Annotated in this window: 231 protein-coding genes and 1 pseudogene (2 of these 232 cut by a window edge); 126 read left to right on the top strand and 106 right to left on the bottom strand. The window is 64.6% G+C overall.

Features of this window, described 5'->3' with window-relative positions:
• Positions 1–52 carry the 5' end (the start) of an EAL domain-containing protein gene (locus tag H6935_05825; protein ID MCP5277869.1) on the bottom strand. Its footprint begins 2,789 nt before the window's first position, so the window shows 52 of its 2,841 coding nt (coding positions 1–52); it begins with the start codon at positions 50–52; its stop codon lies off the left edge, out of view.
• A gap of 85 nt (positions 53–137) precedes the next feature.
• Between H6935_05825 and moaE the strand changes: the two genes are divergently transcribed.
• The 3 genes from moaE to H6935_05810 all read left to right on the top strand — a co-directional run bounded on the left by moaE (position 138) and on the right by H6935_05810 (position 4,141).
• A complete protein-coding gene (moaE, locus tag H6935_05820) occupies positions 138–599 on the top strand; it encodes a molybdopterin synthase catalytic subunit MoaE (protein MCP5277868.1) in 462 nt (153 codons plus the stop codon).
• A 69-nt stretch (positions 600–668) separates the two neighbouring features.
• Entirely contained in the window at positions 669–1,517 is an 849-nt protein-coding gene (locus tag H6935_05815; protein MCP5277867.1) for a PhnD/SsuA/transferrin family substrate-binding protein, read from the top strand.
• Between the two features lie 32 nt (positions 1,518–1,549).
• Positions 1,550–4,141 carry a response regulator gene (locus H6935_05810; protein ID MCP5277866.1) on the top strand — a complete coding sequence of 864 codons (2,592 nt, stop codon included), beginning with the start codon at positions 1,550–1,552 and terminating at the stop codon, positions 4,139–4,141.
• 30 nt (positions 4,142–4,171) lie between these two features.
• On the opposite strand, the gene polA is transcribed toward H6935_05810, so the two are convergent.
• The gene (gene polA, locus H6935_05805; GenBank protein MCP5277865.1) at positions 4,172–6,910 is read right to left on the bottom strand and encodes a DNA polymerase I; all 2,739 of its coding nucleotides are present in this window, start codon (positions 6,908–6,910) and stop codon (positions 4,172–4,174) included.
• Positions 6,911–6,999: 89 nt separating this feature from the next.
• Between polA and H6935_05800 the strand changes: the two genes are divergently transcribed.
• The 5 genes from H6935_05800 to H6935_05780 all read left to right on the top strand — a co-directional run bounded on the left by H6935_05800 (position 7,000) and on the right by H6935_05780 (position 10,352).
• A complete protein-coding gene (locus H6935_05800) occupies positions 7,000–7,728 on the top strand; it encodes a TIGR00730 family Rossman fold protein (GenBank protein MCP5277864.1) in 729 nt (242 codons plus the stop codon).
• A 149-nt stretch (positions 7,729–7,877) separates the two neighbouring features.
• A complete protein-coding gene (locus H6935_05795; GenBank protein MCP5277863.1) occupies positions 7,878–8,207 on the top strand; it encodes a DUF2782 domain-containing protein in 330 nt (109 codons plus the stop codon).
• A gap of 134 nt (positions 8,208–8,341) precedes the next feature.
• A complete protein-coding gene (locus tag H6935_05790; GenBank protein ID MCP5277862.1) occupies positions 8,342–9,082 on the top strand; it encodes a hypothetical protein in 741 nt (246 codons plus the stop codon).
• On the top strand, positions 9,079–9,576 hold the full coding sequence (locus tag H6935_05785) for a hypothetical protein (GenBank protein ID MCP5277861.1): 498 nt from the start codon (positions 9,079–9,081) through the stop codon (positions 9,574–9,576). Before H6935_05790 ends, H6935_05785 begins: the two co-directional genes overlap by 4 nt.
• A 98-nt stretch (positions 9,577–9,674) precedes the next feature.
• A complete protein-coding gene (locus H6935_05780; GenBank protein MCP5277860.1) occupies positions 9,675–10,352 on the top strand; it encodes a sulfite exporter TauE/SafE family protein in 678 nt (225 codons plus the stop codon).
• Positions 10,353–10,419: 67 nt separating this feature from the next.
• Here the strand turns inward: H6935_05780 and H6935_05775 are convergent, their stop codons facing one another.
• Complete coding sequence (locus tag H6935_05775) at positions 10,420–10,749, bottom strand: hypothetical protein (protein MCP5277859.1); 330 nt, start codon at positions 10,747–10,749, stop codon at positions 10,420–10,422.
• Position 10,750: 1 nt separating this feature from the next.
• Complete coding sequence (locus tag H6935_05770; GenBank protein ID MCP5277858.1) at positions 10,751–11,029, bottom strand: BrnT family toxin; 279 nt, start codon at positions 11,027–11,029, stop codon at positions 10,751–10,753.
• Positions 11,030–11,248: 219 nt separating this feature from the next.
• Between H6935_05770 and H6935_05765 the strand changes: the two genes are divergently transcribed.
• Positions 11,249–12,337 carry an IS110 family transposase gene (locus H6935_05765; protein MCP5277857.1) on the top strand — a complete coding sequence of 363 codons (1,089 nt, stop codon included), beginning with the start codon at positions 11,249–11,251 and terminating at the stop codon, positions 12,335–12,337.
• Between the two features lie 279 nt (positions 12,338–12,616).
• Here the strand turns inward: H6935_05765 and H6935_05760 are convergent, their stop codons facing one another.
• From H6935_05760 to H6935_05750, 3 genes are all read right to left on the bottom strand, one after another.
• Positions 12,617–13,576, bottom strand: coding sequence for a DUF4365 domain-containing protein (locus H6935_05760; protein ID MCP5277856.1), 960 nt, complete (start codon positions 13,574–13,576; stop codon positions 12,617–12,619).
• A gap of 86 nt (positions 13,577–13,662) precedes the next feature.
• A complete protein-coding gene (locus tag H6935_05755) occupies positions 13,663–14,019 on the bottom strand; it encodes a hypothetical protein (GenBank protein MCP5277855.1) in 357 nt (118 codons plus the stop codon).
• A gap of 30 nt (positions 14,020–14,049) precedes the next feature.
• The gene (locus H6935_05750) at positions 14,050–14,289 is read right to left on the bottom strand and encodes a DUF1413 domain-containing protein (protein ID MCP5277854.1); all 240 of its coding nucleotides are present in this window, start codon (positions 14,287–14,289) and stop codon (positions 14,050–14,052) included.
• A 163-nt stretch (positions 14,290–14,452) separates the two neighbouring features.
• On the opposite strand from H6935_05750, the gene H6935_05745 reads away from it, so the two are divergent.
• On the top strand, positions 14,453–15,862 hold the full coding sequence (locus H6935_05745) for an integron integrase (GenBank protein ID MCP5277853.1): 1,410 nt from the start codon (positions 14,453–14,455) through the stop codon (positions 15,860–15,862).
• A 388-nt stretch (positions 15,863–16,250) separates the two neighbouring features.
• Here the strand turns inward: H6935_05745 and H6935_05740 are convergent, their stop codons facing one another.
• Positions 16,251–16,706 carry a DUF4426 domain-containing protein gene (locus tag H6935_05740; GenBank protein MCP5277852.1) on the bottom strand — a complete coding sequence of 152 codons (456 nt, stop codon included), beginning with the start codon at positions 16,704–16,706 and terminating at the stop codon, positions 16,251–16,253.
• A gap of 241 nt (positions 16,707–16,947) precedes the next feature.
• On the opposite strand from H6935_05740, the gene hslU reads away from it, so the two are divergent.
• From hslU to H6935_05720, 4 genes are all read left to right on the top strand, one after another.
• Positions 16,948–18,288 carry an ATP-dependent protease ATPase subunit HslU gene (hslU, locus tag H6935_05735; GenBank protein MCP5277851.1) on the top strand — a complete coding sequence of 447 codons (1,341 nt, stop codon included), beginning with the start codon at positions 16,948–16,950 and terminating at the stop codon, positions 18,286–18,288.
• A gap of 128 nt (positions 18,289–18,416) precedes the next feature.
• On the top strand, positions 18,417–20,477 hold the full coding sequence (locus H6935_05730; GenBank protein ID MCP5277850.1) for a TonB-dependent receptor: 2,061 nt from the start codon (positions 18,417–18,419) through the stop codon (positions 20,475–20,477).
• Between the two features lie 42 nt (positions 20,478–20,519).
• Entirely contained in the window at positions 20,520–21,059 is a 540-nt protein-coding gene (locus tag H6935_05725) for a YfiR family protein (GenBank protein ID MCP5277849.1), read from the top strand.
• Positions 21,052–22,992 carry a response regulator gene (locus tag H6935_05720; protein ID MCP5277848.1) on the top strand — a complete coding sequence of 647 codons (1,941 nt, stop codon included), beginning with the start codon at positions 21,052–21,054 and terminating at the stop codon, positions 22,990–22,992. Before H6935_05725 ends, H6935_05720 begins: the two co-directional genes overlap by 8 nt.
• Positions 22,993–23,001: 9 nt before the next feature.
• On the opposite strand, the gene H6935_05715 is transcribed toward H6935_05720, so the two are convergent.
• Positions 23,002–24,588 carry a GAF domain-containing protein gene (locus H6935_05715; GenBank protein MCP5277847.1) on the bottom strand — a complete coding sequence of 529 codons (1,587 nt, stop codon included), beginning with the start codon at positions 24,586–24,588 and terminating at the stop codon, positions 23,002–23,004.
• Between the two features lie 128 nt (positions 24,589–24,716).
• Between H6935_05715 and H6935_05710 the strand changes: the two genes are divergently transcribed.
• The 7 genes from H6935_05710 to H6935_05680 all read left to right on the top strand — a co-directional run bounded on the left by H6935_05710 (position 24,717) and on the right by H6935_05680 (position 32,869).
• Entirely contained in the window at positions 24,717–26,126 is a 1,410-nt protein-coding gene (locus H6935_05710) for a trypsin-like peptidase domain-containing protein (protein ID MCP5277846.1), read from the top strand.
• A gap of 144 nt (positions 26,127–26,270) precedes the next feature.
• Positions 26,271–28,112 (top strand): hypothetical protein, encoded by a 1,842-nt coding sequence (locus tag H6935_05705; GenBank protein ID MCP5277845.1) that lies wholly within the window; start codon positions 26,271–26,273, stop codon positions 28,110–28,112.
• Complete coding sequence (locus H6935_05700; GenBank protein ID MCP5277844.1) at positions 28,109–29,479, top strand: sigma-54-dependent Fis family transcriptional regulator; 1,371 nt, start codon at positions 28,109–28,111, stop codon at positions 29,477–29,479. Before H6935_05705 ends, H6935_05700 begins: the two co-directional genes overlap by 4 nt.
• Positions 29,480–29,560: 81 nt before the next feature.
• A complete protein-coding gene (locus H6935_05695) occupies positions 29,561–29,824 on the top strand; it encodes a nucleotidyltransferase domain-containing protein (protein ID MCP5277843.1) in 264 nt (87 codons plus the stop codon).
• A 23-nt stretch (positions 29,825–29,847) separates the two neighbouring features.
• Positions 29,848–30,276: a hypothetical protein gene (locus H6935_05690; protein MCP5277842.1), complete on the top strand. Its 429-nt coding sequence runs from the start codon at positions 29,848–29,850 to the stop codon at positions 30,274–30,276.
• Positions 30,277–30,434: 158 nt separating this feature from the next.
• Entirely contained in the window at positions 30,435–32,291 is a 1,857-nt protein-coding gene (locus tag H6935_05685; GenBank protein ID MCP5277841.1) for a hypothetical protein, read from the top strand.
• A gap of 56 nt (positions 32,292–32,347) precedes the next feature.
• Positions 32,348–32,869: an FKBP-type peptidyl-prolyl cis-trans isomerase gene (locus H6935_05680; GenBank protein MCP5277840.1), complete on the top strand. Its 522-nt coding sequence runs from the start codon at positions 32,348–32,350 to the stop codon at positions 32,867–32,869.
• 36 nt (positions 32,870–32,905) lie between these two features.
• Here H6935_05680 and H6935_05675 read toward each other — a convergent pair whose 3' ends face one another.
• The 7 genes from H6935_05675 to H6935_05645 form a co-directional block, all read right to left on the bottom strand.
• The gene (locus tag H6935_05675; protein MCP5277839.1) at positions 32,906–34,252 is read right to left on the bottom strand and encodes a DEAD/DEAH box helicase; all 1,347 of its coding nucleotides are present in this window, start codon (positions 34,250–34,252) and stop codon (positions 32,906–32,908) included.
• A gap of 131 nt (positions 34,253–34,383) precedes the next feature.
• Positions 34,384–34,911: a hypothetical protein gene (locus H6935_05670; GenBank protein ID MCP5277838.1), complete on the bottom strand. Its 528-nt coding sequence runs from the start codon at positions 34,909–34,911 to the stop codon at positions 34,384–34,386.
• A gap of 11 nt (positions 34,912–34,922) precedes the next feature.
• Positions 34,923–35,972 carry an OmpA family protein gene (locus H6935_05665; GenBank protein MCP5277837.1) on the bottom strand — a complete coding sequence of 350 codons (1,050 nt, stop codon included), beginning with the start codon at positions 35,970–35,972 and terminating at the stop codon, positions 34,923–34,925.
• A gap of 411 nt (positions 35,973–36,383) precedes the next feature.
• Entirely contained in the window at positions 36,384–36,626 is a 243-nt protein-coding gene (locus tag H6935_05660; GenBank protein MCP5277836.1) for a hypothetical protein, read from the bottom strand.
• A gap of 249 nt (positions 36,627–36,875) precedes the next feature.
• The gene (locus H6935_05655; protein MCP5277835.1) at positions 36,876–37,694 is read right to left on the bottom strand and encodes a mechanosensitive ion channel; all 819 of its coding nucleotides are present in this window, start codon (positions 37,692–37,694) and stop codon (positions 36,876–36,878) included.
• A gap of 163 nt (positions 37,695–37,857) precedes the next feature.
• Complete coding sequence (locus H6935_05650; protein ID MCP5277834.1) at positions 37,858–38,043, bottom strand: hypothetical protein; 186 nt, start codon at positions 38,041–38,043, stop codon at positions 37,858–37,860.
• A 16-nt stretch (positions 38,044–38,059) separates the two neighbouring features.
• Positions 38,060–38,353, bottom strand: coding sequence for an antibiotic biosynthesis monooxygenase (locus H6935_05645; GenBank protein MCP5277833.1), 294 nt, complete (start codon positions 38,351–38,353; stop codon positions 38,060–38,062).
• An 82-nt stretch (positions 38,354–38,435) separates the two neighbouring features.
• Here H6935_05645 and H6935_05640 point away from each other — a divergent pair, with 82 nt between their 5' ends.
• The 5 genes from H6935_05640 to H6935_05620 all read left to right on the top strand — a co-directional run bounded on the left by H6935_05640 (position 38,436) and on the right by H6935_05620 (position 42,992).
• Complete coding sequence (locus H6935_05640; protein ID MCP5277832.1) at positions 38,436–39,590, top strand: metallophosphoesterase; 1,155 nt, start codon at positions 38,436–38,438, stop codon at positions 39,588–39,590.
• 84 nt (positions 39,591–39,674) lie between these two features.
• Positions 39,675–40,112: a DsrE family protein gene (locus tag H6935_05635; GenBank protein ID MCP5277831.1), complete on the top strand. Its 438-nt coding sequence runs from the start codon at positions 39,675–39,677 to the stop codon at positions 40,110–40,112.
• An 81-nt stretch (positions 40,113–40,193) separates the two neighbouring features.
• The gene (locus H6935_05630; GenBank protein ID MCP5277830.1) at positions 40,194–40,577 is read left to right on the top strand and encodes a hypothetical protein; all 384 of its coding nucleotides are present in this window, start codon (positions 40,194–40,196) and stop codon (positions 40,575–40,577) included.
• A 17-nt stretch (positions 40,578–40,594) separates the two neighbouring features.
• Complete coding sequence (locus H6935_05625; protein MCP5277829.1) at positions 40,595–42,304, top strand: potassium channel protein; 1,710 nt, start codon at positions 40,595–40,597, stop codon at positions 42,302–42,304.
• 202 nt (positions 42,305–42,506) lie between these two features.
• Complete coding sequence (locus H6935_05620) at positions 42,507–42,992, top strand: thiosulfate oxidation carrier protein SoxY (protein ID MCP5277828.1); 486 nt, start codon at positions 42,507–42,509, stop codon at positions 42,990–42,992.
• A gap of 613 nt (positions 42,993–43,605) precedes the next feature.
• Here H6935_05620 and H6935_05615 read toward each other — a convergent pair.
• Positions 43,606–43,881 carry a hypothetical protein gene (locus H6935_05615; GenBank protein ID MCP5277827.1) on the bottom strand — a complete coding sequence of 92 codons (276 nt, stop codon included), beginning with the start codon at positions 43,879–43,881 and terminating at the stop codon, positions 43,606–43,608.
• A 395-nt stretch (positions 43,882–44,276) separates the two neighbouring features.
• Between H6935_05615 and H6935_05610 the strand changes: the two genes are divergently transcribed.
• Positions 44,277–44,846: a hypothetical protein gene (locus H6935_05610; GenBank protein ID MCP5277826.1), complete on the top strand. Its 570-nt coding sequence runs from the start codon at positions 44,277–44,279 to the stop codon at positions 44,844–44,846.
• 118 nt (positions 44,847–44,964) lie between these two features.
• Here the strand turns inward: H6935_05610 and gstA are convergent, their stop codons facing one another.
• Positions 44,965–45,573 carry a glutathione transferase GstA gene (gene gstA / locus H6935_05605; protein MCP5277825.1) on the bottom strand — a complete coding sequence of 203 codons (609 nt, stop codon included), beginning with the start codon at positions 45,571–45,573 and terminating at the stop codon, positions 44,965–44,967.
• A gap of 335 nt (positions 45,574–45,908) precedes the next feature.
• On the opposite strand from gstA, the gene H6935_05600 reads away from it, so the two are divergent.
• A complete protein-coding gene (locus tag H6935_05600; GenBank protein ID MCP5277824.1) occupies positions 45,909–46,523 on the top strand; it encodes a DUF1134 domain-containing protein in 615 nt (204 codons plus the stop codon).
• A gap of 103 nt (positions 46,524–46,626) precedes the next feature.
• Here the strand turns inward: H6935_05600 and H6935_05595 are convergent, their stop codons facing one another.
• The 5 genes from H6935_05595 to H6935_05575 all read right to left on the bottom strand — a co-directional run bounded on the left by H6935_05595 (position 46,627) and on the right by H6935_05575 (position 49,929).
• The gene (locus tag H6935_05595; protein ID MCP5277823.1) at positions 46,627–47,124 is read right to left on the bottom strand and encodes a TPM domain-containing protein; all 498 of its coding nucleotides are present in this window, start codon (positions 47,122–47,124) and stop codon (positions 46,627–46,629) included.
• Between the two features lie 14 nt (positions 47,125–47,138).
• Complete coding sequence (locus H6935_05590) at positions 47,139–48,074, bottom strand: TPM domain-containing protein (GenBank protein ID MCP5277822.1); 936 nt, start codon at positions 48,072–48,074, stop codon at positions 47,139–47,141.
• A 70-nt stretch (positions 48,075–48,144) separates the two neighbouring features.
• Positions 48,145–48,762 carry a LemA family protein gene (locus H6935_05585; GenBank protein ID MCP5277821.1) on the bottom strand — a complete coding sequence of 206 codons (618 nt, stop codon included), beginning with the start codon at positions 48,760–48,762 and terminating at the stop codon, positions 48,145–48,147.
• 82 nt (positions 48,763–48,844) lie between these two features.
• On the bottom strand, positions 48,845–49,426 hold the full coding sequence (locus tag H6935_05580) for an acyloxyacyl hydrolase (GenBank protein MCP5277820.1): 582 nt from the start codon (positions 49,424–49,426) through the stop codon (positions 48,845–48,847).
• A gap of 119 nt (positions 49,427–49,545) precedes the next feature.
• Positions 49,546–49,929, bottom strand: coding sequence for a YkgJ family cysteine cluster protein (locus H6935_05575; GenBank protein MCP5277819.1), 384 nt, complete (start codon positions 49,927–49,929; stop codon positions 49,546–49,548).
• 326 nt (positions 49,930–50,255) lie between these two features.
• On the opposite strand from H6935_05575, the gene H6935_05570 reads away from it, so the two are divergent.
• Positions 50,256–50,453 (top strand): hypothetical protein, encoded by a 198-nt coding sequence (locus tag H6935_05570; GenBank protein ID MCP5277818.1) that lies wholly within the window; start codon positions 50,256–50,258, stop codon positions 50,451–50,453.
• A 159-nt stretch (positions 50,454–50,612) separates the two neighbouring features.
• Here H6935_05570 and H6935_05565 read toward each other — a convergent pair whose 3' ends face one another.
• A complete protein-coding gene (locus H6935_05565) occupies positions 50,613–50,993 on the bottom strand; it encodes a DUF2784 domain-containing protein (GenBank protein ID MCP5277817.1) in 381 nt (126 codons plus the stop codon).
• 75 nt (positions 50,994–51,068) lie between these two features.
• On the opposite strand from H6935_05565, the gene H6935_05560 reads away from it, so the two are divergent.
• The 3 genes from H6935_05560 (at position 51,069) to H6935_05550 (ending at position 53,526) form a co-directional block, all read left to right on the top strand.
• The gene (locus H6935_05560; protein ID MCP5277816.1) at positions 51,069–51,695 is read left to right on the top strand and encodes a HEAT repeat domain-containing protein; all 627 of its coding nucleotides are present in this window, start codon (positions 51,069–51,071) and stop codon (positions 51,693–51,695) included.
• 132 nt (positions 51,696–51,827) lie between these two features.
• The gene (locus H6935_05555) at positions 51,828–52,109 is read left to right on the top strand and encodes an aldehyde dehydrogenase family protein (protein MCP5277815.1); all 282 of its coding nucleotides are present in this window, start codon (positions 51,828–51,830) and stop codon (positions 52,107–52,109) included.
• 61 nt (positions 52,110–52,170) lie between these two features.
• Positions 52,171–53,526 (top strand): M48 family metalloprotease, encoded by a 1,356-nt coding sequence (locus H6935_05550; GenBank protein ID MCP5277814.1) that lies wholly within the window; start codon positions 52,171–52,173, stop codon positions 53,524–53,526.
• Positions 53,527–53,564: 38 nt separating this feature from the next.
• Here H6935_05550 and H6935_05545 read toward each other — a convergent pair whose 3' ends face one another.
• A complete protein-coding gene (locus tag H6935_05545) occupies positions 53,565–53,909 on the bottom strand; it encodes a c-type cytochrome (protein ID MCP5277813.1) in 345 nt (114 codons plus the stop codon).
• Positions 53,910–54,012: 103 nt separating this feature from the next.
• On the opposite strand from H6935_05545, the gene H6935_05540 reads away from it, so the two are divergent.
• Complete coding sequence (locus H6935_05540; GenBank protein ID MCP5277812.1) at positions 54,013–54,669, top strand: NAD(P)H-dependent oxidoreductase; 657 nt, start codon at positions 54,013–54,015, stop codon at positions 54,667–54,669.
• 150 nt (positions 54,670–54,819) lie between these two features.
• On the opposite strand, the gene H6935_05535 is transcribed toward H6935_05540, so the two are convergent.
• From H6935_05535 to H6935_05515, 5 genes are all read right to left on the bottom strand, one after another.
• Positions 54,820–55,347 (bottom strand): DsrE family protein, encoded by a 528-nt coding sequence (locus H6935_05535; GenBank protein ID MCP5277811.1) that lies wholly within the window; start codon positions 55,345–55,347, stop codon positions 54,820–54,822.
• Positions 55,348–55,637: 290 nt separating this feature from the next.
• On the bottom strand, positions 55,638–56,663 hold the full coding sequence (locus H6935_05530; GenBank protein ID MCP5277810.1) for an IS110 family transposase: 1,026 nt from the start codon (positions 56,661–56,663) through the stop codon (positions 55,638–55,640).
• 340 nt (positions 56,664–57,003) lie between these two features.
• Positions 57,004–57,864: a neutral zinc metallopeptidase gene (locus H6935_05525; GenBank protein ID MCP5277809.1), complete on the bottom strand. Its 861-nt coding sequence runs from the start codon at positions 57,862–57,864 to the stop codon at positions 57,004–57,006.
• A 71-nt stretch (positions 57,865–57,935) separates the two neighbouring features.
• The gene (locus tag H6935_05520; GenBank protein ID MCP5277808.1) at positions 57,936–58,175 is read right to left on the bottom strand and encodes a hypothetical protein; all 240 of its coding nucleotides are present in this window, start codon (positions 58,173–58,175) and stop codon (positions 57,936–57,938) included.
• A gap of 154 nt (positions 58,176–58,329) precedes the next feature.
• Positions 58,330–58,563 (bottom strand): hypothetical protein, encoded by a 234-nt coding sequence (locus H6935_05515; GenBank protein MCP5277807.1) that lies wholly within the window; start codon positions 58,561–58,563, stop codon positions 58,330–58,332.
• 478 nt (positions 58,564–59,041) lie between these two features.
• On the opposite strand from H6935_05515, the gene H6935_05510 reads away from it, so the two are divergent.
• The 4 genes from H6935_05510 to H6935_05495 all read left to right on the top strand — a co-directional run bounded on the left by H6935_05510 (position 59,042) and on the right by H6935_05495 (position 62,009).
• Positions 59,042–59,722, top strand: coding sequence for a hypothetical protein (locus H6935_05510; protein ID MCP5277806.1), 681 nt, complete (start codon positions 59,042–59,044; stop codon positions 59,720–59,722).
• Positions 59,723–59,814: 92 nt separating this feature from the next.
• Positions 59,815–60,870 carry a hypothetical protein gene (locus tag H6935_05505; GenBank protein MCP5277805.1) on the top strand — a complete coding sequence of 352 codons (1,056 nt, stop codon included), beginning with the start codon at positions 59,815–59,817 and terminating at the stop codon, positions 60,868–60,870.
• Between the two features lie 102 nt (positions 60,871–60,972).
• On the top strand, positions 60,973–61,350 hold the full coding sequence (locus H6935_05500) for a hypothetical protein (protein ID MCP5277804.1): 378 nt from the start codon (positions 60,973–60,975) through the stop codon (positions 61,348–61,350).
• A 350-nt stretch (positions 61,351–61,700) separates the two neighbouring features.
• Complete coding sequence (locus tag H6935_05495; GenBank protein ID MCP5277803.1) at positions 61,701–62,009, top strand: hypothetical protein; 309 nt, start codon at positions 61,701–61,703, stop codon at positions 62,007–62,009.
• Positions 62,010–62,043: 34 nt separating this feature from the next.
• On the opposite strand, the gene H6935_05490 is transcribed toward H6935_05495, so the two are convergent.
• The 10 genes from H6935_05490 to H6935_05445 all read right to left on the bottom strand — a co-directional run bounded on the left by H6935_05490 (position 62,044) and on the right by H6935_05445 (position 71,441).
• Positions 62,044–62,826, bottom strand: coding sequence for a DUF4197 domain-containing protein (locus H6935_05490; GenBank protein MCP5277802.1), 783 nt, complete (start codon positions 62,824–62,826; stop codon positions 62,044–62,046).
• A gap of 27 nt (positions 62,827–62,853) precedes the next feature.
• Positions 62,854–63,285, bottom strand: coding sequence for a DUF937 domain-containing protein (locus tag H6935_05485; protein MCP5277801.1), 432 nt, complete (start codon positions 63,283–63,285; stop codon positions 62,854–62,856).
• Between the two features lie 184 nt (positions 63,286–63,469).
• Entirely contained in the window at positions 63,470–65,527 is a 2,058-nt protein-coding gene (locus tag H6935_05480) for a C1 family peptidase (protein MCP5277800.1), read from the bottom strand.
• 186 nt (positions 65,528–65,713) lie between these two features.
• The gene (locus H6935_05475) at positions 65,714–66,664 is read right to left on the bottom strand and encodes an AEC family transporter (protein ID MCP5277799.1); all 951 of its coding nucleotides are present in this window, start codon (positions 66,662–66,664) and stop codon (positions 65,714–65,716) included.
• 89 nt (positions 66,665–66,753) lie between these two features.
• Complete coding sequence (locus H6935_05470) at positions 66,754–67,224, bottom strand: peroxiredoxin (GenBank protein ID MCP5277798.1); 471 nt, start codon at positions 67,222–67,224, stop codon at positions 66,754–66,756.
• 176 nt (positions 67,225–67,400) lie between these two features.
• Positions 67,401–67,931, bottom strand: a complete 531-nt coding sequence (locus tag H6935_05465) for a Spy/CpxP family protein refolding chaperone (GenBank protein MCP5277797.1) — start codon at positions 67,929–67,931, stop codon at positions 67,401–67,403.
• Positions 67,932–68,168: 237 nt separating this feature from the next.
• Positions 68,169–68,921, bottom strand: coding sequence for a hypothetical protein (locus H6935_05460; protein ID MCP5277796.1), 753 nt, complete (start codon positions 68,919–68,921; stop codon positions 68,169–68,171).
• A 136-nt stretch (positions 68,922–69,057) separates the two neighbouring features.
• Positions 69,058–69,735, bottom strand: coding sequence for a M15 family metallopeptidase (locus tag H6935_05455; GenBank protein MCP5277795.1), 678 nt, complete (start codon positions 69,733–69,735; stop codon positions 69,058–69,060).
• Positions 69,736–69,768: 33 nt separating this feature from the next.
• On the bottom strand, positions 69,769–70,335 hold the full coding sequence (locus tag H6935_05450) for an NAD(P)H-dependent oxidoreductase (GenBank protein MCP5277794.1): 567 nt from the start codon (positions 70,333–70,335) through the stop codon (positions 69,769–69,771).
• 92 nt (positions 70,336–70,427) lie between these two features.
• On the bottom strand, positions 70,428–71,441 hold the full coding sequence (locus H6935_05445) for a c-type cytochrome (GenBank protein MCP5277793.1): 1,014 nt from the start codon (positions 71,439–71,441) through the stop codon (positions 70,428–70,430).
• 259 nt (positions 71,442–71,700) lie between these two features.
• On the opposite strand from H6935_05445, the gene H6935_05440 reads away from it, so the two are divergent.
• Positions 71,701–71,880: a CZB domain-containing protein gene (locus tag H6935_05440; GenBank protein ID MCP5277792.1), complete on the top strand. Its 180-nt coding sequence runs from the start codon at positions 71,701–71,703 to the stop codon at positions 71,878–71,880.
• Between the two features lie 237 nt (positions 71,881–72,117).
• Here the strand turns inward: H6935_05440 and H6935_05435 are convergent, their stop codons facing one another.
• The 12 genes and pseudogenes from H6935_05435 to H6935_05380 all read right to left on the bottom strand — a co-directional run bounded on the left by H6935_05435 (position 72,118) and on the right by H6935_05380 (position 82,074).
• A complete protein-coding gene (locus H6935_05435) occupies positions 72,118–73,287 on the bottom strand; it encodes a hypothetical protein (protein ID MCP5277791.1) in 1,170 nt (389 codons plus the stop codon).
• 177 nt (positions 73,288–73,464) lie between these two features.
• Complete coding sequence (locus H6935_05430) at positions 73,465–74,151, bottom strand: SOS response-associated peptidase (protein MCP5277790.1); 687 nt, start codon at positions 74,149–74,151, stop codon at positions 73,465–73,467.
• A gap of 161 nt (positions 74,152–74,312) precedes the next feature.
• A complete protein-coding gene (locus tag H6935_05425; GenBank protein ID MCP5277789.1) occupies positions 74,313–74,693 on the bottom strand; it encodes a hypothetical protein in 381 nt (126 codons plus the stop codon).
• Between the two features lie 124 nt (positions 74,694–74,817).
• Positions 74,818–75,186 (bottom strand): hypothetical protein, encoded by a 369-nt coding sequence (locus tag H6935_05420; GenBank protein ID MCP5277788.1) that lies wholly within the window; start codon positions 75,184–75,186, stop codon positions 74,818–74,820.
• Positions 75,183–75,461, bottom strand: coding sequence for a hypothetical protein (locus H6935_05415; GenBank protein MCP5277787.1), 279 nt, complete (start codon positions 75,459–75,461; stop codon positions 75,183–75,185). Before H6935_05415 ends, H6935_05420 begins: the two co-directional genes overlap by 4 nt.
• A gap of 269 nt (positions 75,462–75,730) precedes the next feature.
• Positions 75,731–75,928 (bottom strand): annotated as a pseudogene (locus tag H6935_05410) (histidinol dehydrogenase).
• Between the two features lie 107 nt (positions 75,929–76,035).
• Positions 76,036–76,320, bottom strand: coding sequence for a HigA family addiction module antidote protein (locus H6935_05405; protein MCP5277786.1), 285 nt, complete (start codon positions 76,318–76,320; stop codon positions 76,036–76,038).
• 9 nt (positions 76,321–76,329) lie between these two features.
• The gene (locus tag H6935_05400) at positions 76,330–76,608 is read right to left on the bottom strand and encodes a type II toxin-antitoxin system RelE/ParE family toxin (GenBank protein ID MCP5277785.1); all 279 of its coding nucleotides are present in this window, start codon (positions 76,606–76,608) and stop codon (positions 76,330–76,332) included.
• Between the two features lie 122 nt (positions 76,609–76,730).
• Positions 76,731–76,892, bottom strand: coding sequence for a hypothetical protein (locus H6935_05395; protein ID MCP5277784.1), 162 nt, complete (start codon positions 76,890–76,892; stop codon positions 76,731–76,733).
• A 95-nt stretch (positions 76,893–76,987) separates the two neighbouring features.
• Positions 76,988–78,217 carry a ribonucleotide-diphosphate reductase subunit beta gene (locus tag H6935_05390; GenBank protein MCP5277783.1) on the bottom strand — a complete coding sequence of 410 codons (1,230 nt, stop codon included), beginning with the start codon at positions 78,215–78,217 and terminating at the stop codon, positions 76,988–76,990.
• 31 nt (positions 78,218–78,248) lie between these two features.
• Positions 78,249–79,157, bottom strand: coding sequence for an HDOD domain-containing protein (locus H6935_05385; GenBank protein ID MCP5277782.1), 909 nt, complete (start codon positions 79,155–79,157; stop codon positions 78,249–78,251).
• A gap of 13 nt (positions 79,158–79,170) precedes the next feature.
• Complete coding sequence (locus H6935_05380; GenBank protein MCP5277781.1) at positions 79,171–82,074, bottom strand: ribonucleoside-diphosphate reductase subunit alpha; 2,904 nt, start codon at positions 82,072–82,074, stop codon at positions 79,171–79,173.
• Between the two features lie 1,079 nt (positions 82,075–83,153).
• Here H6935_05380 and H6935_05375 point away from each other — a divergent pair.
• A complete protein-coding gene (locus H6935_05375) occupies positions 83,154–83,339 on the top strand; it encodes a hypothetical protein (GenBank protein ID MCP5277780.1) in 186 nt (61 codons plus the stop codon).
• Positions 83,340–83,486: 147 nt separating this feature from the next.
• Here H6935_05375 and H6935_05370 read toward each other — a convergent pair whose 3' ends face one another.
• The 3 genes from H6935_05370 to H6935_05360 are packed head-to-tail and all read right to left on the bottom strand — an operon-like array spanning position 83,487 to position 87,330.
• The gene (locus tag H6935_05370; protein ID MCP5277779.1) at positions 83,487–84,593 is read right to left on the bottom strand and encodes an ABC transporter ATP-binding protein; all 1,107 of its coding nucleotides are present in this window, start codon (positions 84,591–84,593) and stop codon (positions 83,487–83,489) included.
• A gap of 30 nt (positions 84,594–84,623) precedes the next feature.
• Positions 84,624–86,267: an iron ABC transporter permease gene (locus H6935_05365; protein MCP5277778.1), complete on the bottom strand. Its 1,644-nt coding sequence runs from the start codon at positions 86,265–86,267 to the stop codon at positions 84,624–84,626.
• Between the two features lie 58 nt (positions 86,268–86,325).
• A complete protein-coding gene (locus tag H6935_05360; GenBank protein ID MCP5277777.1) occupies positions 86,326–87,330 on the bottom strand; it encodes a Fe(3+) ABC transporter substrate-binding protein in 1,005 nt (334 codons plus the stop codon).
• Between the two features lie 110 nt (positions 87,331–87,440).
• Here H6935_05360 and H6935_05355 point away from each other — a divergent pair, with 110 nt between their 5' ends.
• The 27 genes from H6935_05355 to bfr all read left to right on the top strand — a co-directional run bounded on the left by H6935_05355 (position 87,441) and on the right by bfr (position 109,470).
• On the top strand, positions 87,441–87,617 hold the full coding sequence (locus H6935_05355; protein ID MCP5277776.1) for a hemin uptake protein HemP: 177 nt from the start codon (positions 87,441–87,443) through the stop codon (positions 87,615–87,617).
• A 92-nt stretch (positions 87,618–87,709) separates the two neighbouring features.
• Entirely contained in the window at positions 87,710–89,092 is a 1,383-nt protein-coding gene (locus H6935_05350; GenBank protein MCP5277775.1) for a carbohydrate porin, read from the top strand.
• A gap of 40 nt (positions 89,093–89,132) precedes the next feature.
• Positions 89,133–89,336 carry a hypothetical protein gene (locus tag H6935_05345; protein ID MCP5277774.1) on the top strand — a complete coding sequence of 68 codons (204 nt, stop codon included), beginning with the start codon at positions 89,133–89,135 and terminating at the stop codon, positions 89,334–89,336.
• A complete protein-coding gene (locus H6935_05340) occupies positions 89,329–90,675 on the top strand; it encodes a DUF2325 domain-containing protein (GenBank protein MCP5277773.1) in 1,347 nt (448 codons plus the stop codon). Before H6935_05345 ends, H6935_05340 begins: the two co-directional genes overlap by 8 nt.
• Entirely contained in the window at positions 90,672–90,830 is a 159-nt protein-coding gene (locus tag H6935_05335; protein MCP5277772.1) for a hemin uptake protein HemP, read from the top strand. The genes H6935_05340 and H6935_05335 overlap by 4 nt, the downstream gene beginning before the upstream one ends.
• A 29-nt stretch (positions 90,831–90,859) precedes the next feature.
• A complete protein-coding gene (locus H6935_05330; GenBank protein MCP5277771.1) occupies positions 90,860–92,014 on the top strand; it encodes an iron-regulated protein in 1,155 nt (384 codons plus the stop codon).
• 157 nt (positions 92,015–92,171) lie between these two features.
• Complete coding sequence (locus H6935_05325; protein MCP5277770.1) at positions 92,172–93,572, top strand: thiol oxidoreductase; 1,401 nt, start codon at positions 92,172–92,174, stop codon at positions 93,570–93,572.
• Entirely contained in the window at positions 93,569–94,561 is a 993-nt protein-coding gene (locus tag H6935_05320; protein MCP5277769.1) for an imelysin family protein, read from the top strand. The genes H6935_05325 and H6935_05320 overlap by 4 nt, the downstream gene beginning before the upstream one ends.
• 2 nt (positions 94,562–94,563) lie before the next feature.
• Positions 94,564–95,766, top strand: a complete 1,203-nt coding sequence (locus H6935_05315) for a DUF1513 domain-containing protein (GenBank protein ID MCP5277768.1) — start codon at positions 94,564–94,566, stop codon at positions 95,764–95,766.
• Between the two features lie 174 nt (positions 95,767–95,940).
• Positions 95,941–96,507, top strand: a complete 567-nt coding sequence (ahpC, locus tag H6935_05310; protein ID MCP5277767.1) for a peroxiredoxin — start codon at positions 95,941–95,943, stop codon at positions 96,505–96,507.
• A 151-nt stretch (positions 96,508–96,658) separates the two neighbouring features.
• The gene (gene ahpF / locus H6935_05305; GenBank protein MCP5277766.1) at positions 96,659–98,224 is read left to right on the top strand and encodes an alkyl hydroperoxide reductase subunit F; all 1,566 of its coding nucleotides are present in this window, start codon (positions 96,659–96,661) and stop codon (positions 98,222–98,224) included.
• A gap of 382 nt (positions 98,225–98,606) precedes the next feature.
• Positions 98,607–98,966: a heavy-metal-associated domain-containing protein gene (locus tag H6935_05300; GenBank protein MCP5277765.1), complete on the top strand. Its 360-nt coding sequence runs from the start codon at positions 98,607–98,609 to the stop codon at positions 98,964–98,966.
• Positions 98,967–98,969: 3 nt separating this feature from the next.
• Complete coding sequence (locus H6935_05295; GenBank protein MCP5277764.1) at positions 98,970–99,515, top strand: YtxH domain-containing protein; 546 nt, start codon at positions 98,970–98,972, stop codon at positions 99,513–99,515.
• On the top strand, positions 99,508–99,876 hold the full coding sequence (gene mamC / locus H6935_05290) for a magnetosome protein MamC (GenBank protein ID MCP5277763.1): 369 nt from the start codon (positions 99,508–99,510) through the stop codon (positions 99,874–99,876). Before H6935_05295 ends, mamC begins: the two co-directional genes overlap by 8 nt.
• Positions 99,877–99,901: 25 nt before the next feature.
• Complete coding sequence (locus H6935_05285; GenBank protein MCP5277762.1) at positions 99,902–100,237, top strand: hypothetical protein; 336 nt, start codon at positions 99,902–99,904, stop codon at positions 100,235–100,237.
• Positions 100,238–100,249: 12 nt separating this feature from the next.
• Positions 100,250–100,648: a hypothetical protein gene (locus tag H6935_05280; GenBank protein MCP5277761.1), complete on the top strand. Its 399-nt coding sequence runs from the start codon at positions 100,250–100,252 to the stop codon at positions 100,646–100,648.
• Entirely contained in the window at positions 100,645–100,821 is a 177-nt protein-coding gene (locus tag H6935_05275; protein ID MCP5277760.1) for a hypothetical protein, read from the top strand. Before H6935_05280 ends, H6935_05275 begins: the two co-directional genes overlap by 4 nt.
• A 3-nt stretch (positions 100,822–100,824) precedes the next feature.
• Positions 100,825–102,990, top strand: coding sequence for a heavy metal translocating P-type ATPase (locus H6935_05270; GenBank protein ID MCP5277759.1), 2,166 nt, complete (start codon positions 100,825–100,827; stop codon positions 102,988–102,990).
• A 13-nt stretch (positions 102,991–103,003) separates the two neighbouring features.
• Positions 103,004–103,384 (top strand): heavy-metal-associated domain-containing protein, encoded by a 381-nt coding sequence (locus tag H6935_05265; GenBank protein ID MCP5277758.1) that lies wholly within the window; start codon positions 103,004–103,006, stop codon positions 103,382–103,384.
• A 7-nt stretch (positions 103,385–103,391) separates the two neighbouring features.
• Positions 103,392–103,634 (top strand): ferrous iron transport protein A, encoded by a 243-nt coding sequence (locus tag H6935_05260; protein MCP5277757.1) that lies wholly within the window; start codon positions 103,392–103,394, stop codon positions 103,632–103,634.
• Positions 103,635–103,767: 133 nt separating this feature from the next.
• Complete coding sequence (locus H6935_05255) at positions 103,768–104,007, top strand: ferrous iron transport protein A (protein MCP5277756.1); 240 nt, start codon at positions 103,768–103,770, stop codon at positions 104,005–104,007.
• 28 nt (positions 104,008–104,035) lie between these two features.
• On the top strand, positions 104,036–106,414 hold the full coding sequence (gene feoB, locus H6935_05250; protein ID MCP5277755.1) for a Fe(2+) transporter permease subunit FeoB: 2,379 nt from the start codon (positions 104,036–104,038) through the stop codon (positions 106,412–106,414).
• A gap of 12 nt (positions 106,415–106,426) precedes the next feature.
• Entirely contained in the window at positions 106,427–106,648 is a 222-nt protein-coding gene (locus H6935_05245) for a FeoC-like transcriptional regulator (protein MCP5277754.1), read from the top strand.
• A 111-nt stretch (positions 106,649–106,759) separates the two neighbouring features.
• On the top strand, positions 106,760–107,755 hold the full coding sequence (gene dmeF / locus H6935_05240; protein MCP5277753.1) for a CDF family Co(II)/Ni(II) efflux transporter DmeF: 996 nt from the start codon (positions 106,760–106,762) through the stop codon (positions 107,753–107,755).
• Position 107,756: 1 nt separating this feature from the next.
• Positions 107,757–108,308, top strand: a complete 552-nt coding sequence (locus H6935_05235) for a hypothetical protein (protein MCP5277752.1) — start codon at positions 107,757–107,759, stop codon at positions 108,306–108,308.
• 310 nt (positions 108,309–108,618) lie between these two features.
• The gene (locus H6935_05230) at positions 108,619–108,819 is read left to right on the top strand and encodes a (2Fe-2S)-binding protein (GenBank protein ID MCP5277751.1); all 201 of its coding nucleotides are present in this window, start codon (positions 108,619–108,621) and stop codon (positions 108,817–108,819) included.
• 171 nt (positions 108,820–108,990) lie between these two features.
• Positions 108,991–109,470, top strand: coding sequence for a bacterioferritin (gene bfr, locus H6935_05225; protein MCP5277750.1), 480 nt, complete (start codon positions 108,991–108,993; stop codon positions 109,468–109,470).
• 195 nt (positions 109,471–109,665) lie between these two features.
• Here bfr and H6935_05220 read toward each other — a convergent pair whose 3' ends face one another.
• A complete protein-coding gene (locus H6935_05220; GenBank protein MCP5277749.1) occupies positions 109,666–110,070 on the bottom strand; it encodes an FKBP-type peptidyl-prolyl cis-trans isomerase in 405 nt (134 codons plus the stop codon).
• 247 nt (positions 110,071–110,317) lie between these two features.
• On the opposite strand from H6935_05220, the gene H6935_05215 reads away from it, so the two are divergent.
• The 5 genes from H6935_05215 (at position 110,318) to H6935_05195 (ending at position 117,353) form a co-directional block, all read left to right on the top strand.
• On the top strand, positions 110,318–111,673 hold the full coding sequence (locus H6935_05215; protein MCP5277748.1) for a transglycosylase SLT domain-containing protein: 1,356 nt from the start codon (positions 110,318–110,320) through the stop codon (positions 111,671–111,673).
• 164 nt (positions 111,674–111,837) lie between these two features.
• A complete protein-coding gene (locus H6935_05210) occupies positions 111,838–112,842 on the top strand; it encodes a substrate-binding domain-containing protein (protein ID MCP5277747.1) in 1,005 nt (334 codons plus the stop codon).
• 3 nt (positions 112,843–112,845) lie between these two features.
• Positions 112,846–116,004 (top strand): PAS domain-containing protein, encoded by a 3,159-nt coding sequence (locus tag H6935_05205; GenBank protein ID MCP5277746.1) that lies wholly within the window; start codon positions 112,846–112,848, stop codon positions 116,002–116,004.
• Between the two features lie 15 nt (positions 116,005–116,019).
• Positions 116,020–116,379: a response regulator gene (locus H6935_05200; GenBank protein ID MCP5277745.1), complete on the top strand. Its 360-nt coding sequence runs from the start codon at positions 116,020–116,022 to the stop codon at positions 116,377–116,379.
• A gap of 20 nt (positions 116,380–116,399) precedes the next feature.
• Positions 116,400–117,353, top strand: a complete 954-nt coding sequence (locus tag H6935_05195) for a diguanylate cyclase (GenBank protein ID MCP5277744.1) — start codon at positions 116,400–116,402, stop codon at positions 117,351–117,353.
• Positions 117,354–117,466: 113 nt separating this feature from the next.
• Here the strand turns inward: H6935_05195 and H6935_05190 are convergent, their stop codons facing one another.
• The 6 genes from H6935_05190 to H6935_05165 form a co-directional block, all read right to left on the bottom strand.
• Complete coding sequence (locus H6935_05190) at positions 117,467–118,144, bottom strand: YceH family protein (protein MCP5277743.1); 678 nt, start codon at positions 118,142–118,144, stop codon at positions 117,467–117,469.
• A gap of 61 nt (positions 118,145–118,205) precedes the next feature.
• Positions 118,206–119,129 (bottom strand): DUF3616 domain-containing protein, encoded by a 924-nt coding sequence (locus H6935_05185; GenBank protein MCP5277742.1) that lies wholly within the window; start codon positions 119,127–119,129, stop codon positions 118,206–118,208.
• Between the two features lie 9 nt (positions 119,130–119,138).
• Positions 119,139–120,068: a ZIP family metal transporter gene (locus H6935_05180; GenBank protein MCP5277741.1), complete on the bottom strand. Its 930-nt coding sequence runs from the start codon at positions 120,066–120,068 to the stop codon at positions 119,139–119,141.
• 11 nt (positions 120,069–120,079) lie between these two features.
• Positions 120,080–120,280, bottom strand: coding sequence for a hypothetical protein (locus H6935_05175; GenBank protein MCP5277740.1), 201 nt, complete (start codon positions 120,278–120,280; stop codon positions 120,080–120,082).
• A 297-nt stretch (positions 120,281–120,577) separates the two neighbouring features.
• Positions 120,578–122,755: a catalase/peroxidase HPI gene (katG, locus tag H6935_05170; GenBank protein ID MCP5277739.1), complete on the bottom strand. Its 2,178-nt coding sequence runs from the start codon at positions 122,753–122,755 to the stop codon at positions 120,578–120,580.
• A 272-nt stretch (positions 122,756–123,027) separates the two neighbouring features.
• Positions 123,028–123,186, bottom strand: a complete 159-nt coding sequence (locus H6935_05165; protein MCP5277738.1) for a hypothetical protein — start codon at positions 123,184–123,186, stop codon at positions 123,028–123,030.
• A 435-nt stretch (positions 123,187–123,621) separates the two neighbouring features.
• Between H6935_05165 and H6935_05160 the strand changes: the two genes are divergently transcribed.
• Positions 123,622–124,560: a hydrogen peroxide-inducible genes activator gene (locus H6935_05160; protein ID MCP5277737.1), complete on the top strand. Its 939-nt coding sequence runs from the start codon at positions 123,622–123,624 to the stop codon at positions 124,558–124,560.
• A gap of 69 nt (positions 124,561–124,629) precedes the next feature.
• Here H6935_05160 and H6935_05155 read toward each other — a convergent pair whose 3' ends face one another.
• Positions 124,630–125,046 (bottom strand): DsrE family protein, encoded by a 417-nt coding sequence (locus H6935_05155; protein MCP5277736.1) that lies wholly within the window; start codon positions 125,044–125,046, stop codon positions 124,630–124,632.
• 236 nt (positions 125,047–125,282) lie between these two features.
• Here H6935_05155 and H6935_05150 point away from each other — a divergent pair, with 236 nt between their 5' ends.
• Entirely contained in the window at positions 125,283–125,792 is a 510-nt protein-coding gene (locus H6935_05150; GenBank protein MCP5277735.1) for a sigma-70 family RNA polymerase sigma factor, read from the top strand.
• A complete protein-coding gene (locus H6935_05145) occupies positions 125,789–126,571 on the top strand; it encodes a hypothetical protein (GenBank protein MCP5277734.1) in 783 nt (260 codons plus the stop codon). The genes H6935_05150 and H6935_05145 overlap by 4 nt, the downstream gene beginning before the upstream one ends.
• A 66-nt stretch (positions 126,572–126,637) precedes the next feature.
• Here H6935_05145 and H6935_05140 read toward each other — a convergent pair whose 3' ends face one another.
• From H6935_05140 to H6935_05130, 3 genes are all read right to left on the bottom strand, one after another.
• A complete protein-coding gene (locus tag H6935_05140) occupies positions 126,638–128,659 on the bottom strand; it encodes a CHASE domain-containing protein (GenBank protein MCP5277733.1) in 2,022 nt (673 codons plus the stop codon).
• Positions 128,660–128,928: 269 nt separating this feature from the next.
• Positions 128,929–131,025: a M1 family peptidase gene (locus H6935_05135; protein ID MCP5277732.1), complete on the bottom strand. Its 2,097-nt coding sequence runs from the start codon at positions 131,023–131,025 to the stop codon at positions 128,929–128,931.
• A 23-nt stretch (positions 131,026–131,048) separates the two neighbouring features.
• The gene (locus tag H6935_05130) at positions 131,049–132,080 is read right to left on the bottom strand and encodes a ChaN family lipoprotein (GenBank protein ID MCP5277731.1); all 1,032 of its coding nucleotides are present in this window, start codon (positions 132,078–132,080) and stop codon (positions 131,049–131,051) included.
• Positions 132,081–132,437: 357 nt separating this feature from the next.
• Here H6935_05130 and H6935_05125 point away from each other — a divergent pair, with 357 nt between their 5' ends.
• Positions 132,438–132,584: a hypothetical protein gene (locus H6935_05125; GenBank protein ID MCP5277730.1), complete on the top strand. Its 147-nt coding sequence runs from the start codon at positions 132,438–132,440 to the stop codon at positions 132,582–132,584.
• Positions 132,585–132,628: 44 nt separating this feature from the next.
• Here the strand turns inward: H6935_05125 and H6935_05120 are convergent, their stop codons facing one another.
• Positions 132,629–133,024, bottom strand: coding sequence for a hypothetical protein (locus H6935_05120; GenBank protein MCP5277729.1), 396 nt, complete (start codon positions 133,022–133,024; stop codon positions 132,629–132,631).
• 122 nt (positions 133,025–133,146) lie between these two features.
• Between H6935_05120 and H6935_05115 the strand changes: the two genes are divergently transcribed.
• The 9 genes from H6935_05115 (at position 133,147) to H6935_05075 (ending at position 141,219) form a co-directional block, all read left to right on the top strand.
• Entirely contained in the window at positions 133,147–134,061 is a 915-nt protein-coding gene (locus H6935_05115) for an aldo/keto reductase (protein ID MCP5277728.1), read from the top strand.
• An 80-nt stretch (positions 134,062–134,141) separates the two neighbouring features.
• Positions 134,142–134,996: a formyltetrahydrofolate deformylase gene (gene purU, locus H6935_05110; protein ID MCP5277727.1), complete on the top strand. Its 855-nt coding sequence runs from the start codon at positions 134,142–134,144 to the stop codon at positions 134,994–134,996.
• Positions 134,997–135,007: 11 nt separating this feature from the next.
• The gene (gene galE / locus H6935_05105) at positions 135,008–136,024 is read left to right on the top strand and encodes a UDP-glucose 4-epimerase GalE (protein ID MCP5277726.1); all 1,017 of its coding nucleotides are present in this window, start codon (positions 135,008–135,010) and stop codon (positions 136,022–136,024) included.
• A 12-nt stretch (positions 136,025–136,036) separates the two neighbouring features.
• Positions 136,037–137,095: a dTDP-glucose 4,6-dehydratase gene (rfbB, locus tag H6935_05100; protein ID MCP5277725.1), complete on the top strand. Its 1,059-nt coding sequence runs from the start codon at positions 136,037–136,039 to the stop codon at positions 137,093–137,095.
• A gap of 14 nt (positions 137,096–137,109) precedes the next feature.
• Positions 137,110–137,988: a glucose-1-phosphate thymidylyltransferase RfbA gene (gene rfbA, locus H6935_05095; GenBank protein ID MCP5277724.1), complete on the top strand. Its 879-nt coding sequence runs from the start codon at positions 137,110–137,112 to the stop codon at positions 137,986–137,988.
• 78 nt (positions 137,989–138,066) lie between these two features.
• Positions 138,067–138,633, top strand: coding sequence for a dTDP-4-dehydrorhamnose 3,5-epimerase (rfbC, locus tag H6935_05090; GenBank protein MCP5277723.1), 567 nt, complete (start codon positions 138,067–138,069; stop codon positions 138,631–138,633).
• On the top strand, positions 138,630–139,553 hold the full coding sequence (rfbD, locus tag H6935_05085) for a dTDP-4-dehydrorhamnose reductase (protein ID MCP5277722.1): 924 nt from the start codon (positions 138,630–138,632) through the stop codon (positions 139,551–139,553). Before rfbC ends, rfbD begins: the two co-directional genes overlap by 4 nt.
• A 30-nt stretch (positions 139,554–139,583) precedes the next feature.
• Entirely contained in the window at positions 139,584–140,999 is a 1,416-nt protein-coding gene (locus tag H6935_05080) for a mannose-1-phosphate guanylyltransferase/mannose-6-phosphate isomerase (protein ID MCP5277721.1), read from the top strand.
• A 1-nt stretch (position 141,000) separates the two neighbouring features.
• The gene (locus tag H6935_05075; protein ID MCP5277720.1) at positions 141,001–141,219 is read left to right on the top strand and encodes a hypothetical protein; all 219 of its coding nucleotides are present in this window, start codon (positions 141,001–141,003) and stop codon (positions 141,217–141,219) included.
• A gap of 4 nt (positions 141,220–141,223) precedes the next feature.
• Here the strand turns inward: H6935_05075 and H6935_05070 are convergent, their stop codons facing one another.
• Complete coding sequence (locus H6935_05070) at positions 141,224–142,081, bottom strand: carboxylating nicotinate-nucleotide diphosphorylase (GenBank protein ID MCP5277719.1); 858 nt, start codon at positions 142,079–142,081, stop codon at positions 141,224–141,226.
• A 195-nt stretch (positions 142,082–142,276) separates the two neighbouring features.
• Here H6935_05070 and clpB point away from each other — a divergent pair, with 195 nt between their 5' ends.
• Complete coding sequence (clpB, locus tag H6935_05065) at positions 142,277–144,871, top strand: ATP-dependent chaperone ClpB (protein ID MCP5277718.1); 2,595 nt, start codon at positions 142,277–142,279, stop codon at positions 144,869–144,871.
• 58 nt (positions 144,872–144,929) lie between these two features.
• Here clpB and H6935_05060 read toward each other — a convergent pair whose 3' ends face one another.
• The 7 genes from H6935_05060 to H6935_05030 all read right to left on the bottom strand — a co-directional run bounded on the left by H6935_05060 (position 144,930) and on the right by H6935_05030 (position 152,330).
• Positions 144,930–146,063 carry a hypothetical protein gene (locus H6935_05060; protein MCP5277717.1) on the bottom strand — a complete coding sequence of 378 codons (1,134 nt, stop codon included), beginning with the start codon at positions 146,061–146,063 and terminating at the stop codon, positions 144,930–144,932.
• Between the two features lie 115 nt (positions 146,064–146,178).
• The gene (locus H6935_05055; GenBank protein ID MCP5277716.1) at positions 146,179–147,153 is read right to left on the bottom strand and encodes a hypothetical protein; all 975 of its coding nucleotides are present in this window, start codon (positions 147,151–147,153) and stop codon (positions 146,179–146,181) included.
• A gap of 103 nt (positions 147,154–147,256) precedes the next feature.
• On the bottom strand, positions 147,257–148,537 hold the full coding sequence (locus H6935_05050; GenBank protein MCP5277715.1) for an FAD-dependent oxidoreductase: 1,281 nt from the start codon (positions 148,535–148,537) through the stop codon (positions 147,257–147,259).
• Positions 148,534–148,875 carry a c-type cytochrome gene (locus tag H6935_05045; GenBank protein MCP5277714.1) on the bottom strand — a complete coding sequence of 114 codons (342 nt, stop codon included), beginning with the start codon at positions 148,873–148,875 and terminating at the stop codon, positions 148,534–148,536. The genes H6935_05050 and H6935_05045 overlap by 4 nt, the downstream gene beginning before the upstream one ends.
• A 454-nt stretch (positions 148,876–149,329) precedes the next feature.
• Positions 149,330–149,890: an elongation factor P gene (gene efp, locus H6935_05040; GenBank protein MCP5277713.1), complete on the bottom strand. Its 561-nt coding sequence runs from the start codon at positions 149,888–149,890 to the stop codon at positions 149,330–149,332.
• Between the two features lie 39 nt (positions 149,891–149,929).
• Positions 149,930–151,072 (bottom strand): elongation factor P maturation arginine rhamnosyltransferase EarP, encoded by a 1,143-nt coding sequence (gene earP / locus H6935_05035; GenBank protein ID MCP5277712.1) that lies wholly within the window; start codon positions 151,070–151,072, stop codon positions 149,930–149,932.
• A 10-nt stretch (positions 151,073–151,082) separates the two neighbouring features.
• Positions 151,083–152,330 carry a nitronate monooxygenase gene (locus H6935_05030; GenBank protein MCP5277711.1) on the bottom strand — a complete coding sequence of 416 codons (1,248 nt, stop codon included), beginning with the start codon at positions 152,328–152,330 and terminating at the stop codon, positions 151,083–151,085.
• A gap of 147 nt (positions 152,331–152,477) precedes the next feature.
• On the opposite strand from H6935_05030, the gene radA reads away from it, so the two are divergent.
• The 5 genes from radA to H6935_05005 all read left to right on the top strand — a co-directional run bounded on the left by radA (position 152,478) and on the right by H6935_05005 (position 157,792).
• Positions 152,478–153,830 carry a DNA repair protein RadA gene (radA, locus tag H6935_05025; protein MCP5277710.1) on the top strand — a complete coding sequence of 451 codons (1,353 nt, stop codon included), beginning with the start codon at positions 152,478–152,480 and terminating at the stop codon, positions 153,828–153,830.
• 113 nt (positions 153,831–153,943) lie between these two features.
• Complete coding sequence (locus H6935_05020; GenBank protein MCP5277709.1) at positions 153,944–154,492, top strand: DUF302 domain-containing protein; 549 nt, start codon at positions 153,944–153,946, stop codon at positions 154,490–154,492.
• A gap of 35 nt (positions 154,493–154,527) precedes the next feature.
• Positions 154,528–156,168 carry a tetrathionate reductase family octaheme c-type cytochrome gene (locus H6935_05015; protein MCP5277708.1) on the top strand — a complete coding sequence of 547 codons (1,641 nt, stop codon included), beginning with the start codon at positions 154,528–154,530 and terminating at the stop codon, positions 156,166–156,168.
• 17 nt (positions 156,169–156,185) lie between these two features.
• Positions 156,186–156,785 (top strand): cytochrome b/b6 domain-containing protein, encoded by a 600-nt coding sequence (locus tag H6935_05010; protein ID MCP5277707.1) that lies wholly within the window; start codon positions 156,186–156,188, stop codon positions 156,783–156,785.
• Between the two features lie 11 nt (positions 156,786–156,796).
• On the top strand, positions 156,797–157,792 hold the full coding sequence (locus H6935_05005) for an alpha/beta fold hydrolase (protein MCP5277706.1): 996 nt from the start codon (positions 156,797–156,799) through the stop codon (positions 157,790–157,792).
• 87 nt (positions 157,793–157,879) lie between these two features.
• Here the strand turns inward: H6935_05005 and H6935_05000 are convergent, their stop codons facing one another.
• Both H6935_05000 and H6935_04995 read right to left on the bottom strand, forming a co-directional pair.
• Positions 157,880–158,731 carry a TlpA family protein disulfide reductase gene (locus H6935_05000; GenBank protein ID MCP5277705.1) on the bottom strand — a complete coding sequence of 284 codons (852 nt, stop codon included), beginning with the start codon at positions 158,729–158,731 and terminating at the stop codon, positions 157,880–157,882.
• Entirely contained in the window at positions 158,728–159,747 is a 1,020-nt protein-coding gene (locus H6935_04995) for a quinone-dependent dihydroorotate dehydrogenase (protein ID MCP5277704.1), read from the bottom strand. The genes H6935_05000 and H6935_04995 overlap by 4 nt, the downstream gene beginning before the upstream one ends.
• Before the next feature lie 238 nt (positions 159,748–159,985).
• Between H6935_04995 and H6935_04990 the strand changes: the two genes are divergently transcribed.
• Positions 159,986–161,227 (top strand): MFS transporter, encoded by a 1,242-nt coding sequence (locus tag H6935_04990; protein MCP5277703.1) that lies wholly within the window; start codon positions 159,986–159,988, stop codon positions 161,225–161,227.
• 14 nt (positions 161,228–161,241) lie between these two features.
• Here the strand turns inward: H6935_04990 and H6935_04985 are convergent, their stop codons facing one another.
• Together H6935_04985 and H6935_04980 are read right to left on the bottom strand one after the other, a co-directional pair.
• On the bottom strand, positions 161,242–162,132 hold the full coding sequence (locus H6935_04985; protein MCP5277702.1) for a diguanylate cyclase: 891 nt from the start codon (positions 162,130–162,132) through the stop codon (positions 161,242–161,244).
• 65 nt (positions 162,133–162,197) lie between these two features.
• Positions 162,198–163,298: a mechanosensitive ion channel family protein gene (locus tag H6935_04980; GenBank protein MCP5277701.1), complete on the bottom strand. Its 1,101-nt coding sequence runs from the start codon at positions 163,296–163,298 to the stop codon at positions 162,198–162,200.
• Positions 163,299–163,462: 164 nt separating this feature from the next.
• On the opposite strand from H6935_04980, the gene H6935_04975 reads away from it, so the two are divergent.
• The 14 genes from H6935_04975 to H6935_04910 all read left to right on the top strand — a co-directional run bounded on the left by H6935_04975 (position 163,463) and on the right by H6935_04910 (position 179,352).
• Positions 163,463–165,964 carry a YgiQ family radical SAM protein gene (locus tag H6935_04975; GenBank protein ID MCP5277700.1) on the top strand — a complete coding sequence of 834 codons (2,502 nt, stop codon included), beginning with the start codon at positions 163,463–163,465 and terminating at the stop codon, positions 165,962–165,964.
• Between the two features lie 123 nt (positions 165,965–166,087).
• Positions 166,088–166,813 (top strand): RluA family pseudouridine synthase, encoded by a 726-nt coding sequence (locus H6935_04970; GenBank protein ID MCP5277699.1) that lies wholly within the window; start codon positions 166,088–166,090, stop codon positions 166,811–166,813.
• A gap of 163 nt (positions 166,814–166,976) precedes the next feature.
• Positions 166,977–167,228 carry a hypothetical protein gene (locus tag H6935_04965; protein MCP5277698.1) on the top strand — a complete coding sequence of 84 codons (252 nt, stop codon included), beginning with the start codon at positions 166,977–166,979 and terminating at the stop codon, positions 167,226–167,228.
• A gap of 137 nt (positions 167,229–167,365) precedes the next feature.
• Positions 167,366–169,183, top strand: coding sequence for an NERD domain-containing protein (locus H6935_04960; GenBank protein MCP5277697.1), 1,818 nt, complete (start codon positions 167,366–167,368; stop codon positions 169,181–169,183).
• Between the two features lie 42 nt (positions 169,184–169,225).
• Positions 169,226–170,773, top strand: a complete 1,548-nt coding sequence (locus H6935_04955) for a site-specific DNA-methyltransferase (GenBank protein MCP5277696.1) — start codon at positions 169,226–169,228, stop codon at positions 170,771–170,773.
• Positions 170,774–170,792: 19 nt separating this feature from the next.
• Positions 170,793–173,708, top strand: coding sequence for a DEAD/DEAH box helicase family protein (locus tag H6935_04950; protein ID MCP5277695.1), 2,916 nt, complete (start codon positions 170,793–170,795; stop codon positions 173,706–173,708).
• On the top strand, positions 173,705–174,040 hold the full coding sequence (locus H6935_04945) for a hypothetical protein (protein MCP5277694.1): 336 nt from the start codon (positions 173,705–173,707) through the stop codon (positions 174,038–174,040). Before H6935_04950 ends, H6935_04945 begins: the two co-directional genes overlap by 4 nt.
• Before the next feature lie 166 nt (positions 174,041–174,206).
• Positions 174,207–175,649 carry an ATP-binding protein gene (locus H6935_04940; protein MCP5277693.1) on the top strand — a complete coding sequence of 481 codons (1,443 nt, stop codon included), beginning with the start codon at positions 174,207–174,209 and terminating at the stop codon, positions 175,647–175,649.
• A gap of 64 nt (positions 175,650–175,713) precedes the next feature.
• Positions 175,714–176,964, top strand: a complete 1,251-nt coding sequence (locus H6935_04935) for a nucleoside:proton symporter (protein MCP5277692.1) — start codon at positions 175,714–175,716, stop codon at positions 176,962–176,964.
• The gene (locus H6935_04930; protein MCP5277691.1) at positions 176,961–177,149 is read left to right on the top strand and encodes a hypothetical protein; all 189 of its coding nucleotides are present in this window, start codon (positions 176,961–176,963) and stop codon (positions 177,147–177,149) included. Before H6935_04935 ends, H6935_04930 begins: the two co-directional genes overlap by 4 nt.
• A 31-nt stretch (positions 177,150–177,180) precedes the next feature.
• Positions 177,181–177,822, top strand: coding sequence for a CPBP family intramembrane metalloprotease (locus tag H6935_04925; GenBank protein ID MCP5277690.1), 642 nt, complete (start codon positions 177,181–177,183; stop codon positions 177,820–177,822).
• Between the two features lie 29 nt (positions 177,823–177,851).
• Positions 177,852–178,352, top strand: a complete 501-nt coding sequence (locus tag H6935_04920) for a DUF1993 domain-containing protein (protein ID MCP5277689.1) — start codon at positions 177,852–177,854, stop codon at positions 178,350–178,352.
• Positions 178,353–178,379: 27 nt separating this feature from the next.
• The gene (locus tag H6935_04915; protein ID MCP5277688.1) at positions 178,380–178,781 is read left to right on the top strand and encodes an ATP-binding protein; all 402 of its coding nucleotides are present in this window, start codon (positions 178,380–178,382) and stop codon (positions 178,779–178,781) included.
• A gap of 73 nt (positions 178,782–178,854) precedes the next feature.
• Positions 178,855–179,352, top strand: coding sequence for a hypothetical protein (locus H6935_04910; protein ID MCP5277687.1), 498 nt, complete (start codon positions 178,855–178,857; stop codon positions 179,350–179,352).
• Between the two features lie 21 nt (positions 179,353–179,373).
• Here the strand turns inward: H6935_04910 and msrA are convergent, their stop codons facing one another.
• Positions 179,374–180,600: a peptide-methionine (S)-S-oxide reductase MsrA gene (msrA, locus tag H6935_04905; GenBank protein MCP5277686.1), complete on the bottom strand. Its 1,227-nt coding sequence runs from the start codon at positions 180,598–180,600 to the stop codon at positions 179,374–179,376.
• Positions 180,601–180,959: 359 nt separating this feature from the next.
• Entirely contained in the window at positions 180,960–181,583 is a 624-nt protein-coding gene (locus H6935_04900) for a carbonic anhydrase (protein MCP5277685.1), read from the bottom strand.
• A gap of 195 nt (positions 181,584–181,778) precedes the next feature.
• On the opposite strand from H6935_04900, the gene H6935_04895 reads away from it, so the two are divergent.
• The 7 genes from H6935_04895 (at position 181,779) to H6935_04865 (ending at position 184,873) form a co-directional block, all read left to right on the top strand.
• A complete protein-coding gene (locus H6935_04895; GenBank protein ID MCP5277684.1) occupies positions 181,779–182,171 on the top strand; it encodes an HIT family protein in 393 nt (130 codons plus the stop codon).
• A gap of 10 nt (positions 182,172–182,181) precedes the next feature.
• The gene (locus tag H6935_04890) at positions 182,182–182,580 is read left to right on the top strand and encodes a hypothetical protein (protein MCP5277683.1); all 399 of its coding nucleotides are present in this window, start codon (positions 182,182–182,184) and stop codon (positions 182,578–182,580) included.
• 4 nt (positions 182,581–182,584) lie between these two features.
• Entirely contained in the window at positions 182,585–182,929 is a 345-nt protein-coding gene (locus H6935_04885) for a hypothetical protein (protein ID MCP5277682.1), read from the top strand.
• Positions 182,930–182,939: 10 nt separating this feature from the next.
• Positions 182,940–183,677 carry a pseudouridylate synthase gene (locus H6935_04880; protein MCP5277681.1) on the top strand — a complete coding sequence of 246 codons (738 nt, stop codon included), beginning with the start codon at positions 182,940–182,942 and terminating at the stop codon, positions 183,675–183,677.
• Positions 183,678–183,751: 74 nt separating this feature from the next.
• Positions 183,752–184,063: a DUF2288 domain-containing protein gene (locus H6935_04875; GenBank protein MCP5277680.1), complete on the top strand. Its 312-nt coding sequence runs from the start codon at positions 183,752–183,754 to the stop codon at positions 184,061–184,063.
• A gap of 41 nt (positions 184,064–184,104) precedes the next feature.
• Positions 184,105–184,668: a YaeQ family protein gene (locus H6935_04870; GenBank protein ID MCP5277679.1), complete on the top strand. Its 564-nt coding sequence runs from the start codon at positions 184,105–184,107 to the stop codon at positions 184,666–184,668.
• Positions 184,655–184,873 (top strand): RNA-binding S4 domain-containing protein, encoded by a 219-nt coding sequence (locus H6935_04865; GenBank protein ID MCP5277678.1) that lies wholly within the window; start codon positions 184,655–184,657, stop codon positions 184,871–184,873. Before H6935_04870 ends, H6935_04865 begins: the two co-directional genes overlap by 14 nt.
• A gap of 31 nt (positions 184,874–184,904) precedes the next feature.
• Here the strand turns inward: H6935_04865 and H6935_04860 are convergent, their stop codons facing one another.
• Complete coding sequence (locus H6935_04860; GenBank protein ID MCP5277677.1) at positions 184,905–185,222, bottom strand: hypothetical protein; 318 nt, start codon at positions 185,220–185,222, stop codon at positions 184,905–184,907.
• Between the two features lie 167 nt (positions 185,223–185,389).
• Between H6935_04860 and H6935_04855 the strand changes: the two genes are divergently transcribed.
• Both H6935_04855 and H6935_04850 read left to right on the top strand, forming a co-directional pair.
• The gene (locus tag H6935_04855; GenBank protein MCP5277676.1) at positions 185,390–187,045 is read left to right on the top strand and encodes an alpha-D-glucose phosphate-specific phosphoglucomutase; all 1,656 of its coding nucleotides are present in this window, start codon (positions 185,390–185,392) and stop codon (positions 187,043–187,045) included.
• A gap of 60 nt (positions 187,046–187,105) precedes the next feature.
• On the top strand, positions 187,106–187,633 hold the full coding sequence (locus H6935_04850; GenBank protein MCP5277675.1) for a hemerythrin domain-containing protein: 528 nt from the start codon (positions 187,106–187,108) through the stop codon (positions 187,631–187,633).
• Between the two features lie 275 nt (positions 187,634–187,908).
• Here the strand turns inward: H6935_04850 and H6935_04845 are convergent, their stop codons facing one another.
• Entirely contained in the window at positions 187,909–189,291 is a 1,383-nt protein-coding gene (locus H6935_04845) for a sigma 54-interacting transcriptional regulator (GenBank protein MCP5277674.1), read from the bottom strand.
• A 179-nt stretch (positions 189,292–189,470) separates the two neighbouring features.
• Here H6935_04845 and H6935_04840 point away from each other — a divergent pair, with 179 nt between their 5' ends.
• Positions 189,471–189,746 carry a hypothetical protein gene (locus tag H6935_04840; GenBank protein MCP5277673.1) on the top strand — a complete coding sequence of 92 codons (276 nt, stop codon included), beginning with the start codon at positions 189,471–189,473 and terminating at the stop codon, positions 189,744–189,746.
• Positions 189,747–189,790: 44 nt separating this feature from the next.
• Here H6935_04840 and H6935_04835 read toward each other — a convergent pair whose 3' ends face one another.
• The 3 genes from H6935_04835 to H6935_04825 all read right to left on the bottom strand — a co-directional run bounded on the left by H6935_04835 (position 189,791) and on the right by H6935_04825 (position 193,042).
• On the bottom strand, positions 189,791–191,404 hold the full coding sequence (locus H6935_04835) for a peptide chain release factor 3 (protein ID MCP5277672.1): 1,614 nt from the start codon (positions 191,402–191,404) through the stop codon (positions 189,791–189,793).
• A 226-nt stretch (positions 191,405–191,630) separates the two neighbouring features.
• Positions 191,631–192,575 carry an OmpA family protein gene (locus tag H6935_04830; GenBank protein MCP5277671.1) on the bottom strand — a complete coding sequence of 315 codons (945 nt, stop codon included), beginning with the start codon at positions 192,573–192,575 and terminating at the stop codon, positions 191,631–191,633.
• 149 nt (positions 192,576–192,724) lie between these two features.
• Positions 192,725–193,042 (bottom strand): hypothetical protein, encoded by a 318-nt coding sequence (locus H6935_04825; GenBank protein ID MCP5277670.1) that lies wholly within the window; start codon positions 193,040–193,042, stop codon positions 192,725–192,727.
• Positions 193,043–193,339: 297 nt separating this feature from the next.
• Between H6935_04825 and H6935_04820 the strand changes: the two genes are divergently transcribed.
• Positions 193,340–193,552, top strand: a complete 213-nt coding sequence (locus tag H6935_04820; GenBank protein ID MCP5277669.1) for a SlyX family protein — start codon at positions 193,340–193,342, stop codon at positions 193,550–193,552.
• A 92-nt stretch (positions 193,553–193,644) separates the two neighbouring features.
• Here H6935_04820 and H6935_04815 read toward each other — a convergent pair whose 3' ends face one another.
• From H6935_04815 to ettA, 10 genes are all read right to left on the bottom strand, one after another.
• Complete coding sequence (locus H6935_04815) at positions 193,645–194,301, bottom strand: hypothetical protein (protein MCP5277668.1); 657 nt, start codon at positions 194,299–194,301, stop codon at positions 193,645–193,647.
• A gap of 295 nt (positions 194,302–194,596) precedes the next feature.
• Positions 194,597–195,382, bottom strand: a complete 786-nt coding sequence (locus tag H6935_04810) for an NYN domain-containing protein (GenBank protein ID MCP5277667.1) — start codon at positions 195,380–195,382, stop codon at positions 194,597–194,599.
• Between the two features lie 41 nt (positions 195,383–195,423).
• Positions 195,424–195,687, bottom strand: a complete 264-nt coding sequence (locus H6935_04805; protein MCP5277666.1) for a BrnA antitoxin family protein — start codon at positions 195,685–195,687, stop codon at positions 195,424–195,426.
• Positions 195,671–195,970, bottom strand: a complete 300-nt coding sequence (locus H6935_04800; protein ID MCP5277665.1) for a BrnT family toxin — start codon at positions 195,968–195,970, stop codon at positions 195,671–195,673. The genes H6935_04805 and H6935_04800 overlap by 17 nt, the downstream gene beginning before the upstream one ends.
• A 59-nt stretch (positions 195,971–196,029) precedes the next feature.
• Positions 196,030–198,525, bottom strand: a complete 2,496-nt coding sequence (locus tag H6935_04795) for a glycogen/starch/alpha-glucan phosphorylase (GenBank protein MCP5277664.1) — start codon at positions 198,523–198,525, stop codon at positions 196,030–196,032.
• Positions 198,526–198,602: 77 nt separating this feature from the next.
• A complete protein-coding gene (locus H6935_04790) occupies positions 198,603–199,130 on the bottom strand; it encodes a GIY-YIG nuclease family protein (GenBank protein MCP5277663.1) in 528 nt (175 codons plus the stop codon).
• Complete coding sequence (locus tag H6935_04785) at positions 199,019–200,116, bottom strand: DUF2914 domain-containing protein (GenBank protein ID MCP5277662.1); 1,098 nt, start codon at positions 200,114–200,116, stop codon at positions 199,019–199,021. The genes H6935_04790 and H6935_04785 overlap by 112 nt, the downstream gene beginning before the upstream one ends.
• Positions 200,117–200,138: 22 nt before the next feature.
• Positions 200,139–200,657, bottom strand: a complete 519-nt coding sequence (locus H6935_04780; protein ID MCP5277661.1) for a hypothetical protein — start codon at positions 200,655–200,657, stop codon at positions 200,139–200,141.
• Positions 200,658–200,666: 9 nt separating this feature from the next.
• Complete coding sequence (locus H6935_04775; GenBank protein MCP5277660.1) at positions 200,667–201,710, bottom strand: ATP-binding protein; 1,044 nt, start codon at positions 201,708–201,710, stop codon at positions 200,667–200,669.
• Between the two features lie 78 nt (positions 201,711–201,788).
• Complete coding sequence (gene ettA, locus H6935_04770; GenBank protein MCP5277659.1) at positions 201,789–203,453, bottom strand: energy-dependent translational throttle protein EttA; 1,665 nt, start codon at positions 203,451–203,453, stop codon at positions 201,789–201,791.
• A 257-nt stretch (positions 203,454–203,710) separates the two neighbouring features.
• Between ettA and H6935_04765 the strand changes: the two genes are divergently transcribed.
• The 5 genes from H6935_04765 to H6935_04745 all read left to right on the top strand — a co-directional run bounded on the left by H6935_04765 (position 203,711) and on the right by H6935_04745 (position 212,233).
• Positions 203,711–205,882 (top strand): HAD-IIB family hydrolase, encoded by a 2,172-nt coding sequence (locus tag H6935_04765; protein MCP5277658.1) that lies wholly within the window; start codon positions 203,711–203,713, stop codon positions 205,880–205,882.
• 142 nt (positions 205,883–206,024) lie between these two features.
• Positions 206,025–206,873, top strand: a complete 849-nt coding sequence (locus H6935_04760) for an HAD-IIB family hydrolase (GenBank protein MCP5277657.1) — start codon at positions 206,025–206,027, stop codon at positions 206,871–206,873.
• Positions 206,874–206,876: 3 nt separating this feature from the next.
• The gene (locus H6935_04755; protein ID MCP5277656.1) at positions 206,877–207,764 is read left to right on the top strand and encodes a carbohydrate kinase; all 888 of its coding nucleotides are present in this window, start codon (positions 206,877–206,879) and stop codon (positions 207,762–207,764) included.
• Between the two features lie 89 nt (positions 207,765–207,853).
• Entirely contained in the window at positions 207,854–210,262 is a 2,409-nt protein-coding gene (locus H6935_04750; GenBank protein MCP5277655.1) for a sucrose synthase, read from the top strand.
• A gap of 6 nt (positions 210,263–210,268) precedes the next feature.
• Entirely contained in the window at positions 210,269–212,233 is a 1,965-nt protein-coding gene (locus H6935_04745; GenBank protein MCP5277654.1) for an alpha-amylase, read from the top strand.
• Between the two features lie 44 nt (positions 212,234–212,277).
• On the opposite strand, the gene H6935_04740 is transcribed toward H6935_04745, so the two are convergent.
• Positions 212,278–213,141 carry an HDOD domain-containing protein gene (locus H6935_04740; protein MCP5277653.1) on the bottom strand — a complete coding sequence of 288 codons (864 nt, stop codon included), beginning with the start codon at positions 213,139–213,141 and terminating at the stop codon, positions 212,278–212,280.
• A 145-nt stretch (positions 213,142–213,286) separates the two neighbouring features.
• On the opposite strand from H6935_04740, the gene H6935_04735 reads away from it, so the two are divergent.
• The 5 genes from H6935_04735 to H6935_04715 all read left to right on the top strand — a co-directional run bounded on the left by H6935_04735 (position 213,287) and on the right by H6935_04715 (position 219,225).
• On the top strand, positions 213,287–215,002 hold the full coding sequence (locus H6935_04735) for an adenylate/guanylate cyclase domain-containing protein (GenBank protein MCP5277652.1): 1,716 nt from the start codon (positions 213,287–213,289) through the stop codon (positions 215,000–215,002).
• Positions 215,003–215,138: 136 nt separating this feature from the next.
• A complete protein-coding gene (locus H6935_04730; protein MCP5277651.1) occupies positions 215,139–215,483 on the top strand; it encodes a hypothetical protein in 345 nt (114 codons plus the stop codon).
• A gap of 219 nt (positions 215,484–215,702) precedes the next feature.
• The gene (locus H6935_04725; protein MCP5277650.1) at positions 215,703–216,749 is read left to right on the top strand and encodes a YeeE/YedE family protein; all 1,047 of its coding nucleotides are present in this window, start codon (positions 215,703–215,705) and stop codon (positions 216,747–216,749) included.
• Positions 216,750–216,753: 4 nt separating this feature from the next.
• The gene (locus H6935_04720; GenBank protein MCP5277649.1) at positions 216,754–216,996 is read left to right on the top strand and encodes a sulfurtransferase TusA family protein; all 243 of its coding nucleotides are present in this window, start codon (positions 216,754–216,756) and stop codon (positions 216,994–216,996) included.
• Between the two features lie 9 nt (positions 216,997–217,005).
• Complete coding sequence (locus tag H6935_04715; protein ID MCP5277648.1) at positions 217,006–219,225, top strand: EAL domain-containing protein; 2,220 nt, start codon at positions 217,006–217,008, stop codon at positions 219,223–219,225.
• A gap of 189 nt (positions 219,226–219,414) precedes the next feature.
• Here H6935_04715 and H6935_04710 read toward each other — a convergent pair whose 3' ends face one another.
• The 9 genes from H6935_04710 to H6935_04670 form a co-directional block, all read right to left on the bottom strand.
• On the bottom strand, positions 219,415–219,822 hold the full coding sequence (locus H6935_04710; GenBank protein MCP5277647.1) for an AF1514 family protein: 408 nt from the start codon (positions 219,820–219,822) through the stop codon (positions 219,415–219,417).
• A 39-nt stretch (positions 219,823–219,861) separates the two neighbouring features.
• Entirely contained in the window at positions 219,862–221,196 is a 1,335-nt protein-coding gene (gene dsrA / locus H6935_04705) for a dissimilatory-type sulfite reductase subunit alpha (protein ID MCP5277646.1), read from the bottom strand.
• A gap of 129 nt (positions 221,197–221,325) precedes the next feature.
• The gene (locus tag H6935_04700) at positions 221,326–221,940 is read right to left on the bottom strand and encodes a rhomboid family intramembrane serine protease (protein MCP5277645.1); all 615 of its coding nucleotides are present in this window, start codon (positions 221,938–221,940) and stop codon (positions 221,326–221,328) included.
• A gap of 174 nt (positions 221,941–222,114) precedes the next feature.
• Positions 222,115–223,356, bottom strand: a complete 1,242-nt coding sequence (locus H6935_04695; GenBank protein MCP5277644.1) for a glutamate--cysteine ligase — start codon at positions 223,354–223,356, stop codon at positions 222,115–222,117.
• Entirely contained in the window at positions 223,353–223,541 is a 189-nt protein-coding gene (locus H6935_04690; protein MCP5277643.1) for a hypothetical protein, read from the bottom strand. Before H6935_04690 ends, H6935_04695 begins: the two co-directional genes overlap by 4 nt.
• Positions 223,525–224,139 (bottom strand): hypothetical protein, encoded by a 615-nt coding sequence (locus tag H6935_04685; GenBank protein ID MCP5277642.1) that lies wholly within the window; start codon positions 224,137–224,139, stop codon positions 223,525–223,527. The genes H6935_04690 and H6935_04685 overlap by 17 nt, the downstream gene beginning before the upstream one ends.
• A gap of 96 nt (positions 224,140–224,235) precedes the next feature.
• Complete coding sequence (locus tag H6935_04680; protein ID MCP5277641.1) at positions 224,236–224,532, bottom strand: hypothetical protein; 297 nt, start codon at positions 224,530–224,532, stop codon at positions 224,236–224,238.
• Positions 224,525–225,145: a phosphoribosyltransferase gene (locus H6935_04675; GenBank protein ID MCP5277640.1), complete on the bottom strand. Its 621-nt coding sequence runs from the start codon at positions 225,143–225,145 to the stop codon at positions 224,525–224,527. The genes H6935_04680 and H6935_04675 overlap by 8 nt, the downstream gene beginning before the upstream one ends.
• A 102-nt stretch (positions 225,146–225,247) precedes the next feature.
• On the bottom strand, positions 225,248–225,806 hold the final stretch of the coding sequence (locus tag H6935_04670; protein MCP5277639.1) for an HPP family protein. It continues 605 nt past the right edge of the window; the window shows 559 of its 1,164 coding nt (coding positions 606–1,164); its start codon lies off the right edge, out of view; its stop codon occupies positions 225,248–225,250.

The following is a 225,806-nucleotide window of genomic DNA, read 5'->3' as shown; positions in this document are numbered from 1 at the left end:
GGCTCGTGTCCGGTGGCGTGTCGACAAAGCTGAATGTGGAGGCGAGGCTCAACGGGGGCGGATTTTTTTAGGTTGTTTGAGTGAATCGTAGCAAGATTCACCCTGACATTTGAAAAGGCATCGTGGGGAAGCAAGGAGTGGAGAAGATACGCGTTCAGTCTGACCCGTTTGACCTGGCCGCCGAGATCGCGGCCCTGCATCAGGCCAACCCCAGGGTTGGGGCCGTGGCTGCCTTCCTGGGTCTGGTAAGGGATATCAACGAGGGCCAGGGCGTTTCCGCCATGACCCTGGAGCACTATCCGGGCATGACCGAGAAGGCCCTGGCGGACATCGTCGCCGAGGCCAAGGCTCGTTGGGAGGTGCTGGATTGCTGCGTGATCCATCGCGTCGGGCCCCTGTCCCCCACGGAGCCCATCGTGCTGGTGGCGGTGGCCTCGGGCCACCGGGGTGATGCCTTTGCCGCCTGCGAGTTCATCATGGACTACCTGAAGACCCGGGCTCCCTTCTGGAAAAAGGAAACCACGCCGGCAGGGGAGAAGTGGGTGGATGCCCGGGAATCGGACGACACCGCGGCTGCCCGCTGGCGGGCGTCATCCTGATCGGGAAAGCCATCCTCAAGAAGTGACTGCTTTGTCCGATAAAAGTAGGGTCTTCCCGGGGAGTTTCCCATGTTCTTCAAACCCGTCGCGTTATTGCTCGCGCTGGGCTGTGCCGCAACCGCCCAGGCCCGCACCCTGACCTTCGCGCCCCTGCCCATGGAGCAGCCGGAGATCGTGGTCAAGCAGGTTCGCCCCATGCTCTCCTACCTGGAAAAGCACATCACGGCGGATTTTCGCATCGAGTACAGCAGCGACTACGCCGACATCCTGAAAAAATTCCAGGCGGGCAAGGTCGATCTGGCCTACCTGGGACCCTTGCCCTATGCGGCCCTGCGGGAAAAGTATCCCCAGGCGGTCCCGGTGGTGCATTTCGTGGAAAAGTCCGGCAAGTCCAGCTACACCTGCGCCATCGTGGTGGCGGGAGTAAAGATCCCCTTGAGCGGTCTGAAGGGCAAGAAGATCGCCCTGACCCAACCCCTCTCCACCTGCGGCTACCTGTCCACCGACGGACTGCTGCGCCAGGCGGGCGTGACCCTGGAACAGAACCGTTACCGCTACCTGGACAAGCATGACGAAGTGGCCCTGGCGGTGGCCCGGGGTGAATTCGACGCGGGTGGCCTGAAAACCGCCATCGGCAGGAAATATGCACACATGGGCCTCAGCATCGTGGCGGAAACGCCTGCCCTGCCGGGCTTTGCCCTCATCGCCAACAGTCGCACCCTGGACGCGGCCACCATAGAGGCCTTGCGCAAGGCCCTCACCGCCCTGAAACCGCTGGATGACAAGGACGATGCCGCCCTGACCCAGAACTGGGGGGAGAACATCAAGCGGGGAGCTGTTCCGGCCAGTGATGCCGACTATGATGCGGTGCGCAAGCTGCGGGCCCGTGCCGATATCCCGGAAGAGGGCAATTTCTGACCAGTCACATCCGAAGCGGGACTGCCGTGCGCTTGAGCGGGTTTCAACTCAACTTCAGGTTCTTCGCCGTCATCCTGCTGGGCCTTGAAACCCTGGTGGGGGTGTTTCTTTACCGGGACTGGCGGGAAAAGGACGAGCAGTACCTGCGCCAACAGACCCTCGGCCTGGAAACGGCTTACCGTTCCAGCGTGCAGATGTTCGCGCTGGCCACAGACCTGTTGTTCCAGGAGATCATGCAGCGACCGGAGGTGGTCGACACCCTGAAGCAGGGTTTTTCCACCCAGGACGAGGAGGAACAGGCCGCGAACCGGGGCAAGCTGTATCGGCTGCTGTATCCCACCTATGCCCAGCTCAAGAAGAACAGCCTGCGCCAGTTTCATTTCCATCAAGCCAACGGCGCCAGTTTCCTGCGCTTTCACGAGCCGGCCAGATTTGGCGACGCCCTGTTCGACATCCGTCCTTCCGTGCGCATCGCCAATGTGGAAAAGCGTCCGGTCTCGGGCTTCGAGACTGGGCGGGTGCTTTCAGGATTCCGCTATGTCTATCCCATCCTGATAGACGGTGAGCACCTGGGCAGCATGGAGGCGAGCGTCAGTTTCCGCGCCATCCGGGATGCCATGGCCACCCTGGAGCATTCCCACGAATACGCGTTCATCCTGAGCCGCGGCGCCGTGGAGGGACGTCTCGCGCCGGAGCAGATCAGCCTGTACGCCAGTTCCGGCCTGCATGATGATTACCTGGTGGAAGATCCCAGGCTGCAATTGCCGGATTCGCCTCCCCCGCCGTCCGCACGCGTGCAGGCCCTCAACGCCTTGCTGAAGAAAATGCCTGAAGTGGCCGAGGGGATGCATGCGGGCAAGCCCCTCACCGTCAAGGTCAACCTGAGGGGCGAGACCATGGCCGCCGCCTTCCTGCCCGTCAAGGACGTGGAAGGCAGGCAGGTTGCCTATGTGGTGTCCTACAGTGCGGTGCCCCTTGCCAACCTGTTCCTGCGGGATTTCGTCGTTTCCTTCCTCGCATCCGCCCTGCTGTTGATGGCGGTGGGTGTGTTGTTCTGGCACGTGCTGCGTTCCCGCGCGGCTTTGGAAGCGGAGAAGCAGAGCCTGAAAGTGGTGACGGACACCGTGGCGGACGGCCTCTACGCCATGGACAAGCAGGGCCTGGTGACCCTGCTCAATCCTTCCGCCGAGAAGCTCCTGGGTTTCAAGGAATCCGACGTGCTGGGCAAGGTGGGCCATGACCTGTTCCATTCCCATGCGGTCAACGAGCACCTGCCCAAGCACCTGTGCCCCATCTACCGCCAGGTGAGCCGCGGCGAGATATTCAATGGCGAGGAGGTCTTTTCCCGCCAGGATGGCAGTCACCTGCCGGTGGAGATATCCAGCCAGCCCATGCTGGACCACGGCAAGGTCTCGGGTTCGGTCACCGTCTTCCGCGACATCACCGAGCGCAAGAAGATGGAATCGGCCCTTACCGAGGCCAAGGCCGCGGCGGAAAACGCCAATCGCATGAAGAGCGAGTTCCTGGCCAACATGAGCCACGAGATCCGCACTCCCATGAACGGCATCATCGGCCTGACCCGTCTGGTGCTTGACAGCGACCTGGAGGCGGAACAGCGGGAGCACCTGGAGATGGTGCGCACTTCCGCTGATACCTTGATGACCATCATCAACGACATCCTGGATTTCTCCAAGATCGAAGCCGGACGCCTGACCCTCGAGCGCACCGCCTTCCGGGTGCGGTCCACCCTGGAGGCTGCGTTGCAGCCCCTGTTCGTACAGGCCCGCCAGAAGGGGCTGGAGATGACCCTGGACGTGGGGCGTGACGTGCCGGAGGTCATCGTCGGCGACCCGGTAAGACTCAGCCAGGTCCTCATCAACCTCGTGGGCAACGCGGTCAAGTTCACCCAGCAGGGCTGCATATCCGTGGAAGTGAGCCAGGTCGGGACGCGGGACCACATGGCCAGGCTTGGCTTCGGTGTCACCGACACAGGCACGGGGATCCCCGCGAACAAGCAGGAGTCCATTTTCGAATCCTTCTCCCAGGCGGATGCCTCCATCACGCGCAAGTACGGCGGCACCGGACTGGGGCTGGCCATCGTGCGCCAACTTGTGCGCATGATGGGGGGAGAGGTCCGGGTGGACAGCCGTCCGGGGCAGGGCAGCCGCTTCCATTTCGACCTGGATTTCAAGGTGGACGGGCGGTCTCTACAGACAGAGGGGCAAGCGGATTCCGTCGGGTATGCCACAGCCATGCACATCCTCCTGGTGGAGGACAATGCCGTGAACCGCAAGCTGGCCACGGTCTTGCTGGCCAAGGCCGGCCACCGGGTAAGCGTGGCGGAGGACGGCGGCGAGGCCCTGGCCCTGCTAACCCAACCCCATGATTACGATGCGGTGCTGCTGGACGTGCAGATGCCGGTCATGGACGGCCTCCAGGTGGCCCGGGCCCTGCGCCAGCACGAGGCCCTCCACGGTGGCCACCTGCCGGTCATCGCCCTCACCGCCAATGCCATGGTGGGGGATCGGGAGCGCTTCATGGATGCAGGCATGGACGACTATGTGTCCAAGCCGATCAATGTGGGCGAACTGTTAGAGGCTCTGGAGCGGGTCCAGGCCAGCTGACGTCCCATTGGGCGGATACCCGCTCCGCGCTCAATGGGCAGACTCCCAATTCGGTCCAACGCCCAGTTCCGCCTTGAGGGGCACCTTCAGGTCCGCCACGCCGCACATCTTCTCCGGCAGGCCTGACCGGATGGTTTCCAGCTCGTTCTCCGGCACTTCCAGCACCAGTTCGTCGTGGACCTGCATGATGAGCTTCGACTTCAAGCCGGCTTTATCCAGCCAGCCCTGCACGGCGATCATGGCCAGCTTGATCAGGTCCGCCGCCGTGCCCTGCATGGGGGCGTTGATGGCGGCCCGCTCGGCGCCCTGGCGGCGGGGGCCGCCGCGCTGGATTTCCGGCAGATAGAGGCGGCGGCCGAACAGGGTTTCCACGTAGCCATCCGCGCGGGCCTGTTCCCGGGTGCGGTTCATGTAGTCCAGCACGCCGGGGTAGCGATTGAAGTAGCGGTCGATGTAGGCCTGGGCCACGTTGCGCTCCACGTTGAGCTGGGCGCTCAAACCGAAGGCGGACATGCCGTAGATGAGGCCGAAGTTCACCGCCTTGGCCATGCGCCGCATGTCCGATGTCACCTGCTCCGGGGGCACGCCCTGGACCTCGGCGGCGGTGGCGGCGTGGATGTCCCGGTCTTCCTGGAAGGCCTTGAGCAGGCTCTCGTCCCCAGACAGGTGCGCCATGATCCTGAGCTCGATCTGGGAGTAGTCGGCGGAGACGATGAAGTGGCCCGGCTCGGCGATGAAGGCCTCCCGGATCTTGCGGCCCTCCGGCGTGCGCACGGGGATGTTCTGCAGGTTGGGGTCGTTGGACGACAACCGCCCGGTCACCGCCACGGCCTGGGAGTAGGTGGTGTGCACCCGGCCCGTGGCGGGGTTCACCATGCCCGGCAGCTTGTCCGTGTAGGTGGATTTCAGCTTGGCCAGGGCCCGGTAGTCCAGGATCAGCCTGGGCAGGGGGTGGTCCAGGGCCAGTTCCTGCAACGCGTCCTCGTTGGTGGAGGGAGCGCCGCCCGGTGTCTTCTTGCTGGGCTTGAGGCCCATCTGGTTGAACAGAATCTCGCCCAGTTGCTTGGGGGAATTCAGGTTGAAGGGCTGGCCCGCCGCTTCATGGGCCTTCTTCTCCAACTCCAGCATCTCCCGGCCCAGGGTGTCGGAGTGGGCCCGCAGCAGGTCGCTATCCAGGCGCACGCCGGTGCGCTCCATGCGGCACAGGATGGGCAGCAGGGGCATCTCGATGTCGGCATAGACGTGGTTCAGCTTCGTCTCGGCGGCGATGCGTGGATGCAGGGCGTGATGCAGGCGCAGGGTGATGTCCGCGTCCTCGGCGGCGTAGGCCGTGGCCCGTTCCACGTCCACCTGGTCGAAGCCGATCTGATTGGCCCCCTTGCCGCACACCTCCTCGTACCTGATGGTGGACTCCCCCAGGTGCCGGGCCGCCAGGGTGTCCATGTCGTGGCGCTCGTGGGCTTCCAGCACGTAGCTTTGCAGCAGGGTGTCGTGGACCATGCCCTGCAGATTCACGCCGTGGTTCATGAAAACGTGCCAGTCGTACTTCAGGTTCTGGCCCACCTTGGCCTTGGCCGGGTCTTCCAGCAGGGGCTTGAGCCGGGCCAGCACGGCTTCCAGGTTCAGCTGGTCCGGGGCGCCGGCATAGTGGTGGGCCAGGGGCAGGTAGGCCGCCACGCCGGGCTCCAGGCTGAAGGACATGCCCACGATCCTGGCCTGCAAGGGGTCCAGGCTGGTGGTTTCCGTGTCCACGCAGACGAGATCGGCGGCGGCGAGTTTTGCAAGCCACCGGTCCAGTGCGGCCTCGTCCAGGAGGGATTCGTAATGGCGCTCGACGTCGGAAACCGGAACCTGGGGTGTGGGAGACAGTTCATCCACAGTTCTCCCGGACAAAGAGCCTGTGTCCGGGGTGCCATCGACTTCCCCCCTGGCTTCCCTTAGCCAGGTGCGGAAGTTGTAGCGGGAGAACAGCTCCACCAGCCTGGCCTTGTCCTCCTCGCCCCAGCGCAGGTCCTGGGGATGCACGTCCAGGGACACGTCGGTCTTCACGGTGATGAGCCTGCGCCCCATGGGCAGCCAGTCCAGGGCGGCGCGCAGGTTCTCGCCTGCCTTGCCCTTCACCTCGTCGGCCCGGGCCATTAGGCTCTCCAGATTGCCGAACTCTGCCAGCCACTTCACCGCCGTCTTGGGGCCTACCTTGTCCACGCCGGGCACATTGTCCACGGCGTCGCCGATGAGGGTCAGGTAGTCGATGATGCGATTCGGAGGCACGCCGAACTTGCCCTCCACGCCGGCCTCGTCCAGCACCTCGTTGGTCATGGTGTTCACCAGGCGCACGTGGGGCGTCACCAGCTGGGCCAGGTCCTTGTCGCCAGTGGACACCACGGCCTTCATGCCCGCCGCCTCCGCCTGGTGGGTGAGGGTGCCGATGACATCGTCCGCCTCCACCCCCTGGATCATGAGCAGGGGCCAGCCCAGGGCCCGGATGGCCTCGTGCAGGGGGGCGATCTGGGCGGCCAGGTCCTCGGGCATGGGCGGGCGCTGGGCCTTGTAGGCCGGATACCAGTCGTCCCGGAAGGTCTTGCCCTTGGCGTCGAACACGCAGGCGGCGTGGGCGGTGGGGTAGTCCTTGCGCAGGCGCTTCAGCATGTTGATGACGCCGTAGAGGGCGCCGGTGGGTGAACCGTCCGGGGCCCGCAGGTCGGGCATGGCGTGGAAGGCGCGGTAGAGATAGCTGGAGCCATCCACCAGCAGCAGGGTGTCGGTCATGCGGGGGGTGCCTGAATGGAATGCCTGGAAGTAGACGCATTTTAGTGGGCTACCACTACAATCCGGCCATAACCTCAGAGGGAAACCCCATGAGCAAACCCAAAATCCCCGATCTCCACGACCCCGGCGGCAGCCAGGAGGCCCTGCTGTCCGCCCGGGAATCCTGGCGCATGTTCGAGATCATGGCCGAGTTCGTGGAGGCCACCGAGCGCCTGGCCCCCATCCGCCCGGCGGTGAGCATCTTCGGCAGCGCCCGCATCCAGCCGGACTCCGCCTACTACATGCTCACCGAGACCATCGCCCGCAAGCTGTCGGACGCGGGTTTCGCCGTCATCTCCGGGGGCGGGCCGGGGGTCATGGAAGCGGCCAACAAGGGGGCCTATTTCGGCAAGTCCCCCAGCGTGGGCCTGAACATCCAGTTGCCCCATGAGCAGCGGGCCAACCCCTACCAGGACATCTCCCAGACCTTCCGTCACTTCTTCGCCCGCAAGGTGATGTTCGTGAAGTTCGCCAGCGCCTATGTGGTGATGCCCGGGGGCTTCGGTACCCTGGACGAGTTGATGGAGGCCCTGACCCTGATCCAGACAGGCAAGACCCGGCCCATTCCCATCATCCTGGTGAAGTCCAGCTTCTGGGGCGGCCTGGTGGACTGGTTCCGGGACCGGTTGGTGGGGGAGGGCATGATCAATCCGGAGGACATGGACCTGATCCAGGTGATCGACGAGCCCGCCCAGGTGGTGGAGGCCATCTTCCGCCACTACGAGAGCCGTGGCTTCCAGCCTTCTCCCGCTGAGCGGGAGATTCTGCTGAACCTGTAAGTCGGCTCCGGCTAAAATTGAATGGAGCGTTCGTGGGTCCGTTGTTCCCGCCCAGGCGGGAACCCGGGTAATGAAGGCTGTGGATCCCCGCCTGCGCGGGGATGACGAGACCCACGCTCCCATGCATCAATAACTGTTAAGAGTGCCTTATGCGTTTTCCCATCCATCTTCTCATCGCCAGCCTTGCCGCCAGCCCCGTCTGGGCGGAAGAAAAACCCAAGCTGGAACCCCTGCCCTACATCCCCCCGCCCCCGGGCATGGTGGACAGGGAACTGGAACCCCAGGTGACCATTACCCAGAAGGGCGAGGACAAGGTCGAGGAATTCCGTATCAAGGGACGGCTGTACATGATCAAGGTGACACCGCCCCACGGTAAGTCCTATTACCTCATCGACACCCGGGGTGATGGCCTGATGCGTCGCTACGACGACCTTTCGCCCAACTTCATGGTCCCCATGTGGGTGATCCATCAGTTCTGAATCAGGCGCAAGGCCGGCGCTTCGCGCCTGCAAGATGCAAGGAAAGCAAAACAGATGTTGTAAGGTTGGATGACACTTTCGCGCCCCGTGCCCTTGCCCTAGTCCCAAGTCCTTAGTCCCTTGCATCCATGTCATTGACTGTCGCTCGCCCTCCCGCCGCCCAAGGCCTGGCCTGGATAAAGCAGGGCTGGGAACTGTTCAAGCAGGCCCCTGTCCCCTGGTCCGGCATGACTGCCCTGGTCTTTCTGGTGCTCATGGGCGTGGGGGCCCTGCCTTATGTGGGGGGCTTTCTGGTTCATGCCCTGTCCCCCTTCATCGTGGCGGGTTACCTGGCCGCCAGCCGGGCAGGCAGCCAGGGGGAGCCCGTCACCTTCGTCTTCCTGGGTGCCGGCGTGCGCCAGGGGCGGGACAGCCTGCTGGTCATCGGCCTCGCCTACATGCTGGCCACCCTGCTGGTGTTCCGCGGCGTGGCCTTCTTCACCGGCGGCGACCTGAGCCTGCTCACAGCCCAGATCGAGGACCCCCACGCCCTCACGCCGGAAGAGGCGCGGGCCCTGCTGGATGGCATCCTGCCGGCCCTGGGCCTGGGGGCCCTGTTGATGACTCCATTGCTCATGGCTACCTGGTTTTCGCCGGGGCTGGCCCACTTCGAGGGCTTCAGGCCCGGCAAGGCCATGTGGTGGAGCCTGTGGGCCTGTGCCGTCAACTGGCGGCCCATCCTGGTCTATTCCACCATCCTGGGCATGGTGGGCATGGTGGCCCTGGTCATCCCCTTCGGCCTGGGCCTGCTGGTCTTCATCCCCTGGACCCTCACCTCAACCTATGCCGCCTATCGAGACATCTTCGCCCCGTCCGGCGACGATTCCGTACCATGAAGCACCTGTTCAAGATAATCGCCTTGACCCTGCTGTTCTCAGCGAACCCCGTCCACGCCTCCGAGCCCGTCAAATTCAGCGGTGCCCTGTACCAGAAGTTCCAGCATGATCGCTGCCTGAGTTGCCACCAGTTCAACAGCCGCAGGAGCAACGGCCGCGCCTACACCTCCCATCGCAACCGCTACCTGTGTGACAAGTGCCACACGGCCCGCATAACGGGGCTGACCGCCGGCGAGTGGATGGCCCCCCCGGGTAGCCGCATGGACTACACGGGCCACAACGCCCGGGACGCCTGCTTGCTCATCAAGGCCAATTCGGGGGCCGGCAACCGGGAGGCCAAGCTGCTGGAGCACCTCATCCATGACGTGCGCATTCACTGGGCCCTGGAAGGCGGCATGACCCCCATGGGCCAGTTCCCCACCGTGCCCGGGGGGTACAAGGCCTGGCTGAAGGACGTGCAGGCCTGGGCCCGGGACGGGATGCTGTGCGAGTAAACACTGCCAGCAGCCAGCAGCTGGCAGTCGGCAGCGAAACCCGCCGCAGTTCTATCCCAGGCTGCCAACTGAAATCTGACAACTGCTGACTATCAGCCATGCCCGAACTCTCCCTCCTGGCCGCCTTCCTTACCGGATTGCTGGGTGGCGCCCACTGCGTGGGCATGTGTGGCGGCATCGTCGCCGCCATCTCGTTTCAGCCACACTCATTCCAGGCCGTCCGGAAGCAGCCCTTCAGCTTCCACCTGGCCTACAGCGCAGGCCGCATCGCCAGCTACACGGCGGCGGGGGCCCTGGCGGGCCTGGTGGGCGCCGCCGCCTTCCTCTCAGATACCCTCCACCCACTGCAGACCGGTCTTTACGTGCTGGCCCAGGTGGTGCTCATTCTCCTGGGGCTTTATCTGGCGGGCCTGAACCAGGCAGTGCTGTGGCTGGAGCGGGCCGGCGGCGGCCTGTGGCGGCGGATGCAGCCCTTGTTGGGCCGGGTCATGCCCATCCGCCATCATGGACAGGCACTGGCAGCGGGCATGCTGTGGGGCTGGCTGCCCTGCGGCCTGGTCTACAGCGTGCTGGTGTCGGCCCTGGCCTCCGGCTCCCCGGGCCGGGGAGCCCTGTTCCTGCTGGTCTTCGGCCTGGGCACCCTGCCCAACCTGCTGCTCATGGGCTGGGCGGCGGAAAGCCTGCGGGACCTCACCCGCCAGCCCTGGCTGCGCCGGCTGGCGGGAGCCATCGTCGCGGGCCTGGGGGTGTGGGGGTTGCTGCAACTGCTGGGGTGAATGCCTTGGCCGGCGGAAGACGGTGCAACGGGGAGGTTGGTTGTTTTCCTACAGCGTCAACGTAGAGCTAACCGGCGCTGCGCGGCTTTGTGCGCAGCGTCCGTGTTGAGCGCCGGTTTGGGCTGGTCTGTGGTTCAACCAGACGCCCTGTGACATATTTGTGAAGGACACTGGCCATTAGTGTCTGATAAGGAATCGCTTCTTCTGCGGCCTTTGCTTGAATGTCATCCAGATCTCTGGAAGAGATGCGAATGTTGACCCGCTTGTCCTTAGCCAAAGATGCAGAAGCCATTGCCGCAAAACGTGCAATTTCACTTTTGGTTTTGGGAGCCGGCTGCCATTCGCCTCTTTCAAAAGAAGCCAGAATTTCTTCTTCAAGTTTGTCTTCATTGTCCATTTCAACGCACCTCATCAAGATACATGCGAGTGGCCTTCCGACTCGGGATGATCGTTTTTAGGAAGACCTCTTGCTTTGTCTCCACAAACGGCACCAGGTAGGCATAGCCACGAATGCGAACCACAAACATGCGTTGGTTCGGATATTGAGCCGTGTTCGGGTGGTCCAGTACAACAAGAAGGCCACCATTCGACATAGCCGATACGACCTCTTCAAAAGATACGCCGCGCTCAGCTTTGAGACGGATATTCTTCTCGGTACTCCAGTTCACGAGCTTCATCTGTTGGATACTACGCCTGTGTGCCTTACGGCATCAAGATGCCCAACGTCTGACGTGAGGGGCCGCCGGAGCGGCGAAGCCGCGGAGGGTACCTGCCGGCAGCGCCGGCAGGCGGTCCCTCTCGACTGATGGGATGGACTCCCCCCGCCTTATCGCGGTGTCTAAGCACCAATGATCTACCAAGGGTTGGGGATCAGGTTGAGACGAAAGGAGTCCACCATGAAAGCTAGTACAACCGTAGCCGTTGATCTGGCCAAATCCATTTTCCAACTCGCCGTCGCCGATGCGCAGTGGAAGGTTGTCGAATCCCACCGCCTCACCCGCGCCCAGTTTGAGCGCTGGTTCGACAACCGCGATATCGACACCGTGATCATGGAAGCCTGCGGTTCCGCCCACTACTGGGGCCGGCGCCTGGCCGGCCTGGGCATCCGGGTCCTGCTTTTGCCCGCCGCCTATGTCCGCGCCTACGTGAAGCGCAACAAGACTGACGCCGCCGATGCCCGCGCCCTGCTTGAAGCGGCTCGCGCGTCCGACATCGTGCCCGTGCGGATCAAGTCGGAAGAGCAGCAGGCCTTGCAAGGCCTGCACCGCATCCGTTCCCTCTGGATGAGCACGCGAACCGCCCGCATCAACGCCTTGCGCGGTTTCTGCCGGGAATTCGGCTTGGTCATTCCACAGGGGGCGCGCACCGGCGTCGAGGCAATCAGCCGGGCATTGGCCGATCCCGAGGTGCGTATCCCCGGGCTGATCCGGGGCGCCATGAACCGGCTCATCGAGGAAATACGCCTTTTGGAACAACGCATCGCCCAAATGGAACGGGAACTGACCGATGCCGCCCGTCACAGTCCGGCCTGTGCCCACCTGCTCACCGTGCCGGGTATTGGCCTGCTCACCGCCACGGCGATGGTCGCCGCCACCGGCGGCTCGGTGGCCCACTTCAAGGATGCCCGCCACTTCGCGTCCTGGTTCGGTCTCACGCCGAGGGAATTCTCGTCCGGCAACAGCCGGACCCTGGGGCGCATCTCGAAGAAGGGCGACCGTTACCTGAGGATGCTGTTGACCCACGGGGCGAGAGCCGTGCTGCGCGCGGCCTACGTGGCCCGACAGGCGAACCGGAGCCTGGATGGCCTGCGCACCTGGGCGCTTGAGGTGCAGGCACGGGCCAACCACAACAAGGCGGCCTGCGCCCTGGCCAACAAGCTGGCGCGCATCTGCTTTGCCGTGCTCCGGGATGCCGCGCCCTACGGCCAGCCGGTCAGCCGGCCGAACAAGAAGATCGAACGCACCGCGTTCGCCATCGCCCAATAGGTTCAGCAAGGAGAAAACAGTGTTTCCCACCCCGCGTTTGCCAAGAGACTGATCGCCCATCATGGCTAAAGAGGTCGCACCCACACGGATTGACGCCGATAACACTGCCGGCTCCCCAGCAGCCGCTTGTACCGATTGGCGCCCCGTGGGCAGATTCCATGTCGGCACGGGTCATTCAGAACCCACTCCAGATGCCGGATATACGACTGCATGCGTTTCCTCTCGGTCATTCTTATCGATCAACGCTCTTGCTTTTGGGGGGAGTCCATATATGAATTGTTAGGCATTTGCGAGCCTCCCTTCCAGAATCTCCGCCAGCGCAAGATTGGCTTCGAGCCGAAGATAGTACGGCGGCATTTTTTGCATCTCTACGGGATTCTCAGTAAGTGAGCGTGACGGGGCGCCTTGTCCCAAGTTACGCAGCAAGTCACGAACAGCTCGCCCTCTAGCAGTCAGGGGCATTAGCATAGTGGGAGACATCTGTCGCTCATCTCGGTCAATGAGGTAATCGCAATAGTCAATTACGACAAGAGATTGAGCGGTTATGAAATCAATGTAGTTATCAATGAAAAGACGCTCTTGATAGCCCATTCCTACCCCGAATAGGCTATTTGCTTTTGCCAGCTTTGCCTCCGCAATATCTATGCAAAACTCCAGGGAGAAAAACAATTTCCTTCCGATATCAGTCAATCCGTTGCTAAAGATATCAAAGAAGGAAAGATCAAAAGCGGCGTTTCTACTTTTTTGCTGGAGTAGAGCCTTAACTATATCGAGCTCTGCCATGGGTGGCATGCCAAATGCGCCGCAAGACTCGAACAATGCGTACCTGTTATCAATATTGAGTACTTGCTCTTCTGGTATAACGATAGTTCTAGTCTTACTTTGATCGGATCGAAGGTATCTCCTTACGTCAGCCCAATAACTATTGCCAGTAGTTGGATCATGTATGACTACTAGAACTGGGAGAGGGAATCGCTCCCAGTACGAGGCGTGTCGATCAGTTGGTGTAAAAGAGATTCCACCTGCAACCTTCTTTATGTAGGAGGCTCCGGATTTAACTTGGACCGCCACAACATGGCCGGTGCAGTTGCCATTGAGATCAACATACTCAATTTGACCATCTATTCCGACATCGGCGTTGGGGGTTTCACGCCAAATGCAGCGCATTTGGTTGACGACGCGTTCGACCGCCATCACCCCTTCGCGCTCAGTAAAATAGTTGTATATTACTTGGGTCACACAGAAACCTTTATATGCCTAACGCTATGGATCAGGGGCGCGTAGCGAAGCGGAGCGTCCCTTGGAGCCCATTGTTAGGCATTGGTTTATTTTGCTGATGCTTGCAACTCGTCCTTTTTCTTTTTTTCTTTGATTCCAAGGTAGGACATGACCGCCAGAACGATAGAAATGAATGACCAAAAATAAAGATCGCTGAATGTGCTGCCAGAAGCGCCAATAAACCCAAAAAACGATGCAATCAAGAAAATTATCATTGACGCTTTTGGGTATCCCATTACGAATGCGGAGCCCAATATAAACAAGAACGATACGAACACACCAATCGCGCCGCCACCGGAAAGGTCTTTGTTGTCGGCTATACCACCTCCAACCATAACGGTGCATGATTGCATTCCAACGAGCATAACCAAACACAGCCCAATTATTAAAACGGCAAGTCTCATTGCATTTTCCCCTATATCAGTTGGGCGCTGTTACAGTTTTTTATAAACATCGTATCGACCAGAGTTTTCAATTCTGACCCATGCGATTTCTGGATATGATCCACTTGATACTGCTGCCTTGAACAATCGACCAAATTCTTTTCGTTGACCTGGACTACCAATCTGCTCCCAATCTTTGCCAAAAATAGCCGCAAGACCAGCCTCCTGACCTTGCGCCATTGCTGCAATTTTCTCTCGCACGAGCAGCTCACGCTGTTCAAGTAAATTCATTTGCGAATCCTCCTTTCTCGTTGCCTAACAGTTGATTGAACAGAATCTTGCATATCGGTGCTATACGGATTCTTGATATCACCGACCGGGCCGGTGCCGTTCAGGCCGCTTCCGGCGTACCATCCCGAAAAAATTTCACCATTACCGTATCAGGGAGGTACGCATGAGTGAAGCATCGCGTGAGGCGCGGGAGCGCAGGTTTTGGGACAACTACCTGAAACTTCCTCATAAACAAGGTGTTAAGCCCCCCGCGGACCGTTGGCATGTGCTCCGCGCGGAGGGGTTCATCCGGGCTTTCGCGGGACAAAGGCTGGCTGATCTGTCCGCGGATGACGTGTCCGGCTACCTGCAAAGGGTGGGGCGGGAGGGGGGACTGGCGGATTGGCAGTTCCGGCAGGTGGTTGTTGCTATACGGATTCTGTTTAGCACCGTTAAACCAGAATGGCTGGATGCCTTCGACTGGGCCTATTGGCTGGGCTCGGCCACGGAGCTGGAGCCTGGGCACCCCACCATCGCCCGGCAGCCGGAGGTGTCCATGGCGCCCGAGGTGGTTGAGGCGTCCTTGCTGGACCGCATGGGGGAGGGCGGATGCGCGGAGGTGGTGCACCTGCATCGGGAGGACTTTGTGTTGTTATCCCGGGTCATCCGTACCCGGGGCATGTCCATCCGCACCGAAAAAACCTATCTGCATTGGCTGTGCCGCTTGGTGGCCTTTCATGGCAAGCGTTCGCCCAGGAGCCTGGGCGCCGCCGAGGTGGTGGGGTTTTTGCAGCACCTGGCGGTGGTGCGTAACGTGGCGGCCAGCACCCAGAACCAGGCGCTGAACGCTTTGGTGTTCTTTTATGACAAGGCCCTGGAGCAGCCCCTGGGGGACTTGGGCCCCATGGTGCGGGCCAAGCGGCCCAAGCGCTTGCCGGTGGTGCTTTCCACAACCGAGGTGCGGCGCTTGTTGGGGGTGATGCAGGGCGTGCATGGGCTGATTGCCGCGTTGTTGTATGGCACGGGCATGCGCCTGCTGGAGTGTCTGCGCCTGCGGGTGCAGGACGTGGAATTTGACCGCAACCTCATCGTGGTGCGCCGGGGCAAGGGGGACAAGGACCGGGTGGTGCCCTTGCCTTTGGCGCTTGTGCCGGGGTTGAAAGCGCATCTGGAGGGTGTGCGCCGGCTGCATGAAGCGGATCTGGCCGAGGGCCGGGGCGAGGTGGTGTTGCCGGATGCCCTGGCACGCAAGTATCCGGCGGCGGGGCGCGAGTGGGGGTGGCAGTTCGTGTTTCCCAGCGGCCGCTTGTCGGTGGACCCGCGTTCAGGCGTGTCGCGCCGCCATCATCTGCATGAGGACAGCGTGCAGAAGGCGATTCGCGCCGGGGTGCTGCGGGCGGGCATCGAGCGCAAGGCCAGCTGCCACAGCCTGCGCCACAGCTTTGCCACCCATTTGCTGGAGCGGGGGCATGACATCCGCACCGTGCAGGAGCTGTTGGGGCACGCGGACGTGTCCACCACCATGATCTACACCCATGTGCTCAACCGGGGCGGGGTGGGGGCGATGAGTCCCCTGGATGCCTTGGGGGCATGAGGGGCATGGGGCGCTTCCTTCTCGACATCTCTTCGGAACAAGGGTCAGTTGCCTACGGCCGGCCTTCCAGCCTGATGAGCGCTTCCCGCCACGCCGGGTTGGGGGCGTCGTGCCCCACCTTCAGGTAGCGCCCCACCTCGTTTTCGTACCAACCGGTGTCGGCTGGTTACCGTGAAACATAAGGCGGCAGGAGGCCCGCTCGCGGGCCGAATCCTTGTCCGTCCAAGACACCCTGTTCGCGCCGCGAGCGGCGCTCCTACCCGGTTTCAACAGCGGGGGTGGCCTCTTGGCCATGAACGGTCGGGTTCCGCCTTGTAACACCACCGGGCCCCGTCGGCGTCCTGGGCCAGCCAGGCCGCCCAGGGCGGCAGGGGTTCCATGGGCGGGTTCAAGGCGCGCCGAAGGCCCGGGTGAATTCCGCCTTCAGGGGCCTGCCGTGAAGGGTGTTGGCGTTTACCAGGAAGCGCAGGGTGTCCGGCGGCGTCACGTGGAACTCCCCCAGGTAGTACACCGTGTCGCCCTGCTGCACCTCACGCACCGGGATGGTGGAGACGATGTTGGCCTGGTTGATGGCGCCGGCGAAGACCTGGGCCTGGAGGGGCTTGGCCTTGCCCGGGCCCTGATGGCGCTGGATGGTGACCGTGAGCAGGCCCCGCCGGGGGTCCCGGGCCACGTTGTATTCCCGCGCCGCTTCAGGGGTCAGTTCGCTGGTGGGCAGGGCCAGGCAGCGCATTTCCAGGTCGCCGGAGCGGGTGATGCCCGGCTCGCCGGCCTGGGCGGATACGCCCGCGACCAGGGCCGCCAGGCAGAGGGCGCCGCACGGGAAAACCGTGGGATTGGCCATGGTCCGTCTCCTCCTTGCTTAACGTGGAACAACCCGGTAGGAGGCCCGCTTGCAGGCCGAATGGATTCTTGCCCTATCGTGGGTTCGCGCCGCGAGCGGCGCTCCTACCAGTGGGTTCATGACACGCGGGGGATGGCAATTCGCCATGCCCGCTGGTTTTGGTGCAACTATAGACCCTGACGGGTCCCGGAGTGGTGACGGCTTCGGGGATAATCCACCTTCGCTCCAGACAGTTTTCATCATGACCCAGATGACCCCCCAGGAAATCGTCCACGAACTGGACAAGCACATCGTCGGCCAGCAGGCGGCCAAGCGGGCCTGCGCCATCGCCCTGCGCAACCGCTGGCGCCGCATGCGCGTGGCGGACGGCCTGCGCCAGGAGATCACGCCCAAGAACATCCTCATGATCGGCCCCACGGGCGTGGGCAAGACCGAGATCGCCCGCCGCCTGGCGCGGCTCTCCGGGGCGCCTTTCATCAAGGTGGAGGCCACCAAGTTCACCGAGGTGGGCTACGTGGGCAAGGACGTGGACAGCATCATCCGCGACCTCATGGAGATCGCCGTGAAGCAGGAGCGGGAAGAGGCCACCCGCAAGGTGCGCCTGCGGGCCGAGGAGGCCGCCGAGGACCGCATCCTGGACGCCCTGCTGCCCGGCGCCCGGGAGTCCTGGGAACTGGACGCCAGGACCACGGCGGCGGAGAAGGAGGAATCCGCCACGCGGCAGAAATTCCGCAAGATGCTGCGGGAGGGCAGCCTCGACGACAAGGAGATCGAACTGGACGTGGCCGCCCCCGGCATGCAGGCGGAGATATTCGCCCCGCCGGGCATGGAGGAACTCACCAGCCAGCTCCAGGGCATGTTCAAGAACCTGGGCGGCGCCCGCACCCAGAAGCGCAAGCTGAAGATCGGCGAGGCCCAGAAGCTCATCGCCGACGAGGAGGCCGGCCGCCTGGTGAACGAGGAGGAGATCAAGCTGGCGGCCCTGAAGAACGTGGAACAGAACGGCATCGTCTTCCTCGACGAGATCGACAAGATCGCCGGCCGGGAGGGCCAGGGGCCGGACGTCTCCCGCCAGGGCGTGCAGCGGGACCTGTTGCCCCTGGTGGAGGGCGCCACCGTGTCCACCAAGTTCGGCATGGTGAAGACGGACCACATCCTGTTCATCGCCAGCGGCGCCTTCCATCTGTCCAAGCCCTCGGACCTGATCCCGGAGATGCAGGGCCGCTTCCCCATCCGCGTGGAACTCACCAGCCTGGGGGTGGCGGACTTCGAGCGTATCCTCACGTCCACCGACGCCTGCCTGACGCGCCAGTACCAGGCCCTCATGGACACGGAAGGCGTGAAGCTGGAATTCGCCGACGACGCCATCCACCGCCTGGCGGAGATCGCCTGGAGCGTGAACGAGCGCACCGAGAACATCGGCGCCCGCCGCCTGTACACCGTCATGGAGCGCCTGCTGGACGAGCTTTCCTTCGACGCCGACAAGCGCGATGGGGCGACGGTGCGCATCGACGCCGCCTATGTGGATGCGCGACTTAAGGATTTGGCGGCCAGCGAGGATTTGGCAAGATACGTGCTGTAATGGCCGTGGCCGTTGGCGGCCAAGGAACATTGGGAGTGCCGGCTGGGAAAAAGAGCCGGATGCCAAGGGGAGGGTCATGCCCCAAACACCGTGACCACCATGGATGGACCCTGACCGAAAGAGCACCCATGAAGCGATCCCCTGTGCTGCTGCCCCTGCTGGCATCGTTCCTGCCCGTATGTGTCCAGGCGGATGTCGGGACCGAGGTTGACCGTCTCCTGACCATGAGCATGGACGACGTGATGGCACTCAAGGTCAGGATCTCCACCAACACGGACCAGACCCTGTCCAAGGCTCCTTCCGTGGTCTCGGTGATCACCGCCGAGGACATGGCGGCCACGGGCGCCACCAACCTCACCGAGGTGCTGCAGAGCGTGCCGGGCATCTACGTGAGGCCCAACCTGTTCGGATTCCGGCCCCTGATCACCTTCCGGGGCGCCGCCAGCACCCATACGCTGCTGATGGTAAACGGCGTCCCCATGCGTGACCTGGTGTGGTCCTCCGGCATCTTCTGGAAAGGCCTGCCCACCCACATGATCGAGCGGGTGGAGATCATCCGCGGTCCGGGCTCCGCCCTGTTCGGTTCCGACGCATCCGCCGGCGTCATCAACGTCATCACCAGGACCGCCGGCAGGATCGAGCAGGACCAGGCCGGCCTGGGGGCCGGCAGCTTCGATTCCCAGGCGGGCTGGATGCAATACGGCGGCCAATGGAACGGCATGGAGATCGGCCTCACCGCCCAGTTGTCCCGTACCGATGGCCATGATCCCTGGATCGCCGCCGATGGGCAGACCGCCCTGGGCGGCTCCTACGCCCCGACCCATGCCCACTATGGCTGGAACGGCCAGGACCTGCGCTTCTCCGCTGCCAGCGGCAACTGGCGCCTGCTGGCCGACTACACCGGCCATTCCGACCTGCAGACGGCCATGACGGGGGCGGCCGTGGTGGACCCTGTCACGGCGGGCAATGACTACCGCTTCGACCTGGGCCTGCTCTACGCCAATGAGACCTTCGCGCCGGACTGGGGCATCGACGCCGAACTCCGCTATCGCCAACTGGGCTACGCCTCAGGCGACGGGTTCCAGGAGCGCCCGCCGGGCTTCACCTGCCTGGCGGCTGCAGGGGTGTGCACGAACCTGGGGCTGGGGGTCTACCCGGCCGGGCTGATCAACCGTCAACGCTCGGCAGAGCGGGGTGCCACCTTCGAGATCAGCGGCCTGTATACCGGCCTGAAGAAACACGCCATCCGCCTGGGGGGCGGCTACAACTGGGAGGATTTGTTCATGGTCGAGCACCACGTCAATTACGGCAGGGACGCCAGCGGGGCCATCCTGCCGGCGGGCGGGCCCCTGGTGGACATTTCTGACAGCGACTATGCCTTCGCCCCGGAACTGCACCGCCGCATCACCTATGTATATGCCCAGGACATCTGGACCATCGCCGACGGACTGGAACTCACGGCCGGCCTGCGCCTGGACCACTACTCGGATTTCGGCAATGCCCTGAACCCCCGCCTGGCCCTGGTCTGGCAGGCCACCGACAGGCTCACAGCCAAGCTGCTCTACGGCGAAGCCTTCCGGGCGCCGTCGATCCTGGAGTTGTTCAGCAAGACCTCCTCCGTCATGTCCAATCCCAACCTGGAGCCGGAGGAATCCAGCACCTGGGACCTGTCCTTCGCCTATGCCGCCACCCGGGATCTGGGCCTGGGGCTGGGCCTGTACAAGTTCGCCCAGACCAACCTCATCTCCAACGTGGCCGGCCAGTATCAGAACAGTGGCGACAGCAGCACCTACGGCGTGGAACTGGAGGCCCGATGGCAGGCCACGGATAACTGGCGGGTCAGCGCCAGCGTGGCCCACATGAACACGGCCCTGCCCACGGCCGTGAGCCTCACCGCTCCGGAGGACAAGGCCTACCTGCGTTCCGACTGGAGCTTCCTGCCCCGCTGGAACTGGAACGTGCAGGCCACCTGGATCGGCGAACGAACCCTGGCAGGCCGGGCGCCCCTGGATGCCTATGCCCTGGTGGACACCACCCTGCGTTATGCCCCCAGGAAACGCTGGCAGTGGGCCGCATCCATCCGCAACCTGTTCGACGTGGACGCCTACGACTACACCAGCAGCGCCGTCACCAACAACCTGCCCCTTCCCGGTCGCAGTCTCCACGCGGAGGTGGCTTACAGGTTCTAGGTGCTCCGGCTCTCCGCGCCAATCAACTACCGGTCTGGTCTGATGCTTCACGCCATCCAAGCCTTAGCCATCGCTGCCCTGGGATTCTGGGCGGCGCTGGCTGCCCACGGCCCCGTGGCCCTGGCCCAGGAGATGCCCCGGGAAGAGGCGGTGCGGGCGGTGATGGTCTTCAACTTCCTCAGGTTCACCGAGTTTCCGTCCGGGCGCCTGGGCGACGGACGGGAGATCCGGCTGTGCATCCATGCCCGGGGCCCGCGCCAGGCGGATGCCTTGTTCCAGCTGGACGGGCGGAGGATAAGCAAGCGCCGCCTGAACGTGCTGGATTATTCTGTCTCCCAGGGGGGATGCCACGTGCTTTACGTGGATTCCCGCCAGGGCTGGAATGCGGTGGCGGACAGCAGCCGGGTGGACAATGCCCTCACCATCAGCGCCTATCCCGGCTTCATCCTGGAGGGTGGCATGATCGAGATGGACGTGCGCAGGGAAGGGGCCCAGTTCGAGATCAACCTGGGCCAGGGCCGGCGCGCCGGTTTCCATTTCGCCCCCGAGCTGTTGCGCCTGGCGCGCCGAACCCATGAATAACCCCATGCTAAAGGACAGCTTTTTCAACCGGCGGTCGATCCGCTACCCCCTGGCACGGCTGATCATCGTGGCGGTCCTGCTGGGGCTGGGCCTGTCCCTGGTGAGCGATGCCTACGTCACCCTGGGCAACGTGCGCAAGGAGATCCGGCGCACCATGCTGACGGCCGCCAACGCCGTTGGCACCGCCGCGGGGGCCGCGGTGGTCTTCCAGGACGAAAGGGTGGCCGCCGCGGTGCTGCACATGTTCGAGGCCTACCCGGAGGTGACGGCCGCCGCCGTGTACACCAGCGACGGCGGCCGCCTCGCCACCTACGGCGACGCAAGCCAGTTGCCGCCCTACATGGCGTCCATGGCCACCAGCATCCCGGAGATCGCTCCGCTGGCCACCACCACCACCCTGAGGCAGCCCATCCTGGTGGACGAGACCCCTGTGGGCACCATCCACGTCCAGGCCCGGCTCCAGGCCTACTGGTCCGGATACCTGGCCGACATCGCCACCACCTTCGCGGTGGCCCTCATAGCCGGTACCCTGGCCCTGGTCCTTGCCATGCGCTTCCTGGAGCGCGTCATCCTGCCGGTGCGCCTCATGGCGGACGCGGCCAGGGACGCCCGCGTACGCAAGGATTTCGTGCCCCGGGCCATCCCGGCCGGGGATGACGAGATCGGCGACCTGGTGCGCAACTTCAACGCCCTGCTGGAAGAGGTGGAAACCAGCCGACGGGCCCTGCAGGGCCAGCATGACCAGCTGGAGCAGCTGGTGCGGACGCGCACCAACGAGCTGCTGGCCGCCAAGGACCTGGCGGATGCGGCCAGCGCCGCCAAGTCACGTTTCCTGGCCGCCGCCAGCCACGACCTGCGGCAACCCATCCACGCCATGCGCCTGTTCCTCGAAACCCTCATGGAGTCGCCCCTGGACGACGAGCAGCGGCGCATAGTCAATTACCTCTCCCTCTCCACGCGCAACCTGGCCGACATCCTCAATGCCCTGCTGGATTTCTCCCGCCTGGACAGCGGTACGGTCACGCCTGATGTGCTTCCTGTGCAGGCCTATGACCTGGCTGGCCGGCTCGAAGCCGAATTCGCCCCCCTGGCCCTCGCCAAGGGTTTGCGTTTCAAACTCTCCTTCCCCAACCGGGACCTGCTGTTGCTCACGGACGGTCGGTTGCTGGCGGGCCTGCTGCGCAACCTCATCGACAACGCCATCAAGTACACCCCCCAGGGAGGCATTCTGGTGGCGTTCCGCCGCCGCCAGGACCACGGGTTGATCCAGGTATGGGACACGGGCATCGGCATTGCGCCGGACCACCTGGGCGCCATCTTCGACGAGTATTTCCAGGTGGCAAATCCCCAGCGCGACAGGACCAAGGGCCTGGGCCTGGGCCTGGCAAATGCCAAGCGCATTGCCGGGATCCTGGGCGGCTCCATCATCTGCCGTTCACGTCTGGGCAAGGGGTCCGTCTTCGAGCTTCGCGTACCCCTGGTGGACGCATCTGCCCACCGCGTACCGGAGCCCTTGGACCGGCTTCCAGGCAGGGCGCTTGCGGATGCGGGCCTGGCGGGCTGTCGGGTACACGTCATCGAGGATGACGAGATGGCGGCCAAGGCGGCGGAAGTTTCGCTGGGCAGCCACGGCATGCGCATATCCACCTTTGCCAGCGCCGAGGAGGCCCTGGCGGACCCCGGGGTCGGTGATGCCGATTTCTATATCGTGGACTACCGGCTTCCGGGCATGAGCGGCGCGGAATTCCTGGACGCCCTGCAGCGGCGGATGGACCGGCCCGTCAAAGCGATCCTGCTCACGGGCGAAAACCGGCAATCGGTTGCCGAGGCGAGCCGCTCCATGCCCTGGAAACTGGTGTTCAAGCCCATGGATGCGGCTGCCCTGATGGCAGAGATCAAGGCCCAGGGCGTGCACGGCCCAGGCCCTGCCTGAACCTGGTGATCAAACGTCAATCTGCTCCGGCAGCAGGAACTCCCGCGCATAGGACAGGTGGATGCCCTGGCCCACGAAGACGGCGTAGATGTCCGGGTCGATGTGACCTTCCCGGGCCATGCGGTCCATGATGGCCAGGCATTCCGACAGGGGCTTGGCCTCCTTGTAGGGGCGGTCCGAGGCGGTGAGGGCCTCGAAGATGTCGGCGATGGCCATGATGCGGGCCTGTACCGACATCTGCGCGCCGTTGAGTCCCTTCGGGTAACCCTTGCCGTCCATGCGCTCGTGGTGGCCACCGGCATACTCGGGCACCCGGCGCAGGTGCCTGGGCCAGGGCAGGGCCTCCAGCATGTGGAGGGTGGAAACGATGTGGTAGTTGATGATCTCCCGTTCCGCGTCGGTGAGGGTGCCCCGGGTTATGCGCAGGCAGGCCTCCTCGTCGGGGCTGAGGAAAGGCTGCTCCACCCCTTTGCTGTCCGTCCAGCGGTAGCCGGCGATACGGCTGACCTTTTCCTGGTCTGATGCCTGCATGGCCTCGCCGCCCACGTTGCAGCGGTGCAGGAAGGACTGGTCCTGATCCAGTTCGGCCAGGCGCTCCCGGTACTCCGTGTCGATGGACTGCCAGTCCTCCGGGCTGTCCGTGAGTCGTTCCAGCCGCTGGATGGCGGCATCCCGGCGCAGTACCTCGAAGCGGGCGTCCAGCAGGTGGATGCGGTCGAAAAGGGTCTGCAGCTTGGTGGCCTTGTCCATGACGTGGACCGGCGTGGTGATCTTGCCGCAGTCGTGCATGAGGCCGGCGATGCGCAGCTCGTAGCGGTCCGGGTCGCTCATGCGGAATGCCGCCAGGGGGCCGGTTTCCGTACCGTGCACTGCCTCGGCGATCATCATGGTCAGTGCCGGCACCCGTTCGCAGTGCTTGCTGGTATAGGGGGATTTCTCGTCGATGGCGGTGTTGATGAGGCTCACCAGGGATTCGAACAGCTCCGCCAGCTGGTCCATGAGGCGGCGCTTGGTGTAGGCGATGGCCGCCTGGGAGGCCAGGGATTCCGCCAGGCTCTGCTCCTCCTTGGAGAAGGCGCGGATGGCGCCGGTTTCCGGGGCCAGGGCGTTGATGAGCTGAAGCACGCCGATGGTTTCCCGGTGGTGGTCGATCAAGGGCACGGTGAGGAAGGACTGGGAGACGTAGCCGGTGCGCCGGTTGAATTCCCGGGTGCCGGAAAAATCGAAACCCTCGGCGTGCTGGGCGTCGGCGATGTTCACCGTGACCTGGCGGGCGGCTGCGTAGGCCGCCACCATATGGTCGTTGGGCTTGCCTTCGGCATCCAGGATGGGGATGTCCGGCAGGTCGATCTCGCCCCCCTTGCTGCCCCCCAGTTCCATGTCCAGGGTGCGGTTGATGAGGATGCGGAACTCCAGGGTACGGTGGTCTTCGTCGCTGCCGTTGACCCGGTAGATGGTGCCGGCGTCGGCGTGGGTCAGGTCCATGGCGGAACGCAGGATGCGTTCCAGCAGGTGGTCGATGTTTTCTTCCCGGGACAGGGCCACGCCGATGGCGTTGAGCTGGTCCAGTTTGGCGAGCAGGGGTTGGGCGTCCATGGCCATGCACCGGTGGTGATATGTATTTCATGATAAGCAGGGGGCGGGTTCGGCGCCAAAATCCTGGATGAATCTTTCCCGGCCGAAGCAGTCGAACCGTCGCGCCAGACAATCATTGGAGAACACGGATGCTGAAGACGTTGGTTACCTGGGGCCTGGCCCTGTTCGCGGCCTGGTCCCTGGGGGCCCGTGGCGAGGAGGGGGCAGGTCCCGGCAAGGCGGCTAACCAGGAGCCCTCCGCGCCAGTGGTGTCCCAGGCCGTGCCTGTCCTGGCGTTGCCGGATTTCACTGCCCTGGTGCGCGGCCAGGGGCCGGCGGTGGTGAACGTGCGGGTGTTCCGCGCCAAGACCGGCCGTGCCTCGGAGGAGGGACGGCAGGATCGCCCACTCCCCACGCCACCCCGGGAAACCGGCCTGGGCTCCGGCTTCGTGGTCTCCCCCAACGGCGTCATCCTCACCAACGGCCACGTGGTGGCCGGGGCCGAGAAACTGGCGGTGCGTTTCGCCGACAAGCGGGAACTGCCGGCCCGCATCGTGGGCGTGGACCCGCTGACCGACGTTGCCGTGCTGAAGGTGGAGGCCCGGAACCTGCCCGTGGTGACCCTGGGGGATTCCTCCAAACTGGAGGTGGGCCAGTGGGTGCTGGCCATCGGCGCCCCCCTGGGCCTGGAGCGCACCGCCACCCAGGGCATCATCAGCGCCCTGGGCCGCACCTTGCCCAACGACAGCTACGTGCCCTTCATCCAGACCGACGTGCCCATCAACCAGGGCAACTCCGGCGGGCCCCTGTTCGACCTGGCGGGTCGGGTGGTGGGCATCAACGCCCAGATCATCAGCAGCAGCGGCGGCTACATGGGCCTCTCCTTCGCCATTCCCATCAACACTGCCGTGGCCGTGGCCAAGCAGATCGTGGAGAAAGGCAAGGCCACCCATGGCTGGCTGGGGGTCAGCGCCCAGGAACTGACCCTGGAGCTGGCCCAGGCCTATGGCCTGGAGGCCCCCCGGGGCGCCCTGGTGACGGAGGTGCGCCCCAGCGGACCGGCCCAGCAGGCCGGCCTGCAACCCGGCGACATCATCCTGGCCCTGGACGACTTCGCCGTGGTGGACAGCGCCGACCTGCCGCCCCTCATCGGTGCCAGCCGGCCCGGCAGCGAGCACATGCTGGTGGTCTTGCGGGATGGTCGCGTGTCTCCGGTGCGGGTCAAGGTGGGCGAACTGGGATCGGACAGCCAGCAGGTCAAGAACACGGTCCCGGTGGACCCCCTTGACGTGAAGGTCTCGGACCTGGATGCCGCCACCCTGGAGGTGCTGGGCCTCAAGGGCGGCGTGCTGGTGGAGGACATGGGGGCGGGTCCCGCCGCCGAGGCGGGTGTCCGCGCGGGGGACATCCTCCTGCGCCTGGGTGGCCAAGTGGTGGAAAACGCCGCCCAACTGCGGAAGTTGTCCGTTGCCCTGCCTCCGGGCGTCACCGTACCCCTGCTGGTGAAGCGCCAGGACAGCAACACCTTCGTGCCGCTGACCATTCCCAAGCCGGAGTAGGCCTTAAGCCAGACACAAAGCGCGTGTCCGTAGCAGACATGCCCTCTTTGTCGTGATGTGTGGTGCCAGTAGGGGTTAGGGACCAAATCACCCCAAAGTGTCGCGAATGGAGATAATTGGGCGCACCCTCACCAAGGATGAACGATGCTCCTGCCGGTTCAATTCCGAGGCACCTCCGCCAGGGTGTACCTGGCTTTCCTTTCGGCGGCGGTCATTCCGCTCGCCATCGCCGGCCTGGTGGGCATTCACTACTCCATCCAGACCCTGCGGCAGGAGTTGCTCGGACACTTGGCGCAGGAGGTGTCCAGCCGGGCCGAGACCGTGTCCCGCTTCATGGAGCAGTTGTCCAGCGAGGTGTTATACCTCAGCGCATCCACCACCCTCGATGCCTTGGTGGTAAACCCCTCTGAGCAGGCCAGAGCGCAATTGGAAAGCAACTTCGCGGTATTCGCCACCGCCTACCCCTACATCTACCAACTGCGCTACCTGAATGCGGCGGGGCGGGAAGTAGTGCGGGTGGATCGCCTGGAGGACGGTCTGGTCCTGGTTCCGCCCTCCGGCCTCCAGGAAAAGGCCGACCGTTACTATTTCCGTGAGGCCATGGCCCTGGCACCAGGGCAAATCTATGTTTCGCCCCTGGATCTCAACATCGAACACGGTCGGGTGGAAACCCCCGAACGCCCCGTGGTGCGCGTGGCGACGCCCGTGGCCGACGCCCAGGGCAGGATCAGGGGGTTGCTGATCATCAATCTGCACGCGGACTTGTTCCTGGGCCAGGTTCAGCAGCTGGCGGAGGCCCATGGCGGCACCGCCTATCTGTTCGACCGGGCAGGGTATTTCCTTGCCCGCACGGGCGATACGCCCACGCCTTCCGCCTTCGCCATGCAGGCTGTGGATAGGCTGGAGGGTGACTTCCCGCGGGCCGCTCTTGCCAGCCTCCTGGGCGGAGAGGGGGGCGTCTCCGTGGACGAAGAGCGTGTCGCGGCCTACGCCCCCGTGGCGATGCGTACGCCCTCCGGCCATCAGGGCACCTCGCCCCGGGCCTGGGCCCTGGCCCTGGCCTATCCCCAGCAGCGCTTCTTCGGGGCGGTGTTCAATCTTTACCTGCTCTATGGCGTGCTGACCGTGGCCCTGGCCGCCACCGCCCTGGCGGGCTGGCTGGTGTCCCGCCACCTGCTACAAAGGCTCGTGGACGAACGCCGGGAGCAGGATCGTCAGATGTTCCAGCGGGAGAAGATGAACACCCTGGGGGAGTTGGCCATGGGCCTGGCCCATGAAATTGGCAACCCCCTGGCGGGCATGAAGGCCGTGGTCCAGGTGTTGCGCCAGGACGAGCCGGCCTCTCCAGCCATGGGGAAATATCTGCCTCGCCTGGAGAACGAGATCGACCGCCTGTCCGGCTTCCTGCGCACCTTCCATGGCTTCTCGGCGCCCCAGGATTGCCACCCCATGCCTTGCCGCCTGGAGGACGTGCTGGATGACGTGTTGCTGTGGACCCGCAAGGAGGCCAAGGAGAAGGGCATCGCCATTCAACATCGCCAATGCGGGCGCAATATCCCGCCTCTGCTGGCGGACCCCAACCAGCTGAAGCAGTTGCTGCTCAACCTGGTGATCAACGCCATCCACGCCATCGACGGCCCGGGCGTGATCACCCTGTCCATGTGCAATGCCCCCCAGGGAGCGTCCCTGTCCAGGGATGGGCGGCGGCGGGTGCATTTTTGCGTGGAGGATGACGGGCCCGGTATCGGCGACGACATCCGGGCGCGCATGTTCGAGCCCTTCTTCACCACCCGGCCGGACGGCACCGGCCTGGGCCTGGCGGTGGTGAAGAAGATCGCCGAGCAGCATGGCGCGGAGATCCATGTGCATCCGCATCCACCCCACGGTACCCGCTTCGAGTTCGACTGGCCCGCGGCCCTGCCTGGAGCGGAGGGGGTGGAACCCGTACCCTGTGCCGGCCTTGATGATGGGAAGAAAACAGCATGAGCGAGCGCATCCTGGTGGTGGACGACGACGACACCCTGCGGCAGACCCTGGCCGAGGTGCTGGCGCGGCATTACGAGGTGGACCAGGCAGCCGATGCCGCCGCCGCCCTGGTCCTGGCCGGGGCCAACAGCTATGGCCTGGCACTGCTGGACCTGCGTCTGCCGGATGGCAACGGCCTGGACGTGCTGGGCCGTCTACACGAGATCGATGACAGGCTGCTGGTGGTGGTGATGACCGCCTATCCCGAGGTGCGCACTGCCGTGTCCGCCCTCAAGGCAGGTGCCTATGATTACCTGAACAAGCCCTTCGACCTGGACGATTTGCGCGGCCTGGTGGCCCGGGCTTTGGAGACCCAGCGCCTGCGTTCCGAGGTGGAGCGGTTGCGGGTCGTGGTGCCGCCGCCCGCGTCCCTGGAGGGCATGATCGGCCAGAGTCCCGCCTTCCTGGCCACGGCGGAGATGACCCGCCGCATCGCCGCCGCCCCCCGTACCCCGGTGCTGATCCGGGGCGAATCGGGCACCGGCAAGGAGCGCATCGCCCAGGCCATCCACAGCCTGTCCAGCAGGGCGGCGGGGCCCTGGGTGACGTTGAACTGTTCAGCCATCGCCGAGGGGCTGCTGGAATCAGAGATGTTCGGCCACGAGAAGGGCGCCTTCACCGACGCCGTGGCCAGCAAGCGGGGCCTGCTGGAACTGGCCGACGGCGGCACCCTGTTCCTGGACGAGATCGGTGACCTGTCCCCGGCCCTGCAGCCCAAGCTGCTGCGGGCCATCGAGACCCAGTCCTTCCGCCGGGTGGGGGGCGGGCGGGAGCTCAAGGTGGACGTGCGCTTCGTGGCCGCCACCAATCGGGACCTGAACGAGCTCATCCGCCAGGGCCGCTTCCGGGAGGATCTTTACTATCGCCTCAACGTGGCCGGCATCGACGTACCGCCCCTGCGGGAGCGGCGCGAGGACATCCTGCCCCTCGCCCGGCATTTCCTGGCCCAGGCCGCCACGGTCATGGGCCTCAAGGCGCTGGGCGTCACTCCTGCGGCGGAAGGGCGACTCGCGGCCTATGTCTGGCCCGGCAACGTGCGGGAGCTGCGCAACGTACTGGAGCGGGCCCTCATCCTCTCGGGTGGCGAGACCATCCGCCCCGAGCATCTGCCCAAGGAGCTGTGCACCGCATCGAACTGCCAGTCCCGGGATGGCGTCGTTCAGCCCTTCGCCATGGCGGAGATGGAAAAGCTGCACATCGCCCGGGTGCTGCGCCACTGCCACGGCAACAAAACCCATGCCGCCGCTCTGCTGGGCATTACCCGGCTGACCCTGCGCAACAAGATCAGGCTTTACGAACTGGGGGAGTTCCAGGACGAGGGGGAGTAGGGTAAGTGGGGGGAGGTGGCATCTCGCTTGCCCGAGTTCTATCATCCGCCCATCATGAGAATCAGCAGCGAGACCGCCGGGATCATTCGCGACACCGCCGCCGAAATCTTCGGCGCGCCGGTGCGGCTGTTCGGCTCGCGCCTCGATGACAGCGCCCGGGGCGGCGACATCGATCTTTATGTGGAAACCCAGTTGAGCCCCGAGGAAGCGGAGGCGCGCCGCCTGCGGATGCTGGCGCGCCTGGCGCGGCTGCTGGGCGATCGCAAGATCGATCTGGTGGTCAAGACGCCGGGGGGCGACTTGCCTATCCATGAAGTCGCCGGGCGTGAGGGGCGTGTGCTTTGAGCGGGCATGGAGAATCGTCCGGCGTGGCGGTATTGGCCGAGTGTGCACGCCACCTGCGCTATCTCCGTGACGCCCAGGGACGTATTTCCTGGCCTTTGACGGCGGAGGCGATGGCGACGCCGGCGGATGAGCTGGTGGCCGCGCTGGACCAGTTCGCGTTCCGCTTCTCCCGCCTTCAAGACACGCTGGGGCAAAAGGCGTTTCGCGCCATGCTGGTGGGCAGGCTGCGCGAACCCTATGAGGACCGGCCCATGCGGGATGTGCTTGACCGCCTGGAAGGCCTGGGCCTGTTGCCCTCCGCGGAACGTTGGGAGGAAATCCGCGCCACCCGGAACACGCTGGCCCATGATTATCCGGACACCCCCTCCCAGCGGGCTGCCCGGCTCAATCTGGCCCGTCCGATGGTGGATGAAATGGCGGCGATCCTGGCCACCCTGACGGCGCTGGACTGAGCGGTCATTCCTTAACCGCCCCGGTCTGTTTCTGATCGGCTGCGGGGCCCTCCCGGGGCGCATCGCCCCTGTCTAATCAACGGCCTGCCCGCATTCCGGCGGGTGGCACGGTTGCTGCTAATCACCCCTTGATGTCTGACGCCACAAGGGGAAACACCATGAAATTCCGTATCTGGAACCTGCTGCTGGCACTGCTGTGTCTGCCCTTCGCGGCCGCGGCCGCCTGGGACGACGACAAGGGCTGCCTCACCTGCCACGAGGGCATCGAACGCATCGCCGACACCCCCACCATGAAGGAGCTGTCCTGCACCTTCTGCCACCAGGGCAACGGCGCGGAGGCCAAGGATGCGAAGGTGGCCCACAAGGGCATGTACGCCAACCCCGCCGACTTCCGGGTGGCGGACAAGACCTGCGGTACCTGCCACGCCGACCATCTGGCCAACGGCAAGAAATCCCTGCACGCCACCATGGCCGGCATGATCTCCGGCACCCGCTACGGCTTCGGCGCCCAGGACCGCAAGTCCAAGTACGCCACCTATGCAGTGGAAGGCGGCCCCACCGACCGGCCCGGCGCGGTGGCAAGACTTTGGCAGATACCCAAGTACGATCCGAATCAGCCCGATGGCGCCACCAACTCCCCCGGTGACGATTACCTGCGCAACCAGTGCCTGCGTTGCCACCTGTGGAGCGGCGGTGCCCAGCAGCACGGCGACGTCCGCGCCAGTGGCTGCGCGGCCTGCCACGTGGTCTATTCCGATACTGGCAAGTACGAAGGCGGTGACAAGGCGGTGGACAAGAGCAAGGTCGGCCGGCCCAAGATGCACAAGATCACCACCAAGGTGCCCGAATACCAGTGCCTGCACTGCCACAACCGGGGCGGTCGCACCGGCGTGTCCTTCATCGGCACCATGGAAAGCGATGGCTACGGCTCGCCTTACAAGGACGATGGCAAGAAGCAGCAATCCTTGCACGGCAAGCAGTACAACCATCTGACCAAGGACGTGCACTACGAGCGGGGCATGAGTTGTGTGGATTGCCATACCAACCACGACCTGCACGGCGATGGCCGCATCTACGAGAAGAAGGAAAACGCCGTCGAAATCCGCTGCGAAACCTGCCACGGAAACACGAAGAAGGCGGCTACCTTCACCACCATCTGGGGCAACAAGCTGAACAACATCAGCATGAAGAACGGCAAGCCGGTGCTGACCGCCAAGCTCACCGGCAAGGAGCACCCGGTGCCGCAACTGAAGGGTGCCAAGTTGTCCGAGGAAGGCCACACCGCCATGGTCGCCATTCCGAAGCACATGGAGAAACTGGAGTGCTATGCCTGTCACGCCAAGTGGGCGCCCCAGTGCTATGGCTGCCACACCGACCATGACACGGGCAAGCCTTCCCGTGACTGGCTGGCGGACGGCAACAACGAGGATCCGTCCAAGAACGGCACCATGGGCGCGGTGGGCAAGTCCGCCTTCACCTGGAACGAATCCCGCTCCTACCTGCGTTGGGAAACCCCGGTGCTGGGCATCAACGCCAAGGGCAAGGTGTCACCGTTCATCCCCGGTTGCCAGGTGGTCTACACTCAGCGCGACAGCGAGAAGAAGACCAAGACGGTGAGCAACAAGGTCTTCACCACCGTGCACGGCACCAGCGGCTGGATGCAGAACCCGATCCAGCCCCATACCATCAGCAAGTCCGCCCGCACCTGCGCCGACTGCCACATGAGCCGCAAGGCCCTGGGCCTGGGTACCGGTACCTATGACGTGAAACGCAACTTCCCGGACGGCGGTGGGCCTGACTTCGAGCCCGAGCGCATCGTGGACGAGGAAGGCCGGCAGTTGCAGGGCACCACCCACGAAGGCGCGCGGCCCTTCAACAAGGCCGAGCAGCAGCGCATCAGCCGCATCGGTGCCTGCATCGCCTGCCACGGTTCGGGCAAGGTGGCGCTGAAGAACAAGGCCCCCACGGACGAGCTGCACACCAAGGCCATCCGCGCCTATCTGAAGAAGAAGTAATCTCGTCGTAAGCCAGGGGCGGGCCGTGGGCCCGCCCTTTTTATTGGAGATTCAACATGCGCAAATTGAATGCATCGCTCATTGCCCTGCTGCTGGCGGCCACGGCCCTGGTGGCCTGTGGCAAGTCCGACGGCCGGATGGCCAAGGGTGGAGACATCGTGACCATCCACTTCACCGGCAAGACCGCCGACGGCAAGGTGTTCGAGACCACGGAAAAGGACAAACCTCGCCAGGTGCACATCGGCGCCAATCTGATCCTGCCGGCCCTGGAACAGGCCCTGGTGGGCATGAAGGCGGGTGAGAAGAAGACCTTCACGGTGAAGGCCGAGCAGGCCTTCGGTCCCCGGATCGAGGACGAGACCATGATCCAGGTGAACTACAAGGCCAACCAACCCCATCCCATGGACTACAGCATTGGCCAGAAGATGGAAGCCAACATTGAATATCCCGACGGCACCAAGGCTATCCGGGAGGTGGCCATTGTCGCCGTGGACGAGCACACCTTCACCGTGGACGCCAACCACCCTCTGGCAGGCAAGGACCTGGCCTTCGAGGTCGAACTGGTGAAGATTCAGTAACCCGCCGCCGGAGTTTGCCGGCAGCGTGCTGGTCCGTTAACGGTGGCGACCGCCAGAGCGATGGGGTCCGCCGGGACGGTGGTCTGAAAGTTCTCCCCCGGGGCGGGCCTTGGGTTTGCCCGAGGCGCCGCCGGGCTTGCGTGCGCCACCTTCGCCACGGGGCTGGCCGCGGGATTGCCCGCCGCCCCGTTTCTGATGCTCATTGCTGCGCAACTGGATGGGCTGGGGCTTGGCATTGGGGTCCGGTTCGAAGCCGGGCACCACGTCGCTGGGGATTTCCCGCTTGATGAGGCGCTCGATGCCGCGCAGGAAGTCCCGCTCGTCCACGCACACCAGGGAGATGGCCTCGCCCTCGGCGCCGGCCCGGCCGGTGCGGCCGATGCGGTGCACGTAGTCCTCGGGCACGTTGGGCAGCTCGTAGTTCACCACGTGGGGCAACTCGCTGATGTCGATGCCCCGGGCGGCGATGTCGGTGGCCACCAGCACCTGCAGCTTGCCCGTCTTGAACTCGGCCAGGGCCCGGGTGCGGGCCGCCTGGCTCTTGTTGCCGTGAATGGCCATGGCGGTGATGCCGTCCTTGCCCAGTTGCTCCACCAGGCGGTTGGCGCCGTGCTTGGTGCGGGTGAACACCAGCACCTGGAACCATTGATGTTCCTTGATCAGGTGGGAGAGGAGTTCACGCTTGCGGTCCCGGTCCACGTGATAGACCTTCTGGGCGATCTTGTCGGCGGTGGCGTTGCGGCGGGCCACTTCGATGAGGGCCGGCTTGTTCAGCAGGCTGTCCGCCAGGGCCTTGATCTCGTCGGAGAAGGTGGCGGAGAACAGCAGGTTCTGGCGCTGCCTGGGCAGCAGGGCCAGCACTTTCTTGATGTCCTTGACGAAGCCCATGTCCAGCATGCGGTCCGCTTCGTCCAGCACCAGGATCTCGACGCCGGACAGGTCCAGGGTCTTCTGGCCCACGTGGTCCAGCAGGCGGCCTGGGGTGGCCACCAGGATGTCCACCCGACTCTTCAGGCGGGTGATCTGGGGATTGATGCTGACGCCGCCGAACATGACCATGGAGCTGAGCTTGGTGTGCTTGCCGTAGGTCCGCACGGACTCCTCCACCTGGGCGGCCAGTTCACGGGTGGGGGTGAGGATCAAGGCGCGGATGGGGGGGCGGCCGGAGGAGGGGCCCTTGACGGACTTGTCGCCCAGGCGATGCAGGATGGGCAGCACGAAGCCGGCGGTCTTGCCGGTGCCGGTCTGGGCGCCGGCCAGCAGGTCGCCCCCCGCCAGGATGGCGGGGATGGCCTGCTGCTGGATGGGGGTGGGGGTGGTATAGCCGTGCTCGGTGACGGCGCGGACGATTTCTTCGGCCAGGCCGAGATCGGAAAACTGCATGGAAACTCCAAAACCATCGGCCGCGCCTGTAGGTCAGGGCGCCAGTCTGAAGCGGATGGGGAATAGTAGAAACAGAAGCGGCGACCAGACTGAGGTCGCCGCAGGGGTGTGAATGTTAACAGAACCTGGGGTTAATCCCGGTGGTTCTTGTCCCAGCCATGGGCCTTGCCGGGGGGATGGTCCTTGTGGTCCTTATGCTTCTTGTGCTTCTTGTTCTTGCCGTCATAGCGGTCGTCATTCCCCACCCGCACCACCACCGGGGTTTCGGTCCTGGTCGTGGTGCCCGGACGCTTGTCCGCCTCGGTGGCTTCCTTGCCGATGGCCGCTCCTGCCGCGGCGCCCACGCCACTGCCGATGACGGCGCCCGTGGCGCCGCCCACCTTCTGGCCCACCGCGGCCCCGCCGGCCCCGCCGATGGCGCCTCCGACGATGGCGCCGGTCTTGCCGGAGCCTGAGGTGCTGACGGCCGCGCCGGTGGCACCACCCACCGCGCCACCGATGATGGCGCCGGTCTTGCCGCCCACGGACTGGCCGATGGCCGTGCCGGCTGCGGCGCCCACGCCCGTGACCACTGCAGTCTCGGCGGTGTCGCCTGCGTGGGCGTTCAAAGCGCCAAGGGCGAGGAAGATGAACAGCAACCTGGCTTGGTTGGCAGACATGGTGTTCTCCATTATTCGGGGCTGATCAGCACGCGGCGGTTGGGGGCCAGGCAGGCCTTGGTGGCTTCGGTGGGGCCGCCCTTGCATTGCTTTACGGGTTCCAGTTCGCCCATGGCGATGATGCGGATATCCCGGACGTCCTTGCCCTTGGCCACCAGGTAGTCCCGGGCGGCCGTGGCCCGGCGCAGGGACAGTTCCAGGTTGTAAGGCTCGGGGCCCAGGCGGTCGGCGTGGCCACTGATCACCACGGGCATGCCCACCGGCGCGGTTGCCAGCCAGCTATCCAGGGTTTCCTTGCCCAAGGGCGAGAGTTCGGCGCTGTCGAAGGCGAACAGGGCACGGGCCTCGGCCACCACCACGGGCAGCATGGGGGCTTCCGGCAATTCCATCGCGGCCGGTACGGTGGCCGTGGCTGCCGCCTGGGATACGGGCTTGGATACGGGCTGGGCTTGTGATGCCACGGACGGCGTCTGCTGGGGAAGAGGCAGGGCGACCACGACGGGCGCAGGGGATGCGGAGGGGGAGGGCTGGATGGCCGGTGAGGTGGCGCTTGCCTTGGGAGGGAGCAGGTCCGGGGCCGGCGATACCGCCGGCGTGGCGGCGGGAGTGGTCGTCGCGACGGCAGGCTGGACCGCCGGCGCCTGGGGCGGTGTGAAGGCGGAAGGGGGAGCGCTCGTCGGCGCGACCGGCGGCAACGCAAAGGGCGAAACGGGCTGGGCTGCCATGGGCGAGGGCAGGTAAGGCGTGGGATAAGGCATCGGCAGCCCCGGGAACGGGGTGGGCACGGCCATGGGGGCCGCCGGGGTGAATTGCAGCGACGGTGGTGCCAGGGGTACCGGCTTGAACTGGGTGGGCTGGGGGAACTGGCAGGCAGGGGCGGGGCCGGTCAGGGCCACGGGCTGGCAAAGACTCTGGCCATTGGGCAACAGGCTGCAGAACTGTTTCACCGCGTAGACGATGATCTGGGTGCAGGCGTCCTCCGCCTTGGCGGAAAGGGGCATCAGGCTCGTCATCAGGGCAGCCACGGGGGCAAGAAGCTTGAGGGTGTTGCGGGAAGTCATCAATTTCTCTCGGGGACGATCGGACCGGGTCCGTGGTGAGTGCTTTATGGCTTGGCCAGGCCGCTTGGTCAATAGGGGAAGCGGGGCATTTACGGCAACTGGTTCGGGGCGATCCATCGATAGGCCTGATTGACCGCTTCCGCCTTGCACATGTCCGTATACCGTTTGTTGCCTGTCTTCCCTCCAGTCTCATAGACGCCTGACAAGGTGTCTATGACACCGGGGGCGTACCAGACAGCCGACCGAAGGCGAGCGGGCCAGTTGAACAATGTAGTCAGGGAACCGAGGCCTGGAAACGGGTATCGGGCCCGATACCACAGGTACTCACATGAGCTTGTGAGGGTAAACCCGTGCAATCCGGGCAAGACGTTCTGGTGCTGGCCGGCCCGGGTAAGGCGTTACGCAGATTCGTCAGGCGTACTCTACGCGGGGGACAATCTCTAGCGTTTGCCGGGCATTTGCATCCTGGGACAAGCGTCGTTCCGCGAGACTGGCCTGCCTGACGAGTTCCAGGGAGAGCGCGCGGGCTTCTTTGAGAGAGAGGCCGAAAGACTGCCGCGATGAGCCATTGGAAATGCTCATTTCCAGGCATCCATGGCCTGGGGCCAGGTCAATATCGAAGCTGATTTCCGTGTTATGTGTCAGATCGGTCATGCCATCCCCACCGAGATCAATAAGATCAGATGCTGCTAGTTGTTCAGTCACTTGCTGTGCGCTTTTATTCAATGTTTACACGGTTGTGTGACAGTACATTTATCCGTCCGATATCGATATATGACGTTGGGAATAAGCAATCCCGGCTGTCACGGAATACCGAACCGTGCCTCGGCGTGGATGGCACCCCTTATCCCGCCGTACTTGGGAAAGGTTCGAGGCCCCTTTGAGGGAATATTGCTTTGTCCGTCAGGCCAACATGCGCACTTCCCGCTGGGGGAAGGGGATGACGATGCCCCGGCCGCGGAAGGCCTCCAGCACCGCAAGGTTGATCTCGCCCACGGCCTGGGCATAGTCGGCGGCCTTCACCCAGGGTTTCACCGCGAGGTTCACCGAGGAGTCCGCCAGGGCATGCACCTGGAGGAAGGGGGCCGGATCCTTGAGTACCAGGTGGTTGGCTGCCAGCACCTCGTTCAGGATGGCGATGGCCTGGTTCAGGTCCGTGTCGTAGGCCACGCCCACCACCACGTTCAACTGCCGTAGGGCACCATGGTTGTGCAGGATCTCGCCCACTATCTTGCGGTTGGGGATCACCACCCGGGACAGGTCCAGGTGGCTCAGGGTGGTATTGAAGAGGTTGATGGTTTCCACCTGGCCCTCCTCGCCGGCGATGGCGATGTATTCCCCCACCCGGAAAGGACGGGTGAAGATGATGGTCAGCCCCGCCGCCAGGTTGCTCATGACCCCCTGCATGGCCAGGGCGATGCCGGCCCCCGCCACGCCCAGTCCGGCGATGAGGGGCAGCAGTTCCACCCCCAGGTTCTGCAGGGCCACCACCAGGAACAGTCCCATGACCAGCAGGTAGGCAATGCGCACCAGCAACTGCACCACGGGGGGTTCCAGTTCCATCCTGCCGAGCATGCCTTCCACCATCCGGCCCGCCCAGCGGGCCACGAAGACCCCCGCGGCCATGATGACGATGGCCACCAGCAGCCTGGGGCCGAACTGCATGCCCAGTTCAATGGCAGTGGTCTGGACCTGCTCCAGGGCGGAAATGTGTTCGCCCATGATGTTCCCGGTGGTCTCGGTGATCGAAGCCATGTCCGTTCTCCTTCAGTTTTCGTAGGGCCGTTGCTGGCGCATGTCCTGCCGGGCGTCTTTACCCAGTTTGGCGATCGCCTTTTCTCGCAAGGGGGCTAAGGCGACAGGTGGAAAGTGAGCCGCGAGCCGGTCACGCAGGAGGCGGGGCGTGCTTGTCCAGGAAAAATGGGCAGGTGACCTGGTCCCCCTGGCGGACCAGTTCCTCGCTGAAGTCTGCGTAGGTGCGGTGCAGGCTGTGCTGGCCGACGTCGTCCTCGAAGCGCAGGCAGTCCTGGGCCAAGGGGCAGTTGGAGGTCATGCAGTAGGTGATGGTCATGGCGTCGGTGCTTCGGTTACTCGGGGAACAGGCAGTTGTAATGCGCGCCCCGGCGGGGTTCGGCCATCATGTCGGCCACGGTATCCCGCCATTTCAGGTAGTGGGCGGTGGCCTTGTGGGCATCGACGTCCTCGGCCCTGGTGAAGGCCTCGTAGATCATGAAGAGGGTGGGATCGTCAGGGTCCTGGAGCACGTCGAAGCGCAGATTGCCCGGCTCCTTCACGGAATGCTCGTGGTTTTCCCGGATGGCGGCGATGAAGGCCTCCACGGCCTCGGGCTTCACATGGACATGGACGCAGGTGACGTGCACGGGGAACTCCTCAACAATGGCGTTGCCCATTCTGGGCGGGCAAGTTCAATTTTACTCATTACTCCCTGAAGGGATTTGGGCCATGTTCCTGCTGGTGTTCATCCTGGTCTACGGCGGTCTCCAGGCCTATGTCATGCACAAGGCCGTGGTGGCTTTCGGGCTGACGGGCCGCAAGCGCCTGGCAGCCTGGGCCTGGGCGGGGTTCATGACCCTGGCGCCCATGCTGCTCTGGCCCCTGGAGCACTGTGACTGCCGTCTGCTGGTGGGTGCCCTGGCCGCCCTGGTCTATGGCTGGATGGGGGCCAGTTTCATGTTTTTCTGGCTGGCCCTGGCGGTGGATGCCTGGCGCCTGCCGGCCCGCGTATTCCACCTGCCTGTTCCTTCATCCAGGCATGCCTTCGTGTCCGTGGCCTCGGTGGTGGCGGCCTTGTCCGCCTATGGCATACATGAGGCCCTAAACCCCCGGGTTGATCGGCTGGAGATTGTCACCGACCAACTGCCCCCCGATACCGGGCCCATCCGCATCGCTCTGATTTCCGACGTGCACCTGGGGGTAAACATGGGGCCCCGCCGCCTGCCCACGGTGCTGGAGCCCCTCAAGGCCCTGGACCCGGACATTCTCATCTCCACCGGCGACATGGTGGACGGGGGTGCCGTTCATCTTGAGGGTTCTGCGGCGAGCTTCGCCGAAATATATCCCCGCTACGGCAAGTACGCGGTGATGGGCAACCACGAGCAATACCGGGGCCTGGGCATGTCCCTGGCCTTCCACGAGCAGGCGGGCTTCCGGATCCTGCGGGGCGAGGCTGTGGAGGTGCTGCCTGGCCTGGTGATCGCCGGCGTGGACGATCCGGGCCGGGGCGGGCCCGGCGTGGTTTCTGCTCGGGGCATGGACACCACCGACGACGGCGCCCTGCTGCCGGGGCTGTCCGACAACAAGTTCGTGATCTTCCTGAAGCATCAGCCCGTCCCGCCCAAGCTGGGGGCGGAGCGGGTGGACCTGCAACTGTCCGGCCACACCCACGCTGGCCAGATATTTCCCTTCTACTGGCTGACCCGGCTGCGCTATGACTTCGGTCCGGGCCTGCATGAATTGCCGGGAGGCGGCCGCCTGTACCTGAGCCGGGGCACCGGCACCTGGGGCCCGCCCATGCGGGTGCTTGCGCCGGCGGAGATCACCCTCATCGAATTGGTGCCCGGTCGGCGGAACCATGGAATGGCCGGCCCATCCCCGTAAGTACATTCGGCTCAGGCATGGGGCAGGGCCCTGGGTTAAGGTGGGGAACGACACCAATCGGAAACCCATGATCCAGGAGAAACCATGAACGCCGCCCTGAGCCCGTTTTTTGCCTTGCTGGGCCTGCTGCTAGCCCTGGGCACCCTGCCTGCAGCCGCCGCCGAACCTCCGGCCAACGCCCGCTACAAGGTGGTGTTCGCCGTCACCGAGAACGACCAGAAGATATGGAACGAAGTGTTCGGCAACTTCCGCAACATCCAGCGGGAACTGGGGCCCCAGAACGTGGCCATCGAAATGGTGGTATACGCCGACGGCATCGCCATGCTGCGGGACGATTCCCTGGTGTTCAACAAGGTGGAGGACGCCATTAACGAGGGCGTGCGCATCGTGGCCTGCATGAACACCATGAATGCCCAGAACATCACCAAGGACACCATGCTGCCCGATATCGGCTACGTGCAGGCGGGCATCGTGGAGCTCATCAAGCTCCAGGGCCAGGGCTGGGCCTACGTGCGGCCCTGAGCAATCCGGGCGGGGGCACGCCCGGGCCTATCCGGGCTAACATGGCTGGGTTCGCGTTATCAGCCAACCCAAGGAATTGCCATGAACCTGGAAAAAGTGGTCTTCGGCTTCTTCATCATCCTGGCCATGACCCTGAACTTCGGCTTCGTCTTTGGTGACGCGGCCGACCCCAACCATCACCACGTGTATGAGCTGTTCGCCGCCATCGTGGTGAACCTCATTGCCACGGTGCTCAAGTTCGGCGAACGCACCCAGATCGGCGCCATCCACCTGGCCGCCAGCTTCGTGGCGGACCTGCAGCTCATCGCCGCCGCCTGCGTGTGGGCCTACGCCAGCTACATCACCGGTGCCGGCCTGGATGCTTCCAACACCGCCGGTATTGTCTCGCTGGCCGCCGGGGCCCTGGCCGCCAACATCCTGTCGGTGATCCTGCTGGTGATCGAAACGGTGATGTTCCACAGGTAAACGGCCGGCGCGGAGCCATGGTCAACAGTGCCATCTTCCTGATCCTGCGGCGCATGCGGCAGCCGCTGATCATGCTGGTCAGCAGCTATGCCATCTCCATCCTGGGCATGACCCTGGTGCCCGGCGTGGACGCCCAGGGCAGGCCGGCGCCACCCATGGACTTCTTCCACGCCTTCTATTTCGTCAGCTACACCGCCACCACCATCGGTTTCGGCGAACTGCCCGGCGTCTTCAGCGAGGGCCAGCGGGCCTGGGCCACGGTCACCATCTATCTCACCGTCATAGTCTGGCTGTACAGCATCGGCAGCATCCTGGCCATGCTGCAGGACCCGGCCATTCGCCGCACCATCCGCGAGAGCCGCTTCGCCCGATCCGTGCGGCGCCTGCGCCAGCCCTTCTTCATCGTGTGCGGCTTCGGCGAGACCGGTGAACTGCTCATGCGGGCCCTGGATAGCCGCAACCAGCAGGCCGTGGTACTGGACATCGACCCCCGCCGCATCAGCGAACTGGAGCTGGGCCACTTCCACATGGACACCCCGGCCCTGGCCGCTGACGTGCGCCTGCCGGAATACCTCATCGATGCGGGCCTGCGCCGGCCCTGGTGCGCCGGCATCATCGCCCTCACCAACGACGACCAGGCCAACCTGAGCGTGGCGGTGGCCGCCAAGCTGCTGCGGCCAAGGTTACCAGTCTTCTGTCGGGCGGACACGCCGGACACCGCCAGGAACATGGCCTCCTTCGGCACCGACGAGACCGTCAACGCCTTCGAGGTCTTCGCCGAGCACCTGGCCATGGGCCTGAAGAACCCGGGCCATCACCTGCTCTACGAGTGGCTCACCGGCGTGCCGGGCGATCCCCTCACCGACCCGCTGCGCCCGCCTCGGGGCAAGTGGCTGGTGTGCGGCTACGGACGCTTCGGCAAGGCCGTGGTGCGCCACCTGGAAAAGGAAGGCCTGGATGTGGTGGTCATAGAGGCGGAGCCGGAAAAGACCCAGTGCGAGCATTGCATCCACGGCCGGGGCACGGAGGCCTCCACCCTCATCCACGCCGGCATCCGTGAGGCGGTGGGCATCGTCGCCGGCACGGACAACGACATCAACAACCTGTCCATCGTCATGACTGCCCGGGAACTCAATCCCGAGCTGTTCATGGTGGCGCGCCAGAACCGCCAGGCCAACACGCCCCTGTTTCAGCGCTTCGGCGCCCAGATGACCATGCAGCCCTCCCACATCGTCGCCCACGAGTTCCTGTCCCTGCTCACCACCCCCCTGCTGGCGCGTTTTCTCACCCTGGCCAAGCAGCAGAAGGAAGACTGGGCCAACGAACTCCTCTCCCGCATGGCCGCCGTCAGCGATGAAACCATGCCCGAGGTGTGGGACGTGGAACTGAGCCGGGAACAGGCCATCGCCCCCTGGCAGGAACTGAACGATGGCGGCCATATCCTGGTGCAGGACTTGATGCGGGACCCCTACGACCACGCCCGCCCCCTGGCCTGCGTGGCCCTGCTGATCCAGACATCCGCCGGCGAAGGCCTGCTGCCGGTGGACGACCTGCCCCTCACTCCCGGGGACCGCATCCTGTTCTGCGGCACCCGGGGCGCCAAACGCCAGCAAAGCCTGACCCTGCGCAACATCAACGTGCTCACCTACCTGCTGACCGGCAGGGATGCGCCCCAGGGCTGGGCCTGGAGCAAGCTGGGTGCCAGGAAGGCCCGGCCTGGGTCCTAGGGCCTGGACCGTTATCCCAGCAACCTGACCATGCAAGCCTCCTTGGCCCCCGCCAGGCCAGGGCATGGGATCCAGGCCCTTCGCACCGGTGAAGGCGTATCCGCCATGCCCTCCCGGTTATTTGATGCAGCGCAGACCACCGTGGCCATTCGCCCAGGATGACACTGGTACCCTGGCCCACCCCCATGTGCCGGAGAACCGGATGAACCCCGCCCGACGTTTGCTTTTGCGTGGAGCCCTGCCCGGCGCCACCCTCTCCATCGCCCTGGCGGCCGGCCTGTTGCGCCCGGCCACGGTCCTGGCCGGCCCGGCAAACCAGAGCATCCGCCCCCAGATGGGCCTCGCGGCCAACGAACTCCTTCAGGCCCTGCGCACAGCCCAGCCGGCCCAGTCCACGGAGATCAGGATCATCGCTCCGGACATCGCCGAGGACGGCGCCAGCGTCTTCCTGGAATGTTCCACCACCCTGCCCGAGGTGGATGGTTTCGTGATCTTCGCGGAGAGGAACCCGCAACCACTGGTGGCGTCCTTCTGGATCGCTCCCGATGTCCTGCCCGAACTGAAGACCCGCATCAAGCTGTCCAGGACCTCGAATGTCTGGGTGGTGGTGCGCAGCCGGGGCCAGTTCTACAAGGCCAGCAAAATGGTCAAGGTGACGGTGGGGGGGTGTGGGGTGGGGTTGAATTAAGCCTGAACCCGGAATCGGATGTCGGTAGCCCAAATCAAATCGACCTTGCCCCTTTGGTTTTCCGGACAGTCCCGGATAACGCCTTCGGTTCGGCCGCCATCCCAGGTCGGATACATGGGTGAGGACCGATCACAGGAGTTACCGAGGCCCATCTCGTGAACCATGTCACGGTTGATACGATAGGGCTGCTCGGCCATGGTTTTGGGGTCTATTCCAAAGTTCCAGGCTCTGCCGTGGGTACATGGGCACTGTGGCAGGCTTTCCAGGCCTTTTTCCAGATTTCGAAATTCGAATCCCAACAAGCGCGGTATTTCGCCTACCACTCCTGGTCCGGACGCTCGCCATATTCGGCTTCGAACGCACTGCGAAATAATTGAAGCTCACGCTGATCCACACCACATGGGACCTGGCCTCAATGGGCGTCGGCGCGGCCAGCTGCTGTTTTATGGAAGGCTTGCCCAGCAGTTGCTGCCGTTCTTCCAGTGCCTGTAGTTCCTGCTCCGAAAGAGCCGGTGGCTCCAATACATTGCCAGCACCCAGTGGGAATTTCTGGGGTTCCTTCAGGGAAACGTAGGTCACGGCCCCCTTCGCCGTGCGGGCGCTAAGTACGTTGTCACGATAAGCCCCGGGTTTGCACGGGATGTCCTGATAAACCACCTTTTCGCTCCTGCCGCATTTGTACACCACGTCCGCCCCGGCCTGGAGTGCCGTCCCCAGCAAGGAAGCAGACATGACGAGTCAAAACCAAAGGTGTTCTTTCCTTTATTGCCCATTTAGTATCCTTGTCGGGGTCTTGGTGGTGGCACTCATCCAGGTGGGGGTCTGTGGCCGGTTCCACCAGGAAGATGGCTACCACGATGCCTACTGCCAGCAGGATCAGATATTCCATGGCGAAGTACCTCCCCCGTATCCCGAGGCAGCGCGCCTCGGTATCCAGGCTACGGATAGTCCAACTGGCAGGTTGAGGTTCACCTCTGCCGGACGAGTTCATTCCCATAAAGTCGGCCACTCCCTCAAGTTCGGGTGACACTCCCACGAGCAGTTCAATCCTAACAGCCGCCCCATATCCCATTCCCCAGCTCGGCGCGACTGCGAGGATTGAGGCCGTTCCCGACCGTGGGGGCCAGGATGCAGACATTGATAGGCAATCCAGACAATGGGTTGTTTCATCGCCGTTGAGGCTGATGACCGCCATCTCCGGCGCCCCTGATACGCTTTCTCACTCGGGCGAATTCATTTTCGGACGGCTAGTCTGAGAGTGAGTAGACAACCCAGGAAAAAGCCATGTCCAGGTTGATTCGCTTTCCAGGACTTCTGGCCGTCGCTGCGCTCATGTCCGGCTGCGCCGCTCCCCGCTTCGAAACCATCCACCGGTACGAGCCTCCCCTGAGCGTGGAAGCCCAAGCCTGCCTCAAGAACTGCGAAGCCGCGCTGCATGTGTGCCGCGAGGAGTGCCAGGCCGCGTGGAAGGCGTGCGCGGATCGGGTGGAGCCGGAGGTGGAGGAACATCACACCAAGGCCCTTAAGGACTACGCGGCGGACCTGCGGCTTTATCGCCGCGACCTGGATCAGTACCAATGGGATCTGTGGCTGGGCTGGGGGCACGGATACAGTGGCGTCTGGTACTCCCCCTGGCCCTACCACGGCTGGCCCGGCTACTACCCTGGCTATTCTCCACCGCCGCCCGCGCCGGGCGATCCGCCCACCAGGGAGGCAGTCCGCGACAGCTTGCGCAAGAGCCGATGCCAGGACGATTGCAGTTGCCAGCCCAAGTATGACGCCTGCTTCACGGGGTGCGGCGGCAGGGTGGTGACGGAGACCCGTTGCATTGCGAATTGCCCGGCCGGGCAGTAACTGGTCGGCGGGAATGGCAGTAGCCCGGGGGAGTGGAACTAGGCTGGGTGGTGTGTGCTTCTGTCCCGGTCTAGCGTAGCTCCTCCTGGCTACCTGTGAGTGATCCGTAACTGCGGCCTTACTCGATCAGGCCTTCCGCCTTCATGGCGGCCTGCACCGCGGGCCGTGCGGCGATTCGCGCCATGTAGGTTGCCAGGTTGGGCCAGGCGCCCAGGTCGATGTCGAACAATTCGCACCAGCCCAGCACGGTGAACAGGTAGGCGTCGGCGATGCTGTAGTTCTCCCCCATCAGGTAGGGCTGTTCCCCCAGATGCCTGGACAGAAAGGCAGCACGGCGGCCGAAGAGGGCGATCTGGTTGTCCTTCCACTCCGGCGTCATGCGGGGGTTGAAGAGGGCGCCCACGGTCTTGTGGATTTCCGTGGCGATGAAGTTGAGCCATTCCAGCTCCCGGTAGCATTCCAGTCCACCGGCGGCGGGGGCCAGGTGGGCTTCGGGCTTCAGGTCGGCCAGGTACTGCAGGATGACGGCATCCTCGGTGAGGACCTGTCCGTCGTCCAGGCGCAGGGCTGGGACGTAGCCCTTGGGGTTGACCTGGCGGTAGTCCTCGCCGGAGGCCGTGGTCTTTTCGGCCAGGTCCACCTTGTCCAGTTCGAAATCGTGGCCCGCTTCCCGCAGCACGATATGGGCCGCCAGGGAACAGGCACCGGGATAGTAGTAGAGCTTCATGGTGTCTCCTCGATATTTGTCTTCCTGCGGGCCGCCGGATGTGCTCGACTGGGCATGGGGTTTGAATAGCAAATACGCGGCGCTTTGCCTAGATGCATTCACATCCCGGGGGATGTTTGCCAGCTTCTGTTGCGCCGGCGGGACTTCCCGCGTGGTTTTTCTTCTCCTCGCATGCCCGCCTCCAGGGCCTGCCCGGATTCCGGATGGCGCGGGGTTGGACCGCCGCCGTCCTGCAACCGGGTGGGGGGTTGGGGAGCTTTTATTCCTTGCGCCGGTCGACATGAACCAACACTCTTGCAGCACCATCTCCACCCGCCATCTCCAGGGAGCACCCCATGACCTTCATCTTCCCCGCCGTCCGGAGTCTCTTTGGCTCCAGTCCTCCCGCAGGCCTGCTACTGCTGGTCCTGCTGGCCTGCCTGGGGCTCGTCCAGGCTCCCGCCCAGGCGGCGGAGAAGGCAAATCCGGACACCTACGACCAGGGTGACATCCTGAAAGAGGCGAGGGAGTTTTTCGGCGAGGGTGCCGAAGGCCTGGGCAAGGCTGTGGAAAAGGCGTTCAAGGATCATGGCCGTCCCAACGGCTATATCAAGGGCGAGGAGGTTTCCGCCGCCATCACCGTGGGCCTGAGCTACGGCAAGGGTGATCTGACTCTGAAGAATGGCGATAAGGCCTATGTGTACTGGCAGGGGCCGTCCCTGGGCTTCGACCTGGGCGTGAACGCTTCCAAGGTGTTTGTCCTGGTCTACAACCTGCCCAGCAAGGACGCCATCTATCAGCGCTTTCCCGGCGTGGACGGCAGCCTGTATTACGTTGCCGGGGCGGGCATGAATTACCAGCAACGGGGCGACACGGTGTTGGCCCCCATCCGTCTAGGGGTTGGCTGGCGCGCGGGTGCCAGCGTGGGTTACATGCACTACACCCGGGACCGGCGCTACTTCCCGCTGTAACTGGGCTCAACGTAGCCTGGGGGAGCGCGGCGAGCCCGGGAAGGAAGAAATCGCCAGCCTAGCCCCGCGCTACGTTGAGCTTTTCAGGACTAGGGGTGGGGCATCAAAGCCTGACCGGGCGGTTGGAAAGCTCGTTCACGTCTTCCCGGGCGCGAGGATAGAGCCGCGCCAGATGCCGCCCCACGGTAGCGATGGCGTGCAGCATGCCGCTTTCGTAGGCGCCGTCACGGAAGTGGTTTTCCATCTCATTGCAAAGGTCTTCCCAGACCTTGGCGTCCACCTGCCGCGCGATTTCCCGGTCCACCAGGATCTCCACGTCCCTGTCGGCCAGCAGCAGGTAGATCAGCACGCCGTTGTTGGCTTCCGTGTCCCACACCCTCTGCTCGCAGAAAACCTCCAGGGCCCGCTGTCGGGCAGTGCGTCCACGCAGCAGGGGCATCAGGTCCAGGGATGTTTCCACGGCCACACGGATCTCGCCGTGATGGCGGGCCTCGGAATCGGCGATGGCCGACTCGATGCGGGCCAGGCTGGCGGCGGGAAAACGCCGGTGGGAGAGCCAGCCCGGATAGAGCAGGTGCTTGAAGATGCGCAGTATGTTCATGGCTTGCTTGCTCCTCACCACCGGCCCGAGGCGCCGCCGCCGCCGAAGCCGCCACCGCCCCCTGAGAAACCGCCACCGCCGCCGAAGCCACCGCTTCCACCTCCACCACCACCCCGGTAGATGCGGCCGCCGCTGCCCCCTCCCAAGGTGAACACGAAGATGATGGCGCCGATGATGAGGGCGGCCCACAGGTTGCCAATCACCCACCAGACACCCAGGAAGCCCACGCCCCCCAGCACGGTGGCCGCCATGAGCCGCCCCAGCAGGGCCCGCAGCATCCCGGCGGCGATGAACAGGCCGAGGGCGATGAACTGAAAACTGTCCCCTAGCCATGACGGGCCTTCCAGGGTTTCAGGAGCCGACGCTACCGGCAGGGGCTCGCCGGACACCAGTCGGATCAGGCTGTCCACTCCGGCCTCGATGCCGCCGGCGAAATCGCCCTCCTTGAAGCGGGGCACGATGGTCTCGTCGATGACACGATTGGCCACGGCATCGGGGATAACGCCTTCCAGGCCATAGCCCACCTCGATGCGCAACGCCCGGTCGTCCTTGGCCACGAGCAGGAGCAAGCCGTCGTCCAAGCCCTTTCTACCCAGTTTCCAGGCCTCCGCCACGCGCAGGCTGAACTGCTCGACGGTCTCGGGCTGGGTGGTGGGCACCACCAGCACGGCCAGTTGGCTGCCCTTTTCCCGTTCGAAGGTGGCCAGTCTGGATTCCAGGGCCTGGCGTTGGCCGGTGCTGAGGGTGGCGGTGAGGTCGGTGACCCGGGCGCTGAGGCTCGGCACGGGCACCTGGGCCTGGGCGAGGGCAACGGTCAGGAGGAGGGCCAGTAACAGCAGCCAGGCCCACTGTAGTCCCCGGGAGCGCAGCGATCTCGGAAAGGCAATGCCGATCCGCGACCCTGGACTCGCGCGGCTCCCCCTGGCCACGGGCGCTGTATCCGGGCACATGCCCCGGGCCCCCTCGGGAAATGCAGGTAGGGATGCCTCCAGCGTGTGAAGGTTCACCGAATGGCCGTTTTCAGTAGGCCGCCGGCGCCAGGGCGGGTGTCCCGAAGTCCACCTTGGGCGGCGTTGCCAGGGCCTTCTCGTTGTCCACCGTGAAATTGGCCTTGGTTTCCATGCCGAACATCATGGCGGTGAGGTTGCTGGGGAACTGGCGCACCGTGGTGTTGTATTTCCGCACGGCCTGGATGTAGCGGTTGCGGGCCACGGTGATGCGGTTCTCCGTGCCCTCCAACTGGGCCTGGAGGTCGCGGAAGGCGGCATCCGCCTTCAGGTTGGGGTAGTTCTCCGCCACCACCAGCAGGCGGGAGAGGGCGCCGGTGAGTTCCGATTGAGCGGCCTGGAATTTCTCCAGGGCTGTGGGATCGTTGACTGTTTCCGGTGTGACCTGGAGCTGGCCTACCGTGGCCCGGGCCTCGGTGACCCGCACCAGGATGTCCTGCTCGTGGGCGGCATAGCCCTTCACCGTGCTTACCAGGTTGGGCACCAGGTCCGCCCGGCGCTGGTACTGGTTCAGTACCTCTGACCAGCCGGCGTTGATGGCTTCGTCCTGGGCCTGGAGTGTGTTGTAGCCGCAGCCGGAAAGTGTCAGGGCGGCCCAGATGATGGCCAGGGAAGCAAGGATCTTGTGCATGTTTTCTCCGGGCTAAGCGTGGTGGAACGTAGTTCTGGATGGGGCGATGTCTTTCAGTTTCAAGGGCGTCGATGCGGGCTGTTCAGAACGGCCGTCGGTAGCGGAGGCCCAGGTGGTCGATGCCCTCGTTTTCGCCGGCGATGATGCCCCGGTGGGACATGTGGTCCCAGTAGAGGGAGACTGCGTTTTCAGTGGTCAAGTAGTAGCCCCATTCCATGCCCAGACGGGGCATGACGCGCACGCCGAAGCCGCAGTCGCTGTTTGCCTGGCAGCCCACCGGGTCTTTGTGCAGGGGGCCGTTGTGGACCACGCCGCCGATGAAGCCGTTGCCGAACCAGCGTCTTGAATCGTGCAGGGGAAATGTCAGTCCGGCATAGGCGATGCTGGTGTCACCGCTGAAATTGAAGCTGGCGCCCAGATGGGGGCGTGGTGTGCCCGCCATGTTGATGGGCGTGAACAGCACTTCCACGTTCAGGTCGATGCCGCTTTCGTGGTGGTCGCTGGCGAATCCCCGGTCATGGGCCATGAGGCCCAGCGCCAACAGGGTGGATGCTTCCCGGGCAGCGCCGGCCGCCAGGGGTGGGGTGGCCAACAGCAGGCAGGCGAGAGCCCACTGCCATGGACGCGCGGAGGGCGTGGAAGAATAAGTCTCGATGCTCGGCATGATCTGGCTGCTCCATGCATTGGGGGGACGGGCCGAAGTTGCCAAGGTGGCCGCGTCACCCCCAAGCTTATTCCAGCCTGCCCCGGGATGCTAACCAGGGCAGGGCGGATGCAGGGTCTTCAGGCGGTGAGGGGCCAGGGCGGAGCCGGCGACTGCTGCGGCCTGCCTGTGCCCGGGTCCAGGGGCGGCAGGTTGTGGGCCGCCCGGGCCCGGGAGCATTTGTCGGTGGGGTGGCCGTTCTCGCCCCAAGGTTCCAGATCTCGGCAGGCCGAGGAGCGTTTTTCGTAGATGCTGCAGCAGACCGCCTCACCCACCTTGCCTTCCAGGGCCACGCAGCGAACGGGAGCTTGCAGGGTTCCACGCATGGCGCCGAGATGGTGATTCAGGGGTTCGGTCAGTTCGTTCGGTACGCAGCCTCCCAGTAAGGGTTCCGCCTCGCTCCAGTAGAAAGACACTCGGTAATGGGCGCAATATGCGCCACACCGCAGACAGGGGTTGTCCACGGAAACCTCCGGCAGGATGGATGTCATTGAGGGTTTGTGTGGCCGGCCTGGCCGGCGCGACGCGGATTTTATGGGGCGATTCGGCTGAACGGAAGGAGGGCAATCCTTGCCGGTCAATCTGACCGGGAAGGACATCCTGGTGTCGAGATTCGTTACACAGGACGGGGTTGTCACTTGGGTCATGGCCCGTTTGTGCCGGTGCTTGGCCGAAAAACCATGTTGGTAAACCTATGCTTAATAACATTGATGAATATTCAACGGCTTAGTGGCATGGATGTTGCAAAAAGCCAAGCGTGAATACTGCAACGTCGCAATGGAGGCTGTTCATGTCCCAGCCATCTCAACTTCGACTGGAGAACTACCTGGTTGAAGAGGAATTCCACGAAGAGATCAGGTTCGCCCATCCCGAGGACGGGGTCAGCGCCGAGGACGAGGAAGTGCTCAGGGCATTCCTGCTGGATTTCGAGAAGCATCATGAGCCTGTGGAAATCGTGGGCCTGCTACCCGGGAATCCGGAGGAGTAGGGCCGAAAGGTCAATTCGTGCCAGGGGCGTTGTCGCTGCTGGCGATGGCCCCGCGTGGATGCGCCGGCTTACCTCGCCGACCTTGCTGGTCGATGGGGGCCAGCCCTGTCGTGCCCGATTGGCCACGGCCCGGAAACTGCGCTGTCCGGGCCAGGCGCGTTAATGGCGTGGCCTGTCCTGGCCACGTAACCTGCGTGCCAGCAGGAAATAGATCGTTCCGTTGAAAATCAGCACCGCCACGCCCAGCAACACCTGGACCTCCCTGCTCAAACCGGCCGGGTAGATGGCCGCAAGCAGGTGGTGGCCGATGAAATCCCCTGGGTAGCCTGATTCTCCCGCCAGCCGGAGGAAGTGGTTTTCCAGGGGGGTGAGGGGGCAGTACCAGCCCATCAGTTCCACGGCTGCGCCCCAGGCCACTGCCGGGACGTGCAGCCAGGCCAGCCGGGGATGGTTGGCCACGGCCAGGCCTCCCAGCGTCACGAAAAGGATGAAGGCCAGGTGGAGCAGCAGGACCAGGTCGGCCAGGAAGGAATAGGGCATGGGGGCGTAAACCGCGCTGGGGCATGGGGCCTCAAGACTGATAGCCTAAGGGTGTCCCCGTTATCCTGTCATCCCATGCCTGCCGATGCCCTGCTGTTCCTTTCCAGCCATTGTCCCCATTGTCCCGCCGTGCTGGCCGCATTGACGGACTTGCTGAAGCAAGGATCCATCGGCCGCCTGGAAGCGGTGAACCTGGAAGTGCAACCCGAGGCGGCCGCGACACTGGGCGTGCGGTCAGTCCCCTGGTTGCGCCTGGGGCCCTTCGTGCTCACCGGCGCCCGGACCCCCGGCGAACTGGCCGACTGGGCCCGGCGTGCGTCAGGTGAGGAGGGCATGGTCGACGCATTCCACTATCTGCTGAAGACCGGGGAGCTGCAACAGGTGCTGGACCTGGTGGCGGCCAGGCCCGGGCGCCTGGCCGCCCTGCTGCCCATCGTGGGCAATCCGGAGGCCAGCATGAACGTGCGCCTGGGTGCTGGGGCGGTGCTGGAGGAGTACGCGGGCTCACCGCCCCTCATGGCCATTGTCGCCGCCCTGGGCGCCCTCTCCCGGCATGCCGATGCGAGAGTGCGCGCAGATGCCTGCCACTACCTGGGGCTGGCACGGCACGAGGAGGCGCGCCCCTGGCTTGCGGCAAGGCTGGACGACGACGATCCCGATGTGCGCGAGATCGCGCTGGAAGCGCTGGAATCCCTGGAGTGATGCCATGCATGGACTGACCCGCACCGAACTGTTCCGCCAGCAGGCGTTCATCGACGGCGCAAGGGCCGACCTGCGCCGCCGCTGTCATGGACTCATGCTGGATAACGCCGAGGACCTGGCGCGGCTCAGACGCTGGAGCAGGGCAAGCCCCTGGCGGAGGCCCGGGGCGAGGTGGCCTACGCGGCGTATTTCTTCGTTTGCGACCCGGGCCGGGTGTGGCGGGTGTCCGAGGCCCTGGAATATGGCATGGTGGGAGTCAACGCCGGCGTGAACTCCACGGTAGTAGCCCCCTTCGGCGGCATCAAGCAGTCCGGCCTTGGCCGGGAGGGTGGTGCCGAGGGTATCGAGCCTACCTGGATAACAAGTGCGTCCGCATGGCGGCGAGCCTCCGTCGTCTGGCCTGCTGTGGGGTAGATCACCCAGAGGTAAATTAGAATCTGGCAAAGTACTGCTATTGAACTCTGGAGGTACCGCCATGACCCACCCCATTCCCCGTTCCCTGGAAGGCGCCCTGTCGCGCCGGGATTTCCTCTGGCTCGTGGGTGCCGCCGGTTCGGCGGTGGCCCTGCCCGCCCTGCTGGCGGGGTGCGCCGTGGATCCGGTCACCGGCGAGAAGACCCTGGTGGGTATGTCCGAGGAGCAGGAACGGAGCCTGGACAAGAGCCAGTCGCCCCAGCAGTTCTCCGCGGACCTGGGGTCCGTGCAGGACGGCCAGTTAAACCGGTACGTGGAGGACGTGGGCGGCAGTCTGTGGGGCAAGTCCCACCGGCCCAGGATGCCCTATTCCGCCCGGGTGCTGAACGCCAACTACGTCAACGCCTACACTTTCCCCGGCGGCAGCATGGGCGTCACCCGGGGCATCATGCTGGAGATGAAGAGCGAGGACGAACTGGCGGCCCTGATGGGCCACGAGATCGGCCATGTGAATGCCCGCCACGCCGCGGAACGGGCCGGCAAGGAGATGCTGGTCAACGTCGGTCTGTTGGCGGCCAACGTGGCGGCTGCCAGTTCCGAGGCGGGCCAGCAGTACCTGCCCATCCTGCAGCCGCTGAGCCAGGTGGGAGCGTCCGCCCTGCTGGCCAAGTACAGCCGTGACAACGAGCGGGAAGCGGACAGCCTGGGCATGGATTACATGGTGCAGGGCGGCTACAACCCCGAGGGCATGGTGGGCCTGATGGGCCTGTTGCGCAGCGAGGCCCGGCAGAAGCCCAGCCTGCTGGAGACCATGTTCGCCTCACATCCCATGAGTGAGGAGCGCTACCAGACGGCGCATCAGGTGGCGGTGCAGAAATATGCGGGACAGCGGGGCAGGCCCTTGAAGCGGGAGCGCTACATGGACCAAACCGCCGGCCTGCGCCGTATCCAGCCCACGGTGGAGGCCTGCCAGAAGGGCGAGGCCTTCATGGCCAACAAGAAGTTGCCCCAGGCAGAAGATCAGTTCGGCCTGGCCCTGCGCCACACCCGGGACGACTACGCCGCCAACGTGCTCATGGCCAAGGCCCTCATGGCCCAGAAGAAGGTCCGGGAAGCAGACGGCTACCTGGCCGCGGCCAAGTCGATCTATCCGGGCGAGGCCCAGGCCGTGCACCTGGCCGGCCTGAACAAGCTGGCCCTGCGCCAGCCGGATGCGGCCCTGGCGGAATTCCAGGCCTACGATCGGCTGCTGCCCGGCAATCCCTCCACGCTGTTCTTCATGGGGGCAGCCAGCGAGAACCTGGGCAACCGCCGGGACGCGGCCAACTACTACTACCGCTACCTGCAGACCGGCGCCCAGGGCGGCGAGGCCCAGTTCGCCGTCAGCAGGCTGCGCAACTGGAAGGTCATACGCTGAGTCGCGACAGGGCGAGGGCGTCTGCCGCGGCGGGAAAGCTAGGGATGCTCCGGCTGGCGGGAATAGAACGTGGCCAGGTTGGCCACGTCCTGGTCGCTGAGTTCGCCGGTCAGGAAGGCCTGGCGCATGGATTCGTGCATGGCGCCGGTGGCCTTCAGTTCCTTGATGCGGTTGGTGATGTAGTCCGGCTTCCTGCCGGCCAGGCGAGGCACCCGCTGGTCCAGGGGATTGCCGTCATAGCCGTGGCAATAGGCACATAAGAAGGACTTTCTCGCCCCGGCGTCGTAGTCTCCGTTCGCCCGGGCCGACGTGCTCCACAGGGCCAGCAGGGCCAGGAGAAATACCGTCAGCAATTCCTTCCAGATCAGTCGCTTGGTCAACATGAACACACCCTCCCTTGAAAAGCCTGGGTCAATACCACCCACTATCAGGATAGTCTTATATTCTTTTGTCTGAATTCAATCCTTGATTCGGAGCATAGATTCCATGATCGCCAAGCAAGACATTCTGGACGCCTTCAACTTCCGTCACGCCTGCAAGACCTTCAACCCCCAGCGCAGGATTCCCGACGCTGATTTCACCATGCTCCTGGAAACCGGCCGGCTGTCCCCCAGCTCCTTCGGTTTAGAACCCTGGCGTTTCCTGGTTATCCAGGACATTGCCCTGCGGGAGAAACTGCTCTCCGTCACCTGGGGCGCCAAGGGCCAGTTCCCCAGCGCCAGCCACGTCATCGCCATCCTGGTGCGCAAGGACGACATGCGCCCCGGCTCCCAATACACCCAGCATTTCATGCGGGAGATACAGAGGCTGCCGGAGGAGGGCGTGGCGCGAAAATCCGGGATGTACCGGCAGTTCCATGAAACGGACTTCCAGCTCCAGGAACCCCGTGCACTTTTCGACTGGGGCTGTCGCCAGGCCTACATCGCCCTGGGCAACATGATGACCGCCGCCGCCATGCTGGGCATTGACTCCTGCCCCATCGAGGGCTTCAACCAGGCTGGCGCGGACCGGGTGCTGGCGGAGGCCGGCGCGATGGATCCGGACCGGTTCGGTCTGGCGGTGATGGTGGCCTTTGGCTACCGCGTCAATCCCCAGCCTGCCAAGACCAGGCAGGCCCTGGAGCAGGTGGTGCAGTGGGTTTGATCGTCTGAAGGGCCTATCAGAAGGCTCTGTTCGCGTTATCAGTGGATTGGCGATAACCGCTTTTTTGCGTGGTTCTTCCCATTAAAACAGGGGGAAGAAAATCCCGCGGAGCGCTGGTGTTATATCCACATTTGACGCGAACAGAGCCTTTCAGAATCCGCCGATGTGGGCGTAGCCGTCGTTCTGCAGCTTGATGAGCCGGGTATAGCCGTCGTGGACGATGGCCACGTTCGGCAACACGTCCTGGATCTTCCAGCCCTTGCTCTTCATGGCGCTGTGGCAGATTTCCACGCTCACCCCCAGGTCGATGAGATCCTGGACGATCTTGGCGTTGGGGTTCACGGCGAAGGGGTCGTTGACGGCGACCTGGTAGGCCTCGTCCTTCAGCAGCATGCGCGCGGCGTCACCGTGGAGCACCAGGTGGGCGTCCACCTGGCCGGGTTTCACGCCCTGCTTGCGGAAAGCCTCGAACAGGCCCCGGGCGTAGTACAGGCCCTTGGAGATGCCCGCCGCCTGTTCGTCGCTGTGGATGTCGTAGACCACGCGATAGACCCCATTGGCGTCCACCATGACCATCTGGCGGGGGTCGGCTTGTGCAGGCGTGTCCGCCGCCTGGGCGAGTGAAACCAGCGTGGTCGACAAGACCAGGGTCAGCAGGGTGAAAACCGGTTTGCGCATGGGGATTTATATGGACGCCTCCCGTTTGCCAAGGACGATTGGGGTGTTCTGGGACAGATAGGCTGCAGTTTTATATCCGGCCTGTGGTGCAGGCTGGATTGCCTGCTGGCCCTGATGGAATCCGCTGACCCGCGCCTCATTTCCTTGAAGGACTCGAAGTCCTTGACCCCATACAGGCTTGGCGGGTCACGGTCTGACCTGTTTGCCATCACACTTTATCGACCTTGCGCAACCTTTACGGCGTGCCGTTCCTTTCTCTCAAAGTGGTTGAGATACGTTGTGAGCCAGCCCTACGTGGGCTGGCTCACAAACCCTTTCTGGTACGTCCGCTCGTGGGCCAGCAAGGCCCAGATCGTGCGCGCCATCTTGTTGGCCAGCGCCACCACCGCGACATTCAGCGGCCGGCGTCGGCGCAGTTCCGTGATCCACGGCTGCGGCTCCTTGGCGTGCGTGAGCACCGACCTTGCGCCGTGGATCAACAGCGTGCGTAGGTAAGTGTCACCCCGCTTGCTGATGCCCAGGAGTCGTATGCGCCCGCCCGTGCCGGTCTGCCTGGGCACCAGCCCCAGCCAGGCGGCGAATTCGCGCCCCGACTTGAAGGCCTGGGCATCGCCCATCGTGGCCACCGCCGCCGTGGCGGTCAGCAAGCCCACGCCGGGGATGTCGGCAATACGCTGGCAGGCTTTGTCTTCCCTGTGCCAGACCTTCAACCGCCGCTCGATCTCGCCGATCTCATCGTCGAGCTTGCCGATCCGCGCCCACTGCTCGCGCAGGGTGTCGATGACCATCGCCGGCAGACGATCGGACAGCCGTTGCAGGGCTTCGGCGATGCCTTTCTTCACACCCGCCTTGCCTTGGGGCATGACCTCGCCGTACTCGGTCAGGAGACCCCGCAGGCCGTTGATCTGGGCGGTGCGGAACTTGACCAGCTGCTGACGCATGCGGTGCAGGGCCAGGATGGCCTGCTGTTCCTCGGTCTTGACGGCAACCGCCTTGAGGCCCGGTTGCCGCACCGCCGTCCAGATGGCGCGGGCGTCATGCGCGTCGCTCTTGTTGCCGCCGACGAAGGGACGGACGGCCTTGGCCGGCATGAGCTTGACCTGGTGGCCCATGGCCACAAGTTGCCTGGCCCAGTGCTGCGCGCCACCGCAGGCTTCCATGCCGATCAGGCAGGGCGACCGGTTGGCAAAGTGCTCCAGGAACTTCTCGCGCTTGAGCTGCAAACTCACGATCTCTCCGGTCTCCATGTCGATCCAGTGCAACTGGAACACCCGCTTGGCGATGTCAACGCCGACCACAGTCTTGCTATCCTTCATTTCGGACCCTCCGGTTTGCCTGTGAAGATCTTCGTATCTTCCACCTTGGGCACTTCGATGCCGTTGGCCCGTGAGGGTCCACCCCTCACTCACCCCACCACCGCAGAGTTATCCACCGCGCCGGGCGCCGGCGGTCCCTCTATCACCAAAGGTGACCGGCGCGGTGGGTAACTCGTGTTCAGCGCTCACGGGGTGGGAGGCGTCCATACCATTTCCTTTCGTTCTTCGAGTTATCGGACAGCAGGTCCTGGGCGAATTTGGGAACGCACTGAATAAATCCGTTCGCCCTGAGTTTGTCGAAGGGCTCAGTCCTAACGGCAGTTAATATTTCAGCTCGTTCTTAGAGGTTGCGCGCCTGGAAAGAGTTGCACACCTGGGGATCGCCGCTTTCGATGCCCTTGCGGAACCAGCGCACCCGCTGGGCCGAGCTGCCGTGGGTGAAGCTGTCGGGCACCGCGTAGCCCTGGGCCTGTTTCTGCAGCCGGTCGTCGCCGATGGCGGTGGCGGCATTGATCGCCTCCTCCACGTCGCCGGATTCCAGGATCTGGCGGGCCGCCTGGGCATGGTGTGCCCATACGCCGGCAAAGCAATCCGCCTGCAGTTCCATGCGCACGGAAAGGGCATTGGCTTCCTTCTCGCTCACCCGTTGGCGCAGGACATGGATCTTCTCCGCCGTGCCCAGCAGGTTCTGCACGTGGTGGCCCACCTCATGGGCGATGACGTAGGCCTGGGCGAAGTCCCCCGGCGCCTTGAAGCGATGCTTCAGGTCTTCATTGAAGGCCAGGTCGATATAGACCTTGTGGTCCGCCGGGCAGTAGAACGGGCCCATGGCCGCCTGGCCCTGGCCACATGCGGTCTGGGTGCTGCCGGTGAACAGCACCAGCTTGGGGTCCTGGTACTGGCGTCCCGACTGGTCGAAGATCTTGCGCCAGGTGTCCTCGGTGTCCCCCAGCACATGGGCGACGAAGCGGGAGGCCTCGTCGTCGGCTGACGGCTGGGCCGGTGCGCTGGTTTGCTGCTCCATGGCCGGGCCCCCCACCATGTTCAGCACGATGCCCGGGTCCACCCCAAGCAACATGGCCACCAGGGCGATGGCGATGGTGCCCAGGCCGATGCCCTTGCCCCCCAGGCGCAGGCCACCATTCCCCCGACCACGCCGGTCCTCGACGTTCTCGCTGGCTCTGCTGCGTTCCCAACGCATGGCGCTGCTCCTTCCAATTTCCCGGAACGGGCCATCTTAGCGCCCGTCGTGGCAGGTCGGTGTGACACCTCTCACCCGATGATTTCAGTGGAGCGGCAGGACTGTGGCGCGCTCGGGCATTCATGACACCCCGTCTGGTCGACCTTGCGGCCAGCAAGGCGGGTGGCGATCTCCAGGGCCCGCGGCGTATCGGCGCCCATGGCCAGGGCGTGGACCATGCCGGCGTTGAACACGTCGCCGGCCCCCACGGTGTCCACCACCCTGGGGGGCATGAAGGCCGGACAGTGGTGGTGCTGCCCGTCCGCCTCCAAGGCCCAGGCACCCGCCTACCCCCAGGCGCAGATCATCAGCGCCCTGTTGCCGTGGCTGCGCAGGTACGACAGCAGCGCCGGGGCATCGTTGAAACCTCTGGCTTGGGCGTAGGCACGGCACGACAGCACCAGATTGGCCAGGTCCACCAACCCTTCAATGCCCGGACGAGACCTTCTCGACCTCCACCGAGATCCTGCCGGCAAAGGTGATCCCGGCCAGGTGTTCCATCATGGGGGCAACAGCCTCGATGTTGCGGCCCTCGAAGTGCACCCAGCCGCAGCGGCCCAAGGAAGGGCCACGGAGCTCCTCGAAGACCCGTTCCGCCAGTTCCCGGTGATGGGCGATGGTGCGGGAGCCGTTGGTTTCATGGACCAGGAACATGGACATGGGCGTGTCGCCCTAGCTGGTAGTCACCAGGTATCCGCTATCCACGCCGGCTTCTGCCAGCAGCCGGCGCTACTCCGGCCCATGCATGTCCGGCGCCATGGTGGCCAGCAGGGTGACGGGATGCCCCAGGGCGGCCTGCCGGTTCCATGGGCGTGGGGCGGGCTTGGCCGATGGGGCCGCCACTGCCGTTCCGGGTCGAGTCTTCGTGGAATGACCATGTAGAGATCGGCATGGGCTGGCGTACCAGTGGCCGCGTATTGGCAGGGTCGCCACGAATTCAATATGTGCTTGGCCAACAATCCGCCGCTCGACCCCGGCTTCACGGTCACCTCCTGGCCGCACATGTTCGAGGAATGTGACAGCAGGATGACGAGGGCCATCTATGGTGGGACTTGGGGCACAGGCAGGAGCGGCCATGGCACGAAGGGATGCGGAAGGGTCGGCAGAGCATCTTGGCCGTCAGGGATGGCGAACTTGGATGGCTTGTGTCGGCCTGCTTGGCTGTGTGCAGATACATGCCCAGGAGCCGATCCGTGCGGCCTGGTTTCCCGATGCCAGCAACGTCACACGCTTCACCTGGCGAACCGAGGGCTGCGAAGATTGCGTGGACCTTCATCCCCGGCCTGACTGGCAACGCATGGCCGACCTGGCGGGCATCGGGAAGGTCCGCTTCCAGGTTTCGAGCAAAGGGGGGTATGGACCGGCCTGGTCCTCTGCTCCGGATGTGGTGGTCCTCAGCCCCGAGGCCCTGGGGTTGCCCCGCTGCCAGCTGGCCTTCCTGGTGGGCCATGAACTGGTCCACATCGCTCAGCGCCACTTCGACGAGGATGCCCATGCGCTCTTGGTGCTGTCCGGCATGCCGCCAAACTGGACCAAAACGGGCCAGCGGGCCATGGAACTGCTGGAGGGGGATTTCCCCCTGGCACTGCGCATGTCACCCCTCTGGCATCAGCAGGAGATGGAGGCGGACTGGGTGGGGGCACTCTTGGCTGCCCAGGCCAGCGGCTGCAGCCTGGAGCAGGGGGCCTTGCCTTTCCTGGGCGCCGACAGCGGTTCCGGAGGGGGCGTGGTCTCGGCCCATGATCCAGGCCAGGAGCGGGTGAGGTTCCTGGGGGCCTTCGCGGAATCCGCTCGCAGGCTCATGGGTTCCAGGCACTAGGACCCCGGCGCGGCTTGCGCGGCCTGCGTGTCTGTCCTGATCTGGGCGGCTGCCTATAATGCCTCCCATGATCAACATGCGTGGGAGACAGCATGGTCGATAGCGACAAGAAACCCGAAGCGCCCAAGGAACATCCCGCGATGGGGCAGATCGTCGGCTACCTGAAGGACTACCCCTTCCTGCTCATCACCATCGCCGGCCTGCTCATCCTTTCCGGCATCCTCATCTTCGATCTGGAAAAGCTCAAGGAATTCAAGTGGCTCATCTACGCCGTGGTGCTGGTGCCCCTGGGCATCCAGTTCCTCATCGAGTTCAAGAAAATGCAGGGCGTCAGGCCAGCCACCGCCCCCATGCACCCTGAACAGCCCGTTCCCCTGGGGCCCCGGGACGTGGCGGGGCAATATTCACCGCCACCCGGCAAGAAGGCATGGGTCAGCATCGCCATCAGCATGGTGCTGTTTGGCGTGGTGGCCGCCCTGCCCGAAATGGAACTGCGGGACCGGGATTTCGCCCTGGGTTTTCTCGTGGCGACCCTGGTGGCCACGGGCTTCGGCATCGCCGCCATCATGGACGTCAATCACCAGCGAGCCGGCGGCAAGGCTACGGCTGTCACCGCCATCATCATCTCCGCCTTCATGGCCCTGGCCGCCCTGGGCTGGATGACCGAAGAACGTGGGGAGCATGTCCTGCCATCCCAGCCTCCCCTGGCGGGCGAAGTGCCCTTGCCGGTCCTGCCCGAAGCGGAAGCCGTGGTAGCGACACCCGGCCTGCCCGTGGAGCCCTCGCCGGTAACGCCTCCCGTCCAGTCGGGCATTGAAGGACGCTACCAACTCCTGGCCCACCAGGTGGATGGTGAACCGGCCGCAACGGGCGGCACCCTGGCCATCAACCGCCGGGCCCCCGATCGTTACCAGTGGCAGGCCCAACTACTGGTGCCCGGATTCGGCTCCATGCAGGCCCTCCATTACGGCGGCCAGTTCATTCAACGCGGCGGGCGCTGGTTCCTCCGCATCACGGGCAGCAATGACCCCGACTGGGCGGACATGGGCGAAGTGCCCATGGAGGTCGCCTTCGACGGCCGCAACGCCGCCTTTGCCTACGCCTATGACGGCGACCACATCCAGTCGGTCTGGCTCCGGGGCAATTGACCTGGATGTTCCCGGCGTGTGGGAGGTTGGGAAGGATTAACCGACCCATTTCCCGGGCGGGCTATAAAGAAAGCGTCCGATCCAACGCACATGGAGGGCGGGATGAGGCGCAAGGCGATGCTCATGGGCATGGCGGTCATCGCGGGAATGCCCGGCTGGGCCATGGCCAAGGGCAGTGCCAGACCTGCCGCGGAGGCTGCTTCATCAGGCAGCGGCGCCCAGGCCCGGGATGACCTCATCGAGATCGACAGGTTCGGTCCCCAGTCCGACCAGGCGGATGCCACGGCGGACAAGGCGGCCGAAGCCCTGGCCCGGATCAAATCCATGCTGCGGGGAGTGAATTACGGCGCGGTCAGAAAGCCGGGGGACGACGGATGGGCCATGGAATTGCTGGAACGCGGCGCCGTGGACCTGCGTGGCGGAGATGCCCGGCTGGAGGATGCCAAGCCGTTCGGCGTGGCCTTCAGGCGCAAGTTCTGACGGGGTTGGGGCGCTGAATAACCAGGGCGGCTGGGGTGAAATGCCTCGATTCATGGAGTGCTTCCCGATCAAGGTGGTGGCACCCTTGCCTGCAACCGTCAGGGGCTCGGTCGAGATCGTGTCGTTTCACGCTAACGTGGCTATCCGCCGGTCAAACGGCTGGCTACGCTCGATCCGGGCAGTGCGGGATAAAGCGAAGAATTAAAGCCTGGTAAGGGGACTTTTCACGGCGTTTTCCTGTCAATGATCCTGATCCGTGCGTTGCAACGGAGGGTGTGCTGGATATGGAGGTTTGCGCCCTGCCGCTTGCGACGAGAAGCGTTGGACATTGTTGGAGGAGACATGAAGTGATGAAGCCGATGCTGGCCATTTCCAAGCTGGAGCAACTGGCGTGGCTTGCGGCCACGGCGGAGGTGGATATCGACAAGGCGGCGCTGTATGGCGCCACCATCTCGTTGGTCTCGGAATTGAACGGTGCTGAAGACATGATTGCCCTGGGGATGGGCGAGCCCCTGGAACGGGCCCGCTGGAGCATCTGCTCGATGCTGGGCTACGAAGACCCCAACGAGCATGACAAGGACACCCACCTGGTATGGGCTCTTGGGCTGATCGCCATCATGAGGCGCAACCTCAACGGGCATGGGGCCCTGGATCGTTGAGCTGGCTTGAACGGCCTTTCCAGTTGGCCGTCGCTTACTTGCCCAGGGATCCGAATACTTTCTTGAGCAGGTCCGTGGTACGGGCCAGGGGGTCTTGGCGGATGCGTTTCTCCTCGGCGGCGATCATCTTGAACAGGCCATCCACGGCCTTGTTTTCCACGTAGCCGTCCAGGTCCGTGGCGCTCTGACCCAGGTACTGGGCGAAGGGGCCGGCCTTCTGCATGAGCTTCTTGTAGGAGGCTGTGACGCCTGCCTGGCTCGTGGCGTTCTCCACGATGGGGCGAAATCGTTCCTTGAGCTTTGCCTCGCTGGTCTTGCGGAAGTACTGGGTGGCGGCATCGTCAGGGCCCTTGAGGATGGACTTGGCGTCCGCCAGGCTCATCTGGGAGATGGCATCAGCGAACAATGCAGCCGCCTCCGGCACGGCCTTCTCCGCCGCGTGGTTCATGGTGGACACGAACTGGTCCGCGTACTTGTCCTGGCCCAGCTGGCGCATCAGCTTCTCCACCTTCTGCAACTCGTCCGGCATCGGGATCTTCACGTCCAGGTTGTTGAGGAAGCCGCCGTCCTTGCCCAGGTTGGCGATAGCGGACCGGGTCCCCTTGGACAAGGCCTCCTTCAGGCCCTTCACCATGTCTTCATCACTCAGAATCGCCGCCGCGGCGCCGATGCCCGAAGCGGCAGTACCGGAGGACTTGGACGGCTGGGCTTCCTCCCACTTCTTCTTGAGGTCCTCCAGCCAGCCCGCCTGGGTGGACGTGGAAAGCAGGCCGGCGAGGGCAAGGGTCAAAGCCTTGGCGGCTAGGGTGGTACGCATGGCTTGTCTCCATTAATCCCGGGATTTTCAACGGAACAGCTTGCCTGCAAGGGCAGGCAGGGCATTATCCAGCAGGGTATTGAGGTTGGCCTCATCCGGCAGCTTGCCGCCTGGGGTGAGCTGGTTCACGACCTCCGGCAGGTATTGGGCCAGCAGGCCGTTTATCGCATGGGCGTCCACGCCGAATTGCCCGGCCAGCGCCGCCAGTTGGCCGCCGCCAAGGGCCTGTCCGAGCTGGTCGCCGGTGACGGGGGCGTTGTCGCCGCTGCCAACCCAGGAAGCAGCCTGGGAGCCCAGGCCGCTCTTGGCCAGGGTGTCCACCAGGCCGCCGACTCCTCCATGTTGCTTGATCAGGCCAGTGACCAATTGCAGCATCGCATTGCTGCCACCGGCCGGGGTATCGCTGGCGCTTCCCAGGCTGCCGAGAACTCCGCCGAGGGCGTCGTCAAAAAGTCCCATGTTTTCTCTCCTTGCTTATGCTGCCGGGTCTGGAAAAAGTGGCTGGGCGCTTTCTCCTGGCGCCAGCCACTTCCCATGATGAGGCGAAATGCTGTTTCCCGCCTGCGACATGGATCACACGCAGGCCCCTCGAGGGTCGATCGGGGTGGCTGCCCAACGGTGCCGATGGCCCAACGCCCCCACTTCAGTAGGCCAGGTTCTCCACCCGGGCATCCAGCGGCGCACCGCCGCGCATGCGCTGGAGCATGGCGGCTACCGCCTCCACGTCGTTGTCGAAGGAGCCGTGGGCCAGTTTGATCTGGCCTCCGCCGGTGGATACGTACTCCCGGCTCTTGTCATGGAGCCGCAGGCCCATGCCCTTGGACAGTTTCGCCCATTTTTCCAGGGCCTCCCTGGAATACGGGTCGCCGGACCACTGGTCCTGGGGCCGGTCCTTGGCCGGCCAGGACCAGGCCATGCCCAGCAAGGGCGTCTTGTGGCGACCTTCCAGGGCGCGGCTCACCAGGTAAAGCAGGGACTTGCCATAGGGCCCCACGGTGTCGGCCCGTTCCCGCTCGTCGTCCATGAGGTCGGTGTGCATGGTGGCCTGGCTCAGCTTGCCGGCCTGGAGGGCGGAGCCGTAGTGCTCCACGGCGAAGCCCAGGGTGCAGGCTGGCGCGAACAGGGTCAGGGAGCTGGCCTTGATCTCCTGGTCCAGCAGGGACAGGAGATGACCCAGGACGATGGAGCCGGCGGAGTGTCCCGCCAGGTGGATCTCCAGGTTGGGCACGGCCTTCCTCAGGGCGGCCAGGTGGCCGGCCAGCAGGTGCAGGCCGGCCCCGGCCTGGGCAGCGGCCGCGGCGTTCTGCTTCATCTCCGACCACATGGGCTTCACCAGCAGGTTCTCGCAGGCCACCTCGATGGAGCGGTCCCGGGCCTCCCCCAGGGCCTCCTTGATCCTGTCCGCGATGCCCTCGTCCCGCATCTCCGGGCGGGAGCGGAACACTTCCCGCAGGGCGTCGTCCAGGATGCCGCCGATGCTCTCCATGGCGCCGGTTTTCCAGGTGACGAACAGGGGATAGATGCCGTTCTCGCGGAAGTAGGGCGCCATCATGCGGATGCGGGTGAGGGAATCCGCCTCGCTGTTGAGTCCTCCATGCACGTACAAGGCCAGTCGCCGGGGTCGGTTGGTCTTAAGCCCGGTTAACCAGGCCCTGGGCCCGGCGAAGCAGACCTGTTCCACAGCCTTGGCGGCGTTCTCGGCGGTAAGGATGCGGTTGATGGGCATGCCGTTGTTGCCCAGCACCAGGGTGTGCAGATAGGCCTCCCCTTCGCCCAGGGGACGCACCCTGGGGTTCTGGTAGGCGAAGTCCCTGCCCGGGTTCTTGCCGAACAGTCCCGCCTGCTGGGCGGCGGATTGCTGCAGGGGCCGGGAACTGAAGGTGGCCGGAGCGGCGGCCACCCGCATGGGCGCCCCCAGTACGGCCACCCAGGCGTCGGTACCGTTGGCGGCCCAGTCCTCGTAGGCCAGGATGGCGAAGCCGTGGTAGCCCCATTTGGGTCCCCAGGAGTTCTGCACGATGAAGCCGTCCTCCGTGTAGCCCACGATGGCGAAGGCGTGGCCCCCCACCTTCTTCTTGGTCTGGGGAATGACCACGGGCTGGGTTGTCGCATCCAGGAACCAGCCCTCATGCACGTTGGCCGAGCAGTAGATGGCGCCCACCTCCCGGATGGCGGACTGGAGGTCGCTGATGCTGTCCTTCTCTATGCGGTAGTAGGCACCCAGGGGACGGCTGGCGGCATCCCCGTCCCAACCCTTGGAGGGCTCCACGAAGACGATCTTCCCCTTGGCGTTGCGGTAGGGCCAGAGCTTGTCGGTGCACACGCCGTGGCGGTGCCAGCCCTTCATGGCGCCCCGGCAGCTGGAACCGTCGTAGTCCTCCCCCGGCCATTCGTCGTAGAAGCGGGCCATGTTGTAGAGCATGCGGGGACTCACCGTCTGCAGGCCCTTCATCTTGAAGCCGTTGTTGCGCCAGAGCAGGAAGTTGACCACCGCCGCCAGGCCAAAGCCGGTGCAGGCCCCTTCCTGGCCCTGGTCCAGGACCAGGGTCCGGGCGTAGGCGGGCAGGTACTTGCCGATGTCGATCTCGTCCGGGTAGCGGGGAGGCAGGGACTCCAGCTTGGGCTGGTAGACCCGGTCCCGCAGGTCGATGCGATCCGGACGGGCGTCGAAGGTGCGATTGTGGGACGTCTGGGTGGGCATGGTGAACCTCCTGTCGTTGTGGGCGCTATCCGGGCCGGTGTCCGGGGTGAACGAGTCGTTCGCCGGGCCGCCCAAAGAACGTCTCGTCCCCCACTAGGGGTGGCTCGGGCGATCTCTCCGGGCCTGGCACACGGCTAACCCTGTTTGTAGAGCAGGCGGCAGGGCCGCGCAACAGCGTGGCTGCCGTCACATCCACCCCTGGCCGCGCAGCAGCATGATCCCCAGGCTGGTGATGAGAATGGAGCCCAGGGTGGTGAGGACGATGATGTTGGCCGCCAGGCCGGCGTTGCCGCCCATGGCCCGGGCCATCACGTAGCTCGCCGCAGCCGTGGGGGAGGACGAGAGCAGGAACAGGATGCCCAGGTCCATGCCCCGGAAGCCCAGGAAGAAGCCGCCGCCGGTGAGCAGAGCCGGCACCAGAAGGAGCTTGCCGAGGGTGGCGTAGAGGGCGTTGCGCGGCTCCTGACGCAGATGCGCCAGGCTCAGGGAGGCGCCGGTGCACAGGAGCGCCAGGGGCAGGGTCATCTGGGCGAAGTATTCGCCCGTCTTCAGCAGCACGGCCGGCAGGCTCAGGTGGGTCCAGGCCACGGGCAGGGCCAGAAGTATGGAGATGATGAGGGGATTCCGGACGATGCTCCTTAGCGTGTCGCGCCAGGAACCGTGCCGGTCGAGGGAGCGGTTCAGGGTGATCACCGAGAGGATGTTCAGCAGGATGGTGACGAAACCCAGGTAGAGGGAAGCGGCGGCCAGCCCGGCTTCGCCATAGGCGTTCACGCAATAGGCCAGGCCGACGATGGCCATGTTGGAGCGGAAGGCCCCCTGCACCACCACACCCCGGTCCGTGCCGGGCCGCACCAGGTAGCGGGCCAGCACCTCGAGCAGCAGGTAAACCGCCAGGGTGCCTGCCAGGCCATAGCCGATCAGGGCGATGATTGCCGTCTGTCCGAGGTTGGTCTTGCTGATGCTGATGAACAGCAGGGAGGGGAGGGTGACGTTGAAGACCAGCCTGGTGCCGGCATCGACGAAGGCATCGGTGATCAGGCCCACCCGCGCCAGCGCGATCCCCAGCATCAGCACCACGAAGATGGGCCCCGTGACCGAGAAGGCAAAGGAAAGGATGTTCAGGAAGTCGGACAAGGCGGCCGTCCTGCTGCCACGGGACCTTGAGGGTCGCATGGCGAAAGTTGGAAGGCAACGGCACCGGGCCGGCCTTCAATGGGATGTCGCTAGGCGCCGAGGGACCGGGCTTTCACCAGCATGGCGTCGGCATGGCCCTCCGCCGTCACGCCATACATCACGTCCACCAGCTGGCCGTTCCTGTCGATGAGGAAGGTGGAACGCACGATGCCCATTTTCTTCTCGCCGTTCTTTTCCTTCTCCTGCCACACGCCATAGTCCTGGCAAAGGCTGCCGTCCTCATCCGCCAGCAGGTCCACGCGCAGGCCGTACTTGGTGATGAAGGCCCGGTGGCTGGCGCAGGAATCCCGGCTCACGCCGATGACCGCCGTGCCCAGGGCAGCGAATTCTTCCGCCAGGGCGGTGAACTGGTTGGCCTCGATGGTGCAGCCGGGGGTGTCGTCCTTGGGGTAGAAGTAGAGGATCACGTTCTGCTTGCCACGGAAATCGGCCAGGCTGACGGGATCGCCGAACTGGTTGGGGGCGGTGAACGCAGGGGCGGGGGTATTGGGTGTGAGCATGTATGACCTTTATGGGGCATTTGAATGCAAATGTGATCCGGATGATACCCGACAAGATAGCTACGGTATTTCGTCATGGGCCGGAGGTCGTCCCAGAAGAAAACCGTCGCCAGGCCAGTGACCGGCCCATCGGACGGCAAATGGCCCCGGGGCAGGGACCCCGGGGGCGAACTCCATCAGGACTGCTGGAACCGGGCACCGTGATGGCGGTGGCCGTTACGGAAGATCATGGCCTCGGCATCGAAGACCTTCTGCTGTTCGGGGCTCAGTTGGGTGTAGAACTGCTTCACCGCCTCGGCGCGCTGGACCATCTGGGCTCGGCGCTGGTCTGCCCGGGCCAGCATCATGTCCATGCGCTGGGGCGTGGGCATGTCCCGGATCGAATCCCGCATGGCCTGGCGTTCCTCGCGGCTGCCGGGGCCTTTGCCGGGCAGGCCGTTGGCGAAGGTCTGCCAGGCACCCTCCTGGTGGGGCTGCAATTGCAGTTTGTCCTTGAGGGTCGCCAGGCGCTGGCTGCGCATTTCCTGGAACCTGGCCTGCATTGCCCCCTTGTCCTGCAAGGCCTGGCGCTGGGCGCAGTTTTCCGCCGGTCCCTGGCCGCCAGGTCCGCCGGTCATGGCGAAGGTGGAGGCGGCCAGCACGGCGGAGCCGGCCAGTACGCCGGCGATGAGGGTGCGCTTGCTGAAGAGGTTTGAAAGCTTGTTCATGACGGACTCCTTGAAGGTTGAGGACCTGCCTTCCACCAAGGGAAGGCATGGCCCAATCCTGAAGGTCGCCTGTATCCGAGGGATTTCCGCGAACGGCCAAGTGGTTACAAATTGTGTCGGCGGGGAGTCGGGGAAGCGTTGGCGACTTGCAACCCATCCGGGCCTCGCCTGGGAGATGAAGGCAATGTTCACTCCCTGCCGTGGCGGGACAGATGGAGGTGTGACCAGCCTTGGCCGCTAACGGCAGCTCTTAGATGTGCGGCACAAGGTGTTGCCGTTGAAGCTCAGGCAACCCGGGTCTCCGATCTGGCGGTAGTTCAGTACGAAGGATGCGCCGTTCTCCAACTGTACGGAGATGCTGCCGCTCCGGGCCGTGCCCGTGAGTCGCCAGCGGCCACGCCGGCTGCTCTGGGAGGCGCTGCCCCAGGCCATGTCCTGGTTGCCGTACATGTCCGAGGATCTCCCCGAGTAGCTGGATTCCGAGTAGTCGAAATACACCCCCCCGGGGCACAGGCCGATCTTGCGTTCGGTGGAACCGGAATAGCCCCACCATATGCCGGCGATCTCCTTCGCCAGCCTGGCCTCGTCGCTACCGGGGCCCCCGGCGGCCTGGCCGCTCTCGACTGCATGGCCGCCCCCTCGGCGTTCGCACTGCATCGTCGAGCCATCGGGGAACCGGATCTGCAAACTTCCCTGCTGGAGGCGATAGGGATAGGGCACGATTTCGCCGTCTTCCTCCACGAGCAGCGCTTCAGGTGTCTTCCTGTAACTGAAAGGGTCGCCATCCAGCACGCCCTGGGATGGGGAATGGAACCGCAAGCTGGACCCGCCACTGCAGGTCCACTCTCCCAGCAGGCTGCCACCCGTGGGGGCAGCCCGGCAGGGTGATCCGGGCAACAGCCCAACGCACAGGCCAAGGAACAGGCGGACAAGGAAAACCCATGCAAGCCGCCCCCAGGTATGGGGGTGATTGGAGGCGATATGTGTCATGGTCTTCTCCCCGGCCTGCGCGTGGGGCAAGTGTCCCTCCGCTTGTTTTCAATGTAGCCGGGATGAATGGGAATGGAGAGTTCGTGTGGGGCCGCCTCGACGCTGGGCTCTCCACGGGCCCGATGCCGGGCCTGTCTTACTCCACGGGGAAGTTGTAGTAGCGGCCTGGCCAGGGTTCGCTTTCAAGGGTGAAGTGCCACCACTCCTCCTTGAGCGGACGGAAGCCGTGGCGCTCCATGACCTGGCGCAGCAGCAGGCGGTGGGCCCGCTCGGCCGCCGGGATGCCCGGATGGTCCGGCCAGGATTCGGGTCCGAAGAAATCGAAGGGCGTTCCCATGGGCAGCTCGCCCCCGTCGGCCAGGTTTACCAGGGTCAGGTCCACGGTGCTGCCACGGCTGTGGCCGGATTTTTCGGCGATGTAGCCGTCCCGGAACAGGTGCTCCTTGGCCACGCCCGGATAGTAAAGGTGCTTGGTGGCCTGGTTCGCCAAATCCGCCGCCCAGCGCACGAAGTGGTCCACGGCCATCTGGGGCCGGTAGCCGTCGAACACCTTGATGCCCAGGCCAAAGGGCGCCAGGTCCCGGGCCACCTTGTCCAGTGCCTCCGCCGCCGGCCGGCTCAGCACCACCCGGGCAGTCCGGTATCCGTCCACCGGCCGGCCCACGAAATTGTCCGCCGTGGCGTAGCGCACCTCCTCCCGGGCCAGGGGAACGGCCTCGGACAGATATACGAAGCCCTCGGGCAGGGCCAGGGCGTGACCGCTGAAAAGAAAGGCCAGGAACAGGATGGGGAGCAAACGGGCGGACAAATTCATGGCGGGGCGTGAATGGTTTGGCTAGGAGAATCGTCAACGGGTCAGTTTGCCCGCGATGGCCACCACCTCGGCCGCCAGTTCCGCCACGCGGCGGGCGGAACTCTCGTCGGTCAGGCGGCCTTCCGAATCGAAGGCCACATCCGCACGGGGCACGGCAACCACCCTGGGCAGCACCAGGGCGCCCAGGGTGGTAAGCACGCGCTGAACCGCATCCAACCCCTGCAGGCCACCCAGGCCCCCGGGGGAAGCGGCCATGAGACCCGTGACCTTGCCCGCAAAGGGATTCGCGCCCTTCACCCGGGGGGTGCGGGACACCCAGTCCAGGGTGTTCTTCAGCAGGGCCGGGATGGAATGGTTGTACTCCGGCGAGACCACGACGAGACCGGCGTGGGCGGCGATGACCTCCTGGAGCCGGAAGGCGTGCTCCGGCGGGCCGCTTTCAGCTTCCAGGTCGCCGTTGTAGAGGGGCATGGGGTAGTCGGCCAGTTCCAGCAGGGTGGCCTGTCCGCCGGCGGCATCCACGGCCTGGGCGGCGGCCCGCGCCAGCTTGCGGTTGACGGATTCACGCCGGGTGCTTCCGGCAAAGACGAGGATCTTCATGGGTTAGGACTCCAGGTTCATGCAAAGTCTGCTACCCGGATTATCCATGAGGGGAATCAGCCTGCCTGCAGTCAGGGTTACGCCGTTTCCCCCTACAGCCCAGGCAGGTCCGGCCGTTCCTGCCTGGGGAAGCGTCCGGTCAATCCATCCAGGAAGGCGGCAATGGCCTTCACCTCCCTGTCCTCCAGTTCCTTGTTGAGCTGGGTCCTGGCCATCACCCGCACCGCCTCCTCCAGGTTGGGCACCTTGCCGTTGTGCATGTAGGGCCCGGTCAGGGCGATATTGCGCAGGGTGGGAATGCGGAACATGCGAATGTCCTTGGGATTCCTGGTCACCTCGTACCGGCCCCGGTCCTGGGTCAGCTCGTACTTGGCGTCGTAGATGCTGCCCTTGAAAGTGGGGAATTTCTGCAGGTTCCAGGGATAGAACAGGAAGCCTTCCTTCACGATGTGGCCGGAATAGTTGGGGCCGGAATGGCAGCTCACGCAGCCCATGCGGTCGAACAGCTTCATGCCTTGCTGGGCCTGGGTGGAAAGGGCCTGCCTGTCTCCCTTCAGGAAGCGGTCCACCGGGCTGTCGGGGGTGAGCAGGGTGCGCTCGTAGGCGGCAATGGCGCGGGCGACATTGTCGATGCTGAGGGCGTCCTTGCCGCCGAAGACGGCATTGAACTGGCTGACGTAGCCGGGAATCTGCTTCAGGCGGCCGATGACGGCGGCATGGTTGGGCATGGCCATTTCCACCGGGTTGACCAGGGGGCCCTTGGCCTGCTCCTCCAGGCTGGCGGCGCGCCCGTCCCAGAACAGCACGCTCATGAAGGCGGTGTTCCACACGGTGGGGGCGGAACGGTTGCCCAGCTTGCCGGCCACGCCCACGGAGGTGGCCCGGTCGTCGTCGCCGCCGCCCTCCATCACGTTGTGGCAGGAGAAGCAGGAGACGGTGCCATCCAGGGAAAGGCGGGGGTCGAAGAACAGTTGTTTGCCCAGCGCCACCTTGGCAGCGCTCATGGGGTTGTGGGCGGGCACCGGGGGCTGGGCGGGCAGGGGCACAGGGGCGGACTGGGCGGCGGTTACGGCCAGGGCGAAGGCGACGGTAACGAAGATGCGCATGGCGGGATTTCCTGAGGGCTCCGGATATCGGCCTTATCTTGTATGGAGCCTGACAGGTTCTGCCTTGACTAATGTCGCCCTACCCAGCAGTGTAATCAGCCACCGCGGCAGCGACGGTGACCCGGTCGTCATTTGTGACCAGCCGCCAGCGGTGGCCGCGGGCAGGGGAGTCTGGTCGGATACGGCATCTCTGCCTGCCCTGGGGCGGCGACTATCTCGGATGTTACAAAAGTGACGGTCCCAGGGCGGCGTTCTTGACATGTGGAGTTGCCGGTTCGGGCACTGGTACTACGGCCACGGCAAGGACCGCTACCACCATCTTCCGGAGTTCTGCCAGATCGAGGACGTGCACAACGAAGTGCACGTGCTGGGCAGCCAGATCGTGCATCCGTCAGGAACGGTGACATGGAGGCTGCGCGCAAGCAATGCCCCGGCCTGATCCAATGCAAGGATCGCATCCTGGTCATGCTCACGGCCTCGCATCTGGCGGTGAAAAAAGCCGGCGCGACTGCGCCGACTCGCTTCCAGAGGCATTGAAGACAAGACCAGGCAATTCTTCCATTGCCTGGTTAGGACAGGCCCCCTTCCTTCAGGCTGGTCCCGGAAACCTGGATCCGGAACGCCCGTTGTCGCGGTCCGGGTGGCGGAAGGTATTGCGCCTTCCGCACCAGGTGGCCTATCGATAAAGATCGCCTATTGCTCGCGCATAGAGGCGGTTGCCGGTCAGCAGCAGGTGCCTGGAATAGTCCGCGTAGCTTGCCGGGTCTGCCTGCATGACCCCTTTCTGGTTGGTGCGCACCGGTCCGCCGGAAAGGCCCATGAGGGCCAGGCCGGCCACGAGGGCCCGGTTGCTGTCGGTTTCTCCCATGTTGAGCTGGCCGAACCGGCCGGCGAAAACCACGTTCTCCTTCAGGTTCGCCACCCCGCCCATGACCGCCGAGGAAATGGGGGCGGCACGTCCGCGCACATAGAGCAGGCTCAGGTTCTTGCTCAGGCTCATGCCTGCCTTGGCCTCCACGTCGGTCTCGTTCCGCACGCCGAACAGGCCCTTGTTGCGGCCGGCGGCGGTTTCCGCAAAGTCCACCACATACATGGGGTTGAGGACGAGGGCCTTGTTGTCGAAGGCGAAATCGCCGGCGCGCCGGCCATTGCCCCAGCCGAAGGCGCCCTGGTCGCCCAACTGTTCCGCCTGGTCGAACCAGAGCTTCATGCCGGTGGGGGACAGCACCAAATAGGTGCGGCCTCCGTGCTCCACGGTGTAAGGCCCGCCATCCTTGCCCTTGGCCGCCTCGATCTCCGCGAAGGAGGGATGGGCGGAGAAGTCGGCATAGGGGATGAGGTCCACGCCACTGGCCTTCAACTGGGCCAGGAAATCCTCGTAGGCCCTGTCCACTTCCGCCTGCATGCGCTGCAGGTCCATGCCTTCCAGGGTGAGTTCGACCTTGGAATTGACGCCTGACTTATGGGTGCCACCCACCATGTAGGACGCGCGGATGCTGTCTGACACCACGGCCTTGGTGGCAAAGGCCACGCGGAAGCCGCCCACCACTACCTCCTTCATGGCCGCCAGGTCCTTCTTCGGCCATGCGCGCTTGGCCAGGAAGGTATCCGCATCGAGGTTGACCACCTTGGGTGCCGGGTCAAGGGCTGTGGATATCGGGGCGGATTGGGACGGCGCAGCGTCGGATGCATTGTCTGTGCTGCTCGAATCCGCCCCGGGCTCCGCAGGTTTCTCTTCGGTTTTCTCCGCTCCGACCAGGCCCTTGACCGAACCCCAGAGGTCAAATGCCTGGGCAGGTGCGGCAAGCAAGGTCAGGCAGCAGATCAGCCATGCACGGTTTTTCATAATGGACATGCCTTCACGAACAAATTTGGAAAACTGCGGCAGTGCGCAGAAGCCAGGACTTGGGGCGGGTTGCCACCCTGCATTACTTGGAAACCGGAATATATCGCCAGTGCGGCCAACCAGAAATCAGGTATGCCCTGGTAAGTAACGTGTGGACAACGTGGTGGCGCGCTGGTTTCAGTGGCCTGTCTGCTGGTCCGGGCAAGACGGCAAGGGTTCGATCAAGCCCCCATCGTCTTCCGTCGTACGGCTTACCCGGCGGTCCACCTTCCAGGCCTGCATGGCCTCTGCAGGGGCGGGGGCCAGCAGGGATTCCACCTCGTCGGGCGGTGCCGCCAGCCAATCCTGCCAGTGCTCGGGGGGAATGATGGCCGGCATGCGGTCGTGCACAGGCGCCATGACTTCATTGGGGCCGGTGGTGATGACGGCGCAGGTGCGCAGGATCTCCCCGTCCGGCCTCCGCCAGGACTCCCACAGGCCGCCCATGGCCAGGGGCCTGCCGGACTTCAGGCTGAAATACCAGGGCTGCTTCACCCGCCCCTCGGTCTTCCATTCATAGAACCCGTCGGCGGGGATCAGGCAGCGCCGGCGGCGGAAGGCATCGCGGAAGGAGGGCTTCTCCTTCACCCCCTCGGCCCGGGCGTTGTTCAGCTTGGCCCCCACGGACGGGTCCCTGGACCAGTGGGGCACCAGGCCCCAGCGCAGCAGGTGCAGCACCCGCTTGCCCTCGGGGGACAGGCGAATCACCGGGATGTCGGTGCCCGGCGGGATGTTGTAGCGGGGGCCGAAGTCCGCCCATTCAGCCAGACCAAAGTGGGCGGCAACTTCCGCGGGCGGGGTGGAGAAGGCGTAGCGGCCGCACATGGGATGTCGGGTGAAAGGGTGATGGGTCAAGCGAGACTATAGAGCCTGGCAGCCTGCCTTGCTCACTACGGCCTGGAGGGCGGATGCGACGAAGGCGTTATCCGCCGGGTGCATCTTTTATGCGGCGCAATACCCTTCGGTGATTGCGCCCTACGCCGGGCTCATTCCACCCCCACCAACGCGGCCCGCATCTGGTCCTCGGCGATGGGGGTTTGCAGCACGGCATGGACGGGGAACAAATCCAGCAGCTTGCCGATGTGGGCCGCCTCGCCGGGCTGCATGACGATGATGACCTTCGCCTGGGGCGCCACGGCCTGGAGGGTGCGTAGGGTCACATCCAGATTGGAGACCGTGTTGCCCGCGTAGTCATTGCCCCAGGCATAGATGAATTCACCCACGAAGAAATCCGGCTTCTTCTGCTTCAGGGTGCGGTGCAGGTTGCGGGCGGAGTCGAAACGCTCTGCCACGATGCCCAGTTCCTGGTACAGGTCGGGGAAATGGGCGGCGAAAGGGGAGGCGACCAGGGCGTAGAGGGTTTTCATGGGACTGCGGTTTCATGATGGGATGTAGAAAAAAGTGGTCTGTCCCCTATTACTCTGTCCCCTATTACTCCTCCCTCCTGTCCCCTATTACTCCTGCCACGGATTAAGTAAAGTATTCTTCAAATCATGCAACCTGTTTGAGCAATGGCCAGCGGACATCGATCTCATCCCAAGGAACGTACACCCGGCCGGCATCATCCTTCTCGATTACCGTCCATTCCATCAGTGCGCTGACATCCTTGTACACGTTGCGGTAATGCCGGGACAATCGTTTTGCCAATGCATAAATCGAGAGCGGACCCGCCGCTTTCAGCGACTCGACCAATTCCCAGCGTTTCGGAGTGAACACCTCGCTGAATTGCGCCATGGTGCGAAACCCGATGCCGTGATACGGACTGACCCGCTGACCTTCCATGGCTGCTTGCAAAGCCTCTCCAAACTGGGCCAGGCTGACTTCGATTGGCTGTCCGACTTTCACTTCCAGCACGCTCATGATTCAAGCTCCTTCACATCCCGCAAGAAGTCGCGGATCAAGGTGGGCACATCCTTGAAATCGTAGGGCGTTTCCACTGTGCCCATGTGCTTGTGGTCGCCCTTACCCCTTTCGTTGTCGTAGCCGACCAGGCGTTTGCCATCAACCACATAGACCAGACGGTACTTGATGCGATGTCCCGACGGGGGTACGGGCGCCGGCACTTCCCAGATGACGCCTTCGATGACTCCCCGCCCGTAAGTCTCCTTGATCCGCCTGATCAGCGACGCCTTCATGGTGGCTATTCTCGTCCAAGCCATGGGGCCTATCAAGCCTCATATGCATTGCCCTTATCGACTTGACTCGACTCGACTCGCGTCCGTCCGCTCCTGACCCCGACCTGCTCGCTGCAGGCGGCATCTCCACGGGCAGCAACGAGGCCGCCCTTCGGCATTCAACATTCGCCCCCTTCAGCCTCCATGCCGCGTAGGCTGGAGTTTCTGCTCGAACATCCAGACACAAAAAACCCCGGCCTGGCCGGGGATTCATGGCGGGCCTACTTGGTTCAGTCGTTGAACCGGAACTCCGCAGATCGTCCGTGGGCCTGGAGGCCTTCGCCGTAGGCCAGGGCGGCGGCGATCTCGCCCAGGGTTTTGGCCCCCGTCTCGGATACCTGGATGAGGCTGGAGCGCTTCTGGAAGTCGTACACCCCCAGGGGCGAGGAGAAGCGGGCCGTGCGGGAGGTGGGCAGCGGGTAATTAGGGACCGGGTAATTAGCGCGGGTAATTAGCGCGGGTAATTAGCGCGGGTAATTAGCGCGGGTAATTAGCGCGGGTAATTAGCGCGGGTAATTAGGGACGGACCACGTTTTCACGCAGCCATCCTCTCCAAAGGCTTGATCGCTGGCCGCTTGGCCTGGCTCGCTTGCCACAGATCGTATTGGTTCTGCATCCCCAACCAGAGATCGGGCGAGGTTCCCAGCCACTGGGATAGCCTGAGGGCCATATCCGCACTGATGCCGCCCTTGCTGTTGAGGATTTTCGACAGCGTGACCCGGGAGACCTGCAAAGCCTCGGCGGCCTCCGTCACCGTCAATTCGCTCATCCATTCCCGCAGGACTTCGCCGGGGTGGGGTGGGTTGTGCATGCGGCTCATCTCTTGCCTCTAGTGGTAGTCCTGATAATCAACCAGTTCCCCGTCCTGGCCTTCAAAGCGGAAGGTCATGCGCCAGTTGCCGTTTACCGTTACCGACCAGTGGCCTGCCAAGTCGCCCGTCAATGCATGTAGCCGCCAGCCGCTGACGTTCATGTCCTGGGGGCCTCTGGCAGAGTCCAGCGAGGCCAGTTGCAGGCGGAGCTTATTGGCGTGGCTGGGTTGAATGCCTTTCTTGCTGCCGGTCAGGAAGAAGGTTTCCAGGCACTTCTGCCGGAATGTTTTGATCATACCCCACTGTCAACTGTAAATATATTGTTATCAGTCATGGGGCTGTTGTTTTTGAGTGCCCCTCCCGAAACTACGCACGGCAGAGCTCCTAATTCATGGGGCCGGCCGGTTTTGCAATACGCTCAGACCCGCCGTTCCTGACCGGCCATCCGCTGATACCGGATGGTGGTGACCACCGACTGATCCATGTCCTTGTAGTGCCGGGCTTCCTCTTTGTGGGCCTTGACCTTGGCGATGAAGGCGGTGAACCGGGCTTTGGCTTCGTTGGCTTGCAGGGTACGCATGGGGTGTCTCCTGTTGTTGGTGTTACCTTCGCATTTACCTCTGTATTTCCCTCTCCCTAACCCTCTCCCGCTTGCGGGAGAGGGGACTGGTCAGATCAATCCCAAGCGAGTGCGCCACCCGTTTGGTACTCGGTGACCCTCGTCTCGAAAAAGTTCTTTTCCTTCTTCAGGTCGATCATCTCGGCCATCCAGGGGAAGGGGTTGTTGGCGCCGGGGAAGAGTTCGTCCAGGCCAATTTGGGTGGCGCGGCGGTTGGCGATGAAGCGCAGGTATTCCTTGAACATGGGGGCGTTCAGGCCCAGCACGCCCCGGGGCATGGTGTCTTCGGCGTATTGGTATTCCAGCTCCACGGCCTTCATGAACATGGCCTTGAGCTCGGCCTTGAAGGCGGGGGTCCACAGGTGGGGCTCTTCCAGCTTGATCTGGTTGATCATGTCGATGCCGAAGTTGCAGTGCATGGACTCGTCCCGAAGGATGTACTGGTACTGCTCGGCGGCGCCGGTCATCTTGTTCTGGCGGCCCATGGCCAGGATCTGCACGAAGCCCACGTAGAAGAACAGGCCTTCCATGATGCAGGCGAAGGCGATGAGGGACTTGAGGAAGGTCTGGTCGTCCTCGGGGGTGCCGGTCTTGAAGTCCGGGTTGGAGAGCACGTCGATGAAGGGCAGCAGGAACTCGTCCTTGGCCTTGATGCTGCTCACCTCGTGGTAGGCGTTGAAGATTTCGCCTTCGTCCAGGCCCAGGCTTTCCACGATGTACTGGTAGGCGTGGGTGTGGATGGCTTCCTCGAAGGCCTGGCGCAGCAGGTACTGGCGGCATTCGGGGGCGGTGATCTGGCGGTAGGTGCCCAGGACGATGTTGTTGGCGGCCAGGCTGTCGGCGGTGACGAAGAAGCCCAGGTTGCGCTTGACGATGAGGCGCTCGTCCTCGGTGAGGCCGTTGGGGTCCTTCCAGGTGGCGATGTCCCGGTTCATGTTCACTTCCTGGGGCATCCAGTGGTTTGCGCAGGCGGCGATGTATTTTTCCCAGGCCCACTTGTACTTGAAGGGCACGAGCTGGTTCACGTCGGTGCTGGCGTTGATGATGCGCTTGTCTTCCACCCGCACGCGGCGGTTCTTCTGGGGGGCTTCACCTTCCTTGGGAATGGCAGCGGAAATCCCCCCTGCCCCCCTTTGGGAAAGGGGGGGGGCCTTGGGGGTGTCCCAGTTGGGTTGGGCCACGCCGCCGCCGGCAAAGCCCAGGCCCAGGTTGGCGGGCTGAAGCTGGGGCATGGGCGCGGGTGCGGGGGTGGCGGTGGGGGTGAAGTCGTCTTCGAAGCTGAGCATGGGGGTGGTCTCCTTCGTGTTGTGTGTCTGTTCAGAAAATGATGCTGGTGCCGGGATGGATGATCTCCAGGACCTCCAGGCCGGAGGCCAGGGTTTCCAGGCGGATTTCTTCAAGGGTTGCGCGGCTGAGGCCCAGCAGCTTCATGCTGTTGGCTGCTTGGGCGTCGGGGGTGAAGGGTTCGGGCTCCATGTCGGTCTTCAGGCAGGGGGCCAGCTGGGCGGCCTGGATGGCGGCCAGGTGGATGACGGCGACTTCCCGGACGAAATCGGGTGTGGCATCCGGGGCAAGCTGGTGGCGAACCGACTGGTGCAGCTTTTCAGGCAAGCCCCAGGATTCGAGCAGGGCCGCGCCCACTTCGGCGTGGCTGAAGCCGAACACCCGTCGTTCGCCTTCCACCAGGTCCAGTCCATCCGCCTGGGCCAGGCGCAGCACCTCGCGGTATTCCGCCGGCCGGCGCACGTAGAACACCAGGCGTCCGACGCCGTGCAGCAGGCCGGCGAGGAACAGGCTGTCCCCGTCCTTCATCCGCAGGTAGCTCGCAGCCAGCCGGGCGAAAACGGCACAGGTGGTGCTGTTGTCCCAGAAGGTGTCCATGTCCACGAACTCCGGAGGGATGTCGCGAAACACCTTTACTGCCGACGCCGCCAGCACCAGGTCCCGCAGGGCCCGGTGGCCAATGAGGGCGACGGCCCGGGTCAGGGTGTCCACCCGGCCACGCTGGCCGTACATGGCCGAATTGGCCAGGCGCAGCACGGTGGCCACCAGGTTGGCATCCAGCTGGACCACCTCCACCAGGTCCTGGGCGGTGGCGGTGGAGGTGTCCATCACCTTGCAGGCCCGGAATACCAGGTCGGGCAGGCTGAAGAGGCTGTGCACCTCCTGAGCCAGGGATGCGGGGGTGGTGGCCGGCTTGGCGGTGGGCGACTCGACCAGCGTCATGATGGCTGGTCCCTTACTGGCAGGCCTCGCATTCCTCGAAGCCGGGGTCGCCGGGGCGCAGGGTGCAGGCCTTGCCCACCACTTCCGGCTCGGGCAGGGCCTGCCTGGCCGCCGCGCTGCCGGTCATGTTGGTGGCAAAGCTGCCGCCGCCGCCGTTGGCGGATACGGCATTGAGCTCGCCGCCCTTGCCGGTGGATTTCTCCGCCGAGGTGGCGCCCAGGGCGCGCAGGTAGTAGGTGGTCTTCAGACCCCTCAGCCAGGCCAGCTTGTAGGTCTCGTCCAGCTTCTTGCCGCTGGCGCCGTGGAAGTAGAGGTTCAGGCTCTGGGCCTGGTCGATCCACTTCTGGCGGCGGGCGCCGGCCTCGATGAGCCACACGGGGTCGATCTCGAAGGCGGTGGCGTAGAGGCTGCGCAGCTCGGTGGGGACCCGGTCGATCCTGGCCAGGGAGCCGTCGAAGTACTTGATGTCGCCCAACATGACTTCGTCCCACAGGTTCATGGCCTTCAGGTCCCGCACCAGATACTGGTTGACCACGGTGAACTCGCCAGACAGGTTGGATTTGACGAACAGGTTCTGGTAAGTGGGCTCGATGGAGGCGGACACGCCGACGATGTTGGCGATGGTGGCCGTGGGGGCGATGGCCAGGCAGTTGGAGTTGCGCATGCCCACGCTCATGATGCGCGAGCGCAGGGCGGCCCAGTCCAGGCGCTCGGTGAGGTCCGCTTCCACGTAGCCGCCGCGCTCTTCGGCCAGCAGCTTGAGGGAGTCCTGGGGCAGGATGCCCTTGCTCCACAGGGAGCCGTTGAAGCTGGAGTAGCGACCCCGCTCCTCGGCCAGATCGGTGGAAGCCCAGTAGGCGTTGTAGGCCACGGCTTCCATGGCCCGGTCTGCGAACTCCACGGCGTTGGCACTGGCGTAGGGGATGCGCAGTTTGTGCAGGGCGTCCTGGAAGCCCATGATGCCCATGCCCACGGGGCGGTGCTTGAGGTTGGAGTTGCGGGCCTTGCCCACGTTGTAGAAGTTGATGTCGATGACGTTGTCCAGCATGCGCATGGCGGTGTGCACGGTGCGGGACAGCTTCTCCATGTCCAGGCCGCCATCCTTCAGATGGTTCACCAGGTTGACGGAGCCCAGGTTGCACACGGCGATCTCGTTGTCGTTGGTGTGCAGGGTGATCTCGGTGCAGAGGTTGCTGGAATGGACCACGCCCACGTGCTGGTTGGTGTAGCGCACGTTGCAGGCATCCTTGAAGGTGATCCAGGGGTGCCCGGTTTCGAACAGCATGGACAGCATCTTGCGCCACAGGCCCAGGGCGCTGGTCTTCTTGAACACCTTGATGTCGCCCCGGGCGGCTTTCTCTTCATAGGCCAGGTAGGCGGCCTCGAAGTCCTTGCCGAATTTATCGTGCAGGTCGGGGCAGTCGGAGGGGGAGAACAGGGTCCACTCGGCGTTGTCCGTTGCGGGGTTGGCCATAACCCGCTTCATGAACAGGTCCGGCACCCAGTTGGCGGTGTTCATGTCGTGGGTGCGGCGGCGGTCGTCGCCGGTGTTCTTGCGCAGCTCGAGGAACTCCTCGATGTCCATGTGCCAGGTTTCCAGGAAGGCGCACACGGCGCCCTTGCGCTTGCCGCCCTGGTTCACGGCCACGGCGGTGTCGTTGGCCACCTTCAGGAAGGGGACCACGCCCTGGGACTTGCCGTTGGTGCCCTTGATGTAGGCACCCAGGGAGCGGACGCGGGTCCAGTCGTTGCCGATGCCGCCGGCGTATTTCTGCAGCAGGGCGTTTTCCTTGATGCCCTGGTAGATGCCGTCCAGGTCGTCGGGGATGGTGGTGAGGTAGCAGGAGGACAACTGGCTGTGGCGGGTGCCCGAGTTGAACAGGGTGGGGGTGCTGCTCATGTAGTCGAAGCTGGACAGCACGTTGTAGAACTCGATGGCCCGCTCTTCCCGGTTGATCTCGTTCAGGGACAGGCCCATGGCCACGCGCATGAAGAAGGCCTGGGGCAGCTCGATGCGGCGCTCGGAGATGTGCAGGAAGTAGCGGTCGTACAGGGTCTGCAGGCCCAGGTACTGGAACTGGTTGTCGCGGCTGGCGTCCAGAACGGCGGCCAGGCGGGGCAGGTCGAACTGGAGCAGCTTCTCGTCCAGCAGCTCGGCTTCCACGCCTTCCTTGATGAACTGGGTGAAGTACTCGGCGTAGCGGGTGGTCATGTCCGCCTGGGTCACTTCCTCGCCCAGCACTTCCTTGCGGATGGAGTTGAGCAGCAGGCGGGCGGTGACGTAGGTGTAGTCCGGGTCCTTCTCGATGAGGGAGCGGGCGGAGAGGATGAGGGACTTGCGCACCTCTTCCATGGGCACCCCGTCGTAGATGTCCCGCACGGTGGCCTGGAGGATGGGCTGGGCGCTGGTCTCCGGCAGGCCCTCGCAGGCGGCGGTGATCAGGGCGGCCAGGGCTTCCAGGTCCAGGGGCTTGCGCACGCCGTCCTCGGTGCAGAACAGGGCGTTGTCCTGGGCCTGCTGCTGCTTCAGCTTGGAGCGCTCTTCGGCCCGGCGCTCCCGGTAAAGCACATAGGCCCGGGCAACTTCGTGTTCGCCGGAGCGCATGAGGGCCAGTTCCACCTGGTCCTGGACGTCCTCGATGTGGCAGGTGCCGCCGGCCGGCTTGCGGCGCAGCAGGCTGTCCACCACGTTGCGTGTCAGGGCCTCCACTGTCTCGCGGATGCGGGCGGAGCCTGCGGCCTGGCCGCCATGGACGGCGATGAAGGCCTTGGACAGGGCCACCGCGATCTTGTTGGGCTCGAAGTTGACCACCGCGCCGTTGCGGCGGATAAGCTTGTGGCCGGAGAGGTCGGGAGCGGCGTCAGCCTGGGGAGAAGTGCCCAGTCCGACCATGTTGGAATCGTTGATGTCAGGCATGGAAACAGCGGGGTTTGCGGGCTGAATCTCGGCGGGAATCTGCATCGGTGCGTCTCCTGGATAGTTGAATGCCGGAAAATCCCGGGCATCCGGTGGTTTATTAGCAAACGCTAAATGTAGTGTCTGCCACCCATGTTGTGCGCTAATTCTAGTGTCCGAGACTCAGCCGTCAACCGGTTTTTTTGTGCACAGTTTCCGCACAGGATGTCCACAGGGTTGTCGACAGAACGGGGTTGCTCCGTGCCCTTGATGAATGGGGCATCGTGTCCTGTCAGGCTGACTTATCCACAGGTTTTGAAGTGGGGGCCCCCGGTGGATAACGGGTTGGGTTTGTGGGTGGAAGGCCATTTGCTTCCCGGGCGAAGTGGCCCGGGGTGTGGATGGGGACCTTCCAGGAACAATGCCGCGTCCCATGTCATGCGGAGCGTCTCCGCTTGGGGGATGTCTCGTTCCATGGCTGCTCGACCGAGGGGAACGTGATCCATCATCCTCATCGATCCTGACCCTGCTTTCCCATGCCGTTGGCTGGAGGTGGATCGGCTGGCTGCGCTTCCTGGTTCCGGGGCAAGCATCCATGTCCCAGATAGCGCATGGTGTTAAGGCTGTTTCTCAGCAAAGCGCCTGAATCGATTCTTGCCACAGCGACTTCACGGGTTGTCCACCAGAACTGTGGATAAGTCTGTGCGCAGATCCGCTCGAAGCTGTCAAAAAAGCTTATTAATCGGGGGCTTAGCGCTTCAGCCCAAAAAATATGCACAGAATTTATTCAATTAAAACAATATGTTGCGACGAACGCTGCGGCGCGGATGACTGCTCCCATGTCGTGGGCGTGTCAAGCCCCCAAGTGTGAATAAGTAAATGCTGATTCAGGCCTGGGTTGACTCCTAGGAGAGGGCTTGATGGGTGACCACACCCCATGAATCGGGGAGGGCTGGAAGGGACTTCACCAAGCGTTGGCGCCCCTTGGCGCGATGAGTGTGGTTGTCGCACAACGGTCATCAAGCGATGGCACCAGATACCCTATGCTTTCAACGGCCGTTGTCCAGCTGGATGTCTTGCCACCTCACCCGGAGATCAGCATGACCAAACTGACCATGGACGAGATTTCGCAAGAGTGCGCTGCCTGCCTGTTCTTCAATACAGACATCGAGTTCACGGATGGCCGCTTGCGGCTGGCCCTGACCTGCGACCACCGGGAGAAGAGCTTCCCGAGCGCCAAGGGGTGCTCGGAGCTCCTTCTTCTCCATGGCAGTGACGAGGATTGAGGGCCGCCAAACCCGCAGGCCAGGGCACCGGGCGCGGCAAGCGTCCCATGGTTTGATCGACCCGATGCGAATGAATTGCAGGGGGGGCTCATTACCCTATCTTCCACCCATCAAATGGAAAGTAAGCACGTGACAGGGGGCAGGGCTTTACCGCTGGCCCGGATCGCTAGCCTGGGGCCTCGTCCTCTCCTCCGGGGACTTCCTGAAGGCCACCACGTGGTCCACGTCCAGGCGGATGCCTATTTTTTCGCCAATGGCGTGATCGTGGTGGGAGGGCACCTGGGTCAGTATCCGGGCGCCGCTGGGCAGGCGCAGGGTGTAGAGGAACTCCGCTCCCCGGAAGGCCCGGCGTTCCACCTCGGCCTGGAGGGGGCTGGCGTCATCATGGAGGATGTCGTCGGGGCGGATGAGCACTTCAACGTCGGCGCCGATGCCGAAGCCCAGGCAACTGGCGCCTTCGCATTCCGCCGCGTCCACGCCCTGGAGCAGGCCCAGTTCCACCTTGACCTGGTGGGCGCTCATGACGATGCCTGGAAGCAGCACGCCCTGGCCGATGAAGTCGGCCACGAAGCGGTTGCGCGGCCTGTGGTAAAGGTCGTAGGGCAAGCCCCATTGCTGGATCAAGCCTTCGTTCATGACCCCCACCTTGTCCGCCATGGCGAAGGCCTCGTGCTGGTCGTGGGTCACCAGCAGGGCGGTGATGCCCTCGTGCTTGAGGATGTCCCGCACCTCGATGGAGAGCTTTTCCCGCAGGTCCACGTCCAGGTTGGAGAAGGGCTCGTCCAGCAGCAGGAGACGGGGTTTGGGCGCCAGGGCCCGGGCCAGGGCAACCCGCTGCTGCTGGCCGCCAGAAAGCTGATGGGGGTACTGGCGGGCCTCCCGGGTCAGTCCCACCAGGCGCAGCATCTCTCCCACCCGCTGGTCCCGCTCTGCCCGGGGCAACCTGCCCAGGCCGAAGCCGATGTTGGCCTCCACCGTGAGGTGGGGAAACAGGGCGTAGTCCTGGAACACCAGGCCAAGTTGGCGTTGCTCCGGCGGCCTCGATTTGCCGGGCCCCGCCACTTCCTCGCCGCCCACCAGGATGCGGCCGGATTGCAGGGTCTCGAAGCCCGCCACCAGGCGCAGGGCCGTGGTCTTGCCGCAGCCGGAGGGCCCCAGCAGGCAGCCGATCTCGCCCGGCTTGAGGCGGAGGGCGATGTTCTTCAGGACCTGCTTCTTGCCGTAGGCCTGGGCGACGTTTTCAAGAATGAGCATGTTCGGATTCCGAATCAGTAACTACGTGGGTCAGTGGTTTGCATGTTCGGTATTCCTGATGAGGAACATGACGGGCAGCAGCCCCACCAGGGCGATGGCGGCGGCGGGCAGGGCGGCCCGCTCCCATTCCCCCTCTGAAGTCATCTCGAATACCCGCACCGCAAGGGTGTCCCAGCCGAAGGGCCGGGTCATGAGGGTGATGGGCAGTTCCTTCATGATGTCCACGAAGGTGAGGGCCGCGGCGGTGAGCACCGAAACCCGCAGCATGGGCAGGTGGATGCGCCACAGGCGTTTGGCACCCACCACCCCCAGGGACTGGGCAGCCTCGTCCACGGAGCGGGAGATGCGGCCCAGGCCCGATTCCACGGGGCCGAAGCTCACCGCCAGGAAGCGGGCGCAGTAGGCCAGCAGCACCACCGCCAGGGTGCCCCCCAGCACCTGGCCGTCCAGGCCGAAGGTGTCGATGAACTGGTTGTCCAGCCAGGCCACGGGGATGAAGATGCCCACGGCCAGCACCGCGCCGGGCAGGGCATAGCCCAGGGTGGAGAGACGGGCGGTGATGCGCATGGCACTGGTGGGGTGCAGCCGCTGGGCGTAGCCCAGGGTGAGGGCCAGGGCCCCCACCAGCAGGGCTCCCAGGCCGGCCAGCAGCAGGGAATGCCAGGCGAACTCCAGGTAGCGTTCATCCAGGTCCCGGGCCCAGATGCCGCTGGCCCAGTCCACGATCTGCCATACGGGCAGGGCAAAGGCCAGGCCGAACACCAGGGATGACCAGGCCGTGGCCAGGGCGGCGTGCCAGCCCTTCAGCCGGATGCGGCTGGGGGTGGCGGAGGCCCGGGTGGAGGCGGCGTAGCTCCTATTCGCCCGCAGCTGGTATTCCAGCAGGGCCACCACGAACACGAAGAAGATGAGGATGGAGGCAAGCTGGGAGGCGGCGGGCAGGGAGAAGAGGGAAAACCAGGCCTTGTAGATGGCGGTGGTGAAGGTGTTGTAGTTGAACACCGACACGGTGCCGAAATCCGCCAGGGTCTCCATGATGGCAAGGAGCAGCCCGGCCATGATACCTGGCCGGGCCATGGGCAGGGCCACCCGCCAGAAGGCCTGGAAGCGGGAAAGGCCCAGGGACTGGGCGGCCTCCATGAGGCGCCGGCCCTGGCCCTGGAAGGCGGCCCGGGCGGTGAGGTACACGTAGGGGTAGAGGGCCAGGGTCATGACCAGGATGACCCCGCCCCGTGAACGGATGGGAGGCGGCCTCATGATGCCGAACTCGTCCCGCAGCCAGGTGGCCAGGGGGCCGCTGAAGTCGAACAGTCCCAGCCAGACGAAGGCGGTGACGTAGGCGGGCAGGGCCATGGGCAGCAGCAGGGCCCAGCTGAAGAACCTGCGTCCGGGGTAGTGACAGGCGGCGGTGAGCCAGGCCAGGGAGACCCCCAGCAGGGTGACGCCCAGACCCACGCCCAGTACCAGCCAGAAGGTGTTCCCCAGCAGTTCCGGCAGCACGAATTGCCACAGGTGGTTCCAGATTTCCTGGTCCGGGTCCGCCAGGGCCGACAGCACCACCAGTACGGGTATGGCGGTGATGAGGGCAATGGGCAGCACCACCAGCCAGGGGCCGGTACGGAGGCCAGCAAGCGATGCGCCCGCTACTGGCGCGACAGGGATGCCTTCGGACATGGAAACTGTCGGCGGTGGTGTTTCCACCATCGCCGACCTTGTTGTGGACATGGCTATGTTACTTGTAGCCGGCCCGGTCCATGAGCATGACCGCCTTGGCCTGTAGCTTGCCGGCCTCGGCCACGTTGATGAGGTTGGGTTTGAAGCTGCCCCAGGCGGCCACCTTGGGGTCGGGCTTCACCTTGGCATTGGCGGGGTATTCCATGTTCACGTCGGCATACAGGTTCTGGGCCTTGTCGGAGGACAGCCATTCCAGCAGCCTGACGGCATCGGCGGGATGCTTGGCGTATTTGGTGACGCCGGCACCGGAGACGTTCACGTGCACGCCGGCATTGGCGGCCTTCAACTGCTGGTTGGGCCAGAAGATGGCCAGGGGCAGGGCGGGTTTCTTCTCCATGAGGCGCCCAAAGTAATAGGTGTTCACCACGGTCACGTCACACAGGCCGGCTGCCACGGCCTCCATGGCCTTGGTGTCGTCGGGGAAGGGGTCGGCGGCCAGGTTCTTCACCCACCCCTTGACCATGTTCTCGGATTTTTCCTCGCCGTATTCCCAGATCATCATGGCCACTAGGGACTGGTTGTAGACCTTCTTGGAAGTGCGCAGGCACAGACGTCCTTTCCACTGGGGCTTGGCCAGGTCCTCGTAGGAGGTCAGCTCGCCCGGCTTCACCCTGTTGGTGTTGTACACCAGGGTGCGGGCCCGCACGGACAGGCCGAACCATTCATTGTCCGGGTCCCGCAGGTGGGCGGGGATGTTGGCGCCCAGCACCTTGGAGTTCACCGGCCGCAGCAGGCCTTCCTCCGATGCCTGCCACAGGTTGCCGGCGTCCACGGTGAGGAACACGTCTGCGGGGGTGTTCCTGCCCTCGGCCTTCAGGCGGGCCATGAGAGGGCCTTCCTTGTCGGTGATGAACTTCACCTTCACCCCGGTTTCCCTGGTGTAGGCATCGAAGAGGGGCTTGATGAGCTGCTCGTTGCGGGCGGAATAGACCACCACCTCGGTGGCAGAGACGCCGGTGGCGGCGGCCAGCATGGCCAGGGCGGCCAACAGGAACTTGCGCATATCGAACTCCAGGGTTGTGTTGAAGAAGATGCGGTGACATTACACCAAAGATGAGAATAATTCGCAATAGCTATTGCATACGAGAATTGTTCTCATTATGATGGTTTCCCATGAACACGACCGAAGCCAGGAAGAGCCCAGACCAGACCGATGCGCCGCCACGAGCCCCCGCGGCCATCTGCGCCCTGGAACTGTTGGGTGAAGCCAGGTCTGTCGTGATCGAACACCGGGGCGAGCGTTACGAACTGCGTCTCACCCGGAACGGAAAGCTGATCCTGACCAAATAGGCCGGGACGAATCACCCCACAGCCAGCCAACGGGCTTTTCCGCCCCAGTAGCCAGCCAGCAATGACTGATGAGTTACTGATAGGAGAAGTCCATGTGTCGTACCCCCGCGTCTTGTCTGCGCGCCCTGCTCCTGGTCGCGGCGCTGGCCGCCATGCCGGCAATGGCCGAGCCGGTTTCCGCCGATATTGCCCAACTCCTGCAAGACATGCAGGAACGTCTGGGCAAGCTGGAGGCCCGCAACGCCGAACTGGAGCTTCGTCTGGTCGAAGCCGCGCCAGGCGCCAGTGAGGGGACCCTGAAGGCCCGGGTGGAGGACCTGGAGAACGAAGTTGTGGCCCTGAGCAAGAAACCGGATTCCCTGCATCGATTCGAAGGCCTTAGCGCCGGAGCCAGCCTCACCATGGTCGCCCAGCGGGCCAGGGGGGGCGGGGTGAGCGCGGAGGAGTTGAACGCCCGTGCCGATATCGAGGTGGAACTGCCCATGGGGTCCATCGGCGAAGCCGAGGGCCGTTTGTTCGCACACTTTCGCGCCGGCGATGGCGACGGCGTGGACGTACCTTTGGGAGCCCTGGCCCCTGCTCCTTTCGCGCCGGCCAACTCCATTGCCTTTGGCAACACTCCCCAGCCGGTGCTGATGCAGGCCTGGTACCAGCTGGATGTTCCCGTGGGTGGAACAAGCGGTGAATTGGGCCAGTTGGAGTTAACCATCGGCAAGATCGATCCCTTCGGCTTCTTCGACGGCAACAACATCGCCGATGACGAGTCCGAGCAGTTCCTCAACCTGGCCTTCATCCACAACCCCCTGCTGGACGCAGGCGGCGATGTCACGCCCGGCGACCACGGTGCCAGCCCCGGCTTTCGCGTCGGCTACGTTAGCGACATCAATGGTGGCAACAACGTCACGGCGGCCCTGGGGGTGTTCGCCGCCGGCGGCGATGGCGCTGGCCTGGGCGGTTCCAACTACACCGACAGCTTCAAGAACCCCCTGGTCATCGGCCAGGTGGAGTATGCGGGCAAGACCTTCGGCGGCATGGAAGGCGCCTACCGCCTGTATGGCTGGACCAATGGTCGCGCCTATGACGTGGCCCTGACCGGCACGACGCTGGAACGGCATACCGGCTGGGGCATCTCCCTGGATCAGCAGGTGGCGGAGCACGTCACCCTGTTCAGCCGGCTTGGCTTCTCCACCCAGGGCAATGTGCTGTTCGATCGCGCCTATACCCTGGGCGCCCAGTTCGACGGTGGACTTTGGGGACGGGAGAACGATCGCATCGGCGTGGCAGCCGGCTGGCTCGAGGCCAGCAACGTTTCCGGTCAGACCGGGGCGGAGAAACCCATCGAGCTGTATTACGCCCTGCAGGTCAACGACCAGATCCAGGTCTCGCCGAGCCTGCAGTGGATCCGGGAGCCCGGTGGCGCGACGGGCGCCAGCAACGTGACCGTCTGGGGTCTGCGCGCCAAGGCTTCCTACTGAAATTTTTCCCGTCCTTTCAACTTATACACCGGAGGTCATCATGGACAGCAACAACGCTCTCTTGGCCGGCGCCCTGGACCATCTCATGCGCCATGCCCTCACCGGCTGCGCAAAGGCTGCCCACCAGGCATCCCGTCTTCTGGACGTGCTCTCGGAGCGATCCGACGTGGATAGCGGCACCCGTGTGCTGTGCGGCCGGATGAGCGAGAAGCTGGAAGCCGGCCTGGGAGGCAGGCATGTGTGACCGTTGCGAAAACAGTGGTGTCCTGGCGGGGTTGATGGCCCGGGCCGGGGTGATTTCCCTGCCGGAAGTCTCCATGAAAGATGGCGGGGATGATGCACACCCCCTGGAAACTGATCCCGGCGGGAACAAGGGCGCGACCATGCAGCGGCGTCCAAGGCTCTGGGAACTGGAGGAAAAACACCATTGCCCCGTGATCGGCACCTGCCTGGCCCTGGAGGAACTGAAGAAGATCGCCCGCAGGGGGGGCTTCGCGGGCAAGGGCTTCGAACCCTATCGCCTGCACGTGGAGGCGGTGTCCATCTCCTGTTCCCGAAACGACACTTCCGAGGCCATGCACAAGTTGCTGGAGCGCAAGTTCAGCCTGGACGTGGCCCGCTTCAACCGCCTGCGTGGCGACGCCGATGTCCTTTCCCTGTGGAAGTTGCATCTGGAACGGGGCGAGGTGGCCGGCCCCATGTGGGCGGCGCTCACCCACAAGGCCGCCAGCAAGGAGACCCGCAACACGGTCTATTCCGACGTGCACATGCTGTCCCATCAGGTGGGGGCGGGCCAGGCGGCAGACCTGAGGCGCCTGGATAGCCTGCAAATGGAACATGCCGTGCTCCAGGCTGCCCATGCCGCATTGAAGGAATCCGAGGCGGAAGTTGCCTGTGTCAACCAGGGGCTGAACAGGGAATTGAGGGACTTGCGCGGCGAGTTGCAGGTGCGGAGCGAAGAGGCCCAGTCCTTGCGCCAGCGCCTGGATGTCCTCGAGTCCGGCGAGGCCATGGTGGCCATGGGACGTCGCCTGGTCCTGGCGGAGTCCCAGGCGGCCCGTGCCACGGAACTGGAGGTTCGGCTCAAGGTCCTGGAACAGAAGGTGGGCCAGTTGCGGGCGGAAAAGGTGCGGCTTGCCCGGGAACTGGAGGAAGCCACTGCCGAGCGGGACGCCCTGGAGCGGCTATGGGGGGGAGAGGACAAGTCCGAGGATGTGTCCTGCTCCGGCGCCTGCGAGCAGTGCGACCGGCGACTCCAGGGCCGCTGCGTGCTCTGCGTGGGCGGCCGCACCCCTCTGCTGCCCCAGTATCGCCTCCTGGCTGAGCGCCTGGGGATTCGCCTGATCCATCACGACGGCGGCAGGGAACAAGCCCTGGCCCGGCTGCCCGAGTTGCTCAACGCCTCCGACGCGGTGATCTGTCCCACGGACTGCGTGGGACACCTGGCCTATTACCAGTTGAAGAAGCATTGCAAGCAATCCGGAAAACCCTGCGTGCTGGCCAGGAGCTCCGGGGTGGCGGGTTTCGCCGCCGCCCTGGCCCGCCTGGCCGAGGGCCGTGCAGACATAAAGACTCAATCATGAACGCCCAGAAGAAATCCCCGGAAAAAGACAAGCCGACGCCGGTTTACCAGAGCCGCGACCTGTTCCAGGGCGGCAAGGTGGTGCTCATCGTCCACGAGGGGCGGGAGTACTGGCTGCGCATCACCAGCGCCGGCAAGTTGATCCTCACAGCCTGATATCCATTCATTTCCAACAAGGTATAACCATGCAGAAGCTCATCATCGCCCTTGCCGTTTCCGCCACGCTATCCCTCCAGCCTGCTGTCGCCGCCGAAATGAACGTGGCCCCCGTGCTGGACCACTACGCCAGCATGGTGCACGCCAACTACGAGGATGCCCTGAACAGCGCCCGGGCCCTGCAACAGGCCATTGACGCGTTCCTGTCCAACCCCTCCGCCGGGACCCAGCAGGCGGCCCGGCAGGCCTGGCGGTCGGCCCGGGAGTTCTATGGCCAGACCGAGGCCTTTCGTTTCTACGGCGGCCCCATCGACGACGAAAGTGGTCCGGAAGGCCGCATCAACGCCTGGCCCATGGACGAATCCTTCGTGGACGGCGTGGAGGGCAATCCCAATGCGGGCCTCATCAACGACCGGAGCTTCGCCATCACCAGGGAGTCCCTGTCCGGCCAGAACGAGCGGGGCGGCGAGGAAAACGTGGCCACCGGTTACCACGCCATCGAGTTCCTGCTGTGGGGCCAGGATTTGAACGACAACGGTCCCGGAAACCGCTCCTATACCGACTTCGTGGATGGCAAGGCCCCCAACGCCGACCGCCGCCGCCAATACCTGAAGGTGGTCACCGAGTTGCTTATCGACGATCTGACCACGCTCACCAAGGCCTGGCGTGCCGGCAGCAAGCTCAATTACCGCGCCCGCTTTGTGGAGGGGGGGCAGGAATCCCTGCGCAAGATGTTCGTGTCCCTGGGTTCCTTGTCCAGGGGTGAGCTGGCGGGAGAGCGCCTGGAAGTGGCCCTGAACAGCCAGGACCAGGAGGACGAGCATTCCTGCTTCTCCGACAACACCCATCGCGACGCCGTGCTCAACGCCACCGGCATCGAGAACGTCTGGCTGGGCCGCTACAAGCGCGCCGACGGCAGCGTTCTGCGGGGACCGTCATTGAAGGACCTGGTGGCGGCCAAGGACGCGGCGCTGGCGGAGAGGACCAGCAGGCAGATCGCCCAGTCCGTGGCCAGTGCCCGGGCCATCCAGGCCCCCTTCGACCGGGAGATCGTGGGCGGCAAGGATGCCCCCGGCCGCCTGCGGGTCCAGGCCACCGTCAACAGCCTGGTGCAGCAGAGCAAGGACCTGGTGGCCGCCGCCAACGCGGTGGGCATCACCAAACTCACCCTGGTGCAGCCCTGACCGTGAAATCCATCCCCCCTGGAGGGTGTAGGGCAGGGTGGGGGTGAGGTGTGAATCAAATTCAGGTGTGGCCCCACCCTCTCCCCCTGCCCCTCTCCCCCCGAGGGAGAGGGGTGACAACCCCCAGCCACATGCAAGCCAACCGGAAGCAAGCCTCATGAAAACCCGCATTCCCCCAGCCTTCGCCCTGCTGCTCGCCGCCAGCGGCCTTGCCGCCGCCCCCGTGGCCGACCCCGAGGGCGAGGAGGCCGGCGGCGACACCACCGTCTACGCCACCGGACGCAACGCCTTTTCCTTTCCCGCCGCCAACCTGACGGACGAGGAGCGCACCCGCTTCGTCATCGGCAACTCCTTCTTCAAGCGCAACTGGGTGGAAGCCCCGTCCTCCACCCGGGCCCGGGACGGACTGGGACCCCACTTCATCGCCCGCTCCTGCGGTGGCTGCCACGTGAACGACGGACGGGGCGAGCCACCCAAGCCGGGGGAGCAGCCCGTCTCCCTGCTGCTGCGCCTGTCCATTCCCGGGGTGGGTGTCCACGGCGGCATCGTCCCCGAACCCACCTACGGTGACCAGTTCAACAACGCCGCCGTGCAGCGGGTGAAGCCGGAGGGCAAGGTGGTCATCTCCCACGCCGAGGTGCGGGGCCGCTTCGCCGACGGCACGCCCTACACCCTGAAGCAACCCCGCTATGCCTTCACCGGCCTGGGCTACGGTCCCATGGCCAAGGGGGTCATGGTGAGCCCCCGGGTGGCCCCCCAGATCATCGGCGTGGGCTTGCTGGAGGCCATCGCCGAAGACGACATCCTGGCCAACGCCCGGGAGCAGACCGCCACTCAGGGACCCGTCAAGGGTATGCCCAACCGGGTGTGGGACGCCCCCGCAGGCCGGATGATGCTGGGCCGCTTCGGCTGGAAGGCCAACGTGGCCACCATCGCCCACCAGACCGCCGGCGCCTTCAACGGCGACATCGGTATCACTTCCAGTGTGTTTCCGGACGAGGCCTGCACCGTTGCCCAGCAGGACTGCCTGGCCGCACCCCGGGGCAGCCAGGGGAAAACGCCCGAGATAGATGACAAGACCCTGGGGGACGTGGTGTTCTATCAGGCCACCCTGGCCCCGGCCGCCCGGCGCAAGCCCAATGACCCTCAGGTGCGTCAGGGCCAGAACCTGTTCACCCAGGCCCAGTGCGGCACCTGTCACCGTCCAAGCTACGTGACCACGGCTTCCCCTACGCCCCAGTTCAGCAGCCCGGCCCTGAATGGCCAGCGCATCTGGCCCTACACGGACCTGCTGCTGCACGACATGGGCGAGAATCTGGCGGATGGCCGCCCCGACGGCCAGGCCACGGGCCGCCAATGGAAAACGCCTCCTTTGTGGGGCGTTGGCCTCATCAAGGACGTCAATGGCCATGCCCGGCTGCTCCATGACGGCCGGGCCGACGGCGTGCTGGAGGCTATCCTGTGGCATGGGGGCGAGGCGGAGGATAGCCGTGCGCGGGTGCTGCGGATGAGCAGGCCCGAGCGGGATGCCCTGGTGAAATTCGTGGAGTCCCTATGATGCTGCGTACTGCCCTGTATTTGTCGCTGGCCCTTTTCTCGACCGGAGCCCTTGCGGATGTCGCCGGCACACTCCAGGCCATGTACCGGGATGCCATGGTGCAGCGGGCCACGGCCCTGGCCACCAACGGCGATCAATTGGCGGCGTCCCTGGAGGCCTATTGCGCCGGGTCCGCCGGCGATGCGGGCCTGGCTGGACCCCGCTCCATCTGGCACAAGGCAGTGATCCGCTGGGAACGCCTTTCCGCCGTGGCCATCGGCCCCGTGCTGGAGCAGCGCGTGGCGCGGCGCATCGACTTCCACCCCACCCGTCCCCGCCTGATCCTAAAAGCCATCCAGTCCGCGCCCGCCAGCGCGCGGGACATGGAACTCATCGGCACCCCGGCCAAGGGCTTCCCTGCCCTGGAGTGGCTGCTGTGGACCCAGCCTGTCCAGCCCGCCACGCCGGCCTGTGCCTACGCCGTGCGGGTGGCGAAGGAGATAGGCGTGGAGGCCCACATGCTCGAGCAGGCATACAAACTGGCCGCCAGCCGCACCCTGAAGGACCAGGCAGCCCAGGTCGCCCTGGGCGAGCTGGTGAACCAGTGGGTGGGCGGACTGGAGCGCCTGCGCTGGACCCACATGGAAATGCCTGTGCGGGTGGCGGGCACGGCCGGCCCCGACGCGGTGCCGGTATACCCGCGCGGGGCCAGCGGCGTGGTCGCCACCACCTGGGCGGCCCAGTGGGACCTGCTGCATACCCTGGCCGTGGGTGGGGGCGCCGGCTCCCTGGCCGCGCTGCTGCGGGACCTAGGCCAGGGCCGGCTGGCCGAAAACCTGGCCGGGGCCGTGGCCAGGGCGGATGCCGGCATGGCTGGCCTGGATCCCGCCGACAAGACCCGCATCCTGGCCACGGCCAAGGACCTGGCTGCTCTCAAGGGGCTGGTGGAGAACGAGGTGGCTCCCGCCCTGGGGGTCAGCATCGGCTTTTCCGACTCCGACGGAGACTGAACATGGACCCCACGAAGCTGGCCATCGCCCAGTCCCCTTTGCAAAAGGAGGGCAAAGGGGATTCGAGTGGCCTCGCCAAACGGGATGAGACCGGCAATACCTCCCAACCCCACTCACCGGGAGAGAGGCGTTTCGACCGCCGCGCTTTCCTGGCCACCATGGCGGCCCTGGTGGGTGCCCCCGCCTGGGCCGCCGCCGCAAGCCGGGAATCCGGTGCTGCCGTCCGGCTGGCGGCCACCTGGCAGGCAGGAAATGGCTATCAGCTTGGTGTGTTGGAGTATGCGGAGGGCCTGGCCATCCGTTCCGTCCTGGACATTCCCACCCGGGCCCATGGCCTGCTGGCGGAACCCGCCGGCACCCTGCTGGCCGTGGCCCGCCGGCCGGGGGACTGGCTGCTGCGCTGGAACCGGGAGGGTCGGGCGCTGGCCTGGCGCTGGATCGAGCCGCGCCGCGCCTTTGCCGGCCACCTGCAGGCCAGTGGCGACGGCCGCACGGTCCTGACCACCGAGCTGGACCTGGACACCGGCATGGGCCTCATCGGCGTGCGAGATGCCGCCACCCTGGAGAAGCGCGACGAATGGCCCACCCACGGCATGGACCCCCACATGCTGGTCTGGGACGCCACCAGGCCCGGCAGCTTGATCGTGGCCAACGGCGGCGTGCCCACCCTGCCGGAAACGGGCAGGTTGAAGCGGGACCTGCACCGCATGGATTCCTTCATCGCCCGCATGGATGCCGCCACGGGGGAACTGCTGGGCCAATGGCGCCTGGATGACCCCCGGCTTTCGCTGCGGCATATGGCCTGGAACGGCCGCCGTGGGAAACCCCTGCTGGGCATTGCCCTCCAGGCGGAGCACGACGACGCGGTGGCTAAGTCCCAGGCCCCCGTCCTGGCCCTGTTCGACGGGCAGGTCCTGGGTGCCTTGGAGGCCCCCGTTCCTCTCGCTGGCTATGGGGGTTCCATCGCGCCTTTGGGCGATGGCTTCGCCGTGGGCTGCCCCCGCAGCCAGGGCGTGGCGGTGTTTGGGGCAAGCGGCTTCCGTACCCTGGTGAGCCTGGAAGAAGCCTGTCCCATTGTCAGCGCCCACGGCCAGCTCTGGGCCGGAGGCCGGGGCCGGCTGCTGTCCCTGGCCCCGGATGCGACACCTGCCGGTACCGGCGAGTTGAATGGCATCCGCCTGGACAACCACTGGATCGCCATTTGAGGCGCCCTGTTCCTTAAATAGGGGGCGGGATGGCTTGGCTTATTCATTCGATAGTCAATAGCTATCTACCGAATAGCATCATTCAATTAGATAAAACAATGTGACGTCGATAGGATTCATCCCATCGCATGCCTTCCAACCCCTTGCAACAACCAACTTCTTAGGAGAAACCTGATGCAATCCCTGATCAATACCCAAGTTCAACCCTTCACCGCCCAGGCCTTCCACAACGGCAAGTTCGTGGAAGTCACCGAGAAGAGCCTGCATGGCAAGTGGTCTGTCCTGATCTTCATGCCGGCCGCCTTTACCTTCAACTGCCCCACCGAAATCGAGGATGCCGCAGACAACTACGCCGAGTTCGAGAAGGCCGGCGCCGAGGTGTACATCGTCACCACCGATACCCACTTCTCCCACAAGGTGTGGCACGAGACCTCCCCCGCCGTGGGCAAGGCCCGCTTCCCCTTGGTGGGCGACCCCACCCACGCCCTGACCAATGCCTTCGGCGTGCATATCCCCGAGGAGGGCCTGGCCCTGCGCGGCACCTTCATCATCAACCCCGAGGGCATCATCAAGACCATGGAAGTGCATTCCAACGAGATCGCCCGTGATGTGTCGGAGACCCTGCGCAAGCTGAAGGCCGCCCAGTACACCGCCGCCCACCCGAACGAGGTCTGCCCGGCCAAGTGGAAGGAAGGCTCCGCCACCCTGGCCCCGTCCCTGGACCTGGTGGGCAAGATCTGACGCCCTGATCGTCGCTCCCGCGCAGGCGGGAGCCCAGGATAGGCCTGGATCCCCGCCTGCGCGGGGATGACGAACACCCCCCAGCGCGCAACACAAAGCCTTCATCACCAGGCGACGGCTTCGTATTGCCCACTGAATCAGGAGAAACACCATGCTGGACGCCAACATCAAGGCCCAACTCAAGGCCTATCTTGAAAAGCTCGTGGCCCCCATCGAACTGGTGGCTTCCCTGGACGACAGCCCCAAGTCCGCGGAGATGCGCGGCTTGCTGGAAGACGTGACCAGCCTGTCCGACAAGGTGTTCCTGCTGGAAAACGGCAACGACGCCCGCCGGCCTTCCTTCGCCATCGGCAAGGTGGGAGAGCCTGGCCGCATCCGCTTCGCCGGCCTGCCCATGGGCCATGAGTTCACGTCCCTGATCCTTGCCCTGCTGCAAGCCAGCGGCTATGCGCCCAAGATCGACGCCGCCACGACGGAGGCCATCCGTTCCCTGAAGGGCCCGTTGCGCTTCGAGACCTATATCTCCCTGTCCTGCCACAACTGCCCGGACGTGGTGCAGGCCCTCAACGCCATGGCGGCCCTGAACCCCAATATCCAGAACGTCATGATCGACGGCGCCCTGTTCCAGGACGAGGTGAACGCGCGCCAGATCATGGCCGTGCCCAGCGTCTACCTGAACGGCGAACTGTTCGACAACGGCCGCATGACCGTGGAGGAGATCGTCGCCCGCCTCGATACCGGCGCCGCCGAGCGGGATGCCGCCAGGCTGGCGGAGCAGGCCCCCTTCGACGTGCTGGTGGTGGGCGGCGGCCCGGCCGGCGCGGCGGCGGCGGTGTATGCGGCCCGCAAGGGCATCCGCACCGGGGTGGTGGCGGAACGCTTCGGCGGCCAGGTGATGGACACCCTGGCCATCGAGAACCTCATCTCCGTGCCCCACACCGACGGCCCCCATCTGGGCCGCGCCCTGGAGGAGCACGTGAAGGAATACGACGTGGACATCATGAACCTGCAAAAGGCCGAGGCATTGATACCCGGGGAGGCGGGCGGCTTCCATGAAATCCGCCTGGCCAACGGCGCGGTGCTCAAGGCCAAGGCCCTGATCCTGTCCACGGGTGCCCGCTGGCGCGAGCTGAACGTGCCCGGGGAGCAGGAATATCGCGGCAAGGGTGTGGCCTACTGTCCCCACTGCGACGGCCCCCTGTTCAAGGGCAAGCACGTGGCGGTGGTGGGCGGCGGCAATTCCGGCGTGGAAGCGGCCATCGACCTGGCGGGCATCGTCGGCCACGTTACTCTGCTGGAATTCGGCGACACCCTGCGGGCTGACGCGGTGCTCCAGGACAAGCTCCACAGCCTGCCCAATGCCACGGTGATCAAGAGCGCCCAGACCACGGAAGTGACGGGCGCCGACGGCAAGGTAAACGGTTTGACCTACACGGACCGCACCACCGGCCAGAGCCAGCACATCGCCCTGGAAGGGGTGTTCGTGCAGATCGGTCTGCTGCCCAATACGGACTGGCTGAAGGGCACCGTGAATCTCTCCCGCTTCGGCGAGATCGAGGTGGATGCGAAGGGCCAGACCAGCGTGCCTGGCGTGTTCGCCGCCGGCGACTGCACCACTGTGCCCTACAAGCAGATCATCATCGCCATGGGGGAGGGTGCCAAGGCCAGCCTGTCGGCCTTCGATCATCTGATCCGCAGTTCAGCTCCGGCCATGTAAGCCAACTTCGCCTGTTACTCAGCCCCTCCATGGCATGGAGGGGCTTTTTATTTGGGCCAGTCCATCTCCTCATGCCGCTGGAAGTGCGTAACTTTGTCGATCTGCAAATCCGCAATTGACAGATGCGTTCATGGTGTTGATAATTATTCTCAACAAGTCGCCCGGGCCTATCGGGTGACTTGCTGATTTCGCTGAAGGCCCGGTGCCTTGGCGAAACATGGAGCCAGCCAGCCACGCCCGCCGGGCGAGCCAGCAAGCCAGACGGATACCGTTGATTACTGGATTTGTTGATGTTGGCTGGCCATTCCTTCCCTTATCGCCTTTCTTCCCGGCACCGCCCTATCGACGCGGGCTGTCCGGGCCTTGTCCGAGGGGCCGGCCAATGACCGACGCCTTCGATCTGGATGTGGCCTCCCTGCTGGGCATGCGCCGCCACCTTTCCATCGTGCACCACCTGCCAGGCCGCATCCGGCTGCGTATAGGCCCGGCCCTCTGGGGTATCGCCAAGAAGGTGGAGGACAGCCTGTTCAGGCAAGCGCTCAACCACCTGGAAGGTATCAGCGACGTGCGCGTCAACATGGCCGTGGCCTCGGTGGTGATCGAGTACGACGCCAAACAAATCCATCCGGACAGCTGGGAAACCCTGGTGCGCGGCGATACCGAGGCGGCGGGAGACCTATTGAATCAGTGGCTGGCGCGCAATGGCCAGTTGTTGCGATACACCCTCGATGAAAAGGAGTAAGCGATGAGCGAACAAGGGATGTCCGGACACGGAAGCCAAGGCATGGGTGGCGCGGGCCAGGGTGAGATGGGCCAAGGCGGCATGGGCCAAGGCGGCATGGGCCAGAGCGGCATGGGCCAAGGTGGCATGGAACAACAGGGCATGCACCAGGCCCAGTTTCCGCCCCAGGGGGGCATGCCTTACTGGATGCCTTACGGCTACGCACCCCACCCCATGATGGGCTACCCACCCGGCATGGGCCAGATGGCGGGCCCCCAAGCAGGCCAGGGCCAGGGCATGGCCCAGGTGATGCAGGAGATTGCCAACGGCGGCAACGGCCTGTCCAGCCTGACCAAGATGCTGGATTTCGACGACAAAGACTTCTGGAAGGGCGCCCTGGTGGGCGCGGCGGCGGTATTGCTGCTGACCAACGAAAGTGTGCAGAAGGCCCTGTTTCGGGGTGCGGTGAAGGGCCGCGACGCGGTGGAAGAGGGCGTCGAGAAGGTCAAGGAAGGCGTGGACAAGGTGAAGCAGAAGGTGCACGAGGCAAAGGAGAAGGGCGATGAGTGACCACTACCTGGTACCCCATGTGTACACCGGCGCCTATCTGCCCGCCTCGGGTGAGGCCGAGTCTTGCACCTGCGAGACCTTGGTGAACATGGCCCTGGTGGGGGCGGTGGTGGGTGGTTCCGCCGCCGCCGCCCACAACGCGGCGCGCATGAAGCGGGACGAGATCAAGCTGGGCGAGGCCCTGGTTTCCACCGGCCGCACGGCCATCGCCAGCGCGGCGGCCACGGCCGTGGCGGGGGCGGCGGCCAACGCGGTGGCCAAGGAGGGCGTGCTGCGCCTGTCCCTCATGTTTGGCGTGGGCGCGGCCATGCTCTACGGCCTCAGCCGCTGGACGGAAGGCAAGGGAGGCGGCGATGTATGACTCCGGACATCAACATCATCACGGCGTGAGGAAGAACATCATGGAAGGCATCGGCGGTTTGATCATCGGCGCGGCGGCGGTGCTGCTGGCCGTCAGGTTCTTCAAGGGCAGGAAGGCGGAAGCCCAGGCCGGCGCCCCGGCCCTGACGGCGCCGGCCAAGGCCGAAGTGGCCAAGGCAACGTCCAAGCCGGCGGTGGCGAAGCGTGCCCCGGCCCGCCGGGCCCAGCCGGCCAAGGCGAAGGCCACCCCGGCGGCGGCCGTCAAGGCCGCGGCAAAGGCCAGGGCCGCCAAGCGTCCCAGCCGCGCCCGCGCGAAACCGGCCGCCAAGACCGCCACCCCCTCCGAAACCACCGAATCCTGATTGGAGCGAAAAATGGATCAACACAATATGCACGCCTATCCCCAGTATCCCCAGCAGGCCGCCATGCTGAACACCACCAACGCCATGCAGCAGGGCGCCGGCATGGGCCAGGGCGCCTATCACCAGGGCATGCAAGTCCAGGGTGGATATGCCCAGGGCATGGGCTATCCCATGTACGCGACCCACTACCCGCGGCAGAGCAGCAGCCTGCTGGGCTTCGCCAACGACCGCTTCCTCAAGGGCCTGCTCATCGGCGCCGCCGCTGCCTATCTGCTCACCAACGAGAATGTGCAGCGCACCGCCATCAAGGGCGCGGTGAAGGCCTGGAGCCTGCTGCAGGGCGGCGTGGAGGAAATGAAGGAGCGCTTCCATGACGCCGAGGCGGAGATCCGTGCGGAGTCCGCCGAGTGATCAGCCCGGGATCGCACCACCACCACGACGACGACCACGAGCAGCATGCGGCCAAGCCGGACCGCTGGCTGGTGGGGCTGTTGGCCGGGGCCGCGCTGATATATCTGGCGGGGAGGGTGCTGGGTCTGGGCAAGGCACACCGGCCTAACTCCCCCCGTAACCAGACTGACTGAATCATGAACGACACCGCCCGCACGCCCGTCGTCCTGCATGAAACCCCTTCGCGTCTGCGGGTGCGCCTGCCTGCCCTGGCTCAGCGGGGGTGCAAGCCGGCCTGGCTGGAGTCCTGGCTGGAATCCCAGCCGGGGGTGAAGGATGTGCGCATCAACCCCAAGGCGGCCTCCGTGGTGGTGGCCTTCGATCCCCAGCGCCTGGGCCGGGACGACGTGCTCGCGCGCCTGGCCACTTATCGCCCCGACCAGGCCCCTGCCACCGGGGCGGAGCCCAGCATCGCCGCCGAGGTGGCGCCCATGGTCACCAGCGCCGCCACCCTGGCGGCCGTGCCCTTCCTGCAACCCTCCCTGGCCCGGCTGCTGACCCTGGCCAACGTCTCCCCCATCCTGCTGGAAGGGGCCGGCACCCTGGCCACCCATGGCATCAAGATGGAAGTGCTGGACGCCCTGGCAGTGGGCCTGTCCACCCTCAAGGGCGAGGTCTACACCGCCAACATCACCGCCTTCCTGCTGGCCCTGGGGGAGTTCCTGGAGCACCAGACCCAGCGCAAGTCGGACAAGCTGCTGCGTAGGTTGCTGAATCCCGAGCCGGCCCCGGCCTGGGTGGAGAGGGACGGCGAACTGGTACAGGTGCCCGGCGATGAGGTGCAAGTAGGCGAGATCGTCGTGGTGGGCGTGGGCGAGACCGTGCCCGTGGACGGCCGCGTGGTGGAGGGCGTGGCCCTGATCAACCAGGCCGCGGTCACCGGCGAGGACGTGCCCGTGCGCCGGGAGCAGCGGCAGCGGGTGGTGGCCGGCAGCACGGTGGAGGAGGGCCGTATCCGCGTGGAGGCCCAGCGGGTGGGGTCCGAGACCACCACCGCCCGGGTGGCCACCTTCATCCAGTCCTCCCTGGCTAGCCGTTCAGACACCCAGCGCATGGCCGAGGAACTGGCGGACAAACGGGTGTGGTTCACCCTGGTCACCGGCGGCCTGGTCTACGCCCTGACCCGGGACCTGACCCGGCTGGAATCCGTGTTCCTGGTGGACTATTCCTGCGCCCTCAAGCTGGGCACGCCCATGGCCTTCAAGTCCGGCATGTACCGGGCCGCCACCCACGGCGTGCTCATGCGCGGCGGCGGCGCCATCGAGCATCTGGCCGAGGTGGATACGGTGGTGTTCGACAAGACCGGCACCCTGACCCATAGCGAGCTGGTGGTCACCGACGTGGTGGCCCTGGGCACTAAACATCTGTCGGAGGACGCCCTGCTGGCCCTGGTGGCCTCCGTGGAGGAACACGCCAGCCACCCCCTGGCCCAGGCCATCGTCGAGGCGGCCAAGGAGCGGGACCTGAAGCACATCACCCATGGCGAGGTGGACTATCTGGTGGCCCACGGCCTCTCCACCGATGTGGAGGGCAAGAAAGTCATCATCGGCAGCCGCCATTTCCTGGAGGAGCACCACGGTATCTCCTTCGCCAGGCACGAGACCGTCATCGACCGGCTCCAGGAGGAGGGCAAGACCCTGCTCTATGTGGGCGCATCCGCCCAAGGCCGGAAGAAAGGCGGACCGATTGGGGTTGTCGCATTGCGGGATACCCAGCGGGCCGACGCCGCCTACGCCCTCAAGCGGCTGCGTGCCCAGGGCATCACCCGTCTGGTGATGATCACCGGCGACAAGCGGGCCAAGGCTGAAGCCCTGGCAGCGGAGCTGGGCCTGGACGCGGTCCACGCCGAGGTGGCGCCGGAGGAGAAGGCGGAAATCATCAAAGCCCTCCAGGCCCAGGGCCGCAAGGTGGCCTTCGTGGGGGACGGCATCAACGATGGTCCGGCCCTGTCCGTGGCGGAGGTGGGCATCGCCATGCCCCGGGGCGCGGACATCGCCCGCGCCACCGCCGACATCGTGCTCATGGACGACCGCCTCACCGCCGTGGCCGATGCCCGGGAGATTGCCGCCAGCACCATGGCCCTCATCAAGAGCAATTTCAACGTGGCGGTGGGCGTGAACACCGCCGTACTGGCCGGCGCCGTCATGGGCTGGCTCTCCCCCGTCATGAGCGCCGTGCTGCACAACGGCACCACCATCGGTGTGTTGCTGCGGGCACTGGCGGGCGCGGGGCCCAAGACGGTGCCCGAACCACGGATTCCAACAGGGGAGGCCAAGCCCGCCCCATCCCAGCGTTTGAACTGAGAGGAGTGACACCATGACAGCCATCAAATACATCCATCACACCCCTGGCCGCCTGCGCATCAAGGGCCACCACTTCAAGTGCCATGGCGAACGAGCCCGCAAGGCGGTGGCCGCCCTCCAGGCCATGAAAGGCGTTGAGCTGGTGCAGCTCAACGGCCACGCCGGCAGCCTCACCGTGCATTACGACACGGACCTGCATACCCAGGCCGACCTGCTGTCCACTCTGGAAAAGGCGGGCTGCCTTCATGTCGCCGATGTCCACGCCGCCAGCGCGGCCCATGGAGCTTCCCGTTCCACGGTGGCCAAGGAAAGCGTGGCCGGTGTGTTCGGCAAGGCCCTGGTGGGGGTTCTGGCCCAGCGCACCGCCACCCGCCTCATCGGCGCCCTGATCTGAGACCGCCATGTCCGGCCCGTCCCACTTTCCCCTCAGCATGGCCGACGAGGGCGACCGCGTGCGCGTGGTGGCCCTGCGGGGCGGGGCGGGGCTGGACATGCGCATGACCGAAATGGGCCTCAACGTGGGCAGTGAACTCACCGTACGCCAGCGCCAGGGCGGCGGCGTGGTGGTGTCCCGGGGCGAGACCCGCTTCGCCCTGGGCGGCGGCATGGCCCACAAGATCATGGTGGAGAAAGCGGATACATGAATGCCTCGGGCGAACGATTTCCCGTAGCCCGGAGAAGCACAGCGAGTCCGGGGATGCACAGTCCGCTATCCCGGACTCGGCTTCGCCTCCTCCGGGCTACTCCTCAAGACCACTTTTTCCGTGGAGCAAGGACATGACCCTCAAGGACCTGCAAGTGGGTGACCGTGCCAAGGTGGCCGGTTTTCTGGAAGGCAGCGGCAGCGGCACCAATCCCTATCGCCGCAAGCTGCTGTCCATGGGCCTGACCCCCGGCGCCGAGCTTTCCGTGACCCGGGTGGCCCCCATGGGCGATCCCGTGGAGATCCGGGTGCGGGGCTTCGCCCTGTCCGTGCGCCGCGACGAGGCGGCATCTCTCTCAGTGGAGAAACTGTGATGAAAACGAAGTTTCGGCGGAGGCTAATATGAGCGAAGCGAATGTTAAGCCCGCGCAGCGGGCGGCCGGAGGCAAAACGGGTTTTACCATCGGCCTGGTGGGCAACCCCAACTGCGGCAAGACCACCCTGTTCAACGGCCTCACCGGCTCCAAGCAGCGGGTGGGCAACTGGCCCGGCGTGACGGTGGAGAAGAAGGTGGGCGAATACCGTTTGGTCCATGGCACAAACCAAATTCGTTTCGAGGTGGTGGACCTGCCCGGCACCTACTCCCTGGACGTGGTGGACCGGGAGGTGTCCCTGGACGAGAAGGTGGCCCGGGACTATGTGCACGCCAACGAGGCGGACCTCATCATCAACATCGTCGACGCCTCCAACCTGGAGCGCAACCTGTACCTCACCACCCAGTTGGCGGAGATGCGCGTGCCCCTGTTGGTGGTGCTGAACATGGTGGACGTGGCGGAAAGCAAGGGCATGACCGTGGACGCCGACGCGCTCAGCCGCCAGTTGGGCTGCCCCGTGGTGCCCGTGGTGGCCTCGGAAGGCAAGGGGATCGCCGAACTGAAGGAGGCCATCCGCGCGGCCGTGGCCAGCCAGCCCCGGGCTTCGGCCCTGGTGGAGTATGAGGCCGCCCTGGACCACGCCGTGGCGGGCCTGGCCTTGCGTCTGAATGAAGCCGCCCAGGCTACCGGCACATCTCAACGCTGGCTGGCGGTGCGCCTGCTGGAGGGGGACGACCTGGCGCGTAAGGCCGCCGGGCCGGAGCTGGCGGCGGAAGCCAAGCAGCGGGCCGAATCCCTGGGGGACGACCTGGATATATTGGTGGCGGATGCCCGCTACAGCCTGGCCAACCACATGTCGAAACAGGCCGTCACCGTGGCCGGCCTGGTGGGCCGGGACCTCACCGACCGCATCGACCGGGTGGTGCTGAACCGGGCACTGGGCATCCCCGTCTTCCTGCTCATGATGTACCTGATGTTCATGTTCACCATCAACATCGGCGGCGCCTTCATCGACTTCTTCGACCAGCTTGCCGGGGCCATATTCGTGGACGGCTTCGGCGCCCTACTGGGTGGCATGGGGGCCTCGGAGTGGGTCACCGTGGCCCTGGCCAACGGCATCGGCGGCGGCCTCCAGACCGTGGCCACCTTCATCCCGGTCATCGGCTTCCTCTACCTGTTCCTCTCCATCCTGGAGGACTCGGGCTACATGGCCCGGGCCGCCTTCGTCATGGACCGCTTCATGCGCTGGGTGGGCCTGCCGGGCAAGTCCTTCGTGCCGCTCATCGTGGGCTTCGGCTGCAACGTGCCGGCCATCATGGCCACCCGCACCCTGGAGCACCGCCGGGACCGGCTCATCACCATCGCCATGGCGCCCTTCATGTCCTGCGGCGCGCGGCTGCCGGTGTATGTGCTGTTCGCCGCCGCTTTCTTCCCCCAGGGGGCCCAGAACGTGGTGTTCGGCCTGTACCTCATCGGCATCGTGGTGGCCGTGCTCACCGGCCTGGTGCTGAAGAACACCGTGCTCAAGGGCGAGGCCACGCCCTTCATCATGGAGCTGCCCCCCTACCACCTGCCCACCGTGAAAGGCATCCTGATCCACACGTGGGACCGGCTGAAGAGCTTCATCTTCCGGGCCGGCCGGATCATCGTGCCCATGGTGCTGGTGCTCAACTTCCTCAATGCCGTGGGCACGGACGGCAGCTTCGGCAACGAGGACAGCGACCAGTCCATGCTGGCCGAGGTGGGCCGCGGCATCGCCCCGGCCTTCTCGCCCCTGGGGTTGAACGAGGACAACTGGCCCGCCGCCGTGGGCATCTTCACCGGCGTGCTGGCCAAGGAGGCAGTGGTGGGTACCCTGGACGCGGCCTACACGGCCCTGGCGGCCCAGGACGCGGGCAAGGAAGCCGCCGAGGAGCCGTTCAGCCTGGCCGACGCGGTGGGCGGCGCCTTCGCCACCATCCCCGCCAATCTGTCCGACGCCCTGGGCGCCTGGGCCGACCCCCTGGGCATCCAGGTGGGCGACGTCAGCGACCAGGCCGTCGTGGCCGAGGAGCAGGAGGTGTCCACCGGCACCTTCGGCGCCATGGCCGCCCGCTTCGACGGCGCCGCCGGGGCTTTCGCCTACCTGCTGTTCATCCTGCTCTACTTCCCCTGCACCGCCGCCATCGCCGCCGTGTACCAGGAATCCGGCCCGCGCTGGACCGTCTTCGTGGCCTGGTGGACCTCCGGCCTGGCCTATGGCCTTTCCACCCTGTATTACCAGGTGGCCACCTATGCCCAGCATCCGGCCACATCAGCAGGGTGGATCGCGGCCATGGCGGGCTGCTTCGTCGCGGCCTTCCTGACCCTGCGCTGGATGGGCCGGCGGGAGGCGGACGGGCCCATGCCCGCGCCCCAGAAGGCGTGAGGAGGGATCGATATGATTCTGTCCCAGGTCAACGACTATCTGCGCCAGCATCGGCGCGCCAGCGTGACGGACATGGCCCTGGGCCTGGACGCCGCGCCGGAGGCCCTGAAGGGCATGCTGGCCACCCTGGAACGCAAGGGGCGGGTGCGGCGCCTGCCTGCCGGCACATCCTGCTCCGGGTGTTGCAAATGCGATCCGAACGCGGTGGAGTTATACGAATGGACCGGCGATTGAAACATCCAGCCGTAGCCCGGAGGAGGCCCAAGGCCGAGCCCGGGGTGCTGCTCTCCCCTTTGTCCCCGGACTCGCCATGCTCCTCCGGGCTACATTCCCAGGAGGATTGACATGCATACCCACGACCTCAGCCCCTGGCAGCACAGCCACGATTTCGGCACCCAGGCGCAGCAAAGCGCGGAGCGGCGCACCCGCTGGGTGGTGGGCCTCACCTTCGCCGCCATGCTGGTGGAACTCGCGGCGGGTTGGCTCACCGGTTCCATGGCCCTGCTGGCGGACGGTTGGCACATGGCCAGCCACGTGGGCGCCCTGGGCATGGCCGCCTTCGCCTACCGCTTCGCCCGCCAGCATGCCGGGGATGCCCGCTTCACCTTCGGCACCGGCAAGGTCACGGCCCTGGCGGGCTACACCAGCGCCCTGTTCCTGGGGGCCGTGGCCCTGTGGATGATCGTGGAATCCGTGCAGCGCCTATACCAGCCCGTGGCCATCCACTACGCCGAGGCCATGGCCGTGGCGTTGCTGGGCCTGGCGGTCAACCTGGCCAGCGCCTGGCTGCTGGACCACGACCATCATGGTCACGATCATCCTCCTGGGCACGCCCATGATCATGACCACCACGATCACGACCACGACCTTGATCACCACCATGAGCACGTGGACCACAACCTGAAGGCGGCCTACCTGCACGTGCTGGCCGATGCCCTCACCTCGGTGCTGGCCATCGTGGCCCTGGCCGGCGGCATGGTCTTTGGCTGGGGTTTCCTGGATCCGGTCATGGGCATGGTGGGCGCGGCCGTGGTGGGCCGCTGGGCCTGGGGCCTGGCCCGGGACAGCGCCCGGGTGCTGCTGGATGCGGAAGACCATGGCCGCGTCGCGACGGAGATTAGGCGCATCATCGCCGCCCAGCCGGACCACGAAATCGCCGACCTGCACCTGTGGCGGGTGGGCCCCGCCAGCCGGGCCTGCATCCTCTCCCTGGTCACCCACTCGCCCCGCTCCGTGGATGAATACCGGGACCTCCTGGCCGAGGTGGAGGGCCTGGACCACCTCACCGTGGAGATCAACCACTGCCGGGATGCCGTCTGCCGGCCCGCCCCCACCGCCTGAGATGCAAGGTCCGCCCACCCTCCTGGTCATCGGCGTACATCGGGAGGAACTGGCCTTCGGCGAACAGGTGGCTGCGGGCCTGGATCCGGGGGAGACGGCAGTGTTGCGCATCGGCGAAGGCCTTTCCGGGCGGCGGCCGCGACCCGATGAACTCTTTCACTACGACACCCTGCACCGGGAGCTTTATCACCAGTTGCTCGCCCACGTGCGCAAGCGCGCTTACCGCCTGGTGATCGACCTGCATACGGGCATCGACCGGGACGGCCCCTGCGCCGATATCTATTGCAAGGATGCGGCCCTGAGCGGCTGCGTGGAAATGGCCTTGCGCTACGCAGACCCGGCATGGGGGCGAAGGAGCCGGGTCGTGCCTTTCGCGCCCACCTCGGGGCAAACCCCTTTCGCCACCTGCGTCATTCCCGAACAGGTTTGCAACAGCCCCCAATTCCTGTACGTGGGGCTGGAAATCTTCCTGCCGGAGCATCGGGCCGCCCAGGCGGAGGATTGGAACTATGCGCGGGGGTTGGTCAGGCTGCTGGCCGGCTGCGTGGGTTGACCCGAGCGGCACGCCGCCGGTTCGTCCAGTGCTTGTGGGAATCCAGACAAGCAGCCTTGTCATAGTCCGCCCAAACCTAACGCCGCCACCGGGCAGCCTCATGGCGCCCAATAACCATGCCTGCCGCTATTCCCCGGTCCTGCCAAGGGGCATGGCATGGGGACATCCCTTTTGCCCAAGCCATTCCAACTCGGGCATGGAATTTGCCACTTGGATATCGAAGCAACGGGGCAAAAAAATTGTTTCGTGTTGTTGACAATCATTCTCATCACTGTAGACTGGGTTCATCAAGCTGTTGGAGTGTCTAGTCATGTACGTCTGTGTTTGCCAGGCAGTGACTGAAAGTCAGGTGCGCGAGGCCGTGCAATGCGGCGTGCAGTCCATGCGTGGACTGCGGGAGCATCTGGGGGTGGCCTCGGAATGCGGCCGTTGCGCCAAGTGCGCCCACGGCATCCTGAAAGAGTGCCGGGACTGCCCCAACCAGGGTGAAGGCAACGCCTGCGCCGCCTAGCCCTGTTGCGGGCTTCTGGCTCCCATCCCCAACACCTATCTATAATCCAGTCAGCTGCCCCCGGGGCAGCCGGCGATCGCCCAATAGCCAAGCAGCACCAGCCAACGGCCAGCCGGAACGAGCAGGGCCCCTTTGGGCGCCCACACAAACATTTCTCCAGGAGCGCGTTCCATGAAAGGCGACAAGAAAGTCATCCAGTATCTGAACAAGGCTCTCACCGTCGAACTGACGGCCATCAACCAGTATTTCCTCCATGCCCGCATGTACAAGAACTGGGGTCTGCTGGCCCTGGGCAAACATGAGTACGAGGAATCCATCGAGGAGATGCACCACGCCGACAAGCTCATCGAGCGCATCCTCTTCCTGGAAGGCCTGCCCAACCTGCAGGACCTGGGCAAACTCATGATCGGCGAGAACGTGCCCGAATGCCTGGCCTGCGACCTCAAGCTGGAACACAACGGCCACGCCCTCTATACCGAGGCCATCCACTATTGCGAATCGGTGAAAGACTACGTCTCCAGGGAAATCCTGGAAGGAATCCAGAAGGACACCGAGGAGCACATCGACTACCTGGAAACCCAGATCGAGCTGGTGGAAAAGGTGGGCTTGCAGAACTATCTGCAAACCGCCATGGGCGGCATCGAGAGCTGAGGTCCCGCGCGCCGAAACGTACAACGGGGCCCTGGGCCCCGTTGTACTTTGTATGGGCGGCAAACCACTGATTGATCCGTCACCCCGGCGAACGCCGGGGTCCAGGGTTTTGATGGCTCTGGATTCCGGCTTTCGCCGGAATGACGCAAGCGCGGAGATTCAGCGCTTACCCAAGTGGCCGGGCCGCCACGCCATTCAGCGCTCGATGGCCAGCAGTTCCACATCGAAGGTCAGCACGGACTTGGGCGGAATCACCCCCGGCACGCCTCTGTCGCCATAAGCGGTGTCCGCCGGACAGGTCAGTCTGGCCTTGCCGCCCACCTTCATCTTCTGCACACCCTGGGTCCAGCAGGGGATGACGCCCCGTAGCGGAAAGCTGATGGGTTCGCGGCGCTTGTAGGAGCTGTCGAACTCGGTGCCGTTGGCCAGCGTGCCCCGGTAATGCACGCGCACCGTGCTGGCAGCGCTAGGGGACGCGCCCTGGCCTGGCTTGAGATGGGACACCACCACACCTGATTGCATGGTTTCGGAGTCGCCCGCAAAGGTGAAAGTACAGGTCAGGGCGGCCAAGGTTGCCGCGAGCAATTTCAGTGTGCGCATGAGTAGGTCTTGAAGAAAGGGGAGGGGAGAGTGTATCGAAGCGCGCAAGGCTTTCACGCCTTGCCAATAAAAGCTGAATCTTCGTCGATGCTGCCGTCGGCTGGCTTTACAGATGTGTCCTCCTCCATGGGTGGTCCTGTCATAACCAATTGATGCAAAAGGGATGTTTCTTCTGGCACGAACCCTGCTCGACCTGTTCAAATAACTGCCTGGAAAACAGGGCATTCACAAAAAGGGAATCAGGACATTGCCATTTATCCACAACACCGCAAGCAAGAACGAATTGCCCCTGTCCAGCTCTCGCCTCATCGCCCGCTTCCTGCTGGTAGCCTGCCTGGCCATGGGCGGTGCAGGGGGCGTGACAGCGGCGGATACAGCCGTCCCCAGACTGAAAGTCAGCCATGCGCTGTCGACCTCGGCCCTGGCTGGGCATGAAGCCCAGGCGGGACTTTGGCAACGCATCCGTGCCGGGTTTTCGCTCCCCGAGTCCGACCCCGTGCTCACCCGTCGGCATGAAGCCTGGTTCTCCGACCATTCCGCCTATCTCTCCCGGGGCGTGGAGCGCAGCCGTCCCTATCTCTACTACATCGCCGAGGAAGTGGAAAAGCGCGGCATGCCCATGGAGATCGCCCTGCTGCCCATGATCGAGTCCGCCTACAACCCCCAGGCCCTGTCACCCATGAAGGCCATGGGTCTCTGGCAGTTCATCCCCTCCACCGGCAGCCTCTACGGGCTCAAGCGGAATGCCTGGTTCGACGGCCGTCGCGACGTCGTCAGCGCCACCCGGGCCGCCCTCGATTACCTGCAGACGCTCCACGCCATGTTCGGCGACTGGGAACTGGCCCTGGCCGCTTACAACTGCGGCGAAGGCTGCGTGGCCCGGGCCCAGTCCCGCCGCCAAGGCAAGACCACGGACTACGCCAGTCTCAGGTTGCCCACGGAAACCCGCCATTACGTGCCGAAACTGGTGGCCCTGCGCAACATCGTCCTTGACCCCCGGCGCTTCGGCATCAGCCTGGAAATGGTGGCCAACGAACCTTATTTCATGCAGGTCGCCTTGCAGCACCCCATGGAAGCCCGGCAGGCCGCGCGCCTGGCAGACATGAAGCTGGATGACTTCCTCGCCCTCAATCCCGGCTTCCAGCGCCGCGTGATCCACACGGACAGCCACAACGTCCTGTTGCTGCCCACCGAACGGTTGGAGGTGTTCCAGTTCAACCTGCACCGCCAGGGGGTGGACGCCCACAGCCTGCAGGCCTACCAGGCCCGCCGGGGAGAAAGCGTGATAAAGATCGCCGAAAAGTTCGGGGTGACCCTGGCATGGTTGAAGGAACACAACCCTCTCAGGCTCCACAAGGGCAACGTTGCCCAGGCCCAGACCCTGCTGGTGCCCGCCAAAACCGGGGTTTCCTCCAAGCCTGAAACCAGAGTCCTGGCCCTAGCCAGGCGTCCGGCCATGCGGATCCATACCGTGCGCAAGGGCGACACCCTGGAGCGGGTCGCCAAACACTACAAGGTACAGGTAACCGAACTTCGCCGCTGGAACGAGTCCTCCGAGCCCCTCAGGCCCGGGGACACCCTGGAGGTTCCTATTTCCGGCTGAAGTGCGAAGTCGCCGGTGGGCGATGCCTGGAGCGTGGCGAGCTGATAACGGATAACCCGCATGGGGACGCTCCGCGGCCGATACAAATATACGGCTACCAAACAGCCAAATCCCGGTGATACGCTTTTCCTGTTGTAGAAAAGCCTCGAGACCCGGGGGAAAACATGTACTTCGTCACACGCTTGGTCCGGCTTCGAGCCGGGCTGCGTCGATGCCGCCTATTCGCCTATGTCTTTCTCGCGCTGATATTCGTCCCGACGGGTTTTTCCCATGGGGCGGAAAAGCAGATTGCCTATCTGGTTTCCGATTTGCGCATTCCCTTCTGGAACATCATGAAGCAGGGCATCGAGGCCCGTGCCAAGGGGCTGGGCTACCGGTTGGACGTGCATAGTGCCGAGAACGACGCCAAGCGGGAACTGGAGCTCGCAGTCCGGGCCATCAGTAACAAGGTGGATGGCATGATCCTGTCCCCCACGAACTCCTCCGCCGCGGTCACGATCCTGAAGCTGGCCCGGCAGGCGGACATACCGGTGGTCATCGCGGACATCGGCACGGATGTCGGGACCTACGTGAGCTATATCGCCTCCGACAACCAGGACGGGGCCTACCAGATTGGCAGAATCCTGGTGCAGGCCATGCAGGAACGGAAATGGTCCCAAGGCAGCGTTGGCATCATCGCGATTCCACAAAAGCGCGCCAACGGAAGAGACCGGACCGCGGGATTTCTGAAGGCCCTGGAAGATGCCGGCATCAGGGGCGCGAACATCCGACAGCAGGTGGATTTCACCTACCGGGAAACCTATGACTTCGCCAGGGAATTGCTCGTCGGTCACCCTGACATGCGCGCATTGTGGCTGCAGGGGTCAGACCGCTACCAGGCAGCCCTGGACGCCATCAGGCAAGCCGGAAGAGGGGGCCAGGTGCTGCTGATATGTTTTGACGCGGAGCCCGAGTTCATCGAACTGATCCAGAACGGCACCCTGGTGGGAGCCGGCATGCAGCAGCCTTACCTGATGGGCGAGGAATCGGTCAACGCGGTGCATGCCCATCTCGCCGGCAAGTCCGTTCCGAGGAGTATCCAGCTTCCCGTTCTGGCCGTATCACAAGGCAATATCCGCCAACTGCTGCCGACGATCCGCCGCAACGTGCTGGGTTTGGAAGGCCAATAGGCGATGGCGGCGATGACCGGGGGCGCCAGGCGCCGTTCCCTGCTTGTCCTGATCAGCGGCATCGTGGCCATCACGGTGGCAACGGTATTCGCAGTGCAGGCCCTGTCCAGTTACCGGGCCCAGCGTGAAACGATCCTGGCCCAGATGCAGCAGAGCTCGTCCAGCAGCCTGGCGACCTTGCAGAAGAACCTGGCCACGTACATCGAAGCCTACGCCGTCAACGACTATGAAAACCTGGTCAAGGCGGAAATTCTCCCCCGCCAGCACTTCGCCATCGTCGTGCGCGATTACAAGCTGGGCACGCTGCTGGGCAAGGAAGCCTACGTAAGCGGCAAGATCAGGGATGCCAAAGGTGTGGTCCGGGAGTTTGACCCCGAAGATCCTGCGCAAAACCAGTTGCTGAAGGACACTTTCCACCGGGACTCGGCACCCATACTGGCTGACTCAGGGGAGGAGATAGGCAGCGTCGCCATCTACAACACCGACGCAACGATCAACCAGGCCCTGAGGACCTCGCTGAAGGACAGCCTGAAGAGCTCCCTGGTACTGGGCCTGGTCCTCACAGGGCTGTTGATCTTCTTCGCGAGTCGTTTTCTGGTGCGGCCCCTGGCCCGGATCGGTTCTGCCATGAAGCAGCAGGACCAGGACGGCATTCCGGTCGGGCCGGTTCCCAGCTTCTACCTGGGCGAAATTGCCGCCCTATCTGACGCCATGAATGCCATGGTGTCCGTGATGAGGACCTCCCGCGATGACCTTCAGCAAAGCCGGGAACGGTTGCAGAACGTGATTGACGGAACCCTGGCGGGTACCTGGGAGTGGGACGTCCAGACGGGGCAGGTGGTATTCAACGAGCGCTGGGCCGAGATCATCGGCTACACACTGGAGGAGCTGGCGCCGGTGTCCATCGAAACCTGGCTGCGCCACGCCCACCCGGATGACCTCAAACTCTCGGGGGAATTGCTGGAAAAGCACTTCTCCGGCCAGGTGCCCTATTACGAGTGTGAAGCCCGCATGCGGCACAAGGCCGGCCACTGGGTATGGGTGCTTGACCGGGGCAGGGTCATCAGCCGGACAGCGGACGGCCAGCCAAAGCTCATGGCAGGGACCCATCAGGACATCAACGTCAGAAAGAAGGCAGAGGAAGCGCTGGGTCGCAGCGAGGAACGCCTGAAACTGGCCCTGGAGGGTGCCGATGACGGCCTTTGGGACTGGGATCTGAGGACGGACGTCGTCTATTACTCACCACGCTGGAAGGCCATGCTCGGCTATGCCGATGAGGAACTGGAAAACAACCTGGGGACCTGGTCGAACCTGGTTCATCCCGAGGACAGGCAGTCCACCCTGTCCCTGGTGAGGGACCTGATCGAGGGGCGTGCCGAGAAGTTCGAGGTGGAATTCCGGATGCTGCACAAGGACGGCCGGTGGGTCAACGTCCTGTCCCGGGCCACATTGCGCAAGGATGCTCAGGACCACCCTACCCGCCTGGTGGGCACCCACATGGATATCACCGAGCGCAAGCGCCTGGAAGGGCTTCTGGTCGAGGAGCGTAACAAGGCCGAGGTGGCCAATCGCTCCAAGTCGGATTTCCTGGCCAACATGAGCCATGAGATCCGGACGCCTCTCAATGCCATCATCGGTGTCACCTACCTGTTGAGCCATTCTTCCCTGGACAGGGCCCAGCGCCGGGACCTGCTCACCATCGAAGCTTCAAGCAAGACCCTGCTGGCCCTCATCAACGACATCCTGGACTTGTCCAAGATCGAAGCCGGCGAACTCACTCTGGAGGCTTATCCCTTCTCACTCCCGGAACTGCTGCATGACCTGCGCGCCATGTTTTCCGCCACCGCGGCGAGCAAGGGCGTTGCGCTAGATATGCCTGCCTTGCCAGATGCAATGCCGCCCGTGCTGATCGGCGATGGCAACCGCCTGCGGCAGATGCTGACCAACCTGCTCGGCAACGCCCTCAAGTTCACCGATGCGGGCAGCGTCACTCTCCGCATGGACCCCGTCGGACACCCATCGGCGGGGCAGCCTCTGCGCCTGCGGTTCACGGTTACGGATACCGGCATCGGCATTGCTCAAGAAGCACAGGCCAGGCTTTTCAAGCCGTTCATGCAGGCGGATGGGTCCACCACACGTCGCTACGGGGGCACCGGCCTGGGACTTTCCATCATCAGGCGACTGGCCAGTTTGATGGGGGGGGATGTGGGCTTTGAAACCCGGCCCGGCGAAGGCTCCGCATTCTGGCTGGAGTTGCCTTTCGAGCCTTCAGCCCAGGCGCCGGAATCGTTGCCCAGCACGGCGACGGGCAAGGAAAGCCCGTGGTTTCCAGGTCTGCAAGGCGTGCGCGTGCTGGTGGTGGACGACAGTCCTTTCAACCTGGACGTCATGCAGCGCATCCTGGCCAAGGAAGGGGCGATCCCGACTACTTGCGATTCCGGAGAGCAGGCGCTGGATGCCATCAGAAATGCCCGGGAGGGCTTTGATCTGGTGCTCATGGATCTGCAGATGCCGGGCATGGACGGATGCGAAGCCACCATGCGGATACGCGCTGATCTCAAGCTGCCCCGGCTTCCGGTCATTGCCCTGACGGCGGGGGCCACGACCACCGAGCAGCAGCGAGCCTTTGATGCGGGCATGGATGATTTCTTTATCAAGCCCGTGGACCCGGCCCGACTGGTGCAGGTGCTGCGCCAGCAGGTCGAACGGAGCCGTGGGCAGCCATTGCCACCGTCCCCATCCCCCGCCCAGGTCCTTGCCGGTCAGGAAGGCAATGCATCCATGGTGGCCCAGGAGGCATGGCCCGTGATCAGCGGAATCGACATGGGCGTGGCTTTGAGGATGCTTGGGGAGGACGTAAGCTTCTTCATGGATATTTTGGCCGACTTCCTGGCGGCCAATGGCGCTGTCGTGGAACAGGCCCGAGCCCTGCTGGATGCCGGCAAGCCGGAAATTGTGGCCAGGATGGTGCATAAGCTGCGCAGCCAGGCGGGTACCATCGGTGCAACGGGCCTGCGGGATGCCGCCAAGGCCCTGGATGAAGCGATAACCGCCAATTCCCCGGAAATCGAGGACAAGTTCGCCTCCTTTGCCAAGGCCCATGCCGAACTCTTTCGCGCAGCCGGGGCCTGGCGTGAGAATCAACAAGTCCGGAAGAATTGAAGTGTTGGATGAACGATGAAAACGGTACTCGTGGTGGATGACGACCCGATCTTCCGCATGGTGATGAAGCGCCATCTGCGGGAGATGGGCTTCGCGGTGGTGGAGAACGACTCCGGTGAAGGCGTCGTGGAGCAGGTCGCCCAGTTCAGGCCCCTGGCCTGCCTGATAGACATCTTCATGGACAAGAAAGAAGGTCTTTCGACCATACGGGACATCTACAGGCTCGCGGACAAGCCCAAGGTCATTGCGGTTTCCGCAGACCCCATGTACTTGGACATGAGCAGGGACCTGGGGGCCGACGCCTCTCTGCGCAAGCCTATTCCGTTTGATGTCCTGCAGAGCGTCCTCACCCAGCTTGAAGTTCGGCCAGGTTGACGGCCCCCTGCACAGGCCCCATGGACTCCCTCTCCAGACCTCAAGCCCGCATCCTGCTGGTGGACGACGATCCCCTGATATTGCGGGTGCTTCAAACCCACCTGAAGGCATTCGGCGAGATCACAACCGCCTCCTGCGGCGAGGAGGCCTTGCTGAAAATCGCCAAGGAAATGCCGGATCTGGTCATTCTGGATGTGGACATGCCCGGAATGGATGGCTACGCCACGTGCAGGGCGGTGAAAGGGAATCCGGAGACGACGGACCTGCCCGTGGTGTTCATCACCACGTTCGATGATGTGGAATCGGAGACCCGGGCCCTCAACATGGGGGGCGCAGACTTCATCCGCAAACCGGTCAACCCCGCCGTGCTGCAAGCCAGGGTCAAGACCCAATTGGCCTTGAGGCACAAGACGGAAGAGTTGCGCCGTCTCAACAATCTCGACGGCCTGACCCAGATCTCCAACCGTCGCGCATTCGATGAGGTACTGGTCCTGGAGTGGCGGCGGGCTCTGCGCAACCAGTCGCCGTTGTCCCTGTTGATGGTGGATATCGACCACTTCAAGCAGTTCAACGACACCTATGGCCACCTGATCGGCGATGACTGTCTGCGCCAGGTCGCCCAGGCACTGCACCATTGCCTCAAACGGGCAGGCGATTTCGTGGCCCGGTACGGGGGCGAGGAATTCGCTGCCATCCTGGCGAACACGGGGTCCGGCGATGCGCAGGACCTGGCCGAACAGCTTTGCCAGCAAGTGAGAAAACTGGCTATTCCCCACGGCTCATCGCCGACGGCATCGGTGGTTACCCTGAGCGTCGGGCTCGCAAGCTATTGCCCGAAGCAGTATGAGGGCATCTGTGCCAGCGCCCGGGAGCTGGCATACCCCGCGGAGCCCAGTATCTTGCTGAGGGGCGCCGACCAAGCCCTGTATCTCGCGAAGCAGCAGGGACGAAACCGGGTGGTGCATGGTGAATGAAAGCGGCGAAGTGGCTTGAGGGGGCCAGCTCGTCGAGTTGGATAGGGTATTTTCCGTTGCAGCCCGTTCCGGTTTGCAACCCGGCTTGAGCGGTCGTGATTCACCCCGGTCGGCTAGCGCCTGTAGCCCAGGTCCGCGCACAGCTTCGCCACCAGGGCCTTCAGCTCATCCACCTCGGCTTCCAGACGAGTCATGTTGGCCTTGAGGGCGGTGATTTCTCCCAGGGTCACATCGGCAGCCAGGTCAGCCTGAACATGGGTTGCGGGTGAACCTTCCTCCACGGCTGGTGTCCCGCCGAGCAGTTGGGCCCAGCGGTTCTCCCGGGCGCCGGGCTGGCGCGGGAGTTCCATGACAAGTGCGCCATCCGGGCGCTCGGCCAGTTCTTCCAGGAAACCTTCCACCGCCGAAATGTCCGCGAACCTGTGCAGCCGCTCGCAGTTGATGCGCAGCTCGCCCGCCGTCTGGGGACCGCGCAGCATGAGCAGGGTGAGCAGGGCCATGGCCTGGGAGGGCTGGCGCAGGACCTTCTCCAGGTTGTGGGCGTAGCGGGTCACGCGCCCGCCGCTGGATTCCATGATCAGGGTGGGCCCCTTGAGGCTGTCCAGGGCGGCCTGGACCTCGGCCTCGGTGACCTCCATGACGGGGTTGCGGCTGGTCTTCTGGTTGCAGCCGGCCACCAGGGCGTTCAGCGACAGGGGGTAGGTGTCGGGCACCGTGTGCTGCTTTTCGTAGAGCACGCCGAGGATGCGGGTTTCCAGCAGGGAGAGGATGGGCAGGTGGGGGGCGGTCATGGTGTGGCTTGTCCTGGGGGTGCGGCCATTATGCCCCCGGGACGGGTGGACATCTGCCCGCTCAGGGCTCCAGCACCAATTGCCCCGGTTCGAGCAGCAGGTAGCGGGCACATCGTCCTTCCGCCCTGCTGCCGTCGTCGCTCACCAGGACGATGTGGGGGCGGCCTTCCAGGAGGGCGGGGGTGATGCCTTCGGCGTGTTCGAAGCCGGCCAGGCCAGGCACGCGGATCCTACGCACCTGTGCATCGGCCTGGCCGTTCCAGAACCAGACCCGGAATTGCACCTGTTCCCTGGCCACGGGGCCGCTGATGACGAGGTAGCCGTCCAGGGCGGGCAGCCAGGACATGCCGCGGATGCCGTGGCCGCCCAGGTCCAGGGTGATCAGATCGGGGGAGACCCGGGGCGGTTCGCTCCCATCGAACATCGCGTCGGCGTTTTCGATGGCGGCGATGAGGGCCCGGCCTGCCAGCAGGGGACTGCGGAATCCCAGCAGCAGGCGCCGGGGGTCGGGTGTGATTTCCAGGGCCTCGATGTTGAGGCCGCCCTCGGCTTTCACGTCGAGGATTGCCGCCGCCGTGGCCAGCACCGGGTGGACAGCCGCCAGGGCGGGTTTCAGGCCCAGGGCCACGCATGGTTCCACGATTTGGTCGCCCTGGACCATGAAGCGGGCAAGCTTGTGGCGGGACTTCTTCTCGTCGCCGTCGCCATCCCGGGAATGGGAGGTGATGGCGTACAAGTGGCCGGAGGGGCCCCGGGCCAGGCCTTCCAGGTCGTCCAGCTTGCCGGTGCCAGCGCCGTCCGCCTGGGGTTCCGGGCTCAGGGGCATGCTGGTGACGCCGCCGTCCGGGTGGAGGGTGACCAGGCAGAAGGGGTGGTCCTTCTCATCCTCCACCACCAGGAAGCGCCCGTCCGCCAGTTGCTGGATGGCGGAAGGCTCGTAGACCCCCGTCAGGGGCAGGAATGTGGGCGGGTTCAGGTGGGGCATGCCGAATGATCAGCCCAGGGTGGTGTCCAGCACCATCATCACCGCGAAGCCGGCCATGAGTCCCAGGGTGGCCGGGGTCTGGTGGCCGTTGCGGTGGGTCTCCGGGATCACCTCGTGGGACACCACGAAGATCATGGCGCCGGCCGCCAACCCCAGGCCCATGGGGTAGGCCATGGCCAGGCCGCTGGAGAGGCCGATGCCCAGCAGGGCGCCCAGGGGTTCCATGAGGCCGGTGGCGCCGGCGATGAGCACTGCCCGCAGGGGGCCCAGGCCGATGGCCCGCAGGGACATGGCCACCGCCAGGCCTTCCGGGATGTCCTGCAAGGCGATGGCGGTGGTGAGGGGCAGGCCCACGCTCATGTCCCCCTGGGCGAAGCTGACGCCGATGGCCATGCCTTCCGGCAGGTTATGCAGGGCGATGGCCAGCACGAACAGCCACACCCGGTTGACCCGTTCGCAGCCGGCGCCGCAGGGGCCGCCGTGCTCGTGTTCGTGGGGCGTGAACTGGTCCAGGCCCAGCATCAGCATAACCCCCAGGGCCATGCCCGCCACCACCGTGGCGGCGCCCAGGCCGGCGCTGCCGGTGAGGGCCTCGCCGGCTTCCAGGCCGGGCAGGATGAGGGAGAAGGAGCTGGCGGCCAGCATCATGCCCGCCGCCAGGCCCAGCATGGTGTCCTCCACCCGTTGGCTGATGCCCTTCAGGGCGATGCCCGGCAGAGCCCCCAGGGCCGTGGCGGCAAAGCCCGCCAGTCCCCCCAGCATGCCCAGTCGCAGGGCGGCATCCGCCCGGCCGGAATAGACCTGCCAGCTGCTCACGCTGACCAGCCACGCCACGGCCAGGCCGGCAGCCAGCAGGCCCAGGGCCGTCCACGGATGCTGCTGGGCCTGCTGCACCCAGGCTTCGCGCTGGGTCAGGGGTGCGTGGGTGGCGATCTCCATGGTCGCTCCGGCTAGGGCTTGTGGGCTTCCATGGTATCTGCGCAGGCCATGCCGCCCAAGCCGCAACCCATGGCCGCAATGGCGGCATACAAGGCGGATGCCTCCTGCCGCATGGCTTCATGGGGGCGAGGGGGGGTCTCCTGGCGCTGGGCGAGTTCACGCGCGTTTTCCCGTTTCCAGGCCCTGATGGTGCTGTAGAGGCTCAAGGTCATGATGATTCACCTTTCAGATCGTCAATCTCCGCTGCCATGGGGCATCGCGGGCTTGGGTGTATTACAGGCCAAACCAGAAAATAGTTGAAATTGAATAATGCAAAAATATTGATAGCTATTGATGATCGAAACAAAGAGCCGGCCTGTTCTGGCGACCAGGGGCTGGCGGTCGACGACGCACTTCCCCGCGGGGGGACGAAGAGGTTCGGGCGCAACGGCCCCATATCTGCCGATCGCCCCGGACGGAGCGATCGGCAAGGCCAAGGCCAGTGTCCAGGCCAGAAATGACGTGCCGTATCAACCGGCAAGATCGAAGCGGTCCAGGTTCATCACCTTGGCCCAGGCCGCCACGAAGTCCTGAACGAACTTCTCCTTGTTGTCGTCCTGGGCATAGACCTCGGCGTAGGCCCGCAGGATGGAGTTGGAGCCGAACACCAGATCCACGCGCGTCGCCGTCCATTTGACCTGGCCTGTCCTGCGGTCGCGGACTTCATACAGGTTGTTGCCGGCCGGTTTCCACACGTTGGACATGTCGGTCAGGTTGACGAAGAAGTCGTTAGTCAAGGCGCCTTCCCGCGCGGTGAACACGCCATGCTTCGTGCCGCCATGGTTCGTGGCCAGCACCCGCATGCCGCCAACCAGTACCGTCATTTCAGGGGCGGTCAGGCCCAGGAGCTGGGTGCGGTCCAGCATCAATTCCTCGGCGCTGACGACGTAGTCCTTCTTCAGCCAGTTGCGGTAGCCGTCGGCCACCGGTTCCAGCACGGCGAAGGAGGCGGCGTCCGTCATGGCATCGGTGGCGTCGCCGCGGCCGGGGGCAAAGGGCACGGTGACATCGAAGCCCGCCGCCTTGACGGCCTGCTCGATGCCCACATTGCCCGCCAGGACGATGACGTCCGCCACGCTGGCCCCCGTCTGGGCGGCTATGCCCTCCAGTGCCGCCAGCACCTTGGCCAGGCGGGCGGGTTCGTTGCCTTCCCATGCCTTCTGGGGCGCCAGGCGGATGCGGGCGCCGTTGGCGCCACCGCGCTTGTCCGAGCCGCGGAAGGTGCGGGCGCTGTCCCAGGCCGTGGACACCATTTCACCGATGGAGAGGCCGCTGGCCGCTATCTTCGCCTTGACGGCATCTACGTCGTAGTCGGTGCGGCCGGCAGGCACCGGATCCTGCCAGATCAGGTCTTCCTTGGGCACGTCCGGGCCGATGTAGCGGGCCCTGGGCCCCATGTCCCGGTGGGTGAGCTTGAACCAGGCCCGGGCGAAGACTTCCGAGAAGTAGGCCGGGTCCTTGTGGAAGCGTTCCGCGATCCTGCGGTATTCGGGGTCGAATCTCATGGCCATGTCCGCATCGGTCATGATGGGCTTGCAGCGAATCGAGGGGTCCTCCACATCCACGGGCATGTCCTCTTCCCGGATGTTGACCGGCTCCCACTGCCAGGCGCCGGCCGGGGACTTCTGCAGCCACCAGTCGTAGCCCAGGAGCAGGTCGAAGTAACCGTTGTCCCATTGCGTCGGATGGGTGGTCCAGGCGCCTTCGATGCCGCTGGTGACGGTGTCGCGGCCGATGCCCCGGGTGGTGTGGTTCTGCCAGCCCAGGCCCTGCTCCTCGATGGGGGCGCCTTCAGGCGCCGGGCCCAGGTTGGCGGCGCTGCCGTTGCCGTGGGTCTTGCCCACGGTGTGGCCGCCCGCCGTCAGGGCCACGGTTTCCTCGTCGTTCATGGCCATGCGGGCGAAGGTCTCCCGCACCTGGGCGGCGGTCTTCAGCGGGTCGGGCTTGCCGTTCACGCCCTCGGGGTTCACGTAGATCAGGCCCATCTGCACCGCGGCCAGCGGATTTTCCATGGTCGAAGGGTCGTCGAGGTTTTCGTAGCGACTGTCGCTGGGTGCCAGCCATTCCTTCTCCGCCCCCCAGTAGGTGTCCTTCTCGGGGTGCCAGATATCCTCGCGGCCAAAGCCGAAGCCAAAGGTCTTCAGGCCCATGGACTCGTAGGCAATGGTGCCGGCCAGGGCGATGAGGTCCGCCCAGCTGAGCTTGTTGCCGTACTTCTTTTTGATGGGCCACAGCAGGCGGCGGGCCTTGTCCAGGTTGGCGTTGTCCGGCCAGGAGTTGATGGGCGCGAAGCGCTGATTGCCGGTGCCGGCGCCGCCACGGCCGTCGGCGATGCGGTAGGTGCCCGCCGCATGCCAGGACATGCGGATCATCAGGCCACCGTAGTGGCCCCAGTCGGCAGGCCACCAGTCCTGGCTGTCGGTCATCAGGGCCTTGAGATCCTTCTTGAGCGCCTCGAAGTCGAGTTTCATGACCTCTTCCCGATAGTTGAAATCCTTGCCCATCGGGTTGGTCTTCGTGTCGTGCTGGTGCAGGATGTCCAGATTCAGCGCCTTCGGCCACCATTCCATGTTCGATGTGGCGGTCGTGGTGGCGCCCCCGTGCATGACTGGGCATTTGCCAGCGGATTTGGTGTTGTTTCCATCCATGGTCATCTCCGATCAATGTCATTACAGCCATTGGTGGAGCGAGAACACCGTCCGTGATTCGCTCCTTCTGTGTGTAGCCGGGCCCTTGGCGAGGCTTGATGTCATTGAAGACTTCAGGGAGCGGAATGGCTAATTGATTCCTTCAAACAGCACGATAGCTAATTGCGATGGATGGCGATGCAGGGCAAGCCTGCTCTCTTACGTAGACTGCCCGAGTCCCAATTCGAGCTGCCACCAAAGGGAGACCTTCGCTGGCAGCCTTCCAGAGCCGGTCAGCCGTGGAGCTTGGGCTTGGGCTTGGGTGTGTCGTTGGAGGAAGGCGGCAGGATGGGAAGTTTGAACTTAAGGCGGTCGTCGCCCTTGACGGTGAACCCGTCCAGGCCTTCCGCCCTGCTCCTGGTTTCATGCCAGGCCACCTGTTCCATCTTCAAGGGACTGTTCGCCCATGGGCGGGTAACGGCGGGAATTTCAGAAATTGAGGACTGAAACGGAAAGACCAGGAACGAGACATGAAACTTCTTTCCGCTTAACCCTGGTTGGGGTCTTGGGTTTTGACGGGGATGGGGTCTGTGGCTAACACGCCTGATCCTGTTGAAGTGGCTGCCAGAGCGACAAGCGCTGAGACCAGGGTGTGCGATCTTCAGGGTGCCTGCTGTGAATGAAGATCACATGAGGTTGGATATTTTGCTTTTAAGAACAGGGCCACCAATTAGAATTAATATAAATAACTGAATATGACCTGGCTTTCGTTCAGGAATGTTTCCCAATCCATGGAATGTAATGGATAGACTGCTTCCGCCGTTCTTTTTCAAGCCTGGGAATCCCGCTTTCCTCGTTGCCGGCCATTCCATCCACCTCCGACTGACATGACCCTCACCGAACTTCGTTACGTGCTCGCCGTCGTCCGCCAGCGCCATTTCGGCCGTGCCGCGGAGGCTTGCCACGTGGCCCAGCCAACCCTGTCCGTCGCCATCAAGAAGCTGGAGGAGGAACTGGGGGTAATGCTGTTCGAGCGGGGCGGCGGTGGTGACGTGACGGTGACCCCGGCTGGGGAGCGGGTGGCGGAGCAGGCTTCCCGCATCTTCGAACTGGTGGACGGCATCAAGGATCTGGCCGCCGGGGCCCGGGACGACCTGGCGGGTCCGCTGCGCCTGGGGGCCATCTACACCATTGCCCCCTACCTGCTGCCCAGCCTTATCCCGGTGCTGCACGCCATGGCGCCGGAGATGCCCCTGCTGCTGGAGGAGAACTACACCCGGGTGCTGACGGAGAAGATGCGCAAGGGCGAACTGGACGCCATGATCATCGCCACGCCGGTGGAGGAGCCGGGCATCCTGTCCCTGCCCCTGTACGACGAGCCCTTTCTGGTGGCCCTGCCCGCCGAGCACCCCTGGCGCAAGAAGAAGCAGATCGGCAGCGACGAACTGGAACAGGAAAACCTGCTGCTGCTGGGCAGCGGTCACTGCTTCCGGGACCAGGTGCTGCAGGCCTGCCCCGCCCTGAACCGCTCCGCCAGTGGCCTGGCCAAGACCCTGGAAAGCAGTTCCCTGGAGACCATCCGCCAGATGGTGGCCAGCGGCGTGGGGGTGACGGTGCTGCCTTGCACCGCTGCCCGTTCCCACACAGCCAGCGACGACATGATCACCATGCGCCCCTTCAAGAGCACCGCTCCCAGCCGGCAGGTGGCCATCGCCTGGCGCAAGAGCTTTCCCCGGCCCCGGGCCATCGAGGCCATCCGCCAGGCCATCATGGCCTGCGAACTGACATGCGTGCAAAAACTCAAGCCTCGGCCAGGCGGGGCCTGACGCAGGCATAAAAAAACCGGCCAGAGGCCGGCAAGGGGCGGCATGGCGCCGCGCCCGGAGGATGGTGTGTCAGGGCTTGAGGTAAACGTAGCCCGACTTGGACTGCAGCTTGCCGATCTCGGCCACGCCGGAGGGCACCACCTGGGCTTCCATGATGACGGCGCTGTCGTCCAGTTTGCGGCCCTTGAGGGTGTTGCGGCAGACCTTGAATTCCACACCCTTTTCCCTGAGGCCGGCTACCTGGGGGGCATAGGCGCCCTTGGCGTCCTGGGCGTCGTTGAGCAGGAAATCGATGCCCTTGCCGTGGGTGACCACCACGATCTTGGCCTTGGGCGCGGCGTTGACGTGGTTCTCGACATTGCGCATGGCCACGCGGGCAACGCTGGCATCGTTGATGTGATAGACGACCTTTTCCTCGGCGTCGGCATTGCCGTCGTTGGCGAAGGCCGCCGGGGTGGTGAGTACGAAAGCCGCGGCGGCTAGCATCAGGGTGTTTTTCATGTGGCTCCTCCAGAAATAAAGAAAATGTCGTCGGTGGGCCCGTCCATATCGTGAGCACCGCTCTTAAGACGCGCCGGGATGTGGATTTATTCCATAAGTTTGTGTCGCGGCCGATGGAATAATCGGACCAGAAGCAACGTCTTACACAAAACCCCGGAGACATTTCCGTGCCGCGATTGTTGCCACTCCTGAACTTGACCCTCGGTCAAAGGCTGGAAGCCATGCGTCCCCGCCTTTACAGGCTGGCGTTCGCCTGGTGTCATGACGCCAGCCTGGCCGACGACCTCGCCCAGGAGACCTTGGCCAAGGCCCTGGGGCGAGGTGAGCAGTTGCGGGAATCCGCTTCCCTGGAGAGCTGGCTGTTCGCCATCCTGAACAACTGTTGGCGGGATCACCTGAGGCGCCGGAAGGAGTTCGTGGACGTGGAGGAACTGGACGAACTGATCCTGGCCCACGATGACGGACCAGAGCGCCGCTATGTCCGGCGCCAGGCCACCCTGCGAGTGCGGGATGCCATCGCCAGCCTGCCCCTGGCCCAGCGCCAGGTGATCACCCTGGTGGATGTCGAGGAGTGCAGTTATGCCCAGGTGGCCCAGGTGCTGGCCGTGCCGGTGGGCACGGTGATGAGCCGCCTGGCCCGGGCCCGCCAGGCCATCAGGCAGACGTTGTCCCGGGAGTTCGGGCAATTGGAGCCGGGCCAGGACCGGCCCATGTTGAGGAGGATCAAATGAGCGGTTCCACTTATCACACAGACGATCCGGTCTCGGACGAATACCTGCATGCCTACCTCGACGGCGAACTGGCCGCGGACGAGCGGGAGCGGGCCCTGCTGCGGCTGGAGCAGGATGGCGATTTCAAGCACCGGCTTTGCGAGGCTCGCGGCCTCAAGGAACGGGTAAAGGGGGCCTATGCCGACCCGCCGCCCGCTTCCGGGCGACGGGGTTTCCGCGCCTTCGCCGGATACTCTATCGCCTCGGCGGGGCGCCAGGCCCTGGCGGCGGGGATTCTGCTGGCTATGGGGGCGGGGATTCTGCTGGCTATGGGGGCGGGCGGCGGCTGGCTGGCCCATGATGGCGCTGCGAAGGCTCCTGCCTTCGACCGCCTGGCAGGTTTGCCCGATGGCTACCGGCCCGTGGCCCTGGCCGGTCAGGTGGACCCGGACAAGATCGTGCTGCATCTGGATACCAGTGATCCGGGCCGCCTGGCCGCCGTGCTCGATCTGGCGGAAAGACTCCTGGATCAGCGCGGAGAGCGGGGCCAGGTGAAGATCGTGGTCAACAGCCATGGCCTCAATCTGCTGCGCCAGGAGACCAGCCCCTTCGGGACCCGCATAGGCGGCATGGCTGCCCGGCACCCCAACCTGGAATTCATCGCCTGTGGACAAACCGTCGCCCGCCTGAGCCGGGAAGGGGTGGTGGTGGACCTGTTGCCCCAGGCCCGTGTGGCCAACTCCGCCATCGGCGAGATCCTGGAACGCATGCAGCAGGGCTGGGTGTATGTGAAGGTGTAGGCAGGGCGTCACCCCAGGCCCAGGGGAGGGGAGCCGTCCCACCAGGCCTGGAGGCCGTTTGCGACTTCAGGCCGATGCAGGCCCTGATGCGGCAGGACGGTACTGGACGCACTGGTTCCGCCCCTGCTGCTTGGCCTGATACATGGCCTTGTCGGCATGCTGGATCAAGGCCTCCGCATTGCCCTGGTCCAGGGGGTAAATGGTGTAGCCGATGCTGGCGGACATCAGCATTTCCCGGTCGGAAACCCGGTAGGGGATGGAGAGGCTCTCCCGCGCCCGTTCCATGGCGTTGACGTAGTCGCCGGCGCGGTCCTCCATGATCAGGAGGACGAATTCGTCGCCGCCCAGGCGGGCCACGGTGTCGCCGGCACGGATGCAGGCACGCAGTCGCTGGGCAACGCTGATCAGGGCTTGGTCTCCGGCCTCGTGGCCCAGTTGATCGTTGATGGGTTTGAATCCGTCCAGGTCCACATAGGCCACGACCAGGTGCTTGCCTGAACGGCTGGCCAGTGACATGGCCACCTGCAGCCGGTCCATCAGCAGGGTCCGGTTGGGCAGCCGCGTCAGGACATCGTGCTGGGCCATGAATTCCAGATGCATCTGGTAATCCTTCTGGGGCGTGATGTCCGAAAACAGACCCACGTAGTGGGTGGTCCTGCCCGCGGTGTCCTTCACCGACGAAATGTTCATGGCGGCGACGAACTCCGAGCCGCTCTTGCGCCGGTCCCAGACCTCGCCGCTCCAATGGCCTTTCGACAGCAGTTCCTCCCACATTTCCTCGAAGAAGACATGGTCGTGACGACCCGCGCTCAGCATGCTGGGATTTCGGCCCAGCACGTCCATCCGGGAGTAGCCGGTGATCTCCATGAACATCTGGTTGACCGCGATGATCCGGGCATCCGATCCCGTGACGAGAATGCCTTCCCGGGCGTTGTTGAACACGTTGGCCGCCAGGCGTTGCTCGTTCACCAGCGCGGCCATGGTCTGGACCAGACGGGTGGCCCGCTTGCGGCTCTGGGAAAGGGACCAGATGATGAGGAACAGGAGGACATCCACCCCCAGGCCGCCAATGCCGATGATGAGCGGTTGCGCGCTCTCCAGTTCCCGCTCGAGGATCCTGCTGCTATCGAACCGGACCGTCCATGTCCGGCCTGGCAACCCGATCTGCTCCACCCGGGTGTAAAGGGGAGGGGGCATGTCCCCGATATGGGGCACTGAGGTGGCATGCAGCATCGCATCCTCCCGGATTGCCTCGCCGTCATAGAGGCTGAAATCCAGGTGCGGCGTGTCTGCGCCCAGGATGCCACGCATCAGGTCCTTGATCCTGAAGGGGCTGTAGACATAGCCATAATGGGCTGCCCGGCGCTGGGCCTCCGTGGCAAGCGGCATGTCCTTGCGGTAGAGGGGGAGATACATGAGGAAACCGGCCTGCATGTCCTGGCCGGTCTCCTGCACCAGCACCACCTTTCCCGACATGGCGGGATTGCCGCTGTCCCGGGCCTTCACCATGGCGGCCTGGCGCGTGGGTTCGCTAAACATGTCATAGCCGAAGGCCCGCAGATTGCGGCCGGAGAAAGGCTCCAGGTAGACGATGCTGCTGTACTGAGGCCGCAGACCCTCGGGATGCACCGAGTAGTCGGGATAGCCTGACTGGCGCACGGCCTGCACATGGGACTCCAGCGCTTCGGGCGTGAGCATGAGGGCCAGGCCAATGCCCTGGATGCCCGGCCAGTACGTGTCGATGCGCAGGTTCTCAACGTAATCGTGCCAGTCCCTGCGGGATACCTCATCGCTGGCGATGAACAGGCCCTGGCCGCCACGGAGCACCTGCTCGTATTCCTGCATGCGCTTGACTACGGCCTGGCTCGCCTTCTGCACCTCGAAATTGAAGCGGTCCTGGGCCCGTTTGGATACGTACTCGCTGGAAAGCCACCAACTGAAGACGGTGATGCACAACGAGATGGCCAGCACAACCCAGGCGGTGGTCACATTGTGATAGCGATCGGCCAGGGTGCGCTTGCCGATGTTCACGGAGGTCAGGGCCGCGGCATCCGTGGCCCTGGATTCCAGAACGGTCTCAGGCACCATGTGGTTTAAGGACATTCCATGCCTTGGCTCATGAACCGGGGAAGAAGCATTACTGAAATAGCAGTAATTCCGGCAGTTTGATAGGAGTAGCCGGTCCGGCGGCTCCTGGCAGTTCACGTCCAGCGCCGTGCTGGCAGGCGCGGCTTCAGCGGTGCGGTGGAAGCCTCCGGGGCGGTGGACTGCCCCGTCAATGCCTGCCTGGAAACCCCCTTCCGGTCAGGTGGGCGGATGCCGCCGGGCTGGCGTCCCTGGCAGGGGACGCCGTGAACTTAGGGACTGCCGACGGCTTCGGCCGGGGCGCTGGAGGGTCCCAGCAGGAGGGGGGGCAGGACCCTGGTTCTTTCCGTGGCTGCCGGCCAGACGCCTTTGTCCACGGCCTTCGCGCCTTCGAACACCAGCCAGCTCTGGCGGCCGTAATGGGGCAGGGGACGCTGCAGGGCCTCCAGGGCCTGGGCATCCGCTGCCGCCACGACGGCGTAGACCCGGCCGCCGGGGTCCCGATCCGTCCAGACCCGGGCCGTGCCCTTGCCCGCCACGGGCGAAGGGGGCTGCAGTCCGAGCCGGGACAGAAGCGCGTCCAGAGGTCCATCCTGGCCGATGATGAGCACAGGCCCCTGCCCGGGCGGTGCGGTGCCCAGGGCCACGGGTCCCGGGCGGGCATCCAGCAGACGTCGCGCCAAGGCCTCCCCGGCCCTGGCCATGTCCCCTTCCGGGGTCGCCAGCACCAGGCCCGTGCTGGGCGCCACGAATATCTCCCGCAGGGTGGGGGGGAAGAGTTGGGGGTCCAGGCGGCGCCAGAGGCGGTAGTCCGGGTCAAGGTCCACGGCCTGGACCAGCTTTGGGGCGGGCAGGTGGATGCGCTTGCTGGCTTCCTTGATCTCCACCGGCCGAAGTTCCATCTGGTTTGGGTAGACCAGCAAGCGCAGGGGAACCCGCAGTTGATAGGGGGGGGAGGACTGCTCCAGGCCCACTTCAAGGACGCCCGGGTTCCAACGGGCCTGGGACATCGCCAGGCGGGGTGCGCCGGCCCGTTCCACCCACTGGTGGAAGAATCCGCGCAGGTCCCGTCCAGAGGCCTCGGCGAAGGCCTTTTCCAGGTCCTGCCAGCCCGCCCGCTGGAAGCGGTGGCGCTGCCAGAACAGGCGCAGGCCCCGGTGAAAGGTGTCAGCACCGATTTCGTCCCTGAGCATGAAGAACACCATGGCGGCCTTGTCGTAGCCGATGATGGAGGAGATGCCGTGGTGTCGGGCGGTGAAACCCGTGAGAGGCGATTCCTCTGCTTCCGGTACGGCCGCCAGGTTGCGCAGCCAGGCCAGGCGGGCATCCCGGGCCGCGTCTTGCGACTGGTCTTCCTTGTAGGCGTAGTCGGCCATGAAACTGGTGAGGCCTTCCGACCAGTTGCCCGTGGCCCAGTCCGGCATCACGCCACTGCCCCACCAGTTGTGCAGCACCTCGTGGCCCAGGGACGTGGCGCGTATGAAGGGCAGGCGCAGCACGTCCCGGCCCAGGTAGGTGAGGCTGGGCATGCCGAAGCCGGTTGGGATGGGGGCGGCCACCACGCTGAAGGCGTCGAAGGGATAGGGGCCGATGAGGCTGCTGTAGCGCTCGATGTAGCGGGCCGAGTCGTCCAGGTAGCCGGTCGCCAGGTCCGCCATGTCGCGGTAGAACCAGGTGCGTAACCGCAGGGGGGGCTGGCCCGGGCGGGGGACGAGGCGCTCGTTCACCTGGTAGGGGCCCGCCATCAGGTCGATGCCTTCCGCGGCCAGGGCAAACAGATACTCGGCACGATAGCCGCCGGTCACGCCAGGCGCCTTGCGCTTGCCCTTGGCGGCAGCCGGCGCGGTTTCGGCTTCCCGCACCAGGGTGCCTGGCACCAGGCCCTTCTGGCCGGGGGGCAGGGCCAGCCGCAGGCGGTAGCTGAAGGGCATCCCCGGGTCCGGATACCAGCCGCTTCCAGAGGGCAGGAAGCTGCCCCCTTCATCGGCCATGGGCGCCAGGTGGGCCAGTACCTGGCGATGGTCAAGAGCCGGCGGTGGGGCGAGGCTGCCCTGGTAGGCGAGGCGCAGGCGGTGGGGACCGGCATCCGCCATGGCCAGCCGGATCTCTCCCGCCGGGCCTTCGGGCAGTGGCCGGGTTCGGCCGTCCAGTTCCAGCCGGATTGCCTTCAGGCCGGGGGCCAGGCGGAACGCAAGCCCGGGGCCCTGGAAATCCAGGGTGGCATAGGCGGCCAGGGTGCGCCGGCCCGGATCCAGGTTCACGTCCAGTTCCAGGTGGGGCGTGAAGTCCGCTGCCCGGGCCGGTGCGGCCACCAGATGGCTCAGTCCCGGCAGGAGCAGCAGGAGAAGCAGGTTATGCAGGCAACGCATTGCCGGGGTGGCGGAAAGAGGCATCAGGGCTTGGCCGCCTCCGTTGCGGCGGGCAGGGGCGGGAACTTCACCACGATTTCCAGGTTTTCCGTGCCTCGCCGGACGAGCAGGGGCAGCCAGGTGCCCGGCGGCTGACGCTGCACGTGCCCGCGCACGTCCTCGATGACCGCCACCCGGGCACCGGCGGCCTGGAGGATCACATCCCCATCCTTCAGGCCGGTGGCGTGGGCCAGGCTGTCGGGCACCACCTTGTCGATGGTCACGCCCGCCGTCCCTTCCTTCATGGCGATGCCCAGCCGGGGCGGCGGGAAATGGTCGGGCTGGGGGGGGATGATGAACACGGCATCCGCCACGCCGGCGGGAATCCCGGTACAGGCCTGGTCGCTGGGCAGGGTGATGAGGTTCGCCGCGCCGTCCTGGCCCAGGTCCCGGAGCTGGTGTGGTACGCCATGGCCGTGGCGGATGTGGCCGGCCCCCAGGATGCCCACCACCCGGGTGCCCGGATGGGCCTGGCGGTAGCGGGCGATGGCCTCGGCCATGGCCCGGTCCCACAGGAGCTGGGCCTCCACGAAGCGGGAGAAATGGGTCTCTGCGTCCTGCTTGCCGTGCTTGGAGGCGGGATGCTGGTCGAAGATGTCCCGCAGGGACTGGCGATAGGCCGGCAGGGGCGCGGCGGGCTGGCCCACCCCTTCCCGCCGGGCGTCGGGCACGGCGGCCCAGCCGGCGCTGCTCACCTCTTTCACCAGTTCCCGGTCCACGTTGAGGGCCAGCATGGGCAGCTTGTGCTCCCTGGCGAAGCGGAAGATGGGCAGGTAGTGCCGGGCGTCGAAAGCCCATACCTTGTCCCACTCCGATTGCTTGAGGAATTCCGCTTCCCCGAGTTCCCCGGCCACCCAGCGGTCCAGCACGGGCTGCAGGCGGCGGGGGAACATCTCGAAGGCCAGGGCCATGTCCGGATGATGCCGGTGCAGGGCCTGGAGCATGTCCATTTGCCAGCGATGGTCGTCGGCCCGGTCATGGATTTCCCCCAGCAGGATCACGGGCTTGCCGGCCAGACCCTTGAGCACATCCGCCAGGGGCAACCCCGAGGCGTCGGCTGGCTTCTCTACAGGGGGAACCAGCCACTGCCCTGGCTGGCCACAGCCGGGGGGAGTGGCCAGGGCCGCCAGAGGCAGGCAGGCCATCAACAGGAAGGCGGGGAATGATCTGGCGGGCATGGCTCTGTTTCGTTGTGGGCGCATTGCATTGTGCCTTTGTGCCCCCTGGTCTGGAATGGTTCGGGGAATTCCGGTGGCGCAATGGGAATGTTAATTAACCCTGGCTATCGAAAGCATTTAGTAAATCAAATTTAACAATTCATGTTGGCCCCGTAGCATGGGCCCATCGCTTTCCGCTTGGACAAGGAGCACGACATGAACGCAATGCAAACGCCCGTCGAGATCGCCATGCAGCCCCGCCAGGGACATTCCATGGGCCAGGCTGTCCCCGGCCAGCAGGCGGCGGCGGAGGCACGCCGTCCCAGCCCGGACTGGGCCTGGCTCAAGCAGATGGCGGCCTGATCCTGGGCCTGGCCGTTTCAGCTTCCTGTGGCATGGGAGAGCTGTCAGCCGAGCAAACCCATGCCCAGGCCCGCCAGCACGGGCACCGCCAGCAGGGCGACGGCAATGGACAGCCAGCGCAGGCGTACCCGAAAGGCCTCCACGCGCTTGATGAGGGCAGCGTTCTGATCAGCCAGTTCCCGGATCAGTTCGGATGAGGTGAGCATCTGCTGGTGCAACTCCGCGGCGGTGATCCTGAGGCTGCGCAGTTCTCCCTGCATGATCTTCAATGCTTCGTCGGGTGGGGTATTGCTCCCATCCGTGGCAGGGATTTCCACCCTGGGCGGTTTGCCGGAGACGGTGTTCCACAGCTTCTTAGCGCCGTTTGCCACGGTGGGGGCGTTGGCGATGACATCCGTCCAGGGGACGGTCTTCAGCAGGGTCAACCAGGGGATGGCCATGAACGAGTCTCCAGATGCCAGTTATGCACAGGTTAGCAAACTGCCATTTAGCGGTCGCACCTCCGGCCGGTGGCGGGAAAACCGGCTACCCTGAAGGCATGAAATTGCCACGACCTCCTGCCATGGATAACCCTGCCAGACGTCATTTCCTGGTGACAGGGACCGCCCTGGTGGCCGCCGCCTGGGCAGGGCCGGGAATGGCCCTGGAGCCCTCGCCATTGACACGTCCCCTGCCGGGGGGAGGCCGTATCCCCGTCATCGGCCTGGGCTCCTGGATCACCCTGGACGTGGGGAACGATGCCCTGCGCCGGGCCCAGCGGCTGGCGGTGCTGCGGGCCTTCTTCGGGATGGGCGGCGGCATGATCGATTCCTCGCCCATGTACGGCAGCGCCGAGGAGGTCATCGGTTGGGGTCTGGGGCAGTTGGGTAGGCCCTCCGGCCTTTTCGCCGCCACCAAGGTCTGGACCGTGGGGAGGGGCGAGGGCCAGCGGCAGATGGAGGTCTCCCGCCGTCTCTGGGGCGTTGACCGCTTCGACCTGATCCACGTGCACAACCTGCTGGACTGGCAGACCCAGCTGGTGACCCTGAAGGCCATGAAGGGGGCAGGGCGGCTGCGCGGCATCGGCGTCACCACCTCCCATGGCCGGCGCCATGACGAACTCGAGCGGATCATGGCCCGGGAACCCCTGGATTTCGTGCAGTTCACCTACAACCTGGCGGACCGGGAGGCGGAGGCGCGCCTGCTGCCCCTGGCCGCCGAGCGGGGCCTGGCGGTGGTGGTCAACCGGCCTTTCCGGGGCGGCAGCCTGTTCAGCGCGGTGTGGAACAGGCCCCTGCCTGCCTGGGCGGCGGAGCTGGATTGCCGCAACTGGGCCCAGTTCTTCCTCAAGTTCGTCATCTCCCACCCCGCCGTGACCTGCGCCATCCCCGCCACGTCCCGGGCGGACCATCTGCTGGAGAACATGGGCGCAGGCCTGGGCCGGTTGCCGGACATGGCCGAGCGGCGGCGCATGGCATCCCATTTCGCCGCGCTCTGAGGGGCGAGCGCACCCGAGGGGGGAAGCAGCGGGGCGGTACACGCTATCATTGCGCGGTTTCCATCCAACCCGCCCGCATCATGCGAAATTCCGCTGTCCTGCTCATCGCCTGCCCCGACAAGAAGGGCCTGGTGGCCGCCATCGCCAATTTCCTGCTGCGGCACAACGCCAACATCCTGCACGCGGACCAGCACCAGGACAGCGAGGCGGGCCTGTTCCTCATGCGGGTGGAATGGGCCCTGGAAGGCTTCGAACTGGGCCTGCACAAGTTCGAGGAGTCCTTCGCCCCCATCGCCGCCGAGCATGGCATGAAATGGAACCTGTCCCTGTCCAGCGTGAAGCCCCGCCTGGCCATCTTCGTGTCCAAGTTCGACCATTGCCTGGCGGACCTGCTCTACCGCCACCACGCCGGCGAACTCTACTGCGACATCCCCCTGATCATCAGCAACCACCCGGACACCCACTGGCTGGCGGAGGCCTACAAGGTGCCGTTCCAGCACATTCAGGTGGGCAAGGACAACAAGCCCGAGGCGGAAGCCCAGCAACGGGCCCTGCTGGCGGCCCACCACGTGGATTTCATCGTCCTGGCCCGCTACATGCAGGTGCTCTCGCCGGACTTCATCGGCCATTTCCCCAACCGCATCATCAACATCCACCACTCCTTCCTGCCCGCCTTCCACGGCGCCAAGCCCTACCAGCGAGCCTTCGAGCGGGGGGTGAAGCTCATCGGCGCCACCAGTCATTACGTCACGGAAGTGCTGGATGATGGCCCCATCATCGAGCAGGACGTGACCCGCATCAGCCACCGGGACGACCTGGAAGACCTGGTGCAGAAGGGGGCGGACCTGGAGAAGGTGGTGCTGTCCCGGGCGGTGAAGTGGCATATCGACAACCGCATCCTGGTGTACGGCAACAAGACGGTCGTGTTTGATTAGAGGGAGCGCGCATGAAAACCATCCTGGTCACCGGCGGCGCCGGCTATATCGGGTCCCACGCCTGTCTGGAGTTCTTGCAGGCGGGCTACGACGTGGTGGTGCTGGACAACCTGTGCAACAGCAGCCCAGAGGCCTTGAAGCGGGTACAGAAATTCACGGGGCGTGAACTGGCCTTTATCGAAGGCGACATCCGCGACCGTTCTGCCCTGGATGCCCTGTTCCGCCGTCATGACATCGACGCGGTGATCCACTTCGCCGGTCTCAAGGCGGTGGGTGAGTCGGTGGAGAAACCTTTGCTCTACTACGACAACAACATCGCCGGCAGCGTCACCCTTCTCGAAGCCATGCAGGCGGCCGGGGTCAAGACCATCGTCTTCAGTTCCTCCGCCACGGTCTATGGCGATCCGGCCAGCGTGCCCATCCGGGAGGATTTCCCCGTGGGCGGCACCACCAACCCCTACGGCACCAGCAAGCTGTTCATCGAGAAGATCCTGCAGGACCTGGCCATCTCCGACCCCGCCTGGTCCATCGCCCTGCTGCGCTACTTCAACCCGGTGGGGGCCCACGAGAGCGGCCGGATCGGCGAAGACCCCCAGGGTATTCCCAACAACCTCATGCCCTACATCACCCAGGTGGCCGTGGGACGGCGGGAATACCTCAGCGTCTTCGGCGACGACTATCCCACCCAGGATGGCACCGGCGTGCGGGACTACATCCACGTGGTGGACCTGGCCAAGGGGCACGTGAAGGCGGTGGAAAAGCTGGCAGAGGGCCCCGGGGTGCGGATCTGGAACCTGGGCACCGGCCAGGGCTACAGCGTGCTGGACATGGTCCGGGCCATGGAGAAGGCCTCCGGCCGGCCGATTGCCCATCGCATCGCCCCCCGGCGGGCGGGGGATGTGGCCCAATGCTGGGCCGATCCGGCCAAGGCCCTTCAGGAACTGGGCTGGCGTGCCGAAAAAGGGCTGGATGCCATGTGTGCCGATGCCTGGCGCTGGCAATCCATGAATCCCAACGGATACAAATAAAGGGGAAGCAAGATGATTTTGGTTACCGGCGGCGCCGGCTTCATCGGCGCCAACTTCGTCCTGGACTGGCTGCGGCAATCCGCTGAACCCGTCATCAACCTGGACAAGCTTACCTACGCGGGCAATCCGGAGAACCTCTCCGCCCTGAAGGACGATGCCCGGCACATCTTCATCCACGGCGACATCGGCGACCGGGAACTGGTGGGCAAGCTGCTGGCCCTGCACAAGCCCCGGGCCATCATCAACTTCGCCGCCGAATCCCACGTGGACCGTTCCATCCACGGTCCCGAGGACTTCATCCAGACCAACGTGGTGGGCACCTTCCACCTGCTGGAAGAAGCCCGGGGCCATTGGAGCAGTCTGCCAGCGGATGAGAAGAACGCGTTCCGCTTCCTGCACGTCTCCACCGACGAGGTCTACGGTTCCCTGGGGCCTGACGACGCCCCCTTCACCGAGGAAACCCCCTTCGCTCCCAACAGCCCCTATTCCGCCAGCAAGGCCAGTTCCGACCACCTGGTGCGGGCCTACCACCACACCTACGGCCTGCCCACCCTCACCACCAACTGCTCCAACAACTACGGCCCCTACCAGTTCCCGGAGAAGCTCATCCCCCTCATGATCCTCAACGCCACCCGGGGCAAGAACCTGCCCATCTACGGCGACGGCATGAACGTGCGGGACTGGCTCTATGTCACCGACCATTGCGCCGCCATCCGGGAAGTCCTGGACAAGGGCCAGGTGGGGGAGACCTACAACGTGGGCGGCTGGAACGAGATGCCCAATCTGGACATCGTTCATACCGTCTGTGCCCTGCTGGATGAAATGCGTCCCAGCCCCGAGGGCCCCTACACCCGCCTGATCACCTACGTGAAGGACCGTCCCGGCCACGATCGCCGCTACGCCATCGACGCCACCAGGATCCACCGGGAGCTGGGCTGGAAACCGGCGGAGACCTTCGAGACCGGTATTCGCAAGACGGTGCGCTGGTACCTGGACAATATGCGGTGGGTGGAAAACGTGGCCAGCGGCGAGTACCGCAAGTGGCTTGATACCAACTACGCCGCACGGTGAAAGGAGAGAGCGCGATGCGAAAGGGAATCATCCTGGCCGGTGGCAGCGGCACCCGCCTGTATCCGGCCACCCTGGCGGTGTCCAAGCAGCTGCTGCCCATCTACGACAAGCCCATGATCTACCACCCCCTCACCACGCTGATGCTGGCGGGTATCCGGGACATCCTCATCATCTCCACCCCCCAGGACACGCCCCGTTTCGAGCAACTCCTGGGGGACGGCAGCCAGTGGGGCATCAATCTGCAATATGCCGTGCAGCCCAGCCCGGACGGCCTGGCCCAGGCCTTCGTCATCGGCGCGGATTTTGTCGGCGACCATCCCAGCGCGCTGGTGCTGGGGGACAACATCTTCTACGGACACGAGATGGCCCAGGACCTGCAAACGGCCAGTGCCCGGAACCAGGGTGCCACGGTGTTCGCCTATCGGGTCCATGACCCGGAGCGCTACGGCGTGGTGGAGTTCGACGCCCAGGGCCGGGCCGTCAGCCTGGAAGAGAAGCCCATGCAACCCAAGTCCCATTACGCGGTCACGGGCCTGTACTTCTACGACGCCCGCGTGGTGGACATCGCCCGCAACCTCAAGCCATCCCCCCGGGGCGAACTGGAGATCACCGACGTGAACCGGCAATACCTGGAGTGGGGCGAGCTCGATGTCTCCATCATGGGCCGGGGTCATGCCTGGCTGGATACGGGCACCCACGAATCACTGCTTGAAGCCGGGTTGTTCATCGAGACCATCGAGAAACGCCAGGGCCTGAAGATCGCCTGCCCGGAGGAGATCGCCTACCGCCAGGGTTATATCAGCGTGGAACAGGTCAGACGGCTCGCCGAGCCCCTGAAGAAGAATGGCTACGGCCAGTACCTGCTGGCCATGCTGGACGAGAAAGTGTTCTGATTTGGGAGTCGGAAATCGGGAGTGGGAAGTAGGAACACCCACTCCCCTCTCCCTACTACCCACTATCTACTACCAATCATGAAGATTATCGAGACCACCCTCCCAGGCGTGCTGCTTATCGAACCCAAGGTCTTCGGCGACGCACGGGGCTTCTTCCTGGAAAGCTGGAACAGGAAGACCTTCGCGGAGATAGGCAAGGACGTGGGCCTGGACGTGGATTTCGTGCAGGACAACCACTCCCGCTCCGCCAGGGGCGTCCTTCGGGGGCTGCACTACCAGCTCAACGGCCCCCAGGGAAAACTGGTGCGGGTGGTGAGCGGCGGGGTGTTCGACGTGGCCGTGGACCTGCGCCGCTCTTCGCCAAATTTCGGCAAGTGGGCTGGGTTTGAACTCAGCGCCGAGAACCACCGCATGCTGTGGATTCCCCCGGGCTTCGGCCATGGTTTCCTCGTTCTCTCAGACACCGCGGACTTTCTCTACAAGACCACGGCCTATTACGCGCCCCAGTGGGATCGGGGCGTGCGCTGGGACGACCCGGACATAGGTATCCAGTGGCCCCTGGAGGGCATGCCCCCGGGGTTGCCAACACTTTCGGCCAAGGACCAGGACCAGCCCCTGCTGAAGGACGCCGAGGTTTACCCATGAGCTCCCATTCCCCATTCCCCATCCCCCATCCCCGCATTCTCCTCACCGGCGCCCAGGGCCAGGTGGGCTGGGAGTTGTGCCGAACCCTGTCCAGCCTGGGGCAGGTCGTTGCCATGGACCAGAAGTCCATGGACCTGGCGGACCCGGATGCCATTCGCCGCGTGGTGGCGGAGGTGCGGCCCCGGGCCATCGTCAATCCCGCTGCCTACACCGCCGTGGACAAGGCGGAAAGCGAGCCGGAGCTGGCCCGCAGGGTGAATGCGGAGGCCCCCGGCATCCTGGCGGAGGAAGCCGCGAAATCCGGTGCCCTGCTGGTGCATTACTCCACGGACTACGTATTCGACGGCAGCGGCGAGAGGCCCTGGCAGGAAGGCGATGCGCCAGGCCCCATCAACGTCTATGGCGCCACCAAGCTGGCCGGCGAGCAGGCCATTGCCGCCAGCGGATGCCGCCATCTCATCTTCCGCACCTCCTGGGTCTATGGTGCCCGGGGCGCCAATTTCCTTCTCACCATGCGGCGCCTGATGCGGGAAAGGCCGGAGTTGAAGATCGTGGATGACCAGATCGGCGCCCCCACCTGGTGCCGCAGCCTGGCGGAGGCCACGGCCCAGGTGCTGGCCCAGTTGGCGTCCCCCCTGGGGGGCGCGGACAAGCCCGAACCCTGGGGCGTGTACAACATGACCAACGACGGCGAGACCGGCGGGTACACATCATGGCACGGCTTCGCCCAGGCCATACTGGACCTGGAAGGCCTGGAGACCCCGCCCCGCCTGGTTTCCATTCCCAGCTGCGACTACCCCATGCCCGCGCCCCGGCCTTTGAATTCCCGTCTGGACAACGGCAAGCTGGAGCGGGTGTTCGGCATTCGCCTGCCGGCTTGGCACCAGGCCCTCAAGCTTTGCCTGGACAAGGCCGATTAGCAGCTTATCTCAACCAAGAGAGAGACCTTCATGAGCCTCTACCCCGTCATCCTATCCGGCGGTTCCGGTACCCGCCTGTGGCCCATGTCCCGCGCGGCCCTGCCCAAGCAGCTCCTTCCCCTGGCCGGCGACAACACCATGGTGCAGGAAACCGTGCTGCGTCTGGCGGGGGTGCCGGACATGGGCGCGCCCCTGGTGGTGTGCAACAACGATCACCGCTTCCTCATCGCCGAGCAATTGCGGGAGATCGGCGTGAATGCCCTGGGCATCTTCCTGGAACCCGTGGGGCGCAACACCGCGCCCGCGGCCGCCGTCGCCGCCATGCACCTGATGAAGCGGGACCCGGACGCGGTCATGCTGCTGCTGCCCGCGGACCACCTCATCCGGGACGTGGCTTCTTTCCATGCAACCATCGCCGAGGGAATGAAGGCCGTGGATGCGGGCTATCTGGTCACCTTCGGCATCGTCCCCGATTCCCCGGAAACCGGTTACGGCTACATCCAGCAGGGCGAACCCTTGGGCACCTGTACAGCCAGGCGGGTGGCCCGCTTCGTGGAAAAACCTTCCCGCGACAAGGCAGAGGCATTCCTGGCCAGCGGCGACTATTACTGGAACAGCGGCATGTTCCTGTTCCGCTGTGCCCACTTCCTGGACGAGCTGGCCAGGCATCGTCCCGATGTTCTCGTTGCCTGCGAGTCGGCCCTGGAGGCCGGCGCCCATGACCTGGACTTCTGCCGCCTGGGCAAGGCCGAATTCGAAGGCTGCCCGTCGGACTCCATCGACTACGCCGTCATGGAACGCACCGACCGGGCCGCCGTGGTGCCCGCCGACATCGGCTGGAACGACATCGGCGCCTGGTCCGCCCTGTGGGACGTGGGGGGCAAAGACGCCGCCGGCAACGTGAGCCGGGGCGACGTCTACCTGGACGGCGTGAAGAACAGCCTGGTACGGGCCGAATCCCGCATGGTGGCTGCCATCGGCGTGGACGACCTGGTCATCGTCGAAACCCCGGATGCCGTGCTGGTGGCCCACCGGGACCGTTCCCAGGACGTGAAGAAGGTAGTGGAGCACCTGAAGGCCAACGGCCGCAGCGAGCACGAGTTCCACACCCGGGTCTACCGCCCCTGGGGCTGGTACGAGGGCATCGACGCCGGTGACCGCTTCCAGGTGAAGCGCATCATGGTCAAGCCCGGCGAGAAGCTCTCCCTGCAGATGCATCACCACCGGGCCGAGCACTGGATCGTGGTTTCGGGCACCGCCCGGGTCACCTGCGACGACAAGGTCATGGTCCTGTCGGAGAACCAGTCCACCTACATTCCCCTGGGTTCCACCCATCGTCTGGACAACCCGGGCAAGCTGCCCCTGCACCTCATCGAGGTCCAGTCCGGCAGCTATCTGGGGGAGGACGACATCGTCCGCTTCGAGGACATCTACAAGCGGGACTGAGATGGGTATTGGCAAACGCGGTTCAGGCCCGCCCCGCCGGCCCCGGAACCCGGTGGCCAAGAACGTGCGCACGCCGCTTTACAAGCCGAGGGTGGAACAGGACAAGCGTTGGCGGGAAAGGCTGAAGGACCTGGGGCAGGAGGAGAATCCGGAAGTGCCGGCTCAGGACGAAGACGGTCGTGGCGTGAACGGGGTGGACGGGAAGGACCGGGGCGGGTAGCCCGCTACAAAAACCGCATCGAGAGATCCACCGCCCTCACGTGCTTGGTGAGGCTGCCGATGGAGATGCGGTCCACGCCGGTTTCGGCGATCTCCCGCAGGTTTTCGAAGCCAATGCCGCCGGAGGCCTCCATCTGGGCCCGGCCGGCGGAGAGGGCCACGGCCTGGCGCATGCGCTCGGGCGTGAAGTTGTCCAGCAGGATCAGCTTCACCCCGGCTGAAAGGGCCTCTTCCAACTGGTCCAGGGTTTCCACCTCGATCTGTATCGACATGCCATCTCCGGCCAGCTTGTAAGCGGCCTCCAGGGCGGGGCGGATGCCGCCGGCGGAGGCGATGTGGTTTTCCTTGATGAGAATGCCGTCGTACAGGCCGATGCGCTGGTTCTCGCCGCCGCCGCACTTCACGGCATATTTCAGGGCCAGGCGCAGGCCCGGCAGGGTCTTGCGGGTGTCGTAGATCTTCGCCCGGGTGCCGGCGATGGCGTCCACGTGGCGGCGGGTTTCCGTGGCCACGCCGGACAGGGTCTGCAGGAAGTTGAGGGCGGGGCGCTCGGCGGTGAGCAGGGCCCTGGCCGGGCCTTCGATTTCGCACAGGGCCTGGCCGGCTTTGATCCGGTCGCCGTCGGCGGTCTGCCAGGTGATGCGGGTGCTGGCGTCCACCATGTGAAAGCAGGCCTCGAACCAGGCGGTGCCGCACAACACGGCGTCCTCCCGGGTGATGACCCGGGCCCGGGCCTGGGTGCCGGCAGGGATGAGCTGAGCGGTGAGGTCACCCGGGGTGCCAGGTCCTCCCACGTCCTCTTCCAGGGCGGCGCGGACGTTGGCTTGGATGACGGAGTCAGGAGGCGGGTTCATGCAGGGCATTGTAATTGCCCATGACGTTGGCGGTTGAGCCCGGATTGTCCATTGGGCATCCTCGCGGTCCCGGTAGCACCGCTTGCGGCGCGAAACGTGGGTTCGGCCCGCGAGCGGGCCTCCTACCGTCTATTGGACAACCTGGGTTGAAATTGCGCCCGATCTCCCCATTTGGGAGTCAATCATCCGAATTGGGAGCAAGCCATGCGTTTCGACAAACTGACCACGCCGTTCCAGAGCGCAATCCAGGACGCCCAGAGCCTGGCCCTGGGCAACGACAACCCCTACATCGAGCCGGTGCACATGCTGGCCGCCCTCATCAACCAGGAAGGCGGTTCCGCCCGGCCCATCCTGCAGAAGGCGGGGGTGCGCCTGCCGTCCCTGGTGGCCGCGTTGCAGGCCGCCATGAACCGCTTGCCCAAGGTGGAAGGCGCCGGAGGCGAGATCCAGCCCTCCAAGGAGCTTATCAACCTGTTTAACCTGACGGACAAGGAGGCCAGCAAGCGGGGCGACCAGTACATCGCCAGCGAGTTGTTCCTGCTGGCGGCAGTGGACGACAAGGGCGAGGCGGGCCGCCTGCTGAAGGAGAACGGCGGCAACCGCAAGGCCCTGGAGGCGGCCATCAGCGAGGTGCGCGGCGGCGAGGGCGTGGACACCCAGGAATCCGAAGGCCAGCGTCAGGCCCTGGCCAAGTACACCCTGGACCTCACCGACCGGGCCCGCCAGGGCAAGCTGGACCCGGTCATCGGCCGGGACGACGAGATCCGCCGGGCCATCCAGGTGCTGCAACGGCGCACCAAGAACAACCCGGTGCTCATCGGCGAACCCGGCGTGGGCAAGACCGCCATCGTCGAGGGTCTGGCCCAGCGCATCGTCAACGGCGAGGTGCCGGAGACCCTGAAGGGCAAGCGCGTGCTGGTGCTGGACATGGCGGGCCTGCTGGCGGGCGCCAAGTACCGGGGCGAGTTCGAGGAGCGCCTGAAGGCCGTGCTGAAGGAAGTCAGCCAGGACGAAGGCCGCATCATCCTGTTCATCGACGAGCTGCACACCATGGTGGGGGCGGGCAAGGCGGAAGGCGCCATCGACGCCGGCAACATGCTGAAGCCCGCCCTGGCCCGGGGCGAGTTGCACTGCATCGGCGCCACCACCCTGGACGAATACCGCAAGTACATCGAGAAGGACGCCGCCCTGGAGCGCCGCTTCCAGAAGGTGCTGGTGGACGAGCCCAGCGTGGAGGCCACCATCGCCATCCTGCGGGGCCTGCAGGAGAAGTACGAGCTGCACCACGGCGTGGACATCACCGACCCGGCCATCGTCGCCGCCGCCGAGCTGTCCCACCGCTACATCACCGACCGCTTCCTGCCGGACAAGGCCATCGACCTCATCGACGAGGCCGCCAGCCGCATCAAGATGGAGATCGATTCCAAGCCCGAGGTGATGGACAAGCTGGACCGGCGCCTCATCCAGCTCAAGATCGAGCGGGAGGCGGTGAAGCGGGAGAAGGACGAGGCCAGCCGCAAGCGCCTGTCCCTCATCGAGGACGAGATCCGCAAGCTGGAGAAGGAATACGCCGACCTGGAGGAAGTGTGGAAGGCGGAGAAGGCCACGGTCCAGGGCAGCGCCCACGTGAAGGAGGAGATCGACCACCTGCGCGCCCAGATGGCCGACCTGCAGCGCAAGGGCCAGTTCGACAAGGTGGCCGAGATCCAGTACGGCAAGCTGCCGGCTCTGGAAGCCCGCCTGAAGCAGGCCGAGGCGGGGGAGGGCAAGACCGAATTCAAGCTGTTGCGTACCCAGGTAGGCGCCGAGGAGATCGCCGAGGTGGTGAGCCGCGCCACGGGCATCCCCGTGTCCAAACTGGTCCAGGGCGAGCGGGACAAGCTGCTGGCCATGGAGGAGCGCATCCACCAGCGCGTGGTGGGCCAGGACGAGGCCGTGCGCCTGGTGTCCGACGCCATCCGCCGCTCCAGGGCCGGCCTGTCCGACCCCAACCGGCCCTACGGCAGCTTCCTCTTCCTGGGCCCCACCGGCGTGGGCAAGACCGAGCTATGCAAGGCCCTGGCCGAGTTCCTGTTCGACAGCCAGGACCACCTCATCCGCGTGGACATGAGCGAGTTCATGGAGAAGCACTCCGTGGCCCGCCTCATCGGCGCGCCTCCCGGCTACGTGGGCTACGAGGAGGGCGGCTACCTGACGGAAGCCGTGCGCCGCAAGCCCTACTCGGTGATCCTGCTGGACGAGGTGGAGAAAGCCCACCCGGACGTGTTCAACGTGCTGCTGCAAGTGCTGGACGACGGCCGCATGACCGACGGCCAGGGCCGCACCGTGGACTTCAAGAACACGGTCATCGTCATGACCAGCAACCTGGGCAGCCAGATGATCCAGGGCATGGCCGGGGACGACTACCAGGTCATCAAGCTGGCCGTGATGGGGGAGGTGAAGACCTACTTCCGCCCCGAGTTCATCAACCGCATCGACGAGGTGGTGGTGTTCCACAGCCTGAGCGAGGAACACATCGCCAACATCGCCCGCATCCAGCTCCACTATCTTGAGAAGCGGGTCGCCCAGATGGAGATGAAGCTGGAAGTGTCCGACGCCGCCCTGCTGGAACTGGCCAAGGAAGGCTTCGACCCGGTGTTCGGCGCCCGGCCCTTGAAGCGCGCCATCCAGCAGCGCATCGAGAACCCGCTGGCCAAGGAAATCCTTTCCGGCCGCTTCGCGCCCAAGGACATCATCCGCGTGGATGTGGAAGATGGGCGGATCGTCTTCGAGCAGGTGATCGAGGCGGAGTCCGTTTAAACCGCCGCAATAACAAAAACGCCCGCACTGCGCGGGCGTTTTTGATTGGCAGGGCAGATCAGTACTGCAGGGTGGCCTCGGTTTCCACCACCGGACGCTCGAACTGGTCGGCCCGCAGTTCCACCTTGAAGCGTACGTCAGCGGCCTTCTCGGCCCTGACGGTCACGCGCCAGCGGGCTTCCTGGCCAGGCTCCAGGCTTTCCAGGATGCGGGGGTTGAACAAGGTCTCCGCCCCCAGGATTTCCGTGGTGCCGCCGCCGGAAAGGTAACGTTGGCTGTTTTCCAGCGTGCCATTGAGCTGGATGCGGGTGAGGGGTTCGGTGCCCTGGTTGAGCACACGGATTTCGTAAGTCACTTCACCGCCCACCAGGACAGGGTCTTTCAGGTCGATGACCTCCAGCAGCACGGCGGGAATGCCGTGCACGTGGGTTTCGCACTTGCGCTCCAGGGGCGGCGTGAGTTCGCCTTCCAGGCTGGAAGTGAAGGTGTAGAGGCCCCGCTGACGGGGTGTGAAGGTGGCGCAGAGTTCCTGGGCTGCGCCGGGCGCCACGTTGGCCAGCACCCAGTTCACCCGTTCCATCTTGGGATTGGCGCCCTCCGAGGCAGTCATGAAGACCGTCTCCTGGGGGAAGGCCAGGCTCAGCACGGCGGCGGGCTCAAGGCCCGTGCCAGTGTTTGCTACCGTGTTGCAGACCTGGAAGGGACGGCCAAGCACGACCTCTTCCGGCGACTGGCATGCCACGCCCAGAGTGGGCAAGGGCTGCTCCTCCACCCAGAAGTTGCTGCATGGCTTGGGCACCACCACCCGGTAGCGGCGGCCCAGGGAATTGAAATGGAACTCGTAGGCCTGGATGGGTGCCTTGCCGGCCCAGAGCACATCGAAAAGCAGTACGGGCTTGCCTTTCTTGCGGGTGGACATGGCGGGCAGACGGGTGCCCACGGGAATCTCGATCACGGTGAGCGGGGCGTCCCTCACGGCCCTGCGGAAATCCTCCATGTCCCCCAGGAAGCCACTGGCCCGGGCGATGGTGGCGATGTCCGCCTGCAAGGCCTCCTGCAGGAAGACCCGGCGCAGGTCCGCCTCGATCTTCAAGGGTTCGGCGAAGCGGGTTTGGGGATGGCCCAGGTGGACGGCCCGGTGCTGCTGGGCCTGGGCCATGGGCAAGGCCAGGATCCAGAAAAACAACGACAAAAGAATGGATCGTCGAGCAAGCATGGTGGGCACCCCCCGTCATGTGGTAACCCATCATACCCACCCTCGCCAGGAGAGTGGGTTGATGCAGTTCACACCTTGGTGCGCGAGAAGCTCAAAGCTTGAAAACGTTTCCCTTGTGGAACTTCTTCATGGTGTTGGTGGCCATGCCGTCGTCCTTCACGCGCTGGTATTTGCCATTGTCCCGTTGAAAGATGACCGTGCACTTAGCCTTTTCAGTGGGAAACTGGGTGCAGAACTGGGCGCTCTCGGTGATCTTCCAGTTGCCCTTGCGTTTCATCTTGCCTCCCAGCAGCTGGATGAGTACGCCGTCAGCGGAGTTATAAGCCGTGTAGTTCTTGCCCAGCGCGTCAGCGAAACCGCTCACGGAATTGCCGGGTAAGAGGCTTTTGAGTTGCTCCGCTTTGAGTTGGGCTTCGGCGAAGGCGGTGGATGACATCATCACCGCCAGGTTCAGGGTAGGGCTGGTGTGGAGATTGAAGCTCTTGTGCAGGCCGTGGGAGATGCGCATGAAGGTGATGCCCAGCAGGGTGGTGATGGGGATCATCAGCCACAGGCTGGGGGCGGCCTCGGGACGGATGCCGTGGGTGAGCATGGAGGAGAAGCCGATCATCAGCATCACCAGCATGAGCAGGGCGACGTAGGTGCCGATGGCCAGGAAGGCCAGGATGGCGAAAGGAAACAGGTACTCGATGTATTCCCACAGGTCGGGGACCAGCAGGGAGCCGCCGACGAAGCAGGCGTTGACGGTCATGGCCATGGTCAGGGGGACTACCATCAGGCTGATTTCGCCGCTGGAACTGCGCAGCGTTGCATAGGACTCGGTCTGCTTGAAGAGGCCGAACTCCCGCGTGTTCCAGACCATCAGGGCGAAGTGGGTGGCCAGCAGCGCCAGGGTGATGGCCAGGCAGGCCGTGACCCAAAGGGACTTCAGGCTCGGCTCGCCGGTGACGATGGGCCACAGCAGGTCGAACGAGATGGTGCCTGTCTCGAGGGGCAGCAGGAAGTTGAGGTATAGAAAAAAGGAAATCGCCAGGCCACCCGAGCCCAGGGCGGCCGGGTGGTACATGGGGCTGTACTGCTCCTTCAGATTCTTGCGGATCCTTGTTGTCTCCTAGTAGTTGTAAAGCGAACAGCGAGGGGCCGGGGCCGGCCATCCCGGCCCCAGTGTTTCAGCCCAGGGTGTCGGCCCAGATGTTCTCGAACCAGGCCAGGTTGTACTGGAAATTCAGTTCATCGCTGTCCGCGTCCGCGCCGCCTCCGGGCTGGCGCACGTACACGTCCTGCTCTGGGTTGTAGCGCATGACCACGGCGATGGGCCCGGCGGTGTGGTCAGAGGTGGCGGAGTAACTGGTGCTGCCGATGACGGGCAGCGGGTCCGGTTGGCGACCGTTCAGCAATTCGATGATGGCCGCCGCGGTGATCTTGCCCTGGTTGTTGGAAACGTGGGCCGATTTGGGCATGTTGGACAGCACCGAGTCACCGATGACGTGGATGAGGGGCACCGACCTGGATTCGTAGGTGGCGAAGTCCACGGGGCACCAGCGCTTGGCGCTGTCCGTGCGCACGCCGGCGATCTCGCACAACTTGCCGGCCCGCTGCATGGGCACCACGTTGATGACGTCCGCCTTGACGGAATCCCAGTCGCTGCTCACCGTCATGGTGCTGGGGTCGATGTGATTGACCAGATTGTTGGGGCGGTGCTCGATCATGCCCGGGTAGAACTTCTTGAAGGCCTTCTTGAACATGGGCCCCTTGGAAACCACGTTCATGTGGCCGTCCAGCATGATGATCTTGGACTTGGGCTTATGCTGCTTGAAGTAGTGGGCCACCATGCAGGCACGCTCGTAGGGCCCGGAGACGCACCGGCCGGGGGGCGGCGGGCTGGCGATGAGGAATACGCCGCCATCGGGCATGGCTTCCAGCTGCTTCTTCAACAGCAGGGTTTCCTCGCCGGCCTTGAAGGCATGGGTCACTTTCTGGGCCTTGGCAGCCTCGGCATAGCCTTCCACCGTGCCGGTCATGAATTCCACGCCGGGGGCCAGCACCAGACGATCGTAGGCGTAGGTATCGCCGCGCTGGGTTTTCACGGTGCGCTTCTGCGCGTCCACGCCCACGACGCTGTCCTGCACCAGGCGCATGCCGTGCTGCTTCAGGCCGTCATAGGACTTGTTCAGGTCACCCATGTCCCGTAGCCCCCCCAGCACCCAGTTGGACATGGGGCAGGACACCATCATGGGACTGGGGTCGATGAGGGTGACATCGATGGAGGGATCCCACACGCGCAGGTACTTGGCGCAGGTGGCGCCACCATACCCAGCGCCTACCACGACGACTTTGGCGCGGGCCTGGCGGGGCTTGGCCAGGACGCTTCCGGACAGGAGCATGCCAGTCATGCCGGAGGCCATGCCGAGGCCGGCTACCTTGAGGAAATCACGACGATGCAGGCTCATTTCCGCTCTCCTTCGGTTTGCGCCAGGTTGACCTTCATCGTGGCGAACAGGGCTGCGATGGCCTCGTATTCGTCATCGGTGTAGCCCATGGCGTATTTCTTCATGACGGTGGCCTCGCGCTTGCCGTCACGGAACTCCTTCATGGCCGTGACGAGATAGGACTTGTCCTGGCCGGCCAGGGCGGGAATGGCGGCGTTGCTCACGCCATTGGGGCCGTGGCAGTTGAAGCAGGTGGATGCCAGCGTGCGGTGATGGGCATCGCAGACGCTCTTCGGGCTTTCCCACCCGGCGATCAGGCAGGTTTGCTCGGTGGCGTGGACGGGGAGAGTGCCGGCCATGAGGGCGGCAAAGGCAAGGGCGTGCTTAGAGAACATGGTGTCTCCTCCATGTGATGACGCGGATAAAAGGGCAACAAGGGACGCCGGCGAGTGCTTGCAAGGCGCTCGCTGAGGCAGGGAGGTCAGGCTGGGATCAACCGCTTAGATAAAAGCAGTGCAGGTGCTGGGACGTGACGAACGAAAAGACGATCCCCATGGGCGAGGACGCGTTGACAACTGCAGTATTTTTTTTGTTGCAGTTCATTTTGGTCTCCATCCATCCTTGGTTATTGTTATTCGGCGGCTCAAACCGAATTACACAGGATGTAGGCATCTTTATATCAGAACGTACTAAATTAGCTTATTCAAATATTCGATGCCCTATGGGGGGTGTTGCACCAGCAAAACTGCGCGAAAAGGCGAAAAAAAGCGCCCCGGAGGGCGCAATGTTTTTTTATGTGAAAATAAAAAAAACTTATTTAACCCGGTTCTTGTACTCGTTGGTGGCGGTGTCGATCTCGATCTTGTCGCCGATTTCAACGAAGGCGGGCACCTGGACTTCATGGCCGGTGGGCTTGATGCGGCAGGGCTTCATGACCTTGCCGGAAGTGTCGCCCTTCACGGCAGGCTCGGTGTATTCCACCTCGCGCACCACGGTGGTGGGCATGTTGATGGAGATGGCCTTGCCGTCGTAGAACACCACTTCCACGGGCATGGCGTCTTCCAGATAGGGCAGGGCGGCGGCCATGTTGTCGGCTTCCACCTCGTACTGGTTGTACTCCGTGTCCATGAACACGTACATGGGGTCGGCGAAATAGGAGTAGGTGCAATCCTTGCGCTCCAGCGTGACGGTGTCGAACTTCTCGTCGGCTTTGTACACCGTCTCGGAGGCGGCGCCGGTGAGCAGGTTCTTCATCTTCATCTTCACCACGGAGGCGTTGCGGCCGGATTTGGAGAATTCGGCTTTCTGGACCACCAGGGGGTCTTTGCCCACCATGATCACGTTGCCGGCGCGGAGTTCTTGAGCGGTCTTCATCGGGGATGTCCTGCAGGGGGTTCTGGGAAGCCCGGAATTCTAGCTTTTTTCTTTTACTTTTTCGCAAAAAATCATCAGCTTGGACGCAAGGTCCTGTTGCTCCATCAACCGGGCGCTCCAAAGCCAGGCGTGATCGTCCAGTTCCTCCTGGCTGGCAACATAGGCCGGCCAGAAGGTGCCCACCCCGGATTCCTCGTTCCAGGCGTGCCACAGGCGCCGGGTCGTCTCCGCCAGGTCCTCGGGCATGTCAGTGCAATAAAGGTCCAGGAAAGCGTCCAGCTTGGCGAAGTGGGTGCGGCCCTCCTGGGGGTAGGCCTGCCAAACCAGGGGGCGGGCCGAAAACTGGGCCCTCAGGAAGGAATCCTCCCCCCGGACGAAATTTAGATCGCAGGCCCACAGCAGGCGGTCGTAGCCATCCTGGTCCAGCATGGGCAACACATGGACGGTCAGGTTTCGGTAGGCGTGGACACCACCCGCCTGGAGCGTGGCCAGGCCCAGCCAGGCGGCGATGGGGACCAGGGCCTTGCCCTCGGGCACCATCAGGCGGGCGGGTTGACCGGACCGGGCCAGTGTCGCCAGCAGGGATGGAATGGCGGTGTTTTCATAGGCGAACAGGGAAATGCGCAATTCCCCGGGTTGGTGGGGCGGCAGACCCAGATCCCGCCAGAATGCCTCCTGGGTCCGGGAGTCGGATTGGAAAGCGTCGCGCGTTTCCGCCAGCCAGGATTCCCGGGGCAGTCCACCGGTCTTGGGGGTGTAGCCCGGCATATAGAAATGTTTTGTCAGGGGTAGCCGGGGATGGGGGGAGGGCAGGCCGTGGACGCCATCGGCCCAGGATTCCGCCGTCAGGTATTCCAGATTGAGCCACACCGGCTTGGGTGTCTTCCAGGCCATTTGGCTGATGAAGGCATCCGGCAGGTCGCAGGCCAGGGCTTCTATCACCACGTCACCGGGCTTGAGGTCAGGCAGGGGATCGGTCCAGCGACGAACCTCTACGCCGGCGAGTTGCTGGGTATCCAGGTTGGGATCGATCTCGGGGCGTATGCGCCGGAAGGCGGCCAGGTCATCCACCCAGAGGCGCACATGGGCCTGGTGTTCCGCTGCCAGCTGTCGCGCCAGGCGCCAGGTGACGCCGATGTCGCCAAAGTTGTCGACGACGGCGCAGAAGATGTCCCAAGTCATGGGACTGGGCTCATTCAGGCAGGGCGATCCTGCCATCCTTGCTGAACTGGTAGTCCTTGAACACGTGTTCGGCCGAGAGGAGCTGGTAGTCTCCTTCGGGGGTCTTCACCGTGGTGTCCTTGAGCTTGTAGGTGTAGTGGCCGCAGGTCCAGATGTCGAAGTCCCGCATGTGGGTGCACAGGCAGGTCTTGTCCATGACCTTGATCTTCTTCTCGCCCGGGTGGGCGGCCACTTCCCTGTTGTAGGCGTCGATGTAGGCGCACTTGCCGTTGGCGTCCAGCAGGTAGCCGAAGGACTCGCAGTTGGGGTGGGTGCCGGCGCCGATGCCCGGGCTGCCCTTGATCATGCGCATGGGGTAGCCCGTGGGGGAGATGCCGTTAACCTCGATGTCGTCCTCGTCTGCCTTGAAGTACTCCTGCTTCACCGGGTCGGGCAGGCCGCATTCCCTGGTGACCGTGAAGCGGGTGGCCAGCTGCACGGCGCCGGCGCCGCTCTGCAGGAATCCCGTGGCGTCGGAACCGGTGAAGATGCCACCGGCGGGTATGAGGGGGATTTCCAGGTTTTCCGTCTTCAGCCAGGCCTGGATCTCGGCCACGATGGTGGCCAGGTCGTATTCGGCCCAGTCCATGCCGAAGCCCAGGTGACCGCCGGCCAGGGGACCTTCCACCACCACGTAGTCGGGCAGGCGGTTGGTGCGGCCATTCTTGCGCAGGAAGAGCTGCAGGGCCCGCAGGGAGGAGACGATGATGCCCAGCTGGGCATCCCGGAAGCGGGGGTGATCCTCCATGAGGCCGAAGGAGCCCAGGTGCAGGCCCGCCGCCAGGGTGATGCCGTCGATGCCCGCGGAGAGGGCGGCATTCAGGCGCACCTTCAGGGTTTCCCTGGGGGCGTTCATGGTGAGTTTTTCCATGCAGTTGATGAACACCATGCCGGGGCCTTTCTTGGCCTCCATGGCGCGGCCCACGTGCATGCGGGTGGCCTCTTCCAGTTCCCCCAGGTGGAATTTCACCAGGGACTTGTCGGCCAGGTTCTTCACGTTGGCCTTGTAGAGCTGGAGCTTGTCCTTGACGTAACGGGTCTGAAAGTGACGGTCGATGACCGTGGGCACCATGGCATCCGAAATATGGCCCACGCCCCCCAGGCGGGCGGCTTCGAGAGCCAGCTCCACCGTGGAAATATCCACCCCCATGCCACCGATCATGATGGGAACCAGCTCCTGCTGGCCCAGGCGGAGGCGGAAATCATCGACACATTTCATGTTGTTGGTGCCCCGGAAAAAGGGATTTCAGCGAATTCGCCGGATGGCGCTGAAAAAAATAAGCAATATAACTTGCGCATGATACGCGCCCCCGGCGGAGGGGGGCCAGCTTGAGTGTGCCTGGTGGGCAAGGTATAAGCCTTGACCATGGCCAAGTCGACTTCCCTCTACGTCTGTGCCCAGTGCGGCGGCCAGACCAGCAAATGGCAGGGGCAATGTCCCCACTGCCTGTCCTGGAACACCTTGTCGGAGAGCGTGCAGGAGGCCAAGGGACGCCGCTTCCAGGCCCTGGCCGCCAGTGGCGAGGTGGTGCGCCTCAGCACCGTCCAGGCCCGGGAGATCGCACGCATGCAGACGGGCCTGCCGGAATTTGACCGGGTCCTGGGGGGTGGCCTGGTGGGAGGCGGCGTCGTGCTGCTGGGGGGTGACCCGGGCATCGGCAAGTCCACCCTGTTGCTCCAGGCCCTGGCCGACATCAACGCCCGCAACAGGACCCTCTACGTGAGCGGCGAGGAATCCGCCGACCAGATCGCCCTGCGGGCCCAGCGCCTGGGCTTGAGCGCGGACATCCCCCTGCTCACGGAGATTCGCCTGGAGGCCATCCTGGCCACCCTGCAGTCGGAACGGCCCCAGGTGGCGGTCATCGACTCCATCCAGACCGTCTATACGGAACAGCTCCAGTCCGCACCGGGCAGCGTGGCCCAGGTGCGGGAGTGCGCCCAGGAACTCACCCGCCATGCCAAGCAGGCGGGCATCACCATCCTGCTGGTGGGCCACGTCACCAAGGAAGGCACCCTGGCGGGCCCCCGGGTGCTGGAGCACATCGTCGACACGGTACTGTACTTCGAGGGGGATACCGGCTCCAGTTTCCGCCTCATCCGCGCCTTCAAGAACCGCTTCGGCGCCGTGAATGAGCTGGGTGTGTTTGCCATGACCGACAAGGGTCTCAAGGGGGTGGCCAACCCCTCCGCCCTGTTCCTCAACCGGGACGAGCGGGAAGCACCGGGCTCCTGCGTGGTGGTGGCCCAGGAGGGAACCCGTCCCCTGCTGGTGGAGATCCAGGCCCTGCTGGATACCTCCCACAGCGGCAATCCCCGCCGGCTCACGGTGGGCCTGGACGGCAACCGCCTGGCCATGTTGTTGGCGGTGTTGCATCGCCACGGCGGCATTCCCTGCCATGACCAGGACGTGTTCGTGAACGCCGTGGGCGGGGTGAAGATCAGCGAGCCGGCGGTGGACCTGGCGGTGGCCATGGCGGTGGTTTCTTCCCTGCGCACCAAACCCATTCCTCACAAGTGGGCGGTATTCGGCGAAGTGGGGCTGGCCGGGGAGATCCGACCCGTGCAGCGGGGCCAGGAGCGGTTGAAGGAGGCGGCCAAGCTGGGCTTTACCCAGGCCCTGTGCCCCAGGGCAAACCTGCCCAAGGGCAGGATCGCCGGCATGGAGGTGAAGGGGGTGGCCAGTCTGGCCGAGGCACTGGACTACTTTCGTGGTCTTTAGGGATACCTCCCTGGGGGTATCCATCAGAATTTTCTAATATGCGAAAATAAGGATCGTAATGTCCTGTTAACATGCGTCTGAACACGTGATCGCCGACAAAGAAGGAGCGGGCCATGATGAAGCTACTCGGGGGTGTGGTGCTGGGCTTGCTGCTGGCCATGGGCGTGGCCTACAGCATGATGGATAAGCTGATGTTCAAGGAAACGCCCAGCCCCTTCGGCATGGAAGAAACCATCGCCCGCATCCAGCACAATATCCAGAACGCCGGCAACGGCTGGGCCCTGTCCGGCCTGCGCAATGCCGCCAAGGCGGTACAGAACGACGGCGGCAACGTGCTGCCGGTGATGATGATCGAGGCGTGCAGCACCAAGTACTCCAAGCCCATCCTCAAGGAGGACACGGTGCGCTTCCTGTCCATCCTCATGCCCTGCAAGATCAGCGTGTACAAGAAGCAGGACGGCAAAGTCTATATCGGCACCATGAACGCCGGCCTCATGGGCAGGATGTTCGGTCCACTGGTAGGCGATGTCATGGCACAGGTGGCGGAGGACCAGAAGAAATTCCTGGTGTTCGACCCCAACGCCCCCGCGCCAAAGATGATCCTGCCCAGCGCCCCGGCGGCAGGTGCCCAGGGCGGCGGCGGCGGCGGCGGTGGTTGCTGAGTCGAATGCATCCAGAGTTGAAGCGGAGATACCCCATGATCCAATTCCTTCGCGGCGCCTTGCTGGCGTTCCTGGCTTCGACCCTGCTGGCCTTGCCGGCCGGAGCCTCCACCGATCCCCAGCCAGCGGCCCCGGCCGCGGCCAAGCCCGCCTCCACCTCCACGGCGGACCACGGCCGTTTCAAGGCCCTGCAGCAGGACTTCAAGTCCGGCCCTGAGGTCACCAAGGCCTGTCTCGCCTGCCACACCGAGGCGGCCAAGCAGGTGCACAAGAGCAAGCACTGGACCTGGGAATTCCTCAACCCCGCCACGAACCAGCGCCTGGGCAAGAAGCATGTCATCAACAACTTCTGCACCGCCGTGCCCTCCAATTACGAGTTCTGCACTGCCTGCCACGTGGGTTACGGCTGGAAGGACCAGCACTTCGACTTCGCCGCCCAGGAGAACGTGGACTGCCTGGTGTGCCACGACACTACCGGCACCTACCGCAAGATTCCCGGACTGGCGGGCCACCCCACCTACAAGGACATGGAGTACCCGCCCAAGTCCGGCAAGACCGTCAAGGCCCCGGACCTGGGCGACGTGGCCCGCAAGGTGGGCAAAACCAGCCGCGCCAACTGCGGCGCCTGCCACTTCTACGGCGGCGGCGGCGACGCGGTGAAGCACGGCGACCTGGACAGCTCCCTGAAGAATCCGGGCAAGTACCTTGACGTGCACATGGACAAGGACGGCCTCAATTTCAGCTGCGGCGAGTGCCACAAGACCACGGGCCACGATGTGCCCGGCGGCCGCTACGCCGTCACGGTGATGGAGAAGGAGGGCGCCCACATGCGGGGCAAGAAAGACGCCAACCCCGCCTCCTGCCAGGCCTGCCACGGCGGCGCACCCCACAAGGGTGCCAAAGGGGACCGGCTCAACAGCCACGCTCACAAGCTGGCCTGCCAGACCTGCCACATCCCCGAGTTCGCCCGGGCCCAACCCACCAAGATGATGTGGGACTGGTCCACCGCCGGGAAGATGGACAAGGACGGCAAGCCCTTCAAGCTCAAGGATTCCGCCGGCCATGACGCCTACGACAGCAAGAAGGGCGACTTCAGGTACGAATCCAACGTCATCCCCGAATATGTCTGGTTCAACGGCCAGGTGGACTACACCCTGCGGGAGACCAAGCTGGACCCGTCCAAGGTCATCGAGATCAACCACTTCAACGGCAGCCCCGATGACGGCAAGTCCAAGATCTGGCCCATCAAGCGCTTCGCGGGCAAGCAGCCCTATGACGTGGGCAACAACCAGCTCCTGGTGTTCAACACCTATGGCGCCAACGACAGCGCCTTCTGGACCAACTTTAACTGGGACAAGGCCATCGAGTTCGGCATGAAGGAGATCGGCGCCGAATACAGTGGCAAGTACGCCTTTGTTTCCACCGAGATGTCCTGGCCCATCACCCACATGGTGGCGCCCAAGGAAGACGCCCTGGCCTGCAAGCAGTGCCACACCGATCCCGGTCGCCTGGACTATGTGCCCGGCATCTACCTGCCCGGCCGCCACGGCAACAAGCTGCTGGACACCGCCGGCTGGGGCCTGGCGGGCCTCACCCTCCTGGGGGTGCTGGGCCACGGCGCTGGCCGCATCTTCGCCAGCCGCAAGGCAAAACCTGGTCACGGCCATCACGGATAAGCCACAGGAGTATTCCCATGAGCGAACGCATCTACATCTTCAAGGGCTTCGAGCGCTTCTGGCACTGGGCCCAGGCCGGCCTGATCATTTTCATGCTGATTACCGGCTTCGAGGTTCACGGCTCCTATTCACTGCTGGGCTTCGAGCGGGCGGTGAACGCCCACACCCTCGCCGCCTGGACCCTGGTGGGCCTGTGGTGCTTCGCCATCTTCTGGCACTTCACCACCGGCGAGTGGAAACAGTACATCCCCACCTTCGACAAGGTGACGGACATGATCAAGTTCTACGCCATCGGCATCTTCACCCAGGCCCCTCACCCCTACAAGGTGAACCCAAAGCGCAAGCACAACCCTCTCCAGCGCCTGGCCTACCTGGGCATCCTGGCGGTGGCCGGCCCCCTCATCTGGATCACGGGCTGGTTCTACCTGTTCTACGATCAGTGGCCGGCCTGGGGCCTGGATGGCTTGCTGTCCCTGGAGTGGGTGGCCTTGTTCCACACCCTGGGCGCCTTCGTGTTCCTGGTCTTCATCATCGCCCACGTCTACCTCACCACTACCGGCCACACCCCCACGGCCCACATCAAGGCCATGATCACCGGCTGGGAGGAAGTGGAATAAAGCCGGGCTGAATGCCGCCCGGTCCCTATCAGGCCCCCCGGTGGCTACCGGGGGGTGACCTGCAGACCCTCTGGGCCGTCATGCTGGGCCGTCCCCGGTTGGACTACCGGCGGGAACGCTGGGAACTGCCTGATGGGGACTTCATTGACCTGGACTGGGTGAATGGCTCCACCGATGCGCCCCTGCTGGTGCTTTTCCACGGTCTGGAAGGCAGTTCCGAAAGCCACTATGCCCGCCACCTCATGGACGAGGCCCGTAAGCAGGGATGGCGTGGCGTGGTGCCCCATTTCCGGGGCTGCTCCGGTGAACTGAACCGCCTGCCCCGGGCCTATTTCGCCGGCGACGCCGACGAGATCGGCTACATCCTCAACCGCCTGCGCATGGCCGAGCGTGCACCCCTGCGCGTGGTGGGAGTCTCCCTTGGGGGCAACGCTCTGCTCAAGTGGCTGGAGCGGGAAGGGGAGGGCGCGCGCGCCGTGGCCGAACGGGTCGTGGTCCTTTCAGCGCCCCTGGACCTGCCCACGGCGGGTGCCACCCTGGACCAGGGGTTCACCCGGTTCTACACGGCCCGCTTCCTCAAGACCCTGAAGGCCAAGGCCCTGGCCAAGCTGGATGTGCATGCCATGCCCTACGACCGGGGCGCCATTGAGGTCATCGACACCATCCATGCCTTCGACACCCGGGTCACGGCGCCGCTCCATGGCTACCGGGATGCCGACGACTATTGGGGGCAGGCGGCCAGCAAACCGGGCCTGGGCAGCATCCGGGTGGACACCCTGCTCATCAACGCCCGCAACGATCCCTTCATGCCAGGCCATGTGCTGCCAAGCCGAGAAGAGGTGTCAGACAGGGTGAGCCTGGAATTCCCGGAAGATGGTGGACACGTGGGGTTTGTCAGCGGACCCTTCCCGGGAAACTTCCGCTGGCTGCGGAGCCGTGTGCTGGATTTCCTCGATGGCGCGGAACCTGATGGCTGCCATACCAGGCGCTTTGAGAAAGCAACGTAGCCCGACTGAGGCCGCAGGCCGATTCCGGGACAACGGAGCGGGGCGCTACCCGGCCTCGCGGCGCTCCTCCGGGCTACGGGTGCCCGGCTATTTTCCGTGGCCCAGCAGGTCCTTCAGGAAGGGGGCGTACTGGCTCCAGTCCTCCGCAGAGCCGCGCATGGAAAAGACCACGAGACCATGCCGGTCCAGCACGTAGGTGGCGGGGAATACGGGAGCCACCTGGCGGTCCTTGATGGCTTGCCCATCGGCAAGCAGGAAGCGGTCGCCCCGGCTGCCCCGGGCGCCGGAATCATGGAGAACCAGCTTCACGCCGTTCTGCTTCAGCCATTGCCTGGAGGTTTCCGCCGGCTCCCGGGCCTGGGTGAAGACGAAGGCCAGGTCCTTGTTGCGGGCAAAGCTGCGTTGCAAGGTCTCGAACTGGGGCAGCTCGTGACGGCAGGTGGGGCACCAGGTGGCCCAGAAGTGCAGCACCACTACCTGGCCCCGCAAACTCGATAGCTTCAACGGCTTGCCGTTGGGCGCCGTGAGCACCAGGTCGGGAAAGCGCTGGCCCCGGTCCGTGCCGACCTCGGCACGCCTGGCCTCGGTCGCCGTGGCATAGGGTCGCCACAGCCGGCCCCAGCCCTTGGCGTCGAACACCACCTGCAGGTCCAGGGCGTAGGGCACGCAGCGTTGCCGGGTGTGCTGCTGGCAGGCGTCCAGGGCCTGGTCCAGGGCCGCCTCGCCGCTGGCGGCAGCCTGGCTCCAGCCCCAGCCGCCGCCGGGGGCGATGGCGAAGGCCCGGTGGTCTTCCGCGCCCAGGAACTGGCGGTAGCCCTCCTGGCCCCGGGCGCTCAGGTGGGGCACGGCGGTCGCGTCATCCAGCCGGGCCGCGCCGGCGCCTTGCGCCAGCAGGGCCAGCAGGATGAGGGGGATAAACCTGTACAGGCTGCGTTTCATTGCTTCAGGGTGCGCACGCATTCCGCCACGATGTCTGGCCCCCGGTAGATGAGGCCGGTGTAGATCTGCACCAGGCTGGCCCCCGCGTCCATCTTCTCTTTGGCATGCCGGCCTTCCAGGATACCGCCGGCGCCGATGAGGGGCACTTCGCCCCCCAGTTCCCGGTGGAAGGCGGCCAGCACCCGGGTGGAGCGCTCCCGCATGGGGGCGCCGGAAAGCCCCCCCGCCTCCTGGCCGTGGGGCAGGTGCTCCACACCCTCCCGGGACAGGGTGGTGTTGGTGGCGATGACCGCGTCCATGCGGTGTTTTTTGAACAGCGCGGCCATCTCGGCGATCTGGGCGTCCTCCAGGTCCGGGGCGATCTTCACCGCCACGGGCATGTACTTGCCGTGCCTGTCCGCCAGTTCCGCCTGCCGGGCCTTGATGGCCGCGAGCAGGGCATCCAGTTCGCTGCCCCCTTGCAGGGCCCGCAGGTTCTTGGTGTTGGGGGAGGAGATGTTGACGGTGACGAAATGGACCTTGCCGTAGAGCTTGTCCAGCAGGATCAGGTAGTCGTCCACCGCCTTTTCGATGGGGGTGTCGAAGTTCTTGCCCAGGTTCACCCCCAGAATACCCTTGTATTCGGTACGCGCCAGGTTGCCCAGCAGGTGGTCCACCCCCAGGTTGTTGAAGCCCATGCGGTTGATGATTGCCTGGGCCTGGGGCAGGCGGAACAGGCGGGGCTTGGGGTTGCCCGGCTGGGGCCGGGGCGTCACCGCGCCCACCTCCAGGAAGCCGAAGCCCAGGTCCCCCAGGCCGTCGATGGCCTCGCCGTTCTTGTCCAGGCCGGCCGCCAGGCCCACGGGGTTGGGAAAGTCCAGGCCCATGACCCGTACGGGCAGGGCAGGCACCCTGGGCAGGAAGGGCTTGAGCAGGCCCAGGCTGTGGAGCCGGTTCAGGCTGGACATGGTGAGGTTGTGGGCAGTCTCCGGGTCCAGCTGGAACGCCAGGGGACGGATCAATGCATAGGGGTTCATGGCAATAACGTAGGCGAAGTCAGGCATTAGTTTAGTGCCACGGAGAGGGGAAGCGGCGCCGGGTTGCACTGCGGCTCCTGCAGGCTGGGCTTATCATGCGCCCCATGTCCGGAACCCACGGCAAGCCCGCCATCCCATTGCCGGCCCCACCTGCCGCGGGCCGGGCCTGACCATGCCGCCCCCCAGGCCGAGCCATCTTGCTCCGGGCGTCAGGCCCCGGGAAGTCTGGGCCTGGGCGATGTACGACTTCGCCAACTCCGGTTTCACCACGGTGGTCATCACCGCCGTCTTCAATACCTACTTCGTGGCGGTGGTGGCGGGCAACGCCGTCTGGGCCACCCTTGCCTGGAGCGCCGCCCTGTCGGTTTCCTACGCCCTCATCCTGGTCACGGCGCCCGTGCTGGGCGCCTATGCCGATGCACGTGGTGCCAAGAAAACCCTGCTTGCCGCCGCAACCCTCGGCTGTGTGGCAGGCACCGCGGGCCTGGCCCTGGCGGGCCCCCATGACCTGGTGCTGGCCATGGCCCTGCTGGTGCTGGCGAATTTCTGCTTCGGCAGCGGCGAGAACCTCATCGCCGCCTTCCTGCCCGAACTGGCCCGGGGGCGCAGCCTGGGTCGCCTGTCCGGCTGGGGCTGGGGCCTGGGCTACCTGGGAGGCATCGCCACCCTGGGAACCTGCCTGGCCTACATCACCTGGGCCCAGGGTCGTGGTCACACTGCCGAGCAGTACGTGCCCGTGGTCCTGCTCATCACCGCCGGCATCTTCGCCCTGGCGGCCCTGCCCACCTACCTGTTGCTGCGGGAGCGGGCCGTGCCCACGGCCGTGCGGGCCGGCAGGGGCATCGTCGGGCTCAGCCTGGAGCGGCTGGGCGCGACCCTGGGCCATGCGGCCCGGTATCCGGACATGGGACGCTTCCTGGTGTGCGTGGTGTTCTACCAGGCGGGCATCCAGGCCGTGATCACCCTGGCGGCCATCTACGCCCAGCAGGCCCTGGGCTTCGCCACCCGGGACACCCTGGTCCTGATCCTGGCGGTGAATTTCTGCGCGGCTGCCGGCGCCCTGGCCTTGGGCCACCTGCAGGACCGATGGGGCCATGTGCGGACCATCGCCTTCACGCTCCTGGGCTGGATCCTGGTGATCCTCCTGGCCTGGAGCGCCACGGCGCCTGGCCGTTTCTGGCTGGCTGCCAGCCTGGCCGGCCTGTGCATGGGCTCCACCCAGGCGGCGGGACGGGCCCTGATCGGCTATTTCAGCCCGCCCGGACGGCGCGCCGAATTCTTCGGCCTGTGGGGATTGGCGGTGAAGCTGGCCTCCATCCTCGGGCCCCTGACCTACGGCGTGGTCAACTGGGCCTCCGGCGGCGACCATCGCCTGGCGATCCTCATCACCGGCCTGTACTTCGTCGTGGGCCTGCTGGTGCTGGGTGGCATCGACACCCGCCGCGGACGGCGGGCCGCGCTGGCCCGGGCTTCAGCCTGAGGCCGTGCTGCACCTCAGTGCCCCGACCACAACTCCACGCGGTTGCGGCCGTTTTCCTTGGCCCGCAGCAGGGCCAGGTCGGCGTTGGCGATGGCCTCTTCCACCGGCCGGTTGCACATCATTTCCGCCAGGCCGAAGGAGGCGGTAACGCTGTGATGGTCGCCGCTGGGCAGGCGGATGGGCAGGCGCTCCAGGCCCTCGCGGATGCGTTCCACCACCAGGGCCGCGTCCTTCAGGGGCGTGCCGGGCAGGCAGAGCAGAAATTCCTCGCCGCCGTAGCGGTATAGCGAGTCGTACTTGCGCAGGGCGCTGGCCACGAAGCGCATGCCCTGACGCAGCACCGCATCCCCGGCCGGGTGGCCCAGTTCGTCGTTGATGCGTTTGAAGCGGTCGAAGTCCAGCAGGCAGACGCAACAGGGCCTCTGGATGCGCAGGGCGCGTTCCTGTTCCTCCCTCAGCTTGGACAGCATGCCCCGGCGGGAGGCACACCCCGTCAGGCTGTCCGTGGACAGCAACTCGCCGATGATCTCCAGCTGCATGCGGCGCAGTGCGGTATTCAGCCGCAGGGCCAGGTCGATGCAGCGGTCGTAGGCCTCGAGGCGGGGCAGGCGACCCTCTCCCACGTCCTCCAGGGCTGCCCGGGCCGCGTTGTGCATGGCCTGCTGCAGGGCGCCCAGGTCGTTGAACTCGGGGCTTTCCTCCAGTGGATGGGGATTCTGGCCGTAATACCACTGGCCGAAGGGGGTGCGCAGGTGGGCGTCTTCCGCCAGGTCCCCCTGCTGCACGGACTGGCCATAAACCAGCGCCCGGTTGATGTGCTTGAACCAGGCCAGGTGGGCGGCAATGATGACTTCCAGTTCCTCGGTCTGGCGCTGGATTTCCTCGCGTTCAAGAGGAAGTGACATGGAGTCCCCGGTTTTTCTTGTTGCCGCGATATCGGCTCATGGCGGATTTATCTTTAGGGGTGTTTCTACCCACTTGCAGCCTGGGGATCCACCATGTGCAGGGTGCGGGTGGGAAAGGCGATCTCGGCGCCGTGCCGGGCGATGATCTCCGCCACCTTCAAGAGCACGTCCTGCTTGACCTCGTGGTAATGCACCCACTCCCTGGTCCTGGTGAAGGTGTAGATGAAGAAGTCCAGGGAGGAGGGCCCGAAGGTGTTGAAGTTGACGATGAGCGTCTGGCTGGTGTCGATCTCCGGGTGGTTTTCCAGCATGGCGCGCACGTCGGCGACGATGGGCGCCATCCTGGCCACGTCGTCATAGCGGATGCCGATGGTCTCCTTGATGCGCCGGTTGGTCATGCGGCTGGGGTTTTCCACCACGATGTTGGTGAACAGGGCGTTGGGCACGTAGACCGGATTCTTGTTGAATCGCCGAATGCGGGTATGCCGCCAGCTGATGTATTCCACCGTGCCCTCGATGTCCTTGTCCGGCGAACGGATCCATTCCCCCACGGCGAAGGGCCGGTCCAGGTAGATGGTGAGGCCGCCGAAGAAGTTGGCCAGGATGTCCTTGGCCGCGAAGCCCACGGCGATGCCGCCGATGCCGCCGAAGGTGAGCAGGCCCGTCACGCTGAAGCCCAGGTTCTGCATGATCACCAGGCCGGACACCACCAGCACCGTGATGCGCGCCAGCTTGCTGATGGCGTCCACGGTGGTGTGGTCCACCGTCTCGCCCCGTTCCTCCTGGTTTTGGATGATGTTTACGGAGACATTGCGGGTCAGGCGCACCAGGAACCAGGCCAGGCAGGCCACCACGCCCACGTCCCGCAGGGGCTTGGTGAACTCGAACACCTGGGCGCCAGCTTCCACCCGGGCCAGGTCGGTGGCATAGGTCAGGCCGATGATCCACAGCGCCACCCCCAGGGGCCGCCGGGCCGCGCGAATGAGGGCGTCGTCCCAGACGTTGGTGGTGCCCAGGGCGATCTTTTCCGCCCGCCGCAGCAGGAAGCCGACGAACAGGTTGAGGCCCACCACCACGCTGACCACGATGAGCACTTGCAGCACCCAGGGCTCGGCCAGAAAGGCCAGCCCGAAGTATTCAGCCAGGTTCTTTGCCAGTTCCTTCATTGCTTTCGCGGTCTCTGGTTGGGAATGCCCGCAATTATCCCCCCAGGGCAAGGATGCCCCAACCGCGTGGCTTTTCTTCGCCCGCCCCGGCAACCAAATGGGCCTGGGCGGGTCTGCCTGCTATCCTGCCGACACTCCTGCCTGCCCTGATCGTTTGCACTCCGATGCAGTCCGCCAAATCTATCCAGTCCTACCGTCCCTACTGGGCCAAGCGCTTCGGCGTGGCCCCCTTCCTGCCCATGTCCCGGGCGGAGATGGAGCAACTGGGCTGGGACAGCTGCGACGTCATCCTGGTGACCGGCGATGCCTACATCGACCACCCCAGCTTCGGCATGGCCCTCATCGGCCGCCTGCTGGAGGCCCAGGGCTTCCGCGTGGGCATCATCAGCCAGCCGGACTGGAAGTCCGCCGACCCCTTCCGCGTGCTGGGCAAACCCAACCTCTACTTCGGCGTCACGGCGGGCAACATGGATTCCATGGTCAACCGCTACACCTCGGACCGGAAGATCCGCTCCGACGACGCCTACACCCCCAACGGCGAACCCCACAAACGCCCGGACCGGGCCCTCACCGTCTACGCCCAGCGCTGCCGGGAGGCCTACAAGGACGTGCCCGTGGTCATCGGCGGCATTGAAGGCAGCCTGCGCCGCATCGCCCACTACGACTACTGGTCCGACAAGGTGCGCCGCTCGGTCATGCAGGACTCCAAGGCCGACATGCTCCTGTTCGGCAACGCCGAGCGGGCCCTGGTGGACCTGACCCACCGCCTGGCCGCCGGCGAACCGATCAGCGAGATACGGGATTTGCGCGGCACCGCCTTCATGGTCAGCCACGGCTGGAAGCCCACAGACGAGTGGACTGAGCTGGACTCCCTGGCCATGGACACCCCCGGCCGTGTGGACAAGCATCCGGACCCCTACGCCTCCTCCGCTTCAACCCCCACATCCACCCCCACATCCACCCCCCTTTCCCAAAGGGGGGCAGGGGGGATTCCTACGGCCTCCGCCGAAGCTGCCGACTCGAATCCCCCCCAGCCCCCCTTTTCCAAAGGGGGGAGTGATGTGGGCGCCACGGTGCACCCCATCCACTTCATCAGCAAGGACCAGCGCCGCGCCGCCATCATGGCCAGCCGCGCCCACACCGTCGTCCGCCTGCCCGCCTACGAGCAGGTGGAAAAGAACGACGTGCTCTACGCCCACGCCTCCCGGGTGTTCCACCTGGAATCCAACCCCGGCAACGCCCGGGCCATGGTGCAGGCCCACGGCGACCGGGACGTTTGGCTGAACCCGCCCCCCATCCCCCTCACCACGGCGGAGATGGACTACGTCTTCGGCATGCCCTACGCCCGGGCCCCCCACCCCAGCTACGGGGAGGCCAAGATTCCCGCCTGGGAGATGATCCGCTTCTCGGTGAACATCATGCGGGGCTGCTTCGGCGGCTGCACCTTCTGCTCCATCACCGAGCACGAAGGCCGCATCATCCAGAGCCGCTCGGAGGACTCCATCCTCCACGAGATCGAGGCCATCCGCGACAAGACCCCGGGCTTCACCGGCGTCATCTCCGACCTGGGCGGCCCCACGGCCAACATGTACCGCCTGGCCTGCAAGGACGAAAAGATCGAGGCCGCCTGCCGCCGCCTGTCCTGCGTGTTCCCGGACATCTGCCCCAACATGAACACGGACCACGGCTCCCTCATTCAGCTCTACCGCAAGGCCCGGGCCCTGCCGGGCATCAAGAAGATCCTCATCGGCTCCGGCGTGCGCTACGACCTGGCGGTGCAGTCGCCGGAATACGTGAAGGAACTGGTGACCCACCACGTGGGCGGCTACCTCAAGATCGCCCCGGAGCACACGGAGGAAGGCCCCCTCAACCACATGATGAAGCCGGGCATCGGCACCTACGAGCGCTTCAAGCAGTTGTTCGAGAAGTACTCCAAGGAGGCGGGCAAGGAGCAATACCTCATCCCCTACTTCATCGCCGCCCACCCGGGCACCACGGACGAGGACATGCTCAACCTGGCTCTATGGCTGAAGGCCAACAACTTCCGTCTGGACCAGGTGCAGACCTTCCTGCCCACCCCCATGGCGATCGCCACCGCCATGTACCACACCGGCAAGAACCCCCTGAAGAAGGTGCTGGCCGGCGGACAGCAATCAGGAAACAGCGTGCCCGTGGTCACCCAGGGCCGCATCCGCCGCCTGCACAAGGCCTTCCTGCGCTACCACGACCCGGAAAACTGGCCCCTGCTGCGGGACGCCCTCAAGGACATGGGCCGGGAAGACCTCATCGGCAACAGCAAGAAGCACCTCATCCCCAGTTTTCAGCCCGCCGGCACCGGCCGCCGCTATGAAGGCGCCCCGCGAGGGGAAGGCGCGGGGGAGGGCAGGGCGCCCGGCAAGAGCGCCCACCGGCCGGAGGCCAGGACGGGCGGCAAGCCCAAGCCCCAGGGCCGCAATGAACGCCAGGAACGCAGCGAACGCCCGGCCCGCGCCGCCAAGGACACCGGCCGCAGCGCCCGGCCCGCGCCCCGCCGCGATGAAGCCCCCGAAGCCCCGCCCGCCAAGCCCCCCCGCCGAGGCGCCGGCCGCGTGCAACCCGCCCCCAGGCCGGAATCCGCCCCCACCCCAGGCCACCGGGGCCGTGCCCCGGGCAGAGGCAAGCGATGACCCACGCCGCCCGCCATCCACTCCCCCCTTTGCAAAAGGGGGGCAGGGGGGGATTGGACGGCGCCAAACCGAACCGCCCAGGCAACCCGGCAGCCACCGGCTGGTGAATTCCACCCGCCGGCCATGTCGTTCAAGCTCATCCACGCCGACGCCCACATCCTGGTCCTAAACAAGCCCAGCGGCCTCCTGTCCGTCCCCGGCCGGGGCCCGGACAAGCAGGACTGCCTGAGCGCCCGCGTCCAGGCCGAATACCCCGACGCCCTCATCGTCCACCGCCTGGACATGGACACCTCCGGCCTGCTGATCATGGCCCGGGGCCCGGAGATGCAACGCCAGCTCAGCATGGCCTTCGCCGCCCGCCGCGTGCACAAGCGCTACATCGCCGTGGTGGCCGGCAGTCTGGCCGCACCTGCAACCCCCGACGGCTGGGGCCTCATCGACCTGCCCATCCAGATCGACTGGCCCAACCGCCCCCGGCGTGTAATTGACCCAGCCCAGGGCAAACCCAGCCAGACCCGCTGGCGGGTTCTCCCTGATGGTCATTCCGGCGAAGACCCTGTAGGGCACAAGGGCCGGAATCCAGAACACTGCACCCACTGGACCCCGGCCTCCGCCGAGGTGACGGCCCTTCCCACCACCCGCCTGGAACTAGACCCTCTCACCGGCCGCTCCCACCAGCTCCGTGTCCACCTCCAGGCCCTGGGCCACCCCATTCTGGGGGACCCCCTCTACGCCCCGCCCGCCGTCCTCTCCGCCGCCGGCCGCCTCCTGCTCCACGCCAGCCACCTGGCCATCACCCACCCCGTCACCGGCGCGGACCTCCATTTCGAAAGCCCACCGGATTTCTGAGTAGCCCGGAGGAGCAACGCGAGTCCGGGACCAGCGCCACAGCCACCGTCCCAGCCTTGATGTACGATTTAAACCGAGGGCAGCAGCAGAAGGCCCGCATGGAAGGCATCATCCCCACGCATCAAAATGCCGCAGGTTCGCTGAATATATAAGGAGAGGTCTCATGAACACCTGGCTCATCACGCTTTCGCTCCTGTGTGCAGTCACCCCCGCCCTGGCGGATGACATGTCGCCGGCACCCGCCAAGGCCCAGCCCGAGGCCGCCATGGCCACGGAAGCCGCCGCATCCGCTGAACCCGCCAAAACCATGCATCACCGGACCAAGCGCCTGCCCCGGGGCGATTTGCGCAAATGCCTGGACCTGAAGGACAACGCAGCCATCATCCGCTGCGCCGAAACCGGCCGGAAGAACTGATCACATATTGGGTTTCATTGGGGGGCTTGCGGGGACAGGCAAGCAATGGGGCAGGTTCTGAACTGGCCTATCCGTGTGATGATCCAGCACGAACATCCAGTGCCGGACGCTGGGAGGCAGCCAAGGCGCAATAAACAATGGCGATACTGATACCGAGCTATTCCACCTGCGCAGGCCGAATGACACCGGGCGAAAGGCGTTTCGCCCAGCGGCTGGAAGCCAAACTGGAAGACGATTACCTCTGCTGGTACGACGTGCCCGTCGGCCCATCCATGCTTCACCCGGACTTCATCATCCTGCACCCCAGGCGGGGCCTGGTCATCCTGGAGGTGAAGGACTGGAAGCTGGACAACATCCAGAGCATTTCCAAAAACACAGTCGCCCTGTTGACCCACCAAGGTATGGTGCAGAAAGCCAATCCCCTGGAACAGGCCCGGCAATACGCCCATGCCGTGGTCAACGCCCTGGAGAAAGACCCCCAACTCACCTTCTCCAGGGGCCGCATGCAGGGCAAATTGACCTTTCCATGGACCTATGGCGTGGTCCTGGCCAATATCAGCCGCAAGGCCTTTGAAGGCAACGGCGAAGGCAGCAATCTGGGGGATGCGTTGGAGCCCCACAGGGTCATCTGCCAGGACGAGATGACCGAGTCGGTGGATGCCGAGGCCTTCCAGAAGCACTTGTGGGAGATGTTCAGCGTGGGCGGTTTCGGCCACCTCAGCCTGCCCCAGATGGACCGCATCCGCTGGCACCTGTTTCCCGAGATTCGGCTGCCGGCCAAACAGGGTGGACTGTTCGACGAGGTGGAATCGGAGGAATCCACCGAACTGCCGGACCTGCTCCGGGTCATGGATTTGCAGCAGGAACAACTCGCCCGCAGCCTGGGGGAAGGCCACCGGGTCATCCACGGCGTGGCCGGCTCCGGCAAGACCCTTATCCTCGGCTATCGGGCGGAGCATTTGGCCAAGGCCTGCGCCAAGCCCATCCTGGTCCTCTGCTACAACAAGAAACTGGCCCATCGGCTGGAACATTGGATGCGGGAAAAGGGCGCGGCGGAAAAGGTCGTCGTGCAGAACTTCCACGCCTGGTGCCATCGCCAGCTGACGGCCTACAACGTCGGCCTGCCGAAGAAGGACAAGGATGATGCGGCCTACTACGGCGAAATGGTCCAAAGGGTCATCGACAATGTGGACAAGCGGCACATCCCCGCCGGCCAGTACGATGCCATCCTCATCGACGAAGGCCACGACTTCCGCCCCGAGTGGTTCAAGCTGGTGGTGCAGATGGTGGACCCCCGCAGCAATGCCCTGCTGGTGCTCTACGACGACGCCCAATCCATCTACGACACCGGCAAGAAGCGCAACTTCAGCTTCAAGAGCGTGGGCATCCAGGCCCAGGGCCGCACCACCATCCTCAGGATCAACTACCGCAACACCCAGGAAATCCTGGACTTCGCCGCCCGCTTCGCCAAGGAATTGCTGACCGCGTCCGAAGCCGACGAGGACGGCGTGCCCCGCCTGGCCCCCGTTTCCGCCGGCCGCCACGGCCGCAAGCCCATGTATATCAAGCTGCCCGGCCTGAAAGAGGAGGGGAAGTACCTTGCCGAACGCCTGAAGGCCGCCCACGAGGAAGGCATGCCCTGGAAGGACATGGCCGTCCTCTACCGCCACTGGAACCCGGTGGGCAAGGCCGTCACCGACGTGCTGCGCACGGCGGGCATTCCCTACACCTGGAAGGACAAGATCCAGTTCGGCGACAGGCAGGACACGGTGAAGCTGCTGCCTTTCCACAGCAGCAAGGGCCTGGAATTTCCCCTGGTGGCCATCCCCGGCGTGGGGGCCACGGCCCCCGAAGATGGTGATGCCGAAGAAGAGGCCCGGTTGCTCTACGTGGCCATGACCCGGGCCACGTCCGAACTGCTGGTATTAGGCGAAAATGCCGGGTCCGCCGGATAATCCGGGCTCCCTCAAGGCAACTCACCCAACCCTAATCAGTCAATGCCCATCCTCGACTGGCTCAACAAGGCCCAGGCCGTCAAGACAGCGCGGGAGGTGCCCTACCGGCTCCTGGAAGCCCAAAGCGTCCACGGCGACGCGGATTCCCCCGCCGGCAGCGACAACTGGCTGATCCAGGGCGACAACCTGGAGGCCCTCAAGGCCCTGCTGCCCACCCACGCCGGCCGGGTGAAATGCATCTACATCGACCCCCCCTACAACACCCGCTCCGCCTTCGAGCACTACGACGACAACCTGGAACACAGCCAGTGGCTGTCCATGATCTACCCCCGCCTGGAACTGCTGCGGGACCTGCTGGCGGAAGACGGCAGCATCTGGGTGTCCATCGACGACAACGAGGCCCACTATCTGAAGGTGGTGATGGATGAGGTGTTTGGGCGGGCAAATTTCATTGCGAACGTTGTTTGGCAGAAGAAATATGCCGTAGCCAATGACCATAAGACCATCGCTCCCATGCATGACCATGTGCTGGTCTATCGGAAGAGTCCTGGCTGGCAAAGGAACTTATTGCCAAGAACGGATGAGAAGGACCGGCAGTATCGTTTTGAAGATGAGCGTGGGGTTTTTAGAAATAGCGATTACACGTGTAGCAAGACTGCGGAAGAGCGCCCGAATCTTTACTACCCCATCCATCAACCCAACACAGGTACCGAAATCTGGCCCAGCAAGACACGTGTTTGGGCCTATTCACAAGAAGAACACCTCCGCCACGTTGCCGAGGGGTTCATTTACTGGGGCAAGGAAGGGAAGGCAAAAACCCCATCCTACAAACGCTACAAGCATTTGCTGCGTAACGACGGCATCGTTCCCCAAACCTTGTGGCTTCATACATTCGCGGGGCATACGGATGGCTCGCGCAAGGAAATGCGCGAAGTGTTGGGCAGCACTTCGCTCGTGGATGATTTCATTACCCCTAAGCCAGAACTACTGATTTCACGTGTGCTTCAGGTCGCCACCAACCCCGGTGACCTGGTCCTGGACTCCTTCCTCGGCTCCGGCACCACGGCCGCCGTGGCCCACAAGATGGGCCGCCGCTACATCGGCATCGAGATGGGTGAGCACGCGGTGACCCATTGCCTGCCCCGGCTGGAGAAGGTGGTGGCGGGGGAACAGGGCGGCATTTCCCTGGCGGTGGGCTGGCAGGGGGGCGGGGGCTTCCGTTACTTCAAGCTGGGCCAGCCCGTGTTCCTGGCGGACGGGGGCATCAACCCGGACATCCGCTTTCCCACCCTGGCGGCCTGGGTGTGGTACCAGGGGACGCGCACGCCCTGGGTGCCCGGAAGAGGACTCGAACCTTCACCCCTGCTGGGTGTGCACGAAGGCACGGCCTATTACCTACTCTACAACGGCATCCTGGGTGACCGACGGCCCCGGGGCGGCAACGTGCTGACCTCGGCGGTGCTGGAGGCCCTGCCGCCCCACGACGGGCCCAAGGTGGTGTACGGCGAGTCCTGCCGCCTGTCGGCGCCGCGCCTGGTGGCGAACCGCATCCACTTCAAGCAGATTCCCTACGACATCCGCGCCCGTTGAACCCCGCTGAGGATCGAACATGGCCCTGGAACTGAAACGCTATCAATCGGAGGGCCTGGAGGCCCTGGCCCGGTTCTTCGACCTGGCCCGGGGCGCGGCGGACCAGGCGGGCCTGGATGCGGCCTATCGCCAGACCCTGGGGGAGTGGGACATTCCCGCCTCGGAGATTCCGCCCTACCTGGCCCAGGGCTTCGGCGCCACGCCCTACGTCTGCATCCGCATTCCCACCGGCGGCGGCAAGACCCTGCTGGGGGCCCATGCCATTGCCACCGCCAGCCGGCATTTCACCGGGGCTGAGCATCCCCTGACCCTGTGGCTGTGCCCCAGCAACATCATCCGCCAGCAGACCCTGAACGCCCTGCGCCAGCCGGGCCATCCCTACCGGGAGGCCCTGGAGGCCCACTTCGGCGTGGACGGCTTGCGGGTGCTGGACATTGCCGAATGCGAACAGTTGCGCGCCCAGGATTTCCATCAGAAGGCCATCGTGGTGGTGGGCACCATGCAGACCCTGCGGGTGGACGACACCTCGGGCCGGGACGTGTATGCCTACAAGGAGGCCTTCGAGCCTCACTTCGAGGGGGCGCCGGACCTGGCCGGCTTCGAGCGGGTGAAGGAGCGGGATCTGGAAGTCCAGCCCTACCTGTCCCGGGTCGACCTGGGCAAGGTGAAGCGCAGCTTCGCCAACCTGCTGTACTGGCACCGGCCCATCGTCATCATCGACGAGGCCCACAACGCCCGCACGCCCCTGAGCTACGACACCTTCGCCCGCCTCAACCCGGCGGTGCTCATCGAGATGACGGCCACGCCCATCCGCAAGGGCTCGCACCGCAGCAACGTGCTGTACCACGTGTCGGCGGAGGAGTTGAAGACGGAGCAGATGATCAAGCTGCCCATCGTGCTGCATACCCATCCCAATTGGCAGGAGGCGGTGCGGGACGCCCTGCTGACCCGCCACAAACTGGCTGAGGAGGCTCGGGGGGAAGCGGACTACATTCGCCCCATCCTGCTGTTCCAGGCCGAGGATAAGAGCGGCGAGGTGACGGTGGAGCGGCTCAAGGAATATCTGGTGGAGCAGGAGCACATTTCGGCGAACCGCATCGCCATCGCCACCGGCAAGCAGCGGGAGCTGGATGGCTTGGACCTGTTCGACGCCAAGTGCCCCATCGAGATCGTCATCACCGTGGAGGCCCTGAAGGAAGGCTGGGACTGTTCCTTCGCCTACGTGTTCTGCACCTTGCAGAAGATCGGTTCCAGCAAGGACATGGAACAGTTGCTGGGCCGCGTGCTGCGCATGCCCTACGCCCGCAGCCGCAAGAGCCCCTTGCTCAACCGGGCCTATGCCCACGTGGCCAGCCCCCGCACCCTGGAGGTGGCCAACGACCTGGCGGACCGTCTGGTGGCCATGGGCTTCGAGGAGATGGAAGCGGCCCAGGCGGTGTTTCCCACCACGGCGCCGCTGTTCGAGTCCGGAGGAGAGGGGATCGATCTGGTGCCGCCGGTGCTTGAGTTGAATCTGCCTGCCGCGCCCGATCTGGGTTTGCTGCCCAGGGAGAGCATCAGCCAGGTGGTCATCACGTCTAGGCCGGAGGGTGGTGTGACGGTGACACTGCGGGAGGCACCCGCCCCTGATCTGCGGGATGCCCTGCTGAGCGTGGTGCCGAAAAAGGATCGGGAGAAAGTCGAACGGCTCATCGGCCGCTTCGAGCTGCGCAACGAGGCGCTGCTTTCCCCGTCGGCCCGGGGCATTCCCTTCAAGCCCCTGCCCATGCTGTGCGTGCGCTACGACCAGGATGAACTGGAGCTGGCGGACCGGGTGACCCTGGTGGACCTGGGCGGGTTCTCCCTGCGGGACGCGCCGGCCGACCTGGAGGGCTTCGACCCGGAAGATAGCCGCAAGCCTTACCTGGTGGACATCGAGCAAGGGCATATCCGCGTGGAGCAGGAGGCCGCCGCTTACAGCGTGAACCTGGACTTGGTGCGGACCGAGGTGAGCCAGACCGACCTGGTGAAGTGGCTGGACGGCCGGCTACGGCAGGCTGACCTGTCCCAGACGGAAATGCTGGCCTGGCTGAACCGGGTGGTGACGGGTTTGCTGCGGGAGAAGGGGTTCACGTTGACGGCCCTGGTGCGGCATCGGAACCGCCTCGCGGATGCGGTTGCGGAGCGCCTGAAGAGCCTGCGGGTTTCCGCCCAGGCCAAGGGGCTGCAACTGACCCTGCTGGGGCCGGACCCTAGAGGCTGCGTGAGCCCGGATTTCAACTTCCGCTTCGGCGCGGGGATGTATCCCGCGCGGCCGCCCTACTACGAGGGGCGTTACCGCTTCAAAAAGCACTACTACGGCGTGATCGGCGACCTCCTGGAAGCACCCAGGGCCAGGACCGACCATGAGTACCACTGCGCCGTGGCCATGGACGAGTTGCCCCAGGTGAAACACTGGGTGCGCAACCTGCCGCGACACCCCGAGTTCTCCTTCTGGCTGCCTACGTCCAGCGACAATTTCTATCCCGATTTCGTTGCCGAACTGATGGATGGGCGGCTGCTGGTGGTGGAGTACAAGGGCGAGGGCTACAAGAGCAACGACGACTCCTCCGAGAAACGCATGATCGGCGAGTACTGGGCCAGGGCCAGCGGCAACCTGTTCCTGATGGCCGTGGACAAGGACACGGCGGGCAGGGGCGTGAAGGCGCAACTCAAGGCCCTGCTGGGGGATGCGCCGACGGAGCCGGCGGCAAAGCCGTTTTCCGAGCATGAGACGGTGCGCCTGATTACTGACTTCTCGGTGGATGGAGTCTCCTTGAAGCGGAATACGGTGGGCACCGTGGTCAGTGTCTACGGTGGCGGCGAGGCCTACGCCGTGGAATTCGTGGATGAGAACGACAAGGCCATGGTGGTTGTCCTCAAGCGCCCGCAACTGGAAAAGGCCACCCTTCAGTGAGGCTGCCCAATCTGGAATGCGCCGCTTGCGAGCAGGGGAAGATTCAGGATTACCTGCTCAATCTCAATCATCCGCAGGGTTGGGGAAAGGCCAAGTATTTCCTGGGTTTGGGTTTCAGCGTGGAGGCCTGGCAGGCGTTTGGCCGGGCATTGGTGGCTCATGCGGAATGCAATGAAGTCGTGAAGCAGGACCAGAATGATTACGGCACCTTGTATGTGGTGGACTGCAATTTCTCCGCTGCCAACGGTACGCAGCCATGCATCAGGACGGTTTGGGAAATAACGACAGACAACCCCTGTCCGAGACTGATCACCGCCCACCCCAATGGTTGATGGCCTCTATCCGCACGTGTCGGTTTCAGACGCTTGCGGACGGGCATGTCTAGGCATGCATAACCGCATGAAATAAAAGGGAATACTGCAAAAAGTTAAAATAAGATTACTAAGATGATCTTATTTGCTACATTTCAAGCTCATTTCTCTGACGGTAGTGATGGTCATGCTGCAAGTTTCTGATAAGGAAATAGAAAGCCGCCTGCGCCTGGATAACCCCTGGTGGCAGGCCGGGGGCGGGATCGAGCCGGATTACCGGGGTTTTCCCCGGCGCGCCTATATGGGGGATTTTTCCGATCTGGTGCGCGAGGAGGTGAACCGGGCGGTGGTCTTGCTGGGGCCGCGCCGGGTGGGCAAGACCATTCTCGTGTACCACGCCATCCAGGACTTCATGGACCGGCATGGCGTCAGTGGCCGGGACATCCTGTACGTGTCGCTGGAGACGCCGATCTACACCGGGCTGTCCCTGGAAAGCCTGGTCAGCCGGTTTCAGCGTTTGTTCCAGCGACCGGAAGGGACTCGCCTGTTCGTGTTCTTCGACGAAATCCAGTATCTGAAGGGCTGGGAGGTGCACCTGAAATCCCTGGTGGATTCGTATCGGGGCATCCGCTTCGTGGTCACGGGTTCGGCGGCGGCGGCATTGAAGACGAAGAGCGCGGAATCCGGCGCGGGGCGCTTCACGGAGTTTGTGCTGCCGCCCCTTACGTTCGCGGAATATCTGCGCTTTATCGGCCGGGAGGAGGCGCTGGTGCGGGAGGCCGTGGCGGAAGCCGAGGATGAAAGCAATGCGCCACGCTATGCCACCGACGACGTGCATGGCCTGAACGAGGCCTTCATCGACTACCTGAATTTCGGCGGGTATCCCGAGGCGGTGTTCTCGGAGGCGGTGCGCCAGAACCCGCGCCGGTACATCAAGAGCGACATCATCGACAAGGTGCTGCTGCGGGATCTGCCCATCCTGTACGGCATTTCGGATATCCAGGAACTCAACAGCCTGTTCAACACCCTGGCCTACAACACCGGGCAGGAGCTGAGCATCGAGGATTTGTCCCAGACGTCCCATGTGGCGAAGAACACGCTGGTGAAGTATCTGGAATATCTGGAGGCGGCCTTCCTGATCCGGCGCATGCGCCGGGTGGACCAGGATGCGGCCCACTTCAAGCGGGCGACGACCTTCAAGGTGTATCTGACCAACCCGACCATGCGCGCGGCCTTGTTCGGGCCGGTGGACGAGCACCATGAGGCGGTGGGCTATCTGGTGGAATCGGCCGTGTTCAGCCAATGGCTGCACAACGCGGCCTTCGTGGATTCCCTGTATTACTCGCGCTGGCGCAGCGGCGAGGTGGATTTGGTGAGCCTGGACGCCCAACAACGGCCCCGGTTCGCGGTGGAGGTGAAGTGGTCCGACCGGCCGTTTGACGATCCCAAGACCATCAAAGGGCTGCTGGAATTCGCCAAGCGGCACAAGCTGGGGCGCACGCCCCTGGTGACCACCCTGTCGAAAAGCGGGGTGAAGGAGATGATGGGCGTGACGGTGGAGTTCATGCCCAACAGCCTGCATTGCTATACCGTCGCCAAGAACACGCTGGAACGGCGCCGGGGGCGATAAGTGGATGAACATTCGCGGGTGACCTGAGTCCTGGCTTACCCCTAACCCGGCTACCATTGCGGCCATGCTCCCCAACCTGCAAAGCGCCCTCGGCATCCTGGCCTTCGTCGGCCTGGCCTGGGCCTTGAGCGAGAACCGGGCGCGCTTTCCCACACGCATCGTGCTGGCGGGTCTGGCACTGCAATTGGCGCTGACCGTGGCGCTGCTGAAGCTGCCCCTGTTCAAGGGGGTGTTCCTGGCCATGAACCAGGCACTGGGGGCCTTGGAGCAGGCCACCCAGGCGGGCACCAGCTTCGTGTTCGGCTATCTGGGGGGCGGGGCAGCGCCCTTTGAGGTGAGCGATCCGGCTTCGTCCTTTGTGCTGGCCTTCCGGGCCCTGCCCCTGGTGCTGGTGGTGAGCGCCCTGTCTTCCCTACTGTTCCATTGGCGGGTGCTGCCCCTGATCGTGCGGGGCGTGTCCCATCTGCTGCGCAAGTCCCTGGGCATCGGGGGGGCGGTTGGCCTGTCGGCGGCGGCGGACATCTTTGTCGGCATGGTGGAAGCGCCCCTGTTCGTGCGGCCCTACCTGGCGGCCATGAGCCGGGGGGAGCTGTTCTCGGTGATGACCTGCGGCATGGCCACCGTGGCGGGCACGGTGATGGCCCTGTACGCGGGCTTCCTGGCCCCCGTGGTGCCGGACGCCATGGGCCACATCCTCGCCGCCTCCCTGGTGAGCACGCCGGGGGCCTTGCTCATCGCCGCCCTGATGGTGCCGGCGGGGGAGGCGTCCACCGGCGGGGAGTTGAAGGCCCCGGAGACCGCCCGCTCCAGCATGGAGGCCATCACCCAGGGCACCCTGGCGGGGGTGTCGCTGCTGATCAACATCGTCGCCATGCTGCTGGTGTTCGTGGCCCTGGTGAGCCTCACCAACCTGCTGCTGGGACTGCTGCCGGATGTGCTGGGCGAGCCCCTTTCATTGCAGCGGGTGCTGGGCTGGCTGATGGCGCCGGTGGTGTGGCTCATGGGCATTCCCTGGGCCGAGGCCACCACGGCGGGCACCCTCATGGGCACCAAGACCGTGCTGAACGAGCTCATCGCCTACCTGGACATGGCCCGCCTGCCCGCCGAGGCCCTGAGCCCCCGCAGCGACCTGATCATGACCTATGCCCTGTGCGGCTTCGCCAACTTGGGCAGCCTGGGCATCCTCATCGGCGGCCTGGCCACCATGGTGCCGGAGCGCCGCGCCGACATCGTCTCCCTGGGGCCCAAGGCCGTGCTCTCCGGCACCCTGGCCACCCTGCTCACCGGGGCGGTGGTGGGGTTGCTGACGGCTTGATTCGGGGAGATGTGCTGCTGTGCCAGGCTCCGGAGGGCGGGCCGGCGCTGGATGTGCGGCGGGAGCGGGAGTCGGTTCGTGATCTCTCCAACGGCTACCGGGTGAACGCACTGCGCGGCACCCGGCGCCGCGCTTTGAGGGGCGACCCTCATCAACCGCCGCAATCCCTGATCCGCCAGGTCTGATCTGTCATGCAGGGGCCCCACAATGGGGGCCATGAGCTTGCGATCCGTCCGTACCCTGGAGTTCTCCGCCCTGTTCATCGGCTTGCCCTTGCTGCTGGGCTGGCAGGGGGAGGCCATGCGCCGCTGGCTGATTCCCCAGATCCTGCTGGTGGCGGCGGTCATGCTGGTGGTGCTGTGGCGCGATCCGGCCTTCGACCGGCGCCAGTTGCGGGCCCTGCCCCGGCATTGGCGCCCCTGCCTGACGCGCATCGCCCTGCTGTTGGTCCTGGGGGGTGCGGGGGTGCTGGCCCTGGCGGTGCAGTTTCCCCAGGTGGATGCCTTCGCCTTCCCCCGGGAGCGGCCCGGGCTGTGGCTGCTGGTGCTGCTGATGTATCCCCTGGTGTCGGCCACGGCCCAGGAACTGGTGTTCCGCGTCTTCCTGTTCCATCGTTACCGGGATCTGATTCCTGATCCAAACGCGATGATGCTGGCGAGTGCGGGGGTGTTCGGGCTGGCCCATGCGCAGTTGGGCAATGCCGTGGCCCCCCTGCTGTCTTGCGTGGGAGGGCTGCTGTTCGCCTACACTTTCCATAAGACCCGTTCCCTGCCGCTGGTGGCCCTGGAGCACGGCCTTTGGGGCGACTGGCTGTTTACCCTGGGTCTGGGCGTCTATTTTTACGGCGGGCATCTTTGATTCGTTGCAAGCGTTGAGGAGCATTCGTCATGACTATTTCCATGTACCAGGCCTCGGTGCCGGTGTTCGTCCGCGGCCTGAACAACCTGGCCGGCATCCTGGAGAAGGCCGCGGCCCACTGCGAGGCGCGCAAGATCGATCCCCAGGTTATGACCCAGTACCGGCTGTATCCGGACATGTTCAATTTCGCCAAGCAGGTGGCGGTGGCCTGCGACCATGCCCGCAACGGGGCGGCCCGGCTGACGGGCACGGACGCCCCCACCGAGGCCCATACCGAACAGTCCTTTCCCGAGCTGATCGCGCGGGTGCGGCGCAGCATCGCCTATCTGGAAACCTTCAGGCCGGAGCAGATCGACGGTTCCGAGGCGCGGGAGGTGGTGGTGAAGCGGGGCGAGACGGTGAACACCTATCCCGGCCGGGACTACCTGCTGCAGCGGGCCTTGCCCAACTTCTTCTTCCATATCACCACGGCCTACGACATCCTGCGCCACAACGGCGTGGAACTGGTCAAGCGGGATTACATCGGCTGAGAGGCCGCGCAACCAGGGGGAAGGGACATGGCGGACAAGGGTAGGCACGCGGTCAAACTGGTGCTGGGCGACAGCAAGGCCGCCCGTCTGGCGGCGGCCCGCCAACTGGCGATGGAGGCCGGGACGAAGCTGGGCCATATCGACCTGAAGCGGGTGGTGGGCAAGTACATCGGCGAGACGGAGAAGAACCTGGCGCAGGTGTTCGACCGGGCCCAGGCCCGGGGCTGGATCCTCTTCTTCGACGAGGCGGACGCCCTGTTTGGCAAGCGCGCCGGGGTGAAGGACAGCCATGACCGCTACGCCAACCTGGAAGTGGGCTACCTGCTGTCGCGCCTGGAGTCTTTCGGCGGCCTGGTGCTGCTGGCCAGCAATCGCCGCGACAACCTGGACACGGCCTTCCTGCGTCGGCTGAGGGTGGCGGCCAGATAGGTCGGGGGGGCCTGGGCCCTGCTTCCGGCCGCGTGGTTGGTAGAATCCGGCCACCCCATCCACCTTCCCCGGCATGAAACGCATCACCACCCAGAACTGGCTTGAGCCCGACGCGACCGGGCCGGCGGCCGGCATGGAGGCCCGCGCCTGGCGCGATACCTTCCTGTCCATCCGCCTGGACAGGAAGGTGCCCGGGGAAGTGGCGGCCCAGTTCGAGACGGCCCGGGCCAGCATGATGTACGGTCTGTTCTTCGCCCCCCTGGTGGCCCTGGGGGTGGAGCAGTGCTACTGGGTGCTGGAGGCGGGCCTGCGGGCCCGCTGCGCCCAGCTGGATCTGCCCGTGTCGGTGCAGGACCGGCAGGGCAGGGACCATGCCCTGTCCTTCCATCACAACCTGCGCCAGCTCCTGGAGAAGGGCCTGGTCTCCGAAGAGGACGCCCTGCTGTGGAAGCAGGCTGGCGAATTGAAGGCCTGGCTGGCGCTGCCCAGGCATGGGGAAGTCGTGGCCCGGGACCATGCGCTGACGGCCCTGACCCGGGCCGCCACCCTGCTGAATGCCCTGTTCGCCTGATCAGCGCGTCTCCACTGCCCCTTATTTCCCCTTGTCGGGCACGAACCTCAGCACGTTGCCGTTGATGCAGTAGCGCTTGCCGGTGGGGGGCGGGCCGTCGTCGAACACGTGGCCCAGGTGGATGCCGGAACTGGCGCTGCGCACCTCCACCCGGCGCATGCCGTGGCTCTCGTCCTCGTGGAGACTGAGGGCGCCCGGCACCGGGTTGAAGAAGCTGGGCCAGCCGGTGCCGCTCTCGAACTTGGTGTCGCTGCGGAACAGGGCGGCGCCGGTGATGGGGTCCACGAAGGTGCCGGGCCGCTTCTCGTCCAGGTGGGAGCCGGTGAAGGCCATCTCCGTGCCCTGCTCAAAGGCGATGCGCTGCTGGTCCGGGGTGAGCAGGCGGAATCCCAGCCACTTCCAGAAGCGCTGCATGTCGCCGTTGTAGCCCGTGTAGCGGGACACTTCCTTGCCCTCCTCGAACAGCACGATGGTGGGGGTGGCGAACAGGGCCTTCTCCAGCTTCCAGCCCGTGGGCGGGTTGGGGTTCAGGGTGCGCGTCACGGGCACCTCCGCCTGCCAGCGGTCCAGGATCTCGGCCTTGAACTGCTTGCAGAAGGCGCAGTCCTCGGCTTCGAACACCACCAGCTGCCGCCCCTGGGCAAAAGCCTGGCCGTCCAGGCGGGGGGCGGGCGGGGCCGAGGTGGCGGCGGATTTCGAGCCGGGGAACTTCACCCCCGTGCCGCCCAGGCCGCAATAGCCGTTGGGGTTCTTCACCAGATAGTCCTGGTGGTATTCCTCGGCGGTGAAGTAGCCCTTGAGGGGCGCGATCTCGGTGGTGATGGCGCCGAAACCGGCCTTGGCCAGGGCCGACTGGTAGGTGTCCCGGGTCTTCAGGGCCACCTCCTGCTGGGCGGGGTTGTGGGTATAGATGGCGCTGCGGTAGTTGCTGCCCACGTCGTTGCCCTGGCGGTCTCCCTGGGTGGGATCGTGGCTTTCCCAGAAGCCCATGAGCACGGTCTCCAGGGTGGTGCGGGCAGGGTCGAAGGTGACCTTCACCACTTCGGCGTGGTTGCGCTTGTCGCTTTTGCCCCGGCGCAGGGCCCGCTCCTGGTCCAGCACGGCCTCGTAGCTGCCCGCCACCTCGCCGTTGGCGTAGCCGCTTTCCACGTCCACCACGCCGGGCAGGGCGGACATGCGCTTTTCCGCGCCCCAGAAGCAGCCCATGCCCAGGACGATGTGGTCCAGCTGGGCATGGGCATCATCCATGGCTGGCTTGGCGACGGGCTGGGCCTGGGCGGCGGGTTCCTTGGCGCAGGCCCCCACCAGGAAGCTGAGGCCCAGGGTGACGAGGAGGGTGTTGAGGGTTCTGGATGTGGGCATGGCGGGCGGGCTCCAGTTGGGTTGGGGTGGTCGGGTCGCATGGATGGAGTGGCCATCATCCCGACAAATTCCCGCCTCTTGGCCTTAAATGCCAGTGTTAAACGAAATGTTATGGATGCCTGGGGTGATGGAAGGTGTCGCCCCGGGGGTGGAATCCGCGTCACGCCCGGGCTTCAATCTCCGGCAAGGAAAACGGGCGGGGAGGTGTGGGCTCCCCGCCCGTCCACCGGATGCCGCAAGCCTGATCAGGCGGCCTTGCGATGCTCAACCGGATGGAAAAAATCCCCTTCCAGGGCACGGCCCACGACCATGGCTTCGGTGACTTCTACAAGCTTGCCCGACTTCACGTCGTAGATATATCCGTAGATGGGGATGTCCTTGGGCACCAGGGGGTGGTTGCGGATGCGTTCCACGTCTTCCACCACGCTGGCCTTCAGGTCCTTGATGGTGAGCCAGTCGATGGTCTTGCCCGCCTCGGAGCCGGGACCAGGGCCCACGTCGCTCCAGCCGTTGGCGTCGATCTTCGCGGTCTTCAGGCTGCTGGCCAGCAGGGTGCCCATGATCTGGTTGGTGAAGGTCTCCATGCCGCAGTCGGTATGGTGCACCACGAACCATTCCCGGGTGCCCAGCAGCTTGTAGGAGATGACCAGGGAGCGGATGGCGTCGTCGCTGGCCCGCCCGCCGGCGTTGCGGATGACGTGGGCGTCACCCTCGGCCAGGCCGGCGAACTTGGCCGGGTCCAGGCGGGCGTCCATGCAGGTGAGTATGGCAAAGCGGCGGGCCGGCGGCATGGCCAGTTGGCCCTTGTCGCCGAAGTTGCCGGCATAGGCGGCATTGGCGTTCATGACTTCGTTGAAGACTTTACTCATGTTGTCCTCCTCCGTTGCTTGGGAGCGGCCGACGGGACCCCGTCGGCCTGCGGTTTAGAGGCCATCTGGAGAGGACATGTTCCGCCTATGTGGCCGTTTTCCGGCGAACGGCAGCGTACTGGTATGAAGCTTTGCAGGGTTTTAATGGAGGTCTGGCGGATAATCCGGGCCGTTCCATGTTCCGTTATGCACAGCATGTCCCAGACCCACTCCAAACCCTGTCCCTTCTGCGTCCTGGACCCGGCCCGCATCCTGGCCGAGGACGAACTCACCGTGGTTTACAAGGACGGTTTCCCCGTCTCCCCCGGCCATACGGTGATCATTCCCCGGCGTCATTTCCCCACCCTGTTCGAGGCCACCGAGGCAGAGCAGATGGCCCTCCTGAAGGCCCTGGGGGAATGCAAGCGCATCCTGGACGAGCGCCACGGCCCGGACGGCTACAACATCGGCATCAACCACGGCGCCGCCGGCGGCCAGAGCGTGCCCCACCTGCATATCCACGTCATACCCCGCTACAAGGGCGACCGGGAAGACCCCAAGGGCGGCATACGCTGGGTGTTGCCGGACAAGGCCAGGTATTGGGCCTGAGGGACGCGGCATGAAGTTCTCCATGCTGCCTATCGGCGCTCGCTTTGAATTCGAGGGCAAGGTGTATGTGAAGACTGGCCCCGTCGCGGCCTCGACGGAGGGGGGCGGCCAGCGCATGATTCCCCGCTACGCGGTGCTGCGCCCCCTGGATGGCTCCGCCCCCGTGGCGGCCCCCCGGTCCCCCCGCATCCTGGACCAGGCGGCGGTGCTGGCGGCCTTCGAGCCCTTCTACCGGGCGTGCGGGCGTGCGCTGGATGAGGCGGTGGAGGATGACGGCAGGTTAGACGCGGCACGCCGCGAATTGTCCGCGGCGCGGCAGCGGTTCCTGGCGGCCATGGGCAACGATGATGAGAATGGCAACCCGGCCGGTGCCCAAACCGGCATGCAAACCGGTGCCCAGGAGGACTGAGGATATGAATAAGCTGTGCTTTTGCCTGATGCTGGCCCTGGCCTGGCCGGCCGCCGCCGGGGCCACCTACAAGGGTATGGACGGCATGACCCTGATGCGCACATGCCAGAGCGCGGACAAGGCGAGGGCCTTGGCGGCCATGTGCCGCAACTACCTCAACGGTTACCTGGACGCTACTTACCAGTTCAAGGCGCAGCCGGGCTTCTGCCTGGAGGGAGGCGACAGGGACCACTTGCCCATGAGCCTGGCACTCTGGTTGGCGCGTCATGCGGACAAGCAGAAGCTGCCCGCGGCCCAGGCACTGGAACTGGCCCTGAGGGAGCTTTACCCCTGCAAGGGCGGGAAGTGAGCCTGCGGTGATCGAAGGGGTCCGGGAGACCCTGCCCGTCCTCCACCGGGACGAATGGCTCGTCGTCGTGCACAAGCCCGCCGGGCTGCTGGTGCACCGTACCGACCTGGACCGCCACGAGACCCGTTTCGCCCTGCAGATCCTGCGGGATCAGATCGGCCAGCCCGTGTGGCCGGTACATCGCCTGGACAAGGGCACCTCCGGGCTCCTGCTTTTCGCCCTGGACAAGGCCACGGGGCGGGCCATGGGGGCCCTGTTCGAGGCGGGGGAGATGGCCAAGCGCTACCTGGCCGTGGTCCGGGGCCATCCTCCGGAATCCGGCGAGATCGACCATCCCCTGGCGCCCATGGCGGACGAGCATGCGGGCTTGGCCGCCCGTGGTGGACCCCAGCCAGCCGTCACCCGCTTTCGGCGCCTGGCTACCGTGGAATTGCCCCATCGGGTGGACCGCTACCCCACCAGCCGCTACGCCTTGGTGGAACTGACGCCACTCACCGGCCGCTGGCACCAGTTGCGCCGCCACATGAAACACCTCTCCCATCCCCTCATCGGCGATGCCACCCATGGCAAGGGTCGGCACAACCGGCTTTTTCGGGACCTATTCGGCAGCGACCGCCTGCTGCTGGCGGCGGTGGAACTGGCATTCCGGCACCCGGTGACGGGACAAGACCTGGTCCTCAAGGCGCCGCCAGCAGCGGATTTCACCATGGTGCTGCAGATGCTGGGCTGGGAAAGCGCGGTGGAGTAGCCCGGGGCCACCTCCGGGCTACGGTGTCGGGACCGGTTAGAATGCGCGCCCCACCGTTGTTCACCTTTCCGTCCATGAACGAAGCCGACGAACTCCTGCGCGCCAAGCTCAACGCCGAGACCGGCAGGCTGGCCTGGAAGGAACTGGAGCGCCATTTCGCCCGGGGGGTGGTGGTGCTGGTGGCTGCGGAACTGGATCTGGTGGACGTGGCCTTCCATGTCTCCAGGGACGATAAGGCGACCGTGGCGGATTGGATGGACCGGGGCCTGCTCCGGCGGGCCGCCACGGAGGACGCCATGGTCTGGCATGAACGGCAAACGATTTTCTGGGCCGTGGTGGCCGCTCCCTGGGTCCTGATCCAGGAAATCGACGCCTTGGACAACTAGACTTTTTTCACCCTTCACCCTTCACCCTTCACCGAGCTCCCATGGCCCTCAAGGCAACCATTTTCAAGGCGGATCTCCAGATCGCCGACATGGACCGCAACTACTATGCGGACCACAGCCTCACCCTGGCCCGGCATCCCTCCGAGACGGACGAGCGCATGATGGTGCGCCTGCTGGCTTTCACCCTGTTCGCCCAGGAGGGACTGGGCTTCGGCAAGGGGCTGTGCGTGGATGATGAGCCGGACCTGTGGCGCAAGGACCTCACTGGCGCCATCGATCTCTGGATCGACGTGGGTCTGCCGGACGAGAAATGGACCCGCAAGGCCTGCGGCCGATCAGAAAAGGTGGTGATCGTGAGCTACGGCAGTCGCTCCGCTGACGTATGGTGGGAACTGAACCGGGACAAGCTTGGACGGCTGGAGAACCTGGCAGTGTACCGGGTGCCCTACGAGGCCACCCAGGCCCTGGCGGGCATGGCGGAGCGCACCATGCGCCTGCAGTGCACCGTGCAGGAGGGGCAGGTGTGGATCACCGATGGCCAGGAAACCGCGCACATCGAACCTCTCTCCCTGCAAGCCTTCAAGGACGCTTATGCAAGTCGTTGATTTTCATCTGCGGGGCGAGTTTGTCGCCCTGTGTGACCTGCTCAAGCTGGCCGGTGTGGCCGACAGCGGCGGCCAGGGCAAGGCCCTGGTGGCCGGAGGCGAAGTGACGGTGGATGGCCAGCGGGAAGATCGCAAGACCGCGAAAATCCGCGCCGGCCAGGTGGTGGCGTGCCGGGGCGTGAGGGTCAGCGTTGTGGCAGGCTGACCCCAGCCTGCACCCGGGCTGCATCCAACGCTCAGCGGATGATGATGGGCGGCAGGTCAAGAATCACGGAGCCGCCCCGGGGATAGCGGTAGTAGGGACCGTAGTAGTAGCGGTGCTCGTACACCACCGGCGGAGGTGAGTAGTAGTAGGCGTTTCGCCAGTAGCCTGGATGGTGGTGGTGAGGACGCCAGCCTTCGTGCCAGCCGCGGTCGTGCCGCCGGTCGTCCCAGCGATGTTCGTGGCGTCCGCCATCGCGCCAGCCGTCCCGGTCGCCACGGCCGTCGGCTTGGGCCTGGGCGCCCATGCCCAGGGCAGTTACGCTGAGAAGGGCGGCTAACAGGGTTTTCATGGTCGCTTTCATGTCTTGCTCCTTTACTCGGTTCGGATGCTTTCCAGCCATCCTTGAGTCCATGCTAGGCAGGCAGGGCAGGCGCAGGGGTTTCGACAGGTTACGGTTTGTAACAGCGCTAGGCGTACCATTACGCCTACAAGGATTTGTTCTGTCTGGAGCCTCCCATGACCCACCCTCTCGCCGGTAAACCCGCCCCCGCCGACAGCCTCATGGACACCGCTGCCCTGCTGGCGGCCTATGCCGATATCCCGGATGCGAATGTCTCCACCCAGCGGGTGGCCTTCGGTACCAGCGGCCACCGGGGCAGCGCGTTCAACAGGAGCTTCAACGAAGCCCACATCCGGGCCATCACCCAGGCGGTTTGCGAATACCGCGCCGCCCAGGGCGTCACCGGCCCCCTGTTCCTGGGCAAGGACACCCATGCGCTGTCGGCCCCCGCCCAGCGCTCGGCCCTGGAGGTGCTGGCCGCCAACGGCGTGGAGGTGCGACTCCAGGCTGAGGACGGCTACACGCCCACGCCGGTCATCTCCCGGGCCATCCTGGCCTTCAACAAGGAGAACTGCGCCGATGGGCCCGGCACCGGCTGCCAGGCGGACGGCATCGTCATAACGCCCTCCCACAACCCGCCCCCGGATGGCGGCATCAAGTACAACCCGCCCCACGGCGGCCCCGCCGACACGGACGCCACGGGCTGGATCGAGCAGCGGGCCAACGCCCTCATGGCGGACGGCAACCGGGACGTGCGCCGGGTGCCCTACGAGCAGGCCCTGGAAGCGCCCACCACCTTCCAGGAGGATTTCGTCGCCCCCTACGTGGCCGACCTGGGTGAGGTCATCGACATGGAGGCCATCCGCGACGCCGGCCTGAAAATGGGCGTGGACCCCATGGGCGGGGCCGCGGTGGCCTACTGGCAGCCCATCGCCGAGAAATACGGCCTGAACATCGAGGTGGTGAACCCCAGGGTGGACCCCACCTTCGGATTCATGACCCTGGACCATGACGGCAAGATCCGCATGGACTGCTCCAGCCCCTACGCCATGGCCAGCCTGGTGAATCTCAAGGACCAGTACGACATCGCCTGGGGCAACGACGCCGACGTGGACCGCCACGGCATCGTCACCCCCTCCATGGGCCTCATGAACCCCAACCATTTCCTGGCGGTGGCCATCCACTACCTGCTCACCCATCGCCCTGAGTGGAAGCGGGACGTGGCGGTGGGCAAGACCCTGGTGAGCTCCGGACTCATCGACCGGGTGGTCACCGGCCTGGGCCGCACGTTCATCGAGGTGCCCGTGGGCTTCAAGTGGTTCAGCCCTGGCCTGCTGGAAGGCACCTTGTGCTTCGGCGGCGAGGAGAGCGCCGGCGCCAGCTTCCTGCGCCGGGACGGCACCGTATGGACCACGGACAAGGACGGCATCATCCTGGCCCTGCTGGCGGCGGAGATCACCGCCGTCACCGGCCAGGACCCGGGCCGCTACTATCAGAACCTGGCCGCGCAATACGGCACGCCCTACTACCTGCGCATCGATGCCGCCTGCACCCCGGAACAGAAGGCCGCCTTCAAGACCCTGACGGGGGACAAGGTGGCCGCCCCTTCCCTGGCCGGAGAGGCCATCATCGGCCGCTTCACCCGGGCCCCCGGCAACGATGCCCCCATCGGCGGCCTCAAGGTCACCACGGCGAACGGCTGGTTCGCCGCCCGGCCCTCGGGCACCGAGGACATCTACAAGATCTACGCCGAGAGCTTCAAGAGCGCGGAGCACCTCCAGGCCATCGTCTCCGAGGCCAGGGAGATCGTGACGGCGGCGCTCAATGGCTGAGTTATCCGGACGCGCCGCCCCCATTGCCGCCTGGCCGTCCATGCATGAACGGGATTAGTGATGGATTTCAGTTTGAGTCAATTCTTCAAGTCGCTGCTCAAGCTGCGTCGTCCGGTCTTCAGGGCCAACAATACGGGTCGTATCGGGTCCCATGGTATCGCGTTGGGCTGTCCTCCCATTCCCTACGATCTGGCGGATGATTTCAAGCTGGGCAATGCAACCGTGGATCACCAGCATGAATTGATTTTTCATCTTGCCTTGAAGGCCAGTGGGCTTGCGAAGAATCCTGCGGAGAGGGAGAGGCTGCGCAGTACATTTCATGAGTTTGGCGATCTGTTGAAGATGCATTTCACTCAGGAGGAACAAGTCCTTTCGAGCCTGAAGCATCCCAAACTGGACCAGCATCGCGCCGAGCACCAGGCCATGCTGGGGGAACTGGAATCGATCCGTCGTCGCCTGGCGGGCAACGATGGGGATTGGGCATATCACGAGGAAGCCTTGTGCATGCTCAACTTCATGATGGGCGTGACGGTAGGCCACATGCTGGGCAGTGATCTGGACTGTGCCCTTGTTCCGCGGGCAGCCTAAAAAAAGACACGCTCCCCAGCAGCCTGTCGGGGTCTGAGCGACCGTAGCCCATTGAAGGGGATGACCTGGAAGGTCAACAGGGTGACGAATAATGCGCCGTCATCCCTGAGAAAGCCGGGGTCCAGACGAGCCATATCAAACAAATCAATGTTTTATGTATTCTGACTTGCGCCGGCATGACGGTTATTGACATGTTTTTTACATTTTTCAATGCCCTGTTAAGTCCTTCTTCATTCCGATCGGTTCCTGGCTGGAATTCAGCCACGACTCTGCTGTCAGGCGTCGATGCCGTACTGCTTGAGTTTCTTCCATAGCGTCGTGCGGGACATGCTCAGGGCTTTCGCCGTTGCCGCACGGTTGCCGCCGTTTTCCCGCAGGGCGCGCTCCAGCGTCTCCTTTTCCTGTCCCGGGGCCGCGGTGGCGGTGCGGTAATAGCGCGGCGCCAGGTCTGGCACGGTGCGACGTGCCCCCTCCGTCCGCGAAAAGGTGTGGGCCTGGCCCGACTCCCGCACTTCGGGGGGCAGATGGCGAGGTTGCAGAACCTTGCCCTCCGCGTGGACCAGGGCGTATTCCAGGGCGTTGGCCAGTTCTCGCACATTGCCCGGCCAGTCGTAGGCGCACAGGGCGGCCAGGGCCTCGTCGGAAACCTGGATGTCCTGTCCGTGGTGGCGTCCGCGTATGTTCGCCAGCAGGGGGTGGACCAGCAAGGGAATGTCTTCGAGGCGTTCCCGCAGGGGCGGCACGTGGAGGGGCAGCACCCGCAGCCGGTAATACAGGTCCGCCCGGAATTCCCCATGGCGCACCATGGTGGGAAGGTCCCGGTGGGTGGCCGCGAGGATGCGGACATCCACCTTGCGCGGCTCGTTTTCCCCCAGGCGCTCGATTTCCCGCTCCTGCAATACGCGCAACAGTTTGACCTGGACGCTGAGGGGCACCTCGCCTATCTCGTCCAGCAGTAGCGTGCCGCCGTGGGCGGCCTCGAACCGGCCTTCCCGGGCTGTGGTGGCGCCGGTGAAAGCGCCTCGGGCAAAGCCGAACAATTCACTTTCCAGCAGATGCTCCGGAAAGGCCGCGCAGTGCACCCGCAGGTAAGGTTCCCTGGCCCGGCTGGAGTTGTCGTGCAGGGCCCGGGCCACCAGTTCCTTGCCCGTGCCGCTTTCGCCGGTGATGAGGACGCTGGCTTCGCTGGCGGCAGCCCGCAGTATCTGGATGAACAGTTCCTGCATGGCGGCGGCATGCCCCACAAGGCCTCCCAGCTGCAACCGTTCGCTGGCGGCCTCCTCCAGCCGGGTTTCCTCGCTGCGGTCCCGCAGAACCACGGCAAAGTAGGCCAAGCCGGCATCGGACGGGAGCGCCATGGCCCACATGCGCAGGGGGAGCAGTTCACCGTCCGGCCGTTGCACCACCAGGTCCTGCAGCATTTTCTCCCCCCGGACGCCGGTCATGAGGGCGCAACTGCCCTGCCTTTCGCAGTTTCTGGCACAGGCCGTGCCCTGGAACAGGCTGGGACAGAACCGGCCCAGTATCTCGTCCTGGCCCTTGCCCAGCATCTGCCGCGCAGCCCGGTTGACGGCTACTACGTGGCGCTGCCGGTCGAGGAACAGGATGCCTTCTTCGAGGTTGTCCAGAAACTGGTTCAGGGCAGTCAGGGTAATCATGTTCAGATCTATTTGTTCAGTGTGAACATATATTAACGTCCACTCTGGACAAATGTTGTGGAGTGATACTTTGTGAAGTTGTAACTTGTTGAATAAATGATGTTTATTTGATTGGCATGACCTTTGCTATATGACGAATGTCGAATCGGACATCCCTAATCACTGAAAGGAACTGAACCATGCGTATTGCCAAACTCGCCATCGCCCTCTTCGTCGCCACCCTGCCGCCCTCCCTGGCCTTCGCCGGTGAACCTGCAGACCCTGTGCTGGCCAGCTTCGAGCAGGATATGAACTACCAGGCCTCGGCCCAGTCCTCCCACCAGACAGCCCCGGAGACCCGGGATCCCCTGGTGGAGGCCATCCGTGCCGCGCTGCATGGCCAGGACAAGCCGGAGGTTCGCACCCTGTCATCCCATGCCCAGCAAACCGGCAAGGGCGAGGTCTACGGCGGCTGAGCCCTGGTTCCAGCCGGGAATAGGCAAGCTGCCTGCGGGGCGGCTTATTCGAACCGCTGGCCGTGCTCCCTGCTGGCGTGGAACCGGACCTTGGGCCATTTCTCCTCCAGCAGGCTGAGGTTGTAGCGGTTGGTGGCGAGATAGACCGGGTTGCCATCCACGTCCCTGGCCATGCGGGCGAGTTGCTCCTTTTCAAACTGCTTGCGGGTGGCTTCGTCGGGGAAGGTGAGCCAGCGGGCGGTGTGGATGTCCGCCTGCTCGTAGATGGCGTCCACCTTGTATTCCGCCTGCAAGCGGCTGGCCACCACCTCGAACTGGAGCTGGCCCACGGCCCCCAGCAGCAATGCGCCGCTGGCCATGTTTTCGAACACCTGGATGGCGCCTTCCTCCCCCAGTTCCTTCAGGCCCTTCTGCAACTGCTTGGACTTGATGGGGTCCCGGGACCGGGCGCTGCGGAACATCTCCGGGGCGAAGTAGGGGATGCCCTTGAAGTGCAGGGCCTCGCCCTCCGTGAGGGTGTCGCCGATCTGCAGCTGGCCATGGTTGTGGATGCCGATGATGTCGCCGGCCACGGCATCCTCCATGTGCACCCGCTCGTTGGCCATGAAAGTGAGGGCGTTGGCCAGCTTCATCTCCCGGCCCATGCGCTGGTGCTGCACCTTCATGCCCGGCGAGTAGCGCCCGGAGCAGACCCGGAAGAAGGCGATGCGGTCCCGGTGCTTGGGGTCCATGTTGGCCTGGATCTTGAAGACGAAGCCGGTGAAGGGGGGCTCGGCGGGTTCCACCATGCGTTCGCCTCCATCCCGGGCCTGGGGCGGCGGCGCCCATTCCACCAGGGCCTGGAGGATCTCCCGCACGCCGAAGTTGTTGATGCCGGAGCCGAAGAACACGGGGGACTGGTGGCCCCGCAGGAAGTCGGTGATGTCGAAGGGCGGGCTGGCGTCGCGCAACAGGCCCACCTCTTCATGCAGACGATCCATTTCAAGGGGGAACAGCTCCTGCAGCTTGGGGTTCTCCATGCCTTCGATGAGCTCCACTTCGCCCCCGGCCCGCTCCTCGCCGGCGGTGAAGCGCAGCATGTGGTCGTGGAGCAGGTGGTAGACGCCCCGGAAGGTCTTGCCCATGCCCACGGGCCAGGTCACCGGGGCGCAGTCCAGCTTCAGCACAGACTCGATCTCCGCCAGCAGGTCCAGGGGGTCGCGCACCTCGCGGTCCATCTTGTTGACGAAGGTGATGATGGGGGTGTCGCGCAGGCGGCAGACGTCCAGCAGCTTGATGGTCTGGGCTTCCACGCCCTTGGCCGCGTCGATGACCATGACCGCCGCGTCCACGGCGGTGAGCACCCGGTAGGTGTCTTCCGAGAAGTCCTCGTGGCCCGGGGTGTCCAGCAGGTTGATGGTGTGGCCGGCGTAGTCGAACTGCATCACCGAGCTGGTGACCGAGATGCCCCGCTGCTTCTCCACCTCCATCCAGTCGGAGGTGGCATGGCGGGCTGACTTGCGGGCCTTCACCGTGCCGGCCATCTGGATGGCGCCGCCGAACAGCAGCAGCTTTTCCGTGAGGGTGGTCTTGCCCGCGTCCGGGTGGGAAATGATGGCGAAGGTGCGCCTGCGCTGGACGTCGCGCAGCAGTTCGGGGGGGAATGGGTTGGTGTTCATGAAGGTCGGGCAGCGCGCTGCCTCTCAAGTAAACGAAGGGCCGCCCCGAGTTTACTTGACCCCCTCGGGGGGCGGGCTGGGCGCAGCCCGGCCCTGGGGGCGCTGAAACGAGAGCGGCTAAAAGGGCGCCATGATACCTGCTGGGTGAAGGGTGAAGGGTGAAGGGTAAAGGTGGGGGCCCTTTACCCTTGAGCGCCGGAGGCGCGCTCCCTTCCGCCTTTACGCTTTACTGCAACACTTCCACCACGATGCGGCGGTTGCTGCCCTGGAGGTACGTGGATACGTCCGTGGCTCCATGGGAGATGACCGACATGCGCAGCAGGGGGATTCCCTTCTGTTCGTGCAGGTAGTTCTTCACCACCTCGGCCCGGGCCTTTGCCAGCTCGTAGTTGTAGTCGTCGGAGCCCATGCCGTCGGTATGCCCATGGATGCCGATGTGGTAGTTCACGTCCAGCTTCTTCACGAACTCGGCCACGGCGTCCAGCTTGGTCTTGTCCTTGCTGCCGAGGTCCGGCGAATTGATCGGGAAGAGCGTGTTGTCGTCGGTGAGGGTGACACTGTTCACCACCTTGCCGTAAATCTTGCGGGGACCCAGACCCAGGGCGGCAAGGGCGTCCTCGGCCAGGCGGGCAACCTCGGCCAGGCGCTTCTCCATCTGGTCCATGCGGCCACTTAGCGCGGAGTCCACTTCCTTGATGCGGGTCTCGGTATGGGTGTTGGCGCCTTCAACCATCCGGGCTTCGGCCTTGGCAAGCCTGTCATCCAGTTGCTGACCCAGTTCTTGGGACAGGACTTGCCTTGTCGTTTCGGTGTCGGCTTGTTGTCTGGCCAGGAGATCGTTGCGCAACTTGGCCATGGCCCGGGCGCTTTCCGTGCCCGTGCGGGCAATTTCATCACGCAGGGCGTCCAGTTGCTGGCTTTGGGCGCTGAAGCGGCCATCCAGATCGTTGAGGCGGGCATCGTGGCGGGCGGCCAGGAACTTGGCCTCGTTTGCGGTGGCCGTGGCAGTTCGCAGGCCGGCTTCCAGGCTGGAATCCAGGGCGGCTATCTTCTCGCCCAGGGGGGCCGTCTGCTCGGAAACGGATTCGGTGGTGGCGCAGGCAGAAAGGAGGAAAAGGGGAAGAACGGCAAGAGCCAGCTTGCCGAGGGACGTGCTGCGGATTGCATACATCTTGGGAACCTCTAGTGTGGATTGCGTAAAACAGCCCTGCGTTCAGCAGGGTGCTTTCACCTTACACCCACCCCATTACGGTGAGGTTGATTATGTGCCCAACCAGGTTTGTTGCGGGAAGGCCCTTGTCGCCCAGACGCCGCAGGCTGTCAGGAACGCAACGCCAGCTGTTTTACGTCGGGATAGTAGATGACGGTATCCGCCTTGGCGCGGGAGCAACTGCACAGGCGTTCCCGCTCCCGGATCAAGGCGGTGTGCTCGGCCATGAAATGGTCCCGGGACTTGCCGAGGGGCAGGGAGCCCAGGGTGGAGCGGAATGTCATGCATTCCTTCTCGGTCATCAGGGCATGACATGCGATGTCCTGGGTCGCAACCTTGGCCGATGCAGGCTCCTGGGCATGAAGGCCAAAGGAGGCAACGAGCATGGCCATTGCTGGCAGCAAAGGGTATCTGGCGAACAGTTCCATGGCAGTCTCCTGTAATTGTGGTGTATTCAAGAATCAGTACATGCTAATAATCTGTCGCGATTCTATATGTGCCTAGACGCATAATCCATACCATTTGTGTCGGGAATAAGCGCAAGGGTTGCAAGGCTATCCACTGCGGGCCTTCGGCCAGGGCGCCGGGATGGCAGAGCAGAAACATCCGAGGTTTGGTGCACTGAAATAGTGCGAGATGCACCCGATTACAGCGTTGCCGAGGCTGTAGACACTCCTTCAACCTACAATGGCCCCCTTCATTCACCGACCGAGACGGCGTCAGGCATGAACGCGGATACCCAAGCACGTCTTACCGAACTCGAGATCAAGCTCAGCTTCACAGAAGACCTGGTGGAGGAACTCAACCACACCGTTTCCCGGCAACAGGAACAGATCAACCTGCTCCAGGATGAGCTGCGGGCGCTGTTCCAGCAGATGCAGCAGATGGCGCCTGGGGAAAAGACGGACCTGCGGGAGGATGTTCCGCCTCACTACTAGGCGCATCTCCATGTGTCTCCGCCCTGGAGGCTGATGCTTGCAAAAACGACAACGCCGCCCTGGGGCGGCGTTGGATCGCCAGCAGCAAGCGATCAGCGGATAAAGGGATACCCCTTGCTGTTTACTGTCGTGCCATTGCTGAACCGCAGTTGCACGACGTTCGTGTTGAGACCTGCCGCGGTGTCGTAGCTCAAGATCATCGCCAGGTTCTCGTTGATACCGTCATTGTCGAGATCCATGCCATTGGCGGCGATGAGCGACTTGCTCCCTGTAGTGCTGTAGCTCCATGCACCGGTCTTGTTTCCGGCTGAAACGTCCGCGGAATAGACCACGACCCGCTGGTTGTATTCGGCGCCGCAATCCAGGGTCATTTCCAGGACCAGGGTGATGCGCTTGCTGGTGGTGGCGCGCCCAACCCATGTCCGGGTGAAATCCGTTTTATCTGCGGCGGTGGCGGGGTTGCAGCTTCCCAGGGCCGGGGTGTTGACGGTCTTCGTCGTGGACGAATACCGCTTGGTGGTGGTGCCCAGGCTGTAAACGTCGTACTTGACGTCGATGGTTTCCGGGTAGCCATCGCTGTTGGCGTCGTTCAGGGTGAAGACGGGGACAGCCACTTCGAATCCGGCATGGGCGGCGGACAGGTCGGCAATGAATTTCCCGGCATCCGCAGTTTCCAAAGCCGAAGCGGGCTGGGCCATGGCGAGGCCGAGAATCGTGGTGATCAGCAGTGAGGGTTTGATATAAGGCATGTCATTCTCCCAAGGATGGTTGTGGAACAGGGCTATTCTGCCCGGGCACATAGTATTGGCAGTGACCAGGCGAATTCGAACTGATGATAGCGGGCCGCAATGGGCCATTCGGAACGGTTCATGGCGCTAGGATTGAACTTAGATTGCCAAGGGAAATGCTCCTTACCGATACGGGCCCCTTAGTATTTCAGGTGGTTCCCAAAGTCTGGGGCTCAGTCGGAAGCAATGCAGCCTGGCACAGGGATATTACGTGGATAGCAGAGATGAGTTGGCCAGTATTCTCAGGTCCAGGATGCTACTCGGCCTGGGCAGAAGTCTGGCGCTTGTCCCGCACGTAGATGCTCTTGTCCCTGGTGCGCATCTCGAACAGCCCTATGGCCTGGAACAGGTCCTTCAGGCGGGCATAGCCGTAGTTGCGGGCATCGAAGGAGGCCTGCTTGGAGATGTGCTGGCCCACCGCCCCCAGGCCCGCCCAGCCTTCCTCGTCGGCCGCCGCCTCCACGGACATGCGCAGCATGCTCACCAGGCGTCCGTTACCCCGCAGTTCCTTGGCGCTGAGCTTGGCCGGCTGGGCCGGAGCCGGAGCCTTGGTTGCCGCTGGGCTGGCGGTCCCCGGGGCCTCCGTAGGCGGAGGCGCGGGCTCCAGGTTGCCCAGGTTCTCCAGGTACAGGAACTTGGAACAGGCGTTGACGAAGGGCTCCGGCGTTTTCTTCTCGCCAAAGCCGAACACCTTCAGGCCGTTGGCGCGGATGCGCATCACCAGGGGCGTGAAGTCCGAATCGCTGGACACCAGGCAGAAGCCGTCCAGGCTCTTGGTGTACAGCAGGTCCATGGCGTCGATGATCATGGCCGCGTCCGTGGCCCCCTTGCCCTTGGTGTAGGCGAACTGCTGCACGGGCTGGATGGCGAATTCGTGCAGCACCGCCTCCCAGCCCTTCAGGTGGGGACTCTTCCAGTTGCCGTAGGCCCGGCGGATGTTGATGACGCCGTAATTGGCCAACTCGTCCAGGATCTGCTCGATCTTGCTGGCCGGGCTGTTGTCCGCGTCGATGAGCAGGGCGATGTTGGTGTCGTGGTTCATGGTCTATCTCCCCGAAGTTGCGCAGGCATTTTCAGAAATCACTACTGCTCAACCTTCTCCTGGAGCCAGACCTTGATCAGCGACTGGTAGGGCACGTCCCGGGCATTGGCGGCGGCCTTGATGGTCTCCAGCAGATGCAGGGGCAGGCGCAGGGAGATGGTCTGGGTGGTGGGCTTGAGATTGGGCAGCACCGTGGCCTGGGCCTTGGACCAGTCCACGTACTCGGCGCTGTCGTGGGTTTCCCAGAACGCGCGTTCCTCGGTCTCCGTCTTGAAGGCAGGAATGGGTTTAAGTCGCTTGCTCATAGATAGCCCTTTCTTTCCGATGCATGTCCCGCGCCGATATCACCCGGATGCTCGTGCCTTCATGACGTAGCGTGAAGGTGAGGTGCAACAGGCGGCCGTCGTGGGTATGCCCCAGCGCATGGAAACGCGGTTCGTCCAGACTGTGTTTCATGTCTTCCAGCAACAGCAAAGGCTGGTTGAAGAAGACCTGCTCCGCTTCCGCTGCCGTGACGCCATGCTTTTCGTTCTTCCGGGCATTGCCGGAATCCCAGTCGAAGCCGGTGACCAAGCCGAGATCAATCATGTTTGTATATTATCAACATATACGTAATTGGCTAGCGTCATGGGGTGTCTATGGCCTCATCACAGCTTCAACTCGATAGGCACCGGCCCCACCCGCCAGATGTCCCGGCAGTATTCGGCGATGGTGCGGTCCGATGAGAACTTGCCGATGCGGGCCACGTTGAGGATGGACATGCGGGTCCAGAGCTTTTCGTCCCGGTACACGTCCCCCACCCGGCCCTGGCATTCGGCGTAGGTGGGGAAGTCCGCCAGGGCCAGGTATTCGTCATGCTGGATGAGCTGGTCCACCAGGGGGCGGAACAGGTCCCGGTCGCCGTGGGAGAAGAAGCCGCTGGCGATGAGGTCCAGGGCGGCGCGGATTTCCTCGTGGCCGTGGTAGAGGTCGGCGGGGCGGTAGCCGGCCTGCTTCACCCGCTCCACTTCCTCCGCCGTGAGGCCGAAGAGGAAGAAGTTGTCGGCCCCCACCTCCTCGCGGATTTCCACGTTGGCGCCGTCCAGGGTGCCGATGGTGAGGGCGCCGTTCATGGAGAACTTCATGTTGCCCGTTCCGGAGGCCTCCTTGCCGGCGGTGGAGATCTGCTCGGACAGGTTGGCGGCAGGGTAGACGTGCTGGGCTGTCTTGACACTGTAGTCGGGCACGAACACCACCTTGATGCGGCCACGGATGTCCGGGTCCCGGTTCACCACCTCGGCCACGGCGTTGATGAGCTTGATGATGAGCTTGGCCATGGCGTAGCCCGGCGCGGCCTTGCCGCCGAAGACGAAGGCGCGCGGGGGCAGGTCCAGGCCGTGCTTGAGGCGGTTGTAGAGGGCGACGATGTGCAGCACGTTGAGGTGCTGGCGCTTGTATTCGTGGATGCGCTTGGCCTGGATGTCGAACAGGCTGTCCGGGTCCAGTCTGATGCCCTGGATATGGGCGATGTAGTCCGCCAGGTGGGACTTGCGTTCCCGCTTCACCGTCTGCCAGCGGGCCTGGAACGAGGCGTCGTCGGCGAATTTTTCCAGGCCCCGCAAGCGGTCCAGGTCCTTGATCCATTCCGGCCCCAGGCTTTCGTCCAGCAGGCCGGCCAGGCCCGGGTTGGAGAGCACCATGAAGCGCCGGGGGGTGACGCCGTTGGTCTTGTTCTGGAACTTCTCAGGCCAGGTGTCGTGGAAGTCCTTCAGCACGGTTTGCCCCAGCAGGCGGGTGTGCAGCTCGGCTACGCCGTTGATGGCGAAGGCGGCCACGCAGGCCAGGTTGGCCATGCGCACGTAGCGGGGGCCGGTCTCGTCGATGATGGACAGGCGGGCGATGCGTGCTTCGTCATAGGGGTAACGCAGGCGCATGTCGTCCAGGAAGCGGCGGTTGATCTCGTAGACGATCTCCAGGTGCCGGGGCAGCAGGTTCTCGAACAGGGGCAGGGGCCACTTCTCCAGGGCCTCGGGCAGCAGGGTGTGGTTGGTGTAGGCGAAGGTGCGGGTGGTGACGCCCCAGGCCGTGTCCCAGTCCATGCCGTGGACGTCCACCAGCAGGCGCATGAGTTCCGCCACGGCGATGGTGGGATGGGTGTCGTTGAGCTGGGCGGCGTATTTCTCGTGGAACTTCTCCAGAGGCCGGGCCGTGGTGAGGTGTATGCGGATCATGTCCTGGAGGGAGCAGGAGACGAAGAAGTATTGCTGCATGAGGCGCAGGCGCTTGCCGCTGTCCACCTCGTCGTTGGGGTAGAGCACCTTGCTCACGGTTTCGGAACGCACCTTGCGCATGACGGCGCCGGCGTAGTCCCCCTGGTTGAAGGTCTGGAAGTCGAAGGACTCCGGCGCCTCGGCGGCCCACAGGCGCAGCAGGTTCACGGTGTTGACCTCGTGGCCCAGGATGGGGGTGTCGAAGGCCACGCCCCGGAAAATGTCGCTGGAGAACCAGCGGGTCCGTGGCCGGCCCTGGCCGTCCACATAGGTCTCGGTTGCACCGCCCACCATGATCTCGAAGCTCACGTTGGGCCGGCGCACCTCCCAGGGATTGCCGTTATGCAGCCAGGTGTCGCTGGTCTCCAGCTGCCAGCCGTCCCGGATCACCTGGTCGAAGATGCCGTACTCATAGCGGATGCCGTAGCTGATGGCCGGGATCTGCAGGGTGGCCAGGGAATCCATGAAGCAGGCCGCCAGGCGCCCCAGGCCACCGTTGCCCAGGCCCGGTTCCTCCTCCTGCTCCAGGATGGCGTCCAGGTCCAGGCCCAGGTCCGCCATGGCCTCCCGGGCGTTGTCCATGATGCCCAGGTTGAGCAGGTTCTTGCCCAGGTGGGGGCCGGGCAGGTATTCCGCCGACAGGTAGCAGACCGTGCGGCAGTCGGTCTCCCTGTAGGTCTGCACCGTGCTTACCCAGCGGTGCAGCAGGCGGTCCCGCAGGGTGTAGGCCAGGGCCTGGTAGAGGTCGTTGGGGGTGGCCACCTCCAGGAAGCGGCCCTGCACGTAGAACAGGTTGTCCAGGAAGGCCTGGCGGATGGTGGCGGCTGAAAGGCCGGTGCGGGTGGGTTCCGGCGATGGTGAGGCTGCCTGGGTGGGGGTGGGCTTCTTGTTCATTTGGCCTCCTGGGGCGGGGTCGCCGCCTTCTTTGTTTTGTCCCGGCGGGTGGCCTGCCGGGGGTGGTGGGGCAGATGCTATCCCCAGTCATTCCCAACGGCCAGCCTGGCATTGGAGACGGGAAGGGCGCCGGCACCCAGATATTTAAGGTGGCTGCCGCAGCCACGCCTACAGTCGGAGGCGCCGAAGCCTGGCACGACGATGTGCCCATCGGTAGCCTGGTTCAGGGCGCATTCGCCCTCGCGGGAGGGATGGACCGAGGTGACCGTCACCCCTGGCGCGGCCAGCAGGTAATCGATGTGCCAGCGCAGGGTTTTTTCCTTGCGCAGGTGGCGGTCGATGCGGGCCTGGAAATTGCGCCGGGCGGAGCCGGTGTAGACATAGTCCCCGGCGGGGAAGCCGAAACAGCCCAGGCGGCCCACGGCGATGCGGAGGGGCCGGGGGACATGGATGCGGAGCTGGTAGGTGGTGCAGGCCGGCGCGTCCACGGCCTTCAGAATCGTTTTTCCACCATGGGGGCGCCGTCCGCCAGGGGCTCCGCCGACAGCTCGAAGCGGTGCACGGCCACGGTATGGCCGTTCTCCGTTTCCACCGCAACTTTCCATTCGCCGGGGGCCAGGTTCTGCTTCCAGGTGTAGCCCCGGTAGCCCCCTTCCCGGCCCCCGGCCAGGCCGAAGCCGATGTGGGAGGTGGTGACCCATCCCCGGTCGTCGTCGTAATGGGACCAGCGGTGGTACAGGCGGGTGTCCAGGCCCGTGGGGGCGAACACGGCGGAGACGCAGTAGATACGCTCCCCGGGCTTCACGTGCACCTCCTTGGACACCCGGCGCCAGAACACCCACCAGGACGTCTTCTCCTGCTTCAGCACATAGTCACCCTCGGCCTTGGCCAGGGCATGGCCCACGGCGATATCCTTCTTCACCAGGGGCACGGGGGGGATGACGTCCTGGAAATAGGCCAGCAGCAGGCCGGCGGCGATGGCCCACACGGGGCGGATACGCCCCGGCTGGCCCGGCGTTTTCAGGTGCAGAAAATGGGCCAGACCCGCGCCGGCCAGGGTGCTCAGGATGAACCAGGCCACGGAGATACTGCCCACCACGTGGGGCACCACGAAGTTCAGCAGCAGCATGGCGCACAGGCCGAACAGGGCCCAGGTGAGGGTAAAGCGGCGGTAGCGGTCCTCCAGGAATTCGTTGGCCACCAGCAGCCCTCCCAGGCCCAGGGCCCACAGGAAGGCCAGGAAGTGGCTGGAACTCTTGAAGTAGAAGATGAACAGGGCGGAGAACAGGCCGCCGAACAGGAACTGGAGCAGGAAGTAGGGGCCGGATTCTCGCCACCAGGGAACTTGCTCCGTGGGCTGGCCCGGCTCGGCGGGCTGGGGGGATAAGGTTGACAGGGTTGATAAGGCCAGTTGCCGCTTGCCCAGGAACCACAGCAGCCCACCGGCCCCCGCCAGGTAGGCCGTCAGGATCCACAAGTCCAGGGGGGCTACCGAGCGGCCCAGGGTGAGGGCGTCCCACAGGAAGCCGGCGAAGAAGGCCACGGCGGGCAGGGCCCGCTTGAAGCTTTCCAGGTTTAGGTCGAAGCGAATGAGGTGTTGGGGGATCACGCCATTAGGTTATGGCGCAAGGGAGACGACCGCGACCGTTCAGCACACTCTTGTCGCCACCTTCGGAATGCGGATCGATTGCACCAAGTGTCTGGCGAAGCTTATCGCGTATTGATTTTGGGTCGATGACTTGGGGATGCAGCTTTGATGGCTTCTGGGGTTGTTCGATGTGAAGTGCACAACGTACCTTGTACTTGTGCAGTGCGTCATGCGCGAGTATCTGAGAGGCCGATCCTGTGGCGGCACGGCTGCGTGCGGCAACAAGGCATGCAAGCGTGCCGGACATTTTCCTGGCGACTGCTTCCAGCAACTCGACAGCCTTGATCTGTGCGCCTTGACGGTAATCCTTTTGTTCAATCAACCACAATTCGTTGTCGTCTCCAAACGCAAGCACATCAACCGCCTTCGTGCCGCCGGCAAACGAACTGAAGTGGCCTAGATAGAAGGCGTCCTTGTCAAATTTCTCAGCTCTCCAATTGGCGGGGAAAACGTAGGTGAAAGCTTTTTCGGTTACGCTCGGCATGTGCCTACCTCAGGGCAATTCAAGGTAACGGTCTGACTGCCTTAAATCCTCATCAAGCATCAAGAGTGGATCTAGCTCTTCCGTCGTACTCGTTTGATTGACAGTAACGGTGCCATCTTCCTGCCGATCCAGAGAAATAAAACTGGCATCGGGTGGCGTCTGACTCTTCGCGATCTGAATGGATAATTCACGCAGCAAGAAAAGGCTATGCGTGGCAATTACTACTTGGTAGCCCTGTTTTGCTAGTTCCACCAAAGCCTCGGCAACGAGCACCATCAACTTCGGATTTAGGTTTGTTTCAGGTTCATCCCAGAAAAGCGTGCCCCGGTCGCGCAGTGCCCCATTCATCAATAGGTAAGCGAGCATTGCGAGCTTACGCATGCCTTCAGCAATAAGGGGCATTTCAATGCGGCCTTGCCCTGGTTGATCTGGCAAAAGGTAAAAGCGCCCGGCATCTAAACGAATACGCCCCTTGAGCAGCTTCTCGATACGTTCGATCATTGCTTCAACAGGTGCTGTCCGTCGTTTTCGGGCTGCCGCGTTCAAGGCACGGGCAATGTCGTAGTAGGTCTCTTCGAATTCCAATTCGCGTGCCTCGTAGGCAGCAATGAACCCAGGAAAGATCGAGAGCATTTCGCGAGTAGGGATGAATACTGGTGCGGCAGCTAAATAGGCCTCCGGCATCTTTTCAATTTTCACCTCGCTACGGCTATTGGAAGCAAAAGAAAATCTGAAAGAGGATTTTGCGGGCGAAGCGAAAGTGACCATAACCTCACACCGATTTCTGCCTTGCTTGCGCGACACCATACGGCCAAGATACTCAGGTCGGCAGGTACCCACAATCTTGTCGGCAATACGGCGCTGTAGTTCATCCTTGGTCTGTCGAGTTGCCAGCCCTTGTGCCTGACTTACCCAGCCTAACGAATAAGCGAGTTTCATCAATTGGCTTTTGCCCGTGCCATTTTCGCCAACGATGACATTTAATCCGGCCGCCCAACTAATCTGAGCTTCCCCGAATACACTGAAATTTGAGAGTGTTAGTTTCCTAAGCATTGTGTGTCTTCCCTCGGGGAATCAGGCGCCTATCCTGCTCTTTCAGATTGTCTACAAATCACAACAAGCGATTAAGACTTACCGCGAAATAGGCTTATACCGAATCCGCTTCGGTTTCGCACCTTCCTCCCCCAGGCGCCGCTTCTTGTCCGCCTCGTATTCCTGGTAGTTGCCGGCGAAAAACTCCCAGTGGGAATCCCCCTCGCAGGCCAGGATGTGAGTGGCGATGCGGTCCAGGAACCAGCGGTCGTGGGAGATGACCAGCACGCAGCCGGCGAACTCCAGCAGGGCGTCTTCCAGGGCGCGCAGGGTTTCCACGTCCAGGTCGTTGGAGGGTTCGTCCAGCAGCAGCACGTTGCCGCCCTGGATGAGGGTCTTGGCCAGGTGCAGGCGGCCCCGCTCGCCGCCGGACAGCTTGCCGACGATCTTGCCCTGGTCGGCGCCCTTGAAGTTGAAGCGGCCGAGATAAGCCCGGCTGGGCATCTCGAAGCGGCCCACGGTGAGGATATCCTGGCCTTCCGCCACGGCATCGAACACCGTCTTGTCGTCCGGCAGCCCTTCCCGGGACTGGTCCACGGAGGCGATCTTCACGGTGGAGCCGATATCGATCTCGCCGCTGTCCGGCTGTTCGCGGCCTTGCAGCATCTTGAACAGGGTGGACTTGCCGGCGCCGTTGGGGCCGATGATGCCGACGATGGCACCGGGGGGCACCTGGAAGCTCAGATCGTCGATGAGCAACCGGTCGCCAAAGCTCTTGCTGACGTTCTTGAACTCGATGACCTTGTCGCCCAGGCGTTCGCCCGGCGGGATGAAGATTTCCTGGGTCTCGTTGCGCTTCTGGTATTCGACGGAGTTCATCTCCTCGAAGCGGGCCAGGCGTGCCTTGGACTTGGCCTGGCGGGCCTTGGGGTTCTGGCGCACCCATTCCAGTTCCTGCTTCATGGCCTTCATGTGGGCGTCGATCTGCTTGTTCTCGGTCTCCAGGCGGGCTTCCTTCTGCTCAAGCCAGGAGGAGTAGTTGCCCTTCCAGGGGATGCCGTGGCCCCGGTCCAGTTCGAGAATCCATTCGGCGGCGTTGTCCAGGAAATAGCGGTCGTGGGTGACGGCCACCACGGTGCCGGGGAAACGCACCAGGAACTGTTCCAGCCATTCCACGGATTCCGCGTCCAGGTGGTTGGTGGGCTCGTCCAGCAGCAGCATGTCGGGCTTCTGCAGCAACAGCTTGCACAGGGCCACCCGGCGTTTCTCGCCCCCGGACAGGTTCTTGATGACCGCGTCCCAGGCCGGCAGGCCCAAGGCGTCGGCGGCGATTTCCATCTGGTGTTCCGCATCGCTGCCTGAAGCGGCGATGATGGCCTCCAGGCGGCCCTGTTCCTCCGCCAGCCTGTCGAAGTCGGCGTCCGGCTCGGCGTAGGCGGCGTAGACCTCCTCAAGCTTCTGTCGGGCCTGCATGACTTCGCCCAGGCCCGCCTCCACTTCGTCCCGCACGGTCTTGTCGGGGTCCAGCTCCGGTTCCTGGGGCAGGTAACCGATGGAGATGCCGGCCAGGCGCTGCACCTCGCCGTCGAATTCCATGTCCACGCCAGCCATGATCTTCAGCACGGTGGACTTGCCGGAGCCGTTCAGGCCCAGCAGGCCGATCTTGGCCCCCGGAAAGAAGGACAGGGAGATGTCCTTGATGATCTGGCGCTTGGGGGGGACGATCTTGCTCACGCGGAGCATGGACATGACGTACTGGGCCATGGAACGGGACTCGAGAATTTAGGTTGGAAGGGAGGTGATTCTAGCTGGCTTGGTGCGTCAGGTCAGAGTTGGCGAGCACGAGGATAGGCTAGAAAATATTGCACAAAAGTAAAATGCATGTTAGCATAAATGCATGAATTTATTAAAGAATATGGCGTATATTGATGATAAATCCTGGCTTGCTTGCCCTTCGTGGGTTGGGGTGACGCCCCCCTTCCCAGGGCGACCCAAGGTGGGACCTACGGGGGAGCATGTCCATGAAGCGGGTTGACACCAAGCCGGGCCCCCAAGGGCTTTACCTGCTGCTAGTCAGTGTCCACGGTCTCATCCGTGGCAGCAACCTGGAACTGGGCCGGGACGCGGACACCGGTGGCCAGACCCTTTATGTGCTGGAACTGGCCCGGGCCCTGGCGGAACTGCCGGGGGTGGCCCGGGTGGACCTGATGACCCGCCGGGTTGCGGACCCGCATATCAGCGGCGACTACGCCAAGAGCATTGAAACCCTGAGCCCCAAGGCCCGTATCGTGCGCATCGATGCCGGACCCGAAGGATATATCCGCAAGGAGGAACTCTGGGACCACCTGGATTCCTTTGCAGACAACGCCCTGGCTTTCCTGCGCAACGAGGGGCTGTCGCCGGACATCGTCCATAGCCACTACGCCGACGCGGGCTACGTGGGGACACGCCTTTCCAATCTGCTGGGCGTGCCCCTGGTGCACACGGGTCATTCCCTGGGCCGGGTGAAGCGTCGCCGCCTCATCGCCTCGGGCCTGAAGCGGGATTTGATCGAAGCCCGCTACCACATGGCCAGGCGCGTGGAAGCGGAGGAATTGACCCTGGGTGCCGCCTCCCTGGTCATCACCTCCACGTCCAACGAGATCGAGGAGCAGTACGGCCTCTACGATCATTACCAGCCGGAGCAGATGCAGGTGGTTCCGCCGGGCACGGACCTGAAAAGCTTCATGCCCCCGGACGGCAGCGAAGGTGAGGCACCCATCGCCAGTCAGGTGAACCGGTTCCTGGACGACCCCGCCAAGCCCATGATCCTGGCCCTTTCCCGCCCGGACGAGCGCAAGAACATCGCCACCCTGGTGAAGGCCTATGGCGAGTCGCCGGAACTCCGGGAGCTGGCCAACCTTGTGGTGGTGGCGGGCAATCGGGACGACGTTCGCGACCTGGATATCGGCGCCCAGACGGTGCTCACGGACCTGCTGCTGGACATCGACCGGTACGATCTCTACGGCAAGGTGGCCTATCCCAAGCATCACCGGCGGGACGAGGTGCCTGTCCTGTACCGACTCGCGGCGGCCTCCGGCGGGGTGTTCATCAACCCGGCCCTCACCGAACCCTTCGGCCTTACCCTCATCGAGGCGGCGGCCAGCGGCCTGCCCATCGTCGCCACCTTCGACGGCGGTCCCCGGGACATCATCGGCAACTGCCAGAACGGCTTTCTCATCGATCCCCTCAACCCGGACGCCATGGCGACGGCCCTGGTGGAGGTGCTGAAGGACAGGACGACCTGGGAACGGCTGGCCCGGGCGGGCCTGCAGGGCGTGCAGCGCCACTACTCCTGGCAAGCCCACGCCCAGCGCTACATCGCTGCCCTGCAGCCCTTGCTGGAACAGGGCACTCCTGCGCGGGTGCCGCCGCCGCGCCGGCCCCATCTCTACCACGACCGGGCCATCTTCACGGACCTGGACCAGAATCTGCTGGGGGACCAGGAGTCCCTTACCGAATTCGTGCGTGTGGTTCGGGAACACCGCAAGTGCGCAAGCTTCGGTATCGCCACGGGCCGTTCCCTGGAGTCCGCCCTGAAGGTCATGCGCCGCCATGGCATACCCATGCCCGATGTGCTCGTCACCAGCCTGGGCACGGAGATCCACTTCGCGCCGGAGTACCAGATCGACAAGGCCTGGGCTCGCCACATCGACCACCTGTGGACCCCCACCGTTGTTCGCGCCATCCTGGATGAACTGCCAGGCCTCAAGCGCCAGCCCAAGGAGGACCAGGGTCGGTTCAAGGTGAGCTACTACATCGACCCCCAGGTCGCTCCCTCCCTGGAGGAGATCAACCGCCTGCTGCACCAGGGAGACCAGACCGTGAATGTCACCCTGTCCTTCGGCCAGTTCCTGGACGTGTTGCCCATCAGGGCCTCCAAGGGCTTCGCCGTGCGCTGGTTCGCCGACCAGTGGGGTATACCCCTGGAACACATCCTGGCGGCCGGTGGTTCCGGCGCCGACGAGGACATGATGCGGGGCAATACCCTGGCGGTGGTGGTGGCCAACCGCCACAACGACGAGTTACGGGCCCTGGCGGAAGCGGAGCGCATCTACTTCGCCCAGGCCGGCTATGCCCGGGGCATCCTGGAGGCCATCGAACACTATGACTTCTATGGCGCCTGCACGGTGCCCAGGGCGGAGGCCGGTTGAATGGCGTCTGCGCCAGGCGTGCGGCCACCCCCCTTTGCAAAAGGGGGGCAGGGGGGATTTGAGTATTCATGTGGGGCATGGCGACACTGGAATCCCCCCCAACCCCCCTTTTCCAAAGGGGGGAGCAGACAGGGAGGTACCCATGGATCTTGAAACCCCCATCCTGCTGGCCACGGATCTGGACCGCACCCTGCTGCCCAACGGTGCCCAGCCCGAATCCCCCCTGGCCCGGCCCCGCTTCCGCCGCTTCGTGGCCCTGCCCGAGGTCAAGCTGGCCTACGTGACCGGCCGCCACAAGGCCCTGGTGGAGCAGGCCATGGCCGAATTCGACCTGCCTACGCCCGACTTTGTCATCGGCGACGTCGGTACAAGCATCTATGAGGTGCGGGGCCACGCATGGCGGCAACGCCCGGACTGGCAGGAGGCCATCGCGGCAGACTGGCAGGGCAATAGCCATGGCGACCTGGCCGCCGTGCTGGCGGACGTCGAGGGCTTGCGTCTGCAGGAAGCGGCCAAGCAGGGGCCCTGCAAGCTGAGCTACTACGCCGATCCCCTGGACGACCCCGCCGATCTCATGGCCCGTGTGCGTGCCCGCCTGGACGCCACTGGCGCCCGCTGCAACCTGGTGTGGAGCGTGGACGAGACCACGGCCACGGGCCTGCTGGACGTGCTGCCCGCCCGGGCCAGCAAGCTCCACGCGCTGGAATTCCTGCGGGAACACCTGGGCATTCCCCTGGATCACACCGTCTTCGCCGGCGACAGCGGCAACGACATGGAAGTGCTGGAAAGCGAGGTGCCCTCGGTATTGGTGGCCAATGCCCGGGAAACGGTGCGGAACCAGGCCGTGGCCCGGGCCGTGGGTCAGGGCCACGGCGCCACCCTTTATCTGGCCCAGGGAGGGCTGGGGGGCATGAACGGCAATTACAGCGCCGGCATTCTGGAGGGAGTGGCCCACTTCATCCCCGCTACCCGCCTCTGGCTGGAGATCTAAAAAATGAACCAGGAAAACCCCCGTCCCGTCCTCTTCGGCGAAGTGCTGTTCGACCGTTTCCCGGATGGTAGCGAAGTGCTCGGGGGCGCCCCCTTCAACGTGGCCTGGCACCTGCGGGGCTTCGGCGAGAACCCCCTGTGCATCAGCCGGGTGGGGGAGGACGACGCCGGCCGCCAGGTGCGCCTGGCCATGGAGGCCTGGGGCATGGATACATCGGGCCTCCAGGTCGATGCGGAGCATCCCACCGGCGCGGTGCGTATCGAACTGGTGGACGGTGAGCCCCGCTTCGAGATCCTGCCCGACCAGGCCTACGACTTCATCTACCTGGCCGAGGTGCCGGAACTGGAACGCCCCGCGTTTCTCTACCACGGCAGCCTGGCCCTGCGCCGTGAGGAATCCCGCACCACCCTGGAAACCCTGGTGCGGCACCATGAAATCCCTGTCTTCCTGGATGTGAACCTGCGCACCCCCTGGTGGGTGGCGGACGATGTCCTGCGCTGGGCCGTCCAGGCCAATTGGATCAAGCTGAACCAGGATGAACTGGAGACCTTGGTGCCAGGTCAGGATGCCCCCGAGGAGCGGGCGCGCCAGTTCCTTGCCAGGTACAGCCTGGAATATCTCATCCTCACCCGGGGCAGCGAAGGCGCCCTGGCCTTGAGCGCCACGGGCGAGGCGGAGAGCGTCAGGCCCGTGCCCGCCACCCGGGTGGTGGATACGGTAGGGGCGGGGGACGCCTTCACCTCCGTCTTCCTGCTGGGCCAACTGCGGGGCTGGCCCCTGGCCGCCACCCTGGAGCGGGCCCAGGCCTTCGCCTCCGCCATCGTCGGCGTGCGGGGTGCCACCGTGGCGGACCGGGCCTTCTACCAGCAATTCCTCAAGGCCTGGGAGTAAGGATGACCCGCCACAAGGATCTGCCCCAGCGTCTGCGCGACTATCTACTGGCCAACCGCAGCGAGGCCCACTGCGTGCTGCACCGTCTCATGTCCCCGGAGCAGGGCTTCCTGCTGCGCAGCCAGATCCTGGATGCCTATGCCGAACTGCAAGCGGCGGGTGACATTGGTTGTACCCCCGACTCATCCTTGCAGGATGAGCCTCCCCGCGAGGGGGCCAGGGGAAACTTGGGCCGGCCCGGCGTTTCCCCTGGACGCACCGGCCAGGGCTCGCCCCTCTCCGAGGCCATCCACCTTTGCCAGGAGGCGGCGGTGAACCACGCCTGGGTGTACCTGGCCCTGAGGCTGCGGGTGGCCCGCTGGCTCTACCTGCGCATCCACGTGGAGACCATGGGGGTGGAGGAAGTCTCCAACGCCGCCTATCTCCACTTCAAGGAGCGCCTGGCGGCCGGGGTGGAGGAGGGGGCCTGGACCCTGGAGTTCGACGTGGCCCCCTTCACCCGCGAGACCCCCAAGCTCCAGGAGGCGGACTCCATCGGCCAGGGGGTGCAGTTCCTCAACCGGCGATTGTCCAGCCGCATGTTCGAGACCCTGGAGGAGGGCGCCCTGCGCCTGCTGGACTTCCTGCGGGTGCACCGCTGCCGGGACCAGCAGCTCATGCTCAGTGCCGAGGTGGAAGATCTGTCCAGCCTGCGCACGGCCCTGCGCCAGGCGGAAGATCATCTGCAGGACCTGCCAGCCTCCACGCCCTGGGCCGAGCTCGCCCAGCCGCTGCGCAACCTGGGTTTCGAGCCCGGCTGGGGCGCGGAGGCCGGCCATGTGCGGGCCACCATGAAATTGCTGCGGGACCTGCTGGAGGCCCCGTCGCCCCAGATCATGGAGGCCTTCCTGGCCCGAATGCCCATGATCTTCTCCGTGGCTATCCTTTCTCCCCATGGCTGGTTCGGTCAGTCAAACGTGCTGGGCCGGCCCGACACAGGCGGCCAGGTGGTCTACATCCTGGACCAGGTGCGTGCCCTGGAGGAGGACATGCGCCGGCGCCTTGGCAAACAGGGTCTCGCTGACATCGACCCCCAGGTGGTGGTCATCACCCGACTGATCCCGGACGCCCAGGGCACCACCTGCGACCAGCGCCTGGAGCCCATCGCCGGCACCCGCAATGCCCGCATCCTGCGGGTGCCTTTCCGCAATGACGCCGGCGAAGTGCTACCCCACTGGATCTCCCGCTTCGAGGTGTGGCCCTACCTGGAACGCTTCGCCGCCGATTCAGAACGTGAACTGCTGGCGGAGCTCCACGGCCGTCCGGACCTCATCGTCGGCAACTATTCCGACGGCAACCTGGTGGCCACCCTCATGTCCTCCAGCCTGGGTGTGACCCAGTGCAACATCGCCCACGCCCTGGAGAAGACCAAGTACCTGTATTCCGACCTGTACTGGCGGGACCTGGACCCCCAATACCACTTCGCCACCCAGTTCACCGCCGACCTCATCGCCATGAACGCGGCGGACTTCATCATCACCTCCACCTACCAGGAGATCGCCGGCACCGCCCAGGGCCTGGGCCAGTACGAGTCCTACATGGCCTTCACCCTGCCGGGCCTGTACCGGGTGGTGCAGGGCACGGACGTGTACGACCCCAAGTTCAACATCGTCTCGCCGGGGGCGGACCCGGAGGTGTACTTTCCCTACAGCGCCGTCGAGCGACGCCTTGCCCATCTGCGGCCCCGCATCGAGGAACTGGTGCTGGGCCGCAATGTGGACGCCGAGGCCCGGGGCACCCTCATCGATCCGGACAAGCCGGTGCTGTTCACCATGGCCCGCATGGACCGCATCAAGAACATCACCGGCCTGGTGGACTGGTACGGCCGCAACGATGAACTGCGCAACCTGGCCAATCTCGTCGTTGTTTCCGGCCACGTGGACCCCAACCGGTCCGGCGACAACGAGGAGCGGGACCAGATCCACCGCATGCACCAGCTCATGGAACAGCACGGCCTGGACAACCAGGTGCGCTGGCTGGGCCTGCACCTGGACAAGGCCACGGCGGGGGAGCTGTACCGTTGGGTGGCGGACCGGCGCGGCGCCTTCGTGCAGCCCGCCCTGTTCGAGGCCTTCGGCCTGACGGTCATCGAGGCCATGGCCTCGGGGCTGCCCACCTTCGCCACCTGCTTCGGCGGTCCCCGGGAAATCATCGAGGACGGCATCTCCGGTTTCCACATCGACCCCAACCACGGCGACGCCGCCGCCGCGCGCATGGCCCGGTTCTTCCATCGCTGCCAGGAGGAGGAGAGCTACTGGGCCACCCTGTCCAACGCTTCACTGGAGCGGGTGGAAGCCAATTACACCTGGCGTCGCTATGCGGAGCGCATGCTCACCCTGGCCCGGGTCTATGGTTTCTGGAAATACGTCAGCAATCTGGAACGGGCCGAGACCCGGCGCTATCTGGAGATGTTCTACGGCCTCCAGTACCGTCCCCTGGCGGCCAGCATAGGTCATTGATCCATCATGTACGAACAGGCATCCCACTCCCTGCTGAATGACATCCTCTCGGGCCTGAAACCCGAGAACGGCAACCAGCGCATGCGTCATTTCTATACCCGCCTGGGGGCCAATTTCTACGCCATCCATTCCCTGTTCCACCTGCTGTATGGCCAGCGGGACGACTTCAAGGCCCAGATGGCCAGGCTGGTGGAGACCCTGGCCCTGCGCTACATCGAACGCGCCCCCGTCCTGAAGAAATCCGACCTGGCCCGGGAGAAGGACTACAACTGGTTCCTGAGCCAGAAGTGGGTGGGCATGGCCCTGTATTGCGACCGCTTCGCCGATGATCTGCAGGGCCTGCGGTCCAGCCTGCCCTACCTTCAGGACCTGGGCATCAACTTGCTCCACGTCATGCCCATGCTGGACTGCCCCCCGGACAAGAGCGACGGAGGCTACGCGGTGCGGGACTTCTATCGCATCGACCCCCGTTTCGGCACCGTGTCCGACGTGGAGGCCCTGGCCGCCACCCTGCGCAAGCGGGACATGCTGCTGGCCCTGGACGTGGTGGTGAACCACACCTCGGAGGAACACGAGTGGGCCCAGCGGGCCCGGCGGGGTGAGAAAAAATACCAGGACTACTATTTTGTCTTCGATGACCGGGAGACGCCGGACCTCTACGAGGAAACCATGCCGGAGATCTTCCCGGCCACCGCCCCGGGCAACTTCACCTGGGACGAGGAAATGGGCAAGTGGGTGATGACCGTGTTCAACACCTACCAGTGGGACCTGAACTATCGCAACCCGGCAGTGTTCATCGAGATGGTGGACATCCTGTTGTTCTGGGCCAACCGGGGCGCCGACATCCTGCGCCTGGACGCCGTGGCCTTCCTGTGGAAAAAGCTGGGCAGCGTATGCCAGAACGAGCGGGAGGCCCACCTGATCCTCCAGCTGATGAAGGACTGCTGCCAGGTCACGGCCCCCGGCGTGCTGTTCATCGCCGAGGCCATCGTCGCCCCGGGCGAGATTTCCAAGTACTTCGGGGAAGACGCCATCAACGCCAAGGAATGCGAGATCGCCTACAACGCCACCTTCATGGCCCTGCTGTGGGACGCGGTGGCCACCAAAAACGCCCGGGTGCTAAGCCAGGGCGTGCGCAGCCTGCCCAGCAAGCTGGAGCGGGCCACCTGGCTCAACTACGTGCGCTGCCACGACGACATCGGCCTGGGCTTCGACGATCACGACATCCGCCTGGCGGGCTACGAGCCGGCGGCCCACCGGCGCTTCCTCATCGACTGGTTCACCGGCCGCCATCCAGGCTCCGTCTCCCGGGGCCTGCCCTTCGGCGAGAACCCCAGGACGGGGGACGCCCGCATCTCCGGCGCCCTGGCCTCCCTGGTGGGCCTGGAGGTGGGGCTGGAAGTGGCTCAGGAGACCGGCGACGAGGCAGCCATCGACGCCGCCATCCGGACCATCGTCCTGCTGCACGGCATGATCCTGTCCTTCGGCGGCATCCCGCTGTTCTACTACGGCGACGCCATCGGCACCCTCAACAGCCTGGAATACCTGGCGGACCCCTCCAAGGCCGCCGACAACCGCTGGATGCACCGCTCCCATTTCGACTGGAACAAGGCGGCGAAACGCCACGAGACGGGTGCCGTGGAGCAGCGCATCTTCACCGCCCTGAAGCGCATGATCACCCTGCGCAAGGAGCTCACAGCTTTTGCCGACTTCGACAACCGCCATCTGCTGGCGGTGGAGAATCCTCATCTGCTGGTCTTTACACGAACGGATCCCCATAACAGCCGCAACCGGGTGCTGGTGATGGGCAACTTCAGCAACGAGGCTCAGTCTCTGTCAGTGGGGGTCCTGAGGCAACACGGCTTTTTCCTGGAGGATGGCATGAAGGACATCTGTGCGGGAGAACGCATGGCAACGGACAACGACATGCTGAGCCTGCCTCCCCTGTCCTGTTGCTGGCTGGTGGATTGAGCGGCTGTTACAGGCCGGTTATCGCCAGTTCTGAAAAATGGGCCTCAGTGGGGGTTGCCGGAGGGTTGCTCAGGCAGTGCCTCCGCAGCGGCAATCAAGGCCACCCGTTCTCCTTCGGCCAGGCCAGGCAGGCATTGGGCCACCTGGGGGATGGAGGCATGGGTCAGCTGGCTGGCTTCCACCAAGTCATGGGGCAGGGCGGGATCGGCATGGCCGTAGCTGAGGTGGCGGCCTGCGTTGACGGCCAGGCGCGCCAGGCGGGCGCGCAGGCCTTCATCCCCACGGATCAATTGCAGGATCAACCTGGGCAGGTTCCATTTCTCGATGAGCAGCAAGGTGAGTTCGCGGAAGGCGAAACCGCAGGCCTGCTGCTGGGCCTGGTCGCTGCGGCTGGCACGGCCGGACTGCAATTCATCCAGGGCCTTGCGGGGTAGTTCAGGAGCGAAGGCCCACAGCTCGATCTCGCCGGCATCCGCCAGCAGGGCGGCCAGGGCCAGTTCCCCCTGGTCCAGGTCATAATGCAGCCCGCCCCAGGCATGGGCGATGCGGGCGCCGAGGGATGAACGGTGCTCGCTGGCGATGAAGCCGGTATTGCCATCTTCCACCACGGGGGCCTGGAGAATCTGTTCCTTGAACTGCTCGGTACCCAGGGCCAGCAGCACGCCCAGGGGCGTGGTGATGTCCCGGGCAAGGTGTCGGGGCAGGCGGCGGTTCGCCTCTTTGATCAGGCGCAGGGCAAGCAGGGGGTCGTCCAGCAGCAGCGCGGCATATTCATGGCCTGAGAGGTGTTCCTCTCCGTCCGCCTCCAGGCGACTCAAGGCATCCTTGCTGGCCGCCTTGATGGGCATGTCCTTGTACTCGAAGTAGGCCGCCCATTGGGCTGCGCCCCACCAGTCATGTCCTGCCATGGCCCGCTCCAATTGGCTTATTGGTTTCAATATCGTGCAAGTCGCGGATATCTTTACCCGGCAGCCGCTGATACATGGTTAACAGTTGACGCGGTGGCCCGCCGGACGCAGGCTTAAACTTATTGCAGCCACCGCGTTTCCCCACATGCGCCGCCCCATCCGACTGAAGATCTTCAGCATCACCCTGGTCCTGCTGGCCCTGATGGTGGTGGTGACCTGGCTGTCGGTGCTGAACTCGAGGCAGCTCAACAACCAGGTGCGGGCACTGGCTGACGTCTACCTGCCAATGCAGAACCAGGTGGCCAGCGTGGAGATTCTCATCCGCCAGCAGATGGTGCACTTGGAGCGTGTATTGCTGGGCATGCAGGCGGCCAGGCCCGACCAGGCCTTCCTGGAAAAGGAGTCTTCCGATTTCGACGCCCGGGGCATCAACGCCGACCAGATCGTGGATTCCTCCCTGCGCATGCTGGGAGAGGCCGAGAAGGACCCGGCCATCCAGCTGGATAGTGTAACCCTGGCGGTATTGAAGCAGCAGCTGCCCAATCTCCAGACCGCGCGCCAGGATTTCCATCGCACCTTCCGCCTGTATCAGATCGAGGCGGAGGAAGGCACGGCCCGCTCCGCAGGTCTGGTGAGGGAGAACCTGCTGCGGGAAAAGGACAAGCTGGACCTGGAGATTGGCAAGGCCATCGACCTGCTCAACAAGCTCACCACGGATACCGCCGCCCAGGCCAAGGCGGAGGAGGCCCGTTCCGTGCGCCTCAACTGGACCATCACCGCCATCGCCACCACCCTGGGCCTCATCTTCGCCTGGTGGGTGAGCCGCTCCCTGGTGGAGCCCATCCGTCGCCTGCTCAAGGGCACCCAGTCCGTTGAACACGGTGACCTGGAGGTGCACATCCAGGTGCAGACCCGGGACGAACTGGCCACCCTGGCGGACTCCTTCAACCACATGGTGGTGGGCTTGCGGGAGAAGGAGCGCATCAAGACCACCTTCGGCCAGTACGTGGACCCCCGCATCGTCAAGGGCCTGCTGGAGAACCGCCTGTCGACGGAGGGCGGCCAGCGCCAGGTGATGAGCGTGTTCTTCTCGGACCTGGCAGGCTTCACCCGCATGTGCGAGGGCCTGACACCGGACACGGCGGTGCGCTTCCTCAACCGCTACTTCGCCCTCATGGCCCAGGTGATCCAGGATCGCCAGGGCATCATCGACAAATACATCGGCGATTCAGTGATGGCCTACTGGGGCCAGCCCTTCACCGAGGCCTCCCACCATGCGGCCCTGTGTTGCGAGGCGGCCCTGGACCAACGGGCCCAGCTGGATGCCTTCCGCGCCGACCTGCCGAACGTGCTGGGGGTGCGCCATGGCCTGCCCCACGTTGAAGTCCGCATGGGCATCGCCTCCGGGGAGGTGCTAGTGGGCAACATAGGTTCCGAGACCGCCCGGGGCTACACGGTCATTGGCGACACCGTGAACCTGGCCTCCCGCCTGGAGCAGGCCAACAAGTTCTATGGCACCCGCATCCTGGTGAGCGCGGAGACTCGGCAGCAGGCCGGCGACGCCTTCGACTTCCGCGAGATCGACAGTCTCCAGGTGGCAGGCCGCGGCGAACCGGAACGGGTTTACGAACTGCTGGGCCGGCGGGGCGATGCGGACGGGGGGCTGGTTTCCCATTACGAGGCGGGCCTCGCCGCCTATCGTGCCCGGAACTGGGAGGCCGCCACGGAGGCCTTCCAGGCCTGCCTGGGCCTTGCGCCGGACGACCGTCCCAGCCAGGTCATCCTGGACCGCATCGACAACTTCCGCCAGACCCCGCCCCCGGCGGACTGGGACGGCATCTGGGTGGCCACGGGCAAGTAGCATCACCCACAACAACACCCTCCGGTAACACCCCGTTACATCTGTACTACCGAACGGAAACCGTTCGCTTACCTGGACTGCCTAGCCTGGGAACACCCGCACTTTCGCGGGCTTTCTCAAGTCAAGGAGCTGCACCATGAAAGCGAAAACAACAATCCCCTCTCTGGGCGCATTGGCCGTTGCCACCCTGCTTAGCGCAAGTCCCGCGCAAGCCTGCATGGGTGGCGGCATGCCGTTCTTTTCCTCTGGCCCGGGCCAGGCCTCCTGTGCCACCGGCCAGGTTCAAGCCCAGACCAGGCACCAGGCCTGCCCCCAGGGGGGTGAAGCCGGCGGCCAACAGGCCTGTGGCCTCATCAATCCGGAACTGATGGCTGCCATGGGCGACATGGCGGCCGGTGGTATGCAGATCGCCACCCACATGATGCGGGTGCTGGCGGAAGAGGTAAGCCGCTATGCTGTACTGGGTGACAGTTCCCGCTGAGCAGTCGCCGGCCGCTGCGCGACGTTCTCCCCCAGCGAGCGGCCATAGGCAAAACCTCTCGCATCCAGACGATCAATTGCATTAGCATGCGCTCCGCCTGGATGCGGGCAGCGCTTAAGCGCCCGCCAGAAGAGAGGAGATCCCGCGTTGCTGCTGGAGCAGCCCTACTTGCTGATCGTATTCAGCTCCCTGGCCATCGGCCTGGTGGCGGGCCTGGTCATGCACCGCTCCGATTTTTGCGTCACCGCCTGCTTCCGGGATGCCCTCCTGTTCCGGGACTTCTTCCTCATGCGCCAGATGCTGCTGCTGGTGGTGGTCAGCATGGCGCTGTTCGAGGCGGGGCGCCTGACGGGGCTGATCTCCATCCATCCCTTTCCCCTGCTGGGGCCACCCTCCCTGACCAATGCCCTGGGTGGGTTCGTGTTCGGCATCGGCATGGTGCTGGCGGGCGGCTGCGTGTGCGGCAGTCTTTACAAGCTGGGAGCGGGTAGTGCCACCAGTCTGCTGGCGGTGGCGGGCATGTTGGCCGGTTCGGCGCTGTATGCGGAGATCCACCCCCTGTGGGCGGGCTTCGCCAAGGAGACGGTGTTGGTTAACGATGTCGTCACCCTGCCCCAGTGGCTGGGCCTGGAGCCGGTCGCCCTCCTGTTGCCCCTGGTGGCCGCGGGCGGCTACTGGCTGCTGCAAGAGTTCCGGGCCGGGCGCATGGACCGTCCCGCCTTCGCGGCGGGTCATCTGGCCCCCTGGAGGGCGGCCCTCATCATCGCCGGCCTGGGCTTCGCTTCCTATGTGCTCATCGGCATGCCCCTGGGCATCACCACCACCTACGCCAAGCTGGGGGCGGGCATCGAATCCCTGTTCGCGCCGGAGCACGTGGCAGGACTGGAATATTTTGCATTGCAACCCCTCAACTACACGCCCCCCTTCGCGGACCGGCCCATCACCGGCGGGCCCGGGCCTGGCCTGGACGGGATTGCCGCCATCCAGTATCCGTTGCTGCTGGGCATCGTCGCGGGCTCCCTGTTCTCGGCTGCGCGGCTGGGGGAATGGCGTCCCCGCTGGCGCCTCCCGCCGCGCCAGTTCGCCTCGGCCCTGGCGGGCGGGCTGCTGCTGGGCCTGGCGGCGCGCATGGCACCATCCTGCAACGTCTGGCACCTCTGGGGCGGAGTGCCCATCCTGGCCATGCAGAGCCTGCTGTTCCTGGCGGGCCTGCTGCCCGGCACCTGGGTGGGTGGACGCCTGCTGGTCCGCTTCGTGGTACGTTAACGCCATGCCAGAAACCATCGACATCGACATCCGCGGCCAACTCTGTCCCTCGTGCCTGTTGCTCACCCTGAGGGAGCTGAATCAGCACGTTACGGCCATCCGCGCAGGCGATACCGAGGTGGTGGTGGTGACCGACGACCGTCAGGCCACCGCGACGATCCCGGCGGCGGCGGACCGTATGGGCCTAATGGCCCAGGTGGACCGGCTGGACGAGCTTTACCGTATTCGCGTTTTCGGCAATCCCTGATCCTTCTCCGTGGCATCTTCTCTCAGTCAGCAGCAAGCCCTGCACTACATCCGCGCCAAAGTGGACCAGTTGCTCACGGTCATGGGGACAATGCCCCTGCGGCCCGAGGAACTGGACGACAGCACCCTGATCGATCTGGACCCCATCGGCATCATCGCCGAGTCCTTCAGGCAGGTGATCGACCATCTCAACGAGACCAACCAGCGCCTCTCAGTGGCTACCAGCGAGATACGTACCATCCTGGACACCCTGGGGGCGGCCATCGTCGTGATGGACATGGATGACCGCATCGAGGACTGCAACCCCCAGGCCCTCGAGTGGTTCTTCGGCGGGGTGGACAAGGCCCGGATCATCGGCCGGCCCGCCAATGAGGCCTGCAACTGCGCGGAAGGGATGGTGGACCTGCGGGCCAGGGCCGATGGCACGAGCCATGTGGCCTGCGTCTACGGCCGCGACATGCAGGTAGTGGCCAGCAAGATCCTCGACGAGGCCGGCAACCACGCCAAGACGGTGATGCTGTTCACCGACATCAGCCAGCAGAAGGCCACCGAGCGGCACCTGCGCCTTTACTCCGAGGTCTTCAGGCACGTGGGCGAAGGCATCATGATCACGGATGCCGACAAACGCATCATCGAGGTCAATGAAGCGGTGACCCGCATCACCGGCTACGACCGTGATGAACTGATCGCCAGCCGGCCGGAAATCCTCAGGTCCGGCCTCCACGACGAGGCCTTCTACGAGCTTCTTTGGCGCACCGTGCGGGGCCAGGGCTTCTGGCAGGGGGAAATTCTGGACCGGACCAAGGACGGCCGCCTGATCCCCCTGCTGGAAAACATCAGCGAGGTGCGGGACGGGGAGGGGCGGCTGACCCATCACATCGCGGTCATGACGGACATCTCGTTCCTAAAGGAGACCCAGACCCGGCTGGATTTCCTGGCCCACCACGACGCCCTGACGGAGCTGCCAAACCGCCTGCTGTTCAACGATCGCCTGGCCCATGCCATCGACTTCGCCCACCGAGACGGTCGTGCCCTGGCCCTGCTGTTCATCGACCTGGACCGCTTCAAGAACATCAACGATAGCCTGGGCCACCATATCGGCGACCTGCTGCTGGTTGAGGCGGCGCGACGCTTGCGGGCCCTGGTACGCACTGCCGACACCCTGGCCCGCCTGGGGGGGGACGAATTCGTGGTGCTGATGGAAACGGGGGCCAGCCATGGGGCGGCCACCAACCTGGCCGGCAAGATCGTGTCTGCCTTCAAGCAGCCGTTCCAGGTAGGCGGCGTCGACCTGCACATCGGCTGCAGCATCGGCGTCACCCTGTTTCCGGAGGATGGCGACGATGCGGCCACCCTGCTCAAGAACGCGGACGTGGCCATGTACCGGGCCAAGGAGGCGGGGCGGGAAGGCCACGTGCGCTACAGCGCCGAGCTGTCCGAGGCCATGCGCCGGAAACTGGAACTGGACAACGCCCTGCGGACCGCCGTGCGCGAGGGCGCCTTCGAGTTGCATTACCAGCCCATCATCGACCTTGCGCAGGGCAGGCCGAGGGCCTGCGAGGCCCTCATCCGCTGGCCTGACGGACCGGTATCGGCCCGTAGCCCGGACCGTTTCATCCCCGTGGCCGAGGAGATGCGCCTCATCCTGCCCCTGGGCGAATGGATCCTGCGCCAGGCCCTGGGTCACAAGCGTGCCTGGCGGGAGGGCGGCCTGGAACTGGACTACGTATCCGTGAACATCTCGGCGGTACAACTTGCCCAGCCGGATTTCACCGAGCGGGTGGTGGCCCTGCTGGCGGAGTGTGGCGTGGCGGGCCACGAACTGCAGATCGAGCTCACCGAGAACGTGCTCATGGCGGACATCGAGCTGTGCGCCTGGGTGCTCGCCCGGTTGCGGGAGCATGGCATCCGCGTGGCCATCGACGATTTCGGCACGGGCTATTCGTCCCTGGCCTACCTGAAGCAATTGCCCATCGACAACCTCAAGATCGACCGCTCCTTCGTGCGTGACATCCCGGACGACCCCAACGATTGCGCCATTGCTTCCGCCGTCATCGGCCTTGCCCGGACTCTGGGCCTGGAGGCCATCGCCGAGGGTATCGAGACCCAGGCACAACAGGATTACCTGGCCAGCGTGGGCTGCGGCATCGTGCAGGGCTTCCTGCACGGCCGTCCCATGCCAGAGGGCGAGTTCGCTGCCTATGTCAGGGAATCCGCAAGGATCCGCTGAGCCCTGGGCGGTTGCCGCCGCCTACAACTACATGTAGGCCTTGGCCTCTTCCCCCGGGTTGGGCAGGCCGGCGATGCGCCGGGCCAATCCCTCGTCCCAGGCGTCCGTTTCCCGCATGAAGCCGTCCGCGTCGAAGTGGTTGTCGGGGATGTTGGTTTCCATGGCGATGCCTCTCGGTGGCGACGATGGTCAATATTGGTCCGCGGTCCAGTCATCCAGGGGGTAACAAGCCTCGGGCGTGGGTGTCCGGGAATCCCCCAGGATGGGGGTGTAGCAGACGTATTGCCGGCCCTGGCCATCCAGCAGGTTGCGCAGGGGAATGTGATCAAGGGTCTCGTAGGCCCGGGTGTCCATCATGACGAAGGCATAGTCCTCACCCACGTCCACGCGCAGGCGCCCGCCATTGCCTTCGCCGTATTTTTCCCACCAGCTGTCCGGATTGCCGCCCTCGAATCGGGGAGACGCGGCTTGCGGGGTGTGCCAGGCCATGACGGTGGGATCCTGCATGCGCTCTTTACGAGCTGTATCCCAGGCCAGGAACTTGGCATGCTTGTAGGACAGTTCTTGGTCGAAATATTCGATACGTATGGTTCTCATGGTGTTCCTTCCGATGGGCGTAGGTATGTGCTCGGGATGTCAGGCCGCCCTGGCTATCTGGCTGCCGGCATGGTTGGCCGCCGCCTCGGTCTTGCGTGCGAACCACTTCTCGGCTTCCTCGTCCCAGCCGTCGGTGCGCACGTAGGGGTTGGTACGGGGGTGGATGATCATGTTCGGGTCGATCTCCAGGTTCAGGCCTTCCAGGAAGTTCACCAGGCCGATGCGCTCGATCATCTCCCCTGTGCGCTCGTGCTCCAGGGCGTTCTCGGCAAAGAAGTCCAGCACGTTGCGGGCCAGGTCGTTGAGTTTCTCGAAGTCCTCGTCGGACTCCATCTTCATGAACGGGATGATGACCGTGCCCATGGTGGCACCGATCTTCAACACACCCTTGCCGCCGATAAGCACCGTCACGCCCTTGTCCTTGCCGGGCAGCAGGGCGCCGGGCATGACGTTCAGGCAGTGCATGCAGCGCACGCAGTTGTGGTTGTCGATCTCCAGGGCGTGCGCGTCGGACAGCACCACCCGGGTGATGCCTTCCGCCAGGGGTGCATCCGAGTTGTCCGACAGCTGTATCGCCTTGGTGGGGCACAGGTTCACCACCATGTTGATGGCGTCCTTGATGCCGTGCTCGGCGAACCATGCCCGGGCCAGCGTCTCGTCGGCGCGGATGTTGTCGCGCCAGGTGCCGATGGTGGCCATGTCCGAGCGCTGGATGGCGTTGACGCAGTCGTTGGGGCAGCCGGAGAACTTGAACTTGAACTTGTAAGGCAGGGACGGCCGGTGCATGTCGTCGATGTTGTTGTTGATGACGGTGCGCAGGGCGCGGGCCTCGTCATAACAGGACATCTCGCAACGGGCGGCGCCCACGCAGGACATGGAGGTACGCAGAGCGGGGCCGGCGCCGCCCATGTCGAATCCCAGTTCATTGAGGCCGTCGAAGGCCTTCTGCACGTTCTCGGTCCTGATGCCCTGGAACATGATGTCGCCGGACTGGCCGTGGAAGGCGATGAGGCCCGAGCCACCCGATTCCAGCCAGGTATCGCACAACTGGCGCAGCAGATCGGAGCTGTAATGCATGCCCGCCGGGGGCTGGATGCGCAGGGTGTGGAATTCCGCCGCCTCGGGAAAGATCGGCTTGCCGTGTTCGTCCTTCAACTCGGTGAAGCGCGGAATCACCCCGCCGCCATAGCCCATCACTCCCACCGTGCCGCCTTTCCAGTAGCCGAGCTTGGTGCGATAGGAGGTTTCCAGCTGGCCCAGCAGGTCCACCATCATGGGGCTGTCTTCCGCCAGGTGCTTGAGGCCCGTGACGAAGGATGGCCAGGGGCCGGACTCCAGTTCGTTCAGTAGGGGGGTGTCGGGCAATTTGTTCATGGGGTTTCTCCTGAGAAATCGAGCCCTGCCAGCACACATGTATGTGCTATTTGGAGACTACCATGATTAGCCTAGTAAATTACTCGGGTATTTCAAGGCGGTGAGCCCGGCCACTTGGGGCAGTGGACTTCAGAAGCGCCGGCGCCGGTGCCGTAGCAGCAGCCAGCCGGTGAACATCCCCCCCAGGTGGGCGAAGTGGGCTACGCCCTCGGAGGTGCCAGTGACACCGAAATACAGTTCAAGGGCGGCATAGCCCAGGACGAACCAGCGAACCTCCACGGCAATGGGAGGGAACAGCAGCATGAGGCGCGCCCGGGGAAACAGCAGGGCGAAGGCCAGCAGCAGGCCGAACACCCCCCCGGAGGCGCCGATGACCGGATAGGCGCTGCCGCCCTGGAGCAGCACGTATTCGGAGACCACCAGCTGGGTCAGGGCGGCGCCCACCACGCAGGCGAAGTAGTAGGCGGCGAAACGGTAAGGCCCCCACACCGCCTCCAGTTGACGGCCGAACATCCACAGGGCGTACATGTTCAGGCCCAGGTGCAGCAGCCCACCGTGCAGGAAGGCATAGCTCACAACCTGCCAGGGCATGAAGGACGGCGCCAGCATGTTCGTGGAGTCCAGGCCAAACAGCCCCAGGGGCCACAGGCCCAGCCAGCGCAGCAATTCGTCGCCATACATCGACTGGGCGACGAACAGCGTCAGATTGGCCATCAGCAGTTTGCCGACCATGTGTTTGCTCATCTCATCGGCCTGGGCAAGTTAATTCGATGAGGTTCTGCGGCTCAAGGCGGCCCAGAACAGGGGGACTCCAGGCCGCGGGCCGGTGGGCGGCGAGCTGGGTCAAGCGTGCCACCGGCATCCTGGCGTCGACGATCCTGCGGGTGATGAGGTGGCTGGCGGCCCTGGCCGGCATGTTTACCAGACGAAGGAGTAGCCCTTGTCCAGGCAGTCGCACAGGGACCAGTACACGGTTTCCTGCAGGGAGCGAGGGCATTCCGCGCCCACGGCCCGCAGGATGCGGCGGGCCAGGGGGCCGTGTTCCAGGATCACGTCCAGGGGCTGGCCCCAGGCCTGGCGCTGGGTGGGTTCCTCCCGCCACCAGGCCTCCATGAGGTGTCGCCAAGTCTCGCCGGCGGTGCAGGTGGCGGGGGGCATGTCCAGCAGGGCCAGGTAGGCTGGATCCGTGATTTTCATCCGGTCCGCGTCCCTGGCGGCTGCCCGCAGCATTTCCGCCAGGGTTTCCGTGGGATAATCCTGCTGGGCCTTGAATACCGCCGGGTCTTCCCCCGCCCGGAAGAGCCGCCGGGCGGCTGCCGCCACGGCGGCGCACACCGCCAGGTCAGCCCCGGGATGTTCCTGCATGTCCATGAGTCTGATCTCCAGCGCCATGCGGTCGAAGCGGGGGATGACGCCCCGGGCGTTGAGCCACTCGTGCCGCAGGGTGCCCGCCGGGTCCAGAGGGGCCAAGGCCTGGTACATGGGCCCCAGGATCAGGTCACGGTACTCGCCGGGGCTGGCGATGGTGTCCGGGATGATCATGCCCATGGTTTCCGGCACCCGGCCCTGGTGGGTGAGATAGGCCTCCAGGCGGGTGTCCAGGAAGCCGGTGGGACCACCCCAGGCCAGGGGAGAGCTGGCAGCCAGCGCCGGCAGCAGGGGCAGCAGCAGGCGGACGGCTGCATGCAGGCGCGCGAACTCACGGTCGTCGGCGAAGGGCAGGTTCAGTTGCAGGCTCTGGATGTTGGCGAAGCCCTGGTGGTGGCAGTCGAAGATGCGGTCGTAGGCCTGGTAGATCTCGGCGTGCTTGTGGGGCCACAGCCGGCATTCCCGGGAGGGGTCCATCCAGGGGTGCATGCCCGTGGGCATGAGCTGGGCTTCCCGGCTGGTCAGGCGGTGGTTGATCTCCCGCACCTCGGCCTGGAAATCCGACACCAGGCTTTCCAGATCCGGCTCCGGCGCCAGGTTCTTGATCTCGATGAGGTGCAGGGTGAGTTTGTTGGACCAGCCCAGCCGGTCCCTGCTCAACTCGGTCACGGGACTGCCCCAGCCATCCCGCAACAGGGCGTCGGCCATGGGGTGTACCGAGAGGGTGTCCCGGTCCACGATCATGTATTCCAGTTCCACGCCGAAGGCGGAGAAGGCATGCAGGGGTCTCATGTGCGCCATCTTCCCACATTGGCTTGGCGGCGAGCGTGGGTGCGGCGTCCGATTACATCCATGACGACCCGGTTGAAGGCATGGTCCACCACGCCGGACTCGTTTTCGGCGGTTACCGGCATGACCGGTTCCCGCACGCACGGGTCCCAGCGGATGCGGGAAAGGAGTTCATGGATAGGTTTCATGCGGCCAGGCAGAATCAAATGACGCTGTGAACAGACTGCGCAGCCAGCGCAAATCCTCCGCCAACAATTCCGGGGACGCATCCCGCATGCCCCTGAAGGGTGTTTGCAGCCCCCGTTTGCGTAACTCAGCGTGCAGCTCCTGCATCAGGATGCCGGATTCCGGTAACAAATCCTGTTCGTGGCCATGCACGGCGCAGCCGGGGCTCTGAACATTGCCACCCAGCACGGCAAGCACCCGATAGCCCGCGCGGTCATACATCTCCAGGCGGTTGGCAGTTTCCATGGCAATCGTCCTGCAGCAATGCCTGCCGGAATCCGTGTCCAGCAACCCGCGGATCGACTGGCCAGCTGTCCTGGTTCGATTGATGCCCAAGCAGGACACCTCTGGACAGGGCATCTGCAAAATGCCCACCCCATGCTCCCGACAAAGCTCAACGACATCCCCGTTCATGGAGGGGCAAGTCGCGGCTCCCGCATCGCGTGCATTCTGATTCAGCATGCACTCGATCACTGCCACCAAACGGCCGCCCCTCTTGTCCGCCCCACGGGCCTTCCTCAACAGGCTGGCTTTGCCATAGGCAATAAGAGTTTCCAGCATAATCCCGCTCCTTCGGAAAGCACGTTCGGGGCTGAACAGCGCACGGCTTCCACCCTGTGCAACATATAGGAAGACGAGGTGTCTGCGTGCCTCACGTCATCCTCCCCGAAACAGTCTCCGCTGTCCCGCCAGCGTCCGCGTAATGAGCACCTCCCTTGCCTTTAGCCACCACCTTATGCCCTGACCGACGACATGGCGCTGGTGCCCGAAGTCCTGGATGGCGTGGGCGGCCCCGGCCAGTTGTTCCAAGGTCTGGTTGTCCAGCCCGCGCCAGAGTGCCCGCACCCTCCCGGATCCCCGGCCGGACTCATGCGGCAGGTGGGCCATCACGCTGAACACGCCGGCGATGTCGGTGTTCTGGATGGGCATGGCATGCCCTTCGGGTTCATCCATCCATCATGGCCAGCACATCCCGCAGCAAGGGCCTGGTCACGCGGATGCCGTGGTCCGCCGCCAGGCGTTCCAGAATGACGTCCTCGGCCCAGGGAGGCTTGGCAAAGGCACCGATCAGGCTGGACAGGTCCTCCGCCATGGCCCAGGGATAGATGATCCAGCGCCACTTCACGATGCGCTGCACGTAGTAGTCCGGCGTGTAGCTGGAGACCACCTTGTGGTGCAGGACCGCCGTGCGCAACTCGGCGGGCGTGCCCTTGCCCTTCAGGTGTCGGATGGCGGCGGCGAAGGTGTCGCCGCTGTCGCTCACGTCATCCACCAGCAGCACGTTGCGACCCTTCAGGCTGCCAGACAGGGGGTATCGCACCACGGCCTGTCGACTGATCCTCGTGCTCTGATAGTGCTCCACCTTGAAGGTGTTCAGGTCTGGCAGGTCAAGGAAGTCCGACAGTACCCGGGCCGGCATGTAGCCGCCACGACCGATGGCGACAAGGATGTCCGGTCGGAAGCCGGAATCCCGCACTTTGCGGGCCAACTGGCGGGCCTGGGCATGAAAGCGGTTCCAGGTGACGAGTTCGCAGGGAATGGGGGTTGAGGAGGGTTGGGCTGACATGAAATGCTCCATGCGATGACATGGGGTACAGGTTGCTCATACTTCATGCTAGTCCAGCCTTCGAGATCCCCGGAACGCAAGCCCATGAGGCCGACACGACCTTCAAACCACGGATAGGGAAATGCGCCTGTATAGCGCCGCAATGAGGTCGGATTGAGTCACCATGCCCAGGACATGGCCGGTGTCGTCCAGCACGGGAACATGGTGCATGCTCCTATCAGATAGTTGGCTAACCAGTTCGGAAATGGGGGTGTTCAGCCTGGCAGATGTCACATTCTCGGTCATGATCTGACCCACCACCTCCGCTTTCTCCGAATTTGGCCCAGGCGTGCGCCTGAGCAGCCCTTGCAAGCGAACAGCCAGGCCGGCGGCGGTGGTGTCATCCAATTGGCGGAGGAAATCCGCCGCGGTGAGGATGCCAATCAGGCGACCGAAGTTATCCACCACGGGCAGGGCCTTGATTTTGTGGGCCCTCAAGAGGGTCCATGCTTCCTCCAGTTCAGTGCCGAAAAGCACGCTCACCACATCTCGGGACATGATGTCGCCGCACGTCAAGCCGATGTGGCGGTCGAAGGCATGCTCCACCGCAAGCCGGTAGAGCTGGACCAGTTCCTCCTCCTGTACGTCAACGAAGGTATCCAGGGTCTTCACGGCACTGGCC

This window comes from Thiobacillus sp. (assembly GCA_024235835.1).
In the GTDB taxonomy this organism is placed as follows: Bacteria; Pseudomonadota; Gammaproteobacteria; order Burkholderiales; family Thiobacillaceae; genus PFJX01.
This window is presented reverse-complemented; position numbering and strand designations above follow the sequence as displayed.

Coding starts and splice junctions, on each gene's coding strand:
- H6935_05815 (MCP5277867.1), top strand. CDS start 669: ATGTTCTTCAAACCCGTCGCGTTATTGCTCGCGCTGGGCTGTGCCGCA.
- polA (MCP5277865.1), bottom strand. CDS start 6,910: ATGACCGACACCCTGCTGCTGGTGGATGGCTCCAGCTATCTCTACCGC.
- H6935_05800 (MCP5277864.1), top strand. CDS start 7,000: ATGAGCAAACCCAAAATCCCCGATCTCCACGACCCCGGCGGCAGCCAG.
- H6935_05795 (MCP5277863.1), top strand. CDS start 7,878: ATGCGTTTTCCCATCCATCTTCTCATCGCCAGCCTTGCCGCCAGCCCC.
- H6935_05785 (MCP5277861.1), top strand. CDS start 9,079: ATGAAGCACCTGTTCAAGATAATCGCCTTGACCCTGCTGTTCTCAGCG.
- H6935_05780 (MCP5277860.1), top strand. CDS start 9,675: ATGCCCGAACTCTCCCTCCTGGCCGCCTTCCTTACCGGATTGCTGGGT.
- H6935_05775 (MCP5277859.1), bottom strand. CDS start 10,749: ATGGACAATGAAGACAAACTTGAAGAAGAAATTCTGGCTTCTTTTGAA.
- H6935_05770 (MCP5277858.1), bottom strand. CDS start 11,029: ATGAAGCTCGTGAACTGGAGTACCGAGAAGAATATCCGTCTCAAAGCT.
- H6935_05765 (MCP5277857.1), top strand. CDS start 11,249: ATGAAAGCTAGTACAACCGTAGCCGTTGATCTGGCCAAATCCATTTTC.
- H6935_05755 (MCP5277855.1), bottom strand. CDS start 14,019: ATGAGACTTGCCGTTTTAATAATTGGGCTGTGTTTGGTTATGCTCGTT.
- H6935_05750 (MCP5277854.1), bottom strand. CDS start 14,289: ATGAATTTACTTGAACAGCGTGAGCTGCTCGTGCGAGAGAAAATTGCA.
- H6935_05745 (MCP5277853.1), top strand. CDS start 14,453: ATGAGTGAAGCATCGCGTGAGGCGCGGGAGCGCAGGTTTTGGGACAAC.
- H6935_05740 (MCP5277852.1), bottom strand. CDS start 16,706: ATGGCCAATCCCACGGTTTTCCCGTGCGGCGCCCTCTGCCTGGCGGCC.
- hslU (MCP5277851.1), top strand. CDS start 16,948: ATGACCCAGATGACCCCCCAGGAAATCGTCCACGAACTGGACAAGCAC.
- H6935_05730 (MCP5277850.1), top strand. CDS start 18,417: ATGAAGCGATCCCCTGTGCTGCTGCCCCTGCTGGCATCGTTCCTGCCC.
- H6935_05725 (MCP5277849.1), top strand. CDS start 20,520: ATGCTTCACGCCATCCAAGCCTTAGCCATCGCTGCCCTGGGATTCTGG.
- H6935_05720 (MCP5277848.1), top strand. CDS start 21,052: ATGAATAACCCCATGCTAAAGGACAGCTTTTTCAACCGGCGGTCGATC.
- H6935_05715 (MCP5277847.1), bottom strand. CDS start 24,588: ATGGACGCCCAACCCCTGCTCGCCAAACTGGACCAGCTCAACGCCATC.
- H6935_05710 (MCP5277846.1), top strand. CDS start 24,717: ATGCTGAAGACGTTGGTTACCTGGGGCCTGGCCCTGTTCGCGGCCTGG.
- H6935_05705 (MCP5277845.1), top strand. CDS start 26,271: ATGCTCCTGCCGGTTCAATTCCGAGGCACCTCCGCCAGGGTGTACCTG.
- H6935_05700 (MCP5277844.1), top strand. CDS start 28,109: ATGAGCGAGCGCATCCTGGTGGTGGACGACGACGACACCCTGCGGCAG.
- H6935_05685 (MCP5277841.1), top strand. CDS start 30,435: ATGAAATTCCGTATCTGGAACCTGCTGCTGGCACTGCTGTGTCTGCCC.
- H6935_05680 (MCP5277840.1), top strand. CDS start 32,348: ATGCGCAAATTGAATGCATCGCTCATTGCCCTGCTGCTGGCGGCCACG.
- H6935_05675 (MCP5277839.1), bottom strand. CDS start 34,252: ATGCAGTTTTCCGATCTCGGCCTGGCCGAAGAAATCGTCCGCGCCGTC.
- H6935_05670 (MCP5277838.1), bottom strand. CDS start 34,911: ATGTCTGCCAACCAAGCCAGGTTGCTGTTCATCTTCCTCGCCCTTGGC.
- H6935_05665 (MCP5277837.1), bottom strand. CDS start 35,972: ATGACTTCCCGCAACACCCTCAAGCTTCTTGCCCCCGTGGCTGCCCTG.
- H6935_05660 (MCP5277836.1), bottom strand. CDS start 36,626: ATGACCGATCTGACACATAACACGGAAATCAGCTTCGATATTGACCTG.
- H6935_05655 (MCP5277835.1), bottom strand. CDS start 37,694: ATGGGCGAACACATTTCCGCCCTGGAGCAGGTCCAGACCACTGCCATT.
- H6935_05650 (MCP5277834.1), bottom strand. CDS start 38,043: ATGACCATCACCTACTGCATGACCTCCAACTGCCCCTTGGCCCAGGAC.
- H6935_05640 (MCP5277832.1), top strand. CDS start 38,436: ATGTTCCTGCTGGTGTTCATCCTGGTCTACGGCGGTCTCCAGGCCTAT.
- H6935_05635 (MCP5277831.1), top strand. CDS start 39,675: ATGAACGCCGCCCTGAGCCCGTTTTTTGCCTTGCTGGGCCTGCTGCTA.
- H6935_05630 (MCP5277830.1), top strand. CDS start 40,194: ATGAACCTGGAAAAAGTGGTCTTCGGCTTCTTCATCATCCTGGCCATG.
- H6935_05625 (MCP5277829.1), top strand. CDS start 40,595: ATGGTCAACAGTGCCATCTTCCTGATCCTGCGGCGCATGCGGCAGCCG.
- H6935_05620 (MCP5277828.1), top strand. CDS start 42,507: ATGAACCCCGCCCGACGTTTGCTTTTGCGTGGAGCCCTGCCCGGCGCC.
- H6935_05615 (MCP5277827.1), bottom strand. CDS start 43,881: ATGGAATATCTGATCCTGCTGGCAGTAGGCATCGTGGTAGCCATCTTC.
- H6935_05610 (MCP5277826.1), top strand. CDS start 44,277: ATGTCCAGGTTGATTCGCTTTCCAGGACTTCTGGCCGTCGCTGCGCTC.
- gstA (MCP5277825.1), bottom strand. CDS start 45,573: ATGAAGCTCTACTACTATCCCGGTGCCTGTTCCCTGGCGGCCCATATC.
- H6935_05600 (MCP5277824.1), top strand. CDS start 45,909: ATGACCTTCATCTTCCCCGCCGTCCGGAGTCTCTTTGGCTCCAGTCCT.
- H6935_05595 (MCP5277823.1), bottom strand. CDS start 47,124: ATGAACATACTGCGCATCTTCAAGCACCTGCTCTATCCGGGCTGGCTC.
- H6935_05590 (MCP5277822.1), bottom strand. CDS start 48,074: ATGTGCCCGGATACAGCGCCCGTGGCCAGGGGGAGCCGCGCGAGTCCA.
- H6935_05585 (MCP5277821.1), bottom strand. CDS start 48,762: ATGCACAAGATCCTTGCTTCCCTGGCCATCATCTGGGCCGCCCTGACA.
- H6935_05580 (MCP5277820.1), bottom strand. CDS start 49,426: ATGCCGAGCATCGAGACTTATTCTTCCACGCCCTCCGCGCGTCCATGG.
- H6935_05570 (MCP5277818.1), top strand. CDS start 50,256: ATGTCCCAGCCATCTCAACTTCGACTGGAGAACTACCTGGTTGAAGAG.
- H6935_05565 (MCP5277817.1), bottom strand. CDS start 50,993: ATGCCCTATTCCTTCCTGGCCGACCTGGTCCTGCTGCTCCACCTGGCC.
- H6935_05560 (MCP5277816.1), top strand. CDS start 51,069: ATGCCTGCCGATGCCCTGCTGTTCCTTTCCAGCCATTGTCCCCATTGT.
- H6935_05550 (MCP5277814.1), top strand. CDS start 52,171: ATGACCCACCCCATTCCCCGTTCCCTGGAAGGCGCCCTGTCGCGCCGG.
- H6935_05545 (MCP5277813.1), bottom strand. CDS start 53,909: ATGTTGACCAAGCGACTGATCTGGAAGGAATTGCTGACGGTATTTCTC.
- H6935_05540 (MCP5277812.1), top strand. CDS start 54,013: ATGATCGCCAAGCAAGACATTCTGGACGCCTTCAACTTCCGTCACGCC.
- H6935_05535 (MCP5277811.1), bottom strand. CDS start 55,347: ATGCGCAAACCGGTTTTCACCCTGCTGACCCTGGTCTTGTCGACCACG.
- H6935_05530 (MCP5277810.1), bottom strand. CDS start 56,663: ATGAAGGATAGCAAGACTGTGGTCGGCGTTGACATCGCCAAGCGGGTG.
- H6935_05525 (MCP5277809.1), bottom strand. CDS start 57,864: ATGCGTTGGGAACGCAGCAGAGCCAGCGAGAACGTCGAGGACCGGCGT.
- H6935_05515 (MCP5277807.1), bottom strand. CDS start 58,563: ATGTCCATGTTCCTGGTCCATGAAACCAACGGCTCCCGCACCATCGCC.
- H6935_05510 (MCP5277806.1), top strand. CDS start 59,042: ATGGCTTGTGTCGGCCTGCTTGGCTGTGTGCAGATACATGCCCAGGAG.
- H6935_05505 (MCP5277805.1), top strand. CDS start 59,815: ATGGTCGATAGCGACAAGAAACCCGAAGCGCCCAAGGAACATCCCGCG.
- H6935_05500 (MCP5277804.1), top strand. CDS start 60,973: ATGAGGCGCAAGGCGATGCTCATGGGCATGGCGGTCATCGCGGGAATG.
- H6935_05495 (MCP5277803.1), top strand. CDS start 61,701: ATGAAGCCGATGCTGGCCATTTCCAAGCTGGAGCAACTGGCGTGGCTT.
- H6935_05490 (MCP5277802.1), bottom strand. CDS start 62,826: ATGCGTACCACCCTAGCCGCCAAGGCTTTGACCCTTGCCCTCGCCGGC.
- H6935_05485 (MCP5277801.1), bottom strand. CDS start 63,285: ATGGGACTTTTTGACGACGCCCTCGGCGGAGTTCTCGGCAGCCTGGGA.
- H6935_05480 (MCP5277800.1), bottom strand. CDS start 65,527: ATGCCCACCCAGACGTCCCACAATCGCACCTTCGACGCCCGTCCGGAT.
- H6935_05470 (MCP5277798.1), bottom strand. CDS start 67,224: ATGCTCACACCCAATACCCCCGCCCCTGCGTTCACCGCCCCCAACCAG.
- H6935_05465 (MCP5277797.1), bottom strand. CDS start 67,931: ATGAACAAGCTTTCAAACCTCTTCAGCAAGCGCACCCTCATCGCCGGC.
- H6935_05460 (MCP5277796.1), bottom strand. CDS start 68,921: ATGACACATATCGCCTCCAATCACCCCCATACCTGGGGGCGGCTTGCA.
- H6935_05455 (MCP5277795.1), bottom strand. CDS start 69,735: ATGAATTTGTCCGCCCGTTTGCTCCCCATCCTGTTCCTGGCCTTTCTT.
- H6935_05450 (MCP5277794.1), bottom strand. CDS start 70,335: ATGAAGATCCTCGTCTTTGCCGGAAGCACCCGGCGTGAATCCGTCAAC.
- H6935_05445 (MCP5277793.1), bottom strand. CDS start 71,441: ATGCGCATCTTCGTTACCGTCGCCTTCGCCCTGGCCGTAACCGCCGCC.
- H6935_05440 (MCP5277792.1), top strand. CDS start 71,701: ATGTGGAGTTGCCGGTTCGGGCACTGGTACTACGGCCACGGCAAGGAC.
- H6935_05435 (MCP5277791.1), bottom strand. CDS start 73,287: ATGAAAAACCGTGCATGGCTGATCTGCTGCCTGACCTTGCTTGCCGCA.
- H6935_05430 (MCP5277790.1), bottom strand. CDS start 74,151: ATGTGCGGCCGCTACGCCTTCTCCACCCCGCCCGCGGAAGTTGCCGCC.
- H6935_05425 (MCP5277789.1), bottom strand. CDS start 74,693: ATGAAAACCCTCTACGCCCTGGTCGCCTCCCCTTTCGCCGCCCATTTC.
- H6935_05420 (MCP5277788.1), bottom strand. CDS start 75,186: ATGAGCGTGCTGGAAGTGAAAGTCGGACAGCCAATCGAAGTCAGCCTG.
- H6935_05415 (MCP5277787.1), bottom strand. CDS start 75,461: ATGAAGGCGTCGCTGATCAGGCGGATCAAGGAGACTTACGGGCGGGGA.
- H6935_05405 (MCP5277786.1), bottom strand. CDS start 76,320: ATGAGCCGCATGCACAACCCACCCCACCCCGGCGAAGTCCTGCGGGAA.
- H6935_05400 (MCP5277785.1), bottom strand. CDS start 76,608: ATGATCAAAACATTCCGGCAGAAGTGCCTGGAAACCTTCTTCCTGACC.
- H6935_05395 (MCP5277784.1), bottom strand. CDS start 76,892: ATGCGTACCCTGCAAGCCAACGAAGCCAAAGCCCGGTTCACCGCCTTC.
- H6935_05390 (MCP5277783.1), bottom strand. CDS start 78,217: ATGCTCAGCTTCGAAGACGACTTCACCCCCACCGCCACCCCCGCACCC.
- H6935_05385 (MCP5277782.1), bottom strand. CDS start 79,157: ATGACGCTGGTCGAGTCGCCCACCGCCAAGCCGGCCACCACCCCCGCA.
- H6935_05380 (MCP5277781.1), bottom strand. CDS start 82,074: ATGCCTGACATCAACGATTCCAACATGGTCGGACTGGGCACTTCTCCC.
- H6935_05375 (MCP5277780.1), top strand. CDS start 83,154: ATGACCAAACTGACCATGGACGAGATTTCGCAAGAGTGCGCTGCCTGC.
- H6935_05370 (MCP5277779.1), bottom strand. CDS start 84,593: ATGCTCATTCTTGAAAACGTCGCCCAGGCCTACGGCAAGAAGCAGGTC.
- H6935_05365 (MCP5277778.1), bottom strand. CDS start 86,267: ATGTCCGAAGGCATCCCTGTCGCGCCAGTAGCGGGCGCATCGCTTGCT.
- H6935_05360 (MCP5277777.1), bottom strand. CDS start 87,330: ATGCGCAAGTTCCTGTTGGCCGCCCTGGCCATGCTGGCCGCCGCCACC.
- H6935_05355 (MCP5277776.1), top strand. CDS start 87,441: ATGAACACGACCGAAGCCAGGAAGAGCCCAGACCAGACCGATGCGCCG.
- H6935_05350 (MCP5277775.1), top strand. CDS start 87,710: ATGTGTCGTACCCCCGCGTCTTGTCTGCGCGCCCTGCTCCTGGTCGCG.
- H6935_05345 (MCP5277774.1), top strand. CDS start 89,133: ATGGACAGCAACAACGCTCTCTTGGCCGGCGCCCTGGACCATCTCATG.
- H6935_05340 (MCP5277773.1), top strand. CDS start 89,329: ATGTGTGACCGTTGCGAAAACAGTGGTGTCCTGGCGGGGTTGATGGCC.
- H6935_05335 (MCP5277772.1), top strand. CDS start 90,672: ATGAACGCCCAGAAGAAATCCCCGGAAAAAGACAAGCCGACGCCGGTT.
- H6935_05330 (MCP5277771.1), top strand. CDS start 90,860: ATGCAGAAGCTCATCATCGCCCTTGCCGTTTCCGCCACGCTATCCCTC.
- H6935_05325 (MCP5277770.1), top strand. CDS start 92,172: ATGAAAACCCGCATTCCCCCAGCCTTCGCCCTGCTGCTCGCCGCCAGC.
- H6935_05320 (MCP5277769.1), top strand. CDS start 93,569: ATGATGCTGCGTACTGCCCTGTATTTGTCGCTGGCCCTTTTCTCGACC.
- H6935_05315 (MCP5277768.1), top strand. CDS start 94,564: ATGGACCCCACGAAGCTGGCCATCGCCCAGTCCCCTTTGCAAAAGGAG.
- ahpC (MCP5277767.1), top strand. CDS start 95,941: ATGCAATCCCTGATCAATACCCAAGTTCAACCCTTCACCGCCCAGGCC.
- ahpF (MCP5277766.1), top strand. CDS start 96,659: ATGCTGGACGCCAACATCAAGGCCCAACTCAAGGCCTATCTTGAAAAG.
- H6935_05300 (MCP5277765.1), top strand. CDS start 98,607: ATGACCGACGCCTTCGATCTGGATGTGGCCTCCCTGCTGGGCATGCGC.
- H6935_05295 (MCP5277764.1), top strand. CDS start 98,970: ATGAGCGAACAAGGGATGTCCGGACACGGAAGCCAAGGCATGGGTGGC.
- mamC (MCP5277763.1), top strand. CDS start 99,508: ATGAGTGACCACTACCTGGTACCCCATGTGTACACCGGCGCCTATCTG.
- H6935_05280 (MCP5277761.1), top strand. CDS start 100,250: ATGGATCAACACAATATGCACGCCTATCCCCAGTATCCCCAGCAGGCC.
- H6935_05270 (MCP5277759.1), top strand. CDS start 100,825: ATGAACGACACCGCCCGCACGCCCGTCGTCCTGCATGAAACCCCTTCG.
- H6935_05265 (MCP5277758.1), top strand. CDS start 103,004: ATGACAGCCATCAAATACATCCATCACACCCCTGGCCGCCTGCGCATC.
- H6935_05260 (MCP5277757.1), top strand. CDS start 103,392: ATGTCCGGCCCGTCCCACTTTCCCCTCAGCATGGCCGACGAGGGCGAC.
- H6935_05255 (MCP5277756.1), top strand. CDS start 103,768: ATGACCCTCAAGGACCTGCAAGTGGGTGACCGTGCCAAGGTGGCCGGT.
- feoB (MCP5277755.1), top strand. CDS start 104,036: ATGAGCGAAGCGAATGTTAAGCCCGCGCAGCGGGCGGCCGGAGGCAAA.
- H6935_05245 (MCP5277754.1), top strand. CDS start 106,427: ATGATTCTGTCCCAGGTCAACGACTATCTGCGCCAGCATCGGCGCGCC.
- dmeF (MCP5277753.1), top strand. CDS start 106,760: ATGCATACCCACGACCTCAGCCCCTGGCAGCACAGCCACGATTTCGGC.
- H6935_05235 (MCP5277752.1), top strand. CDS start 107,757: ATGCAAGGTCCGCCCACCCTCCTGGTCATCGGCGTACATCGGGAGGAA.
- H6935_05230 (MCP5277751.1), top strand. CDS start 108,619: ATGTACGTCTGTGTTTGCCAGGCAGTGACTGAAAGTCAGGTGCGCGAG.
- bfr (MCP5277750.1), top strand. CDS start 108,991: ATGAAAGGCGACAAGAAAGTCATCCAGTATCTGAACAAGGCTCTCACC.
- H6935_05220 (MCP5277749.1), bottom strand. CDS start 110,070: ATGCGCACACTGAAATTGCTCGCGGCAACCTTGGCCGCCCTGACCTGT.
- H6935_05210 (MCP5277747.1), top strand. CDS start 111,838: ATGTACTTCGTCACACGCTTGGTCCGGCTTCGAGCCGGGCTGCGTCGA.
- H6935_05205 (MCP5277746.1), top strand. CDS start 112,846: ATGGCGGCGATGACCGGGGGCGCCAGGCGCCGTTCCCTGCTTGTCCTG.
- H6935_05200 (MCP5277745.1), top strand. CDS start 116,020: ATGAAAACGGTACTCGTGGTGGATGACGACCCGATCTTCCGCATGGTG.
- H6935_05195 (MCP5277744.1), top strand. CDS start 116,400: ATGGACTCCCTCTCCAGACCTCAAGCCCGCATCCTGCTGGTGGACGAC.
- H6935_05190 (MCP5277743.1), bottom strand. CDS start 118,144: ATGACCGCCCCCCACCTGCCCATCCTCTCCCTGCTGGAAACCCGCATC.
- H6935_05185 (MCP5277742.1), bottom strand. CDS start 119,129: ATGCCCCACCTGAACCCGCCCACATTCCTGCCCCTGACGGGGGTCTAC.
- H6935_05180 (MCP5277741.1), bottom strand. CDS start 120,068: ATGGAGATCGCCACCCACGCACCCCTGACCCAGCGCGAAGCCTGGGTG.
- H6935_05175 (MCP5277740.1), bottom strand. CDS start 120,280: ATGACCTTGAGCCTCTACAGCACCATCAGGGCCTGGAAACGGGAAAAC.
- katG (MCP5277739.1), bottom strand. CDS start 122,755: ATGGATGGAAACAACACCAAATCCGCTGGCAAATGCCCAGTCATGCAC.
- H6935_05160 (MCP5277737.1), top strand. CDS start 123,622: ATGACCCTCACCGAACTTCGTTACGTGCTCGCCGTCGTCCGCCAGCGC.
- H6935_05155 (MCP5277736.1), bottom strand. CDS start 125,046: ATGCTAGCCGCCGCGGCTTTCGTACTCACCACCCCGGCGGCCTTCGCC.
- H6935_05150 (MCP5277735.1), top strand. CDS start 125,283: ATGCGTCCCCGCCTTTACAGGCTGGCGTTCGCCTGGTGTCATGACGCC.
- H6935_05145 (MCP5277734.1), top strand. CDS start 125,789: ATGAGCGGTTCCACTTATCACACAGACGATCCGGTCTCGGACGAATAC.
- H6935_05140 (MCP5277733.1), bottom strand. CDS start 128,659: ATGGTGCCTGAGACCGTTCTGGAATCCAGGGCCACGGATGCCGCGGCC.
- H6935_05135 (MCP5277732.1), bottom strand. CDS start 131,025: ATGCGTTGCCTGCATAACCTGCTTCTCCTGCTGCTCCTGCCGGGACTG.
- H6935_05125 (MCP5277730.1), top strand. CDS start 132,438: ATGAACGCAATGCAAACGCCCGTCGAGATCGCCATGCAGCCCCGCCAG.
- H6935_05120 (MCP5277729.1), bottom strand. CDS start 133,024: ATGGCCATCCCCTGGTTGACCCTGCTGAAGACCGTCCCCTGGACGGAT.
- H6935_05115 (MCP5277728.1), top strand. CDS start 133,147: ATGGATAACCCTGCCAGACGTCATTTCCTGGTGACAGGGACCGCCCTG.
- purU (MCP5277727.1), top strand. CDS start 134,142: ATGCGAAATTCCGCTGTCCTGCTCATCGCCTGCCCCGACAAGAAGGGC.
- galE (MCP5277726.1), top strand. CDS start 135,008: ATGAAAACCATCCTGGTCACCGGCGGCGCCGGCTATATCGGGTCCCAC.
- rfbB (MCP5277725.1), top strand. CDS start 136,037: ATGATTTTGGTTACCGGCGGCGCCGGCTTCATCGGCGCCAACTTCGTC.
- rfbA (MCP5277724.1), top strand. CDS start 137,110: ATGCGAAAGGGAATCATCCTGGCCGGTGGCAGCGGCACCCGCCTGTAT.
- rfbC (MCP5277723.1), top strand. CDS start 138,067: ATGAAGATTATCGAGACCACCCTCCCAGGCGTGCTGCTTATCGAACCC.
- rfbD (MCP5277722.1), top strand. CDS start 138,630: ATGAGCTCCCATTCCCCATTCCCCATCCCCCATCCCCGCATTCTCCTC.
- H6935_05080 (MCP5277721.1), top strand. CDS start 139,584: ATGAGCCTCTACCCCGTCATCCTATCCGGCGGTTCCGGTACCCGCCTG.
- H6935_05075 (MCP5277720.1), top strand. CDS start 141,001: ATGGGTATTGGCAAACGCGGTTCAGGCCCGCCCCGCCGGCCCCGGAAC.
- H6935_05070 (MCP5277719.1), bottom strand. CDS start 142,081: ATGCCCTGCATGAACCCGCCTCCTGACTCCGTCATCCAAGCCAACGTC.
- clpB (MCP5277718.1), top strand. CDS start 142,277: ATGCGTTTCGACAAACTGACCACGCCGTTCCAGAGCGCAATCCAGGAC.
- H6935_05055 (MCP5277716.1), bottom strand. CDS start 147,153: ATGTACCACCCGGCCGCCCTGGGCTCGGGTGGCCTGGCGATTTCCTTT.
- H6935_05050 (MCP5277715.1), bottom strand. CDS start 148,537: ATGAGCCTGCATCGTCGTGATTTCCTCAAGGTAGCCGGCCTCGGCATG.
- H6935_05045 (MCP5277714.1), bottom strand. CDS start 148,875: ATGGCCGGCACTCTCCCCGTCCACGCCACCGAGCAAACCTGCCTGATC.
- efp (MCP5277713.1), bottom strand. CDS start 149,890: ATGAAGACCGCTCAAGAACTCCGCGCCGGCAACGTGATCATGGTGGGC.
- earP (MCP5277712.1), bottom strand. CDS start 151,072: ATGACTTGGGACATCTTCTGCGCCGTCGTCGACAACTTTGGCGACATC.
- H6935_05030 (MCP5277711.1), bottom strand. CDS start 152,330: ATGAAATGTGTCGATGATTTCCGCCTCCGCCTGGGCCAGCAGGAGCTG.
- radA (MCP5277710.1), top strand. CDS start 152,478: ATGGCCAAGTCGACTTCCCTCTACGTCTGTGCCCAGTGCGGCGGCCAG.
- H6935_05020 (MCP5277709.1), top strand. CDS start 153,944: ATGATGAAGCTACTCGGGGGTGTGGTGCTGGGCTTGCTGCTGGCCATG.
- H6935_05015 (MCP5277708.1), top strand. CDS start 154,528: ATGATCCAATTCCTTCGCGGCGCCTTGCTGGCGTTCCTGGCTTCGACC.
- H6935_05010 (MCP5277707.1), top strand. CDS start 156,186: ATGAGCGAACGCATCTACATCTTCAAGGGCTTCGAGCGCTTCTGGCAC.
- H6935_05005 (MCP5277706.1), top strand. CDS start 156,797: ATGCCGCCCGGTCCCTATCAGGCCCCCCGGTGGCTACCGGGGGGTGAC.
- H6935_05000 (MCP5277705.1), bottom strand. CDS start 158,731: ATGAAACGCAGCCTGTACAGGTTTATCCCCCTCATCCTGCTGGCCCTG.
- H6935_04995 (MCP5277704.1), bottom strand. CDS start 159,747: ATGAACCCCTATGCATTGATCCGTCCCCTGGCGTTCCAGCTGGACCCG.
- H6935_04990 (MCP5277703.1), top strand. CDS start 159,986: ATGTACGACTTCGCCAACTCCGGTTTCACCACGGTGGTCATCACCGCC.
- H6935_04985 (MCP5277702.1), bottom strand. CDS start 162,132: ATGTCACTTCCTCTTGAACGCGAGGAAATCCAGCGCCAGACCGAGGAA.
- H6935_04980 (MCP5277701.1), bottom strand. CDS start 163,298: ATGAAGGAACTGGCAAAGAACCTGGCTGAATACTTCGGGCTGGCCTTT.
- H6935_04975 (MCP5277700.1), top strand. CDS start 163,463: ATGCAGTCCGCCAAATCTATCCAGTCCTACCGTCCCTACTGGGCCAAG.
- H6935_04970 (MCP5277699.1), top strand. CDS start 166,088: ATGTCGTTCAAGCTCATCCACGCCGACGCCCACATCCTGGTCCTAAAC.
- H6935_04965 (MCP5277698.1), top strand. CDS start 166,977: ATGAACACCTGGCTCATCACGCTTTCGCTCCTGTGTGCAGTCACCCCC.
- H6935_04960 (MCP5277697.1), top strand. CDS start 167,366: ATGGCGATACTGATACCGAGCTATTCCACCTGCGCAGGCCGAATGACA.
- H6935_04955 (MCP5277696.1), top strand. CDS start 169,226: ATGCCCATCCTCGACTGGCTCAACAAGGCCCAGGCCGTCAAGACAGCG.
- H6935_04950 (MCP5277695.1), top strand. CDS start 170,793: ATGGCCCTGGAACTGAAACGCTATCAATCGGAGGGCCTGGAGGCCCTG.
- H6935_04940 (MCP5277693.1), top strand. CDS start 174,207: ATGCTGCAAGTTTCTGATAAGGAAATAGAAAGCCGCCTGCGCCTGGAT.
- H6935_04935 (MCP5277692.1), top strand. CDS start 175,714: ATGCTCCCCAACCTGCAAAGCGCCCTCGGCATCCTGGCCTTCGTCGGC.
- H6935_04925 (MCP5277690.1), top strand. CDS start 177,181: ATGAGCTTGCGATCCGTCCGTACCCTGGAGTTCTCCGCCCTGTTCATC.
- H6935_04920 (MCP5277689.1), top strand. CDS start 177,852: ATGACTATTTCCATGTACCAGGCCTCGGTGCCGGTGTTCGTCCGCGGC.
- H6935_04915 (MCP5277688.1), top strand. CDS start 178,380: ATGGCGGACAAGGGTAGGCACGCGGTCAAACTGGTGCTGGGCGACAGC.
- H6935_04910 (MCP5277687.1), top strand. CDS start 178,855: ATGAAACGCATCACCACCCAGAACTGGCTTGAGCCCGACGCGACCGGG.
- msrA (MCP5277686.1), bottom strand. CDS start 180,600: ATGGATGATGCCCATGCCCAGCTGGACCACATCGTCCTGGGCATGGGC.
- H6935_04900 (MCP5277685.1), bottom strand. CDS start 181,583: ATGAGTAAAGTCTTCAACGAAGTCATGAACGCCAATGCCGCCTATGCC.
- H6935_04895 (MCP5277684.1), top strand. CDS start 181,779: ATGTCCCAGACCCACTCCAAACCCTGTCCCTTCTGCGTCCTGGACCCG.
- H6935_04890 (MCP5277683.1), top strand. CDS start 182,182: ATGAAGTTCTCCATGCTGCCTATCGGCGCTCGCTTTGAATTCGAGGGC.
- H6935_04885 (MCP5277682.1), top strand. CDS start 182,585: ATGAATAAGCTGTGCTTTTGCCTGATGCTGGCCCTGGCCTGGCCGGCC.
- H6935_04875 (MCP5277680.1), top strand. CDS start 183,752: ATGAACGAAGCCGACGAACTCCTGCGCGCCAAGCTCAACGCCGAGACC.
- H6935_04870 (MCP5277679.1), top strand. CDS start 184,105: ATGGCCCTCAAGGCAACCATTTTCAAGGCGGATCTCCAGATCGCCGAC.
- H6935_04865 (MCP5277678.1), top strand. CDS start 184,655: ATGCAAGTCGTTGATTTTCATCTGCGGGGCGAGTTTGTCGCCCTGTGT.
- H6935_04860 (MCP5277677.1), bottom strand. CDS start 185,222: ATGAAAACCCTGTTAGCCGCCCTTCTCAGCGTAACTGCCCTGGGCATG.
- H6935_04855 (MCP5277676.1), top strand. CDS start 185,390: ATGACCCACCCTCTCGCCGGTAAACCCGCCCCCGCCGACAGCCTCATG.
- H6935_04850 (MCP5277675.1), top strand. CDS start 187,106: ATGGATTTCAGTTTGAGTCAATTCTTCAAGTCGCTGCTCAAGCTGCGT.
- H6935_04845 (MCP5277674.1), bottom strand. CDS start 189,291: ATGATTACCCTGACTGCCCTGAACCAGTTTCTGGACAACCTCGAAGAA.
- H6935_04840 (MCP5277673.1), top strand. CDS start 189,471: ATGCGTATTGCCAAACTCGCCATCGCCCTCTTCGTCGCCACCCTGCCG.
- H6935_04835 (MCP5277672.1), bottom strand. CDS start 191,404: ATGAACACCAACCCATTCCCCCCCGAACTGCTGCGCGACGTCCAGCGC.
- H6935_04830 (MCP5277671.1), bottom strand. CDS start 192,575: ATGTATGCAATCCGCAGCACGTCCCTCGGCAAGCTGGCTCTTGCCGTT.
- H6935_04825 (MCP5277670.1), bottom strand. CDS start 193,042: ATGGAACTGTTCGCCAGATACCCTTTGCTGCCAGCAATGGCCATGCTC.
- H6935_04820 (MCP5277669.1), top strand. CDS start 193,340: ATGAACGCGGATACCCAAGCACGTCTTACCGAACTCGAGATCAAGCTC.
- H6935_04815 (MCP5277668.1), bottom strand. CDS start 194,301: ATGCCTTATATCAAACCCTCACTGCTGATCACCACGATTCTCGGCCTC.
- H6935_04810 (MCP5277667.1), bottom strand. CDS start 195,382: ATGAACCACGACACCAACATCGCCCTGCTCATCGACGCGGACAACAGC.
- H6935_04805 (MCP5277666.1), bottom strand. CDS start 195,687: ATGAGCAAGCGACTTAAACCCATTCCTGCCTTCAAGACGGAGACCGAG.
- H6935_04800 (MCP5277665.1), bottom strand. CDS start 195,970: ATGATTGATCTCGGCTTGGTCACCGGCTTCGACTGGGATTCCGGCAAT.
- H6935_04795 (MCP5277664.1), bottom strand. CDS start 198,525: ATGAACAAGAAGCCCACCCCCACCCAGGCAGCCTCACCATCGCCGGAA.
- H6935_04790 (MCP5277663.1), bottom strand. CDS start 199,130: ATGGAAAGTTGCGGTGGAAACGGAGAACGGCCATACCGTGGCCGTGCA.
- H6935_04780 (MCP5277661.1), bottom strand. CDS start 200,657: ATGCCGAGCGTAACCGAAAAAGCTTTCACCTACGTTTTCCCCGCCAAT.
- H6935_04775 (MCP5277660.1), bottom strand. CDS start 201,710: ATGCTTAGGAAACTAACACTCTCAAATTTCAGTGTATTCGGGGAAGCT.
- ettA (MCP5277659.1), bottom strand. CDS start 203,453: ATGGCCCAGTACGTCATGTCCATGCTCCGCGTGAGCAAGATCGTCCCC.
- H6935_04765 (MCP5277658.1), top strand. CDS start 203,711: ATGAAGCGGGTTGACACCAAGCCGGGCCCCCAAGGGCTTTACCTGCTG.
- H6935_04760 (MCP5277657.1), top strand. CDS start 206,025: ATGGATCTTGAAACCCCCATCCTGCTGGCCACGGATCTGGACCGCACC.
- H6935_04755 (MCP5277656.1), top strand. CDS start 206,877: ATGAACCAGGAAAACCCCCGTCCCGTCCTCTTCGGCGAAGTGCTGTTC.
- H6935_04750 (MCP5277655.1), top strand. CDS start 207,854: ATGTCCCCGGAGCAGGGCTTCCTGCTGCGCAGCCAGATCCTGGATGCC.
- H6935_04745 (MCP5277654.1), top strand. CDS start 210,269: ATGTACGAACAGGCATCCCACTCCCTGCTGAATGACATCCTCTCGGGC.
- H6935_04740 (MCP5277653.1), bottom strand. CDS start 213,141: ATGGCAGGACATGACTGGTGGGGCGCAGCCCAATGGGCGGCCTACTTC.
- H6935_04735 (MCP5277652.1), top strand. CDS start 213,287: ATGCGCCGCCCCATCCGACTGAAGATCTTCAGCATCACCCTGGTCCTG.
- H6935_04730 (MCP5277651.1), top strand. CDS start 215,139: ATGAAAGCGAAAACAACAATCCCCTCTCTGGGCGCATTGGCCGTTGCC.
- H6935_04725 (MCP5277650.1), top strand. CDS start 215,703: ATGCACCGCTCCGATTTTTGCGTCACCGCCTGCTTCCGGGATGCCCTC.
- H6935_04720 (MCP5277649.1), top strand. CDS start 216,754: ATGCCAGAAACCATCGACATCGACATCCGCGGCCAACTCTGTCCCTCG.
- H6935_04710 (MCP5277647.1), bottom strand. CDS start 219,822: ATGAGAACCATACGTATCGAATATTTCGACCAAGAACTGTCCTACAAG.
- dsrA (MCP5277646.1), bottom strand. CDS start 221,196: ATGAACAAATTGCCCGACACCCCCCTACTGAACGAACTGGAGTCCGGC.
- H6935_04700 (MCP5277645.1), bottom strand. CDS start 221,940: ATGAGCAAACACATGGTCGGCAAACTGCTGATGGCCAATCTGACGCTG.
- H6935_04695 (MCP5277644.1), bottom strand. CDS start 223,356: ATGAGACCCCTGCATGCCTTCTCCGCCTTCGGCGTGGAACTGGAATAC.
- H6935_04690 (MCP5277643.1), bottom strand. CDS start 223,541: ATGAAACCTATCCATGAACTCCTTTCCCGCATCCGCTGGGACCCGTGC.
- H6935_04685 (MCP5277642.1), bottom strand. CDS start 224,139: ATGCTGGAAACTCTTATTGCCTATGGCAAAGCCAGCCTGTTGAGGAAG.
- H6935_04680 (MCP5277641.1), bottom strand. CDS start 224,532: ATGGATGAACCCGAAGGGCATGCCATGCCCATCCAGAACACCGACATC.
- H6935_04675 (MCP5277640.1), bottom strand. CDS start 225,145: ATGTCAGCCCAACCCTCCTCAACCCCCATTCCCTGCGAACTCGTCACC.